Origin of the sequence: Paraliobacillus sp. X-1268 (assembly GCF_003426095.1) — a bacterium.
Taxonomy (GTDB): Bacteria; Bacillota; Bacilli; order Bacillales; family Amphibacillaceae; genus Paraliobacillus_A; species Paraliobacillus_A zengyii.
In genome coordinates, this window is sequence record NZ_QJSK01000002.1 from 173015 (window position 1) to 358333 (window position 185319).

Below are 185319 nucleotides of genomic sequence, written 5' to 3' on the forward strand. Positions count from 1 at the left end.
CAAGTTGTCGCAGCAATCATTCAAGATGGTGAAGTAATACAAGAAATAACATTGACTGGTCATGAAGGTAATGACCAATTTATCATAGAAGGAAAAGGAAATCAGTATAATTTAATAGAAGTTAATGGTGAAGAGATTCGTATTAAAGAAGATAATAGTCCTGATCAAGTTGGAGTAAAGATGGGTTGGAAGAGTGAACCAGGAGAAACGATTATTTGTCTTCCACACAAGTTACTGATAGAAATCAGGTCAGAAGGTTCAGATACAGAAAGTGAAGAAATTATTTCTTATTAACGCAACTTTCAAAGTGTGAAACAGGTATTAAAGTCAACTTCGCGCTTCTTTCATAAGCACCATTACGTTTCATCATACGAACTTGAGAGAAACTACGACGTAACATTCTTATCACAAACAAAAATCTATTACTGTAGATACGCTACGCAAGCAAATGGTCTCCCTTTCCAAGTTAGCTGAAGCCGTGCCTGCGGAAAGGGAGTCAATTTTACTTGAGAAGCGGGTCAGGTAATTCTGTTACGTCGCAGTTGATGGTGTTTCGTACTAAACGAAAACTTTTAAATAGTAGGCTTTTAAAAAACTTTCAAGCGATATAATAGCTGTACGAAAAATTAGAATAGTCAACAATTAGTGCTTATTTTTTGGTGAGAAAGTTTAGTTATTAAATAGTTGAATTTATAAAAACCAAGTGAATTCTCTTGGTTTTTATAATACATAGAAATAAACACTTAGAAAATGGGCTAATGTTCCAAGTAAAATAAAAATATGGAATATCTCGTGAAAACCCATGTATTTAGATGCTAAAAATTTAGGTTCTGTTGCATAAATAATGCCACCGACAGTATAAATAATACCACCAAAAATTAATAAAAACATACCGGTAGGATCGATAGAAGAGGATAGTGGCGTAGCAACGAAAATGATCATCCATCCCATCACTATATAAAGACTGGTAGAGAGCCACCTTGGACAATCAAACCAAACCATCTTAAAGATAACCCCACTTACTGCAATCACTGTAATAATGCCAAATAATAACCAACCTATTGTTCCTTGTAAAGCGATTAAGCAAAATGGTGTATATGTTCCTGCAATTAAAATGAATATCATCGAATGATCAAGTTTTCTTAACCAAGCTATTACATTATCTTTAGCGATAACCATATGATAAGTTGCTGAAGTCGCATATAACAAAATCATACTAATCCCAAAAATAATTACTGCTGTGATAGCTATAGGGGATCCGGTTGTTGCAGTGGCTTTAATAACCATGGCCAGTAAAGCTATAAAGGAAAGAATAGCACCTGCTAAATGAGTGAATCCATTTATTGGTTCGCGAATATATTGTTTCAAAATAAACACTCCTATTACAACATATAGTTTTAAATACTACATACTATAATAATCATATATTGTAATCTCGTCAAGATTTACGTAGCGGGTATACTAAGCTATAATGGAACGAAATACCACCGCTAAAAGTTGAGGTTTTGATATGGAAAACATAGATAAAATTATCGAAGAACTCGAATTAAATAATAAAATAAACCGAGAAGACATTCCATCGATTGACTTGTATATGGATCAAGTTACGCAGTTGTTTGAGAATACCTTTTCTAAAAGTAAGCGTAATGAGGAGGAAAAAGTATTAACCAAAACAATGATTAATAACTATGCAAAGGCCAAGTTACTATTCCCAATTAAAAATAAAAAGTATAGTAAAGAACATATTATGCTTATTCATTTAATATACCAGTTAAAAGGAACACTCTCGATCAATGATATTAAAGTCGTCTTATCAGATTTAAATGATAAAGTAGACTTAGATCAAACTGACTTGGAATTGATATATGATCACTATATTAACTTATATGATAAAAATGTTGATGACTTTAAAGTAGACGCTAACAAACTTTCAACTGACGTGAAGAAAGAAGCGGATGACTTTGATAAAGAAGATCAAGCTTATATTGAACAAGTATTATTAATTGTAGCGCTTGTTAACAGAAGTAATATGTATCGAAAACTAGCTGAGAAATTAGTTGATCAAATTCCTGAATTATTTAATGAAGAAGAAAAAGATGAATAAAAATGTTAGCGCAGACTTCTTGTCTGTGCTTTTTTAAATCTAATGATTGGAAGGAGTATTTTGGAATGATATCGAATTAAGTATGACAAGACGGACTGCTGTACAACAATTAAGCTAGCAGTTTATCAAAGTTAGTTAAATAAGCTAAAATACATTTTCCATATTAGATAGAATAACTAGTGACAAAAGATTGGAAAAGTATTAGTATAACGTTAAGTTAAAAAACATAACAATTAATGTTAGATAATATAACGTAACGAAATCCATTAGCTATAAAAGGAACGCCTTTATATAATGGCGTTTTTTCATAGCCTTTTATCATCTTTAATTTTCTGAATAATATAATAAAAACAACTACTGCAGGAAGGAGAGTGCTACTATGCGTGATATACATGATGTTTTAGATGTGATCACTTTAAAGCAAGAACAAGTCTCAGTGTTAGCTACGATCATTGATGTTAAAGGCTCGGCATATAAGAAGGAAGGTGCAATGATGCTCTTTACTGAAGATGGAAGTCAGGTAGGTATGCTTAGCGCTGGATGTTTGGAAGAAGACTTAGCAGCTAGAATAGAGTTGCAAAACTATCAAGTCAAAACTGAAGTTATCACGTATGATATGCGCAATGCTGATGAATGGAGTTGGGGTGAGGGGTCTGGATGTAACGGTGTTATTACCATTCTAATTGAACCAGTAACTCCAAACATGAGATATCATTTTTTGGAATTAAACAGCGTGTTGCAAGAAGGTTCCGCTGTCACTATGTTTAAATCTATTCCTAGTGATGCAAATTTTCATGATGCTGTAATTTTTCAAGGGGAAACTGGTCATGTGTTCGGAGATTCTTCTGAAGAATTAAAAAATGAATTTGCTCAGTATATAAAGCAGTCTAATCAAAAAGGGAATGGGATAAAAAAATCTGGTTATTATGTTCATCATTTCCAACCAAAACCGCGTTTAATTATTTATGGTGCTGGTAGAGATGCTGAACCCTTGGTTGAATTTGCTAGTAAAACTGGTTTTGCTGTCACTGTTGCTGATTGGCGTCCAGCTCGCTGTAAAAAACAAGTCTTCCCAACTGCGGAACGAATAATATTGGGGTTTCCGGAAGAGGTAATGGAAGCAATTGATATTAATGAAAATGACTTTGTTATTTTGATGTCGCATAGCTTTAGAAAAGATAAAGAAATCATTCAACAACTTTTTGAAAAAAGGCTTCGTTATTTCGGGATATTAGGTTCAGTTAAACGTACAAAAAGGCTATTTGCAGGAAAAGAAATCCCTTCAACCATTACAAGTCCGATTGGGTTATCAATTGAAGCTGAAGGCCCAGAGGAAATTGCGATTAGTGTGGTTGCTGAATTAGTAAAGTTAGTAAAGAAGCCGTTGGATAAGAAGGTGAGAGCTTCATGACGGGTGAAATATTTGGCGTTTTACTAGCTGCTGGAAAAAGTAGAAGAATGGGACAAAATAAATTAAACCTTCTGTTTCAGGAAGATACGATTGGTAGTCATGCCTTAGATACAGCGATTCATTCAAATCTAGATCACGTGTTGGTTATGACAAAACCTGGCGATTCCCTCGAATGGATCGATGATCGTTTCTTCAGAGGTTATGAACAAACAAGGTGGTCGCGAATTACAACAGATCAAGCTTCAAAAGGGCAGGCGTTCACGGTCCGAGCTGGAATACAAACTTGTCGGAAATATGGTGCTCGTGCGGCGATGATTTTATTGGGAGATCAGCCACTCGTATCGGTAGATATACTCAATCAATTAATTCGAAGTTATGAGGAGAAGAATATGCCGATTGTCGCTGCTTCTTATCAAGAACGACCGCAACCTCCGATTCTTTTTGATGCTTCACAATACGAGTTATTAATGGATCTAAAAGGTGATCAAGGTGCGAGGGCGATTCTTCGCGGTAAGGAAAATCCACAAATGAAAGTGATTAATTTTCAAGATAGATATTGTTTTCATGATATAGATACAGAAGGTGATTATGCATGGTTAATGCGAACGCAAATATAAATGGGAAGCAATCAGATGGACTTGGCCCAAGTAGTCGAATTTGGCAACCAGATACGATAAAAGAGGCATGGGAAATCAAACAAACTTATCAAGAAAAAGCACAATATATTGCTGCTGGTACGTTAATTCAATTACAACGGGAGCAAGGGACACCATTAAAGTCTAATCTAATTCGTTTGGATCACTTTGGAAGTTTACAAGGATGTAAGTGGATTACTGAGAATAACGCAGTGAAATTAGAAATTGGTGCGCTTACAACTCTAAAACAATTGCAAATGAATAATGATACACTAGATTACTTTGAAATTTTAGTAGAGTCTGCTGGAGAAGTGGCTTCACCTGCAGTAAGAAATAGAGCAACGATTGGAGGGAATGTCGCTTATCGAGTCGGTGATACAATACCAGCCCTTTTAGCTTTAGGTGCACAAGTGCGGTGGTTTGATGATGGAGAAGTTTATGTAGACGATCTTTCTGTTTATTTAGATTTACAAAGTGAGCAAGATACTGCTTTGCTAATGGCCATTTTATTGCCACAGTCACAAGTGTCAGCTCAATCGTATACATTTTACCAAAAAGTAGGAAGAAGAGAATCGTTTATTCCTTCTCTAGTAACGGTTGCCTTATCTATCGGATTAAGTTTAGAGGGTAGAGTGGAATATATATATATAGCAGCCGGTGGTGGTGCCACAAAACCAATAAGATTAACCGCTGTCGAAGCAATAGTCACGCAGAATATGCTAGATACCCAGTTGCTAGGCACTGTTCATCAAAAGATACAAGATGTATTTAAACCTGTCTCAGACCCGTTTGTTTCACCAGAATATCGAAAGATCGTTGTTGCAAATTTGATTGTTTCGGAACTGGAGAAGTTAATCGATCTGCAAAGGGAGGATAACGAATGATTGAGAAGGAATCTTATAAAAGTAAAAAAAGAATTCGACCAGATGGAAAAGGGAAAGTCACTGGAAAATTGCAATACTTAACAGATTTGTCGTTCCCAGGTATGTTATATGGAAAAATACTACGTAGCAAATATCCACATGCAAGAATACTAGCTATTGATACAAAACGTGCGGAACAACTTTCTGGGGTAAAAGCGGTTGTGACGCATAAAGATATTCAAGGATTAAATGGATATGGTATTGTGACGCCTGATCAACCGGTTCTATGTTCAGAGTTCGTTCGTTATGTTGGAGATGCGATTGCAACTGTAGCTGCTACATCTCTTGAAATTGCAGAATATGCTTTGACGTTGATTGAAGTAACGTATGAAGAACTTCCCATACTTGATGATCCCGAAAAAGCATTGTCTAAAGAATCACCAAAACTGCATCCGGATGGCAATCTACTGCATCGTGCGGGATATAAAAAAGGTGATGTAACAGAAGGATTCGAAACATGTGAATTTATTGTTGAAGAGACTTATAATGTACCGCGCCAAATGCATGCCTATATGGAAACGGAGGGTGGCGTTGTAGTCCCAGAAGATGATGGAAAACTTAGCATTTATATGGGGACGCAACATGGTTATAAAGACCGTTTTCAATTAGCACGTATTTTAGCAATGAAAGAGGAGGATATACGAGTTGTATCCAGTCCGATGGGCGGTTCCTTTGGTGGAAAAGATGAATTGAATGTACAACCGTATGGTGCATTATTAGCGATCGCTACTGGTTGTCCTGTGAAGATACATCAAACAAGACAAGAATCTGTTATTTCTGGAATAAAAAGACACCCAATGCGAATAAAGATGAAGACGGGTGTCGACAAAACTGGAAAACTAGTAGCCCATCAAGTAGATATTTTAGCGGATACTGGTGCTTATTCAACTCTAGGCCCCGCTATTTTAGACTTTGCTGTTGAACATGCAGCAGGACCGTATATGATAGATCACATAGAAACAAACGGATTATCAGTTTTCACAAATAACGGAGTGGCTGGTGAATTTAGAGGGTTTGGTGGTAATCAAATTACCTTTGCGTTGGAGGGCCAACTTGACCGATTAGCAGACAAAGTCGGCCTTGAGCCATTAGAGATTCGACAACTTAATATTAGAAATAAGACAGACCTCGGACCGATGGGTCATCGTATAGTGGCAACTAACGGTATGGCAGATACCCTGCAATCGATAAAAAAACATTTGGAGAAAAAAAGGGCTGTAGCTAATTTCCCGGAAAATAAGTGGAAAGTAAGAGGAATGGGAACTGCCATCGTGATGCATGGAGGCGGCTTAGGTTATGGTCGATTAGATCCAGCTGGTGGGAGAATACGATTAAATAAAGAAGGTAAAATTGAAATAGCATTTGGTTTTGAAGAGGCTGGACAAGGGATTTTGAGTGTTATTGAAACAGTTGTAACAGAAGAACTAGGTTGTAAAGTTGATGATTTAAAGATCGTAATTGGGGATACAAACTTAGTTCCCTCTTCAGGGTCAACTACAGCATCACGTGGAACGAGTATGGTATGGACGGCTATCCGCAAAATGAAACCAGCTTTTCAAGAAAAGATCCTGCGTTTAGTTAGTGAAATAAAGAATGTTCCTGTTGAGCAATTGTGCTTAGGTCATGGAGGTGTTTTTGATACGAGTGGAAATTGCATCATGACGTATCAAGAAGCTGTTTTACAAGCGCCAACAGAAGAGTTTGTTGTTACGACTAATTTTGACTTTCCCACAACGCCTGATCCAGTAGATGGTGGACATTACCTATATACGTTTGGAGCAACTTTTGCTCAAGTTGAAATTGATCTTTTAACCGGAAAGGTCAAAATGATTGATCTAGACCAATCAATTGCGGCAGGTCCTGTTGTTAGTCAAATGGGATATGTCGGACAAATTGAGGGTGGAGGAGTAATGGCATTAGGTTATTCATTAATGGAAGATGCGATTATAGATAAAGGGCATTATGTAACGAAAAACTTAGATAGCTACTTAATTCCGAGTATTGAAGATGTTCCTTTTTCTATGGAAACGACAGCTATTGAAAATTTAGAAAAAGGGGATGCTTACGGTCCTCGTGGAGTTGGAGAAATAGGTACGGTGGCAGTTGCGCCAGCCATTGCACAGGCAATTCATAATGCAATAGGCTACAGGGTTAATCGCTTACCAGTCTCTTCTGAAGAAATTTTATTTGCAGCACATAAAAGGAGTGAAACCGAATGGGAACAAGTGAACGTATAAGAGAAAAAGAGAATCGTGCTGTTTCTATTTCTGTGACAGTAAATGGTGAACATAAGCAGGTTGACGTGGATCCAACCATTCGGTTAGTTGATATACTTCGTGATGAATGGAATTTAACTGGAACGAAAATTTCTTGTGGGATAGGACGTTGTGGTGCTTGTTCGGTTATGATAAATGGCGCCTTAGTCAATTCGTGTTTAGTGATGGCTTATCAAGTCGATGAAGCTATTATTACGACAGTTGAAGGCTTAAGTACCCAAGAGGATATCGATCCAGTTCAACAGGCATTTTTAGAAGAGGGTGGTTACCAATGTGGTTATTGCACACCTGGTATGGTAATGGCTGTAAAGGCATTGCTCCAGGAGACACCTAATCCAACCGAAACACAAATTAAAACAGCGTTATCCGGTAACTTATGTCGTTGTACAGGTTATGGCGGGATTATTCGTGCAGTACAAAGAGTGGTTGCTCAAACGTAAGTAACTACAAGGTGGAAGGTGAGTTGATACCGATGAAAGATTTACATCAAGCATACGTAAAAAGTAACCTTGAGTTAAAACCGAGCGGGAATGGTAATTTAGATGATTTAACTTTTTCCGTAAAAGACGTTTTTGCAATTAAAAAATATTTAAATACAGCTGGGAATCCTGATTGGTATCGGACGCATAAGCCTGCTGAGGAACATGCTGAAGTCATAGAAAGATTACTTTTAGAAGGCGCGACGTTAAAAGGTACAACACATACAGATGAGATTATGTATAGTCTGAATGGCGAAAATCATCATTATGGTACACCTGTTAATCCTAAAGCTCCTAATCGCATACCTGGGGGATCTTCTAGTGGTTCAGCGGTTGCGGTGGCTGCCAATCTAGTCGATTTTGCATTAGGAACAGATACAGGTGGTTCTGTTCGGATCCCATCATCCTATTGTGGAATATTTGGATTTCGACCGACACATGGATCAGTTTCCTTAAAAGGTGTGATACCACTAGCAAAAAGCTTTGATACGGTTGGTTGGATGACACGTGATCCAATTCTGTTACAGACGATTGGTAAAGCGATCTTGCCTTTTACTAATGACGAGGATAATACGTCACCATTTAAAAAACTGATTTTTGGTGGTGAACCATGGAATTTGGTAGATGATACTATTAAGGAATCATTATCAGAAGGTTTAGAAATTCTAGATCAGTCGGTGTCTAAGCTAGTTGAAGAAGAAATTTCTGTAGAGGGATTGGAGATATGGGCAGATATTTTTAAAACACTACAAGGAAAAGAAATTTGGACAGAGCACGGTCCTTGGATTGAAAAAGAAGATCCGTATTTTGGGCCAGGAATTAAAGAGCGTTTTGCTATGGCAAGTAAAATCTCGCAGAGCACTTTTGATAGAGCGCTAGAACGTCAATTGCAGATTCAAAAGCAAATGAATGTCTTGTTGGGAAAAGATGGAATACTAGCTATTCCAACCGCACCGGGTCCAGCCCCTTTGAAAGATATGCCGAGTGAAGCATTAAATGATTATCGAGGAAGGGCAATGCAGTTGACTTGTATTGCAGGTTTGTCTGGACTGCCTCAAGTTACGATTCCGGTTGCTCAAATAGAAGGTAATCCGATCGGGTTATCACTAATTGCTAATCGCGGACAAGATCGACGGTTATTAGAATTTGTTGCAAACTATTTTTACGCAAGCAAGTAAAGCAGAAAATTTGGAGGTGTAATGATGAAGCTAGTTACCTTGGAGTATAACGGAAAAGAAGAAGCGGCAATTGCCGAAGATGAAAACTATTATTTAATTAAAACAATTAGTGAAGCTATTAATGAGAATTGGGAACATACAGTGGATGCTATTTTAAAAGCTGATCAGTTCAAAGATATAAAACAATGGTATCAATCATATGGCAAAGAACAGATTCATGAGCATGTCTTTAAAAGTGTAAGTGGAGCTAAACGAGCAACATTATATCGTTCGCCAGGTAAAATTTTAGGTATTGGTATGAATTATGTTGCAAAAGCAATGGAATTGTCGGGTGGTGCGCCTAAATTAAATCCTGTATTTTTCATGAAGCCTACGAGTAGTCTCATCGGTCCAAATGAAGGGATTGAATTACCGTCTGTATCTAACCATGTTACTGCAGAAGCTGAACTAGCAATTGTTATTGGTGAAACATGTAAGGATGTTAGTTATATAGATGCTTCCTCTTATGTAGCTGGTTTCACTTCTACATTAGACATGACGGCCCAAGATATCCGTGCCGAGGATCCGCTTTACTTGCAACGCGCAAAAAGCTTTGATACTTTTTTCAGTTTGGGAAGTGAGTTGATCACAGGAGATGAATTTGCTGATATTGATAAGATCGAAGTGCAAACGTTATTGAATGATCATGTTGTTCATAAAAATACAATTGCTAATATGATGTATTCTCCATGGTTTATTGTATCTTTCTTCTCGAAAATTATGACACTTAACCCAGGAGACGTTATCATGACAGGAACACCTGGATCAGTAACGATTCGCAAAGGGGATGTACCTGGCTGTAAAGTGACAGGTTTTGATTTACTGGAAAACACTGTATGCAATGTAGATAAAAAAGCTGCTTTAGTCTAGTGGTGTTAGCTATATTACCAAAAGGCTATTTTTATTAAAAACTTTGTTTCATCGAAACCATTTGCTTCCTCGACTAGATTAATTAATTGATTAGCTTCTGTTAATAAAATTGAATTAACTTCAATACACATCATAGTGTAGTATTTTTAATTTAAACTAGTGTATCAAATGAAATTGACGACACTCCTGCGGAAAGGGAGTGTCGTCAATTTCATTTGATAAGCGAGTAAGAAATTTTCACTGCGTCGCAATTTCTATCATATAGGATGTTTTCAAATCAAAAAAATTACAAGGAATCTATCAAACTTATTCTGTTAAATCAGTTGAATAAACAGAATTGCCGCGGCTAAATGTCTCGATAACTTTGCATGGGAAAACACGATCCATGTAAAGTGTTTCTTTATGTTTAGCCAGGAAGTTATCGGGCTTTACAATGGTCTCTTTGTTCAAATCAACAATAGCTATATCTGCGTCATACCCAACTTCGATTGCTCCTTTACGGTGTTGTTTAAAGCGTTTTGCAGGATTAAAGGCACACCAGTTCCCTACTTCTTCAAAAGGTATGCGATACAGCTGAGCGAGCTCTATCATCGCCATAAGTGAAAACTGTCCGCCGCTAATACCGCCCCAAGCATGTAATAAATCATACTGAGAAGGATCTTTTAAATCGAAAGGAGCTGGAGAATGATCGGAACTAATCATATCAATTTTCCCTTCGCGTAGTTTTTCTATTAAACGTAGTCGCTCGTTTTCCTCTCGAAGTGGTGGAGCGCATTTGGCGACTGCACCTTTGTTTACTAAGTCATCTTGGTTATATAATAAATAATGTGGACAAGTCTCGACCGTGACATCTAATCCATTGAGCTGTGCTTGTTCGATTCTATCGATTGCAGCAGCGCTACTTATGTGTACAAAATGCAGCGCACAACTTGTCACTTTTGCGTACGCAAGCGCACGCTCCACTGCTTCAACTTCGGCAATGATAGGCCTTGTTGTACTATAGTCTATGGCTGTTGTGGCGTTTTTTTGTTTCATTTCTTTTGTTAAAAAGTCAGTAATTGTTCTACTTTCTGCATGAAGTGCTAATACTTTATTCTGGGCAGCAATCTCTCGCATGCCTTCTAATAATGTCCAATCGTCTGCTGCTTCAAATTCATCATTTCCAGATGCGGATAAAAAGGCTTTGAAACCTACTACGCCTGCTTCTGAAAGGGCAGCTAGCTGATCTAAATTCCCTGGCACAAGGCCCCCCCATAGTTTAAAGTCAATCCGGGCTTTCTTATTTGCGATTGCATTTTTCTCTTTAAAAGCCTCTAGAGTAATTGTTGATGGTATACCATTTAAAGGCATATCAAAAAAAGTTGTAATTCCTCCCGCGGCAAGCATGTTGGAACCAGTCTCAAAACCTTCCCAATCTGTTCGGCCTGGTTCGTTAAAGTGAACATGAACATCAATCATTCCAGGGAAAACGTATAAGTCATTAGCATCAATGACTTTTATTGCTTCTTTATCAATTTTCTTTTCAATTTGAACAATCTTTCCATCTTTTACACCGATGGAAAGATTTTCAACGCGATCAGCTAAAACAACATTGCCGTTTCTAATTAATAAATCAAGTATCTCCATATTTAATTTTCCTCCAATGTTAAGATGTTACGATGCTTTCTGCTTGATAGACATCAAGCGCGGCCTGTAAACCTTTTCCGACTTTTATTGGAGCACTGTGACGAACTAAAACAGCTTCTAATGCACTCAGTACAGCTAAGATGTTTTCTTTTCGACAGCTATAGCCCATTGTACCAATACGCCAGATCTTGCCTTCTAGTGGACCGAATGATTTCGCGATTTCAATACCGAAATGGTCAAGTAACATTTTCCGCACGGATTCAGGATCGATACCATTTGGTACAGTAATACAAGTAACGGTAGGTAATTTACAAGAAGGATCACCATATAATTCTAATCCCATTGCTTTAATACCTGCAATAAGTGCTTTTTCATGTTCTTTGTGACGTGCAAATCGCGTTTCTAATCCTTCTTCTAAAACAATTCTTAGGCCTTCATGAAGTGCGTAAACCATCGAAGTGGCTTCTGTATGATGATTTAAACGACGCGGACCCCAATAATCTTGTAACATGCTTACATCTAAGTAATTACTTTTAATAAAGCTGCTTGTGTTGTTAGCTTCTTGAAGTCGGTCTTCTTCTGTTGCTATGCCACTTTCAACTTTCTTTCGTTTGTTAAGAACAGCTTCTATCCTATTATTATATGTTATCGGTGCCATGCCTGAGGGGATAGATAGACACTTTTGTGTTCCGCCTATTAATCCGTCAATATACCATTCATCCACTTTTATCTCGACACCGCCAATTGAGGCGACTGCATCAACTAGTAATAAAGCGTCTAATTCTCGGCATGCTTTTCCAATTTGATCAAGCGGTTGCATACACCCAGTTGATGTTTCTCCATGTACAATCGCAACAATTTTCGGATTAATATTCTTGATAAATTCAATGATATCAGTTTGGTTGAAAACTTCTCCCCAGGGGCATGTCATCGTATGAACTTCTGCACCGTAGCGTTCACAAATCTCAGTAAGTAAGTGGCCAAATCTACCGAAAATCGGAACTAATACTTTATCACCAGGCTCGATAACGCTACATAGAAGAGCTTCGATGCCACTTCTTGATGTGCCATCAACAGGAAAAGCCCATTGGTTTTCAGTCTGGAAAACTTCCCGTAACATACCCATTACCTCATTCATAGCAGATGTGAAGGAAGGATCAAACTGACCAACAATTGGTGTTGCCATTGCGCGAAGCACACGTGGATCAACTTCAACTGGTCCAGGAGTCATAATGGTACGGAGTGGCATATTTAATTCGTGATAAGTCATTTGTTTTTCCTCCTATTAATAAGCTAGTCGATATAAAAGTTCAGTTAATATATCAACACCATTCTCTAAATCTTTTTTACTTGTAAACTCTTTTGGTGAATGACTAATACCATCTTTACTTGGGACAAAAATTAAGGCAGTAGGATAAAATTTGCCGAACATTTGTGCATCGTGTCCAGCCCCACTAATCATTGATTTATACGGAATTGATTGTTCCGTGGCGATTTCCTCCACCAATTTCGTCATTTCCTTGTCCATTGCAACAGGTTTTGCGTTTAACCATTGAGAACAGTTTATCTCCATTTTATGAAGGTTTGCTAGTTCTTCGATAAATAAAGTGAGTTTCTGATAAAATTGATCTAAGATGGTCTCATCAAAGTGTCTTATATCAAGACTGAAATCTACTTCACCTGCAATAACGTTTGAGGTATTCGGCTTTGTGTTTAATTGTCCAACTGTAGCAACCAGATCGGGATCAAATAATTTTGCTTCAACGGTAATAAAATGAATGATTTCAGCGGTTATGGCCATTGCATCTCTACGGAGTGGCATTGGGGTTGTACCCGCATGATTACTTTCTCCAATAACGTTGATAGCGAAGCGGCGTTGTCCGACAATATGGCTAACTGCACCAATTGATTTATTCGTACTTTCGAGAACCTTTCCTTGTTCAATGTGTAATTCGATAAAGCAAGCAATATCGTTACGATAAGCTGATTTTTGATTTTTGTTTGCAACGCCTGCATTGTTCATTGCTTCTAACAAAATGGTGTTCTCGTTATCCTTAATGCGCTCGCCATCTTCTATCTGATATTTTCCAGTAATATTACCGGATCCCCAAAAAGTAATAGGGAAACGACTTCCTTCTTCTTCACATAAGGAAAGGACTTCAATCGTTTTCTTAGGTGATCCATAGCGTTGATACAAACGTTGCGTCGCTAGTAAACTTGCTATAATACCGTAAACGCCATCATAGACACCACCGTTTGTAACGGTATCAATATGGGAGCCTGTTATAATTGCTTTTTCTTCTGTGTTGGTACCAGCTAATTTTCCGAATAAATTTCCGACCGCATCGAAATGTGTTGCTAATCCGAAACCTTGCATTGTTTGCTCTAATTCTTGTTGTGCCTCGATCCATGCTTCATTATATAATAAACGATTAGTACCACCCTCAGCTGATTGCCCGAAAGAAGCTAACCACTTAACCATCTGTTCCACATCTGTAACTTTTACTTCGTGGCTTGATTTGATAACCAATTATATGGCCTCCTATTCTATATATCGTATGACCTCCACAAAGGAAACGAGCGTATAAGCACGCTATTACACTGGAGGGTTCAACTAGCAATTAAGCCTTTAATATGTAGTTTACCAATATGTCTCCTTTTGTTCATTAGCAATAATGTGCTAATAAGGCTAATTTGTTATGCAGAATAAACAAAAGTTCAAACTATTGTGATAGAATAGATAATTATACCTATACGGTTACGTTTTATATTTAAGGAGATGTTGATATGAATATAGCTGAAGCTTTGAAAATTCCGGCCTTAGCTGGTTGTAGTATCATTGCGGGATTAGATGGGGAAGAAAATGAGATCTTACATGTTAATATGATGGATGCTCCTGATATAAGTAATTATTTGAAGCCAAATGAGTTATTGGTAACTACAGCTTATCATGTAAAAGATGACCCACAACTTCTGTTAGATTTAATTGTTGCAATGGATAAAAAAGGCTGTGCTGCTTTAGGGATTAAAACACAGCGATTTTTAATGGAAATCCCAAATGAAGTGAAAGCGCTTGCTAACGAGTTGAAGTTTCCTATTATTGAATTACCAATAGATACATCACTTGGGGATATTGTTAATCAAACATTAAGTAGTATTTTGGATAAAAGAACAGATGAGCTAAGGTTTGCATTGGATACGCATAAGCAATTTTCTGATCATATTATGAGTGGAAAAGGCATTCAAAAATTATTGCTGCATGTAACAGAATTAATTCGTTCTCCCGTGGTTCTTGTGGATCCTTACGGAAAAACAATTGCTAGCTCAGAGAAAAGTGATGTAATAAGTGAAGTGATAGACAATTTTTATTCAAATAATTTAAGTGCATATTTTCCAAAAACTTCTTTGTTTACCTTTTCAACTATGGAAAAGAAACAAACGTATACGGTTTCTGCTGTTTATACGTATGAAAAAATAGCTGGCTATTTGATTATATTTGGACATGTTCGTCCAGATCATCATGCAGAAATGTTGACATTAGAACAAGCTGCTAATGTTATTTCGTTCGAATTGATGAAGGAAAATGCATTGAAGCATTATGAACGTAGAATCCGAAATGAATTTTTCTTTCACTTTACAGAAAATCGCTTTACTTCAGATCAAGAGGCATTGAATCGTGCAAAGGAATTTGCACTACAAAGTGATAGTTATTATCTATGTACTATAGGAAAAGTTGATAAATTAGGCTCTACAAAAAGTTTTACAAGTAATCAACGTAAAATGGACACCATCTATGAATTTATCGAAGAAGAATTAGACGGTTTACCATTATCGATACATCTTTTTACAAGAGGTGATTTGGTAGTCTTGTTATTTGAAGCAGATGCTGTGCATATGGAAATAAATACAGTTATTACAGAAGCGTTAACTACCATTCAAACAAAGATATTAGATCGATTTGATCATTTACTTTCTTTTGGTATTAGCAATTTAGCACGTGGTTTCATTCAAGTGAAAGCAAGTTTCACAGAAGCACAAGATGCGCTGAAAGCTGGACAATTAGCGGGAAAAAAAGGATTTATGCAATATTATCAAACAAAGGATGTACTGGAGCTTTTACGCATGCTACCTGAAAATGATTTAGTAGACTTTTATCATAATACATTAAAAGACCTAGCTAAACCGACACAACATGATCGCCAAACGTTGTTACAAACATTGTTTGTTTATTTGGAATCTCATTGCCAAATCTCTGAGACTGCGAAACAATTATATGTACATCGTAATACAGTTGTTTATCGATTAGAAAAGTGCGAGGAAATTATCGGGCATCCTCTCACAGACCCGGATTTTTCCTTGCGTGTACGTTTAGCATTGCGGATGCAAACCATTTTAGAGTTATAAGCAAACCTTTTTGAGGGTCGATTGTATAATACGATCAATAAAAAGATTGTCTATTGTATGTAATAGACAATGACTATTTTCAGAATTGTCTATAAGATAGTAGTAATAGTATAAACTAAGAGAGATTATCCGTATCTGGTGGGGGAGATGAGCAAATGCTGCAAATAGAGGAAGTCAATCAATTATCAAATGAGGATTTTATTGAATTGTTAGGTGGCATCTTTGAAAAATCACCGTGGGTTGCAAAGAAAGTGGAGGTATTTCGTCCGTTTGCGTCTTTTGACCAATTATTTGAGAGAATGTCGGAAGTGGTAGGAAATGTCCCAAAACAAGAAAAGCTGGAATTAATGCGCGCGCACCCAAATTTAGGAAATAAAATAAAGATGAGTGATGCATCGACTAAGGAACAGCAGGGTGCAGGCTTGCAAGATTTAACGGAGAATGAATTAGCTTCCTTTTTAAAATTAAACAAAGCCTATATGGATAAATTCGGATTTCCATTTATTATTGCTGTTAAGGGTATGGATAAGTCAATTATTTATCAAACGATGGAAAAACGATTCCTACAACCCAAAGAGGAAGAGTTTGAAATAGCATTAACAGAAATAAATAAAATTGCCTTCTTACGGTTAAAAGAGAAAATCAAGCAATCATAGTAAAGGAGATTACCAATGGCGGGATTAACTACGCATATATTAGATTTAACACATGGAAAGCCAGCAAATAATGTTAAAATAGAATTATATGAAATTGTAGCTAATAATATAAAGGCAATACGCAAAAGTGTTGTTACAAATGCTGATGGCCGTTTAGATAGTCCATTATTAACTACAGCAGAATTACAGCAAGCACAATATGAATTAGTCTTTTATATTGGTTCCTATTTTAGAAGGAAAGGAATGGATTTAGAAGAACCACATTTTCTTGAAGAGATTCCGGTTCGCTTTGTCGTTACGAATAAGGAAGAGCATTACCATATACCGTTATTGGTATCACCGTGGGGTTATCAAATTTATCGCGGTAGTTGAGACGTAACAAAAACGAGGCGGGACAAACAGTCCTACCTCGTTATACATAAAGGGTATATTACCAGAAGAATAATGGTAGTACTGCTAACGTTGCGATTGAACCAAGGGCAACGCCCCATCCAAATCCAGCACCTGGACCCCAAAATCCATAACCATATCCACCAAGGTTATTAGAAGGCATAGGTTGTAAATAAACGTGTGTAGCATTAACGCGATGAATAACACCGCGGTGCTCTCTACCGTCTATCGTGCGAATACATACAGGACGACCAATGTTTTTATTACAAAGATTGTGATAATGAGACATAAGCAAACTCCTTTCCTGCCGAGTTAGTATACTATATGACAGGAGTATAGAATTTGTATAGGATAGGTGACGGGTGGCTAGCGCACATTTTTGTCGAACGCAGATTTTTCAATGATAGTATCTGTGGGCATCTGTAATAGCTCTAACAAAGATATGTTGTTGTTCTCCATATAATTTTTAACAAGATGAAACCCTACGTTATAACCAGCCCATTTAGGTATGTCTTCTCCACCGTACATTAATTGATCATGTTGAAGGTTTGTTTTAACAAGATGTTGATTAGGTTTTATCCATTCATTCCAATAGAATTGCGCTTCTTCTTTTGTATAAAGGCCAGTAGCCTTTGATAAATAGGTATTGCCAACTAATTGTTGCACAGCAATTTCTGCAATACCTTCTAACACAATGGCATCAGATAAGTTAAGTGTTTTATCTTTTAATGGCTTATATTGCAATCTATAAACATGGCTATATTCATGTGTCAATAAAGCTTCTAGTTTTTTGGGAGAGGTATCATCTTTAATAAATAAAAAAACTTTATCTGGATAGCTTAATCCAGAAAGGCCGCTAAACTCTTCTTGTAGACGATTGTTGGTAAAGTCCGATGGGAAAAGAAATACCGGAACTTCAGGTCCTTTCCATCTTTGTTTTAGTGAATTAAATTGTTCTTCAACTATTCCCCAGTAATCATTTTTAAACATCGCAAGGATAGTATGTTTATCATGGGGATCAGGATAGAATAGGCCGTGTTGAAGAAGGTGCCATTGAATTGTTTGGGCATCTGTATCTATAAAGTAAGCAACTAACGGATCACATAGTGTGTCCATATGAACAACAAAGTTCTCGGGAAATTTACCTGTTTTAGTTGCTAAATAATTTTGTAACCATTTATTAGTTTGAATCACCCCAATGGTATATTACCTCCTTTTCAATTATAGGATTATTTTCGACAGTAATATAAGCGTGCGCTTAAATCATCTTTATACTTTTCTGTTAAGTTGTAATGATTAGCCATTAAATCAAAATATGCAGGGTCAATCGATTGGTTTAGATCAAAATCAATCACTGCTTCTAAAGAATCAGGGATTTTTTCAACTTCAATAGATTTAAAACCTGTTTCCTTTAACGCATTGATCCAACCTTCTTCAGTCATTAATGCGGTAACACCATAAAATTGTTTGATCTCATCTTGTATAGCAGGAGTTAACTGGCGATTGGACGTCATTTCAAGTAACGTTAGAATTCCGTTATGTTTCAGTACACGTTGGTATTCTTTTAATGCAACTTTAATTTTGGTGAAAGCTGTAACTGATTCGGAAATGATATGATCAATTGATTGTGTAGGAAAAGGTAAGTCCTCTGCGTTTGCCTGTATGATGTTAACATGAGGATGCTGTTTTAATCGTTGAGAGGATTTTTCTAGCATCAATACATTTTGGTCAATTCCAACGATCTGACTTGCTGTATTCTCGGCGAGATAAAGTAAACTTTGTCCAGTACCACACCCAATATCTAAGATTCTTTGATGAGGATTTGGATTTACCCTTTTTACCCATTGCTTTATAATCCCCAGACCTCCAGGGTGGGCACCGCCAATACCAAACATTGCAACCATATCAGTATAGGATAGTTTCATTAAGTTTGCTCCTCCTGAGTAATTATTCACTGTTAGAATATGCAAGAACATAGTAAAATGGAATCGTAGTTAATTGGTTATTTACCTAATCGTACTTTTGTAGTACGATTAGCTATAATTATCAAAATAATCTTAATATTGAAAAGCATAGAAAAGTAGGTGGACAGCATGGAAGAGAAGGAAATAGAATTATTAAAACTTTTAGAGAAAAATGGCCGTTTAGAAGTAGAAACTATTGCAAGTATGCTTGATTTGGATGTTGATAAAACGAAAGAAATGATGGAAAAACTCGAAAAAGAAAGTGCTATTTTAGGATACTCAACTTTAGTTAATTGGGCAAAAGTATTGGAGTATGATGGTGTTACAGCGATGATAGATGTTAAGGTGACCCCAACAAGAGGAACTGGTTTTGATAAAGTGGCCGAACGCATTTATCGATTTCCTGAAGTAAAAGCCCTCTATTTGATGTCTGGTGCTTATGATTTATCGATTTCAGTAGAAGGTAAAACAATGATGGAAATTAGTCGATTTGTATCAGATAAATTATCAACATTAGATAGCGTTGTTTCAACAACTACGCATTTCGTATTGAAGAAATACAAGCATGATGGCATTATTTTTGAAGAAGATGATGATCAAGATAGAAGGATGATGGTATCGCCATGAAAACACAAGAGAAATCATATGTTGCACACCATGTCGATCAATTAAAGCCTTCTGGAATCCGACGTTTTTTTGATTTGGCTTCAAAAATGGAGAATGTTATTTCATTAGGTGTAGGAGAACCTGATTTTGTCACACCATGGAATGTAATTGAAGCTAGTTACCATTCACTTGAACGCGGGTTTACTTCTTATACTGCAAATGCGGGTCTTTTCGAGTTAAGACAAGAAATTAGCAAATTTTTAAAAACAGAATATGAGTTGGAATACAATCCGGAAAATCAAGTCCTCGTTACGGTAGGTGCTAGCCAGGCGATTGATGTGGCATTGCGAGCGATATTAAATCCTGGTGATGAAGTAATTGTTGTGGAGCCGAGCTTTGTTTCTTATGTCCCTGCTGTACGTTTAGCTGGTGGAGTTCCGATCACAGTAAATGCAACAGAGGAATATGCATTTAAAATCCAAGCAAGTCAAATGGAAGCGGCGATTACACCACGTACAAAAGCGTTAATGATTTGTAGTCCTAATAATCCAACAGGAGCTGTTTTAAGCAAACAAGAGATGGAGGAAATTGCAAGGCTTGCAAAGAAGCATGATTTTATTGTTATTTCCGATGAAATTTATGCAGATTTAACGTATGACGAAACATTTACAAGTTTTGCCGCTATAAAAGAAATGGCACAACGAACCATTTTAATCTCTGGTTTTTCAAAAGCGTTTGCAATGACTGGGTGGCGTTTAGGTTATGCAACTGGCCCGAAACAAATTATAGAAGCAATGACAAAGATTCATCAATATACGATTATGTGTGCACCTACTATGGCGCAGCATGGTGCATTAGAAGCATTGCGAAATGGTAGAAGTAGTGTGCTGGAAATGAAAACAAGTTACAGGCAACGACGAAACTTTGTAGTTAAAGCACTAAAAGACATGGGACTCTCTTGTCATTTACCTGGTGGAGCTTTTTATGTATTTCCATCTGTAACGTCAACCGGGATGAGCTCGGAAGATTTTGCGGAGGAATTATTACAGAAGCAACAAGTTGCTGTTGTTCCAGGCGGTGTATTTGGTGAGAGTGGAGAAGGTTATGTACGCTGTTCTTATGCAACTTCGATGAAACAATTGGATACTGCAATGAAGCGGATGCGTAAATTTGTTGAAGAGAAACAAATACAATAAAAGTATAAGAAGTCCTCTAATGCACTGTTAAAAGTAGTTAGAGGCTATTTTTTGTTTAAGTATAGTATATGCACATAAACGATTAGATTTGGTATAATCATAATTAATTCGTTCATAATTTCACATAGTGATTACTATGAAATATAGGAGTTGAGTTGATGAAAAAGAAGATAGATGTGCCAACAGATGTGCCAACAGATATTGAGATAGCTAGCCAAGCAAAGATTAAATCAATTACAGAGATTGCTACAAATCTTGGGTTACAGGATGAGGAATGGGAGCCCTATGGTAAATATAAAGCAAAACTTTCACTTTCTGTATTGGATCGACTCAAAGATACAAAAGACGGTAAATTAATATTGGTAACTTCTATTAATCCGACACCAGCTGGTGAAGGCAAGTCAACTGTTACCGTTGGATTAGGTCAAGCGCTTAATCGATCTGGGCATAAAGCTATTGTTGCATTACGTGAACCTTCATTAGGACCGACAATGGGTCTTAAAGGTGGAGCAAGTGGTGGTGGATATTCTCAAGTAATCCCTATGGAGGATATTAACTTGCACTTTACTGGTGATATTCATGCTATAACTGCTACTAATAATGCTTTATCTGCCTTTATTGATAACCATATTTTTCAAGGGAATACATGTGAAATAGACACACGTCGTATTGTTTGGAAACGTGTTGTTGATTTAAATGATCGCGCATTACGTAATGTTGTTGTTGGTTTAGGTGGTCCAAAACAAGGTATACCAAGAGAAGATGGATTTAATATTACGGTAGCATCAGAGATAATGGCAATTTTTTGTTTAGCAAAAGATCGAGCAGATATGCGACGTCGATTGGCTAAAATTGTTGTGGGTTATCGATCAGATAGTACTCCTGTAACCGTTGAGGACTTAGGTATGGCAGGTGCATTAACTTTGCTATTAAAAGAAGCAATTATGCCGAACCTCGTACAAACGCTTGAGAATACACCTGCGATTATCCACGGCGGTCCTTTTGCCAATATTGCGCATGGTTGTAATAGTTTACTTGCTACAAGGATGGCAAGTAAACTTGGTGACTTTGTTGTCACGGAGGCTGGCTTTGGTGCTGATCTTGGTGCGGAGAAATTTTTAAACATTAAAGCCCGAATTGGGGAGCTCGATCCTAATGCTGTGGTAATTGTTGCGACTATTCGCGCGCTGAAAATGCATGGAGGCGTTAATAAAGAAGAATTAAAGAAAGAAGATATTGTAGGATTACGAGCTGGAATGAAAAATCTAAAAAAACATATGGAAACGATCGAAGCGTTTGGTCTACCATTTGTCGTAGCGATTAATCGTTTTATTACGGATTCAGAGGCAGAGGTTGCCTATGTTAAGGAATGGTGTGAAGAACAAGGTGTCGCTGTTGCATTAACTGAGGTTTGGGAACATGGCGGGGCAGGTGGATTAGAACTTGCTGAAAAGGTTGTTAAGATCATTGAACAAAAACAGAGCAACTTTCATTATCTCTATAAATTAGAAGATTCAATTGAGAGTAAAGTTGAGAAGATCGCAAAAACAGTTTACGGTGCTGAAGGTGTACAATTTACTGTGCAAGCGAAGCAACAGATCACAGAAATGATTGCTAATAACTGGGATAAACTGCCGATATGTATGGCGAAAACACAATACTCTTTATCAGATGATCCAAACTTACTAGGTCGGCCAGAAGGTTTTATTATAACAGTAAGAGAATTCCGTCCATCTATTGGAGCAGGTTTCCTTGTTGCGCTAACTGGCGATGTACTAACAATGCCTGGTTTGCCTAAGGAACCAGCGGCACTGAAAATGGACGTAGATGAAAGCGGGAATGCAGTCGGTTTATTCTAAGTCTAAGGGTCTCCAAAAGAGGCCTTTTTCTTTTTTACTCAACGTCCATGGTTACTCGTCTCGTAGCCACCAACTATTATGAAAATAAAAAGTATTCGAGTAGCCTCAACCTAGTGCTTCCTCCGCTAGTTTGAAGAAAAACTGTAATTGTAATGTAGAATATAAACAATTGATAAGCTTATCTTTCACTAAAGTGTCATTATTCCATACGCAATCATCATGTAGAATCTGAACTAGCTTTGGAAATTTACGTAGACTCCTGTGGGAACAGCACGGGCTGAAGATCCACTTAGTAAAGCGTTTTTTGCTTTACTAAGTTAGCTGAAGCCGTGCCCACGGAAAGCGGAGGATATTTCCAAAGCGGTATGTTATGTCGCTGTTTCTATCAAGTTCGTAAGATGAAAACGAAAAGACTACGAGGTTAATTTTAACTTTTAATTGCAAGACTTCTTAAGTTCACCAAGGCTTAATTTTTCAGTTCATGATGTGGATTTACCTATTTAATATATTTATAATGCATTTAAACAAACATACGTACATGTAAAAAATATTTAGGTAATTTTAGTTACTTATAAGTACGTTTTTGTTATAATAGAATCAGATTATGTGAGAGGATGATAATAAATGCAAATAAAAACAATACCTACTAGTAAAGAAACGATTGCATTAGGGCAATCACCGACATTACCTAAGCATGTTGAAGTTGAGTTAGAGAATGGAATTAAAGCAGATTTTCCGGTTGATTGGGAAAATGTAAACGCTGTCGATCTAAAAAGTCCTGGTTCATTTACTGTTGAGGGCACTCTTAAAGTAAAAACATTTCCTAAACCACTAATTGAAAAACGTGCAGATCCGTATTTATATAAACATACAGATGGCTATTATTACTTTACAGGCTCTTATCCATTATATGATCGAATTGTATTGCGTCGTGCTAAAACAATTGAGGAGTTACCTGAAGCAGAAGAGGTAACTGTCTGGGAAAGACATGAGAGTGGAATAATGTCTGAACATATCTGGGCGCCAGAATTACATTTTATTGACGGTAAATGGTATCTTTATTTCGCGGCTGGTGAAAAAGATGATGTTTGGGAGATTCGACCATATGTTTTAGAAGCTGACGGAGCTAATCCATTAGAGGCTAATTGGATAGAGAAAGGACAAATAAATACTGAATTTCAAAGTTTTTCATTAGATGCAACCACTTTCGAGCATCATAATAAGCGGTACTTAGTTTGGGCACAAAAAGTCGATAATGATACAATCTCGAATATGTACATTGCAGAGATGGAAAACCCTTGGACAATTAAGAAACAAGTATTGTTATCCACTCCAGAATATGATTGGGAACAGGCAGGCTTTTATGTGAATGAAGGCCCAGCAATGATTCATCGTAATGGTAAAGTGTTTATTGCATATTCTGGTGCTGCAACAGATGATCGCTATGCAATGGGATTATTGACTGCTGATGAAAATAGTAATCTATTAGATCCTGCATCATGGACTAAAACACCAGAACCTGTTTTTGTATCAAGTGATGAAACAAGTGAGTATGGACCTGGTCATAACAGCTTTAGTGTAGATGAAGACGGATTTGATGTATTGGTTTATCATGCCCGTCCATATAAAGAGGTAGAAGGCAATCCATTGTATGACCATAATCGTCATGGTAGAATTCAAAGGCTGTTTTGGAATCAAGATGGCACGCCATACTTTGGGATACCGGGTGATACAGTTGAACCGACTAATCAAAAAGTAGTAGCTCAGATAACAGTAAAATAAATGGAGTCTTAAAAAGCACATGTCCTTCTTAATAGGCATGTGCTTTTTCTTTTGAACGGAAGTTGGCTATACTAGAAAAAGATGAAAAAATTCCGGAGGTGCAGCATTGGATATAAAAACATACCAAGATAATGATGCGATTGGTTTAGCGCAACTAGTTAAAAGTAAACAAGTCTCGCAGAAAGAATTACTAGACGTGGCATTCCGTCGATTAGAAGAAGTAAATCCAGACCTAAATGCGGTAATTCGGACACGAAAAGATAAGGTTTATCGGGAAGCTCGTAACGAAGATAGAATAGATCAGCCATTCTTTGGTGTCCCTATGTTATTAAAGGATATTTCCCAATCAATAAAAGGAGAGGTGCTGAGTTCTGGTTCAAAATTATTGCAAAACAATGTAGCCAAAGCTGATTCAAACCTCGTAGCAAAATTACGAGAAGCTGGTTTTTTATTTTTGGGACAAACAAACACACCTGAATTCGGTTTAAAAAATATTACGGAACCTAAAACATATGGTATGACACGTAATCCATGGAAACTTAATCACTCTTCAGGTGGATCAAGTGGCGGTTCTGCCGCAGCAGTTGCATCAGGAATTGTACCTGTTGCTGGTGCGAGTGATGGTGGTGGTTCAATTCGTATCCCAGCTTCGTTTACTGGGCTATTTGGGCTCAAACCTACGAGAGGAAGAACGCCAGTAGGACCAGGTGTAGGAAGACAATGGCAAGGAGCGTCGATTGATTTTGCATTAACACGTTCCGTTCGGGATAGTGCTGCACTCCTAGATCTCTTGCAAACGATCCAGCCTGAGGCAGCCTTTCAAACACCTCTATATGATGGGAGTTATTCAGAACTTGTTCGTAAACCAACGGATCAAACGTATCGAATTGCTTTTACCACTGCTTCGCCAGTAGGGACCCCAGTTAGTGAAGATGCTAAAAAAGCGGTTCAAAAAGTTGTCAAGTGGTTAGAAGGTCAGGGCCACCATGTAGAAGAACTTGAAAATCCAGTCGAGGGAACAGCACTAATGAAAAATTATTATTTGATGAACAGTGGGGAAATGAATCATGTTATTATCAATTTGGAGAAAATGTTAGGTAGAGAGTTAACGTTAGCGGATATGGAGATCGTTACATGGGTATTACATAAGGCTGGAGAAAAGGTGTCTGCAGCAGCTTATAGCCAAAGTCTTGCAGGTTGGGATAGTGCTGCGCTACAAATGGCACAATTTCATCAGAAATATGACTTTTATGTAACACCAACAAATGCACATCCAGCACCTAAAAATGGAGAATTAACGCATACTAAAGCACAAATAGAAAAGTTAAAAGTAATCGATCAATTAACAATGACAGAACAACAAAAGCTGGTATATGAAATGTTTTTACCTAGTTTAACCTATACGCCATATACACAATTAGCTAATTTAACAGGCCAACCAGCGATGAGTGTTCCGACCTATCTAACCAATGAGGGTCTACCAATGGGCGTACAATTTATCGCAGCAAAAGGTAAAGAAGACATGCTCTTTACTATCGCAAGTCAACTAGAAAAATCCGATCTATGGATAAATAGAAAGCAATACTCATTTGCTTAATCATGAAATAAGCGGCCGTTTTTATGAAACGAGCCGCTCAACATACTACTCTATTAAAAAATCAACTTCATCAAGTTTACGTGAATATTTAATATGAAAATTCATATTGTCGAAATACCAAGCATCTGATTTTTCAACAAAGAAAGTAATTCCCTGTTCTTCAATTTGCATAATTGGATTATTCGCTTCAGCATTAGTAGATATTCCTAGTGAAAATCCTTTGTGTATTCCCCCATGCCCGCCATAACGAGCGAAAAAGCGAATCGTATCTCCTGTTTCTAATTCCATTTCATTTATAAACCATTTTACCGCTGGTTGCGTAATAGATATTTCCATTTGAGTGACGCCTCCTTCCCTTACACTATACCAAAATCAGTAAGACAGTACGAGTCTAATTACATGCTATTAGTGATATAGCGGAGGTACCTCTAAATCAGTGCAATTCATCGTGACATAAAGTGAAAGGTTTTCTGTTAAGGAAGCAAAGAAAGCATCTTCAATCTGATTTATACCTTGTCTTTCTAGCTTTTCAATTAACCAAGCTTCATCAACTTGTAAACTAGTTAGAACAGACTTATACAACTTGCCGTCAATTATAATAGGAAGTGAAATACTATCGGTTTGTTTTAAAATACCGAAATCTTCACGGTTTGGTGTGTCCTTTTCAGCTTTTCTAAAAACACTCAGTTTACCGTTTGCTTCAATGATTCCAAGTTCAACATCTTCTGTATAGAAAACATCATTTTGTCGTAACATTAGAAGAATATTATCAATAGAATAGCGTATTTTTTTCATATTCTTTCTTAAAAATTGTCCATCTTTAATGACAATGGTTGGCTCAAAGGTCAATGCTCGGCCTATCTTTCGATTAGTTAATTTAATATGCGCTACAAATCTTTCAAGCAGACCGATGCCCATAATAGCTACAGCGGTTGGGAAATGCTTTACACTCGGATCTGCAATATCTGCGCCAACCACTGATCCAAGTGTTAGCACAATTAAAAAGTCAAACACAGGTAACTCTCCAATAGCCCGTTTCCCCATGAAAATAGTAACACCAAGTAATAAAGGCAAAATTGTAATAATCCGTCCCAATACTAAAAATACATCTTTCAAAGTCTCCATCGTATGAGCTCCTTTTTTATACTTTTTATAATGTGATTTATGTCAAAAAATATACAATGGTGGTCTTACTATAGATGATTTCTCTGATTGGAAGTTTATTTTACCTGTTGTTTGTTAGATAATATGACATAACTATATAGATAACCGATTAAACTGTGTATAATAGAAGAAATAACTAAAATACAAACACAAAAGAAGTTTGGCGGTGAAAATTATGATTGACAATCCTTCATATAAGGAGAGGAAAGTAATCACGATTGGCGTCGTAAGTGAACTAACCGGCTTAACCGAACGACAAATTCGGTATTATGAAGAAAGGAAATTGATTTTTCCTGATCGTTCTCCGAAAGGTAATCGTAAATATTCATTTGCGGATGTTGAACAACTAATCGATATTGCTAATAAAAGAGAAGAAGGCGTACAAACTTACGAAATTAGACAAGAGATGCTGAAAAAGAAACGTAAAGATGAACGTAAAGGCCGAAAAGAATTGCTAAGAGGGGAAATCAATGCTCGCTTTGGAATTCAAAAAGATTAAAATTAACGGATAAATTTAATTTTAATTATCTGAATATTTGGTAAAATGAAGGGGTGTTAAAATAACAGTAACTAAGATGATTAAGATGCGATAGAATAGCGTCTGATCATCTTATTCCTTTTTGTGGGGTGAAGTTAATGGGGTTATTGGCACAAGAAATATTGGAACTTTCAATCTTTGAATCTTCAACAATAAAAGCAGGAGAAACTAATCTCGTAACAAATAATATTGAGTGGGTATCTGTCATAGAGTCGCCAGTTGAGAATTTTGTACGTAAAAATGAATTTGTACTAACGACAGGTATTGGGTGCAAAAATGATCCGGAAGCTTTAGAAACATTTGTTAAAGACATTATTCAATCTGGTGCTTCCGTTTTAGCCTTTGCCACGGGTAGATATGTATTTGATATACCTAGTAATCTATTGCAAATAGCAAATCAGTCACATTTAATTTTAATTGATATACCCTGGGAAGTTCGGTTTGGTGATATTGTAGCAAATATTATGCAGAAAATTACTGCGGATAAACAAGACGAAAGAGAAGAGGCGGAAATCGTTCGTCAGCAATTGGTCAATTGTGTATTGAATGACAAGGGATTACAGGATATAGCGCAGGTTTTATATAAATATGTACACTTACCACTTGCTATTAGTGATAACCAGTTTTCTATCCGAGCAAACAGGAGTTTTTCTAATGAGTGGTTAACACCTTTTCAAACAGAATTAAAGTATAAAGAAAAAACTAGTAAAAGTGATTTATCAGTGGGAGAACATCCATTATATTATTTATTAGAAGCGTATCAGGTTAAGGAACAAACAATTTATTATCTCCCTGTCATTAATAATCATAAGATACAAGGGTATTTATTGGTGCAATCAACACAAAAAAAACAACTTTCGTGGTTTGTAATGAATGTATTAGAACATGCATTAACGGCATGCGCTTTATACTTTGTTAAAGAAAATGCAATTGAATTAACTGAAGTACGACTCAAAGATAATTTTGTTTTACAATTAGCGCAACAGAAAGTAGCCAAAGACAATCACTTAATTGCTAAAGCAGATTTACTTGGATATGACCTAACGTACTATTATATTTGTCTAGTCGGAGATTTATATTATCGTGAAGCTATTAAACAATATGATAATGATCGATCAGAGAATTCTTCTTTACAAAGTCAAAACTATGCCATTCAAAAGGAGATTACTTACGCTGGAGAATTATTTTCAGTGAAAACGATGACGACATTTGATGCTGGAAAAGTAATCATCTTTTTAGAAGCAACACCAGAAGCTTATATGGAGATAGCTAATCAATTTTTAGATAAAGTAGAACGTCGTGTAAGCGAGTTGTTGAAAGGTATTGTAATATCATGGGGTATTGCAGCTCCAGAAATTGATGATTATTCCTTCTCAGATGCGTATCGGAAAGCCAAAATTGCGCTTGAAATTGGTATTGAACAGGGTGGTTACGGAAATCGAACGATGTATGAGGATACGAAGGTGGATCGATTGTTAATGGCTTTATCTGATCAACCAGAAGTTAAGGATATTGTGAAACAGACTTTAAATAATTTATTAATTTATGATCAAAAACGTCAGACAGATCTTGTCCACACTTTTTCAACATATAATCAATATAAAGGAAACGTCAGTCAAACGGCCCGAGCCCTAAATTTACATCGGCAATCATTATTACATCGTCTACGTAATATTGAAACATTAACAAAATTATCTTTAGTTGATTCAGACGATGCATTTTTACTGGAACTAAGTGTTCGTATTTGGAAACTGCAACAAGTGAAAAATGATAATCAATAAAGAGACAAAAGTAAAATAAGTCAATCAAATAACCGAACTATAGTAGATCTCAACTGTAGTTCGGTTATTTGGTTTGGTCAAGAGAAGTGATTTAACAGCTGATATATTGCTTGATGGGGTCTTTAAAAGAAGCTACTTTCTAAAGGACTGTAATATAACTAAACATGCACAGACTCTGACTAACGTTACTTGCATCTGAATTACCATCAACAGCGACCTAACAGAATCCCCTGACCCGCTTCTCAAGCAAATGGATGAACTCCTAGATGCATTCCTTGTCCTGTAGGTGCAGCACATGCGTTCGATTGGGTTAGTAATCGCAATCCCACAGGACTCTCAACCACTTACTTCTTTCACTAGTTTTTGAGGTTCACATTATAATTTAAAACAAAACAATTGATAAGCTTGTTTATTGCTAAAGTGTACGTTATTAAACTAACAATAAAGGGATTGTCTTTCCTTCATAATTGTAATTTTTAACTCACGAAAGAACATATATCTAGCTTTGGAAATATACGTAGACTCCTGTGGGAACAGCGCGGGCTGAAGATCCACTTAGTAAAGCGTTTTTTGCTTTACTAAGTTAGCTGAAGCCGTGCCCACGGAAAGCGAAGTATATTTCCAAAGCGGCATGTTATGTCGCAGTTTCTATCAAGTTCTTAAGGTGAAACGGAAGGGAAGTCAACTTAAATTTTGTATTGTGTGATTTTCTAGTTAGACCAAGTCTTATCTGCTCTTTTCAGTCTTCGAAAGTTGAATTAAATTATTATTGCTTGTGCTCACACCTAGCAAATGTGTAGGAAAGAAAAAAATCACTTCATACATTTTGGACATTACATAAAATGTGATCAAACCTTACAATAGAAAGAAATATATAAATATTCTGATAATAATACTTGAATTAGTAGATATTCTATTAATTCAGGAAGGGGAATGCACATGCTAGCTTTTGATTTGATCGAGTATCAAAATCGGATAAGAGAAACAAAACAAAAAATGTCTGAAAGCGGAATTGATGTCCTATTAATTTCTGATCCAGCTAATATGTACTATTTAACGGGGTATGATGCATGGTCTTTTTATGTGCATCAAATGCTAATTATTATTATTGATGAAGCACAGCCAATTTGGATTGGACGATATATGGATGCAAATGGAGTGAAAGCTACAACATGGCTTTATGATGAAAATGTGATGGCATATCCTGATTATTATGTAAATTCGACTAACTATCACCCAATGGATTATATTGCAGAAGTATTGACGCAAATCGGGCAAGGTAATCGCAATATTGGTGTAGAGATGGATCATTATTATTTCTCAGCAAAGGCATATGATAGTTTGAAACGCGGTTTACCCAATGCAATATTTAAAGATGGTGATTTGATTGTCAACTATGTTCGAATGGTTAAATCGGATCAGGAGATTCACTATATGAAAAGAGCAGCAAAGATTGCTGAACAAGCGATGTTCAGGGGTACAGAAATGATTCGTACGGGTGTTAGAGAATGTGATGCAGCCGCCACGATGTACTACAACATGATTAGTGGTACAGAGGAATATGGTGGTGACTATCCTTCGATTGTTCCTTTACTTCCTTCAGGAGAGAATACAGGTAATCCTCATTTGACATGGTCAGATCGTAAATATATTGAGGGAGAAGCTGTAATTGTTGAATTAGCTGGTTGTTATAAACGATATCATTCTCCATTAGCACGCACTGTATCTATAGGGAAACCAACTAGTAAATTACAAAACTTAGAATCCGTTGTCTTGGAAGGAATGGATAAAGTTCTTCAGGCGATGAAACCAGGAATGACTTGTGGTGAAGTAGAAGAAGTTTGGCGAAAGTCGATTAAAAAATACGGCTTTAAAAAAGAAGCGAGAATTGGCTATTCAGTTGGACTAAATTATCCGCCTGATTGGGGAGAACACACCGCTAGTCTTCGAAAAGGAGATACTACGATTTTGCAGCCAAATATGACTTTTCACTTTATTCCAGCTTTATGGTTTGATCAACACGGTATTGAAATAAGTGAATCCGTACGTATCACGGAAAATGGATGTGAAACATTAGCAAATTATCCAAGAGAATTAATTGTTCAAGATCCATTTCCACGAACACAGCAATCAGGAATAATTAGTTAATCAGCTTTTATTGGAGGGAATAATAATGAAACAGGCAAAAATAGGAACGCGTGCAATATGGGCAGGAGAAAAAGATTCATTAGCTTTTGGAGCAACACAAGTACCAGTAGTTCATAGTGTATCTTTCGGTTATGATGATATGGATGAATGGTATGATGTAGCAATCGGGAAGAAAGAAGGTCATATATATGGTCGTAATACGAATCCAACTGTGCAAGCATTTGAAGCAAAAATAAAAGACCTTGAGGGAGCAAAAGCTGCTACTAGTTTTTCAACTGGAATGGCAGCAATTAGTAACACATTAGGTACATTACTTTCACCAGGTGATCGGATTATATCAATTAAGGACACGTATGGTGGAACAAATAAAATATTTACAGAATTCTTACCTAAATTGAATATTGACGTTGTTCTTTGTGATACAGGCGACCATGAGGCTATTGAGCAAGAAGTTGCCAAAGGATGCAACGTACTATATTTAGAAACACCTACGAATCCGACAGTGAAAATAACAGATATAAAACGGATGGCGAAGGTTGGAAAAGCGGCAGGAGCTGTTGTAATTGTTGATAATACCTTCGCAACACCGATTAATCAGAACCCATTAGCATTAGGTGCTGACTTGGTAATTCATAGTGCAACAAAATATTTAGGAGGACACGCGGATGCACTAGGAGGCTCTGTTTGTGGATCTGAGGAATTAGTTGAAGCGATTTATCATTATCGAGAAATTAATGGAGCAACATTGGATCCAATGGCTGCATACTTGTTACTCCGAGGAATGAAAACACTGAAGCTTCGTGTCGATAAACAATGTAAAAACGCGTTAGCGGTGGCTAAATATTTACAAACAGTAAATATTGTTGAAGCGGTATATTACCCAGGATTAGAGAGTCATCCTGGTCATTCCATTGCAACAGAACAAATGAAACAATATGGTGGTATGTTAAGTTTTGCTGTAAAAGGTGGTGTGGATACAGTTCGTCACTTGTTACCCAAGTTGAAATATGCGAATCGAGCTGCGAACTTAGGAGCTGTTGAAACAGTGGTAGGTCCTTCAAGAACGACCAGTCATGTTGAATGTACTCCAGAGGAAAGAGCGGCCATGGGAATACCAGAAGGATTGATTCGTTATTCAGCTGGTATAGAGGATATTGAAGATTTGCTAGATGATTTAGAGCAAGCTTTTCACTTGTTGCCAGAAAAGCTTTTTGCAACTACGTGATAGGAGGTGTCGTGCATATGAGACAACAATTGGATCTAATTAAGGACCAGGCTTATGCACTAGAAGAACAGTTAATTAAATGGAGACGTCACTTTCATCAATATCCAGAATTGAGTTTTCAAGAATCACAAACGAGTGATTATATTGTAGAAGTGTTAGAGTCATTGAACGTATTTACCATTGAAAGAGGAATTGCTAAACATGGCATTATAGCAACTATTACGAAGGGAAGTGGTCCAGTAATTGGTATTCGGGCTGATATGGATGCACTTCCAATCACAGAGCAAAATGATCTCCCATATACTTCTGCATACCCAGGTGTCATGCATGCCTGTGGTCATGATGCCCATATGGCAATTCTATTAGGTGTAGCAGTATTAGTTGCTTCTGATTATCAAACAGAAAACTTTCGAGGAACGGTAAAGCTCATATTTCAACCGGCGGAAGAGGATACTGATATAGATGGTAAAACGGGCGCACCTTACTTTATAGAAGCTGGTCTAACGAAGCAAGTAGATGCATTTTTAGCTTTACACATGTGTCCTTGGCAACGTACTGGATCAATTCAAGTTAATAAGGGTGCAAGTATGGCGAATGTTGATAATTTTTGTCTGACTATTATGGGAAAGGGAGGACATGGTGGCTATCCACATGAAAGTAAAGATCCAATCTGGATGCTAGGATTTGTCCTCCAGGGCCTTTATGGCGTAATTAGTAGGAAAATAGATCCATTAGAAGTGGGAACAATAAGCGTAGGGAAAGTAAGTGGGGGTCAAAATCCAAATATTATTCCAGATACGGTGAAAATTATCGGAACTATTCGATCTTATTCAGATAAAGTAAGAAAGCAACTTATTAAAGAAATTGACCAAGTAGCTCAGTTGGTCTACTCTTTTGAAGGGGATTATCAATTTGAAATAGAAAGTGGCGAACCAGTATTAGATAATAATGATCAATTAATAGATATGATTGAAAATGCAGGATTGTCGCTGTTTCCTGGTATGGAAATAAGCCATGCGCCATACGGTATGGGTGGAGAAGACTTCGGACATTTCACGAAAGAAATCCCCGGTGCAATGTTTTTTCTTGGATGTGCTCAATCAGAAGAGACGAAGCATTCACTTCATGCATCAGATTTTATGTTGGATGAAGCTGCACTTTCGATAGGGACTGGAATAATAAAAGCTACAATAGACAGTTATTTTAGAGAATACTATACTACTGAAAGGCTTCTTAACGAAAATTGTTAGGAAGCTTTTTAATTTGTTTCTAATTCATTGGAGATAAAAGGAAGCACATCTTTACTTTTTTAAAAATAAAGATGATACAATAAATAGATTCAAGTAGGAACAGCAAAGGAGTTAAATTGATGAGAAAACAGCAAGATTTCACAGAAGGAAATATTATAAAGCAACTTCTCGTATTTTCAACACCAATTATGGTGACAAATCTACTACAAGTTTCTTATCAATTTACGGATAGTTTATGGGTGGGGAATTTACTTGGAGGTAATGCGCTGGGTGCTATTGCTGTATCTAGTACAATTATTTTCGTACTACTTTCCTTCATTATAGGTATAAACAATACAACATTAACGGTTCTTTCTCAACAAAAAGCTAAAGAGAACGAAGAGGGTTTAAAAGTTTATCTTAATGCATTTGTCGTTACGTTAAGTATTTTAGGGATTTTATTAGGTTCTATTGGTTTTTTAGCATCCGAAGGGATTGTAAATTTACTAGGAACTCCTACATCGATGCACAACGATGCAGTTACCTATCTCCGTATTAATTCATTAGGTATTTTCTTTCTAGTAGGATATAACTTTATTGGGACAGTGCTTCGTGCGCTTGGTGATAGTCGGACCCCTTTGAGATTTGTTATCATAGCCGTAATTTTAAATGTTATTTTGGATCCCCTTTTCATTTCAGGATTAGATTGGGGTGTAACAGGTGCTGCATATGCTACGATTTTATCACAAGGTGTGGCATTTTTGTATGGGATTATTTTTGTCTTTAGACGTAATCTTGCACCATTTGTGTTCCCATTCCTACCAAAAGCAACAGAAGTGAAATTAATTTTGAAATTAGGAATTCCTTCAGGTTTACAGATGGCAGTTATTTCTGCGGGATCAGCTGCTATTATTAGCGTAGTCACATCGCATGGTGAATCTGTCGTCGCTGGATTTAGTGCAGCTCAACGTCTGGATAGCTTATTTATTCTCCCTGCTCAAGCTTTAGGGACTGCCATGAATAGTATGGCAGGTCAAAATATTGGTGTGCAGAAATGGGAGAGAGTGCGACAAATCGCAAAATATGGGCTGATCTATAACTTTATAATCATGGGAGTCATCATGTCAGTTATTTTACTGACAGCTAGTATAGTCATTCAATTATTTATTCAAGAGCCAGAAGCAGTCCGATTTGGTTCTGAATTCCTGATGATTGTGGCATTCTTTTATCCTTTTCTTGGTGTTAATTTTGTGTTAAATGGGATTGTTCGAGCTGCTGGTGCAATGTATCAAGTACTAATTCTAAATGTAATATCTTTTTGGTTATTTCGTTATCCATTAACATATTTATTATCTGAAACGATAGGAGAAAAGGGTATTGCAATTGGAATGGGACTAAGTTTTGTATTAAGCAGTATATTTGCATTTATGTATTATCGTTTTGGGAAGTGGAAAGAGAAGAAATTATTCCAAGATTGACAAAGTGGACCTTTGTAAGAATTCTCTGGATTTAAAAATTCACGTAAGAAAATCTAACAACATTCTAGGTTAATGATTGCTTCCATGCTATAGTGAATTTACTAAATAGATACAAAGTGCATGTCATGGGGAAGTCATGGTTATGAGTTTTTGAGGTACACATAGTGTTATGTGGAAAAACTAGTGATTTTTAGTGATTACTAGAATCCGTAAAGACTTGTAATGAATTGGCAAAATAAAAGCACTAACTATTCAACTCTTGAGTAGTTAGTGCTTTTGTTTGTAGTTTTTTATGTACTAAACCAACATAGTATAATTAGACTAGCGATATACCTTCTGATTTATATACCCCTGTAACAACACCATGGATTTGAATGCCTTCTGTACTGGAATTAGCACTTTCTTTTGTCTGGTCAAATGCTATTAATTGAATCATTTGTTGGTTTTTCTTAATAGTATACAGATTAACGGCCCCATCAGTAGTCGTAGCCATTACTAGTTGTCCGTTTTGAACCTTGTATTTTTTCTTGATAATAATGATATCTCCAGTTTGAATCCCTTGTTTAATACCCTTAGTTTCAGGAGCAATTATTAGAAAATCACCTTCATTTGCGAGTTGTTTTGGTATCGGTATATACTTAAGCAAATTATCATTAGCATATAATAAAGATCCTGTTAGTTTGTTTTTAAGTAATGGAAGCTCTTGATAAAATTCTGTTGTTATCCCTTGTTCGCGGTTTTTATAATTGCTGTAAAAACTAACAAAGGCTTGGATAAAGTGTTGATCTTCTGAAGCTAAACTAGAAAAATGTGAATGCAATTCATTTTTTTTAGATATAAAAAGCGAAGGCTCGATAAAATTTGTTTCCTCACCTATTTTTCCTTTTAATAACCAATCAGCTGTAATTTTAAAATATTCACTTAAAGCTATAATGAATTTTCCTCCGGGTATTCGTTTATCATTTTCCCAATTACTTATATTGGCTGAGTCTGTACCAATTGCCTTTCCTAATGTTGTCATTGAATCGCCTTTTTCGGTTCGTAAGTGTTTTATGCGTAACCCTATTGTATGCATCTTCGTAGAGCCCTCCGTTCAATTTCGTTACTTTAATACTAATACAAAGATAGGGAATTTGTATCAATCATAAACAATTATTAGTAAAATTAGTGATTTTTATCAAAATAAAGTTGACTATATTGATTTAAATCATTACTATTGATTTAGGTAAAATAATACTGAAAGCAAGATTATATACAAGAACGTAATAAAAATGGTTTTAAACTTTTAGGGGGTGACAAAAGGTATAGTACATATATACCACAATTTACTGATTTTAATCATCATTAAAAATTATAAAATATACTTTTATATTTAGTACGGATTAATTTTTAGTTAAATAAAGAAAATACGACAGATTAAGCAAGTTTTCTCTTCCTTTTTTAACTTACTATAACAACTTGTAAGCAAATACATAAATGAATTAAATTTACTTAAAGGTGATAAAAATGAAAATATTATTTGTTAAAAAACCCTCGTTATTAAGAGAGGGTATTGTTCAATTGCTTAATCGGAGATTTCAAGAATCAGTAATACGTGTCAGTGATGGCTCGAGTTACTCTGATGATTTAATTACAAATGAACTTAGCGATATGATCATTTTAGACTTAGAGATAGACCTCTCTCATAAAGAGATAATTGAAATTTATAAGCAAGCTAATAAAAAGGTGATTATTTGGGTTGCTGATAAAGAGTGTAAGAAATTAAATGAATTGTTCACAAAAAATTTGGACGGTTATTTCTATAATGGAATGGAAGAAAGAGAATTAATAGAAGCAATTGAACTTGTTCAAAAAGATAAGAAGTATGTCCATCCTGCGCTTTCTCGTCTTTTGTTGGCAGATTACGTACGAATTCAAACAAAAGTACCAAGCCAACCAATTGGGTTACTTTCTAATAGAGAATGGGAAGTACTACAATTATTATCTAAAGGTTATAATAATATAGATATTGCAACACACTTATATTTATCTGATAAAACAGTCAAAAATTATGTTAGTTCTATCCTGAGAAAACTCGAGGTGCCGGACCGAACAAACGCTGTGTTAAAAGCACTAAAACAAAAGTGGATATATGTATAAGGATATAAAAATAAGAGGGGAATATCCCCCTCTTATTTGTTTGCTTCTAATAGAGCTCTTACTTCTTCCAATCCATTTGCATAGGCAACAAATTCTCCATTTTTAACTTGAATCATTGTTGGTGTACCAGTAATCTCGATATCATCGGCTGTCGCAGGTTCTGTGCTAGCGTATGGGGTGTTGTGTGTGATAATAATTTCATCATCTTCATTCACCTTGATTTCCCAGAGAATATCTGTATCTTCTGTATAGTCTTCAAGCAAAACATCTTCACTAAGTTGCTCTTCCCCATTTTCTTTTACTTCCCCGATTTTAATATCATATTCTTCATGGTGACTTTCCCAATCATACCAAGAGCTCTGGTTATTTGCATCTTGCATATCAACAAGAAGTAAAGCGGTTTCTTTATTTTGGATAAAGTCTATTACTTCGGGTTCTACCTCTTCACAATAAACACAACTATTTTGCCAAAAATACACAAGATAATCATCAGTTTCTTGTGAGAAGGTATCTTGATAGTTAATTCGTTCTAACTCCTCAATTGCTAATTTAGGTGTTCGGATTTGATCTAGTATCACAATTCCAACAATAGCTAATATAAATATGATCGCAAGTGTAATTATCGTGTTCTTCTTCAACTTATAAAGTCATCCCTTCACTATCCTATAGTAAAATCATACCATTAAATTATAGTCAAAGAAGCAAAATAAGTAAATTACTTTATTTCGGTGAGACCGTCCGTAAGACTGCCGTTTTAAGATTAGGAACGTTAATGCTCTGAATATATCGAAGGGCAAGAGCGAAAAATGCCATGGTATCAAGTATTACTATATAAAAAACACAGAAAATACCTATTAATGTGTAGGTATTTTCTGTGTTTGTAGTTTAACAGTCTTTTTGACCTTTATCATATTTGCATTTTTTTCAGCAATTCTACTTTTGAAGTAGCTAATAATAAAAGAAGTCATTGCAATCGAAATGATTGATGCAAGCACTCGAATGAAACCAACTGTATATATACCGGTCATTACGACAATAAGATCAAATAAAAAATTAGTTGTACCTGGATTAAAGTTATAACGCTTGTGTAAAAATAGTGCTAAAATATTTGCGCCTCCTAGAGACGATCCGTTAGCAAATAAAAGAGATAAACCTAAACCTATAAAAGTTCCTCCAAGTACTGCTCCAAACCAAATAGGTAACGTAATCGTTGGCAATAGTAGATCGAAACTTGTTAAGATGGAGAGGAAACTCACGGAGAGAATGGTAGTCAGAGTGAATCGCCACCCCATTCGAATAAAGGAAAAGAGATAAAATGGAATATTTACTAAAAAGAAGATTAAAGAGAATGGATGTAATATGAGATAAGAGAGATTTAAGGCTAATCCTGCAGTGCCACCTGTAATAATAGTTGCATGCTTCAGTGTGAGTACACCAACACTAACAATAATAATACCAAAAATAATGTTCATTATTCTTTTCATATTTTAACCCCTTCGTTAATAATAAATACCTTCTATATTTTATGTTAGAATAATATTAAAGAAATAAATATACAAAAATGAAGATAAAATTATAAATATAATATGAATTAGTAGTTATATTGCTTGTATAATATGCATTTTGTAAAGGGGTGGTGCTAATGGATAAGCTTGATCTACAAATATTAGATTTTTTACAGGAAGATGGAAGGTTATCGATTAGTGATTTATCAAAAAAATTGGCATTAAGTCGACCAAGTGTGACAGAAAGATTACATCGTTTGCAGGAGAAAGATATAATAGAAGGATTTAGTGCGAGAGTTTCTTTGCCTGGAGTAGGAAGAGAAATATTACTGATTATTCAGGTTAGTGCGTTAAAAGTTTCTCCAAGTGAATTTGAATCTCTCGTTCAACAAAAACATGATATTATTGAATGTCATCGTGTAACAGGAGATGTCAGTTACTTTTTAAAGGCTGCAGTTTCTAATATGGAACGGATGCGCTTACTAATAGATAGTTTAATGCCCTACGGAACGATTAACACGTCAACCGTTTTGGCTTCTCCAGTTTCTTACCGAAAGGTTTCGCCACAATAGTAGAAGAAAGGTAACCTTTTTCTTTGAATTTATTGTTTCTTTTATTTTATAATCATAAAAAGGGGGTTTTTGATGTGAATTGGTTAAAAGGTCTATTTGCACCAAAACGTTGTTATATTTGTGGTCAAAAAGCGTCCCAACCTCAAACATATCTTGATGACCAAGGTAAAAAGGTACAAGTTTGTTATAAATGTGTTCCTTATGCAGAAAGAAGAGCACTTCGTAAGCCATAAGTAAAATTATGAAGTGGAGACCTAAGAATAGTTTTGCTCCGATTGTGCAAATTAATTATAGAAAAGAATGAATCAAACTTCGCATTGTTTATTGCGAAGTTTTTCTTTATCTATAGAGGTGATTAAATGGGCAACGCAGTATTTTGGGGAACTCTTGCCGCTTCTGCTACTTTACTAGGTGCTTGTATGTCATTATATTTTTCTATTCCAAGGCGATTGATTGGATTTATTATGGCACTTGGGACAGGAGCACTTATTGGAGCAACAAGCTATGAATTATTAGAAGACGCACTTGAAATAAGTGGCTTTACCGAAATAGCAATTGGCTTCTTGGGTGGTGCACTTATCTTTACAATACTAGACATCTTAGTTTCCCATCGCGGTGGTCAAAGACGCAAAGAAACAAAACCGGATCAACAGCCGGAAGCATTCGGTACAGATCAATCAAGTTCGGGTTTGGGTATGTTCATTGGTACAATTATGGATACATTACCAGAATCAGCAATGATTGGCATGAGTATTGCAAATGGGGATAAGGTTAGTGCCGCATTAGTTGTTTCGATTTTTATAAGTAACATTCCAGAGGGATTATCAAGTACAGTAAGCCTGCAGAAAAGTGGGTATAGTAAAAAGAGAATTTTCATTCTCTGGCTTTTCGTTGTTGGGTTTTCTGCTATTAGTTCTGGTGCAGGGGTCTTGCTTTTAGCTGCTTCAGATAGTGTTAAAGCGATCACGAGTGCTTTCGCTGGAGGAGCGATAATTGCAATGGTAGCTTCGACAATGATGCCAGAAGCTTATAAAGAAGGAGGACCAATTGTTGGATTTATTACAACTCTAGGTATGTTTCTAGCGTTATTTTTACATCATCTTGGTTAAAGTACTTTTGACTGAATAAGAAGGTGATATTCAGCAAATAGTATGACCAGGAGGGATGAAAGTGAAAAACAAGCTAAATTATATGATAGGTAGTACATTAATTTGTTTTGTGATTTTGGCTGGTTGTGGAAATCAACAGGCAGAACAGATTGAGCGCAATCCAGCAGAAAATACGGATATGACAACAGATCAAATCAGCTTTGGTGGCGGAGATGAAACGTCTAGAGATAGTGATCGTCACTCTACACGTACACCTAAGTTTCCTATTCCAGGAAAAGAGCAAAATATCTTTACAACAGAACCAGAACAGGCAACAGACGAAGGAATACGAACTACTCCGGAAGAAACGGAACAAGATGAAGCAACCAATCAATCCTCTAGCCAATTTCAAACAGAAGTGACTAATTTAACGAACAAAGAACGTGAAAAAAATGGATTAGCAAAATTAGAAATTGATAATGCAGTGGAAAATGTGGCTCAAAAGAAATCAGAAGATATGGCAACAAATAATTATTTTTCACATACTTCACCAACTTATGGTTCGCCATTTGAAATGTTGCAACAATTTGAAGTCGATTATACAACAGCTGCTGAAAATATTGCTTCAGGTCAGAAGTCACCAGAGGAAGTTGTTACAGGTTGGATGAATAGTCCTGGCCATCGTAAGAATATATTAAATGAAAAGGTTACCCATATTGGAGTAGGATACGCAGAAAACGGATCGTATTGGACACAGTTATTTATAGGTAAATAAAGATTTTTAACAGGACCGGCAAATGCTAATCCTGTTTTTTATTTGCTAGAAGTTCAAACCGTTGGAAATTCAGCTCGCGTTTTTCCTACAAGGGTCTCGTCAATTTCATTTGATACGCTAGTTTTTGTCTATAAATATATATAGGATTATCGTACGTTTTACATTTATTTATGTTATAATACTTCGTATGCGAAATATTAGAATACGAATATTAATTTATTTAATGAGGCTGGTAAACAGATGGTAACTGAACAACATGGTACAGAGATCGCTACACTAATTCGTGAAATTAATGCAGGTTTAAATCACCGCTTGCGTAAGGTATTTAAAGATCAACCTATTACACCACCACAAATGATGATTATCTTTATGCTAGCAGAAGAAAAGCGGTTGAAAGTCAGCGAAATTAGTAAAAGAATGAGTTTAGCGAATAGCACGGTATCAAGCATTTTAGATAGATTAGAAAAAAGAGACTATATCAGTCGAAATCGAAGCAAAACTGATAAGCGCGTTGTATATGTAAAAGCAACAGAACAGATGACAGAAATATTTGATGAGCATCATAAAGCTATGACAGGCTTTTTTGCGCATTTAGTAGATGATGTCACGGACGAAGATTTTGCAACGATACTAGCAGGTCTTAATATACTTAAAAAACTGATGGAGACGAGTGAATCAAACGAGAAAGGGTGATTGAATAGTGGGTAATATTGTTGAAGTTAAAGGATTGAAAAAGCGATACAAAGATTTTGAAGCAGTTAAAGGCCTCGATTTACAAGTAGCTGAAGGTGAAATATTTGGTTTTCTTGGGCCAAATGGTGCTGGTAAAAGTACGACAATTAATATGCTATCTACTATTACTAAGCCGTCAGAAGGTGTAGCAAAAATTAATGGATTTGATAATGTAAAGGAAAAAAATAAGGTGCGAGAAAGTATTGGCCTCATTTTTCAGGAGTCAACTTTAGATGAAAAATTAACTGCAAATGAAAATTTAATGTTGCATTGTAAATTTTATAATGTACCGAAGAAATTACGAGAAGAACGTATTAAAGAAGTAGTGAAAATTGTAGACTTAGAGGACAAACGTCCTAATATTGTTGAAACTTTTTCTGGTGGAATGAAACGTCGATTAGAGATTGCTAGAGGGCTACTGCATTACCCACGCGTCTTATTTCTTGATGAGCCAACAGTTGGACTTGACCCACAGACACGGAATCATATTTGGGAATACATTTTAAAACTGAAAGAAATACAAGGGATTACCATTTTCTTAACAACGCATTACATGGATGAAGCTGAAATTTGTGATCGTGTGGCAGTCATGGATGGCGGACAATTAATAGCACTTGATACGCCAGAACAACTCAAAACTAACGTTGGTGGGGATATTATCGAAGTATCTACTGCTGATAATGGGAAAGCTAAAAGGTTAATTACAGAAACCTATCAAACTGACGTAACAGAAAGTGGTGAAGGGAAATTAAGTTTTCAAGTCGAAGATGTGAGTGCTTTTTTAGTAGAGTTTGTTAGAAATTTTTCTATTCCGATTACTACAGTAAATCTGAGACGTCCAACATTAAATGATGTGTTTTTAAATTTAACTGGCAGAGAAATAAGAGAAGAATCTGTTTCACAAAAAGAATTAATGAAAAAGAATATGAGGGGGCCACGTTAGAATGGAAGGTATCTTAGCAATCTGGCAAAGGGATGTTATTAAATTCTTTAGAGATAAAGCACAATTGATCGGTTCATTTGCAATGCCTTTCATGTTTTTAATATTATTTGGTAGCGGGATGAGTGGAGCGTTGTCATCGATGCTGGAAGGAAATGCATCTGGTCCACTAGCAGACTTTGATTTCGTTGAATTCATGTTTCCTGGTATCATCGAGATGACTGTGTTTAATACTGCAATTTTTTCTTCCTTATCTGTTGTTCAAGATAAGGAGTTCGGCTATATGCGTGAAATACTTGTTTCACCAATGTCACGTGTTACGATTGCAATAGGCAAGGTGCTTGGCGGGAGTACGGTAGCTGTATTTCAAGGACTAATGATGCTGCTTTTTGTTCCGTTTATTGGTGTATCTATAACCTTATCCATGGTATTGCAACTTATACCGGTTATGTTTTTAGTGGCATTTGCAATTTCGTCAATTGGCCTATTAATTGCTAGTTCTTTAAAGACATCACAAGGATTTCAAATGGTTGTTCAAATTTTAATCTTCCCCATGCTCTTTTTATCAGGTGCATTGTTCCCTTTGAGTGGGATGCCGGGGTGGATGGATTTCATTGTTAAAATTAATCCATTAACCTATTCTGTAGATATGTTCAAAAAAATTATACTTGAACCAGAAAAAATGGAACCGGCACTTAGAGAGGCAATGGGTTTAGATTTAACAGTCTTTAACCATGTCATAACGTTCTCACAAGAAATTATTGTAGTGTCCATAATAAGTATTGTGTTTATTGTATTGGCAACCTTTAAGTTTTCAAAATCAGAGGGATAACAAAAAGGTGCAAATTTTAAAAATGTCCAGAAGTGAGAAGTCATTCATTTGAATGGCTTCTTCTTAATGTTTTCATTTACCTTTCCATCTAAAGTATTTACTCGTATAATAGTAAACTAGGGTAGAGAATAAAGAGTAGTAGATCCAAAATGGGAACTAATTCGATAGGGAGTGAGGTTTATGGCTAAAGAGGATTCACTTGTACCATTAAAGATGTTATTGTTTAGCTTTCATGGTGCAAATACAATGATCATTAGTTTTTTACCTTTATTACTTCAATATAAAGGATTAGATGGTAGACAAATTGGTTGGGTGTTAGCTGTTGGTCCGACCGTTTCTATTTTTTCCCAACCATTTTGGGGTTATATGAGTGACAAATATCAAACCGTAAAACGAATGTTATTAATCTGTTTAGTTGGTCTATTAATAAGTAGTTCTATTTTCTTTCAAATGACCACACTGCCATTATTATTAGTATTAGCGGGCGTTTTTTATTTTTTTACTGCACCAGTTGGGGCTTTAGCTGATAGTCTCTCCCAAAGACGAGCAGATGCACTTAGAATTTCATTTGGTTCAATTCGAACATGGGGTTCCATTGGGTTTGCAACATCGTCTTTATTAGTTGGAGAATTGCTGGAAGTGATCGGAATTAAATACCTTCTAGCTCCGTATTTATTTATGGGCGGATTGGCACTTTTAGTTTGTTTCAAATTAAAAGATGTTAGGGTGAAAGTTCCTCCAATTCAATTTCGGGATTTAAAAAGACTTATACAAAATTATCCATTCATTATTTTTTTAGGACTTGTTCTCTTGATTACAATTACACACCGTGCAAATGATAGTTATATTGGTATATTCATTGCACAGTTGGGTGGAAGTGAGAGCTTGATTGGTATTTCCTGGTTCGTTGGAGTAGCTAGTGAAGCGTTAGTTTTTGCTTTTGCTGCTCGTTGGTTTCGAAAATACCATCCGCTTATTTTTATTATTGGGGCTGGATTACTCTATACACTTCGTTGGTTTTTATTTGCGATAGTCGATAGCCCAGTTCTTGTAGTAGCGTTGCAATTTATGCACGGCTTGTCATTTGGTGTTTTTTACTTAGCGGCTTTTCAGTATGTAACAAGACTCATTCCACAAGCATTACAATCGACAGGACACTTATTTTTTATGGCTGTGTTTTTTGGGTTTTCTGGTATTGTTGGTTCACTTGGTGGTGGTACATTAATCGAGTCAGCAGGTGGGAATACAATGTACTTTTACATGGGTTGGATGGCTTTATTAGGAACAATCCTCATCACGATTTATCATATCCTACCTTATGGTAAAGAATAATAATAAATGGATGAAAAGTGGAGCGAAGATAAAATGCATAATAAAGAAATAACAAAGGTATGTTTGCTGGCGGGGAAATTAATGCTACAAGGTGGTGCCGAAACCTATCGTGTAGAAGATACAATGATGCGGATAGCAGTTGCTTTTGGCATCGATAATTCCCAGAGTCATGTAACACCTACAGGTATAATGTTTTCAATAAGTGAAACAGAACCGACAAATTTTGTCCGTATTGTAGAAAGATCAACAGATTTGAATAAAGTTACACTAGTTAATAGTATTTCACGAAATATCTCAAATGGTGCGCTTTCCTTAGAAGAGGCTGGTGCAGCGTTAAAAGTGATTGAGAAACAGACACACGCCTATCCAATTTACCTGCAAATAGTAGCGGCTGCTCTCGCTAGTGGTTGCTTTACGATTATGTTTAATGGACAATGGATTGATTTTATACCGGCACTTATTGTAGGAGGAACTGGTTTTTCAGCAATGATTTATTTTCATCGTGTTGTTGAGATTCGCTTTTTTGCGGAGTTTTTAGCATCCTTATTAATCGGATTCTTCTCCTACTTCTTTATCTATATGGAGTTCGGAATAGAATTAGACAAAATTATTATTGGATCTGTGATGCCAATGGTACCTGGTTTATTAATTACAAATGCGGTTCGTGATTTAATGGCAGGTCACTTGGTTTCTGGTTTATCGAAAAGTGCAGAGGCATTTTTAACGGCCTTTGCAATAGGTGCTGGTGTCGCTGTTGTCTTCTTAATCGTTTAAGAATGAAAAGAAAGAAGGGATCGCTATGATTATTGAGCAGTTAGTAACTAGTTTTATAGCGGCCGCAGCTTTTTCTGTCATTTTTAATGCACCGAAAAACAGGTTAATACAATGTGGGTTAGTGGGTATGTTAGGTTGGTTTGTTTATACAATATGTACAGTTAATGGTATTGATGCAGTCGTAGCAACTGTTGCAGCTTCTATCTTAGTTGCTGTGTTAAGTCAATTATGTGCAAAGTTTTATAAGACTCCAATCATTATATTTACAGTATCTGGAATAATACCATTGGTACCTGGTGGTTTAGCTTATGATGCCATGCGAAATTTTGTGGTGAATGATTACAATATGGCAATACAACTAGCAGCAAAGGCATTTTTAATATCTGGTGCTATTGCCATTGGTCTAGTTTTTTCGGAAATTATTAATCAAATGATTCGCAAAGCAAAATGGAAAAAAATACAGTAGGTTTGGTGATTTAGATGGGATTTTTCAGCGTTTTACTTCCTATTTTCGGTGTTTTTGGACTTGGATTTATTGGAATGAAGTTATTAAAAATGGAAGTAAAGTCCATCTCAACGATGGCAATATATATTTTATCTCCCTTTTTAGCATTTCAGACTTTTTATCAAAATCCGATCAACATCGATTATTTATATTTAAGTATATACTTGCTTGTACTTTGTGTAGCGTGTATTTCAATATGTTATCTTATTGGTTATTTTAAAAAGTGGGATAAACAAAATACTAGTGGTTTTATTTTAGCTAGTTCATTTATGAATAATGGTAATTATGGTACGCCGTTAGTATTACTGGTCTTTGGCCAGGAAGGCTTTCATTATGCTGTTATTTTAATGGTACTACAACAGTTAATTATGTGTACGATCGGTATTTATGTTGCGGCACAAGGAAGTCAAGGGGAGCGAGAATTATCTCCTTTAAAAGAAGTCATTAAAGTGCCGATTGTATATGGATCTTTATTAGGTATGGCTTTAAATACATTACATCTGACAATCCCAGCTCAAGTTGAAACTGTAGTTGATATGGTTGCAGCTGCAGCAATTCCAATTATCATGATTGTCTTGGGAATGCAACTGGCTACCATTTCATTAAAAAAATTAGAAGTAGGGAAATTGTCAGTCGCGTTAGTCATTCGATTAGCTATTGCACCACTAATTGCATATGTTATTACACTATTTATGCCTGTAGATGATGTTGTGAAGCAAATAATGATATTGATGGCTGCAATGCCAACTGCAGCGAATACGACAATGTACGCGGTACAATTCAATGCAAAACCAGACTTTGTTTCCAGCGCTACTTTAATTAGCACCTTACTTAGTATTGTTACATTACCAATTATATTAGCTATTATATTATGAAAAAGCACGCTCAGAGGAGGTGCTTTTTTTGCTATTTACTCAATCTTCACATAGTGAAATTGGCAAATAAACTAAGAAGTCTCACAATCTAAAGCTGAAGTTGACTTCGTACTCCTATCGATTCATCCTACGAACTTTAGAGAAACTGCGACGTAACATTCTTTATATAAATTGCAATACAATAGAATTTATGCCCCGCTCCTCAAGCGAAATGGACTCCCTTTCCGCAGGCACGGCTTCAGCTAACTCGGAAGAAAGTACGCTTCCGAGTGGATCTTCAGCCCGTGGGATTGCGATTACTCATCCCATCAAAAACATTCGCTGTTCCTGCAGGAGTGTCGCCCATTTCACTTGATCCGCTAGTTTTGTCTTTACACATTTTATGAACTACAAATAAACACATTAATCATTAGTCTCTTGAAAATGTTTCGATTGATTTTGTGTCTTACGCTTAAAATTAGATCCACTAGCAAAGGAAGCAAATGCTTGACACTCCTACGGGAATAGCGCGAGCCGAAGATCCACTTAGTAAAGCGTTCTTTGCTTTACTAAGTTAGCTGAGGCCGTGCCCGTGGAAAGGGAAAGCATTTGCTGACGTAGCGAGTAAGACTAGAACTTTACGGCAGTTGATGGTAATTCCGACTTAAGGAAATGTTGTGTTGGAGCAGTAATATTAACCATTTCCGTTTTGATGCGGAAAAACAATATGTGGTGATGAAAGCGCTTGTAAAATATAATAAGTTTAAGAACAAAATAACTTACCTTTTAAAGGAGGACATAAAGATGAAAAGAATACTACTAGCATGTTCAGCAGGTATGTCTACTAGCCTCTTGGTTACAAAGATGGAGGAAGAAGCAAAAACAAGAGGAATTGAAACTGAGATTTGGGCAGTAGCACAAGATAAAGCACCAAGTGAAATGAAACGTGCGGATGTCCTTTTGATTGGACCACAAATGCGTTTTATGAAGAAGAAATTTGCAGTTACAGCTGAAGAAGTTGGAATACCGCTAGATGTTATCGATCCAATGGCATATGGCCGTGTTGATGGCAAAGCAGTTTTAGATAAAGCGTTAGAGTTAATTGGCGAGTAAGAATCAAAAATTTGTTTAAAGGTCATAAAAAAATCGAAAAATAAATTGATCTTTGAACAGAAAATTAAATAAAGGAGGAAAAATTTATGAACAGATTTATGGAGGTATTAGAAAATGTTCTTATGCCAGTTGCGGATAAACTGAATAACAACCGTTATTTAACCGCACTACGTAATGGTTTTATGGTAGCTTTACCATTAATCATTTTCGGTTCAATCTTTGTTGTAATCGCTAACTTTCCGTTTTTAGATCAGTGGATAAGTGAAGATGCATACGCAACCTATCAAGATACCTTAGGTCCCGCATCAGCAGCAACTTTAAGTATTATGGGTCTCTTTGTTATCATAGGTATAGGGTATAAGATGGTAGAGCAAAGAGGTGGAGAGTCAATTTATGGTGGAGTAGTTGCCTTAGCTGCATTCTTAATTTTGACACCACAAGTTTTAGATGAGGTTTCTGGTGTAATACCAACCTCAATTTTGGGAGCAGAAGGAATGTTCTTAGGTATTTTTACTGCGTTTTTTGCTGCAGAAATCTATCAAGCTATTGTTAAGAGAGATTGGACAATAAAAATGCCAGATGGTGTTCCTGCCGCTGTAGCTCGTTCGTTTAGTGCACTTATTCCAATAGCATTGACACTAACTGTATTTTTAGTAGTCCGAATTATTTTCAGTTATACACCATTTGAAACAGTACAAAATTTTATCTACACACTAATTCAAGAACCATTGACTGTATTAGGTAGTGGGTTACCAGCAACAATTATTGCAGTCTTATTGATTCAAGTATTTTGGTTCTTTGGTTTACATGGTCAAATTATCGTCAACTCCGTATTTGATCCAATTTGGTATGCATTGAATGACCAAAATTTACAAGCATTTCAAGCAGGTGAGGAACTTCCGAATATCGTAACAAAACAGTTTATTGATACCTTTATTGTAGGTATTGGTGGTTCTGGTATGACGCTTGCGGTAATTATAGGGATATTTATAATTGGGAAAAGTCGCCAAATGAGAGAATTAGGTAAGTTAGGTGCGCCAGCTGGTATCTTTAATGTGAATGAACCAATTATCTTTGGTTTACCAATTATTATGAATCCACTAGTTATTATTCCGTGGTTATTAGCGCCAGTAATTGTAGCGTTAGTAACATACTTTTCAATGGCAACAGGTATTGTACCAAAACCAGCCGGGGTCATTGTTCCGTGGACAACACCAGCTGTATTAAGTGGTTTCCTGGCAACTGGTAATCATATCATGGGTGCGGTACTACAACTAGTTAACATTGCAATTGTATTCGTAATTTGGTTCCCTTTCTTGAAAATAATGGATAAACAATATTACCAAAATGAAAAAGATGAAGCAGCATAAAACAAACAGATAAGTAAAAAGGATAATGCGTATTTCTTTCGTATTTATAGAGAAGGAATGCGTATTTCCTTTTCATTAGAAAATTAAAATAGGGGTGACAGTGACAATGGATAATACGATTACTGAAATTGCTTTTCAAATAATTCTTTATGCAGGAAACGGAAAGTCAAGTGCGATGGAAGGTATTCATGAAGCAAAGGATGGAAATTTTGAGGCTGCTGATAAAAAAATAGAAGAAGCAGGTGAAGAATTAGGAAAAGCACATGAGTTTCAAACGAAATTATTACAAGCAGAAGCTAGTGGAGAAGGACAATCTGTCAATGTTATCTTAGTTCATTCACAAGACCATTTAATGACAGCTATGACAGTAAGAGATCTTGCTATTGAAATTATTGAAATATATCGAAGTAAATAAGAAAGGGGGTAAGCAACCATGGCAGTAGAATATAAGTTTCCAGAAGGTTTTTGGTGGGGGAGTGCCGCATCCGCTACCCAAACAGAAGGCGCTGATAAAGAAGGTGGAAAAGGAAAAAACATTTGGGATCATTGGTATGAAATAGAACCAAATCGTTTTTTTGAAGGTGTAGGACCAGAAACAACATCTGATTTTTATCATCGATATAAAGAAGACATTCAAAATATGAAAGAGATTGGTCATAATACTTTCCGTATGTCTATTTCATGGGCACGCTTAATCCCAGGTGGTGAAGGTCACGTCAATCAAGAAGCGGTAAACTTTTATAATAACGTCATTGATGAATTTCTTGCTAATGATATCGAACCTTTTGTTAATTTATTTCATTTTGACATGCCACTTGAGTTACAGGAAAAAGGTGGATGGGAAAACCGTGAAGTTGTTGATGCATTTGTAGAATATGCACGCCAAAGTTTTGCTCTGTTTGGAGATCGTGTGAAAAAATGGTTTACATTCAATGAACCAATTGTTCCTGTTGAAGGTGGCTATTTATATGACTTTCATTATCCGAATATTGTAGATGCAAAAAAAGCTGTACAAGTTGCCTACAATACGATGATTGCACATGCAAAAGCAGTAAAGGTTTATCATGCATCACATGATGGGAAAATTGGAATTATTTTAAATTTAACACCATCATACCCACGTAGCCAGAACCCTGCAGATTTAAAAGCTTCGCATGTTTGTGATTTGTTTTTTAATCGTAGTTTTTTAGATCCAGCTGTTAAAGGTGAGTTTCCAGCTGATTTAATTTCATTATTAGAAGAGCATGGACAATTGCCTAATACACAAGCTGGCGATAAAACATTATTAAAAGAGAATATTGTTGATATTCTTGGTGTGAATTATTACCAACCGCGTCGTGTGAAAGCGAAGGAAACTTTGCCGAATCCATATAGTCCATTTATGCCTGATTGGTTTTTTGATAATTATGAAATGCCTGGTCGTAAAATGAACCCATATCGTGGATGGGAAATTTACGAAAAAGGTGTTTATGATATTATGGTTAATTTAAAAGATAATTACGGAAATATTGAGTCATTTATATCTGAAAATGGTATGGGTGTTCAAAATGAAGAACGTTTTTTAAAAAATGGCAGAATCGAAGATGATTATCGTATTGATTTTATTAAAGGACATCTTAAATGGGTTCATAAAGCTATTGAAGAAGGTTGTAATCCAAAAGGATACCATTTGTGGACATTCATGGACAACTGGTCTTGGATGAACGCATATAAAAATCGTTACGGCTTTTTCTCAGTTGATATAGAAACAAAAGAACGAACAGCGAAGAAAAGTGCTACATGGTTTGCTGAAGCTTCCAAAAATAACGGTTTTAATGGATAAATAAAAGCGTAGCAAGTGTTATTTGCTACGCTTTTCTAACTAACTATCAATTATAATAGATAGAGTTAGGTAAAGGGATAGGAAGTATAAAGGGGATGATAGATTGCACTCCCGGATTATTCAAATTTTGCGTGAATTAATGGCTTCAGAAGAAGCAGTTACGAGTGAGTATCTTGCTAATATTATTAATGTTACTTCTCGTACAGTACGTGATGATATAAAAGCACTTGGTCGCTTGTTGGAGTCTAATGGTGCGAAAATTCATTCGATTCGTGGAACGGGATATCAGTTGGATATAGAAGACGATCAACGTTTTCGGTCATACTTACAGCAATTCTTAGATGAAGAAAAAGGTGAAGATGCTGTTGTACCGGATTCACCTGATGAAAGGATAAAGTATTTAATCAGACGTTTTTTATTAGCGGAAGGTTATTTAAAACTAGATGAACTCTGTGATGAAATGCATATTAGTAAATCAACGATTCAAAATGATGTGCGCCAAGTCAAAAAGGTACTAGAAAATTATTCGATACATTTAGATAAACGACCGAATTATGGTATGAAGGTGATTGGTAGTGAGGTAAAGTTACGTTTTGCGATGTCAGAGTATGTATTTGATAGAAGTGCAAGCGTTGCGAAATCCATATGGCAAGATCAGTTGTCTTCCATCACAAATCAAGAAAATCTTGATGCTATTTGGTCCATTATTATAAATCAAATTAAAGAAAATGGTATTACATTATCTGACATTGCAATAAACAATTTATTTATTCATATTGCAATAGCATATAAGCGTATTAAGAGTGGACATCATGTCTCACTATTTAAGAAAGAGCTAAATGAAATTATTGATCAAAAAGAGTACGAAGTTGCTAAAAAAATTGTTTTGAAAACGGAAGGAATTTTGAGTGTTACTTTTCCACAAGAAGAAATCGCCTATATTGCCATTCATTTATTAGGTACTAAGATGGTCAGTCAAACAAACATGAGTGAGCAAGAGATAGGTCTAGTGATGGAAGATAATATTTACCGAATGACAATGCTTGCTTTAAATTCAATTGAATCCAAACTTCACTTAGGTATTCGGCATGATCGAGAATTGATCATTGGTCTTGGTTTACATTTGAAGCCTGCAATTAATCGTTATAAGTATGGAATGAATGTCCGAAATCCAATGATTGATGATATTAAGACAAACTATCCGTTAGCATTTGAAGCAGGAATTGTTGCAGGCATGGTATTAGAAGAAGAAATGGCAGTTACCATTGATGAGAACGAAATTGGTTACATTGCCTTGCATATCGGGGCGGCCATAGAGCGAAGTAAATTACAAACTGGACCGAAACGCTGTATAATCGTTTGCGCTTCTGGTTTAGGCAGCGCACAGTTACTGAAATACAAATTAAAATCAAAGTTTGGTTCCAAGTTAGATGTTATTGGAACTACCGAGTTTTACAAATTACAACAGATACCATTTGAAGAAATCGATTTTATTGTAAGTTCCGTACCGATTACAGAGAAAGTCTCAGTGCCAGTAATAGAAGTAAACACAATATTAAGTGATAAAGATTTAGACAAAATAGAGACCTTTGTAATTGATAATACAAGTAGTGTGTTTGAGTATATTAAACAAGATTTATTATTCTTACACCAGTCGTTTCAGACGAAAGATGAGGTACTTCATTTTTTAGTAGATAAATTAGAAGAAAAGAAATTAATACCTGCTAATTATCTTAATCTTGTCTATGAACGTGAAAAAGTCGCTCCAACAGCATATGGAAATTTAGTAGCAATTCCGCATCCTGTCACGGCTCAAACGAATAGTACATTTCTTACTATCTGTACATTAGAAAAGCCAATTGATTGGGCGGAAAAACGCGTACAATTTATCTGCTTATTAAATGTAGAAAAGGACAGCCAAAAGGATTTGCAGAACATGTATGAAATGCTTGGGAAAATGGTAGACAATTCACATTTAATTCAACAGTTAATTAAGTGTGAAAACTATCAAGAATTTATAAGAACGCTAATTAAATAACTTACGTTTGGATAGGCAGTCATAAAAAACTGCCTATCTTTTTTATTTTCGGTGTGAAAATTCAATAGTTGATTGAAAGAAGTGTTAATCATTAGGTACACACTAAAATTTAAAGTAATGATACAATAAGTAAAAATGTATAGGAGGGAATTGAACGATGAAATTTGTAACGTATCAAGTAAAAAATACACTAGCACCTTTTAGAACTGGATTTGTCCAAGGAGATTATATTATTGATTTGCAGCGGGCTTACTTAAAAATGTTGGTACATACGGAACAAATAGATAAAGCTTATATAGCTGAAACGTTATTACCTTCTGATCCATCTGAATTTTTTAAACTAGGAAAATTAGCGTTTGATCGTGCCAAGGATGCTGTTACTTTTGTTATAGACCAAAAAATAGCTGTTGAGAATTTTTCAAAAGAACAAGTTGTAATAGGTTCTCCTGTTCAAACTCCATCTAAAATCATTTGTATTGGAACAAATTATAGAGATCATGTCGTCGAAATGAAAAGTAATATACCAGACTATCCAGTTTTATTTGCCAAGTTTGCCAATGCGTTAATTGGACCTGAAGATGCAATTGAAAAATCACCCGCAACAGAACAGCTTGACTATGAAGTAGAGTTGGCTGTGGTGATAGGAAAAGAAGCAAAAGAAGTTGAAGAGAGTAATGCGCTCGACTATGTCGCCGGTTATACGATTGGTAACGATATTTCTGCGCGTGACTTGCAAAAGCGCACACCTCAATGGCTACAAGGAAAATCATTAGACCGAAGCACACCAATTGGACCGTGGCTTGTCACAACGGATGAATTGATAGATCCGTCTTGCCTTTCCATCACATCCCGAGTTAACGGAGAGGTTCGTCAAGCCTCCAACACGAAGGAGCTTATCTTTAGTGTTCCATATCTCATTTCGTTTATTTCAAAATTAATTACATTGTCGCCAGGAGATATTATTTTAACAGGCACACCAGATGGTGTTGGTTTTGCCCAAAATCCACCACAATTTCTACAACCGAATGATGTGGTTACATTAGAAATTGAAGGAATAGGTATACTCGAAAACAAAGTTATTAATAAGATGTAGTATAAAGTGCTAGGCAATGAACACCTAAAATACAAACGACATACACTATAAGTGGTATGAACCGTACAACACCCCAAAAGTTAGAGTAAAAGCCTGACTTTCGGGGTGTTTTTTTGTGACTAATTATAATCAATAAATCAAATTTACATTGATGAAAGAATATAAACAAAGAAAGAGAAATCACCCTAACCTATACCGTAATTTTCATCAACTGCGATATAAACCGCCATGTTGATTTTCGCTTCGGTCAGTCGCTTTCCGCGGGCAAGTCTTTTCGATGGGTCGAGTAATCGCAGACCCAACGCTTCAACTTCCTCGGAAGCAAAAAGCACTTCCTGGGGGATTTTCAGCTGTTGCTTTTCCCGCAGGAGTCGACTGTCCTACGCTACAATCAATTAGCATAACGTGAACAACTATTGTCATAAGCACAATTAAAAATCCTGAACAGTAGACGATGTATCAGTTATTGCCTATCCAGCGGAGCAAGTGAAATGGGCGAGACTCCTGTGGGAACAGCAAATGTTTTCGATGGGATGAGTAATCGCAATCCCACGGGCTGAAGATCCACTCGGAAAGCGGTCTTTGCTTATCCGAATTAGCTGAAGCCGTGTCCACGGAAAGCGAGCCCATTTTACTTGTGGAGCGTAGCGGGTAATCAAGTCTAACTCCGTCACAGTTGCTATCTATTACTCCGTCTAAATTTTACGAGAAGAGTTTTCTTTTAGACAGTAACATAATTCAAAACATGCATAAAAAGCGTATATTTATTCAAAAATACATGTATATTTCAAAAATAACGAAATAACTATTGTATAAACATACATTTTAAAGTATAATAATTAATCACAATCAAGTTCGGATTAGGAGTGAAAAATGACGTGAAAGTAGCAATTATCGGTGGGACTGGATATGGTGCAATCGAGCTAGCTCGTTTTCTTAAAATGCATCCATATGCAGAGTTAACTACCATTATCTCGCATTCAAAAAATGGCACATCTTTTTCAGAAGTATACCCGCATATGACAGACATTCTAGAACTACCCATGACAGCTCTAGACATTCCAGCTTTAAGTGAAACTATTGATCTAGTATTCTTTGCGACACCATCCAATATTAGTAAAGAACTTGTACCTGAATTCTTACATCACAATGTGACTTGTATTGATCTATCTGGAGATTTTCGTTTGAAATCATCTGAAGATTATGAAAAGTGGTATGAAGCACCAGCAGCGAACGCAAAATACTTAGCACAAGCGACTTACGGTCTTAGTGAAATATATAAAGAAGAAATAAAAAAAGCAAAGCTAATTGCAAATCCGGGTTGTTATCCAACAGCAACACTTTTAGGCTTAATTCCAGCCATTCAAAAAGGGTGGATAGAGCCAAACAGTATTATAATCGACGGTAAAACAGGTGTATCTGGTGCAGGTAGGGGCCTGTCGTTAAATGTTCATTTTTCAGAAATGAATGAAAATATTAAAGCATATAAATTAGGAGCACATAAGCATATTCCAGAAATGGAGCAAGTATTAGGACTGGAAGCAAATGAGGCAGTGCAAGTTACATTTACACCACATATCGTACCAATGACGAGAGGGATCATGACAACGATTTATGCAAATCTATCAGGGTCAATTGACCAAGAGAACGTGCAACAATTATATGAAACCTTTTATAAAGATCATCCTTTTGTACGAGTACGAGCTGAAGGGGTACTTCCAACAACGAAGGAAGTCTATGGAAGTAACTATTGTGATATTGGCTTACACGTAGATAAACGAACAGGAAAGCTAACGATAGTCTCGGTAATTGATAATTTAGTTAAAGGTGCAGCAGGGCAAGCAATTCAAAACATGAACATCATCAATGGCTGGAAAGAAATATCGGGATTAGATTATCCCCCTATTTATCCATAAGGAGGGAACGGAAAATGCATCAGATTAGTACAATAGAAAAGTTTAATTTACTTACAAACGGTAATATTGCATCACCGATAGGATTTACTGCTGGTGGCTTACACTGTGGTATTCGTAAGAAGAAACTCGATCTTGGTTGGGTGTACTCAGAGAAGGCTGCACAAACAGCAGGCGTGTATACAACGAATCTTTTTCAAGCTGCGCCATTAAAAGTTACCCAAGAAAGTATCGCTACGGACCACATGTTACAAGGAATAATTGTTAACTCTGGTATTGCCAACGCTTGTACAGGGAAGCAAGGCTTAGCTGATGCTTATGAGATGAGAAAACTATTCGCTGAAAAAGTAAAAATTCCTGTTCAACACGCTGCTGTTGCTTCGACAGGTCTTATTGGCGATTTCCTACCAATGGATGCAATTCGGAATGGAATCAAACAAATAGATGAGGAAAAAAACTTAGACAGTAACCGTTTTGAAAATGCCATTCTGACTACAGATACAAAAGAAAAAGGAATCGCGATTCAATTTGATATAAACGGAAAAAAGGTGACAATTGGCGGAGCTGCTAAAGGATCGGGAATGATTCACCCAAATATGGCGACGATGTTAAGTTTTATTACTACAGATGCAGACGTTGAATATGAGGCATTACAAGACGGATTAAGACAGTTGACGAATCAGTCATTTAATATGATTACGGTTGATGGTGATACAAGTACGAATGATATGGTGCTAGTGTTAGCCAATGGAATGGCAGATAATCAAACATTGAATCCAGAACATCCAGAGTGGAATGTCTTTCTTGAGGGGCTTCATTTTGTTTGTCAGTCACTTGCAAAAGAGATTGCTAGAGACGGAGAAGGCGCTAGCAAATTAATTGAGGTACAAGTCACAGGTGCCAATACTGAGAAGGCTGCGCAAGCAATTAGTAAAACGATAATCTCATCTAATCTAGTTAAAACTGCTATTCATGGTGCTGATGCGAATTGGGGACGTGTGATTACTGCAATTGGGTATAGTGGAGAAATGTTAGATCCCGATGATGTTTGTGTTGCACTAGGTAAGATTGAAGTGGTTAAAAACGGAATGCCCTTACCGTTTGATGAAACAGAAGCAAAGCAGTATTTAATGCAGGACACTGTAACAATTCATGCTAGTGTTGGTGATGGGAAAGGTAATGCCACTGCTTGGGGTTGTGACCTTTCTTATGAATATGTCAGAATTAATGCTTCCTATCGCACATAAGGGGATGGAAAAATGGAGTATATCATAATTAAATGTGGTGGAAGTATTGTTGATCAGCTTCCACAAGCTTTTTATCAAAATATTGCTAGCATTCAAGCAGATGAAAAGGTGCAACCAATTATTGTTCATGGTGGTGGCGCGCTAATTTCCTCTCGTCTGAAGCAAATGGACGTTGCTACAACGTTTGTGAATGGTTTACGTGTAACAACTACTGAAGTGTTAGATGTGGTTGAGATGGTCTTAAGCGGCTCTGTGAATAAACAAATTGTTCGTAATTTGATACAAGAGGATGCTTTGGCGTTTGGGATGAGTGGTGTCGATGGTAATCTCTTGCACGCTGTAGAAGTAAAACAAGATAAGGGTCTTGGCTACGTTGGTGAAGTTGATCATGTCAATGTTGATTTATTACACAGCGTTATTGCGCAAGGTTATATTCCAGTTGTTTCGCCAATTGCTATTGGAGAAGCGGGACAACGTTATAATATCAATGCAGACACGGCAGCAGCTGCAATAGCACAAGCATTAAAAGCTAAACTATGTTTTATTAGCGATATTCCTGGAATTTATATCGAAGAGAATGATAAGAAAGTTACATTGCACCATACGGATAAGATCCAAATTGAATCGTTAATAGCTACAAATGTCATTCAAGGCGGAATGATTCCTAAAGTGAAAGCGGCATTAGCAGCACTTGCAGAAAATGTGCCAGAAGTTGCTATTGTTAATGGCATGGATGCACAAGCTTTACTTGATTTTATCGATGGCAAAGACGTAGGTACAAGAATTCGATTGGAGGAGATTAGTCATGTCTGAAACAAGTTCTACAACCCAAATGTCAGCAATAATGCCAACATATAATCGTTTTCCAATCACATTAACCAAAGGAAAGGGAAGTTATGTCTGGGATGATAAGGATAAAATATACTTGGATTATACGGCAGGACTTGCTACTTGTAATTTAGGGCATGTCCCAGATGCAGTTAAAGAGGCAGTAGAAAATCAGTTGGGGAATCTATGGCACTGCTCCAATTTATATCAGATACCATCACAAGAAGCGCTAGCAAGAAAATTAGTGGAAAATAGTTCTGGTGATCAAGTTTTCTTTTGCAATAGTGGAGCGGAAGCAAACGAAGCAGCGATAAAAATTGCTAGACGTTATGCACAAAAAGTAAAGCAAAACAAAGCCTTTGAGGTTGTTACATTTAATCAATCCTTTCATGGCCGTACATTAGCGACACTATCCGCAACTGGACAAGAAAAAATTCAGGAAGGCTTTCAACCATTGATGCCAGGTTTTCGTTATTTGCCTTATAATGATATGGCTGCATTAGAAGACCTAATCCATCCTGAGACATGTGCAGTTATGCTAGAACTAATTCAAGGCGAGGGTGGCGTTATCCCCGCTGATCAAGCTTGGGTTGATAAAATCGTTCAATTATGTAAAGAAAATGATGTTCTTATTATGATTGATGAAATTCAAACAGGCATGGGACGTACGGGAACACTGTTTGCCTATCAACAATATGGGTTTGAACCAGATGTAATTAGTGTCGCAAAAGGATTAGGATCTGGATTTCCGATTGGTGCTTTAATTGCGAAAGGACATGTGGCAAAAGCATTTGAAGCAGGCTCCCATGGTAGTACATTTGGTGGGAATCCACTAGCAACTACAGCTGGTTTAGCAACGATAACAGAATTATCAGGTACGAGTTTACTTGAGAAATCTAATGTGCAAATTGAATATCTTTGGTTGAAATTAGAAGAATTAAGCGCCAAGTATGATAATATAAGCAATATAAGAGGAAAAGGATTTTTAATTGGAATTGAAGTTACTGGAAAAGCAATTGATTATGTTACGAAGGCTCGTGAAGAGCATCAATTACTTATTGTCATAGCTGGAGAAAGGGTTATTCGAATCCTTCCACCAATCACTACAAACAAAGAAGAAATAGATCAAGCAATTGTTATTCTAGATAAATTATTTGAAGAAATGGCTTAGTATCTATATGAAAGTCAAAACGTTGACATCTTGCTCCACGCTCTATATAATAGTCCGAGTAAATGGATACGATTCCGTTCTATAATGGGAGAGGTTCTTAGCAACAAACCCTCTATAAAAAACTAAGGACATATGACTACAAAAGCCATATCCTTATCGGGATGGGCTTTTTTTAATGTATATGTAAAAAGGGAGGTTAGCCAGATGGCTGGAAGAAGAGATGAAGACTTACAAGATCTTTCGTTATTAGGGAATCAAGAGACGAAATATGCATTTGACTATACACCTGATGTATTAGAAACATTTGATAATAAACATCCAAATCGTGACTACTTTGTTAAATTCAATTGTCCTGAATTTACAACGTTGTGTCCAAAAACGCATCAACCTGATTTTGGTGTCGTATATATTAGTTATATTCCAGGTGAGAAAATGGTTGAAAGTAAATCATTGAAATTATATTTATTTAGTTTTCGTAACCATGGTGATTTTCATGAAGACAGTATGAACATTATTATGAATGACTTGATAGATTTAATGGATCCGAGATATATAGAAGTATGGGGTAAATTTACCCCAAGAGGTGGTATCTCGATTGATCCATATTGTAATTATGGCAAAAAAGGGACAAAGTTTGAAGAAATAGCAGATCACCGTTTAATGAATCACGATATGTATCCAGAAAAAGTTGATAATCGCTAATGAGGGTTAGCTAAGAATCTCCTTAAATAAGTTAGGAGAGAAGATATGTTTGTCTATTTGAATGCATTATTTGTTGGACTATTAATTTTATCAAATATTATTTCTGTTAAATTATTTAGCATTGGTGAGTTTATCTTACCTGCAGCTGCAATTGTATACGTTGTTACTTATCTTATCACCGATGTTATTGGTGAAGTTTATGGAAAAGAAGCGGCGATGAAAACAGTACGAGCAGGTTTTTTTACACAGGTCGTGGCACTGGTTTTCGTGTTTATAGCAATACACTTACCAGCTGCGTCTGCCTTTGGAATGCAAGCTGAATTTGAAGCAATATTAGGCGGAAGTTTTCGCGTTATGATTGCCAGTCTATTAGGGTATGTCGTTAGTCAACATATCGATGTGTCTATTTTTCATCGTCTAAAAAAACAACATGGTGAGAAAAAATTATGGTTACGTAATAACTTATCAACCATTTCAAGTCAATTGTTAGATACCATTATTTTTATCGTTGTTGCATTTGCAGGAACAGTACCGATGAATGTCTTGATTGGGATGATTCTTACACAATATGTTTTTAAATTTATAGTTGCAATTGCGGATACGCCTATTGCATATTTACTTGTTCGTTTAGCGAAAAAAGAGCAATCAAAACAACAACCAACATCAGAAATGAAAGTTGGTTAATAGAGAAACCAGTACCCCTAATTAGGAGTACTGGTTTTTTTATAGCAAGAAAATCCCCGGAATGATTTCACACAATGTTCTTAATTTAGTAAAATGATATAACTAGGTAAATCCAATTACTCTGATTCTGTGTATTTTTTTGATAGAGTAAGGATAGGAGGGAAGCAAGAGTATACATGATGTTCTCAAAAAAAATAGTATATGAAATTTTCATGGTAATCTTGGCGACGCTATCCATTGCTACATTATGGACTAATCTCCCATATACCAGTTATATTGTCTGGATCACGTGGGGAATATTCTTTGCTGACTTCGTATATCGTTTATATAAAAGTCAAAATAAGTTTGATTTTTTAAAAAGTAATCCATTTTTACTAGTAGCGGTGATTCCGTTAGATGCTGTATTTCAAGTAGCGCGTTTTGCGCGTATTTTACATCTGCTGCGATTAAAAACGATTACAAAGTACTACACGATGCCTTTTGTAGCATTTCTGAAGAAGCAACACTATGGCTTAACTTCAGCTATTATTTCTGTGATCTTAATTTGTATGATGATAATTCTAGTAGTGATAGAACCAGGAATTATTACTATAAAAGATGCAGGTGTTAGTGTAATAACTGCAGTTACCTTTTTTGGTGAAGCGACATTTTCTCCAACAACAATGGTTGGACATACTATTGTTGTTTTAACTACCATTATAGGTGTCATGATCCATGGTTTTGTAATTAGTTTAGTTTTCGATTATGTAGCAAATACAACATGGTTAAAGAAACTGAAGGAAAAAACATTCAAAAAAAAGAATGCATCATAATAGAAGGAGTGTTAAAAGCAAATGACAAAAACATTTAAAGCATATCAACTAACAAAAGAAAATGAGACAGTTACAGGAAGAGTAACCACACTAACAACAAATGATTTACCAGAAGGAGAGGTACTTATTAAAGTACATTATTCTAGCATCAATTACAAAGATGCGATGGCCAACACGAATAATAGTGTTATTGTAAAAAACTACCCTCAGATTCCTGGAATTGATTTAGTTGGTGAAGTTGTCGAGTCTGCTGATGATCAATTTGAAGAAGGTGATCATGTTATTGCTACGAGTTATGGGATAGGTGTCACACATGATGGTGGCTATAGTGAATATGCGCGTGTAGGATCAGAATGGGTACTTCCGTTACCAAATGGACTTTCAATGAAGGACGCAATGTTATTTGGTACAGCTGGTTTTACCGCAGCACTATCAATTGATCGTCTAGAGAAGAATGGATTAACCCCAGATAAAGGACAAGTACTCGTAACAGGTGCTACTGGAGGTGTAGGAAGCATAGCAGTTGCTATGTTAGCTCACAAAGGTTATAACGTCGCTGCAAGCACTGGTAAATCCGAGGCAACTGACTTTTTGAAGAAGCTTGGTGCCGAGGAAGTAATTACTCGCGAAGCCGTTTTCGATGGAGAAGTTCACGCCGTAGCGAAACCCCAATGGGCAGCAGCAGTTGATCCTGTTGGTGGAAAGACATTAGCTTCTATTTTAAGTAAACTGCACTATGATGGTGGGGTAGCTGTTAGTGGATTAACGGGTGGTGTAGAAGTTCCAACATTCGTTTATCCATTTATCTTACGCGGTATAAGCCTAATTGGTATCGACTCTGTTAATTTTCCGATGAACGGAAGAAAAGAGATTTGGGATCGAGTTGCAACCGACTTAAAACCAAACAAAGATATATTAGAAATTATTTTGAATAAAGAAATAGGTTTGGACCAATTAGCAGATGAGTTACCAACTTTGATTGCAGGAAAAGCTTTAGGTAGAACGATAGTTAAAGTCGCAACAAAATAATTGCTACAAATAAAAGTATACTTTCTTAATTATTGATAACACTAAGTTTGATAGTAAATTAAGAAAGGAATGACTGAATATGAAAATACGTAAAGGTTTGCTTCTATTAGTTTTTTCGATGATTATGCTTGGGTTTGGTGCTACGATAGTCGAAGCAGAGAAAGATCATCCAAAACCAAAATTCGAAGATGTTGAATTAAATGAACAACAAACCAAAGAATTAAAAACAATGTATGAAGATTTGGTTAACCAAAGAAAAGGAATTGTTGCAAAGTATGAAGAATTTGGTGTCTTATCAGAAGAAGATGCTACTAAAATGGAAGAACACTTAGATATGTATATGAAAAAGATGCAGGAAGATGGGTTTGTTCCAAATTGGCAAGGACCAAAGAAGACACATAAAAAGAATAACTAAATAACAGAAAATCCAACTCTAATAGAGTTGGATTTTCTGTTATTTTAATCTTTAAAGTTGTTTATAAAAATAATAAATTTAATACATAACTTGTATGGACTTTATATATATTTATTATAAGCAATATATAATAGATAAAAAAGGCTAATTAATTTTAAGTCGCTAATCCCTTTTGTTATGCGGTTTTTTTAATTTAAACTGACCTTTTTAAAATTAATTTATAAAAATAACACAATATATATTGATTGTACGTACAAATTATATTACTATAAGATTAAATGATTGAAATCTACGTATAAAACTAATTTCATAATGAAAGGTGTTGACTAAATTATGTTAGAAGCATTAAAGGAACAAGTGCTTGAAGCAAACTTAGCATTACCCAAACATCAATTAGTCACTTTTACTTGGGGGAATGTAAGCGGTTACGATAAAAAAGAAAAATTAGTGGTCATTAAACCTAGTGGTGTGCCTTACGAAGAATTAACGGCAGATGACATGGTTGTTGTCGATTTAGATGGAAATATTGTAGAAGGAAATAAAAAGCCGTCTTCTGATACAGCTACACATCTTGTTTTATACAAGAATTTCCCTGGGATTGGTGGAGTTGTCCATACCCATTCACCATGGGCGACAAGTTGGGCACAGGCTGGTACAGGTATTCCTGCTTTAGGCACGACTCAGGCTGATTACTTTTATGGGTCAATTCCATGCACAAGACGTATGACAGAAGATGAAATTAAAGGCGAGTATGAATTAGAAACTGGAAATGTAATTGTTGAGACATTTAGACATGTGGACCCACTTGCAGTGCCGAGTGTACTAGTTCATAGTCATGCACCTTTTAATTGGGGTAAAGACCCAGCAGAAGCAGTGCATAATGCAGTGGTGTTAGAGGAAGTAGCCAAAATGGCATTACACACCTATCAAATTAATCCCAATACGCCAAATATGCAACAAGTTTTATTGGATAGACACTATCTAAGAAAACATGGTAAAGACGCCTATTATGGCCAATAAAGGAGGTGATCCAACTTCCATATGACAGAGAAATATGCAATAGGTGTTGACTATGGCACGGAATCAGGCCGAGCGGTGTTAGTGTCACTTGCTACGGGTAGGGAAATTAATGACCATATCACACATTATAGACATGGGGTTATTAACGATACATTACCAACTTCTGGTGAAAAATTAGGCTATGAATGGGCGCTACAACATCCACAAGATTATTTAGAAGTTTTAGAAACATCAATTCCCACAGTATTAAGAGAGTCGAGTGTAGATCCACAAAATGTTATAGGTATCGGTATTGATTTTACCGCTTGTACAATGTTGCCTGTGGATGTTAATAATCAACCTTTATCTTTTAATCCAAAATGGGAAAATAATCCTCATAGCTGGGTGAAACTGTGGAAACATCATGCAGCTCAAGATAAAGCTAATAAATTAAATGAAATAGCAAAGCAAAGAGGCGAAACATTTTTAGCGCGCTATGGTGGCAAAACATCATCCGAGTGGATGATTGCTAAGATATGGCAAATACTTGATGAAGCACCAGAGGTATATGAAGAAGCAGATAAATTCGTTGAAGCTACAGATTGGATTGTCTCACAATTATCAGGAAATTTAATTCGGAATAGTTGTGCCGCAGGTTATAAATCTATATGGAATAAAAAAGATGGTTACCCAAGCAATGATTTTTTCAAAGCATTGGATCCACGTCTAGAATATCTCGCAGAAACGAAATTACGCGGTGAGGTAGTTCCACTTGGTACAAAAGCAGGTGGATTAACAGGTGAAATGGCTAAGAAAACTGGTTTAAAAGAAGGGATAGCGATAGCAGTAGGAAACGTAGATGCACACGTCTCCGTACCTGCAATGGGTGTTACTTCACCAGGGGAAATGGTCATGACAATGGGTACTTCTATTTGTACATTGGTGTTAGGTGAAGAAGAAATAGAAGTAGAAGGTATATGTGGAGTTGTAGAGGATGGTATTATACCGAATTACTTTGGTTATGAAGCGGGACAAACAGCGGTAGGTGATATTTTTGCATGGTTTGTGGCTAATGCGGTTCCTGCTTACGTGCAAGAGGAAGCTAATCGGGTTGGTCTGACTGTTCATCAATATTTAGAGCAAAAGGCTCATGCATACAGACCGGGAGAAACAGGCTTGTTAGCACTTGATTGGTTGAATGGTAACCGATCCGTATTGGTAGATGCCGAGCTAAGTGGTTTAATTGTTGGTTTGACACTTCAAACTAAACCAGAAGAAATATATCGAACTTTATTGGAAGCAACAGCATTTGGTACAAGAGAGATCATAGACAACTTCCATAACAATGGTGTTCCAGTCGATGAGTTGTATGTATGTGGAGGTTTACCGCAAAAGAATCAATTGCTGATGCAAATATATGCAGATGTAACAAATCGAACAATAAAGGTTGCAGATTCTATACAAACACCTGCTTTAGGTGCAGCGATGTTTGGTGCTGTTGCTGCTGGAGTGGAAAATGGCGGTTATAAATCTGCGGTAGAAGCTGCTGAAAAAATGGCCCGTATTAAAGAAGATGTGATTGTTCCTATACCAGAGAATGTAGTAATTTACGATAAGTTGTATCAAGAATATGTAAAGCTTCATGACTACTTTGGCCGTGGAGAGAATAACGTAATGAAACGATTGAAAGCTATCCGTTAGGCGTTTTTTAAAAAACAAAAAGATCAATTGGAGGAGAGAGAATATGTTAAAAACTAAACCGTACGAATTTTGGTTTGTTACAGGAAGTCAGCCGTTATATGGGGAAGAAACGCTAAAAGAAGTAGAGGACAATTCGAAAAAAGTTGTAGAAGGTCTAAATAACGCAGGTACATTGCCCTTTAATATTGCATTTAAAGAAGTATTAACAACATCAGATAATATTCATAAACTTGCTATGCAAGCAAATGCAGATGAGAATTGTGCAGGTATTATCACATGGATGCATACTTTCTCGCCTGCGAAATCATGGATTGCAGGATTGCAGGCTTTACAGACGCCATTATTACATCTTCATACACAATACAATCGTGATATTCCATGGGAAACAATCGACATGGACTTTATGAACACAAACCAAGCGGCACATGGTGATCGTGAATATGGTTATATTGGAACAAGACTTGATATCGCTCGTAAAGTGGTTGTCGGTCATTGGGAAAACAAGCAAGTAGTAGAGAAAATTGCAGGATGGATGCAAACGGCTATTGCAGTTGCAGATGGATCCAATATTCGTGTAGCACGTTTTGGTGACAACATGCGTAATGTTGCCGTAACTGATGGAGATAAAATAGAAGCGCAAATTAAGTTCGGTTGGGTAGTAGACTATTATGGTGTAGGTGATCTAGTAGAAGAAATGAATCAGGTTACAGATGCCGATCTTGATAAACTATATAAGGAATATCAAGAACTTTATGACTTGCCTGCAGAAGCCGCAGAACCAGGTGCTGTTCGTGATTCTATTTTATATCAAGGACGTATTGAATTAGGTTTGAAATCATTCTTAGCAAAAGGAAATTATAACGCATTTACAACGAATTTTGAAGATCTTCATGGTATGAAACAGTTGCCTGGACTTGCAGCACAACGTTTGATGGCGGAAGGTTACGGATTTGCTGGAGAAGGTGATTGGAGAACAGCTGCATTATTACGTTTTATGAAGATTATAGCTGGTAACAAAAACACGTCCTTTATGGAGGACTACACGTATCACTTAGAACCTGGTAATGAAATGGTTCTTGGTTCACACATGTTAGAAGTTTGTCCTACTATTGCTGCGACAAAACCAAAAATGGTTGTTAGTCCGCTAGGTATTGGTGGTAAAGAAGATCCAGCTCGTCTTGTATTCGATGGGAAAGGTGGAGATGCTGTCAATGCATCATTAATAGAATTAGGTGGACGTTACCGCTTAGTAATTAATGAAGTGAAGGCAGAACAACCTGAAAAGGAAACGCCAAATTTACCGGTAGCGAAAGTGCTATGGAAACCACAACCATCATTAAGCGAAGCAACAGAGGCATGGATTTATGCCGGTGGAGCACATCATACTGTTCTATCATTTGAGGTCACAACAGAACAACTGTGTGATTTTGCTGAAATGGCAAAAATAGAATGTGTTGTCATCGATGAAGATACAAAATTACGTCAATTTAAAAATGAATTAAAATGGAATGAAATAGCGTTCCGTAGATAAATGAATGGATGGGCAGAGATTTACTTAGGTGAATCTCTGCTACATTTTATTCTCAAAGAAGAAATTTTGATTTGATAGAATAGCATGGAATAATGAGCTGTACTATTCCATGAGATCAAAAAAGTTATTTAGGTATTTCAATAATTAGTCCTAATCTATTAATCAATGTTATAATTGTTAAGATTGGCATATACGAATAAGTTCATTAGATGTATGAGGTGTAATTATGCAAACAAAGTACAATATAGTTAAGCAAGCAATTAAGTCGAAAATACTGGATGGAACATTTCAGCCGCACCAAAAGATTAACTCGGAAAGTGAATTGATGAAACAGTTTAACGTTAGTCGTCATACTGTTCGATTAGCTATTGGTGAGTTGGTTAGCCAGGGATGGCTCTATCGCGAGCAAGGCGCAGGTACATTTTGTGCTGATCGATCGAAGGAAGAAACCGTGAGTGCGGTAAAAAATCAAAAAAATATTGCAATCATTACAACGTATATTTCTGACTACATTTTCCCTTCAATAATCCGAGGAGCGGAATCTTATTTAAGCGAACATGGTTATCATGTTAGTCTTTTTAGTACGAATAATGATCATGAAAATGAAAGACGATTCTTAGAAAAAATATTAACACAGCATTTTGAAGGAGTCATAATTGAACCGACAAGAAGTGCAATTTCGAATCCGAATATTAATTATTATTTAAATTTAGAACGTCAAAATATACCTTATATTATGATTAATGCCTATTATGATGAATTAGAGCCTCTTAGCATTACCTTGGATGATGAAAAGGGTGGTCAGATTCAGACAGAACACCTGATTAATTTAGGGCATAATAATATTGTAGGTTTTTTCAAAAATGATGATATTCAGGGAACGAAAAGAATGAAAGGTTACTTAAAAGCACATCGCGCAAATCAATTGCCCATAAACCCAAATAACATTGTGACCTATAAAACAGAAGAGAAGGCAACTAAACCATTTGAAGAATTGGAAAAATTATTGTCCCTATCAAATGGGGATCGTCCAACAGCAATTGTTTGTTATAACGATCAACTAGCAATCGCTCTATTGGACGTGTTACGTCAAAAGAATCTACGAGTACCAGAAGATATATCGCTTGTAGGTTTTGATAATTCATTCCTAGCTGAAGTTTCTGAAGTGAAATTGACTACAGTAAAACATCCGTTAACTAAAATGGGCGAAAAGGCAGCAGAAGTCATCTTAGAACTTGTTAAAGAGGTTAAGGGAAATCCAAATAAGTCAAAAGATTCAATAGAATCAATTGTTTTTGAACCTGAGTTAATTATTAGGAATTCAACGAAAAAAAATGAATAAATTATTTAATTAAAAGCAGCGATAATGCAAAATATGCATATATCGCTGCTTTTTTATGTTCAATTGAAATAGGAAAGGGTCTTAATCATTTTTATAAACTTTGTTTGTAATTTTAGGTTTTCCAAAAAAAACTGTATAAAATTTTAAAATGAAAATGTAATAAAGACAATAACATATACGTATAATCTTATAAGTACTTTTATAAGTAAGTTGTTGGAGGTAATGAATACCCAAATTTTGAAACCGCTACCATATACTCAATATGATTGTTCTAATTCTATTATCATACAGGATACTAGTTTAGCGGATAACCCTTCTGAATAGGGTCGTAAATGCATTGCAAAAAAACAGTTTAATATTAGGAGGAAATGTCTATGAAAATTTCTAAAGTCTTATTAATTAGTTTGTCATTATTACTTTTCATTATTTTAGTTGCCTGTAACGGCGATGACGAAACAAAAGAGGCCGAAACAACGGAAGACGGAAAAGTTAAACTGACTGCTCTAATTACAAAGCACCCGCTGACGAAAGATTTAGAGGACATAGAGTGGTTGCAAGAGGCAGAAGAACGAGCAGGAGTGGAAATAGAGTGGGAAGAGGTAACAGCTGATTGGGATCAGAAAAAAGGTGCAATGTTAGCTGGTGGTGATATCCCAGATCTATTAATTGGTCCTAATGTAATTACAGATGCGGATTTCGCAAAATTCACTGGTCTCTTTGAGGATTTATCTCCATTAATTGCAGAAGGTGGTCCTAATGTTCAAGCTATGTTTGATGAACAACCGCTTACAGAAGCATTATCGCTTCAAAAAGACGGAGAGATATTTGGTCTTCCGAAGTATCAACAGTTTTGGCCCGAGACAGCAACAATGCAATTTATAAATCAGCAATGGTTGGATAACTTAGGGTTAGAAACACCTACGAACTGGGATGAATTATATGATGTATTATTAGCTTTTGATCAAGAAGATGCTAATGGAAATGGCGACCCTAATGATGAGATTGCAATGGATTTTGCACCAGTAGCTACAGCTGGATTTGGTTTCTTTCATCCAACTGTATTATTGGGTAGTACAGGAATGACCATTACTGGTGGCGGTGGTCAAGGTTATTTCTTAGAAGATGGAGAAGTGAAAAACTTCTTTACTGATGAGCGTTATAAAGAAGTCGTTATGTTTTTGCATAAGTTATATGATAGCGGTCTGATAAATGAAGAAGTATTTACACAGGATTATACAAAATATCAGTCATTGGCACGTGGAGAAGGGGATGTAGCGAAGCTTGGCTACACGTTTGGTTGGGAACGGACGGATAGATTTGGATTAGAAATTGCTGATCAATATGAAACATTTGCACCAATGAAAATGTCAGAAGATTATGATGGGGAAGTTAGTTGGACGTATGATTATAATGAATTAAATTATGGTATTAACTTTCTAGCTATGTCATCACAGACAGCTAATAAAGAAGCTGCTATGAGATTCATTAATGAGATATATGATCCTGAGGTAAGTCTTCAAGTGTTGTTTGGTTCTATGGGAACAAATATTGAAGAGGTCAGTGAAGGTTCATATAAAGTACTTCCTCCTGCAGACGAAACAATGGATCCAGGTACATGGAAATGGACATCAACATGGGCAGATAATGGGCCAATGTTTGTTTCGGATACTCTAGAGGTAGAATTAGGGACTGATATGAAAGCTGTAGGTGAACAACAAGGACCATTTATTGAAACATTTGAATCGTTAGACGTAGATAATAATGTATTGCCAGGAATGTTCTTGAAGTATAGTGATGAAGATAATAATCAGATGGCTTTAGTCAATACGGATTTGATGAATCTGGGAATTACTAAATTCGGCGAATGGATTACAACTGGCGGGATTGAGAATCAGTGGGATGACTATGTAAATGAAATGAATAAAATTGGTCTTCCGAATAATAATGAAATTATTCAAAGTTATTATGATGATTATAAATCTAATTAAATAATAATATAACGAGAATTTCATTTGATGTTTTGTAATAATAACAAAGGGATGTCGCTAGTACGACATCCCTTTAAAGTAAAGGAGAATTGGTATGGCCTTTATGAGTGAAAGTGCGAAAGAAGTCAGTCAACCAACTAGTATTAGTCCTAAGAAGAAAAAGAATTTCTTTAAAACGATAGTAGAAGATTATCAATTATGGTTGCTTATCTTACCTGCAATAATAGTAGTGATTATATTCAATTATATTCCCATGTATGGTATTCAATTGGCTTTCAGAGAGTATGATTTCACTGCTGGATTAACTGGTGGAGAGTGGGTAGGATTAAAGTATTTTGAACAATTCATTAATAGTCATATGTTTTGGGACCTATTACGAAATACATTATTAATCAGTTTAACTACAATTATAATCGGTTTTCCAGCTCCGATAATTTTAGCGTTAATAATCAATCAAATTACTTGGAAAAAAGGCAAAAAGATTTTACAAACAACAGTATATTTACCACACTTCATTTCAATTGTTGTATTAGTAGGTTTACTAAATGTTTTGTTATCTCCTAATAATGGATTAATAGGTCTTGCAGTAAGTGCGTTTGGTTTTGAAGATACAAATTTATTAGCTTCTGTTAAAGCTTTTGTACCTGTTTATGTCTTATCTGATGTTTGGCAACATGTAGGGTGGAACAGTATTATCTATTTAGCAGCTTTATCTAGTGTTGATCCACAACTTTATGATTCGGCTAAAGTAGATGGAGCAAGTAGATGGCAAATAATTAAGAATGTTGAACTCCCTGCAATTGTCCCGACGATAATCATTTTGTTGATTTTAAATATGGGTACAGCTATAAGTACTGGTTTTGAGAAAATATTTTTAATGCAGAATTCACTAAACTTACCAGTATCTGAGGTTATTGAAACCTATGTGTATAAGATTGGTATCATTTCTAATCAGTTTAGTTATGCGGCAGCTATTGGTTTATTTAATACCCTAATAAACTTCTCATTACTATTGCTTATGAACTATATTGCTAAGAGGTTCTTCAAAATCAGTTTATGGTAGGACTTACCCTTACATGGCAAGGAGGAAAATACAATGAAACTTCTGGAAAAAATAAAAAAAAGAAAAAAATCAGATATAATTTTTGATGTTGTTGTTTATATACTGGCAATTTTAATGTTTTTAGTGGTTGCGTATCCACTATATTTCATTGTTATAGCATCAGTAAGTGATTCAACGCTTGTATCAACAGGTCAAGTGTTACTATTTCCTAAAGGTTTTAGTTTATTTGGATATCAAGAGATTTTTCAGGACTCTCGAATATGGATAGGTTATAGAAACACACTAATATATGCTGTGGGTGGTACTTTTGTTAATCTATTATTAACATTGCCAGCAGCGTATGTTCTTTCAAGACAAGAATTCCGAGCTAGACGACCGTTAATGTTTTTCTTTATATTTACAATGTTTTTTAATGGTGGTTTAATCCCTACTTATCTATTAATGAAGGATATAGGTATTATTGATACAATGTGGGTTTTTATATTTAATCCATTAACAGTTAATATCTTTAACCTTATAATAACGAGGACATTTTTTGAAAGTACAATACCTAAAGAAATGTTTGAGGCAGCTTCCATTGATGGATGTTCACACTTTAAATTCTTTTGGAAAATAGTATTACCTCTTTCTAAAGCGGTTATATCTGTAATAGGTTTGTATTACTTAGTTTGGCATTGGAATGACTTCTTTACAGGGTTAATCTATATTAGAGATTATAATTTGCAACCACTACAGATTGTTTTAAGGGATATACTACTTTCTAACCAAGTATTCCAGGAAGGAGCTGGTAGTGGTGGTACTGGCGGAGGTTATGCACAAAGGTATGCTGACCAAATTAAATATGGTGTAATTATCGTTTCATCTCTCCCAATCTTAATATTATACCCGCTTATTCAAAAGTACTTTGAGAAAGGTGTTATGATCGGTTCTGTAAAAGGTTAATAAGGCTGAAAAGATATAGCTATCTATAAAATTAGATAGCTATTATTAATTATAAGAACACAATTAGATGAGAGACTAATAATAATGTGTATCGCTTTAGAGTAAGATGAAGGTCATATAATAGGCAATGGGCTGAATTTTCCGTTAATTGTAAATCCATTTAGCCTCAGCTCGTTGACTCTAAGTTCTACTGATGATATCTTGTGCGTATAGGATAATCGTGTAAGAAGTTTTTGTGGGTGGTAGCTTATAAGAATACTATTTTTTAAAAGAAATAATTAAAAGCATTATATAAAATGAGGGGTATATCACTTTTCATTAGACTTGTATATTTTGTTTGTAACTTATGTTTTAATTAGTCAAACAACATGTTTTCCATTACAGGCAGGAGGGTTATATATGGGCGGTTTTGAATGGTATATTCGTATTGGTGAATTAGGATTAAAATTATTTTACCTTAACTTACTTTGGTTTTTCTTTTCTTTACTCGGTTTAATTATTGTAGGGGTTTTTCCAGCTACTGCTGCTATGTTTAATGTATTAAGAAAGCTAATAATAGAATCTGAAGATACACCAATATTCAAAACTTTTTGGGAAGGCTATAAAACTTCTCTTATAAAATCAAACATTATAGGCTATATCTCTTTAGTGATTGGTTTTGTCTTAATTATTGATATAAGGGTTATACAACAATTAGACAGCTCGATACTCAATCAAATAATAACTATTTCTTTGTATGTTATTTTAGTAATATATGCTTTAATAAATTTCTATCTATTCCCCATCTTTTCACATTATGAATTAAAAATATTAGAGTACTTTAAGTATTCAATTATTTTAGTTTTAGCTAAACCTCTTCAAACTGTCTTTTTATTGTTAGGTTTTATTGTATTAGCATATATGTATCAAAAAATATCTGGATTAATTCCTGTTTTCGGTATTAGTATTTTTGGCTTTTTTGCAATGAAAATTGCTTCGAAATCATTTTCTCAAAAAACTCCTATTAGCGATGGTAATTAATTTAATAGTAGTTTATGGTTACCAGAGTTTATCGTAAACCTCATTTTGGGGAATGGGATAAACTTTTGTTATATCTACTGTGTTATTTTTAGTTCATAGTTTTAACCCTTACATAATAGGATGCCAATCAATTTATGTACACCAATGTTTTTGTGTGACGAGCTCTTTTAAAAGGACTTTTTAACTCGTCAACTCTCCCAAGAACGTTATAAACTATCGCGAAATTTTATTAAATTAAAGTAAAACTGTTGATAAAACATTGATAACTATATATAATGAAAATGTTGAAACATATACGTACGTTTTAATAAAATGTGTGTTACCTATTATGAAAAGTGTAACGTAGATATAGACAGCTTATAACTGTTTGTAACTCAAAAAAGTAATTTTACTTATTTGTAAGCGTATACAGTTGGGTTTGATTTCATTTATAAAGTAATTGTATTCTCAATTTTATTAAAAGGAGCTAGGTTACCATGAGTAAGAATAAAGCGAAAATGATACTAGATAAGAATTATCAAATTGCAAAAGTAGATGAAAGAATTTATGGTTCTTTTATTGAACATTTAGGACGCGCGGTTTATGGAGGTATATATGAACCTGGGCATCCCGAAGCAGATGAGCAAGGCTTTAGAAAAGATGTAATAGAACTAGTAAAAGAGCTACAAGTTCCAATTGTACGTTATCCAGGCGGGAATATGGTTTCTGCTTATAACTGGGAGGATGGAGTAGGCCCTAAAAAGGATCGTCCACGACGTTTAGAGCTTGCGTGGAGAACAACAGAAACAAATGAAATGGGAACCAACGAATTTGTGGATTGGGCTAAGAAAGCTAATTCAGATGTGATGATGGCAGTCAACCTTGGAACAAGAGGAATTGATGCTGCGCGTAATTTATTAGAATATACAAATCACCCTAGTGGAACCTATTATAGTGATCTAAGAAGATCGCATGGTTACGAGCAACCCCATAACATTAAAACATGGTGTTTAGGTAATGAAATGGATGGACCATGGCAGGTTGGACATAAAACAGCATATGAATATGGTCGTATTGCTCAAGAAACAGGAAAGGCAATGAAACTAGTAGATCCTTCTATTGAGCTGGTTGCTTGTGGTAGCTCGAATACAGGAATGCCAACATTTCCTGAATATGAAGCAACGACATTAGATATTGCTTACAATGAAATTGATTATATTTCATTACATCAATACTACGGAAATCGTTCAAACGATACAGCAAATTACTTAGCTAAAAACATGGATATGGATCATTTTATTAAAACGGTTATTTCAACATGTGATTATATTAAAGCAAAACATCGTAGCAAAAAATCTATTAATCTAAGCTTTGACGAGTGGAACGTTTGGTATCATTCAAATGATGCAGATAAAAAAATTGAACCGTGGTCAATCGCTCCGCCACAATTAGAGGATCATTATAATTTTGAAGATGCTTTACTAGTGGGAAGTATGTTGATTACGTTTTTACAACATGCTGATCGTGTAAAAATGGCATGTTTAGCACAGTTAGTTAATGTAATCGCTCCAATTATGACAGAAAATAATGGTCGATCTTGGAAGCAGACTATCTTTTATCCGTACATGCATGCTTCTATCTATGGAAGAGGTTTCTCGTTAAAACCAATCTTAACCTCACCTAAATATGACAGTAAGGACTTTACAGACGTACCTTATATTGATAGTGCAGCTGTTTACAATGAAGAGAAGGAAGAAGTAACTATTTTCATAGTTAATAAACATCTAGAATCATCTATTCCAATAGATATAGATGTTAGAAGTTTTGAAGATTATCAATTAGTTGAGCATATTGTTTTGGAGAATGATGATATGAAAGCAGTTAATACGGCATCACATCAAGCTGTTTCTCCTAATTTTAATAAGGAATCTAAACTGAGCGATGGTTCACTATCGGCATTACTAGGTAAGGCGTCATGGAATGTTATTCGTTTGAAAAAATAAATAATAAAAGGTGATCTGCTTATGAAACATCATCAATATGCAATGACTCCACCGATGGGTTGGAACAGTTGGGATTGTTATGGTGCAACTGTTACAGAAGAAGAAGTAAAAGGTAATGCCGATTATATGGCTACGTACTTAAAAGATTTTGGATGGGAATATGTTGTTGTAGATATTCAGTGGTCAGAATCAGGTGCAGTATCCTCTGCTTATCGTCCGTTTATTCCGCTTAAAATGGATCAGTATTCACGTTTAATTCCAGCTGAGAACCGCTTTCCGTCTTCAGCAGCTGGAAGGGGATTCAAGCCACTTGCGGATTATATACACGATCTCGGTTTGAAATTCGGAATTCACATTATGCGTGGTATTCCGCGGCAAGCTGTTCATCAAGATACTAATCTGTTAGGTACGAATGTAACGGCTAGAGAAATCGCAAAGCCGAATTCCATTTGCCCGTGGAACACAGATATGTATGGGATAGATCATACTAAAGAAGGTGCGCAAGCCTATTATGATTCGCTGTTCCAGTTATATGCAGAATGGAATGTGGACTTTGTTAAAGTGGATGATATCGCCGATTCGAAAATATATGGAGCACACGTCGATGAGATTAAAATGATTCGAAAAGCCATTGATCGATGTGGACGTCCGATGGTATTGAGTCTATCACCAGGTCCTGCATCATTAGAAAATGCTAGTTTATTAGAAGAGAATGCAAATATGTGGCGTATGACGGATGATTTTTGGGATATGTGGCCACCGCTTTATGACATGTTTGATCGTTGCTATAAGTGGAGTAAGAATGCAGGGCCAGGTCATTGGCCTGATGCTGATATGCTACCATTAGGACATATTGGGATTCGATCTGTAGATGGTGGTGCTAGTGATCGCTATACTAGGTTTACGAAAGATGAACAGATCACGATGATGACATTGTGGATGATTTTTCGTTCTCCACTAATGTTTGGTGGCGAATTAAGGGATAATGATACATTTACTAATTCCTTGTTAACAAACAAAAAAGTGCTACACATGTATCAAACTAGCTATAATGCGCGTCAGGTCTACAGGGAAGATGAAAAGGTAACTTGGACTACTAGAGGTTCAGACGGTTTGATCTATGTTGCGCTTTTTAATATAGGTGAAATAAAAACAGATATAGCTGTAACATGGAACGAATTAGAAATCAACGGAAAAGATGTTCTGCAAATAGAAGACTTATGGGAAGAAAATAAGGTGAACGTAGCTCATGATAAAATATCTTTTGAACTTCGTCCGCATGCAGCGATACTGCTTAAAGTAACAGTAGCTTAACATTTTAATAAATAATAATGAGGTGCTTAAATGGAAACGAAAGTTGTTGTCAATGCAGATGTATCAAGAGGAATTATAAATAAAAATATTTATGGTCAATTTTCAGAGCACTTAGGTAGATGTATTTATGAAGGTTTATGGGTAGGGGAAGACTCGCCGATTCCAAATACAAATGGAATTCGTAATGATGTACTTCATGCATTAAAAGAATTGAATATCCCTATTCTTCGGTGGCCTGGTGGTTGTTTTGCTGATGAGTATCATTGGAAAGACGGAATTGGCCCACGTGAAGGAAGAAAACGTATGGTTAATACGCACTGGGGTGGTCTTGTAGAGAATAACCATTTTGGGACACATGAATTTATGATGTTATGTGATCTACTTGAAACAGAACCATATATTAACGGAAATGTAGGAAGTGGAACAGTTCAAGAAATGTCAGAGTGGGTTGAATACATGACATTTGATGGAGAGTCGCCAATGGCTAATTGGCGTAAAGAAAATGGAAAAGAAGAAGCGTGGAAACTAACGTACTTTGGTGTAGGGAATGAAAACTGGGGCTGTGGTGGTAACATGCGTCCGCAATACTACGCAGATTTGTATCGACGTTTTCAAACGTACGTACGTAACTATGGCGATAATAAAATCTTTAAAATTGCTGGTGGACCGAACGTTGATGACTATAATTGGACTGAAGTGTTAATGCGTGATGCGACACATTTAATGGATGGTTTAAGCTTACACTATTATGTACATCCAGGCGGATTTGAAAATAAGGGATCAGCTACAAATTTCTCTGAAACCGAATGGGAAGTGTCCATGCAGAAAACTGTCTATATGGAAGAGTTAATTGAAAAACATAGTACAATTATGGATAAGTATGACCCTGAAAAACGTGTGCATTTAATTGTAGACGAATGGGGTGGCTGGTATGATGTAGAACCTGGAACTAACCCTGGTTTCTTGTACCAACAAAATACAGTACGTGATGCATTGATTGCTGGTGTAACATTAAATATATTTAATAATCATAATGAGCGTGTTCAAATGGCTAACATTGCACAGATGGTAAACGTTATTCAAGCAATGGTTTTAACAGAAGAAGATAAAATGCTGTTAACACCAACGTATCATATATTTAATATGTATAAAGTTCACCAAGATGCTGAGCGAATCGCATTGGATATTGACACGAAAATGCTTGAGATTGATGGAAAAGAATATCCACAAGTAAGTGCCTCTGCTTCGAAGGCAAATGGTGTTGTTAATATTAGTTTGTGTAATTTAGATAAAGGTGAAAAGGTAACGTTAGATTTAGACTTACGCGGCGTAGACTTTTCGGATGTAACAGGCGAAGTGGTTACTTCGGAAAAAATGAATGATTATAATTCGTTTGAAAACCCAGATAAAATTAAACCTGTTGACTTCAAGGCTATAAAAGTTAACGAAGATAAAGTAACAATTGAATTACCAGCAATGTCTGTAGTTGTATTGCATGTAAAATAGAAACTTAAGTCGATAGGGATATTCCTTATCGACTTCTTGTCTTATAGAGGAGGAAATAAGTATGGAAATCCCAGTACAGATGCATCAGTTAATGAAGGAAGTTGGCGTGGAAGATATTGTACTTCCCGAACTAATGGTTGAAAAAAAAGCTTTATTAAAAATTGCACCGTTTCTAAAAGCGAATAACTTATTACAAGTCGTTCTGGTTGTTGATCAGCTGACTTATAAGGCTGCCGGTCAACAATTGGAGAAACTTTTGGAAAATGAAAAGATTAGCTATAAAACAGTTTTGTTAAAAGAAAATCAACATGGGCAGGTGCTTGCTAACGAGGAAGCACTTGTACAATTATTAGTTGAAACACCATCTAAAGCACAAGCATTTTTAGCTGTTGGATCCGGAACAATACATGACACGGTACGTTTTGTGAGTAATAAAATGGAAAAACCTTTTATTTCAATTCCAACAGCTGCTTCAGTTGATGGGTTTACTTCTAAAGGAGCACCACTAATATTACGTGGTGTAAAAACAACCATTCAAACAGCATCACCGCTTGCGGTATTCGCTGACTTAGATGTGTTAGTTGCAGCGCCAAAAGAACTGACAGCTGCAGGTTTTGGAGATATTCTTGGAAAGTACACATCTCTATTAGATTGGAAAATATCTGATCTAATTGGTAAGGAGCCTTATTATCCAATTGCCGCCGAAATGACAAGACAATCATTAGAAACATGTGTGCAACAAGTAGAAAAAATAGCTACTCATGATGAAGAAGGAATTAAATTATTAATACAGGCGCTAATTGAATCAGGACTAGTTATGCTTATTTTAGATTTTTCAAGACCAGCATCTGGCGGAGAACATCATTTATCACATTATTGGGAAATGATCTTAATTCGAAAGGATGCAAAACAACTTTTGCATGGTGCAAAGGTTGGTGTAGCGACAGCGATTATTTCAGACTTATATAAACAAATGGCAAATCAGTTGGAATTAAATGATTTGAATCCCAATAAAAAGTATACAAAAGAATTAATAGAGTCCTGGTCTGAAATCAAGTTAATGATTGACGAATTACCATCAGCTAAAGAATTAAGAAACATGCTTGATTGCATTGGAGGTCCCTCAACAACAGATGCATTAGGCTTGTCGGATCAGCTGATACAATCGAGTTTAAACGAAGCACAGCACATTCGTGATCGCTGTACGGGATTACTACTAGTAAACAACCTAAAACAGGATACTATTAAATACCCGATCGAGAAACTAAACATCAAGCGATAGAAGTGTAGTTATTTTGGTATCTTCACAGTAATTACGTGTTATACATTCATCAGACTAGCTTATAACAATATGATATATATCAAAACAATTAAGATTACTGGCACATAGATTAACTTGAACCAAGAATATTTTTGTGAAAGTCGTTCGCATAAACTAATATGTCGAGCGATTTTTTTGTATTCTGGTAAACACAGATTAGATCCGTTATAAAATATGATAAATTTAATAAGTAATTTTTAATTTTAAAGAAATATTAATAAGTAGTAGCGTTTAATAAAATTTTGTTGACATGTACGAATAAGTGTAATATATTAGTGACATGAAGTATGCGCTTTCAATGATATCAAAAGGCGCTCACTGATCTGCTTTTTGTAAGTAATATAATGTTTACTAAGAAAGGGTTTGCGACACTTATTAAGTTAAAAATAAATGATAAGGAGTGAAATTACTATTTAAATATAATAACTCGTTAATTAAATTCTAAAGCAATAAATGATGCTGATATTGTTATTTCTATTTTATAACTAAATCACATTATCAACTTAAATTCATATACGTATATGTTAATAAAATTATTGGAAGATTATTGACAACCATTAATAAAAATGCTATTATCTAACTAATGACAACATGATTATTTAGTAAATGTTAGTGCTTGCAATTACTATTTAAATCATACAGAAATGAAGTATTTCTTAGTCTTTGTGTGTAAATATTGAATGTTTTTCTCATATACGTATATGAGAAAAACATATAACGATAAATCATTGACAAGTTTTCATGTAGATGTTAATCTTTTTATGGAGATAAAGTCTTTATTTAACATTTAAAATTGAAAATGCTTACAATTAGTTGGATAGTATCTATTCTATGTTGGAGGTGAATAGAACAAAGAACTTGTATTTTATTCATTGTTTGAAAGCGCTTTATAAAATAAGGGGGTAAAATTTATGAAGAAAAGTTTACTGTTTTTGCTGTTTGGTCTTATGGCTATCGTATTGATGGCATGTGGAGGCGGAGATGATGACGCTTCTGGTGATGCAGAAGAAACTGCAGTTGTTGGAGACGACATTGAAGACGCTACTGAAATAACTTTATGGACGTTTGTTGGTCAGCACATGGATTTATATAGTGATGCTGCTGAAAGATGGAATGAAGAAAATCCAGATAAACCAATTAAATTGAATGCGGAAACATATCCGTTTGAACAAATGCATAACAACTTGTTACTTGCAGTTCAATCAGGACAAGGTGGTCCGGACATAGCTGATATTGAAATTGGCCAGTTTTCTAACTTCTTACAAGGTGATGTACAGTTAGAGCCAATGAATGAATATGTGGAACCGGTTTTAGAAAATGCTGTATCATCTCGTTTTGAAAACTATGCGCAAGATGGTAACTACTATGGTTTACCTACACATGTTGGTGCAACTGTAATGTACTATAATACAGAAATTATGGATGAAGCTGGAGTTGATATCGATTCAATCACAACTTGGGATGATTTCGTTGCAGCTGGTGAACAAGTTGTAGCCAATACTGATTCGGTAATGTGGAACGTAGGTACAGAAGATTGGTTAATGGATATGTGGCCAATGATTTCACAACAAGGATCGGACGCTTTTGATGAGAATGGTGAAGTAATATTAGATAATGAAACGAATGTTGCTACACTACAATTCTTGCAAGATGCAATTTATGAGAATGAAATTGCTGAATTAACGCCAGGTGGTATGAATCAATCTGAAGAGTTTTATGGTTATTTCTCTGAAGGTGGATCAGCTTCTATTTTAGCTCCATTATGGTATATGGGAAGATTCTTGGACAACATGCCTGATCTTGAAGGTAAAATAGCTATTAGACCATTACCGACATGGGAAGAAGGTGGCGATCGTTCAGCAGGTATGGGTGGTACTGGTACCGTTGTAACGAAGCAATCTGAAAATACAGAACTTGCAAAAGAGTTCTTAGCATATGCGAAACTTTCTGAAGAAGGAAACATAGCGCTTTGGACTGAACTTGGTTTTGATCCACCCCGTTGGGATACATGGGAAAGTGAAGAAGTAAGAGCAGATAACAAGTATTATCAATATTTCGGTGATGGGATCTTTGATATGTTGCTAGAGGTTAGAGAAGAAATTAACCCATTGAATTTCACGGCAAATACGCCTGATATTATTAGTGAGTACCATACAAATGTGACGCAGAATGTTTTACGTACAGATTCACAGACACCAGAAGAAGCGCTTAAAGCAGCCGCTGATGTAGTAAGAGATCAGCAAGCTGAGTAATATTTAAAAACAAATAGTGGGGGACAAAAGGTATATCTTTTGTTTCCCACTATTATATAAAATGTAAAAAGTGATCTCTCAACCCTTCTCGGAAAACTACGGAAAAGGAATTGACACCTCATAGGACTGTTGTATTAATTAAAGATACTAGCATGTTGTAAAATTAACTATTACTAAGTTATAGAGTGAAGTTGAGATACTGCTCTAATTTTAAAAAAGGAGGTTTTTAAATGTCTTCTAATTTGTCCGAAAGTAAAGTTTCAACTGATTTGAACAAGAAGCCCTTTAAAGAACCTAACAAGTTTTTTAAATTTTTAAACTCAAAAAAAGTGGTGCCATACATTTTTGTTTTTCCTTTTATTATATCTTTCTTGATCCTCACTTTATACCCTGCTGTTCGAGGTATAATAATGAGTTTCCAAAGTATTTTACCTGGACAAGTACAGTTTATAGGGTTAGATAATTACTCCAGAGTCGCTAATGCAAACTTTTTTAAAGCGTTATCGAATACTTCAATTTACGTTCTACTAACGGTATTAATTTTAACAATTGTACCGATGCTTTTAGCAATTTTACTAGATTCAAAGTATTTGAAGTTTAAAACGTTTTTCAGGGCATCATTATTTATTCCAGCATTAACTTCAACTATTGTTGGTGGTATGATATTCCGTTTGATGTTTAGTGAAACAGACTCTTCTGTTGCTAATCAGATTGTTAGTTTATTAGGAGCAGATTCAGTAGATTGGCGTTATCAAGCTTGGTCAGCAATGTTTTTAATGGTTATACTTGGCTCTTGGCGCTGGATAGGTGTTAATTTACTGTATTTTCTTGCACAGTTACAAAGCATACCTGCAGAACTATATGAAGCTGCAGATATAGATGGTGCAAGTGGATTTCAAAAAATGAGATTCATTACTATCCCACACTTGAAACCTATTATTATTTTTGTTAGTACAATAACGATAATAAATGGTTTTAGGATGTTTGAAGAAAGTTTTGTATTCTGGGAGACAAGTTCACCAGGTAATATTGGTTTGACTGTTGTTGGTTATATTTATCAACAAGGTATTGGTCAAAACGATATGGGCTTTGGTTCAGCAATTGGTGTAGTTTTAATGTTAATTATATTTGTAATTAGTATCATATACTTGATACTTACAGGAACTTTCAAGAGAGGTGATGAATAAATGAACTCGAAAAGTAAAGGTAACGGAATAAAGTGGCTTGCGACGATAGGTTTTGCTTTTGTTTCTTTAATTGCTTTATTTCCAATTATCGGACTATTGATTTCGTCATTTAGACCATCATCTGATCTAATGAGAGATGGTATCTCCTTCAGTATCGATTTAACTAAATTAAATTTTGATAACTATGCGTACATCTTTCAAGAAGCATCTCAATACTGGTCTTGGTATGGTAATAGTTTAATTATTTCAGGAATGACAATTATTTTATCATTGTTCTTCTCCTCAATGGTTGGATATGCATTGGCGGTATACGAGTTTAAAGGAAGAAATCTATTCTTTGTTCTTGTATTGTTAATCCTTATGATACCATTTGAAATTTTGATGCTTCCATTATACCAATTGATGGTAAGTGCACAAATTGTAGATACTTATTTTGCTGTAGTGCTTCCGTTAATCGTTGCGCCAGTGGCAGTATTCTTTTTCAGACAATTTGCTTTAGGTTTACCGAAGGAACTGATGGATGCAGCGAGAATTGATGGCAGTACTGAATATGGCATATTTTTCAGAATTATGCTACCATTAATGGGTCCTTCATTGGCTGCGATGGCAATATTACAAGGTCTTGCTAGTTGGAACAACTTCTTGTGGCCATTATTAGTATTGCGCTCAAATAGCATGTTTACATTACCAATTGGTTTGGCAACATTATTAACACCGTATGGTAATAATTATGATATATTAATTGCAGGTTCTGTATTAACTATCATTCCGATTATTATATTGTTCATATTCTTCCAACGATATTTCGTTGCAGGACTGACTTCAGGTGGAGTAAAAGGATAATGATTATAAATTATTAAAAGAGATCGTAGTTTTCTGCTTCGTTTTATGCGAAAACTATGGTCTTTTTTTCAACACTAAACTAATTTTCAAATTAAGGATAAAGGGATGAATCTCGTTATGAATGCAAAAGATCTTGTCACAACTTTAGATAGAGTGATGTATTGGGTAATGCAATTGGCACTTTTAAATTTTCTTTTTATACTGTTTTCAGTTTCTGGCTTGATTATAGTCGGAATTTTTCCTGCTACAGTTGCAACGTTAGGTGTTACTAGAAAGTGGATAATGGGACAGTATGAAATAAAGGTATGGACAACATTTAAGCGAATATTTCGCGAAGAATTTATTTCTTCTAACATTATAGGTTGGATATTAACTTTAATTGGCGGGATTTTTTATTTAAATTATCGGATTATCGCAGAATCACAAGGTGATATGTTCTTTATCGTTCCTTTTGCATTCTATTTAGTTATTTTTCTGTACCTTGTTGTTGTGGTCTGGGTTTTCCCATTAAATGTACATAACTATGCTAGTGTTCTCCAACAATTTAAAAATGCATTTATTGTAGGAATAACAAAGTTACCTATCACGATTACAATGATGCTATTATTATTTTCTTTTATGTTTTTCTCGTTAGAATATCCAGTGTTACTAATTTTCTTTACATTTAGTTTAAGTGCAACAGTGTGGATGTGGTTATCCATGCGAGTTTTTTCTAAGGTATTAGCTGATAAAGAAGAGTAGGATTTAGTTGAGAAAAGATTCCGCCTGCTAGACGGAACTTTTCTATTTAACCTTGGATTACTTTTGCGTGAAATTTTCTATTACGTGGTCCATCAAATTCACAGAAATATACGCCTTGCCAAGTTCCGAGTACGAGTTTACTGTTAGAAATGACCAATGTTTGTGCATGTCCCACTGTACTTGTTTTTAAGTGAGCTGCAGTATTTCCTTCCATATGCAAATCTTTTAGATGTTCCCAAGGATACACTTCTTCCAATCTCCTAAGAAAGTCTGTTTTAACGTCTGGATCCGCGTTCTCATTAATAGTAATCCCAGCTGTGGTATGCAAGGAGGAAATAATAATTATTCCATCTTTAATTTGCTGATTAGCAATCCAATCTTCAATACTTGACGTGACCTCAATCATTTCATCGTGATTCTTCGTATTTAAATAAAAAGTGTGTTCCATCATAAAATTCATCCTTTCAATTTTCAATCTAACTTAATTGTACTAAAAAAATCATAATATGTTAAAATTCTTAATAGGTATATCAAAAATATCCCGAATTAGAAGTAGGAGGAAATCTTATGACACTAAAAAAAATCCAAACTGACCAAGCGCCACAAGCGATTGGACCGTACTCTCAAGCAATGGACTTAGGTGATCTTGTCTTTGTATCAGGACAGATACCTCTAGATCCAGAATCGATGGAAGTGGTGACAGGAGATATTACGGTGCAAACGGAACAGGTTATGAGAAATTTACAAGCGATTTTAACAGAAGCAGGACTTACGTTTGCAAACGTAGCGAAGTTTACTATTTATATAACAAATATGGATGATTTTTCGGCAATTAATACTGCCTATGCTAAGTTTTTAACAGAACCATATCCTGCAAGAGCAACGGTAGAAGTTAGTAAGTTACCTAAAGGTGTTAACGTTGAAATGGATGTTATTGCAAAACGATAGTAAGACAAGTTTGAGTAATGAAAATATTTTAACGCACAGTAACATAAAGTATAATTAGAAGTCAGATCTGAATAAAATAACAGAACAGTGATATGTATTTCTAAAGGAGATTAATCAAAAATGAAGCGTTTTAAAACACTTTTAATCGTTTTTATCATCGCAATGTTAAGTGCTACTTCTGTAATGGCTAGTACAGATGATTCAACTAGTATTGATGAAAAGAATGGATTGCCTCGAGTTGTTTATGGGGATGCCTTATCTGATGAACAAGTTAGAGAAGTGCAGAACTTGTTGAATGTTAATGATCCTGCAATGGTAGAAGAGTACACTGTTACAGGAGAAGATCTAGCGAATTATATTGGTGGAGATGCAAGTTCAAATATGTATTCATCAGCTAAAATAACGAAAAAAAATGAAGGTCATGGTTTAGTCATTAATATTGTTAATCCAGACAACATTACCGAAGTTACTAATGAAATGTATGCAAATGCTTTATTAACTGCAGGTGTTGAAGATGCAGAAGTAGACGTAGCTTCACCGGTGAAAGTGAGTGGTCATTCAGCTTTAACTGGTATTTATAAGGCGTTTAATGTTGATGGGGAATCTTTGGACAAGGACCGTATGGAAGTAGCAAATGAAGAATTAGAAATAGCCACTGATTTAGCGGATGAATCAGGTATGGATCAGGAAAAGGTTAGCGAGTTATTAACCGAGATAAAACAACAAATTTCTGAACAGAATCCGGCTACAAGAGAAGAAGTTGAACAAATTGTCCAAGAACAATTAGATAACTTGAATATTGAGTTAAGTGATGAAGATCGCCAAATGCTAACTGATCTGTTTGAAAAAATGCGTTCAATTAATATCGATTTTGGAAATGTCTCTAGTCAATTAGAAGATATAGCAAGTGATATTAAGAATAAGATTCAAGATGTAACGAGTAATCCTGGTTTTTGGGAAGGCGTTAAAAACTTCTTCGTAAGTATGATGGACAGTTTAAGAGATATATTTGCAGCTGAATAAAAAGTCGTGTTTTAATTGAAATAGCATACCATTATTTGGTATGCTATTTGTATAATTATATTTAATGATTATGTAGGTAGAGGTGATATATTGAAAATTTTCGGATGGACAATTTCTATATTAATCGTGCTTTTAATTGGTGTGGTTGGTTACTTTGGTTTTATTGTATACCAAGACTTTGCTAATGAAGATGATGAGACAGTGGAGGAAGTTGCTGATAGTGAAGAGACACAAGAAGTAACAGAACTCTCGGAGGAAAAATTTGAAAATAACGAAGGATCTGAATTGAATCCGTTTGGTGATAGCGTTACACAAGAACAACTTGATGACGAAGATTATCAAGAATATATTCATCAGATGTCCCATCAAAAAGTTATAGCAGATGAAAAATGGGGATTTTACTTAATAACAGATGAACGAATTAATTGGTTAATAGAAGGGCTTGACCAAGTAGAATTGGGCGAAACAGAATCAATTTATGGGGCAATTCTAAAACGCTGGGCAAACGCAGATTTTTCGCAAGTAGATCAAGACCATAATACAATTTGGAGATTACAAGGTGGTACGATTGGTAAGGCTACCGGGGTAATGAGTGAATCAGAGGAAGAAGCTTTTATAAATAATGAACAATAGCTAAAACGCTTGGATTTAAACCGCCAAGCGTTTATAAACTATTATATGTTTGCATAGTTTTTATTGTATAAGATTATATATGATCACCTGTAAGTGCTGGATAACGTCGCTTCGCTAACCATAAAGCAACGCTACACGTCAATAGTAATAGACTCGTAACAATAAATACGGCAGCGTAACCGAAACCACTAGCAAGTGTTCCGCCTAGAATGGGGCCGATAATATTACCGAAAAAACGAATACTTGTATTATAACCCAGTACTTCTCCTTGCATTGCAAGAGGTGCTTCTTGACGTATATAAGCAATTCGGACAGGTATAATCCCGCCAATAGCTATTCCTAATAAAAAACGTAACACTACTAATTGCCAAAGATTAGTCACAAAGGCTCCAGGAAAATAAAAAATACCGGCAAAAAATAATAAGACAATTAAAATTTTTATATACCCGACGTGATCAGCAATAGATCCCCATTTTCTTGCCATTAATAAATTACCTAGACCAGCAGCAGAAAAGGCAATTCCAGAGAACAAAGCGATATTTTCTGGGCCATGTAAATCATTCACATATAACGAGAGAATCGGTTGGATGCTGAAATGAGCAATTTGAATAAACATGGATACGAGCATTACAATTAGAAGCATCGGGTGCCTTATAATGTGCAATAATACCTCTTTGCTTGAGAACTGGGTGCGTTGACCATCAATAGGCTTAATTTTCCTTTCTGTCACTCCAAATAGAACGAGTAACCCCGAAATGAACAAAATAATAGATAAGCCTTTAAATGTTGATGAATAGCCTATTGCATCAGCTAGTAGGCCACCTATGAGAGGGCCCATCAGTATCCCCGTTATACTTCCGGTTTGTAAGGTTCCGAGAACTCTTCCGGCTATGTGTTTCGGTGTTTGTGTTGAAATTAGAGCCTGTGACATGGATATGAAACCCGTAAATACACCCATGAATAGCCGTAGAAGAAATAATTGCCAAACTGAACCAACGAAGCCCATTAGTAAGACAGATAGACCTAATCCAAAACCAGAAACCACTAAGATATGTTTTCTTCCATAACGATCACCAATCTTCCCCCATAAAGGCGAAAAGATAAATGCTGTCACAAATGTTATGCCGAATATTATTCCAGACCATTTTTGTACATAAGATTCAGAAAAATCACCGAGTGTTGCAATATATAAAGATAGAAATGGTAAAACCATTGTAATGCTTCCGGCGATGAAGAAGTTGGCAAACCACATAATAGCTAAATTCTGTTTGATGTTTTTTTCTTCATTAATAACAGATCACTTCTTTCGCTACGCGTATATTTCGCAAACCTAAATATATATGATAGCGTAAATTTGTGTAAGATGAAAGTGATTCACCTGAAAAAATCAACGTTCGTTTTAATTAACTAAATAAAAAAGGCATCCTTTTTGAAGGATGCCTTTTTTCATAATTATACAAGACGTTTACGAATGTAACCGGAGATTTGGTCAATTATTGTTACGACAACAATAATTGCAAGTAAAATCATACCCACTTCTTCCCAGTTACGATTTAAATATGCAAAGGTAATTAACGTACCGATACCACCTGCACCAACAACACCAAGTACAGAAGAGGCACGTACATCAATTTCAAAGCGATAAATTGCATAGGATAAGAATTCAGGTAATACCTGAGGGAAAATGCCGTAAAAAAGAATCTGTAATTTATTTGCCCCACTAGACTCTAGTGATTCTATTATGTTCATGTCGATTGACTCAATTACTTCTGAGTATAGCTTTCCTAACATTCCGGTAGAACCAATGGATATTGCTAATACACCCGCAAAAGGATTCGGTCCAACAGCTGCTACAAAGATTATAGCCAGTATAATCTCGGGAAAAGCACGAACAGCACCAAGTATCCACATACCAATAGTGTTTAAGAATTTGTTTTTAACAATATTAGAAGCACATAAAAATGAAAGTGGTATAGCAATTATTGCTGCTGTAAATGATCCAGTATATGCAATAAAAACTGTCTCTAACATCATTTCTAGTATAGTTGGTGTTTCCTCAAAAGCAGGGTTAAAGAACTTAGGGATAATCCGATCAAAGTTCTCAATCGTACGCATACTAAAGATAGTATCCCATTTGATGTTAACACTAGTGAAAGTCCAAATATAAATTGCTGCTATAACGATGATGCTAATGACGCGTTTCGTTATTTTCTTTCGATCAATTGGTTTAGAGGGTATATTCGCTTTCATTATACAAGTCCCTCCCTTAATTTACCGCTAATGTAATCAATAATAACTACCACAGCAAAGATGATAAGAACGATAGTTGAAACTGCTGGATAGTTTAAGAAATTTATTTGTGAGTTAATTAATTGACCAACACCACCGGCGCCAACTAACCCAAGTACAACAGAAGCACGGATGTTTATTTCAAATACATATAGACTGAATGAAATAAACTGTGGTAATACTTGTGGCATTACTGCAAACCAAATCGTTTGTAATGCATTACCGCCGGAAGCTTTGATAGCTTCTGAAGGATTCATATCAATTGATTCAATCGTTTCACTTAATAATTTAACTAATATACCGATAGCGAAAACGATTAATGCAATTATTCCTGGGAATACACCAATACCGAATAAACCAACAAAAACAACTGCTAAAACAATATCAGGGATCGTTCGGATGATATTTAGTATAAATCGCATACTATTGTATAAATATTTATTTGTTGTAATATTTGATGCTGTTAATAAGCAAAAAGGGATACTAATTAAAGTAGCCACGGTTGTTGAGATTATTGCCATATGAATGGTCTCAAATAACTTTTCCCAAACCGCCCCAGCGAAACTCCAATCAACTGGGAAGAAACGTCCAATTAAGTCTGTAATATTACCGATTTTCATAAAGAAATTTATGATAAAAGATTCGGTTGTAATAGAGCTAATTAAATAGAAACCGAGTACGGCAACCAAAGAGAGTGTGATAATTCTTTTTGTTTTTAATGGATAAAGACTCTTTGGAATGAACTTTTCTTTGTTATTCGGCATCTTCCGTGCCCCCTCGCATATCCTCTTCACGAATGGTGCGCCCGTATATTTCTTCAAATGTTTGTTCCGTAACCTCCGATACAGGACCATCATAGACTACTTCACCAGCACGCATTCCGATGATTCGATCTGCATATTCCATTGCCATATCAATAAAGTGAAGATTAACTACTGTTGTAATATTATCTTCCCTATTAATTTGCTTTAAATAGGTCATTACTTGGTGTGAAGTAGGAGGGTCTAAACTGGCCACGGGTTCATCTGCTAAAATAACATTTGGCTTCTGTGTTAACACACGTGCAATACTGACACGTTGTTGTTGTCCACCACTAAGTTCATCTGCACGGCTATATAATTTATTATCAATGTTAACGCGTTTTAAATTCTCGTATGCTAGTTCCATATCTTCTTTAGAAAACATATTAAAGATACTTTTTAATGTACCTGTATAACCAAGACGCCCTGCGATAACATTTTTAATTACAGTAGAGCGATTGACAAGATTGTAGCTTTGAAATATCATGCCGATTTTTTTGCGTAACTGACGTAAATCGTTTCCTTTATATTGTAGAATGTCTTCGTCACCAACATGTAATTCTCCGCTAGTTGGTGTCACAAGCCTATTAATACTTCTAATAAAAGTAGATTTACCTGCACCAGATAAACCAACTATTACAACAAATTCGCCTTCATTGATTTTTATATTAATATTTTTAAGTCCTTGTGTACCATTTGGGTAGGTAAGGGACAGATTTTTAAATTCAATCACTCTTCATAAACCTCCAATATTTTTTCTGATTATTTACTAGTAGTATATATTACTAGATTAAAAGAATAAAGAAAATTTCATATGTAATGAAAAGCAGGAGAGAAGCACGCATCTCTCCTGCACTATTAACTAACATTATGGGGAATTTTGACTGTTAACTATTTTTTAAAGATCATCAATTGTGATAGAATCACTGAACATTTCATATGTGTCACGAACAACGTCATACTCACTATCATCAGCTTCTATAATAGCATCCCAGTTATATACTTCATTCATAATAGTAATCATTTCTTCATCATCATTGAAACTTAAAAATACATCTTTAATGTTTTGAACTAATTCATCATCTAACTCAGAAGTAACGGAGATTGTATCATTTGGAATCTCATCCGTATATTCAATAACTGTTAAAGCATCCATGATGTCTGGATATTCTTCTTCTAATTCTGTTCTTACATCATCAAATGTCGTTGCAACATCAGCGTCACCATTATATACGGCAATGGCTGAGTTATCATGACCACCAGTTTGAACAGAGTCACCAAAGAATTCAGTTTCTGGGTTTTCTACATCAAATTCCGTAGCAATTTGTGCAGCTGGGAATAAATAACCACTTGTTGAAGTTGGGTCACCATAAGCCCATGTTGTTCCTTCTAAATCTTCTAAAGTTTCGAGTCCAGAATCAGAACGAACTAAGTATTGAGCAACATAAGAACCACTGCCATAACGTTCAGACTTTAAGATAACTTCTACATCATGTTCTTGATTTGCTAGGACATAACCAAATGCCGGTACAAATCCGATGTGTACTTCATTCGTACCCATTGCCTCGACCAATGCAGTGTAGTTGGTCATTACGCGTCCTTCTACTTCTATATCTTCACCAAGTTCTTCAGAAAGTTTTTCTGCTAAAGGTGCAATAGTATCTGCGATTGTATCAGATTCTTGTGAAGGTACGAACCCCATAATAATTGTTTCAGGATTTGACTCACTTCCTGCGCTAGAACCACAACCAGCCATCAAAAGTACAGTTACAAGTGCTAAAAACATACCAGCAAAAATCTTCTTCATTTGTTTATATCCCCCTAATACTTTTTTAAGTTACTCTTTTATTATGCATCATTTTCACGAAGGATGCTAGTCCATTTACAAAATTTTAATAAAAAATTTACATTTTTTCTGTATATTTGTAAGGTTATATAACAACAACGTTCGTGTTTAGGTTTAAAAAAACCAGTTTAAGGAATTTTTTGTTCGTACTATAATCTTAATTCTTAAATAGGGAAGTATAAACAGGCATATACTATTAAATGCCATATTCGTGTTCACTATTTGTGCAAGTGTAATTTTTTGTATTAACTCTTATAATCGAACAAAGAATTAGTATTTTAAGTAAACATATGGCAAAATATTATAGGTGAATCTGTATGATTAAATATAATAGATGTTAAAATGGATTAAAAGAAGTATTTGTAGTTAGGAGTGAAAACCATGGATGAGCAAGAGAAAGATTGGCCTGAAGAAAAAGCAAGGGTTGATCACGTGGTGAAACGAGTTAAACAAAAGATGGATAAATTAAGTACACATGTAAAAACATTAAAAGATCGTGTAATAGATATCCGCAAGAATTTCTGGGACGATGTAACGGTAAATCTAGAAGAAATAGATGATGTAGTTGAAACACAGGCAAGCTTGAAACAACAAGCTGAATTTCTTTCTGAAAGAGAAAGGAGCCATGGGCAATTATCCAAAGAGCTTAACACATTAGATCGTTTAAAAGATTCTCCCTATTTTGGTCGAATTGATTTCGTTGAAAATGGAGAAAAGTCAAAGCCAGATTCTATCTATGTCGGTCTTGCTTCATTAATGGATGAAAAGGAAGAAGATTTTCTTATATATGATTGGCGTGCACCAATTTCTAGTCTATATTATGATTATCCACCAGGTGAGGCTTCTTACCATGCTGTTGATCAAGTCATAGATGGTGAAATTACCTTGAAACGACAATATATAATTAAACAAGGACAATTAAAAGGCATGTTTAATACAGGTTTAACAATTGGCGATCGTTTGTTGCAATCGGTATTAGGTACGAATGCAGATACAAAAATGAAAAGTATTGTTGCGACGATACAACAAGAACAAAATCAAATAATCAGAAATGAACGCAGTAAAATTCTTGTCGTTCAAGGAGTTGCTGGTAGTGGGAAAACTTCGGCTGCGCTTCAACGGGTTGCTTATTTGCTTTATCGTTACCGTGAACATTTAAAATCAGAAAATATTGTATTGTTTTCTCCGAATCCGTTATTCAATAGTTATATCGCTACGGTGTTACCTGAATTAGGAGAAGACAACATGAAACAAACGACATTTTATCGATATATTGATACACAATTAGGTAATCAATTTACAATTGAATCTCCCTTTGATCAAATGGAATACTATCTTCAAACGAACAATCACAGTATTGATCCTAGAATTACAGCAATGCGCTATAAAGCAAGCATAGAGTTTAAAGATCATATTGACAGTTTTATTGAAACACTTTCAAAAGAAGGTATGGTATTTAGAAATGTTCGTTTTCGTGGGGAATTAGTTATTTCAAGAAAGAAGATCCGCAACTATTTTTACGCATTTCCTTCTAATATAAGTATTTCTATTCGTCTAGAGAAGGTGATGAAGTGGTTACTTAAACAATTAGATGAATTAGAGATAAATGAACGAGAGAAAGATTGGGTGCTTGAAGAAATTGAGTTATTAGATAAAGCTGACTATCTAGATGTACACCAACAATTACAAGAAGAAGCGCCATTTTCAGAAGATACCTTTATGGATGCAACAAGAGAGGAAGCGTTACTAAGAAAAAAAGTAACTAAAGACAAAATTCATCCATTAAGGCAAAAGATAAAGCGTTTATACTTTATTGATGTTAAAAGTACGTACCAACAACTATTTGAAAATCCTGAACTTCAAGATAATAAAGAAGTAGTCCTCCCAGAAAACTGGCACGCTATTTGTGCAGTCACATATGAAAATTTACGTTCTAACTTTTTATCATGGGAAGATGCAACGCCATATTTATATTTTCAAAATAGGTTAAAAGGTTTTCAAGCAAATCGGTCTATTCAACATGTATTTATCGATGAAGCGCAAGACTATTCACCGTTTCAGTTTGCTTATTTAAGAGAGATATTCCCTATTAGCCGGATGACATTACTCGGTGATATTAATCAAGCGATTTATGTCCATGCATTAGAAGAGCATAACGTTTTAACAGACCCAACAGAAGAAAAACATGAGAAAATAACGCTAACAAGAAGTTATCGTTCAACGAAGCCAATTGTTGAATTTACGAAAGCTTGGATGCCTCAAGGAGACCAAATTGAAGCTTTTAATCGAGATGGTAAACTTCCTGTTTTAATGGAAGTTGATAATATAGCAATCGCTTCAGATAAGTTAAGTGAAGCTATTAATACGTATCAATCAAAAGGGCATCAAACGATTGCGATCATATGTAAAACCATGCAAGAAAGTGAAAGAGTATACCAGACATTAAAACAACATTTTGATGTGTTATTAATGGATCAAAGTACGCATACATTTCAAAAAGGTATATTAGTGATACCGGCCTATTTAGCAAAAGGCATAGAATTTGATGCTGTTATTATTTATAATGCTTCAAAAGCACGTTATCAGAACGAATTAGAAAGAAATCTCTTATATACAGCGTGTACAAGAGCGATGCATGAATTATTTGTGTTATCACTTGGTGAGGTTAGCGAATTTGTTCAACAAGTTCCGAAAGATCGCTTTATACATTATAAGATTCATTCAATTGAAAAAAACAAGTAGAAAAAAGGCATTCCGTTTGATATAGGGATGCCCCTTTTCTTAATAGGACGCTAATGAAAGCGTAGTTATATGATCAAATTTTTTCACATTACTACAAAATTGTGAGATAATGCATAAGATAGATAGTTATAAGGAGGAATACAGTATGCTTAAAAATTTACAAGCAACAACAACTCTACATAATGGTGTGAAAATGCCATGGCTAGGATTGGGCGTATTTCAAGTAGAAGATGGTGATGAGGTAATTCATTCTGTTACATCTGCCTTAGAACACGGGTATAAAAGTATTGACACTGCTGCTGCATATAAAAATGAAGAAGGAGTGGGGAAGGCGCTAGCAAAATCAGGCGTACCTCGTGAAGAATTATTTATTACTTCAAAGTTGTGGAATGGTGATCAAGGTTATGAATCTACATTAAATGCTTTTGAATCAAGTTTACAGAAACTAGGATTGGATTATTTAGATTTATATTTAATCCATTGGCCAGTCCCTGCAGAAGGTAAGTTCAAGGATTCATGGAGAGCAATGGAGAAATTATATAAACAAGGTAAAATTCGGGCTATCGGTGTTAGTAACTTTAAAGAACATCATTTAGATGAGTTAATTAAAGATGCTGAAGTAGTGCCAATGGTTAATCAAGTAGAATTTCACCCTCATTTAGATCAGAAATCATTACGTGATTATTGCAAGAAGCACAGTATTCAAATTGAAGCATGGTCTCCATTAAAACAAGGAGAACTATTAGATGACCCTACACTTAAGAAGATCGCTGATAAGTATGAAAAGACAACTGCACAAGTCATTATTCGTTGGGATCTTCAAAGTGAAGTAATTACAATTCCGAAATCAGTAAAAGAACACCGAATTGTTGCAAATGCAGATGTGTTTGATTTTGAATTATCACAAGCTGATATGAATACTATTAACGGTTTGAATAAAGATGAACGTGTGGGACCAGATCCAGATACGTTTAACAAAGTATAAAAAAAGTGGCGCTCTACAAAGCGCCATTTTTTTGTATCTTTTAAACACAATTTTCATAGAGTGAAACAGGCATTTAAGTCATAGTAAACTTGAGAAGTCTCGAAATCCAAAGTTGTAGTCGACGTTGTGCCTCTTTCGTAAGCATCATTGTTTCATCTGATGAATTTGAAGGAAAATGCGACGTGACATATCGCTCTGGAAATACACTTCGCTATCCGTGCCTGTGGAAAGGGAGCACGTTTCGCTTGAGAAGCGGGTCAGTAAATTCTGATACGTCAAAGTTTATCGTTGTTTTTTGTTGAAAGTTAAATCAAAGAAATGTTCGAAAGGAGTGGTTACGATGGATTATATTAGTTATGTTCGATCAATGGTAGGAAATCAGCCAATTATTATGGTGGTTTGTGGTGCAATTATCTTTGATGATCAAAAGCGTGTTTTGCTCCATTTACGTGCTGATAATCAAACATGGGGGTTCCCTGGTGGTTATATGGAATTAGGTGAATCAGTAAAGGAAACTGCAAGAAGAGAGGTTTTTGAAGAGACGGGTTTAAAGATAGGGGCACTTGAGTTATTTTCTGTTTACTCTGGAGAAGGTAATCAAAAAACATTAGCTAATGGTGACCAAGTTTCGCTTGTACAGCATTGGTTTACTTGCGAAGACTTCACAGGAGAATTGATCAAACAAAACGAAGAAACATTAGACACGGCATTTTTCTCATTAGATAATTTACCTGAGAATATGTTTCTAAGTCAAATGAAGGTAATTCGTGATTTACAATCAACTGCAACCAAACCAATAGTTAGAGATTAGTGTTAAAGGGTTTCTGCTGGCTAAGGAAACCCTTTAACACTATTTAGTGAAAACTAAGATTGCACATTATTTGGTACGAGTGTGTGTCCTTTTAATCTGGATAAAACAAATACCCCAAGTATTGCTCCTGTACAACTACTAACGATAAAACCTGGTACAAATGCTAATGCTCCCGCAGATTGTCCTAATAAAATGTTAGCAATAGGAACAGATAGTAATGATCCAATTATGCCAGTACCAATCATTTCACCAGTAGCTGCAAACACTTTTTTGTTAGTCCAATGATAGAAATAACCAGCCAATAACGCTCCAATCATTCCACCTGGAAAGGCTAATAACGTACCTAAACCTAATAAATTTCGTATTAAACCAATCACAAAAGCAATAATGACAGCCGGAATGGGTCCTAGTGTGACTGCTGCCATAACATTGACGGCATGTTGCACGGGATAAGCTTTGGCAATTCCAGTAGGGAAGCCAAATAGTTGTGCCCCCAAGGTTCCAATTGCTACAAACAGTGCCATCGTGGTTAATAATTTTGTTCTATTCATACTGTTTTCCTCCTTTTAAAAAAAATATATATTGCAAAACAAAAAGCCAGCTCCTCAAAAAAGGACCTGACAGTATCATCGAATGTAATCGATTCGGCTACTTCCCTCCGCTAGTACGAACTAGATCAGGTCCAAAAGGGTTAAAAAGCTTGATTACTTTTCTCTCAGCCTATCCAGATAGGCACCCCTAGTAGTGAATTATGAAGTTATTAGTTAAAGAATAGCATAAGTGAAATGTATTATAAAGGTAAATAAGTAAAAATAATTAAAATCGTTTATCTTGAATTCGAGATAAATAGTGTATATAATCGTAATATATTCAAATAGTAACCTATCGATAATTTTAGAAAGATGATGTTAAGGAGTGAAATAGATGGAATTAAAAGGGATTCACCATGTTTCCGCAATTACAGCAATTGCTAAAAGAAATTATGATTTTTATACCAATGTACTAGGAATGAGACTTGTTAAAAAGTCTGTTAATCAAGATGACACAAGTATGTATCATTTGTTTTATGCAGATGAGGTTGGACACCCAGGAACAGACTTAACTTTTTTTGAAATTATACGTGCTGGGCACACGTATGAGGGTAATAATAGTATTTCGCTAACGTCCTTACGCGTTCCTACTGATAGAGCGTTAGTTTATTGGGAAGAGCGTTTCAAAGAAAAAGCCGTGGCATTTCAGCCGATTGTTGAGCAATTTGGACGTAAAGTATTATTTTTCCAAGACCATGAAGGACAAAGGTTAGTCTTGGTTTCTGATGAAGGTAATAAAGGAGTCGCACCTGGCGTCCCTTGGGATAAAAGTCCCGTACCAAAAGAATTTGGAATTACTGGTTTGGGGCCAGTTAAATTAACTGTACCTGAGCTAGGGCCTACTACACGTGTGTTAACTGAAATACTGAACTTTCGATATAAAGGGAGTTATCAAGCCTATGTCGACGGTCAACCTGATATAGAGGTCTATGAAACAGGTGAAGGTGGAACAGGTGCAGAAGTCCATATTGAGACGCGCACTGATTTATCACGTGAAAGACCTGGTCGAGGTAGTGTGCATCATGTTGCCTTTCGTGTTGAGGACGAGAAAGAACTTGCCGCCTGGCACAAAGTTATTCAGGAAGCACGTATGCCGAATTCTGGATTGGTAGATCGCTATTATTTCCAATCGCTCTATTTTAGAGAACCAAATGGTATTCTTTATGAATTAGCCACAGATGGACCAGGCTTTGAAACAGATGAGGACATAGAGCATTTAGGTGAGCGTGTTGCATTGCCACCATTCTTGGAAGAAAAAAGAGAGTCAATTGAAGCGCGTTTAAAACCTTTAGATACAATTAATTAGTTAAAGAAGGAAAGGGATGACGATTAAAAACGTTATCCTTTTCCTTTTTAATTAGGAGAGATTAAGGTCAAAATGCTATACTAGCCTAAGAGAAATTATACGAAACAAATTTCAGGGGGAAAATAAATGAACAAACATGCCGAGCCAAAAGCAATTTTCTTAGACATGGATGGAACTATATTAGACCATCATAATAAAGTTAGTCAAAATACAAAAGTAGTCATTGATAAATTACGAGCAAAAGGAATTCCGGTTTTTATTGCAACAGGTCGTTCACGTGAAGAAATCTTCCCGATCGTTCCAGAAGGATTTACAGTTGATGGAATCATTAGCTCAAATGGGATGACAGTATACTTAGGTGATGAGAAAATTAAAGAGCATACGTTATCTTTTGAATTAGTAACAGAAATAATTGAAAAAGCACGCGAGAATCATGTGTATTATGAATTATTTCCTGCAGTTGGAGAGCGGTTGGTATTAAAAGAGGACAAATCGATTTTGGATAAAGAAATGGAAGATCCTCAACCAGAAAGTGTTGGTATTAACGAGTGGCTATCAAGAAAAGAGTCAATGGATGGTCAGATTAAATGGGTTGATTCTATCGATGAACAAGCTTTCTCCAAATTTTATTGTTTTAGTAAAAGTAAGGTGCATATTAACAAGTGGATAGACGTATTAGATAAACTAAAAGAAAAAACTGATTTTACTACTTCCTCTTCTTCAGAACATAATGTAGAAATTATGGTTGCGAATGTTAACAAAGGAACGAGTATTCAACTCATACTAGATCATCTAGATATTACTGCAAAGGAAATTTTAGTTATGGGTGATAGTCACAATGATTTACCAATGTTTGCGTTAGCAGGGCAGAAAGTAGCAATGAAAAATGCAGCAGCTGATATTAAAGAAATAGTTGATGAGGTCACCGAACATACTTGTGATGAAGATGGAGTCTATCATTATCTGATGGACCGATTTTTCACGAATTGATCAGCTTATCTAATTGACTAAAGTTGCTTGTTGTGATAAAAAGAATAAATATAATTTAATACGATTATTGTTTTTGAAGGCTGCTTTCTAAAAGGTTGTTGTTTATTACTGAATATTCATAGACTCTGTGTTAACTGTCATGTTGACTTCCGCTACAGGCAGTCGCTTTCTGAAGTGGATCTTCAGATCTTGCTTTTCCCGCAGGACTTTGAATTTACTTCCTGAACAAGCACCGCACGAAACGTCCACGGCTACGCTTCTCGTAGCCACCAACTATCACGAAAATGGATTTCTAATCAAATAAGAGGTATCACATAGGACTTAGACGTCAATATTCTTAATAACAATACAACCAGGCCTAAATTTCTTTGGTGGATCGTAAAATTAGATACCCTGAGCACGAAACTGGTTTTGACAGTGTAAAAGTACCAACTAATGTGTGAAAGAACACGTATACAAATATTTTGCTATAGAAATCAACTGTCATTTGTATTGATTAACTAAGGAATTGGTGGTTCGAAATGGAAGCAATGATTGAAAGATGTGCTGGATTGGATGTACATCAAAAAGTGATAGTGGGTTGTGTGTTACATGGTTCTTTAGACAAAAGGCCGAAAAGGGAAATCAAGTCATTTTCAACAACTACGGAGGGGTTATTGGAATTGAGTGATTGGCTACTATCAATGGAAGTAACTGATGCAGTTATGGAAAGTACCGGGGTGTATTGGAAACCGATATGGAATATCCTTGAAGATAAGTGTCACCTTATACTTGCGAATGCAAGACATGTAAAAAATGTTCCTGGTCGAAAAACGGACGTAAAGGATGCCGAGTGGCTTGCCAAACTATTAAGAAGTGGGTTAATTGAAGGCAACTTTGTTCCAGAAGAAAGTATTCGTGATTTACGGGATCTTACGCGATACCGGACCAAACTGATTTACAATCGTACTACTGAGCGAAATCGTATTCACAAGATACTACAAGATGCAAACATAAAACTTACTTCCGTTTTTTCAGATATCTTTGGAAAATCTGGACGCCGTATACTTGAAAAAATCATGAATGGAGAAAAAATTGAATTAAATGATCTTGAGAAATTAGTACACCCAAGAACGAAAGCTAAGCTTACAGATATCGCTAGTGCTATTAATGGCCGAATTCGTCTGCATCATCGCTATATGTTCCGTCAACATTGGGAACATATGATATATCTTGAAGGGAAAATCGAGGAAATTGAAAAACAAATTGACCATTGTTTGAAGCCGTATCAAGAAGAGGTAGAATTATTAGATACCATCCCTGGAATAGATAAAAATGGAGCAGCAACTTTAGTCGCGGAGATGGGCGTTGATATGTCAGTATTTAAATCAGGTAAACATTTTGCATCTTGGGCTGGGGTGAGCCCAGGTAATAACGAAAGTGCTGGTAAAAAGAAGCGAACGAAAAGCAAAAAGGGCAATAAAATATTAAAGACCATGGCAGTACAATGTGCCCTATCGACACGACCACAAAATAACAGAATATCCTCCTTTTTCAAAAGGATACACAAAAGACAAGGTGCAAAAAAAGCACAGATGGCAACAGCTCACTTACTATTAAAAATTGCTTACACTATTTTACTAACAAAAGAACCATACAAAGAATTAGGTCCAGATTACATGAAACAAAAACAGAAAAATAAAGAATTGAAAATGGTTGAATACTTAAAGAAAAAGGGATATGAGATATCAAGTACAGATCCTGAAGTAGCATAATTTAAAACAAATATAAATAAATGTATGTATTGGCTCTTCAAAAAAAATTATTGCAGGGTCTAATTTCTTATTGTCTTTTTACTAAAGGTTTTTCATACAAAGAATTGAAAATGGTTGAATACTTAAAGAAAAAGGGATATGAGATATCAAGTACAGATCCTGAAGTAGCATAATTTAAAACAAATATAAATAAATGTATGTATTGGCTCTTCAAAAAAAATTATTGCAGGGTCTAATTTCTTATTGTCTTTTTACTAAAGGTTTTTCATACAAAGAAAATCGAACTATATTTTCGAGGATCGACTGCCTTACGCTACAATCAATCAGCCCAGCATAATGTGAGCACCTGTTGTCATAAGAGTAATAAAGCCTTCTGACCAGTAGCTAATAGATTAATTTTAACCTCTTTCCAGCGTATCAAATGAAATTGGCGACACTCCTGTAGGAACAGCTGAAGCCGTGCCTACGGAAAGGGAGTCAATTTCATTTGAGAAGCGCGTAAGAACTTTATGCCTCTTACCGCAAAGTTTCTCTCAACTACAAATATCTACTAAGATAAAATATACATGTATAAGCTTAGGAATTGGCCTAAGCGTTTCTACCAACTGACCTTAAATCATTGGACTACATGTGAGGAATATCGATTGATTGAAAACAACTATTGCTTATCACATCATCGCTCCTGCATGCCATAGCCTAGGTTATATAAGTTTACCTTAGGCTATTTTTGTATACTTTTATACTGTAATAAAATTAAAGGAGGCATTTCAGTATGAAAAATAAGTTATATCAAGTCAATCATTTATTAGCGAAAGTCGCTTTGGGAGAAGAAAAAGCAGATACAGTAATCCAAAATGGTACAGTTGTAAACGTTATAACAGGTGAATTAATTGGAGGGTTAGATGTAGCAGTATCAAATGGGCGCATTGCTTATGTTGGTAACGCGGATCACACAATTGGCGTTGATACAAAAGTTATTGATGCTACTGGTCAATATATCACTCCTGGTTTAATGGATGGACATATGCATGTGGAAAGTACGATGTTGTCTGTCACACAGTTTGCGAAAATCGCATTAACGAAAGGAACAACAAGTATTTTTATGGATCCACATGAAATTGCCAATGTGTTCGGTGCAGAAGGTGTTCGTTTAATGCATGAAGAAGGACAACAACTACCATTAAATGTGTTCACTACTTTCCCATCATGTGTCCCTGCAACAGAAGGCTTAGAAGATGCAGGTGCAACATTGACCGTTGAAGATATTGAACAAGGTTTAACATGGGATAACGTGGTTGGACTTGGTGAAGTAATGAATTTTCCAGGCGTTGTTTATGGAGATCCAAAAATGTTAGGTGAAATCAATGCAACGATAAAGGCCGGTAAAACGGTAACTGGTCATTTCCCAGATGGTACGAATCAAATGTTACAGGCGTATATTACATCTGGTGTTACTTCAGATCATGAGACGGTTACACGTGAACAAGGATTGGAGAAATTACGTTTAGGTATGTATGTGATGATTCGTGAAGGCTCTGCGTGGCATGATGTTAAAGAAGTGATTAAAATTGTAACAGAAGATAATGTGAATACCGATTATATTTTATTGGTAACAGATGATGTATATCCACAGACACTTGTCGAACAAGGGCACGTAAATCATGTTGTACGACGTGCGATTGAAGAAGGTGTCGATCCTGTCGATGCCATAAAAATGGCAACACTTAATGTCGCACGTTATTTTAAAATGGAAGACGACTATGGAAGTATTACTCCAGGTAAGTGTGCCGATATCCTATTGCTTGATAATTTAGAAGAAATGAACCCAAGTACGGTTTTGATTGATGGAAAAATAGTGGTAAAACAACAGGGATTGACGCTTGAACTGCCTTCCTTTACGTATCCAGATCATATTAAACATTCAATTCATGTGAAAGCTCCTTTGAAAAAAAGTGACTTAGCTATAAGCGCAAAAGATAGTGAAAGTAATGCAACGGTTAATGTGATAAAGGCGATTGAAAATAGTGCGCGTACTGAGCTAACGGAAGCGATTTTGCCAGTGATAGAAGGAGAAGTCCAAGCAGATATTGCACAAGACGTTATTAAACTAGCTTGTATTGATCGACATCATCGGTCTGGAGATATCTCTGTTGCTTTCACCCAAGGCTTTCAACTGAAAAGTGGTGCGGTTGCATCCACTGTTGCACATGACAGTCACAATTTGCTTGTAATGGGTGCAAATGAGGATGATATGGTTATAGCGGCAAACCAACTTATTGCTTCAGGTGGCGGTATGGTAGTTGTCAAAGATAGCCATATTTTAGCAGAAGTGTCGATGCCAATTGCTGGTCTGATGTCTGATCAACCTGCTGAACTAGTTGTAGAACAAGTGAAAGAATTACAGAACGCGTGGAAAAAGCTCGGATGCCCTATTCACGCACCATTTATGACATTTTCCCTAATTGCATTACCAGTTATCCCTGCAGTGCGTATTTCTAATCGTGGCTTGGTTGACGTGACGAAGTTTGAATTAATAGATGTTGTAAAATGATAAGGCTAGTTCATCGATATCACTTTCCATTGATTGCTAAGTAATTAAAGGTCTAATCTTTCATTCAATCAAATTACTTCTTTCGGCTAACGATATATAGTAAACTGGTAGTGAAAACGCAACCAAAATAAAAGGGAGTGACTAGTATGCGCTATAATCAACTTGGAAAGACCGATTTAAAAGTTAGCGAATTAAGTTTTGGTACATGGGCTATTGGCGGTGCATGGGGCAAAACTAATGATAAAGAAGCATTAAAAGCTCTCGAATACGCGATGGGTGCGGGGGTTAACTTTTTTGATACAGCCGATGTATATGGAGATGGACATAGTGAAGAACTATTAGCAAAAGCGACTAAAGGAAAAGAATCTGAGATTCACATCGCATCAAAGTTTTGTCGAGCTGGTGATGTGCATGATCTAAAAACATATTCAGAGAAATCAGTGACAGCATACTTAGAAAATACACTTAAAAGGTTAAATCGTGATCAACTTGATTTATATCAAATTCATTGTCCTCCACTAGAGATATTAAAAGATGGCAACGTATTTGGTGTATTAGACAAACTGAAACAGCAAGGCAAAATCCGGAACTATGGTGTTAGTGTGGAAACCGTTGAAGAGGGGCTCTTATGTTTAGAACAAGAGAATGTCAGTACGCTCCAAGTGATTTTTAATATGCTACGGCAAAAACCATTAGCAGAACTATTTCCAAAAGCTAAACAAAGTGGTGTTGGAATAATAGCCCGTGTGCCACTTGCAAGTGGCTTATTAACAGGTAAATTCACTTCCAATCATCAATTTGAAGAAGATGATCATCGCAAGTTCAACCAAAATGGAGATGCATTCAATGTTGGCGAAACATTTGGTGGTTTACCTTTTGAAAAAGGAGTTGCACTTAGTAATCAACTTAATTGGGTCAAAGAGGATCGAGGTAATATGACTCGAGCTGCATTAAAGTGGATTATGCAACAAGAGGAGATTTCAACAGTTATTCCTGGCTTTAAAAACGTTCAACAAGTAGAAGATAATCTTCAAGCAGTAAATGTGCCTGCATTTTCTTCTGCTGAATTAGAAAAGATCAAAACATTTTACGATAAAGAAGTACACGAACATATTCGTGGTGGCTATTAAAAGATAGAGAATCAAGCTTACTCTTAACAGGGTAAGCTTTCTTTCTGTTTAATTTCTTGTTTAATTAAATTAATTAATGTGCTAATATCAATAGTTAAGATACCAAGAGAGGCGGAAGTATAGTGGTACAAACAGGAAGCTTTCAATGGATGAAGTCATTAAATAAGTCAGTTATTTTAAATAAAATTGTAAACGATGGTCCTATATCGAGAGCGCAAATTGCAAAGGACACAAAATTAACACCACCGACAGTCGGAAGCATTGTCAAGGAATTGATAGAACAGGATATTGTGAAAGAAAGTGTGCAAGGTACCTCACAAGGAGGACGAAAACCAACGATGCTTGTCATAAATCATCTAGGATTTTATATTATTGGTGTAGATGCCGGGCCAACAGAAATTGAATGTATTCTTACTGATCTTTCTGGGAGAATTACTGCCAACAATACTACTGAGATAACTACTCCTATTTCTAAAGAATCATTTCTTGTGACTTTAAAAAATAGTATTCATAATCTATTACAAATGAATGCTTCTATAGAAGATAAAATAATTGGTATCGGTGTCGCGATGCATGGTGTAGTCGATGTTGCTGAAGGAATTGCATTATTTGCCCCTAACTTAGATTTACGTGATATTCCGATAAAGGCAGAGCTAGAAGAGACATTTAACTATACAGTAAAAGTTGAAAATGATGCACGTGCTTTAGCAATCGGTGAGGTGTGGTTCGGAAAAGGAAAAGGCTTCGCTAGCATGATAGCCGTTAATATTGGTAATGGTGTTGGTGCGGGGATAACAATTAATGGGAAGCTATATCATGGAGAGTTTAGCATTGCTGGAGAAATCGGACATATGACAGTAGATCTTAATGGAAAACAGTGCGAATGTGGTAATAGAGGATGTTTGCAAACTGTGATTTCAGGCCCAGCCATTGCAGAAAGAACAACAGAAGCCTTAAAACAAGGAGAAAAAAGCACACTACAAAGCCTTTATGAAGGAAAACTAGATAAGATAACAGGGATTTCTGTATTTCAAGCAGCGCAACAAGGGGATAGCTTTGCACAACGGTTATTATATGAAACTGGTGAATATATCGGTATTGGTTTAATTAATCTTATTCATACGATTAATCCTTCCAAGATTATTATAGGTGGTGGTGTATCGAGATCAGGTGACTTTATTTTAGCAGCGATACAAAAAACGATCAGAGCCAGAGCACTAACTCCTCAAGCAAAACAAACAGAGGTCGTACTGACGGATTTAGGTGATCAAGCAACAGCATTAGGTGCTGTCGCATTATTACTAGTAGAATTGTTTGAACGTAACGGTGAGGTAAACGTATAGCGTGTTGGGTGAAGTGCGTTATCTTATTTATAGTTAATGAGGAAAAATATCAAAGTGTCCTATTAATCTAGAAAAGGGTGATAAAACACTTTTTACCTTTTCTGCTACTGAGAAAGCGTTACCTTTATATTTAGATAGTGTTTATTGGTTAATCTACAAGAACTCAACTTTGAAAGTCCTGAAGGCTATTCTTGTATTAAATTTAGAACGAGGTAACTCTCATCTATTCTATCAACCCATTATAATTTACACGAATTTAATTCCTTCTCCATACCCCCTCTATATTCGTATGCTAGATTGTAAGTGTTCAAAGAAGTTTTCAAAATGGAGGAGGAATGTGCGTTGAAGAAGATGATAATTAGTTTAGTGTTGGTAGCAAGTTTATTTGGATTTGGGATTCCGAGTGTTTTAGCTGAGGGTCCAACAGATCCAGCACCTGAGATTAACCCGTCTGGAAATGCTAACGGAATGTCTGTGTTATTTGATAACGTCCACGGTCAAACAGCTGGAGCAGCTGACTGGGTAATTGATGGTGCATTTTCTGATTTTGCCGAAGCAATTGCAAATGAAGGCTACTATGTAAAAGAATTAAGAAAAGAAGGAAGAATTACCTTAAGTGATTTGAGGAATTATGAGGTATTTGTTATTCCAGAAGCCAATATACCTTTTTCTACTCAAGAACAACAAGCATTACTAGATTATGTGGATCAAGGCGGTAGTATTTTTTTTATCACAGATCATTATAACGCAGATAGAAATAAAAACAGGTGGGACGCTTCAGAAGTTTTTAATGGATATCGCAGAGGGGCGTGGAATGATCCAACGCTTGGCATGAGCCAAGAAGAAGCGAATTCCTTTTATATGACGAATGTGAATAGCTCTGACTGGATGTCTGATAATTTTGGAATCCGTATTCGTTACAATTCACTTGGTAATATTGCTGGTGATATTATCGTTTCCCCACAGCAAAGTTTTGATATTACCGAAGATGTAACAGAAATGACTATGCACGCAGGTTCTACACTTGCGATAACTGATCCAAATAAAGCGAAAGGTATTGTATATGTCGAAGAGACAACACAAGCATGGGCGCACGCAGTCGATCAAGGTGTCTACAATGGCGGTGGTGTAGAAGAAGGTCCATATGTAGCAATTTCAAAACCAAGTCTAGGAAAAGTTGCAGTGATTGGAGATTCTTCACCTGTTGAGGATATTACACCAAAATATAAACGAGAAGAAAATGGTCAAACAAAAACAACGTACGATGGTTTCTATGATCAGGATAATCATGTATTATTAACGAATTTGATTAATTGGTTAGCAGAACAAGAAAGCTATACTTCATTTGATCAGGTTTCTGGTCTGCAACTAGATCAGCCGACTGATTTATTAACAATTGAAAATCCAGAGACATCTACAGAGCCTGAGCAAGAGCCATGGGCAAGCCCAGCTCCAGGATATGATTGGTGGGATAGGTCTACTTTTAGTGCGGGCTCCTATGGATATGAAGATGGAGATGGAGGCGGTGAAGAACCACCGACTGAAACAGACGGCACTGAGAATTTCGAAAGTGGCAGTAAAGGTGCATATGCTGCTGGAAATGTTTCTTTAGATTCAGGAGAATGGCATTTTGACAACGCACTCCTTGGTACGTTAGCATCTGATAAAAAGGACGGCACACAATCTGCACGTATTCGTTCCAATGGCAGTATTAAGATGAATTTTGATGTAGAAATTGCTGAATCAGTTACCGTATCACATGCGAATTTCGGAAGTGACACCGGTGCCACGTGGTCACTTCAGAAATCGACCAATGGTGGTAGTAGTTGGACAAATGTTGCTGGGCCTTTTACAAGTAGCAGTTTCCTTGAAGAAAAAACTATCTCTGTGGGCGAAACAGGATCCGTTCGCTTTCAAATCGTTGTCAATGGGACTTCGAGTAAACGGATCAATATTGATAATTTTATTATAAATCCATAAGTATAGTTTGAAGTTAATAAAATGATTGATGGTGGTAGCTAAATTTTAACTAACCCATCGATCATTTTTTTATTGCTACTCTTTTTCATTCAATAAAGTACACGAAACATTTAACTTTAGATTAATATATTAAGTTAATCTTACAATAAATTAACAATGTTTAACATGTTATTCATATCTACTAAACAATTGATGGATAGTATAAGTAAGTAGTAGTTCAATTGAATACGAGAGAGGGGATCAACAATGTTAAAGAAATTTATGGTTGGATTAGGTATATTACTATTGGTTTTATTTTTAGCCTCTTGCGGAAATTCTGAAGAGGGTGAAGAAGAAGCAACTGAAAATGAAGCAGAAACGACAGAAACAGAAGAAGCTTCAGCAGAGGTAGTGGAAGAAAATAAATCTTTAGATAAGCTTTCTATTGGCTTTGTACCTTCAAGAGATCCAGAAGAAATTATCACGGCTACTGAGCCACTTAAAAATTTATTAATAGAAGAAATGTCTTCTCTTGGTTATGATATCGGAGAAGTAGATATTACCGTTGGAACAAATTATGAGGCTGTAGGAGAAGCACTTTCGGCTGGAACTACAGATGTTGGGTTGATACCAGGTGGAACTTATGTTTTATATGACGATGGAGCAGAAGTAATTTTAACTGCCACTCGTGCAGGGTTGAATAATGATTCTGACAAAGCTATAGATTGGAATAATAATAAACCAACAGATGCATCAGATGAGCAAGTTACTTACTATCGCGCATTAATGATTGCAGGACCTTCAGAAAAGGGACAAGAATTAGCGGAAAAAGTAAATAATGGAGAAGAATTAAGCTTTGAAGATATAAATAGTGCATCGTGGTCAGTGATGTCATCTTCATCACCTGCAGGTTATATTTATCCAGCACTTTGGTTAGATGATAAGTTTGATAAAACTATTACAGATTTAGATAATGTAGTGCAAGCGGATTCCTACGGTAGTGCATTTGCACGACTTGCAGCAGAGCAAATTGATGTAATGGTTACCTATGCAGACGCTCGTCGTGATAATGCGGAGGCTTGGGAAAGTGATTTTGAGCGTGAAGAATCGATTTGGGACGAAACAAATGTTATTGGTGTAACATCAGGAATTTATAACGACACAGTTAGTGTGAGTAAGAATTCTGAAAACATGGACGATGACTTAAAAGCAGCACTTCAGCAGGCATTTATAAATATTGCTGAAACAGAAGAAGGGAAAGAAGTTATTTCGATCTATAATCATGAGGGATATCAGGAGGCTACTTCTGAAGATTATGATGCAGAACGTGAAGCGCAAGAATTAGTTCAATCACTAAATTAATAAGGAAAAGATAGTGAAATAAGTATGAAAAAGTAAAAAAAAGAGAGCATCGTATACGGTGTTCTCTTTTCACCTAAACTTAAAAGTTTGTAATGAAGATTGGGGATTTTAACATGATAGAATTTATAAATGTTGAAAAAAGGTATGGAAAAGATGTATTGGCACTGCGGGATATAAACTTATCAATAGAACAAGGCGAATTTGTCGCCATAATTGGTTTATCTGGGGCTGGTAAATCAACTTTATTACGATGTATTAATCGGATGCATGATATCACAGAGGGAAGACTCCTGGTGGATGATATTGAAGTAGGACAGTTAAAAGGAAAAGGTGTCCGAAAGCTAAGAAGGAAAATTGGAATGATTTTTCAATCTTTTAATCTAGTTACCCGTACAACAGTGTTAAAAAATGTCCTAGTTTCCTTTATACCGGACTTACCTGTTTGGCGTAAAATAACGGGAATATTTTCAAAGGAACATAAGATAAAGGCACTTACTGCCTTGGATCAAGTTGGAATTTTGGACAAGGCTTATGCGCGTGTAGATCAATTATCTGGTGGTCAACAACAACGGGTGGCTTTAGCAAGAACATTGGCACAAAACCCTTTCATTATTTTAGCGGATGAACCCATTGCCTCCTTGGATCCTGTTACTTCAAAACAAGTAATGAAAGATTTTAAAAAAATAAATCAAGATATGCAAATATCCGTAATTATGAATATTCACCATGTCGAAGTGGCTTTAGAATATGCTGATCGCATTATTGGTATTCGGACTGGAGAGATTGTCTATGATGGTCATGCGAACGAAGTTACTCCTGAAATTCTTGACTATATATACAAGGGAAAACTAGATGAAATAAAGGAAGAAATCGAGGAGAAGGGGAAAGAAGTATATGTATGATAAAATATTTCCTCCTAAAAAAATAATATTACCAAACGGAAAATCCATTCTGGAGAAACGTTCACGTACACCTATTATTTTATTAGTTATAGTGATTGCGATATGGCTATCAGTATATTTCACTAATTTCCAATTGGAAATTTTAATACGAAGATGGCAACAGTTTTTCGTTATTATTGGAGATATGATACCCCCTAAATGGGAGTACCTTCCATATTTGTGGCAGCCATTAATGGATACGATAAAAATGTCTTTACTTGGTTCTATTTTTGGTTCCGTTATAGCGATTCCAGTTGCCTTTTTAGCTGCTTCTAATATGGTGAAACAAAAAGCAATTGTCTTACTTGCAAAAGTATTTCTAAGTATCTTAAGGACACTGCCCACATTAGTTTCAGCCCTTATTGCAACTTTTATTTTTGGTCTTGGGACGCTTGCCGGAACTGTAGCGATCTTCTTATTTACACTTGCATATGTTGGAAAACTTCTATATGAACAAATAGAGAATGTTGATATGGGAGCTTTTGAAGCAATGGAATCAATTGGAATGACGCGGATTCATGCTTTTCGTCATGCAATATTCCCTCAAGTATTGCCTAATTTTTTATCGACTTCTTTATTTTGCTTTGAAGGAAATGTACGCTATGCAGCCATATTAGGATATGTTGGTGCAGGTGGGATAGGACTTTTACTTAACGAAGGTCTCGGTTGGCGAGATTATGCGAGCGTCGGGATGATCTTATTCATGCTTGCTATCACAGTATTTTTAATTGAAACCGTTAGTGAGCACTTCAGGAAAAAGCTGATGTAAAAGGGGGAAAAATAAATGGAAATGATAGAAAAGCAATTAATGAATGTACCTCGTAATAATCGTTATATTTTAATCGTGACAGCCCTCGTTGCTTCCTTATTTATATGGTCCTTTTCAGCAGTGAATCTTGAAAATGTTGAGGAAAGTGGCTGGGTAATTGCGACAAATATTTTACAAGGTATTGTCACTCCAGATTTAGATTTATTATTAAATGTGACATCACAAGGGGTATTGTATTTACTGGTTGAGACGATAGCGATTGCTTTTTTAGGCACGATTATTGGAGCTTTATTAGCTATTCCATTAGCCTTTTTATCGGCGTCAAACGTGGTGCCTAAGCCTGTAGCATTTGTTACAAGACTATTACTGATTTTTATCAGAACAGTTCCTGCTTTGGTTTATGGATTAATGTTTATTCGGGTGACAGGACCAGGACCTTTTGCAGGTGTGCTCACCATTGCGCTTATTTCGATTGGAATGCTAGCGAAGCTTTATGTGGACGCAATTGAAGATTTAGATACAAGCATTCTGGAGTCCATGACATCGATTGGCTGTAACACGTTTGAAAAGATCCGATATGGGATCGTACCTCAATTATTTGCGATTTTTCTATCTATTATGATATATCGCTTCGACATGAATTTAAGAGAAGCTTCTATTCTAGGCTTGGTAGGCGCTGGGGGTATAGGTGCACCTCTAATTTTTGCGATGAATGCCTACAGATGGACAGAAGTAGGGTCTATCTTAATTGGTTTAATGATCCTTATTTTACTAGTGGAATTATTCTCTAACCATATTCGAACAAAATTAATCAAAGGATAAGAGAAGCAAGTTCACTTACAGCTGTTTCCTTCGAGTCTACAGGGTTCTATCATTCCATAATCATTTTTATAGAATATCTATTCATATTCAATTTTCTAATGAAGAGAAGGAGATACAGATAGATTAGTAGATGAAGACTAGGTGGAACCTATATAACTAGCGACATACGGAGTGAAATTTTTAATAAGAAGCTAAAGTGAATAGGTATAAAGAAACTAGGACATGCAAACGTGTCCTAGTTTTTCTTTAGTGATTTAAATAACTTAAATGAGTCTCTTGCACATAACGAACCTTCCGCAGCATTAAATATACTTTCTATCCGTGAACCTCAGCTATCTATGGAGAATTTTCAGTTTGTGGGACTGCATTACTCGCCTCATCGAATACATTTGCTGTTCACACAGTAGTCTCGCATATTTCAACTTCTAAATTACCTTTTAACTCAATCAAATAATCGAACTATAGTTGAATAAACATATATAATATTCCGATTGTTTGATTTAGTTAATTTAGTATCCTATTCTTTTGCTATTAGTTCGTACTAAAAATAAAGTTAGTAGTTGTTTTATAAGGTGCATCCTTTTCTAGTAAAATACTAGGGAAACCTTCATGTTCAAGTGAGGCAGGTGTTGATTGTGTTTCTAAACAAACACCTAAATATTTAGCCGACTTGCCCTCTCTAAGTTTAATTGTGTCGTCCAGACCATTTGAAGTATACATAACGATACCTGGTTGATCTGTTTGGACAGTCAATTTTCTACCACTTGTTTGTTCTGTAACTACTACATTTTCTTTTTTGTTATGATCAAAAAGGAAATAATGATCATACCCGTTTGACGCGACTAGGTTTTGCTGATCAACTGAATGTATACCATCTATAATCTTATGACCATGTTGAAAATCAAACACGGTACCTTCAACAGGAAGAATATTTCCGGTAGGTATTAATTCATGATCTAATTCAACAAATTGACTAGCCTCCATTTTCACATCATGCTGTAAAATATCTGTTTTTAAATTTCCACTCAAATTAAAATAGGAGTGATTTGTAGTGGTTAGGATAGTTTTTTGATCTACAACAGCTTCATAAGTGATGTTAAAAGCGTTCTCATTTGTTAGCGTATAAGTCACTTTCATAACAAGATTTCCTGGATAACCTCCATCTCCATCTTGACTTCTATGTGTTAGCGTAACCCCAACAGCATCAGATTCTTCAAATGGAGCGGCTTGCCAAAGTACTTTATGGAAACCTGCAGCGCCTCCGTGTAAATGGTGTTTTCCTTCATTAGATGGCAGATTATAAGTCTTACCTTCTAATTGAAAAGAGGATGCTTCAATTCTACCAGCTACACGACCAATTAAAGCACCGAAAAAATTAGGATTATCGAGATAATCTTCATAATCTGCATAACTTAAGATAACGTTTTCAAATTCGTTATTTTTATTGGGTGTCATTATTTTTGTGATAATTCCACCATAATTAAGGCAGCTAACTTCCATTCCTTGCTTGTTAGAAAGTGTGAACTCTTTCCAACTGTGTCCTGCAATTTCTAAATTTTCTACGTTTACTTGCATATATTGCCCTCCTATATTTACCGATTTAAGGTTTCAAGGAAACGTTTAAACGCTTCTCTACCTTCATTATTCGACTTAAAGACACCAGAATCCTCTAAAACTCGGGTGAATTTTTTACCTAAAGCGTCATAAACGATTTCTTCCACGTTAGATTCACTCAAGTTAGGATGAGCATGCTTGATTTCCTCCGCCCATGCTTGATGATAAGAATCCACTTTGGTTTTACCATCAATTAAAAAGCTTTTAATTAAATCAATTTCAGATTTTAAACGAGGAGGTAGTACGGCTAACCCCATTACTTCAATTAATCCGATGTTTTCTTTTTTTATATGATGGACATCTTCATGTGGATGAAAAATACCAAAAGGATGTAGCTCAGATGTCCGATTATTACGTAAGACAAGATCTAATTCAAAGTGATCATCTCGTATCCGTGCAATTGGTGTAATTGTATTATGTGGTGTGGATTTAGTAAATGCTTTAATAGCAACGCTAGAATCACTATATTGCTTCCAAGTTTTCAAAATATGATCTGCAGCGTCAAGCAGATCTTCCTTTTGTTGACTACGTAAACGAATAACAGACATAGGCCATTTTACAACGGCAGCATGAACATGTGGAAATCTCTCTAATTCGAATAGGAATTCTTCTTGTGCTTTTGTCATTGCAAAAGTATATCTTCCGCCTTGGTAATGGTCGTGATTCAGAATACTGCCACCAACAATTGGTATGTCCGCATTGGATCCCATAAAGTAATGAGGAAACTGTTCAACAAAAGCTGTTAAACGTTCAAAACTTGCACGATTTATTTTCATGGGCCTATGCTCGCCTGCAAACAAAATACTATGCTCATTATAATAAACATAAGGAGAGTATTGTAAAAACCACTGTTCTCCTTCTAATGTAACGTCGATAATTCTGTGATTGGACCTAGCTGGATGTCCGGTTCGTCCAACGTATCCTTCATTTTCCGCGCAAAGTACACAATTTGGGTAGCTTACAACTTGCTTCATCGCACGTTCCCGTTTAAGTTGTTCAGGATCTTTCTCAGGTTTGGATAAATTAATAGTAATGTCTAAATCGCCATAGGGTGTTTGTGTCTTATAGTGAATATTCTTGGCGATTCGCTTCATTTGAATATAGTTACTATCTTTACTTAGTTGATAAAAGTAGTCTGTAGCAGCGCTTGGTGATTCCTTATATTTCTGATGAAAAATTGCGTTAATTTCCGACGGTTTCGATAAAAAGCAATCCATAATCTTTGCGCTAAGCATTTCCTTTTCATCTAAAATATCTGCTATTACTTTCGTCTCTATGGCAAAGGATAGCAGGGTATCGAGTAAGTCAGGAATGCTTCTATCTTCTGTTCCTTTATCTGGCTCTTCATACTTTTCCAATTGTAGCAATCCAAGTATTTGATTCCGTACGTAAATTTCATCACGTTCAGTGATCAACGCTTGCTTTATTCCTTTTTCAATTAATTGCGCTATATGTTTAAAGATGTGTTGATTCATGATCTACATTTCCTTTCGATAGCCATTTGGATGTTTTTGGTGCCAGCGCCAAGCATCTTGAATGATACGGTTTATCTCCGTTTTTTTAGGTTCCCATTTCAAGATAGTCTTCGCTTTTTCAGATGAAGCGATTAGTGTGCTAGGATCGCCAGCTCGTCGTTCACCAATTTTTGCAGGAATAGCATGGTTGGTCACTTCTCTAGCTGCTTGAATCATTTCTTTTACAGAAAAACCTTGGCTGCTGCCTAAATTAAAGATGTCACTAGCACTGCCACTTTGTAAATATTCAAGAGAAAGAATATGTGCATCTATTAAATCTTCGACATGAATGTAATCACGAATACATGTGCCATCTTCCGTTGGATAGTCTTCACCAAACACAGTAATATGTGGACGTTGCTCTAAGGCTACCTGTAAGATAATAGGAATGAGATGAGTCTCTGGTTGATGGTCTTCACCAATTACAGCTGTTGATCGCGCTCCAGCAACATTAAAATATCGTAATGATACATAACGTATACCATATGCAACTTCACACCACTTCATTAATTTTTCCATTGTTAGTTTTGTTTCCCCATAGGTGCTTGTTGGTAAAGTAGGCATTGTTTCTGTTATTGGAACAGACTCGGGTTCCCCGTAAGTAGCAGCCGAGGAAGAGAAGACAATTTTATCAATAGAAAACTCGTGCATTGCCTGCAATAATACTTGTGTACCATAAACATTATTATCGAAATACTTGAGTGGGTTCTCCATGGATTCACCAACTAAAGAATTAGCAGCGAAATGTAGGACTGCCTCAATATTTTCATTTGAAAAAACTTCACGTAAAAAGTCAATATCACGAATATCACCAGGGTAAAATGTTACGTCAGGATGTAGGGCCTCGCGATGCCCAGTTTCTAAATTATCAACCACAATAACCTTATGTCCTTGATCGATTAATTGATAGACCGCATGAGAACCAATAAATCCTGCTCCACCTAAAACCAATACTTGCATTTATAACACTCCTTCTGTTGTGATTTCCTTCGCACCATCTCCAATTGTTGCGAGGTAAAACGTTGCATCATAACCTATTTTTTCTTTATATATCGCATTGACATTTTCTTTAAAAGTATCCACCTCACTACGCGGTGTAATTGCAATGGCACAACCACCAAACCCTGCTCCTGTCATACGAGCTCCGATTACACCTGCTTGTTTCCAAGCAGCTTCAACAATTGTGTCTAGTTCAACGCCAGTTACTTCATAATCATATTGAAGAGAAATATGTGATTGGTTCATTAATTCACCAAACGCAACTAAATCTTCACTCTGTAACTTTGCTAATGCTTCTTTTGTTCGTTGATTTTCATACACAGCATGTTTTGCGCGTTGTTGATTTGTTTTGCTTTCAATTAAGTGTTTATGCTTTTCAAATTTCTCAATCGATAATTCGCCTAAACTTTTAATTTTTAATTCAGTTTGCAAATCTTTTAATGCTTGTTCGCATTGCGTGCGACGCTCATTATATTTGGATCCTGCTAGTTCACGACGTTTATTTGTATTAATGATCATAATCACATAATCCTTTAAATCAACTGGCGCGTATTGGTAATCTAGTGTATTGCAATCGAGTAAGATGGCGTGATCTTTCTTGCCCATACCTATTGCAAATTGATCCATAATACCACTATTCACACCAATATAGTTATTTTCTACTTTTTGGCCTAATTGTACCATGTGAATCCGATTGATACGTAGGTCAAACAAACTTTCTAATAAGACCCCAGTAACTAATTCGATTGATGCGGAGGAAGATAATCCGGCACCATTTGGAATATTGCCAAAGTAGAGTACATCAAAACCAGTCTCAATTGAAAATCCTTCATTGATTAAGCTAGCCAGCATGCCTTTAGGGTAATTAGCCCAATCATCTTTCTGATTATAGGATAAATCACTTAATGTCGTTGTAATGATACCGCTATCATCAAAGTTCATTGAATAGAAGCGAACCTTTGAATCAGTTCGTTTTAAAGCTAAAGCATAAGTTCCAAATGAAATAGAAGCAGGGAAGACAAAGCCACCATTATAATCGGTATGTTCACCAATCAAGTTTATTCGACCTGGAGCAAAAAACAGGCGAGGTATTACATCTGTTTGAAAAACACCTTGAAATTTCGATATTAATGTTGCAGTTTCCATAAAAATGAATCCTCCTCATTTAACTTAATTAAATTAATTTATTAACTATAATTATTATATGCTACTATTTTAAAATATTCAACTAAAGATCTTAAATTCCTAAAAACTTTATATTATTTGAAACTAGTAAAGTACTAATGTAGTAAAAAAGTCTCAAATGTAAATAAAAATTGACTGAAATTTAATAATTATTTACAAAAACCGTAAGATAACCTTACAAAAGTTTAATAATGTTCGGTTTTTGTGTGTTACAATAGAAAATGTAAAATATAACAATAGGAGGAAACAGATGAAATATTTATCATTAAAGAAGTTTATTAGTTTGTTTTTAATCGCAATTCTAGTATTTTCGAATTTCTCAAGTTCGCTTATTCCTGTAGTGAGCGCAGCAGAAAATGAAACGAAAATACAGGAAGATTTAATTATTTCTGAATATATAGAAGGGAGTTCTTATAACAAAGCTATTGAACTATATAATGGTACTGGGTCTACAATAGACTTATCAAATTATAGTCTAGAAGTTTATTCTAATGGTAAAGAAGAAGTAGGAAGTAGATTAGATTTAGAAGGAAATTTACCAAATGGAGAAGTATTAGTAATAGCGCATACCAGTGCAAGCGAAGAGATTAAAAACGTAGCAGATGTTCTTAATGGTGGCGTTACAAACTTTAATGGTGATGATGCTATAGTCTTAAAGCAGACAGATAGTATTATAGACTCGATTGGTAGAGTAGGAGAAGATCCTGGTTCATCATGGGAATCAGAAGGTGTAAGCACACTCGATGAAACTCTAGTACGTAAAGAATCAGTTGTTTCTGGAGACACAGATGTTACTGATGATTATGCACCATCAACAGAGTGGAATTCTTTTGAGAAAGATACTTTTGAATTCTTGGGGAGTTATGGAGATAATCCAGTAGACGAACCAGAAGAACCAACTGTTCCTGAAGAAGTAACAGACATTGCAGATGTTCGAGAGATGGCTGATGGGCAACTTGCAATGGTAGAAGGTATTGTTCTTGCTAGTCCAAGTTCGATTGGGAATGGACAATATTCTACGTATATTCAAGATGATACAGGTGGGATTAACCTATTTGCTTATGACCAAGGTGATTTTCCTACTTTGGAAAAAGGAGATAAGGTTAAGGTTTCTGGAGAACTTGAAACGTATAATGGTTTAAAAGAAATTGTACCGACTAGCGTTGAAGTGATTGATAGTGGACAAGTGTTACCTGATCCAAAGTCAATTACGCTAGCAGATATGCAAGATAGTGCAATCGCAGAAGGATATGAAGGAGAATTAGTTCATATCAATGGTTATATTAGCAATATTCCAGACAGCCCAGCTGGTGGTGGTTATAATATTTCCTTAGTTGATGAAGACTTTAATAGTACAACCTTACGTGTGATGGAAGGTTCGCTAGATATTGCAGCAATAGAAGAAGGAAAATGGTATGATGTGACGGCAATTATGAGTCAATACACTTCTTATCAATTGATTCCGACTGAAGCGAGTGATATCAAACTTGCAGATGAACAACCAGAAGCACCAACTGCAGCAGGTGTTTATACATCAACAGTCATGTACGTATCTGATGGAGATACAATTCGACTTAACACGCCAGTACTCGGAGCAGATCGGGTTCGATTTGTAAATATTGACACACCAGAGACAAGTGTAGCAGGTGCGAACGGTGTAGATGAAGCAAATCAGAAGGAACATGGTTATGCCGCAACCGAAAACTTAAAACAGCTATTACCTGAAGGAAGTACCGTTACATTAAAAATTGGTGAAGAAGCAACAGATGCATACGGGCGTTTGCTAGCGCAAGTAATTAATGAAAAAGGCGTAAACACAAATTTAGAACAAGTTAAACAAGGTTACGCGGTTTCGTATTTTATTTGGCCAGTTGGTGATGAGAACGAATATGCAGAATATCAAGCAGCCACAAGAGAAGCATTAGATAATGAGTTAGGAATTTGGAATCCAGAAAGTCCACTAAAGGAACTTCCTTTTGAATATCGTGCAATAACAGAAGGTGGAGATTTCGGTAGATATGTTGGAAACTCTGATACCAAAGAGTATGTTGCACCATTAGAGTGGGCGGAAGTGCCAGTAGATAAACGTATTTTCTTTGCTAGTGTAGAAGAAGCAGAAGCTCAAGGATATACAGCGGTAGAAGATGAAGGATCAGAACCTGTCGATCCACCATCAGATGACATTTTAGAAATTCAATTATTAAGTATGAACGACCTTCATGGTAAAATTGATCAAGAATATGATCTTGATATTGATGGAGATGGCGAAGTAGACGGTACGTATGGTCGTATGGATTATACATCGGCTTATATTAAAGACCGAGAGCAAGATAATGAGAATACGCTTATTGTTCATGCAGGGGATATGATCGGTGGAAGCTCACCAGTATCTGGACTTTATCAAGATGAACCTACTGTTGAAATAATGGAGGAAATCGGTTTTGATTTTGGTACAGTTGGTAACCATGAATTTGATGAAGGAACTACTGAATTACTTCGAATGGTAAATGGTGGAGAACATCCTGATGGCCTGGGTACAGAAGGTTATGATGGTATAGACTTTGACAATTTGTGTGCTAACTGTGTTTATAAAGACTCAGGAGAAACAATCTTAGATGCATATGCAATTCAAGAAATTGATGGAGAAGAAATAGGTTTTATTGGTGTTAATACACAGGCATCAGCAACTATGGTTATGCCTGCAGGAATTGAAGATATTGAATTTACGGACGAAACAGCGGCTGTCAATAAAGCAGCTGCAGAATTACAAGATCAGGGTGTAGAAGCTATTGTTGTTTTAGCGCATATGCCAGCTGACCAAGATGGTGCGTCTGCTACAGGAGATGCAGCAGATTTGGCTAACAATGTAAATGATGCAGTTGATATTATATTTGCTGCTCATAATCATCAAGTGGTTGATGCAGTAGTAGATAATAAATTAATTGTTCAAGCATCTGAATATGGTAAAGCTTTTGCAGACATAGATATCGAGATTGATAGAGAAACAGGAGATATTGTTACGAAAGAAGCAGAAATTGTATTCGTTGATCAAAGCGCAATGGAACCAGATGCAGCGGTAACAGAAATATTAGAAAAGTATGATGACTTAATTGCGGATAAGATGAATGAAGTATTAGGTTATAATGCGAATACAATGACAGGTAGTTATTCGAATGATGGTGACCATGGCTTAGGTAATTTAATTGCAGATGCAATGTTATATTCCATGGATAGTGACTTTTCTCTGATGAATGGTGGCGGTATTAGAGACCAGTTATTAGCAGGTGAAGTGACATGGGGTAATTTATATAACGTCATGCCATTTGGTAATACGTTAATGAAGGTTGAAGTGACTGGTGCTGATATGTACGAGATTATAAATGAACAATTATCTCCGCAATATGGACCAGATTACAGTGTTGGTGGAATGAAATATACATGGGATACTTCAACAAACGAAGCTATTGATATTATGTTTATGGATGGCACACCAATTGATGAAGATGAAACATATACTTTAACAGTAAATAATTATATGGGAACTTCAGAAGGGCCAATTAAAGATCTTGGTATGAATGTAGAAATGGGTCCAGTAGATTTAGACTCGTTTGTTGATTACGTCAAGAGTTTAGAAAGTACCGAAGCGAATCCAATTGATTACGCGGCAGAAGGACGTATTGTTGCAGTAGATAATGGATCGGATGAAGAATTAGGTGAAGTAACAATTGCGGAAGCAAGAAATGCAGAAGCTGGTACGGTTGTAACTGTAGAAGGTATTGTTACTACAACACCAGGTGCATGGGGAAGCAATGGCTTCTATATGCAAGATGAAACTGGTGGAACATACGTATATGGTGATGACAGTGTTTCTATCGGGGATATTGTAACATTTACTGCTGAAGCTGCAAGCTATAGTGGTGAGTTCCAATTATCTAGTGTAACAAATTTAGAAATTACTGGAACTACTGATGTACCGAACCCAATTGAATTATCACCAAGTGCAATTAATGACTCAAATCAAGGGCAATTGGTATCACTTAAAGGTGTAACGATATCAGGTCTTGAAGAAGTGAACAGTTATGGAACATTTGAGTTCACAGCTTCTAAAGATGGAGAAAGTATTCTTGTTCGTGTTGATAATCGAACAGGTCTCGTATACGATGAATTTGGATTTGAAGATGGCGATATAATTGATCTTACTGGTATTTCAAGTATTTTTAATGAGACATATCAGTTGAAAATAACTAGTCCTACTGATGTAAGCGAATATGTACCAGGTGAGGAAGAACCAACAGAACCAACAGAACCAACAGAACCAGAGGAAGATCAAGCAGATGAAGCGGGTAACGTTACAACAAAACCAACTGTTACAGATGGAAAAGCAACTATTTCTGTTGATGCGGTTGAAAATGTTGAAGAAAATGGTAAAGTGATCATTGAATTAAATGAAGAAGATGAAATCGAAGTAAGTTTGACAAGTGCCCAAATTGCAATGTTAAAAGCAAAAAATGCTTCGATCACAATTCAAACGAAACAAACAACTGTAACTATTCCAGCAAGCGTATTTGGAGACGGTGACACAACAGTTGATGTAGTAGCAGTTGATAGTTTAATGGTAAATGGAGAAGCAGCAATTAGTGGGATTTTTGATTTTACTATAACATCTAATGGTGTAGTTATCTCTGAATTTGCAGAAGACGTTACATTACAATTTAATGTAGACGATGATAAAGTAAGTAATCCAGAAGATGTGAAATTGTATTATTACAACCCAGAAACCTCTGAATGGGAATTAATAGGTGGAACATATCAAGATGGTATGTTAACTGCAATAACGACTCACTTCAGTATATTTACTGTATTTGAATTAGCGGCAGTTCCTCCTACTCCTGTTGATCCACCAGAAGAAGAACCAATTAATCCAGAAGAAGAACCAACGAATCCGGAAGAAGATGGTTCAGATAATGGTGAAAACGAAGGATCTGAAAACAGTGACGATACCGACACAGGCGATACAGATGAAAATGAAGAAACAGCTACAGCTACTTCTAGTGATGATGATGAAACATCTTTACCAGAAACAGCTACTAGTATCTTCAACATGCTACTAATGGGTGCTATGTTACTATTAGCAGGCTTTGGATTTTATCTATATCAAAAGCGTAGAGTATTAGAATAGTCTTTAAACCCGTTCATCACATCATGATGAGCGGGTTTATTTTTTGTCTTTTATGTGTAATGAAAATATATAACTGTATTGAAGAGTGAAATTTGTTGGTGGAATTAGACTTTGAGTATGCTATTATTTGTAAAGATAATAGCATACTATGTCGAAATTAAATGATTTCGATAAGATTGGAAAAGTCATAAACAAGCAAGAAATTTCCTTAGTAGAGGAAAATAATTATTCCCAACACATCATGAAAACGCTTTACAATGAAATGAAAGCTAACACCTATGGAGGGATTCTAATGAATACGAGGCATCAGCAAATACTCAAAGAACTAATCAGAGAGAGTACTCCAGTGACTAGTGAACATATAGCTAGCTTAATTCAAGTTACATCAAGAACGATTCGAAATGATATTAAACAATTGAATCAAATACTACGGGATTCCGGAGCTAAGATTATCTCAGAAAGAGGTCATGGTTACCATCTAGATATTATAGAACAAGATAACTTTAAAAACTTTATACACAGAATGATGGAAATGGAGGATTCGGTACCTGTCGAACCAGAAGATCGTGTTCACTATTTAGTAAAGAAATTTTTATTAAATCCTAATTATTTAAAGATTGAGGATCTTGCTGATGATTTATTTGTCAGTCGCTCAACGCTAAAAAATGATTTGAAAGATGTGAAAGTAGTACTCAGCGAATATCACTTAAGTTTAATGAAACGTCCAAATTATGGTCTAAAACTAAGTGGTGAGGAAAAGCATGTTCGTTATTGTATTGCCGAAGTATTGTTTAGTCGAACAGCAAGTACTGCTGGTAAAACAGATAAGCAGTGGTTACTTCCAGCAGATCAAATGGATGAAATCCGCTTAACTGTTTTAAAACGGTTAAAGGAATTTCAACTTAATTTATCAGATATAGCCTTGGATAATCTAGTTGTGCATATTGCGATCGCGTGTCGTAGGATTAAGAGTGAACAGTACGTAGAACAAATAAATAATGTTAATGCTGATGATAAAGATACAGAAAGCGAGAAAGAACATCAAGTTGCAAAAATGATTATAAAAGATATTGAATCAACGGTACAGTTAACTTTTCCAAAAGTAGAGATTTCCTATGTTGCGATGCATCTGTTGGGAACCAAGATATTCCTAAATAAGAATCAATCGGAAATTGTGAGTAATTTTGATCAAAAAATCATACAGACAGTTGATCGTTTGGTTTATCAAGTAGAGGAACAAATGAAGTTGGGTATTTCCAAAGATAGTGAGCTGTATGCAGGAATTGCGATTCATCTAAAACCTGCAATTCATCGCTATAAAAATCATATGAATATACGTAATCCAATGCTTGAAGCAATAAAAGTGAATTATCCAGTAGCATTTGAAGCAGGAGTAATTGCCAGTAGAGTTATTGAACACGAACATAATATTTTGATTGATGAGAATGAGATAGGTTATATTGCTTTACATTTTGGTGCGGCCATTGAACGGACTAAATTACAAGTCAAACCCAAACGTTGTTTAATTGTTTGTACTACTGGACGAGGAAGCTCGCAGTTATTACTTTATAAAATGCGTGCTAAATTTGGTAACCAGTTAACGATAATTGGTGCAACAGAGCTACACAATTTACCAAAATATAATGAAGATGATATTGATTTTATTGTCAGTACTGTAACGCTACCAGACTCGGTTAATATTCCGTATATAGTTGTTAGTACACTTTTAGGTAGCGGGGAATTAGACAAAATCACACAAGTTATAGAGGATAGAAGCATATCCCTTATTGATAAATACTTGGATCCAAATTTAATTTATTTACATTTATCTTGTTCTACTCCAATCGATGTTATCACTTTTTTAGGAAACGAATTGGTCAAACAAGGTCGTGCTAAGGAAGGAATTATTGCTTCAATCATGGAACGAGAAAATGCTGCTTCAACAAGTTATGGTAATCTGGTAGCAATTCCGCATCCGTTGATTCCAAAATCAGATCAGACTTTTTGGACGCTAGCTACGCTTGAGAAGCCAATTGATTGGGCGGGGAGCATGGTGCAATTTGTTTGTCTCCTTCATGTTGCTGATGAGAATCAAGAAAAATTAGAGCCGATGTATAAGAATTTAATTAAGTTTGTTGATAGCCGTGAAACAATTAAACAATTAATTAACTGTGAAAACAAACAAGAAGTGCTTGATATATTAAGAAGAATGTAGCCATTAACGTTACATTCTTTTTATTTTGGTTGAGAAAGTAACAATATGGCGCAGTAATTACATATTGTTTTACTCTGGTTATTATATTCCGTTAAGTACGGAAAAAGGTTAACTTTAGATGAAAGCGTTTTACATTTAAGATGAACTTAAGAAAGAAAGTAAGAAAAACAAATAAACAAAAGATATAAGGAAAGAAAGGGAGGGCTTCCGATTGGATAATCAAGAGATAATCATGGGGATAATCGTTAACGGAGGAAATGCAAGAAGTAATGCAATGCGAGCAATTGCTGCCGCAAAACAAGAAAAATTTGAAGAGGCAAATCAATTCATGGAGCTAGCTAGTGAAGATTTAAATAAAGCACATCGAATTCAAACAGATTTAATTCAAGCAGAAGCGCGTGGTGATAAAGCAGAAATTTCATTATTAATGATCCACGCACAAGATCATCTGATGAATGCAATGACTGTTAAAGACTTGGCTACAGAGATGATCCACATGCATGAAAAAATTAATAACTTATAAAAAATATCAATTGGAGGAATAAAAAATGAAAAATATTCTATTAGTATGCGCAGCAGGTATGTCAACAAGTATGTTGGTAAGTAAAATGGAAAAGGCAGCAACCAGTAAAAATGAAGAGGTGAAAATCGAGGCCACATCAGGTGGAGATATTAAGAAACACATTAAAGAGGCGAATGTATTACTTCTTGGGCCACAAGTTTCTTATCTGAAGGATGATTATGAAAAGCAATATGGTGGTGCAGATGGAATACCTGTAGAAGTAATCAACAGTCTTGATTACGGCATGATGAATGGTGAAAAAGTCTTGGATTGGGCTCTTGAATTAATTGATTCAAAATAAATTATAATTAGAGAGGAAGAATTTCATGGCTATAGCAGGATTCCAACAAAAACTACAGTCTTTCGCAGGTAAGATAAGTTCAAATAAGTACTTGAAAGCAGTATCTGACGGATTAATGTCAGCGCTACCGGCCCTTATTATAGGCGCATTTTCAACATTATTAAGTGGTATGGCAATTGAACCATATCAAAATTTCATTACGAGTACAGGATTAAAACCGCTCTTAGAACTACCAAGTCAGTATACAATAGATATGATAGCGTTGTATGCAGTATTCTTTATTGCTTATCGATTGGCGACATCATTTGATAAAGATGGTGCACCAGCTGGTTTAATTGCACTAATGTCATTCTTTATTTTAACACCAACAGGCATTTTAGATGAAGCTGCTGTTCTGCCATTTCAATTTTTAGGTGCACAAGGCCTATTTGTTGCAATTATCGTTGGTATAATAAGTGCAAGATTGTACGTTTTAATTGTGGATAAAGGTATAACAATAAAAATGCCTGATGGCGTGCCACCGACAGTAGCAAAAACATTTGTTGGTTTAGTACCAGCGATTATAATCGTTGCATTATTTACTATTGTAAGTTTCTTATTTAGATCAACAGATTTTGGTAGCATGCATGAACTTGTCTATTCATTTATTCAAACACCATTACAAAACTTAGGTGGTGGATTCTGGTCACTTGTTGTTATGATTCTAGTTATTCATATTTTGTGGCTTTTAGGTATTCACGGTATGCTTGTTGTTTTACCAATTTATTTAACTATATGGATGCCGTTAGGGGTGGAAAACTTAGATGCCTTAGCCGCTGGTGAAGAACTCCCAAACATTGTTAACACTGGATTTGCTCAGTTATTTTTCATGCTTGGTGGATCGGGTGCAACATTAGGTCTTGCGATAATTATGTCGTTCATGGCTAAAAGTAAACGGTATAAAACATTAGGTAAATTATCTTTACCAGGATCAATTTTTGGTATTAATGAACCACTGATTTTTGGTTTACCGATTGTATTAAATCCTTATCTAGCCATTCCCTTTGTAGTAGCACCTTTAGTAGCATCAATTATTCCATATTTCATGATGTCTACAGGGATGATTACAAAGTTAGCGGGTGCACACTTACCGCTTGGAACACCAGCATTCTTCAATGCAATCGTGCAAGGTGGTTTTTCAATATTGATTTTACAGATCGCAATGGTAATTTTAACAGGATTAATTTACTATCCGTTCTTCCGTGTAATAGACAAGCAAGCAGCTAGCGAAGAAGAATCTGCAGAGTAATCAGTATTGTTCAACTGGTATGCGGTAACAGTGCATACCAGTTGTTTATAGTAAAAATTCAGTTAGATATAACGATAATTGAGGAGGATTAAACATGCCATTAAGTAAAGATTTCTTATGGGGCGGTGCAATTGCTGCTAACCAAGCAGAAGGTGCATATAAAGAAGATGGAAAAGGTATGGCTTTGGTTGATGTTTTACCAGCAGGGCAAGAAAGAAGAGAGGCTCTGTTTAATCCAGAGGTTGCATTAAAGACAGAATATAATTATTACCCGAGTCATGACTCCATTGATTTCTATCATAATTATAAAGCGGATATTAAACTTTTTGCGGAGATGGGTTTTAAAGTATTCCGGACATCAATTTCTTGGCCACGGATATTTCCTAATGGTGATGAAACAGAACCGAATCAAAAAGGTCTAGAATTCTATGATAATTTATTTGATGAATGTAAGAAATATGATATCGAACCATTAGTAACTTTAAACCACTTTGATACACCACTGTATCTTATTGAAGAGTATGGTGGGTGGAGAAATCGCAAATTGGTTGATTTCTATGAACGATACGCAAAAGTTGTCCTTAATCGGTACAAAAACAAGGTGAAGTATTGGTTGACATTTAATGAAATTAATATGCTCCTACACATCCCATTCTTTGGTGGTGGTCTTGTTATTAGAGAGGATGAAAACGCTGATCAAGTCAAGTATCAAGCGGCACATCATCAATTAGTTGCAAGTAGTTTAGCTACTAAAGCAGCGAAAGAAATTAATGGCGAAGATTTCATGATAGGGTGTATGTTAGCCGCTGCTGAAATCTATCCCTATACATGTCATCCAGATGACTTACTAAAATCAGTTAAAGAAAATCAAAAGCAATACTTTTTTATTGATGTTCAATCAAGAGGTGAATATCCTTCTTATGCAAATCGATTGTTTAGAGAATTAGATGTAGAAATTGAGATGGAACCAGAAGATAAAGTACTATTAAAAACGTATCCTGTTGATTTCATTTCTTTTTCTTACTATTCTTCTCGATTAACAAGTGCAGATCCGGAAGTGAATAAACAAGCAACATCTGGAAACGCCTTTAAATCATTAAAAAATCCATATTTAGAATCCTCTGATTGGGGATGGCAAATTGACCCAGTTGGATTAAGGGTAACGATGAATCAAATGTATGATCGATATCAAAAGCCATTGTTTATTGTGGAAAATGGCCTTGGTGCAGTCGATGAATTAACGGAAGACAATACAGTAGAAGACGATTATCGAATTGAATATATGCGTGAGCATTTGAAGGAAATGATAGAAGCTGTAGATGATGGGGTTGATTTACTTGGTTACACTTCATGGGGATGCATTGACATAGTAAGTGCTGGAACCGGTGAAATGAAGAAACGTTATGGTTTCATTTATGTTGACCTGGATAATGAAGGGAACGGGACAGGTAAACGATATAAAAAGAAATCGTTTAATTGGTATAAAAAAGTAATCGAATCAAATGGTGAAACTTTATAATAACGCTTGAAAAGTCTGTCAAAGAGGTGACAGACTCTTCTGTATTTAGTTATCTTATAAAAAGTTTATTTTATAAATTCATAGCATTAGAATATAAAATACTTAGTAGATAGAAACTGCGACGTAACATGCCGCTTCTGAAATATACTTCGCTTTCCGTGCCTGCGGAAAGGGAGTCAATTTCACTTGAAAAGCGTGTCAGGTGATTCTGTTATGTCGCAGTTGATAAATATTTTATGTCTGCATCAATCAATTGTTTTAAAAGGCAATTATTTTAACTTTTCGAAAAACAATGTGATATACTGGATGAAAACAATTCTCAATTAATAGGGGGAGAAAGCATGCAATTATCTGAATTGATCAAAGAAAGACGCTCGATCCAATTATATGAAGACCGTCCAGTGGACATTGAGCAATTAAAGGGCATGTTAGATACTGCAGTTTGGGTGCCAAATCACAAAATGACTGAACCATGGAGATTTGTAATTGTTCATGGTAATTCGATTGAAAAAGTTGCAGAATTAAATCGTAAGTTCTCTGCAACAGGAAGTTCAGAGGAAGCTAAAAAACAAAGTGGAGAGAAGGCTTATAAAAAGATAAAGGACGTACCCGTTTTGTTAATGGTGATCATGGATGAGAATCCAGATGCAAAACTTAGAGAAGAAGATTATGCTGCAACAAGTTGTCTCATTCAAAACTTTAGTCTACTAGCTTGGGAACAAGGAATAGGGATGATATGGAAAACTGGTGCATTGACTACGCAAGCTAATTTCCGTGAATTGATTGGGGTAAAACGTGGAGAGAAAGTTGTGGGAATGCTTCAAATCGGTTATCCAGCAAAAGTACCGAAAGCAAGACCTAGAACAGATGTACAAGAGAGAATTGAAGAGTTAAATTAACTTATTTAGATGGACCTACACTTGTAGATCCATCTTTTTTTACGAAAAAAAGATGTTTACTATACTAGTAAACATCAAAAAAGGGGCTATTACTTCGTGAGAAAGCTACAAGTGATAGTTATGCTTTCTTTGAACACTTTAATTATATCAAATCTATAATAATCTAGTATGAAGAACAAGTTAAAAGAATGTAAATTTTTACATGAATATAGGAACGTCATGTTTTTATTCTGAAACAAATTCCTAAATGAAAAACAAGTGCCAATCTTACCGTGTAATTCCTATTTATCAAATAAATCGTTTATTATAAAGAAAGAGTAGAATGATATAAGGAGGATAATGATGGAACATAAAAATTATAAAGCATTCCCAAACAATTTTCTTTGGGGTTCAGCTTCTGCTGCATATCAAATAGAAGGCGCTTGGGAACAGGATGGTAAAGGCCCGTCTGTTTGGGATACTTATACAAAACAAGAAGGAACAACATATAAAGGTACAAATGGTGATGTAGCGGTTGATCATTACAATCGTTATAAAGAAGATGTGAAATTAATGGCGGAGATGGGTTTGAAAGCATATCGTTTTTCTATCGCGTGGAGCCGTATTTTTCCTGAAGGAAGCGGAGAAATTAATGAAGCGGGTTTGCAATTTTACGATGATTTAGTTGATGAATTGATTAAGAATAATATTGAACCGCTTATTACAGTTTATCATTGGGACGTACCTCAAGCGTTAATGGATAAGTACGGAGCCTGGGAGTCACGAGAAATCATTGAAGATTTTGATCTATATTGTCAAACACTATTTAATCGCTATGGAGACCGTGTGAAATATTGGGTTACGCTTAATGAACAAAATATTTTTGTGGGGCTCGGCTACCGATCTGGTGTTCACCCTCCTGGCGTTAAAGATTTAAAGCGAATGTATGAGGCTAATCATATTGCAAACCTGGCAAACGCTAAAGTGATTCAATCATTTCGTAAAATAGTTAAGGATGGAAAGATTGGACCAAGCTTTGCTTATTCTCCTGTTTATCCATACAATAGTGATCCTAAAAATATTCTTGCTGCTGAGAATGCGGAGGAATTTAACAGCCATTGGTGGATGGATATTTATGTCTGGGGCAAGTATCCAGAAGCAACGTGGAATTATCTAGAGGATAATGGTTTGGCTCCTACTATTGAAGATGGGGATATGTCACTACTTGCTGATGCAAAACCTGATTTCATGGGTTTAAACTATTATCAAACAACGACTGTAGAATTTAACCCACTTGATGGTGTTGGGGAAGCTAAGATGAACACATCAGGCAAAAAGGGTTCTTCACAAGACTCTGGTGTACCAGGACTATTTAAAACGATTACGAATCCTTTCTTAGGAACAACAGATTGGGATTGGACAATTGATCCACGTGGATTACGGATAGCTTTACGTAGAATAGCGAATCGCTATCAACTTCCGGTTTTAATCACGGAGAATGGGTTAGGTGCATTTGACGATTTAGAAGCAGATGACAGTATTAATGATGATTATCGAATTGATTTCTTAGAAACACACGTAGAGGAAATTCAAGGTGCTATCAGTGATGGTGTTGATGTACTTGGATATTGTACATGGTCATTCACTGACTTACTTAGTTGGTTAAATGGTTATCAAAAACGATATGGATTTGTTTACGTTGATCGTGACGAAGAAGGGCCAAAAGATTTGCGACGATTGAAGAAAAAAAGTTACTTTTGGTATCAAGCGGTTATTAAAGCAAATGGTTTAGTGAATCGCAAATAGGTCAATAAAAAATGAAAGTCTACTAGACTTTCGTTTTTTATTTTAAATAATTATTTTTGTTTGGGACTCATCTCTTGATAGGTTGTTTTAGCTAAGCGCTCAAGTAAATAAATAACTGGAATTTGTGTTGTTAAATTTGTGTCACCTAAAAATTCTGCACTAGCGTAGTAAGCTAAATTGTAGTTTGACATTTTTGCTAAAGAGCTATCGGCTTTATTAGTAAGACTTACAATAATACTGCCTTCTTGTTTGAACTGATTGACCTGAGATAAGGTTGCTCTTGATTCTCCTGAAACTGATAATACAATCGTAATGCTATCTTCTAAATATTGTCCGTGAATTGGTAAGTACGGATCTTTAATATATAAAGAAAATTTCTTTAAACCAGAAAAATAGCGTGATCCATATTCAGCTAAAATCCCAGAGCTACCAACACCGATAAAGACAACGTGTTTTGCCTTTGCTATAACTTGAGCAATCTCTGTAATTTTTAGTTCGAAATCATGGGTGAGTGTCCGCTCTAGAAATTCTGTTAGACTACTCTCTCCATCTATTAAGGTAGGAGTATCTGCTTGTTGTTCTAAATACATTTTTAATTTTATTTTAAATTCAGAGAAACCATTACAATCAACCTTTTTGCAGAAACGTAAAATAGTTGTTGTGGATACGTGTGTTTCTATCGCTAGATCTCGAATTCGCATATAGATTACTTTATCGATGTGATTGATAACATAGTTGTATAGGTTATATTCTAAGTCGGAGAATGTGGCTATTTGTTCGCTTGTAAACATAATTCGTCTCCCTTTGTGTTCGTTAACATTATCAATAGTATTATATCATTTATTTCTCCTAATGAACTTTTTTAGGTACAATAGAGACAAAGAAAGATTTATAAGGGGGACAAACATGGAAACGAAAAAAATAACACTACTGTACACAAGTGATGTTCATGGTTATATTTTACCGACAAATTACAGTGATCACCAGGAACGAACATTAGGCCTTGCGAAACTAGCAACGCTAATTAAACAAAAAAAGAAACAGGAGAATGTTATTTTACTTGATAATGGTGATTTAATTCAAGGTAGCCCATTTACATTTTATCATGCTAAATATCATCCTAATAGACCTAATCCGATGGTAAAGGTAGCAAATGAAATGGGTTATACCTCATCGGTTTTGGGTAACCATGAATTTAATTATGGGTTGGATTATCTAAGAAGTGTTGTTGAACAAGCGGATTTCCCATGGTTATCAGCTACTGTTGTGAATAAGGATAATAATGAGCCAGCTTTTGGGACGCCCTATTTAATTAAGGAAGTTGATGGCATTAAATTTGCAATTTTAGGTATCACTACACATTACATACCTAATTGGGAAGATCCAAAAAACATTACTGATCTAGCATTTGTTGATGCAGTAGAAGCGACAAAAGAATGGATAGCATATATTAAAAAGGAAGAACAGCCTGACGTTTGTATTGTTTCTTATCATGGAGGTTTCGAACGGGATTTAGAAACTGGAGAACCAACGGAACCGTTAACAGGTGAAAACCAGGGTTATCGTATTTGTCAGGAGATTGAAGGGATTGATATCTTGCTAACGGGGCATCAACATCGATCAATTGCAGCGAAGCTTAATGGTGTGACAGTTGTCCAACCAAGTAATAATGCTCAATTATTAGGTGAAATTGGGTTAACACTAACGAAGGAATCTGAGGATTGGGTACTGAACGATGCAGAACCAAATTTGCTTGGGATAGATGAAAATATCGAAGCCGATCAAACTGTCGTTAATCTTGTCCAAGATTTAGAACAAAAAACACAAGAATGGTTAGACACTCCAATTGGTAAAATGGATGGTGATATGTCGATAACGGATCCACTTGCTGTTCGTTTAAAAGAACATCCTTTCGTGGAATTTATAAATAAAGTGCAGATGGACATTGCAGATGTGACGATTTCGAATACTGCTTTATTTAATAATGCCTCACCAGGATTCCCGACAAATGTGACGATGCGTGATATCGTGTCAAACTACGTGTATCCAAATACATTAAAAGTCGTTCGCATTACTGGAAAAGATATAAAAGATGCTCTAGAGAAATCTGCTACGTATTTTGTTATTGACGAAGATGGAGAAATTGCTGTTAATCCGGCCTTTTTCAATCCTAAACCGCAACATTATAACTATGATATGTGGGAAGGAATTGAATATGAGTTGAAGATCAGTAATCCGATTGGAGATAGAGTTACATTCTTAAATTACCAAGGTGCACCGATTAGCTATGAACAGGAATACGATGTTGTTATGAACAATTACCGTGCTGGTGGTGGTGGTAACTTTAATATGTTCCAAGGTAAGCAAGTTGTTAAAGATATCCCAACAGATATGACAGAGTTAATTGCGAATTATATTATAAATCAAAAAACGATAAAAGTTAGTAATAATAGCAATTGGAAAGTTGTAAAATAGAATCATATTCTTCATCCATAGTGTTACTTATTAAAATACAGATTTGATAGAAACTGCGACTTAGTGGAGCTTTTTAACCCGCTACGTTAGCAAATGGTTTCGCTTTCCGGTGGGCACAACTTCAGCTATCTATAGAAGCAAATGTTTTAGGTGGGCTGAGTAATCGCAGGCCCAAAGAACGCTTCTATAGAGGAACTTCGGTTTGTGGGATTGCGATTTGTGATGCACCCCAAAAGTTAGAGTAAAAATATAACTTTTGGGGGTGTTTATTATGGTCACAAAATACAGCGATAGTTTAAAGCTAAAGGTAGTAAGAGATTACCAGGAAGGGTATCTAGGATTGAGAAGTGTAGCTGATAAACATGGCATACGGTCAAAATCTCAAGTTGACAGATGGGTGAAGGTATACGAGAAGTTTGGTGCAGAAGGATTAAAAACTAGTAAGCATAAAGAAACTTACTCTGTTCAATTTAAGTTAGATGTATTAAGCTTTATAAAAAGAACAGGTTCTTCAGAAACAGAAGCCGCCCTTCATTTTGGGTTGAAACAACCCACTCGAATAGCTTCATGGAAAAAAGTATTTCGTGAGCGTGGTGCTGAAGGCCTGGATAGAGCGAAAGGACGGTCTCCTATGTCTGATACATCTAAGCGTAGAAAGAATAAACAAATAAAAGAAAAAGATAGAACAAACGAACAAAAATTAGTAAAAGAAAACGAACTTCTTCGTTTAGAGGTCGAATACTTAAAAAAGTTGCAAGCTTTTCAGATGGATCCGGAAGGTTATCTCGAAAGGCACAAGCAGCGTTATCATTCGAACTCAAAAAACAATTCCGATTAAAAGAAGTTTTATACGTAGTCGGTATTCCTGAATCCTCTTACCATTATCATATAAAAAGGATGAAGAAGGAGAACCCAGACAAGGAGCTAGAAGAGCTTATCCAAGCAATCTTTGATGAAAATGATGCAAGCTATGGCTACCGTCGTATTTATCTCGCGTTGCGAAACAAAGGGTATAAAGTGAATCATAAAAAGGTTCAACGTATCATGAGGAAATTAGGCCTAATGGTAAAGTAGTTTTGGCGAAAAATACGTAAATACAATTCTTACAAAGGTACGGTTGGAAAGGTTGCGATAAACCGCATAAACCGTCGTTTTTATACAAATGTGGTGCATCAAAAATTAACAACAGATATTACAGAATTCAAATGTGCTGGTGGCGTAAAATTATATTTAAATCCAATTATGGATATGTTTAATGGCGAAATTCTTTCGTTTGAGATGAGTAAACGAAAGAATTTAGAACTCGTGATGAAACCCTTAGAGCAAGCATTAGAAATAGTAAAAGGCTCCAGATAAAGAACAACAATTCATTCGGATCAAGGATGGCATTATCAACACAAAAAGTGGGTAAAAGCGCTTAAAGAAAATAAAGTTTTTCAAATTATGTCAAGAAAAGGAAACTGTTTAGATAATTCACCAATAGAAAACTTTTTTGGTTTACTAAAACAGGAGATGTATCATGGAGTGCTGTTCTCATTGGAGTCTCAACCATTTACTTCCTTCGCTGGTGCCTAATTACAAATGATATCAGCATGGATAGAAAAGATGAATATTAGCGTATCAAGTTAAATTGGCGACACTCCTGCAGGAACAGCACGGGCTGAAGATCCACTCGGAAAGCGTACTTTGCTTATCCGAGTTAGCTGAAGCCGTGCCTGCGGAAAGGGAGTCAATTTCACTTGAGAAGCGGGGCAAGAAATTCTGTTACGTCGCATTTGATGATAATTCAGTCATAAAATACTATCTTTTAGAAAATAGTCTTAACGAAAAAAGTAGTTTGGATAAGTTATCCAAACTACTTTTTTACATATTTATTTGTAAAAATTCAGAAAGATTACATTTCTATGTATAAAATGCTAGATTATTGCCCCACAATTACATTATGACAAATAAAAGCCCGAAACGTAAACGTTGCAATGAAGTCTTAAACGCATTGTAACCACAAACGCAATTGTCTATGTTACGATTGGGCTTGTCACAAAAATAAGGAGGGAAACAGATGAACAAAAAAGTCGTAGCATTCGCTATTGGATTAAGTATAGTGGGTACAGCTACAACAACAGCATCTGCAGAAGAGTACCAAGTGGTCAAAGGAGATAGCCTTTGGGAAATTGCCCAAGAATACGAAAGCTCAGTAGATGAGCTCAAGGAAATAAATGAACTAGAGAAAGATATGATATTTCCTGGTCAAACATTACAAATAGATAAAGAGATTGTATATATAGTTAAAAAGGGCGATTCTTTAAGTGAAATTGCGAGTGAACATAATGTTGAAGTAGACGAATTAATAGAATGGAATTCACTATCTTCTGATTTAATTTTAATAGATCAAGAGTTACGTATCCAATCTGTTAAACAGGTAGTAAATGAGCCACAAACAGCATCTGCTGAAACAACAGAAACAGTAGAGGAATCGGAAGTAGAAGAGACTCCAGTAGCTGTAGAAGCTGAGGAAGTTGAAGAAACTACTACTAGTGAAGCAAATGCATCCGAAAATCCAGCTGGTGAAACTATAACGGTTACTGCAACAGCGTATACCGCTGAATGCACGGGCTGCTCTGGTATTACAGCAACAGGTATTAATTTGAACGAGGATCGCAATAAAAAAGTGATCGCAGTTGATCCATCTGTTATTCCATTAGGTACAAGAGTATATGTGGAAGGATATGGAGAGGCAATTGCTGGCGACACTGGTGGAGCGATTAAAGGAAGTAAGATTGATATTCACGTACCAACTAAAGATGAAGCTTTTCAATGGGGCGTTCGTACAGTTGACGTTACAATTTTAGATTAAATAGAATCGGAAGTGCGTATATTAAACGCACTTCCGATTTTTTTCTGTTTATGTTTAAGAATCTTGAATTAACGTTTCTTCACTTTGTTGTTCTACTTTTACGCCATGTGTGGGAGAGTTTTGTACGATACCAACCACACTAAAACTTATAATTAAAAGAAGAAATAAGAAGACTAATAAGTTCCTCACTTTGTATCCTCCTGTTTGTCAATCTAGGTTATATTGTATATGATGAACACTATCATTGGCTATAGAAAATTTGTGAAAAAGCAAATTTTATTATAGAAAGGGAGTAATAAAATGGAAACATTAGCAATCGCTGAAGTGATAAGTGTTACATCGATCGGAATGGGGACACGAGTGTGTTTAGATGTGATTGACAAACTAGAACCTGTAGAAGGTTTACTTGTTGGAAATACAGGAAATGGCTACCTATTAATTTTATCAGAAAATCGGTCAACAAATACATATCCACCACGTCCATTTCGTATGAATGGTGGTGCGATTCATCAATATCTTTATTTAGGAGAAGGTAAAACAACCTATTTATCAGAAGTGAAACCGGGTTTAGAGGTTCCAATTTGGCTAGGTAATGAAGCTAGAAAAGTAGCGGTAGGACGAGTTAAAGTGGAGAAGCGCCCTTTCTTAAGGGTAGTGTGTCAGATAGAAGGAACGGAACAAGAAATCTCGGCAACCTTACAAGAAGCTGATAGTGTCCATGTTTTAACTGCAGATGGACATGCAAAGGCTGTCCTTGATTTAGAAAAAGGTGATCGAATAACTTGCTATCCAGACCAACCAGGCAGACATTTGGGTAATAAAATTGATGAAGAGATAAGTGAATATTAATCTATTAACAAGTTATACTAAGGTATGAAGAAAATAAGTATAAAGTGTTAGGAAAGAACGCAAGTGAGGAGGTGGCTAAAGTTGTCTAATAAAGAAGTCCTATTGCAACCAGGTGATGTTATTTATTCATCAAAAAGCCTTTCTACTTTTTTAGTCGGTCATTGTGGTATCGTAGGGCATGACAATAGAATATACCATTCTCATCCAAAGGGAGCATTTGCTGATACGGTAAAGCAGTATAAATCTCGTCATCCGCATGGTGGGCGAGTAACCTTGCTTCGTCCGTTACGCGGAGGGGAGAAAAGTGCTTCTTGGGCCCAAGATAATATTCAACATGTAACAAGTTATTCATTTCATCCACATTTAAGTAATAAACAAAAGAACTATTGTTCAAAATTTGTTTGGCAAGCATATTGGTTTAGTTTAGAAGAAGATATTACCGGGAGAGATCTCACAAATAAAAGGAGATGGTGGATTCGCACGCCCCTGATTCGCTACTCCCCTGGATTTTCTGAGATTGGTGTTTGGGAGATAGCAGACCTGTAGAGATTAATTATCTAAAATGTTTGAAAATTCAAGTATACCTGTTGACAAAATAATGGTAGCATATTATGATAAGAGACAAGATAGCAAACGGTTATAAGTGTTGACGAAGAGTAGTAGCTTATTTATTTCACTAAAGAGAGCTAGTGGTTGGTGTGAACTAGTGTGGACGATAAGTAAATGGACTTCTGAGCTTTCAAACCAAACCCCTTATTCAAAGGGTAGTAGGCTTTGACGATTTAGTCTCATCGTTATCTGAGACAACTACTCGAGTATTCTACTCGGCTAGTAAAGTGAGCTGACTTTCAGCTAACTAAGGTGGTACCACGGGTTTCCTCGTCCTTTTCGGATGTAGGAAACCCTTTTTTTATAGGTGAAATTGTTGAAGTAAGAGTAGTATGCTTGTCTTTTTCTTATCATAGAGAGCCGGGGTATAGCTGGAAACTGGTATAAGAAAGAAGCAGAATGGACTTACGAGAGCTTTTCTGAACGGTTAAAGCTTAACTAGTAGGAAAGGTCGGATTATCTCCGTTATCGGATTAACGAGTGGAAGAGTAAAGAGATATTCTTCAACATAGAGGTGGCACCGCGGTATTAAACCGTCCCCTATACATGCAATTGAATTGTGTGTATAGGGTTTTTTTTATTATCAAAAATAACGTAATAAATAAAAGGAGCGAATAAAAATGATGGAGACAAAATCGCAAAGTATATTATTTGAAAAGATACAAATTAACGGTGATACTTTAACGCCAATCTCGGTATATAATCGGATACAAGGAAAGAAAAAGTTCCTATTAGAAAGTTCTAGTGGTCATGGTGAAAAAGGTCGTTATTCCTTTATCGGTTTTGAACCTTTTAAAGAAATTGTTGGTGATAGCAGTCGAACATTTGTTTATGACAATCAAGAAGATACGAAAGAAGAAGCGTTTGGAAACCCATTGGAAGTTATTAAACGTCATATTCCACTTCAAACACTTGATTTGCCTTTTGCTTTTTATGGTGGTGCGATTGGCTATATTGGATATGATACGATTCGTCAGTATGAAGATATTGGTAGACTATTAGATGATGAAATCGAAATGCCAGATGTCCATGTCATGTTCTATCAAGACGTTGTTGTTTTTGATCATAAAAAACAAACGGTAACAATAATTGCAACCAACTTAGATGGTAAACGGACTAAAAGTCATTTAGTTAAACAGTTGGAGAGAATACAAGCAGATGTAAAGAAACATGTAGAAGAAAACGTGGAAGAGAACATCAAAGTTTCTTTCAAACCTTCTATTAATAAACAAACGTTTATGGAAATGGTCGAGACCGCAAAACAACATATTACAGATGGCGATATATTTCAAGTTGTTCTATCACAGCGAATGATAGCAAGCTTTGATGTTGATCCATTTACTTTTTATCGCAGATTGCGTTTAGCAAATCCATCACCATATATGTTTTTTATCGATTTTGAGAAGTATATTGTCTTAGGCGCTTCCCCAGAAAGTTTGATTAAAACAAAGGGTGACCAACTGATTACAAATCCAATTGCAGGGACTAGACCGCGTGGTACAACCGTTGTAAAAGATCAAGCGTTAGCTGAAGAGTTATTAGCTGATGAGAAAGAACGTGCAGAGCATAAGATGTTGGTTGATTTAAGCCGTAATGATATCGGTCGTGTTTGCCAGGTTGGCACGATTACGATACCGAAGTTTATGACGATTGAACGTTATCAGCATGTCATGCATATCGTTTCAGAAGTTCAAGGCAAACTTAATAAAGATTTTACTGGTATTGATGCGCTTGTATCCACCTTGCCAGCTGGAACAGTATCTGGTGCACCAAAGATAAGTGCGATGCAAATTATTAATCGTTTAGAAACAAAGAAACGAGGCGTTTATGCTGGTTCTGTTGGATATATCAATATGAACGGTGATGTAGATTTAGCGTTAGCAATTCGCACAATGGTCATTAAAGGAAAACAAGCATACGTGCAAGCGGGAGCAGGAATTGTTTATGATTCGGATCCAGCATCTGAATATCAAGAAACATTGAACAAAGCAAAATCATTATTGGAGGTAAATTAAAATGATCCTTTTGATTGATAACTATGACTCTTTTACCTATAACCTATTTCAATATATTTCTGAATTAGATAAAGAGGTGCAGGTCGTTCGTAATGATAAAATCACGATTGAAGAAATTAAAAAGATGAAGCCTGAAGCAATCATTCTTTCACCAGGACCTGGCACACCAGAAGAAGCAGGGATTTGTATCGATGTCGTGAAACAATTAGATAGAACTTTTCCTATTTTAGGTATCTGCCTAGGGCATCAAGCGATTGGTGTTGCTTATGGCGCGACTGTCTCTCATGCCACACATATTAAACACGGTAAGACATCAATGATCAAGCATACGGAAGATGAGGTATTTCAAGATTTGGAAGAACCGTTAGAGGTAATGCGTTATCACTCCCTAGTTGTCAAACAGGATACAGTACCAGCCACACTTGAAATTACTGCTACATCCATTGATGATGATGAGATTATGGGGTTGAAACACAATTATCTACCAGTTTACGGCTTGCAATTTCATCCAGAATCAATTGGAACAAATACAGGAAAACAAATGCTAGCGAATTTTTTTGAAACAATAAAAAAGGAGCGATCATATGAGACAATATCTTGAAAAAGTTATGAATCGTGCGGATTTAACTTTGCTAGAAATGGAAGAAGCGGCACGAATTATGTTTAAGGAAGAAACATCAGATATCGAGATTAGTGCATTTTTGACAGCTTTAAAAGTTAAAGGTGAAACATCAGATGAAATTGCTGGAATAGTCAATGTAATTCGAGAGAAATCGCTAACTGTTTCACAAGTAATGCCAGGAGTGATAGACAATTGTGGTACTGGTGGTGATGGGTCGCAAAGTTTTAATATTAGTACAACAGCAGCGTTTGTGATTGCTGGAGCTGGTATAACTGTTGCAAAGCACGGGAATCGCAGTGTCTCGAGTAAAACAGGAAGTGCGGATGTATTGGAACAATTAGGGGTATCGCTTGATATGACACCTGAACATATGAAAATATTATTAAAAGACAATGGGATAGCCTTTTTATTTGCACCACATGTCCATCCAGCTATGAAGCGAATGATGAAAGTACGCAAAACATTAGGTGTTCCAACTGTTTTCAACTTAATTGGACCTTTAACAAACCCAATAGAATTAACAACGCAACTCTTAGGGATTTACCGTCGTGATATGTTAGAACAAATGGCAAATGTTTTGCATCAACTAGGTCGAAAACGTGCACTTATTCTAAATGGTGCGGGTCATATGGATGAAGCTTCACTTGCTGGGGAGAATCATTTGGTTCTATTAGAGCGTGGTGAAATCATGCAGTTTACACTTCATGCGGAAGAGGTAGGATTACCTGTTTACCAGAACGAGGAGCTTAAGGGCGGTGACGCGAAAGAAAATGCACAAATCCTACGTGATGTACTAGAAGGAAAACCTGGTGCCGCTCGTGATACCGTTATATTTAATGCAGGTTTAGGGATATTCGCTGACGGAAAAGCAAGTACAGTACAAGAGGGTGTAGATTTGGCCCGAGAAAGTATAGATTCTGGTGCAGCCTTAGCAAAACTAGAAAATTTGATCAACTACAGTAATCAGATAAAACAAGAGGTGTGAAAAGATGACAATTCTAGATACTATATTAGAAGAAAAGGCAAAAGAAGTAGCTTTATTAAAAGAAAACTATCAAAAAAAAGACAGACAACGGAAGCTACCGATTAAATCATTGTTTGATATATTTATGGAAGCAGACTATATGAATATTATTGCGGAAATCAAACGCTCATCTCCATCAAAAGGAAGTATAAATCCAGACGTAAATCCTCCAGAGCAAGGAAAACAGTATGAAAAATATGGAGCAAGTGTTATTTCTGTTCTAACAGATTATCCTTTCTTTAAAGGAACGATGGATGACCTTGCTGCTGTTCGTGAAGCGGTAGAGATTCCAATTTTAAATAAAGATTTTATTATTGATGAGATCCAATTGGAGCGCGCAAAAGATTATGGTGCTAATGTCATTTTGTTGATCGCTGCTGCGTTACCAAAGAACCGCTTATTGGAATTATATAAATATGCAAAACAATTAGATCTAGAGGTACTGTTTGAAGTTCATAATGAAGAAGAACTAATGGTCGCACAAGAAATTGGGGCCGATATTATCGGGATTAACAACCGCAATCTAAAAACGTTTGAGGTTGATCTAGCAATAACCGAAAGATTGACCACATTAATTGATACAAGTAAAACAGTAGTAATCAGTGAAAGTGGAATCAAAACAACAACAGATGTTGAACGAGTTAAAAAAGCAGGGGTACGTGGAATTCTAGTCGGCGAGACGATGATGCGCTCTGGACAATTAGACAAAACGTTTAGCGATTTACGGATTAAGTTGTGAAATGGGGTCTAGATGATGTTAGCTAAAATATGTGGCATTACGACAATAGAAGCAGGACTGCAGGCTGCAGAAGCAGGTGCAGACTTTATTGGATTTGTTTTTGCTAAAAGTAAACGGCAAGTAACAAAGCAACAAGCACGACTAATCGCTGAAAAGTTGCCAGACAATGTGAAAAAAGTTGGTGTTTTTGTTAATGAAGAGCTCGCAACAATTCAAGATATTGCTAAAACAGTCGGATTAGACTATGTACAATTACATGGAGATGAATCAGCTGCTTTCTGTAAGGAAGTAAATTATCCGGTAATAAAAGCATTTCAAATTCGTGATCAAGCAGATGTTGAACAACTTGTTGGTTATCAATGTGCTTACTTTTTATTAGATAGTCCTGCCGGTAAATATCGCGGTGGGAATGGGGAAACGTTTAATTGGTCGTTAGTAAAAGACATACCAGCTATCGAGGGAAAAGTATTATTAGCTGGTGGCCTACATGCAGGTAATGTCGCAGAAGCTATTGAAGAGGTTAATCCTACAGGAATTGATGTTTCAAGTGGGGTTGAAACAAACGGAGCAAAAGATAACGAAAAAATAAAAGCCTTTATACATGAGGTGAAAAGGGATAGGTGAGTAATGTGGCAGAATATAATCAACCAAATGAAACAGGACATTATGGTTCTTTTGGAGGGAGATTTGTACCAGAAACATTAATGCCAGCTGTAATTGAGTTAGAGAATGCCTATAAAGAGGCAATGAAGGATCCCAACTTTTTAGAAGAAATTAATTATTATTTCGAACAGTATATTGGAAGAGAAACACCATTATATTATGCAGAACGACTTACTAAAAAATTAGGTGGACCAAAAGTTTATTTAAAGCGTGAGGATTTAAACCATACTGGAGCCCATAAGATTAATAATGCTATTGGACAGGCATTACTTACTGTTCGAATGGGAAAGAAAAAGGTTGTAGCAGAAACAGGTGCTGGACAGCATGGTGTTGCAACAGCAACTGTTTGTGCACTACTCGGTTTAGAATGTGTTGTTTTTATGGGGAAAGAAGATATTCGTAGACAAAAGTTAAATGTGTTTCGAATGGAGCTACTGGGTGCTCGTGTTGAAAGTGTTGATCAAGGAAGTGGAACATTAAAGGATGCTGTAAATGAGGCATTACGTTATTGGGTAAGTAATGTAGAAGATACGCATTATATTATTGGTTCTGTTGTTGGACCGCACCCTTTCCCGCAAATTGTTCGAGATTTCCAACGTGTAATTGGTGATGAAACAAGACGCCAAATTCAAAAAGCAGAAGGGAAACTTCCAGATGCAATTGTAGCTTGTATTGGTGGTGGTAGTAATGCAATGGGTATGTTCTATCCATTTGTTGATGATCAAGATGTTAAGCTATACGGTGTTGAAGCTGGAGGAGCTGGCTTAGAAACAGGCAAGCATGCTGCAACATTAACGGATGGTCAAGCAGGAATTTTACATGGTACTATGACATACTTATTACAAGATACGAATGGTCAAATTCAAGAGGCGCATTCTATCTCTGCTGGTTTAGACTATCCTGGCGTAGGACCAGAGCATAGCCATTTTAAAGAAATTGGTCGTGTAACATATGAGTCTATTACAGATGATGAGGCACTTGAAGGCTTACAATTACTTTCACGAACTGAGGGGATTATTCCGGCATTAGAAAGTGCACATGCTATTGCTTATACAATGAAATTAGCAAAAGAAATGCAAGCAGAAGAAACAATCGTTATTTGTTTATCAGGTCGTGGTGACAAGGATGTTGAAACGATTAGAGAATCACTTGGAGGTGAGGCTAATGCCTAAGCAAAAAATTGATCAAGCCTTTGCACGTGTTTTAAAGAATGGTGATAAAGCATTTGTTCCTTATATCATGGCGGGTGATGGCGGATTAGATAAATTGGGTGAACAGCTAGCTTTTCTTGAAGAGTGTGGTGCAACAGTGGTGGAACTAGGTATCGCCTTTTCAGATCCAGTTGCAGATGGTCCTACCATTCAAGAAGCGGGAATTCGTGCATTAGAAAATGGTGTTAGTCTTGGGGCTGTCTTGAATAAACTTGCTGAAACAAAGCAAACACGAAGTATTCCTATTGTCTTGATGACGTATATTAATCCAATTTATGCTTATGGGATTGCGAATTTTGCGAAAGCATGTGAGCAAGCAGGTGTAGACGGTTTAATCATACCAGATTTACCGTTAGAAGAAGAAACAATTGTTGTCTCAGAGCTTGCATCAAGTAATATTGCATTAATTCGGTTAGCTGCATTAACAAGTCCGAAAGAGCGAATAGAGGAAATTGTTAAACGTACAGAAGGATTCTTATATGCTGTCACCGTTACTGGTACAACTGGCGCGCGAACGGAATTTAAAGAAAACCTTGCAGCACATTTAACTTCGTTACAAGAAATGAGTAAGGTACCAGTATTGGCGGGATTTGGTGTATCAACTCCAGAACACGTGAAAGAATTGACCAAAAGTTGTGATGGTGTTGTAGTTGGTAGCCGAATTGTAGATTTATTACACAAAGGTGATCACGAAACGATTCGAACATTAATTCAATCAGCTCGTGCTTAAATAGAAGATGTTACTCTTGTGAGTAGCATCTTTTTTTAATAATAACGCAACTTTTACACAAAAAGAATAAGTACTAAGCATTGACTTTTAAGTATAGTATATCTGTATTTTTTTTGACAACCTATGTGTAAGGATTAGCTAAAGCGGGTATTGGAATGTTATTATTTTTAAAACATATACTACCTATAATAAACTGTTTATTCAGAAAACTGTTGTTTAATTTATAAAGAAGCGGGTATATAAAATTCATACAAAAAATTCAAGAATATGGGGATGATTAACAATGGAAAGCGTTCTTTTTATCTTACTGTCTTGTACATTTTTTATGGCTTTAGTAGCATTCGTTTCTTATCGATTAACAAGAGGTAGGACGAGTAGTGTAAATGAATACTTTTTAGCAGGACGAGGATTAACAGGTGTGTTCATTGCAGGATCTTTGTTATTAACTAATTTATCAGCAGAACAATTGATAGGTCTTAATGGACAATCTTTTACAGGCAACATGTCTGGTATGGCCTGGGAAGTAACGGCAGGAATCGCAGCAATCATTATGGCGATTTTTTTGTTACCGAAATTTCTTGGAATTGGCATATCAACTATACCAGAATTTTTAAATACACGTTACGATGAAGATGTTCGGCGAATGACAGTACTACTTTTTCTGTTAGGTTATATGTGTGTGACTATCCCATCTATGCTTTACTCAGGTGGTCTAGCGGTTCTAAGGTTGTTTGATGTCCCAAGTTTACTTAACCTTTCTTATACACAATCTTTATGGCTTGTGATATGGATTGTAGGAATTATTGGCGCAATATACGCTATATTTGGTGGACTTCGAGCGGTAGCTGTTTCAGATACAATTAACGGTATAGGGTTAGTATTCATTGGTTTCTTAGTACCTATACTTGGTTTTATTACCCTGGGAAACGGGGACATACTAACGGGAATGAAAGAAGTAGCGACAACTAATCCAGAGAAATTAAATGCAATTGGTGATTCGAATGATTCAGTGCCATTTTTATCTATTTTTACTGGGATTATCTTTGCTAACCTCTTTTATTGGGCACTAAATCAATACGTCATTCAACGTATATTAGGTGCGAGCAACTTAAAAGAAGGGCAGAAGGGTGTATTGTTTACCGGTTATTTAAAGTTATTAGTGCCGATATTTATGATGATACCTGGTGTTATTGCGTTTCATTTATATGGAGATAGTATTTCAAACGGTGACTTAAGCTATCCAACATTAATTAGTGAACTATTACCAGTTTGGCTAATGGGATTTTTCTTGGCAGTATGGGTGCTGTATTAAGTTCATTTAACTCATTATTAAATAGTGTGGCCACATTATTTGTTTTAGATTTTTATAAACCAAAATTTGATCCAAATGCCAGTGATGAGAAATTAATTAAGGTTAGTAAAATTTTCGGTATTTTTATTGCCCTTGTATCATTTTTTGTGGCACCATTTTTAATGTATGCACCAGATGGTCTATGGAATTTAATTCGTCAATTTACAGGATTCTTTAATATTCCAATATTAGTAATTATGATCATGGGAATTATCTCAAAAAAAATCCCAGCAATTGCAGCAAAAATTGTGATCATATTCCACATATTTGCGTATTATTTTCTTGTTTGGGGAACGAAACAGATATTGAATTTTGAATCAGGTGTGAATTATATTCATGTATACGGAATACTGTTAGTGATTGAAGTCGCGTTTATGTTAGTAATGCGAAAAGTAAAACCACTAAATAAGCCAAATCAATATCAGAGCATAGGATACACAACTGAAAAGTTAGTGCCATGGAGACACGCCATTCCTGTTTCCATATTGCTTATCATGTCAATTATAGAAGTGTATGTAATATTTTCACCAATAGGCCTAGCATATGAAGGTGGTATCATATCTGAATTGTTTTGGCCGATATCTATACTAAACCTTGCTATTACAGTCATATTGTACTGGATTTCTCTCAGGTTTTGGAATAAGAAGTATGAATATATACTGAATCGTGGACAGGCGGTTATTGATCAGAATCGAAAAATTGTTTCAAAATCAAACAATAGAAATATCCAGTAATTTATAATACAATGCAAAAAACACGCTCCCCTATTATAGGAGAGCGTGTTTTTTAAGCTTCTACTAGCGCTTCTTTATTCTTTTTTGTTTCCTGTGCCATTGCTTCTAAGGCTACTTGATTTAAGAAGTTTATCGGCTTATTATAATGTGGTTGGAAGAAAAAGTCTGTTAAAGCTAGTTGTTCTATCGTCATATCATTTGCGATCGCAATACTTATTGTATTGATTGCTTGAGTAAAGTCAGCATCTGATATAACTTGTGCACCGACAACACGGTGTGTTTCTAATTCATAAACCAGTTGTAACTTAATAACATCATTATCTGGCATGAAATCTGGGCGATACGTATCTTCAATATATGCACTACCAACAGCTAAACCAGATGCTTCACCCGCAGAAACGGTTAAACCAGTTGAAGCAATGTTGTGATTGTAAATCTTTAAGCCAGATGTTCCCTGTGTTCCTGGATGTGCTAAAGTTGGTTGAACTAAGTTGTGTGCAACTAGCGTCCCCATACGAACTGCATTAGTAGCTAAAGGAATATATGCAGGCTCTTTTGTTGGGTTATATTGAACTGCACAACAATCTCCTGCAGCATAGACATCTTTCACACTTGTTTGCATATACGCATCAACAATAATAGCTCCATTACCCAGTGTGTTGAGTTGATCTTTTACTAATCCTGTATTTGGTCGGAAACCAATACACATAACAACCAGATCAGCTTCATATTCACCTTTATCTGTAATAACCTTCTCAACTGTTTCTTTACCTTCAAATGCAGAAACGGTTTGACCTAATGCTAAATTAACGCCTTTTTCTTTAAATGAATTTTCTACAGGTGTAGTGAACTTTTCATCTAAATAACGATTTAAAATTCGATCTTCACTATCAATTAATGTGACTTCTTTCTCATTTTCTTCAAAAGCTTCAACAAGTTCAACACCGATATAACCTGCACCTACAACGACAACTTTTTTAACGGATTCAGAACGTCGAATAATCTCTTTTGCATGGTCATAATTTTTACATAGGACAACATTGTTTAAATCCCCACCAGGTATTGGTGGTGTTATTGGCCATGAACCTGTTGTGACAATAATTTTATCAAAAGTATGGTTAGTAGTTTTACCTGTTTTTAGATCTTTTGCTTCTATTTTCTTTCCGTTAATATCGCAATTGATTACCTCATGTTGCATGTGCATTTTCACACCGTTTTTTTCAAATTGATCAACGGATGCATAGAATAATCCAGCTGCATCATTTACAACACCTCCAACATACAAGGCAATACCACAAGATAGAAAGGAAACATTATCATTTTTTTCGAAAACTTCAATTTCTGCTTCTGGATATAGATTTAAAATATTTGTTATAGCTGCTGTTCCTGCATGTGTACAACCGATAACTGCTATTTTCATTTTTATCATCCTCCATTAGGTTCATTATTTCACATTAAGTTAAAAACTATGCAATGAAATGTTTGTAAACTTATTGTACAACTATGTGTAATAAATCACAATAGGTAAGTTCAACAGTTCACAAAAGGTTCACAAATAAAAAATCCCACTTTATTTAAAGTGGGATTTTAACCTTGTTATTATGCGTACATTTCACTAATTTGTTTTTGTAATTTTTTATCTAATACATACTCATCATAGCTCATTTCCTTATCAACAATGCCAGTAGGTGTAATCTCAATTAAGCGATTTGCAATACTGTTAACAAATTGTTGGTCATGAGACGTGAACAATAATGAACCTTTAAATTTGATTAAGCCGTTGTTTAAAGAAGTAATCGACTCTAAATCTAAGTGGTTTGTTGGTTCATCTAAGATAAGCACATTAGCATGTGAAAGCATCATTTTAGATAACATACAACGTACTTTCTCTCCACCAGATAAAACATTTGCTCTTTTCAATGCTTCTTCTCCAGAGAATAACATTCTTCCAAGGAAACCACGTAAGAATGTCTCCGTTTGATCTTCTGGCGGTGCATATTGACGTAACCAGTCAACAAGTGGCATGTCATTACCTTCAAAGAATTCACTATTATCTTTAGGGAAATATGATTGAGAAGTTGTGACGCCCCAAGTATAAGTTCCTTCATCAGGCTCTACTTCTCCCATAATTATTTGGAAAAGGACGGTCTTCGCTAACTCATCTCTTCCAACAAATGCAACTTTATCATCACGATTTAACGTAAAACTCACATTATCTAGTACCTTTTTACCGTCAATCGTTTTTGAGAGACCTTCCACGCGTAGAAAATCATTTCCCATCTCACGATCAGGTGTGAACATCACATAAGGATACTTTCTAGATGATGGTTTAATATCTTCTAATGAAATATTATCAAGCATCTTCTTACGAGAAGTAGCCTGTTTAGATTTAGAAGCATTTGCACTAAAACGCGCAACAAAGTTTTGTAATTCTTTTATTTTTTCTTCTTTTTTCTTATTATTATCTTGAGACATTTGTAAAGCTAATTGACTTGATTCATACCAAAAGTCATAGTTTCCGATATAAAGTTGAATTTTCCCAAAATCAACATCAGCAATATGTGTACATACTTTGTTTAAGAAGTGACGGTCATGGGAAACAACAATAACGGTATTCTCAAAGTTGATCAAGAATTCTTCTAACCAATGAATTGCAGTAATATCCAAGTGGTTGGTAGGCTCATCTAATAACAAAATGTCAGGTGAACCGAATAGTGCTTGTGCTAACAACACTTTTACTTTGTCAGAACCACTAAGTTCCTCCATTTTCTTATCATGAAGTTTTTCACTAACACCTAAACCTTTTAATAAGACTGCAGCATCAGATTCTGCTTCCCACCCATTTAATTCCGCGAATTCACCTTCTAATTCAGCAGCGCGCATGCCATCTTCTTCAGTAAAGTCAGCTTTTGCATAAACGGCGTCTTTCTCTTGCATTACTTCATATAAACGCGTATGTCCCATGACAACTGTTTGCAAAACTTCTTGTGATTCATAAGCGAAGTGATCTTGTTGTAAGACAGCTAAACGTTCATCTTTGCCAAGGGATACGTGCCCACTTTGTGCCTCTACTTCACCAGAAAGAACTTTTAGAAAAGTTGACTTTCCAGCTCCATTTGCTCCAATTAACCCATAACAATTGCCAGGTGTGAACTTGATATTAACATCTTCAAATAACTTTTTATCTCCAAAACGTAAACTAACATTCGTGGCTTGTAACATATATTTATTATTCCTCCAGAAAAAACATAATCAAAGCTAAGCTTAAGCGATTTAAGCCTGTAAGTCAACTCCGTGGCAATAATATGTAATAACCTAATTATTAATAGAAGAAATTCAACTTTTTAAACTTGAAAATTTTGCATCGACAGGCTGAACGGACTAAAATGACAGATAGAATAAAAATTTAAATGATATTGAAACGAAACGCTAGTGTAATACGTTATAATAAAGTAATGCATGTTTCATCTATAGAAATAATTAATGAAAGTGTGATGGGGGATTTTGTATAATGGCAACCGGCATAGGGAAAAAAATAAAGTACTACCGTATTAAAGCAAAAATGACACAGGAAGAATTAGCTAATGGCATTGTTTCTGTTTCTTATTTATCAAAAATTGAGCATAATACAGCCGCGCCAAATATAGAGGCAATAAAACTGATATGTGATAAATTACAAATCAAACCAGTATGTACAGATGATGAACAAATACTAATTGTTTGTAATAGATGGTTTACAGAATTATTATATGGAAACCTTGCGACTGCTCATAAAACCTATCAGCAAATAAGTGAAGAATTTGAAAAGGTAATTGACTCTGATTTGTATTGCTTAGTCGAGTTACACACGCTACAGTTTTACCTTTTAACTAACCAAATTGAAAATGCAAAAATACAGTATGAAAAATTAGCGAGGTATGAGCACTCACTTAGTGAATTAGAATTTTATTATTGGAATAAATTTTCTGGCTGTTTCCACATAGAAAATTCCGCTTACAGTTTAGGTTTAGAAAAATTCCAAAATGCTGAAAAATTAATTAAGTCAGAAATACATAATTATCAATATGAATTACATGATTTGTATTATAGAATAGCAAAAGTAACAACGGATTTGTATTTCACTTACCATGCTATGACATATGCTAATAAAGCATTAAAATATTATCGGAATAACTATTTACTAAAAAATTGTGCTAAGTGCCATATATTAACCGGGATAGGTTATCAACGAATGAGAGAGATAGAAAAATCAAAGAAAAGTTTTCAATTGGCGATCACAATAGCAGATGAACAAGATGAACAGGGTTTGCTAGCGGAATGTCAGCATTATTTAGGCGTATTGTACAAGAGAAAACTACAGCCAGTACAAGCATTGCATTGTTTTAATCAAAGTTATCAGCTTGTAAAAAATACATTAAGTCAAGAAGAATTAGTAGCCACTATCAATTTAATGAAAGAATATGTTGATCAAAATGATCTTGATCAAGCGATCATTTGGTATGAGAGAGCGGTTAATATGGCTAAGAAAATGAAGACAAACAAGTCTGTTCTAGTTTATGAAATTAAAGTTTATAAGTATTTAATTTATGGTTTTACACCGTCATTTGAAACGTTAATGCAAAAAGAAGTATTACCCTTCTTGAAGGAGCGGGAGTTATATATAGAATATGGTTTATACCTCAAAAAAATGGGTGAATATTACTACAAAGAGCGCAAATATAAAGTAGCAGCTGATTATTTTGAAGAAGCTTTTCAATCTGTTGATCAAATTAGAAGAAAAGACAGTAATTCTCTTTTACTACAGTAAAAGGGGATTTTTTTTGACCTTTAGTAAATCTATAAACGCTTTCATTGCAAATAAAATAGTGATAAGATATATCTTATTTCCTCTTCGTTCTTTTCTTCCACGCTTGAATCTGCTCATGAACTACTATAAATAATGGAGGATTAGCCGGATGACTTTTAAAAAAATAGGTAGTAATTTTTATTATGGCTGGATGATCGTTTTTATCGCAGGTTTAGGAATCTTTTTTTCTGGACCTGGTCAAACTTATTCCAATTCAGCTTTTATAGATCAATATATTAATGATTTTGGCTGGAGTAGATCCCAAGTATCGGGTGTGTATTCTGCTGCAACCTTATGTGCAGGTCTAATTATGATGTTTGTCGGTCGATTTATTGATCGATTTGGCCAACGCATTATGATGGTAACGGTTGGAACGCTTTTTGCGTTAGCTTGTTTTTTTAACAGCATGGTTTCAAGTATTTGGATGCTTGCGATTGGCTTTTTTCTGATTCGTCTTCTAGGGCAGGGAAGTATGTCACTCATACCGAATACGCTTGTTGCACAATGGTTTATAAAAAAACGAGGCTTTGCTTTTAGTATTATGACATTGGGTGGTTTTGCAAGTGCAACGCTTTTTCCAATTATCAACACATGGTTAATTCAAACATTTGACTGGCAGTTTGCTTGGCGCTTTTGGGGAGTTGCATTACTAGTTATTTTCGTACCAATCGCTTTGTTTGGAGTGCGTAATAAACCAGAAGATATAGGACTTGTTCCAGATGGGTTAGCATCCAAGAAGAAACAGCCTATATTAGGTGCAATAATTCCTACTATTGCTGAAGAGGATTGGACACTAAAAGAAGCTCGTAAAACGAGGACATTTTGGCTTATTTTAGTCTGTGTAGGTATTCCAGCGATGATTAATACAGGAATCACCTTTCATCTTTTCTCGATTTTTGCTACGAACGATTTGTCACCAGAAATTGCTGCAACTGTACTTAGTTTAATGGCCATCGTAGGTATTCCTATGTCACTTGTATCTGGTTTTATTACAGAAAGAATACAGACGAATTATTTATTAGTATGTATATTTATTATAGAAATTTTATTATTGTTATTATTATTAGTAATGACAAATGTAGCCGTGGCAATACTTTTTGGGGCGTTATGGGGTATTGCGAATGGTTTTGAACGAATCGGTTTAAATGTTATTTGGCCAAATTATTTTGGTCGCAAATATATTGGAAGTATTAATGGTATAGGTGTAACAATGGGGGTATTGGGATCAGCATTTGGTCCACTTCCATTTGGTACTGGGTATGATATCTTTCACAGCTATACGCCTGTATTATTTATGGCAATACTTTTTCCGGTAATTGGTTTTTTCTGTGCTCTAAACGCAAAAAAACCATCTAAACAAGAGCAGGCATCTTAATGTATCAATTATAAAAAAGAAATAAGGGGGAGAAAAAGTAGTAATGAAATTAGTAAAACAGTTTTATTATGGCTGGATGATCGTTTTTATCGCAGGGTTAGGAATCTTTTTTTCCGGACCTGGTCAAACGTATTCCAACTCAGCTTTTATAGATCAATATATCAATGATTTTGGCTGGAGTAGATCCCAAGTATCGGGTGTATATTCTGCTGCAACCTTATGTGCAGGTCTAATTATGATGTTTGTCGGTCGATTTATTGATCGATTTGGCCAACGCATTATGATGGTAACGGTTGGAACACTTTTTGCGTTAGCATGCTTCTTTAATAGTATAATTTCGAGTATTTGGATGCTTGCGATTGGCTTTTTTCTGATTCGCCTTCTAGGACAGGGGAGTATGACCTTAATACCAAATACACTTGTCGCACAGTGGTTCATTAAAAAGCGGGGATTTGCTTTTAGTATCATGACGCTTGGTAGTTTTATAAGTGCTGCATTATTTCCTATTATAAATACATGGTTAATACAAACGTGGGATTGGCAATTTGCTTGGCGTTTTTGGGGTGTTGCACTATTAGTAATCTTTCTACCATTCGCATTATTTGGTGTTCGCAACAAACCAGAGGATATTGGTTTAGTTCCAGATGGTAAGATTGATGCTAAGAAAAAGGAACCCATTTTGGGAGCTGCAGCAGCAGATCCTGCACAAGAAGATTGGACATTGCAGGAAGCAGCCAAAACAAAAACATTTTGGTTACTAATCACTTGTATTGGAATTCCTGCAATGGTTAATACAGGGATAACATTTCATATCTTCTCTATATTTGATAGCCAAGGCTTATCACTTGAGGTGGCAGCTACTGTACTTAGTTTAATGGCGGTTGTAGGTATTCCAATGTCATTGGTAACTGGTTATTTGACTGATAGACTTCCGACCAATTATTTGCTTATAGCAATATTTTTAATTGAGATCATTTTATTGCTATTGTTATTAGTTACTACAAATGTGGTGATTGCAATCTTATTTGGTGTAATGTGGGGAATAGCAAATGGTCTTGAACGAATTAGTTTGAAAATTATTTGGCCTAATTACTTTGGTCGTAAATACATAGGAAGTATTAATGGCGTAGGAACAACAATGATTGTACTAGGATCTGCTTTTGGTCCGTTACCATTTGGTTATGGATTTGATTTATTTCAAAGCTACACTCCGATTCTGTTAGTGACACTTATATTCCCTGCTTTAGGTGTTGTCTTTGCATTTTTGGCAAAAAAACCATCTAAATCTGAATTAAAGCAGTCTTATTAATTCTTAAGAAGACTTTACGTTTAACTGTATGATTATTCTTTTTTTGTAGAGGATAAGATTGTAAAAATACAAACGTGAAATTTGGAGGGTTGTAAGATGTCAAAAGATTTTTATACAGCTATAAAAGACAGACGTTCATTTTATCAAATCAGTAATGAATCTGTAGTATCTGAAGATCGAATAGAAGAAGTGGTAAACTATGCTGTGAAGTATTCTCCATATGCATTTAATTCGCAAAGTGGTCGTGTTGTCGTCTTATTTGGTGACCATCATCAAGCGCTATGGGATATGACAAAAGAAACATTGCGTAAAATAGTGCCAGCCGATAATTTTTCTTCAACAGAAGACAAAATCGCAAGCTTCGCAAGTGGTTATGGAACGGTTCTTTTCTTTGAAGATCAAAGCGTTGTAGAAGGTTTACAAAAAGACATGGAATTATATGCAGATAAATTCCCAGTTTGGTCTGACCAAGCATCTGGTATTTTGCAGTTTGTTGTGTGGACTTCATTAGAAATAGAGGGATTAGGGGCATCGTTACAACATTATAATCCACTAATTGATGATGAGGTAAAAGAAAAATGGAAGATACCAACCAACTGGGAACTAAAAGCGCAAATGCCCTTTGGTAAACCCGTTGCGGATGCTGGCGAAAAAGACTTTCAACCTTTAGAAGAACGGGTTAAATTCTTTAAATAAGTAAAAAAGCGAAATTCTCTATAAGAGAAGATTCGCTTTTTTGCTTTTTCTAAGACTAAGTTATGCGCTAATCCGGCGGAAGAGAGCGTTAATTCAGCGGACGAAGCGCTAATTCATTCGACGGAAGAGAGCATTAATTCGGCGGACGGAGCAACTAATCCGACGGAAGAGAGCATTAATTCAGCGGACAAAATTATCTTCTGTCGCCACCAAAAATATCAAACAATCCGCTGGCAATGCTTCCTTCTCCCTTAGATCCTCCATTTTCAGGGGCTGCAGAGAAGACACGACTTGCTAATCTACTGAATGGCAGGGATTGAATCCAGATAGTACCTGGGCCACGTAAAGTAGCAAAAAAGAGTCCTTCTCCACCAAAGAGGGCTGTTTTAATACCGCCAACAAAAGCGATGTTATAATCCACCTCACCTGTCATTGCTACAAGGCAACCTGTATCTACGCGAAGGGTTTCTCCAGGTTTAAGTTCACGCTTATACATTGTTCCACCAGCATGAACAAATGCCATGCCATCACCTTCGAGCTTTTGCATAATAAAGCCCTCTCCACCAAAAAAGCCAGTGCCTAGTTTACGTTGGAACTCTATCCCAACGGAGACCCCTTTAGCTGCTGCTAAGAACGCATCCTTTTGACAGATTAACTTACCATTCATCTCACTTAAATCCATTGGTATGATCTTTCCTGGATAAGGAGCTGCAAATGATACCCGTCTTTTTTCAGCACCCTCATTTGTGAAAGCAGTCATAAACAAACTTTCTCCACTGATCACACGTTTCCCTGCACCAAGTAATTTACCAACCAATCCGCTGGGACCATCAGAAGAACCATCACCAAAAATAGTCTCCATCTCAATTTTTTCTTCCATCATCATTAAACTGCCAGCTTCAGCAATTACTGATTCGTTTGGATCAAGTTCAACCTCAACAAATTGCATATCATCGCCATAAAGCTTGTAATCAATTTCATGGTTATTCATTTTCATCGTCCCCTTTCAAGTTATATCTATCATACGATTTAAACTAGTGAAAAGTATCATTTTTACAAAAAAATATAATAAGTAAAGGAATGACCTATTAAGATAGTTAATTCCTTTTTTGTCTATTGCTTGTTATGATAAAGTATAAGTAGTAACTAGGAAGGGTTGAAATGAATGAGTAAAACAGTTGTATTAGCAGAAAAACCTTCAGTTGGTCGTGACATTGCACGTGTATTAAATTGTACCAAAAAAGCAAATGGCTATTTTGAAGGTTCGAAATATATTGTAACTTGGGCTCTAGGTCATTTAGTAACCTTGGCAGACCCTGAAACATATGATGAGAAATTTAAAACGTGGAAGTTAGAAGATTTACCAATGCTGCCCGCTGATTTAAAGTTAGTAGTTATGAAGAAAACCGGTAAGCAGTTCCAAACAGTGAAAGCACAAATGCAACGAAAAGATGTGTCAGATATTGTGATCGCAACGGATGCAGGACGTGAAGGTGAACTTGTAGCTGGTTGGATTATAGAGAAAGCACGTGTTAACAAACCAGTAAAACGCCTGTGGATTTCTTCTGTCACAGATAAAGCAATTCGAGATGGCTTTACTAACTTAAAGCCTGGCAAGAATTATCAGAACCTATTTCAGTCAGCTGTTGCACGTTCGGAAGCGGATTGGTATGTCGGTTTAAATGCAACCCGAGCTCTAACAACAAAATTTAATGCGCAATTATCAAGTGGACGTGTCCAAACGCCAACGCTAGCGATGATTGCTAAACGTGAAGAAGAGATTAAAAAGTTTCAACCGAAAGATTTCTACGGACTTGAGGCTAAAACGAAGCAAGGCTTTACATTAACATGGCGTAATGAAAAAAATGATACACGCATTTTTGATAAAGAAAAGGCAGAAAAACTAGCGACAAACCTAAAAGCCAAGCAAGCAACAATTACAGAAATAGATAAAAAAGAGAAAAAAAGCTTTGCGCCACCTTTATATGATTTGGGAAGCTTACAGCAGGAAGCAAATAAGGCATTTGGTTTTTCTGGTAAACAGACATTATCAATCATGCAAAAACTCTATGAGCAGCATAAAGTATTGACATACCCACGAACAGATTCACGCTTTATATCAGCAGATATTGTACCTACGTTAAAAGACCGTGTCGATGCTTGTGGCGTAGATCAGTATGCGAAAGTAGCAGCAACTATTTTAAAGCAGGGTATCAATCCGAATAAATCTTTTGTTGATGATAAAAAAGTTTCTGATCACCATGCGATTATTCCAACTGAACAAGGGGTAATATTGGCAGATTTAGATGATAAAGAGCGAAAAATTTATGATCTTGTAGTGAAACGTTTCTTAGCTGTGTTATCAAAACCATATGTATATGAACAGACAACCGTTGAGGTTACATTTGGGGGAGAACGCTTTTCCGCTAAAGGAAAGAAAGTAAAAGATAATGGTTGGAAAGAAATTTATCAAAATCGTTTCCATGATGACCGTGAAACAGCGGATGAACAGACGCTACCTAATCTTACAAAAGGTGATGTCTTACAGGATGTTACCGTTCGTATGACAAACGGAAAAACACAACCTCCAGCACGTTTTACTGAAGGTACTTTATTAGAGGCAATGGAGAATCCAGTAAAGTATATGGATCAACAAAATAAACAATTGGTACAAACGATGCATCAAACAGGTGGACTAGGAACAGTAGCAACGCGAGCAGACATCATTGAAAAGCTTTTCCATACAAATTATATTGAAAGTAAGGGAAAGTCCTTATTTACAACGTCAAAAGGACGTCAATTACTTGATATTGTACCAGCAGATTTACAATCTCCAATCTTAACGGCTGAATGGGAGCAGAAGTTAACTAAGATTGCTAATGGGGATTTGAAAAAAGAAGCGTTCATTAAAGAAATGAAAACCTATGCGACAATAGTTGTACGAGAAATTAAAAATAGTAAAGAAAATTACAAGCATGATAATATTACTGGAACCAAATGTCCGACTTGCGGTAAGTTAATGTTAGAGATAAATGGCAAGAATGGCAGAATGCTTGTTTGTCAGGATCGATCTTGTGGTGAGAAAAAGAATATTGCCCGGAAAACTAACGCACGTTGTCCAAACTGTCATAAGAAATTGGAAATGCGTGGTGAAGGTGAAAGACAAACATTTACATGTAGCTGTGGTCATCGTGAAAAGCTATCTGCATTTCAAAAGCGTAAAGAACAAAACAGCCAGAAGAAAGCATCTAAACAAGATGTAAAAAAATACGTAAAACAAGAAAAAGAGGAATTCACAAACCCAGCGCTAGCAGAAGCGTTAGCGAAATGGAAAAAATAATTTCTTGTGTCGGTTTGAAAGAGTCAAGTAAGACATTCCAATTTAAGGAGTGTTACTTGACTCTTTTTATTTTAAATATGAATTGACAACCTTTACCTCTATAATATATAATCTTAATCGTAATGGTTACGATTTAATTAATGAGGGGGATTTATTTTGAATAAACATACTTATGTTATTTATTTAATATTAATATCGCTAATTATTTTTTTGACAGCCTGTTCAACTTCGTCTTCAGAGGAAACGGATGACGAAACAAAGGAAATTCACTTTTTATATAATTTCTCAACAAGCTCATTAGATCCACATGTGGATTCAAGTTATGTACCTTTGCGAGCTGGTTTAACGGAAACCTTAATGCGATTAGATGAAGAGAATTTGTCGGTAGAGCCATGGTTGGCAGAGGATTGGAATAGTGAAGATGGACAAAATTGGACAATAGAGTTAAGAGACAACATTACATTTCATAATGGGAATGTAATGGACGCAGAAGCTGTAAAAGCTTCGTTAGAACGTATGTTGAAGGAAAGTGTTGCAATGCAAAATGCCTTACATATTGAATCGATAGAAGCAGATGGGTTAACTTTGAAAGTTAAAACAGATCAGCCTTTCCCAGAATTTATATCTGAACTAGTGAATCCAAATACATCGATCATAGACGTAACGGAAACAGATTTTGTTACTAAACCTGTTGGAACTGGTCCATTTAAATTAACTTCATTTACACCAGGAAGTGGTTTGGAATTAGAGAGATTTGATGGATATTGGGACGGACCATCGAATTTAGATAAAGTGAAATTCTCGTTTAATGAAGATGCCAATGCACGGTCGCTTGCTTTAGAAGCAGGAGAAGCTGATATTGTATTTCGTCCTGAGGTTGAGAGTGTAGAATCTTTACAGGAGCTTGAAGGTATTGTTGTGGAAGCGACAGATACGTTTCGTGTACATCAGATGACGATGAATATGGAAAAAGAAAGTTTACAAGACGTAAATGTAAGAAAAGCTGTGGATGCATTAATTAATCGAGAAGAAATTGTCGATTCTATATTACTTGGTTATGGAAAGGTGGCAGTAGGACCTTTTCTTCCCTCACTCGCATTTGCACCGGAATATGAAGAAAGGCTAAGTGGTTCAGAAGTGGCCACGGAGTATCTTGAAAAGGCAGGATATGTTTTAGAAGATGGTCTGATGCAAAAAGATGGAAAACAACTAAGTTTTACTTTATTAACATATAGTGCACGGGCTGATTTACCATTAATTGCACAAGTGTTTCAATCAGATGCGCGTCAAATTGGTATAGAAATTGATATACAGCAAATTGATAATCCTGAAGAATATATGGCGACCAACCGTGATTGGGATCTAGCGACATATAGTAATTTAACTGCACCGCGTGGAGATGCTGGTTATTATTTGAATACTACCTATCATCCAACTGGAGCATTAAACTTTAGTGGAACAGAAGAACCCGAATTAACAGCTATCATAGATGAATTGAATCGAACGGTTGATACGGACGTTAGAGCAGAATTAGCTGAACGTGCAGCGATGTATGTTGACGAGGAAATGATTAATGCTTTTATTTTGCATCCAGCAACACTTGTCGCATATAACGGAGATAAAGTAGAAAACTGGGTTACTACTAGAAGTGAATATTATATGATTACAAACAAATTGGATGTGAAGTAATGTTTCGAATTATAAGTAGACGATTAATAGAGGTTCTTATTTTTGTCCTTATTATTACCTTTATTAGTTTCCTATTTATTCGATTAGCACCAGGAGACCCAATAATGACAATATTAAATGCGGATGAGCTAGCTGTTACACAGAATCAAATAGAATCATTGCGAGAAGAGATGGGTTTTAATGAACCTCTTCTCATTCAATACGTGACCTGGTTATGGAGATTTATTCAATTTGATCTTGGTGATTCTTTTGTTACTGGTCAACCTGTGATGGAACTTATTCTAGGGGCAGTTCCTGCAACGTTAGAATTAACGATAGGATCTACCATTGTTATGCTTTTGATAGCTATTCCGTTAGGATCACTAGCTGCAATATATCGAAACAGTTGGATTGATCAGTTTAGTAGAGCTCTATCTGTGGTCGGGGCTGCAATCCCGAGTTTTTGGTTAGGTCTTCTTTTAATTGATCTATTAGCTGTTGAAATGGGCTTTTTTCCTACAATGGGTCGTGATGGATTTTTATCCTTACTTCTACCATCTATAACTTTAGGGCTGGCAATCTCAAGTGTGTATGTACGTTTACTACGCTCCAGTTTACTGGAGTCATTAAACCAAGATTTTATTAAGGCTGCACGAGCAAGAGGATTATCTTCATTTCGAATTTTCTTTTTTCATGCTTTTCGTTCCGCGCTTCCTCCTGTAATAACTGTTTTTGGCGTAAGTATTGGTAGCTTAATAGGCGGGGTTGTTGTGGTTGAAGTGCTCTTTGCATATCCTGGAATTGGTAAGTTAGTAGTTGATTCAATAAAACAGCGAGATTACCCAATTATTCAAGGTTATATATTGATTATGGCGATCATTGTCTTCTCAGTTAACACATTAGTGGATTTATCGTATTATCTGTTAAATCCAGAAGCTAGACTAAGAGAAAAGGAGACAAATTGATGGCATTTTTAACTGATCATACACCTGTGAAGAAGAAAAATACTAGTAAAATATATGCTGTTATATTCGCTGTTCTGCTATTAGTAGTAGTTCTTTATACGTTCCTATATCTTCAATATGATCCTAATCTTACAGATGTTTCAAATAGATTACTAGGTACGAGCCTAGAACACCCACTAGGGACAGATCATTTAGGACGAGATGTACTTACTAGAATAATACTTGGTGGTAAGTTTACGGTTGGTTACAGTGTTTTGGCGCTTATTGTAGCGCTTATAATTGGTGTTCCATTTGGTGTTTTTGCAGGTTTTAAGGGAGGATTAATTGATCGTATTTTTATGCGTGTTGCAGATGGATTCCTAGCATTTCCTGACACTGTAGTTGCGATTGTTTTGAGTGGATTACTTGGAGCAGGAATAGGGAACTTATTGTTTGCGATTGTATTGGTTAAATGGGTTAATTATGCACGATTAGTTCGAAGTACAGTAATGACGGAACGTAAAAGAGAGTATGTAGATATAGCTAGAATAAATGGAATGAAGCCTTGGCAAATAATGATTAAACATATTTTACCGCACGTAATTGGAAACGTCTTAGTGCTAGCAAGTCTTGATTTAGGGAAAATAATTTTATTAATATCATCTTTATCTTACATAGGACTTGGTGCACAACCGCCATCACCAGAATGGGGAGCGATGTTAAACGATTCTAGACCATATTTTCAATCAAGACCAGAGTTAATGATTTATCCTGGTCTAGCAATCGTTAGTGTAGTTTTAGTATCAAATCTTTGTGGGGATTATCTAAGAGATCGTTTTGATGTGAAAAAGGAGGCTTAGTAGATGTCTTTATTAGCTATTGAACAATTATCTGTTTATAAAAACAATGAAACGATTATTGATAATATTTCTTTTGAAATTAAAAAAGGAGAGTGGTTTGCCCTTGTGGGACAGAGCGGAAGTGGGAAAAGTGTTACAGCTTCTGCGATTGGTCGACTAGCTGCACCTAACTTCAAGTTAAGTGGAAAGATACTTTTTGAAAATCATGATATTTTGACAATGTCTAAAAAAGGAATGCAAAAAATTAGGGGAAAGGAAATCTCCTATATTTTTCAGGATTATCAGGGATCATTTACCCCCTTTATAACGATAGGTAAACATTTCGAAGAATCTTTTAAGAGACATACTAACTTTTCAAAGAAGAAGAGAAGAGACGAAACAATAAAAGCACTTCATTCTGTTGAACTAGATGAAGCGCTCTATGTACGTTACCCTTTTCAACTTAGTGGGGGACAGTTACAACGGGTTTCGATTGCATTAGCACTTCTTCTAAAACCCAAACTTCTAATAGCAGATGAAGCCACAACAGCATTGGATAGTGTTACATGCTATAAAATTTTAGGATTACTAACCAAATTACAGAAAGAAACAAAATGCACCATTTTATTTATAACGCATGATTGGCGTCACGTAAGAAATTATGCTGATCATATCGCTGTGATGAAAGACGGGGAAATTACAGAAATCGGTAAAAAACAAAAGATTATTTCTAACCCACAGCATAGTTATACAAAAAAACTAATTGCTGCGGCGCCTAAGTTGAATAATCATAGTTTTGAAGAGGTGAAGTAAGTAATGGCATTACTACAAGCGCAATCTATTTTTAAGTCATATGGTAAAGATAATGTTATTCTAAACGATGTAAATGTAGAAATTGAAAAGGGGAAGTGCTTTGGTTTAGTTGGGGAGAGTGGATCAGGTAAAAGTACATTAGCCAGATGTTTATTAGGGATTGAACGAATTGATAGTGGAAGTATTGTTCTTAATGGGGTAGAATTACAAGGCTTAGACGAACGGAAGTTTAGGAAACAGCGCATTCATATGCAAGCCGTTTTTCAGAATCCTACAGCTTCACTTAATCCTAAGTTAAAAATAAAGGAATCAATGATTGATCCATATACGCAATTCTCAGAGCAACTTAATTTAACTTATTTTAAATATGTAAATAAAGAACAATATATAAAACAATTGCTTGAAGCGGTTGAATTATCTGCTAGCTTAGCTAACCGTTATCCACATGAACTTAGTGGCGGTCAAAAGCAAAGAGTAACAATAGCACGTGCTTTGAGTATAGAACCGGATCTTCTAATCCTCGATGAACCAACTGCAAGTCTTGATGTGATTTCGCAAGGAGCTATATTAAAGTTACTTACTAGTTTACGTAAACAAATAGGAATGGCCTATTTGTTTATCTCTCATGACTTAGCTGCTGTATCTGAAATGAGTCAAGATATAATGGTAATGAAAGAAGGTTCTGTTGTTGATAGTTTTTTGGAAAAGGATTTATTCTCAAAAACTAGAAATAGCTATACGAAGGAATTAATAGAATTATTTGTATGATCTAGTGTGAACAACAGAATCGTATAAAAGGAGAATCAACATCTGTGAATGAATCACCCATCAAATGTGTTACCAGTTGTATCGCATAAAAGTTATCTGCAATTAGCTCTTCCCTTAGTGCTTGCAACAATTACAACACCGCTGTTAGGGGCAGTTGACACAGCAGTAGTTGGACAACTACCCGATCCTATTTATATAGGAGGTGTCGCTGTAGGAAGTGTGATTTTCAATACACTCTATTGGAGTTTAGGATTCCTACGTGTAAGTACATCAGGTTTTACAGCACAAGCTCATGGAGCGAATGATCCTGATAATTTAGCGATGTCTTTTATACGCCCTGCAATAATTGCAGCTGTAATTGGTTGTCTATTTATCTTGTTTCAAGTTCAAATTAAAGACTTTGCCCTATTTATCATGCAACCGACGAATGAATTAAAAGAGCAAATTTTAATTTATTATAATATTCGGATTTGGGGTGCGCCATTTGCCTTAATGAATTATGTCATATTAGGGTGGTTAATGGGTTCTTCAAAAGTCCGATTAACACTGTTTTTACAAGTTGGAATGAATCTAACAAATATTGTACTAAACATTATATTTGTTACTGTTTTTAGTTTTGCTGTCACAGGTGTAGCAACAGCAACGCTGCTAGTTGAGATTGTATTCATGGTAATTGGTCTATTTTTTTTAGTTAAATTAAATATGATTAAGTTTTCTTTGCATAAATACAGAAAAATTTTTGACAAAAATAGTATAGTGAAATTAGTGAGAGTTAATCGAGATTTAATGATAAGATCGATATGCTTACTAGTTGTCTTTACGTTATTCACTTCTATAGGTACACAAATGGGCGAAGCTGTTTTAGCTGCTAACGCTATACTTTTTCAAGTCCATTATCTGATGTCTTATTGTTTAGATGGCTTTGCGAATGCGAGTAGTATATTGACAGGTCGCTCTGTTGGTTCTGATAATAAGCGTATGTATAAGCGAACCTTAAATCTTTCTGCGATTTGGGGTGGGGTGGTTGCAATTTGTTTAGCTAGTATCCTTTATCTTACTTCAGATATTATGTTTTCTCTTTTTACTTCTATAGAAGAGGTAAAAGTACTTATCTCAAACTATCAAGGTTGGCTTTTGTTATTCCCAATCGTTAGTTTCTGGGGATTGCTGTTAAATGGTGTTTTTTCTGGAGCTACGGAAGTCGTCCCAATACGAAATTCATTGATTATAGCAATGATACTATTTTTAATCATGATACATTTTTTGATTTCTCTATACGGTAATCATGGCTTGTGGTTTGGATTTATTTTATTTTCGTTTGTGCGATCAATTATATTAAATGCATATTTACCGGGACTATCCAAGACGCTATTTAAAAGTGGAAAAGTTTAAAAAATTTTTAGTTAGTTTGTTCTATTTAATTTGCTTATGTAATAGTATATGGTAGAGATAGTATAAAAAGATTACTATAAAAAACATGGAGTATGGAGGGTGAAAATCATTCGGGGATTTCGTTCCTTTCTAATAGATTTTTCGTTGGTTATTTTGGTTGGTTTAGCTGTTTATGTACTGTCTTTTGGTGATTCCTTTTCATCTATTATCCAGTTACCCAATTCTGTTTTTCATATGAATACAATTTTTTTAAGCATCTTAATTGAAGCACTCCCTTTTGTCTTAATAGGTGTTTTAATTGCTGGTATTATCCAAATATTTGTAACAGAAGATCATATAAAACGCTGGATACCAAAGAACCCCATTTTAGCAATTATTATGAGTTGTTTCGTAGGGGCTCTTTTTCCTGCTTGTGAATGTGGAATTGTTCCAATAGTTCGTAGATTACTAGCAAAGGGAGTTCCCATACATGCTGGTATAGGGTTTCTACTAACTGGTCCACTTATTAATCCACTGGTTATTCTTTCTACGTATATGGCATTTGGAAATGATTTTAAAATTGCGGCATCTAGGATGATATTAGGTTTCTTGATTGCGGTACTTATTTCTATTATTATTAGTGTAATGTTTAAGTCTAATCAATTAAAACATACAATTGAAGTACAACAAACACATACAATTAGCCATAATCATGGTTCACAATCAATTTTCAGTAAACTAGGTCATACTGTAACACATGCGGTTGATGAGTTCTTTGATATGGGGAAATATTTGATTGTAGGTGCATTATTAGCAGCATTTGTTCAAACGTATGTCTCTTCTGAAGCTTTACTTGAACTTGGAAGTGGACAAGTTTCTTCAACTGCTGTCATGATGGGATTAGCGTACCTTTTATCACTCTGTTCAGAAGCAGATGCGTTTATTGCGGCTTCATTCAGTAATGTATTTCCAACAACTGCAATATTAGGATTTCTTATTTATGGGCCAATGACAGATTTAAAGAATACGATGATGATGCTTAGTGTTTTCAAAACGAGATTTGTAATTTTATTTGTCTTAATTGTAACTATTGTCGTGTTTAGTGTGTTAACGTTACTAGACGGCTTCTATTAGGGAGGAAAAGAATATGCGTATTAATTTACAGCAGGTGAGTAGAGCGATTATTTTATTCGTTTTTGTTATTTTTATTGTACGTTTACATTATACGGGAGATATTCTTAAACTTATTAATCCTAAATATTTGATGCTGAGTAAGACAGCTGCTATTCTTTTTCTTGTTTTATTTATTGCACAAATTAAACGAATACTAGAATCTGACAAGCATGACCATGCGGATCACGAAGGGCATAACCATGATCATGGTAACGCACCATTTACTTTTAGAAAGTTTATATCGTATGCAATTGTTATTTTACCGTTGTTCACAGGATTCTTCTTTCCTATGTCTACTTTAGATGCTTCTATAGCAGCAAATAAGGGTGCAATGCTATCGTTATCTAATAATACGAGTAAAGTAGATGATGCAATAGAAGAGGAAACGACCGAACCTGACACCGAAAGTATTGAAGAAAGCACAAACAATGAAGTCCAACAGGATGATAATGTTGCAGACCCTAATCTATACTCAAATACGATAAGTAAAGAAGAACATGATAAATTAATAGATGAATTATCTGAACAAAATTCTATCGAGATGACTGATCAACTTTATACCACTTATCACCAGGAAATAAATATGAACGCGGATGATTATGTAGGAAAAGAAATAAAGGTAACAGGATTTGTTTATAAGGAAGAAAGTTTTTCGGCAAATCAATTAGTTCTCGGTAGATTTATTATCACACATTGTGTTGCTGATGCTGGAGTTATAGGATTCTTGACCGAAATGGATATAGCAGAAGAATTAGATGAAGATACTTGGGTAGAGGCAGTAGGTACGATATATTTGCAGGAATATGAAGGAGATCTATTACCAGCAATTAAAGTTACCGAGTGGAATGTTGTAGAAGAACCAGCCCAACCTTATTTGTATCCAATATCGATAAAAATCACATAAGTAAGTAAACTTAAGGATCCCATTAGAGCCGTAATAGTTATGGCTCTAATGGGATTATTGTATTGGGATTGAACATGTTAATTTACTAGTATTTATTGCTTCTTGCCATTTAGTACCTAATATTATATAGTTAAAATATTACTTAAGATATTAATCTAGATATCTCGGATGAAAATAAGCCTCTAGTCTTAAAAAAATGATACCTTTTGGCTATATTACTATGGAGAAGAATCGGTTAAGCTTTCTGATAGGTAAGTAACATTATCATGGTGCCAACTGATCGTAAGACTTTTCCTACAAAACAGATAGAGAAACGTTAGCGTACTAGGAAGCTAACAAATGGGTTGAACTGTCACTTTATAGAAAAGTTTTAGTGCGTCTAAGGGGGAAAGCGAGTGGAAACGAGAAAGGTTTATCTTGTTTTTTCAGATACAGGAACTTTGTTGACAAGGACAATCAACTTGTATACGAGGTCAATGCTAAATCATGCTTCTATTGCACTAGACAGGCAATTAGACCATGTGTATAGTTTTGGGAGAAAAAGACCGAACAATCCTTTTATTGGAGGATTTGTTAAAGAAAATTTACATTCTCCATTTTTTGATAAAACAAAATGTGCTGTCTATCGCTTAACTATATCTGAAGAAGAATATCAATTATTACAGCAACGTATTATGGTAATGGAAGCAAGTAAGCACTTATATCGATATAATTTATTAGGATTATTTGGAATTATGGTAAATAAAGAGTTAGGACGTAATAATGCATATTTTTGTTCGCAATTTGTTGCTACTTTATTACAAGATTGTGGGTCTTACCACACGGTAAAACCTACTAGTTTGATCAGACCGCAGGATTTAAGAGAATTACCTGAACTGGAATTGATCTATCAAGGTGAATTAGAACAGTACCCATATTTCTCAACTCGTTATGCAGCGACACTTACAGAAAAATGGAATAGATCAAAAGTTAAGCTTGGCTAATCATATGCCAAGTTTTTTTGTTTAATGAAGTAAATTACGCCTCAAGTCTTATGTAAAAATATAACGGCAGTCCATTATGAAGAATACAAGCAAGGGTTAAGATAGATACATGAAGGAGGGAATGGAACATGAAAATATTTTTAGTAATAGTCGGAGTGATAGCCTCTATCATTTTGCTCAGTACTATAGGACCAATGATCTTTCTAGCGATTAGTTTAGCCATTGCCTATTACGGTGTTCGAAGATTTATTTTGTCTGATTCATTTATCGGAAAAATAGGTTGGGCACTTATTGTGCTGATTGGCCTATCTCTTTCACTATCAAATACTGGTGCTTTTGTTGGACTTGTTGCTTTTGTAGTTCTTTATTATACCTATAAAAGTTGGAAAAAAACGAAGCAGGATAAATACGATGAAGATTGGATTTTAGATTAAAATAGAAGAGGAGACGATAAAAATGACAAATGTTTTTACTCGAATAAAAGATACAATAGTAGCAGACTTTCATGAATTATTGGATCAAAAAGAACAAAAAAACCCAATGACGCACTTGAATCAATACATTCGCAACTGTGAAGAAGAGGTTAGAAGTTTAAAGAAATTAATTGAAAAGCAATATGCGATAAAACAAGAATATAACCGTGAATTACAATTGGCTAAAACAATGATGACGAAAAGGAAACGTCAAGTAACGTTAGCTGAAGAAATGAATGAAGTAGCACTTCTAGATGAAGCGTCAGCAGAACTACAAAGATATGAGGCACGTGTGGAACAATTAACAGAAATGAATAATCAAAATTTTGAACAATTAGAGTTAATAGAAGCAAAATACATTGAAATGAAGCACAAACTCAAAGATTTATACGTAAAACGTTTAGAATTAAAAGGTAGAGAAAATGTCGCGCGTGTCCATAAAGGGATGAATAAGGTACTTCATACGGAATTAATAGAGCGTAGTGAATCAAAATTTCAGGAAGTAGAAGCGTATATTGAACGATTAGAACAACAAGTTACAACAGATGGACGATTACACACGCTAGATGCGAGGTTTCAAGAATTAGAAAAGCAGGTTTCTACTGCTAAATAAGTTAGTGATATCCTAGTTATAGAATGGAAGACGCGGTATGTGTTACGCTGCGTCTTCATCAAATTGAAGAGGGGGGATCTCATGCTAAATCACAATAAAATGAGAAAAATTCATTATGTACTATTAGCTATTATAATTTTCTTTATATATGAAGTCATTTTTATTCATACGGAATCATTTATCTGGATCGGAATATGGTTAGGTATGATTTATCTTGCACGCCAATACTACTATCGACCTGCAGGTAGGACCTTTTTTTGGATCGGATTAATCGGTTTTATTATAACTTTAATCAACACAACAACATTCCAATTTATCTTGTTTGTTTTGCTAGTTTTTCTTTTGCTTAATTGGTATCAATCAAAACAAACTTCCACGTATCACCAACCACAATTTCCATCTACGAAAGAAGGGACGAATAAAAAGGTTCTTTTTAGTAATAAATGGTTTGGAAAACAACAAACAGCAGGACATTCTTATCAGTGGGAGGATATCAATATTCAATCAGCTTTTGGTGAGACAGTAATTGATTTGACCTATACGGTTTTACCAAAAGGTGAGCCATTGATCATTGTTAGACAACTGATAGGTACCATTCAAATTGTCATCCCATTTGATGTGGAAGTGAGTGTTCACCATTCCGTACTGATGGGAGCTGTTGACATATTGGACCACCGTGATGATAATATGACGAATCGCGTCGTGCATCTACAAACGGAGAATTACCACGCTGCAAATCAAAAAGTGAAAATTGTCACCTCGATGATTGCAGGCAAAATTGAGGTGATACGTGGATGAGAAAAATAATAAGTAGGTCCATTCTCGTTGGCATAATTCAAACGCTACTATTAAGTGTGATCTTACTTTCTGTATTCTTAGTTAATTTCCCTTTACAAAATTGGCTCGAGATATGGTATCGTCCTGTGCTTGGTATGCCGTTTATCATTTTAATTTTCTTGATTAGTTTATTATTTGGGATAGTAAGTGGCTTAATGAACGGATTTTTTTGGAAAAACCAGTCAGAAATAGTTGAAAGGGCATTAAGTAAGTTAGAACAAGCAACACCAGAGACTACCATCGTCTATGAAGGGCCATTAACAGAGATTGCTATGGTCATGGATAGAATAAAGCAGCTTCAAGTTACTTTACAGGACCAAACGAAAAGAAGTCAGAAACTTATTAGTGAACGCGTTGAAAATCAAGCAGAGAAAATAGAGGAAGTAATTACACAAGAACGAAATCGCTTAGCAAGAGAACTCCATGATTCAGTTAGTCAAGAACTTTTCGCTGCTTCTATGCTTGTTTCTGCAATGAATGAATTACCTGTGGCACAAGACGAACAAATGCAGAAGCCAATTCAACAAGTTGAAACAATGATACAACAAGCACAACTGGAAATGCGCGCATTACTTCTTCACTTACGTCCGATTGCATTAAAAGATAATTCATTGAAGCAAGGAATGGATCAGTTACTACAAGAGTTAGATCAAAAGGTTCCTTTGGAAATTATATGGGATGTAACAGATGTAGATCTAAGTAGAGGGATAGAAGACCATCTCTTTCGTATTTTACAAGAATCAGTCTCGAATACATTACGGCACGCAAAAGCAGAAATACTAGATATTCTTTTAATAGAACGAGATGGCTTTGTCATTTTACGTGTAATGGATGATGGCGTTGGATTTGATTTAGAAAAGAAATCTAGTTCATATGGATTAGCAAATATGGAAGAAAGAGCCGCAGAAATTGGAGCGAAGTTACGTCTTGTTAGCGTACCTAATAAAGGAACAAGAATTGAAGTACGTGTACCTATTATGGATGTAAAGGGTGATGAAAATGATTAAAGTTTTATTTGTTGATGATCATGAGATGGTGCGAATTGGTGTTAGTGCTTATTTGGCTACTCAATCTGATATTGAAGTTGTTGCGGAAGCTGATAACGGTAAAAAGGCGATAGAACTTGCTTTAGAATTACGACCAGATGTTATTTTAATGGATGTTGTGATGGATGAAATGGATGGAATTGAAGCAACACGACAAATCATTTTGGCCTGGCCAGAAGCAAAAATCTTAATGGTTACTAGTTTCATTGATGATGACAAAGTTTACCCGGCATTAGAAGCGGGAGCAACAAGTTATGTATTGAAAACATCAAAAGCAAGTGAAATCGCTAGAGCCATACGGAATACGTATCAAGGTGAATCGGTTTTTGAAGCAGAAGTAGCTAATAAAGTACTGACAAGAATGAGAAAGAAACATGAAATAGCACTTCATGAAACATTAACGACAAGAGAAAATGAAATACTATTGTTAATTGCACAAGGGAAAACAAATCAAGAAATTGCAGATCAACTATTTATTGCGCTTAAAACAACGAAAGTACATGTTAGTAATATTCTAAGTAAATTAGAAGTACAAGATCGAACACAAGCTGCAATTTACGCCCATCAACAAAAACTTGTTTAGCGTAAAGGAGAGAGACAAATGGATAAACGTGGATTCATGAGGGAATTGGATTATCATTTAAGAGATTTATCTATTTCTGAAAGGAAAGATATTTTAGAAGACTATACTGATCATTTTAAGATTGGTGAAATCGATGGGAAAACAGAACAGGATGTAGTTCTCGAACTAGGAAGTCCATTTGCTATAGCGCAAAGCAGATTAGCAACTAGTCAACACATGCAAATGGGTGATGAAGAGACGACTACAACTTATGAGCGTAAATCACCAACGCATTTGACTCGGTCGTTTATTATTGGCATCATATTATTTTTGATAAACTTAATAGTTGTGGCGGGGCCGGCGGTAGCTTTGTTTTCAATTTGGCTTAGTGGATGGGCTGTGGCTATCTCCTTTACACTAGCACCTGTGGCATGGATAGTTTCCCTTTTCATTCAGTCAGATCGAGGTGACTTGGCAACGTTCTTCATTGTCTTAACATTGACAAGTATAGGAGTACTAATTGGCATTGCTATGATTCCAATTACAAAGCTGTTTTATAGGCTTACTATGAAATATATATTATGGAATGTTCGAATGATAAGGGGGTAAAAATATGTTGAAAAAAGTAGCTCTAGTTGCTTGTTTAACACTGGTCATTGGTTTAATAGGAATGTTCACCTACCGTGATCAGATTTTTTCATTCGTTTTAAATGAAACGAGAACAGGTTCTGCGGAATCGATAGAAGAAAGCGTAGTGAATGCCGCCAATATTAAACAAATAGATATTGAAGTTGACGTTGTTGATATAGAGATAGAGGAAAGCCCTGATTCAAATATTCATATTTCATTAAATGGAATGGGTAGTGATAACAATAAAGAATTAGACTTACATGTAGAAGAAGATCATGATGAGTTGCAAATTGATGTAAAAAGAGATAATCCTATATCAAAATTTTTCACAGTGTTTAAAGATTTAGAATATGTAGAACTGATTATACTGGTGCCAGGTGAACAATTTAATCAACTCGATATAACTTCTAATGTTGGGGAGATTACGGTTAATTATGGCAAGTTTGATACAGTTGAAGTGGAAGCAGATGTTGGAGATATTAAACTGGATAGCATTAGTAGTAAAGTTGCTTCGGTAAAGTCAAATGTAGGAGATATTAAAATTTCACAAGCAGTAGGAGAATGGGATATTAAAAGTGATCTTGGTGAAGTTGAACTCTCGATGAAAGATTGGAAAGATGACATTGAGATAGAGTCTGATATGGGTGATGTACAAGTACAACTATCTGACAAACCAACTAATTACACACTAGATATTAAGAGTAGTGTTGGTGAAGTTAATGTAGAAGGATTTGATGTAACCAACCGTGCAGGAGGAGAAGATATAGAGTTGGAAAAAGGCACAGGTGAACCAACACTAGAAGTCTCAAGTGACCTTGGCGATATATCAATAAAAGCACCCTGACTAATAAAAATAAGCGAACTATGGTCAGAGTAACTTTCTACCATAGTTCGCTTATTTTTTATTTATAATCCTAATGTTGCGGTTGGAACTTTAATTCGGAATGATATTTGGTCATTTTCTAGATCTATTTGTTGTGCTCTCACTTTAAAGTTACTTTTTATATCCATTTGTGTAATCGCAATATAGATTTCTTCATTATCAGGGTCAATAATAACCCATTCTGGTGCATCTATTGCTTTAGCCACATATTCTAAAATTTTATTTTTGGGCAAATTCAACAAACCCAATGACATTTCAGTTTGTTTTAAAATGATATCACCGTTTTCTTGCACGACTGGCTCCATCTCAATAGAGATAGGAATGTCTTTTTCAAAAGCCTCAACAGAACCGAAAATTTGTACATTTTCGTTCAGTTGAATAGAATACTTTCCATCTTCATCATTTAAAGCTTTATCGATATATTGATTGACCAGCTCAGTTAAATTTTGTTTGCTAGATCGAACAGTGAACTCTGCTCCTGCTTCATCTTCAATATATTCCTTTTCCGGTAGTGCATTACTGCCGGGTGTAGGGGAAAAAATTAAAATGAATAAAGTTATAATAATGAATACATTTAAACTGAGTAAACTTATAAATAAAAATCGCCAATTTCTTTGTTGCATAGTATCGTTTCACCTTTCTGCCCTCTTATGGTGCGTCACTTGCCTCTTCCTCATTTTCGCTTTCTTCGTGTGCTGCTTCAATGGTAGGGCGAATATAGGTTAGAACTCGTTCAGCAATAAGTGTGTATCCTGTAGCGTTTGGATGAAAATTATCATCAGCTAAGAGATCAACATCATCTATTTGAAATAAATCATTTGTAGGAATAAAGTGCGTTTGTTGATTCTCTGTCGTTAGTTCCTGTCCAGTATTATTAAAATCACTTAGAATTCCGTCGAGTTCTTCAATGTCATCAAAATAGCCTTCAAAAGGATTAAAAAAACCAATTAAATAGATCTCAGCATCTGGGCTTAAGTCTAGCATAATATCAAAAGTTTCTTGTAAACGTTGTTCATAAGCTAATCGTTCAGCAATAAAGGGTTCTTCATTAAGATTCATAAAGTTACTTTTAACAACTTTCATGATATCATTTGCTCCGATTGTTAGTAGTACCATATCAGCTTCTTCTAATGATGCTCTTATTTCCTTATCTTCCAAACGTTTTAGTAATTGATCGGATCGATTCCCACGCTTACCATAATTATCGAAAGAAACACGTTGTTCTTCATTAGAAAATGCATCTTCTATTCTGCCAACATAACCATCATTATCAGCTGCGTCTCCTACGCCTTGTGTTAAGGAATCACCTATTGCCACGACTTTGTAATCGTTACGTAGGAATAAGCCGATTGTATTTTCAACAGCATCCTTTAAATTATTAGAAATGCTACTATTTTCTTCATTTTCAACTTCTTCATCTTTTTCCTGTACTTGATCAATGACTTCTTCTATATTTTCCTCTTCCGGTTCGATTTCAGCGGTTTGATTGGAAGTGGAGTTGGAGTTTTGTGACATGAAAACAAATCCAATTATAAGTAATAAGAGAAATACTACACCAAGCAATAGCCAAATCTTTTTTCTATTCATTATCCCACACCTGCTATATTATAGTTTTGCAACTAACATTCTTCTTTCAAGCATAACATCAAACAAAAAAAGAAGACAAAATAAATCACTTATAAATAAATGAAATTTTATTAGTCTATCCTTCATTATATGTTACACAAACAATAATTAGCAATAGTAATTCCAAGTAAATATCACATCAAGATACTCAAAGTAAATAAAGCCAGTTAGCAATCAAACTGTTAAATGAATATAGTGAAATGTAAAAATGAATAGTATTGCCTATAACATGTGAATGGGCTTTGCATATACTAAAAGGAGAAGATATGGTTAGGGAGGTTTATGATTTATGGAAAATAAGCCAGATAATAAGAAATCAGAGTTTTTTGAAGCAGGGCAAGAATTTATTCGGAAGATGGACGGTATATTTGCTGATCGACCCAAAAACGGTATGTTGGATTCAATTGATGCTTTTTTTCAAAAAAGTGGTTCACTACCATCAACACGTTTATCTGTAGATGTTTATGAAAATGAAAAAGAATGGATAGTGCAAGTTGATTTACCAGGGTTACGTAAAGAAGATATTCATATTGATGTAATAGGAGACCGTTTGAAAATTAAAGTGAATCAGGAAGCAACGACGCATACAAAAGATGAAAAGAAAGCCTATTACAGTAGGGAACGTCGTTTCAGACAGGCAGAACGAACCGTACAATTACCATATGTGGTAGATAAACGGACAACAAGTGCAAGTTATAAAAATGGAGTCTTAGAAGTTCGTGGACCGAAAAAAGCGAAAACAGATCATTATATTGATATTGATTAAAAGCGAGGGGCAGGCCCTTCGCTTTTGTAGAGAATTTAAAGAGTGGCTTTTCTACGATTATTACGAAAGGATCTTATTTTAGACAGTGTATAAATAGCGAGTGCTGTCCAAATACATACAAACGCGATTAGATGTGCGGACGTGAATGCCTCTTTGTAGACAAATACGCCAATGATTAACATCAGTGTCGGCGCAATGTATTGTAAAAACCCAATCATTGATAAAGGGATCCGTTTTGCCCCGCTAGCAAATAGTAATAAAGGAACAGCTGTTACAACTCCAGCCCCCATCAACAATCCTGCTGTGAGAGGTGAATACCACATATTTATTAGCGAGCCAGAATCTGCTGGATGCATGGCTAAATAAAGTAAAGCTAATGGGAATACAATAAAGGTTTCCAAAGTTAAACCGTATAAAGATGGAATATCAACGACCTTTTTCACTAAACCATAGATAGCAAACGACAAGGCTAAAAGTAAAGAGATCCAAGGGAATACACCATAATGAACTGTTAAGTATAATACTCCAATTCCAGCTAATGCAACAGAGAAAACCTCCCATTTATTGAGTGTTTCTTTTAAGACGACAATGCCTAATAAAATGCTTAATAATGGATTAATGTAATAGCCCAGACTAGCTTGAATTACGTGATCACTGTTGACTGCCCAAATGAATATTAACCAATTACCACTGATAACGAAAGAAGCTAAGATTAGTCCTGAAAGTTTCTTTTTGTTATGTATAATGGTGTAGCATTCTCGAATGAAGCTATGCCATTTTCTAGTTATAAGAAGTAAAAGAATCATAAATATAAAAGACCAGATAATTCGATGGGAGAGGATTACACCAGCAGATATATCGCCAACAGCTTTCCAATAAATCGGTAAAAAACCCCATAGAATATAAGCGAATGTTGCAAAAAAGATTCCGATTTTTAATTCCTTATTTGTCATAATGTCCCCTCGGCTTTTCTAAAGAATAAGCATAAGTCTACGACGGAAAGGACAAAAAAGCAATGAAAAGGACAGGCTTCATATTGCAAAGCTAAACAGCAAAGTAAGTATGTGAATTGAATTTATGCTATATTATGAAGAGAAAGTTTTGTGTAGGGGGGATGAATTATAATGAGCATCACACCAATTGTATTAGGGTTTATTCTAGTTTTTAATATATTTTTAGCACTTGCAATTGTCTTTTTAGAGCGTAAAAGTGCAACATCAACATGGGCATGGCTAATGGTTCTTTTATTTATACCAGTTGCTGGTTTTATTTTATATCTTATTTTTGGTCGCAAACTAAGTAACAAGAAGCTGTTTATCTGGGATAATAAAAGTCGATTAGGTGTAAAACATGCGGCTGAAAATCAAATGCAATTAATAGAAGAGGGTAGTTTCCCTATTCCAGAAAGTATCAAAGAATACAAGGACTTATTTTATTTACATTTACGTAATGATGATGCGATTTTAACCCAAGATAATGATGTTGGAATTTTTACAGATGGTAGAGAAAAGTTTGATGCACTTATAAAAGATTTAGAGACAGCAACAGACCATATACATTTAGTTTATTATATTGTGCGAAGTGATCATCTCGGACAAAGGATTGCTGATGTATTAATGAAAAAGGCGAGAGCAGGCGTACAAGTTCGGTTTCTTTATGATGACATGGGTTCTCGAAAGTTAGCGCGTAATTATAAACAGAAGTTGCGTGACGCAGGTGTCGAAGTTGAATCTTTCTTTCCGTCACTCATTCCTAAAATAAATTTTAAAATAAATCACAGAAATCATCGTAAATTAGCAATAATTGATGGTAAAATCAGTTATATAGGTGGTTTTAATATTGGAGATGAGTATCTTGGTGAAGATAAGCGGTTTGGCTATTGGCGAGATACCCATTTAAGAGTTATCGGTGAATCTGTTCGAAATATGCAAACACGGTTTATCTTAGATTGGAATCAAGCATCAAGACATGATATTCTTTATGAAGATCGCTATTATGAGGCGACTCCAAAAGGTAATGTTGGGATGCAAATTGTTTCGAGTGGTCCAGATTCAGAATGGGAACAAATAAAAAATGGCTACATGAAGATGATTATGAAAGCAAAATCTTATATTTATATACAAACACCGTACTTTATTCCAGACGAAAGCTTAGCAGATGCGCTTCGAATTGCTGTACTTTCAGGTGTAGATGTCCGTATTATGATTCCCAATAAACCTGACCATCCCTTTGTTTATTGGGCAACGTATTCTAATATAGGCGATTTACTTAGGGCTGGAGCAACAGTCTATGTTTATCAAAAAGGTTTTTTGCACGCCAAAACGATTGTTGTTGATGGTAAAATAGCTTCAGTTGGAACCGCGAATATAGATGTACGTAGTTTCCGTTTGAATTTTGAAGTGAATGCTTTTTTATATAGCGAAGATATTGCACAACAGTTAGTAAGTGAATTTCAAAAAGATATGATGCATTCATCCCAATTGACAACGGATGTTTACAACAACCGATCGTTATGGATTCGATTCAAAGAGTCGATTGCACGTTTAATAGCTCCTATTTTATAAGAAAAGAGGGAATACCATGAACAACAAACCTTGTGTGGCATCTTTAACTGTAAAAACAACGCATGTACTTCCATCTGATACGAACGGACATGGGACGTTGTTCGGTGGACAATTAATGGCACATATCGATGACGTTGCTGCTATTAGCGCGACAAGGCATGCTAGAAAGTTAGTTGTTACAGCCTCAATTGATTCAGTTGATTTTTTATACCCAGTAAAAGAGGGTGACACAATCTGTCTTGAGGCAATTGTAACATGGGCGCACAAAACGTCGATGGAGGTTTTTGTCAAGGCTGTTACAGAGAATTTAATGAGTGGAGAACGAAAAGTATGTGCAACGGCATATGTAACAATGGTTGCAATTGATGAAAATAATCAGCCTACTGCAGTGCCAGGTGTCTATCCAGAATCAAGTGAAGAGAAATGGCTACATGCTGAAGCGGCAGAACGAGCTAACCAACGAAAAGAGAGAAGAAAAAAATCCAAGGAATTGGCTAGAACATTTGGCACAGCCTTCCCTTGGAATGAAAAAAGTCGCTTCGGAGAGAATCCCTCAAATTAGGGGTTCTATTTCTTTGCTTCTTTTTACTAGTATTAGTTGGTTGATAAATCCTCTTTAACAGTGGCTACTTCAGCTTCTGTTACCCATGCTTCTGCCCAATTTTGAATGTCATTAATTACAGGCTTTAATGCCTTACCTTTTTCAGTGAGAATGTACTCAATCCGGACAGGGAATTCAGAGTATACCCTTCTCTCGATAATATTCTCTTGTTCTAACATTTTAAGTCGTTCAGAGAGTAAACGGCCACTAATTGGTAGCTCTGTTTCCATTTGAGAAAAGCGTTTTGGACCTTCTAATAATTCAAACAAAACAAGGCCAACCCACCTTTTTCCGAAAAGCTGCATCGCTTTTTCAAACCTTGGACATAATTCTTTCATTTATATTCACACTCCTGATTACATAGTATAATCAATTTTACAAAAAGGGGAAAATATTGACTGATGTTTATCACTACTATAAACTTACTTACTAAAAGTAACTATTAAAGTATAGCATAGGAAAGGGTTGACGTAAACATGGCTACCTTCTCAATCGAGAAGTTCAAAATTGAGACAGTGTTTTTAACGATCAAGAATTTAAAGCGTTCTATTGATTTTTATACACAAGTATTAGGGTTAAGTCTTATTGAACAAACAACTAAAATTGCTAAGCTTGGAACAGAAGATGGTGTCATACTTGTCCAACTAGAAGAAAATACCAACGCATTGCAGGCCAATGAGCGATCTGCTGGATTGTATCATTTTGCAATTTTGGTACCAGAGCGAAAAGATTTAGCTGCATTTTTAAAGCATATATTACAAAAGGAATATCCGCTTATCGGAGCATCCGATCATGACTTTAGTGAAGCCATTTACCTACAAGATCCAGATGATATTGGAATAGAAGTTTATGCTGATCGACATAAAGAGAATTGGAAATATCAAACGGATGGTAAAATTCATGCGCCAACAAAATCACTGGATGTTCAAAATTTATTTCGTGACTATACAGCAACATGGGCAGGATTTCCAAATAGAACAGTAATCGGACACTTGCATTTTCATGTATCAGATATCGCAAAAGCCCGAGCCTTTTACGTGGATATACTCGGGTTGAATCCGACTATTGCAATGGGGGATCAAGTATTATTCGTAGCGGGAGAAGGCTATCATCATCACATTGGGCTAAACACGTGGAATGGAGTAGGTATACCATCGCAAGAAAAGGGAACAATCGGTCTGAAAAAAGCGTCGCTGAAAATGAATAAAACGGATTATCAACGATTAGTGCAACAAGGATTAGTAAGTCATGCAAACGAAATGGTCGATCCATTTCATATTCACTATCAAATCGTAATTTCTTAAAATTAATGATAAACGCATTGTATCTGTTTGTGCTCCTAACATCTCTGTACTATACTTAGTAGTAGAGATGTTTTTAATTGAAAGGTGAATATAATGGAAATAATAGCAGTTGAGAATGTAACGAAATCATATGGAGATAAAGTGTTGTTTGAGTCAATTGCCTTTTCTATTAGTAGGCAAGAACGAATTGGATTGATTGGTGTTAATGGCACTGGTAAATCGACTTTACTACGGATTTTAGCAGGAACGGAACAAAAAGATGCAGGAGTGATTCATCACGCTAAAGATTTTCAAGTGGCGTATTTAACGCAAGAACCTGTACTAGAAGAGGAAAATACTATTTTAGAAGAAATATTTGCAGGTGATGCTGATGTAATGGTTGTATTACGTCGTTACGAGCAACTACTATTACAACTTGAAGCTGATGCGACAAACGTCGATTTGCAAAATGCATTGTTAAACACGCAACAAACAATGGATCAACTAGATGCTTGGGATGCGAGTACAACTGCGAAAACAATTTTAACCAAGTTAGGTATTACCATGTTTAATCAGCAGATTAAAAACTTATCAGGTGGTCAAAAGAAACGTGTAGCTATGGCGAAAGCTTTAATACAACCAGCTGACTTATTAATACTTGATGAGCCTACTAACCATTTAGACAATCAAACGATTGAATGGTTGGAAACGTATTTACCGCAATACAAAGGTGCGATCATGCTCGTAACACACGATAGGTACTTTTTAAATCGAATAACTAATAGAATATATGAACTAGACAATGCGACATTGTACCGTTACCAAGGTAATTATGAAACATTCCTAGAAAAAAAAGCGGAACGGGAAGCATTAGAAATGCAGAGTGAACAAAAACATGCCAACACACTAAAACGTGAATTAGCATGGTTAAGACGAGGGGCAAAGGCGCGTTCAACAAAACAAAAAGCTCGAATTGATCGCGTGGAGGAAATGAAAGAAGAGCGTTTTAATACCGATAAACAATCGATGAATTTTCAAGCAGGAACAAAACGATTGGGTAAAAAAGTTCTTGAAATAAATGGTATAAGTAAAGCGTATGAGGACCAACATTTAGTTAGGAACTTTGACTTCTTAGTTAATCCAGGCGACAGAATTGGTATTATTGGCGCTAATGGAAGTGGAAAGACGACGTTGTTAAATATGATCGCTGGGAGAATAGAGCCAGATACAGGAGATATAGATGTAGGCCCTACAGTTAAAATTGGTTATTACACACAGGATCACAGTCAGATGGATGAGGATTCCCGTGTGATTGAATATATTCATGAAACAGCACAGGTTATCCATACAAAAGATGGAGAAACAATTACGGCTGAACAAATGCTAGAACGCTTTCTATTTTCCCGTGCACATCAGTGGACGTATATTAGAAGACTTTCTGGTGGAGAAAGAAGAAGGCTCTATCTATTAAAAGTACTAATGGAAGAACCAAATGTCTTGTTATTAGATGAGCCAACAAATGATTTGGATACACAAACATTAAGTGTTCTAGAAGATTATTTGGATTATTTCTCGGGTGTTGTTATAACCGTTTCACACGATCGTTACTTTTTAGATCGTGTGGTTGATCAATTAATTACATTTGAAGCGCCTGGAGAGATTGGGCATTTTTATGGTAATTATAGTACATTTATGGATCAGAAAACGCAAGAGAGCCAAGTGAAAACAAAGGCTGAGAAAACAGATGTTAAAAACCCTCGATCTAAACGAAAAAAATTATCATATAATGATCAAAAAGAATGGGATCAAATTGAAAATGAAATCGAGAGTATAGAAGAAGAAATAGAAGGTGTTAAACAAGCTATTATCGATTCTGGCAGTGATGCAGAAAAGGTTCAAACTTATTTTGATAAGCAAGTTGAACTGGAGACGAATTTAGAACAGAAGATGGAACGCTGGGAAGAGCTATCTTTACTCGTTGAAGCAAGTGAATCATAATAATGCATGTATAAGTAAAAGCTATAATTAAATAAGTACATGGTTTATCTCATATACTTATTTAATAGCAATATAGAGATACATAAATGGAGGGAATGTCATGTCAGATCTACAAATGCAAGAAAAGTATGCAGAACTAGCTTTACGTACCGGAGTTAATTTACAAAAAGGGCAAGCGTTGATGGTTAATTCATCAATTGAAGGAGCAGATTTCACGCGAATTGTTGTTGAAAAAGCGTATGAATTAGGTGCGAAAGATGTGCTTGTAAATTGGGAAGATGATGCGTTAACACTGTTAAAATATCAAAATGCGCCAGAAGAAGTGTTAACAACGATCCCACAATGGAAAATTGATAAACAGTTGGCATTCGCAAAAGATGGAGCGGCGTTGTTGTCAATTCGTTCGACCAATCCGGATTTGTTAAAAGATGTTGATGCAGGAAAAGTCGCAAAAGCGCAAAAGGCAAGCGCGGAAGCAATGAAGGAATTTCGTAAGTATATTATGAATGATTTGATTGCATGGTCAATTATTTCCATTCCAACAGGTGATTGGGCACAAAAGATATTCCCGGAAAAGTCAACAGAGGATGCAAAGGAAAGCCTTTGGGAACAAATTTTTAAAATTGTCCGTGTGGATAAAGAAGATCCTGTTGCAGCATGGGATGAACATAATAAAAAATTGAAAGACGCAAGAGAAGTGTTAAATAAAAAGCAATACACTAAATTGGTTTTTAAAGCGCCAGGTACAGATATTAGTTTTGACTTACCAAAAGGACATGTTTGGAAAGGCGGTTCTGCTAAAACATCAGAAGGAACGACTTTTAATCCGAATATGCCTACTGAAGAAGTGTTCACATTACCACATAAGTATGGCGTGAATGGTACAGTAGCAAGTACGAAACCATTAATCTATGGTGGAAACATGATAGATAATTTCAGTCTGACTTTTAAAGAAGGTAAGGTTGTCGATTTCAAAGCAGAACAAGGTCTTGAAACACTCAAACATTTACTTGATACCGATGAAGGATCTAGTCGACTAGGAGAGCTAGCACTAGTACCACATGCATCGCCGATTTCACAGTCTGGTTTGATTTTTTATAATACTTTATATGATGAGAATGCATCATGTCATATCGCACTAGGAAAAGCTTATCCAACAAATTTGGAGGGCGGATCAGCTATGAATGATAAAGAGTTAGATGAACATGGTGTAAATGATAGTCTGACACACGTTGATTTCATGATCGGATCAGGTGATTTAGACATCGATGGCGTAAGTGCTGACGGCACAACAGAAGCAGTCTTCCGAAAAGGCGCATGGGCATTTTAATAAACGAAAACCTCGCAAATTAGCTTTGCGAGGTTTTTTAATGAATTCTTTTCGTAAACGATGTTACGTTTAAATATTCGAACCTGAAAGAAATTGAGACGTAGCATACCGCTCTTGAAATATACTTCGCTTTCCGTGCTGTTCCCACAGGAGTCTACGTATATTTCAATCACTAGTATAGTTGTATCCTTTCTTGAGTCGTAAATTACAAATAAGATAGAAAACAAGCTCTCTATCACTGTCGAAGCATTCCTTATCCTATAGGAACAGCACGAGTTTCCGAATTACAGCTAGTTTGAATTAGAAATACTACATGATTATTGTGTATGGAAGTTACTTACACTATAGCGACAAGGTAGGCTTGTCAAATGTTCCAATTTTATATTTCAATTTAGACCGCTAGAACGAAGGAAGCAAATGGTTGAGACTCCTGTGGGAACAGCAAATGTTTTCGATGGGATGAGTAATCGCAATCCCACAAACCTCAGCTATCTATAGAAGCGAACTTTGCTTCTATAGATAGCTGAGGTTGTGCCCCATAGCCGTCAAGCTAAGCACTACGGTTTAAAGAACTAGAAAAATACGATACCCTAACGGATAAGGAAAATTTATTTGGAGGGAGTTTCGATGCGTTTCAAGAAAGAAATGGAGCCATTTATTCAAGGCATTCATCAGGTGTTATCAGTCTCTGAGGTGCGTCAATGGGCGCGTGAAATTGGCTTTGTTCAACGCCAAAACAAATTAAAGCCAGAGGATTTTCTAAGTATTTGTGCTTTTATGCAACAAACGGTTGGCTCTGAACGATTGAGTAAGTTATGTGCAACGATCACGCGCTTATCTGGCGCAGATATATCTAAACAAGCCTTACATCAACGTTTCAATGAGAAAAGTGTAGCCTTTCTCAAGGGGATTTTTTATCAACTAGCTGAACAACAAGCTCTTTTTACGCGTCCATTATATATAGATCATTTAT

Annotated in this window: 163 protein-coding genes, 2 pseudogenes, 3 riboswitches and 2 other annotated features (1 of these 170 running past the window's edge); of the genes and pseudogenes, 133 read left to right on the forward strand and 32 right to left on the reverse strand. The window is 35.7% G+C overall.

Features of this window, described 5'->3' with window-relative positions; genetic code table 11:
* Positions 1–294: the 3' portion of a NusG domain II-containing protein gene (locus D2K62_RS05410; RefSeq protein ID WP_112182401.1), read on the forward strand. The gene continues 120 nt to the left of window position 1, outside the view; only the last 294 of its 414 coding nucleotides appear in the window; the start codon falls outside the window, past its left edge; its stop codon occupies positions 292–294.
* A 426-nt stretch (positions 295–720) separates the two neighbouring features.
* Here D2K62_RS05410 and trhA read toward each other — a convergent pair whose 3' ends face one another.
* Positions 721–1368, reverse strand: coding sequence for a PAQR family membrane homeostasis protein TrhA (gene trhA / locus D2K62_RS05415; protein ID WP_112182400.1), 648 nt, complete (start codon positions 1366–1368; stop codon positions 721–723).
* A gap of 142 nt (positions 1369–1510) precedes the next feature.
* Here trhA and D2K62_RS05420 point away from each other — a divergent pair, with 142 nt between their 5' ends.
* The 8 genes from D2K62_RS05420 to D2K62_RS05455 all read left to right on the forward strand — a co-directional run bounded on the left by D2K62_RS05420 (position 1511) and on the right by D2K62_RS05455 (position 9915).
* Entirely contained in the window at positions 1511–2104 is a 594-nt protein-coding gene (locus D2K62_RS05420; protein WP_112182399.1) for a DUF1836 domain-containing protein, read from the forward strand.
* Positions 2105–2483: 379 nt separating this feature from the next.
* Positions 2484–3515: an XdhC family protein gene (locus D2K62_RS05425; protein WP_112182398.1), complete on the forward strand. Its 1032-nt coding sequence runs from the start codon at positions 2484–2486 to the stop codon at positions 3513–3515.
* Positions 3512–4132: a nucleotidyltransferase family protein gene (locus D2K62_RS05430; protein ID WP_112182397.1), complete on the forward strand. Its 621-nt coding sequence runs from the start codon at positions 3512–3514 to the stop codon at positions 4130–4132. Before D2K62_RS05425 ends, D2K62_RS05430 begins: the two co-directional genes overlap by 4 nt.
* On the forward strand, positions 4108–5034 hold the full coding sequence (locus tag D2K62_RS05435; protein WP_112182396.1) for an FAD binding domain-containing protein: 927 nt from the start codon (positions 4108–4110) through the stop codon (positions 5032–5034). Before D2K62_RS05430 ends, D2K62_RS05435 begins: the two co-directional genes overlap by 25 nt.
* Positions 5031–7310: a xanthine dehydrogenase subunit D gene (gene pucD / locus D2K62_RS05440; RefSeq protein WP_112182395.1), complete on the forward strand. Its 2280-nt coding sequence runs from the start codon at positions 5031–5033 to the stop codon at positions 7308–7310. Before D2K62_RS05435 ends, pucD begins: the two co-directional genes overlap by 4 nt.
* Complete coding sequence (locus D2K62_RS05445; protein WP_112182394.1) at positions 7289–7789, forward strand: (2Fe-2S)-binding protein; 501 nt, start codon at positions 7289–7291, stop codon at positions 7787–7789. Before pucD ends, D2K62_RS05445 begins: the two co-directional genes overlap by 22 nt.
* A 32-nt stretch (positions 7790–7821) precedes the next feature.
* On the forward strand, positions 7822–9006 hold the full coding sequence (locus D2K62_RS05450) for an amidase (RefSeq protein ID WP_112182785.1): 1185 nt from the start codon (positions 7822–7824) through the stop codon (positions 9004–9006).
* A 24-nt stretch (positions 9007–9030) separates the two neighbouring features.
* Entirely contained in the window at positions 9031–9915 is an 885-nt protein-coding gene (locus D2K62_RS05455; protein WP_112182393.1) for a fumarylacetoacetate hydrolase family protein, read from the forward strand.
* Positions 9916–10221: 306 nt separating this feature from the next.
* On the opposite strand, the gene allB is transcribed toward D2K62_RS05455, so the two are convergent.
* Genes allB through allC form a run of 3 tightly spaced genes read right to left on the reverse strand, consistent with a single transcriptional unit; the run spans position 10222 to position 14071 of the window.
* Positions 10222–11541, reverse strand: coding sequence for an allantoinase AllB (gene allB / locus D2K62_RS05460; RefSeq protein ID WP_112182392.1), 1320 nt, complete (start codon positions 11539–11541; stop codon positions 10222–10224).
* Positions 11542–11560: 19 nt separating this feature from the next.
* A complete protein-coding gene (locus tag D2K62_RS05465; protein WP_112182391.1) occupies positions 11561–12811 on the reverse strand; it encodes a pyridoxal-phosphate-dependent aminotransferase family protein in 1251 nt (416 codons plus the stop codon).
* 15 nt (positions 12812–12826) lie between these two features.
* Entirely contained in the window at positions 12827–14071 is a 1245-nt protein-coding gene (gene allC, locus D2K62_RS05470; RefSeq protein WP_332871733.1) for an allantoate deiminase, read from the reverse strand.
* A gap of 257 nt (positions 14072–14328) precedes the next feature.
* On the opposite strand from allC, the gene D2K62_RS05475 reads away from it, so the two are divergent.
* From D2K62_RS05475 to uraH, 3 genes are all read left to right on the forward strand, one after another.
* Entirely contained in the window at positions 14329–15945 is a 1617-nt protein-coding gene (locus D2K62_RS05475) for a PucR family transcriptional regulator (RefSeq protein WP_112182390.1), read from the forward strand.
* A 155-nt stretch (positions 15946–16100) separates the two neighbouring features.
* On the forward strand, positions 16101–16601 hold the full coding sequence (gene uraD, locus D2K62_RS05480) for a 2-oxo-4-hydroxy-4-carboxy-5-ureidoimidazoline decarboxylase (RefSeq protein ID WP_112182389.1): 501 nt from the start codon (positions 16101–16103) through the stop codon (positions 16599–16601).
* 15 nt (positions 16602–16616) lie between these two features.
* A complete protein-coding gene (gene uraH, locus D2K62_RS05485) occupies positions 16617–16973 on the forward strand; it encodes a hydroxyisourate hydrolase (protein WP_112182388.1) in 357 nt (118 codons plus the stop codon).
* 58 nt (positions 16974–17031) lie between these two features.
* Here uraH and D2K62_RS05490 read toward each other — a convergent pair whose 3' ends face one another.
* From D2K62_RS05490 to D2K62_RS05500, 3 genes are all read right to left on the reverse strand, one after another.
* Positions 17032–17280: a hypothetical protein gene (locus D2K62_RS05490; RefSeq protein WP_369974631.1), complete on the reverse strand. Its 249-nt coding sequence runs from the start codon at positions 17278–17280 to the stop codon at positions 17032–17034.
* Positions 17281–17357: 77 nt separating this feature from the next.
* Entirely contained in the window at positions 17358–18185 is an 828-nt protein-coding gene (locus tag D2K62_RS05495) for a DUF2268 domain-containing putative Zn-dependent protease (RefSeq protein ID WP_112182386.1), read from the reverse strand.
* Between the two features lie 35 nt (positions 18186–18220).
* Entirely contained in the window at positions 18221–18916 is a 696-nt protein-coding gene (locus tag D2K62_RS05500; protein ID WP_157967315.1) for a class I SAM-dependent methyltransferase, read from the reverse strand.
* A 168-nt stretch (positions 18917–19084) separates the two neighbouring features.
* Between D2K62_RS05500 and D2K62_RS05505 the strand changes: the two genes are divergently transcribed.
* The 5 genes from D2K62_RS05505 (at position 19085) to D2K62_RS05525 (ending at position 25995) form a co-directional block, all read left to right on the forward strand.
* Positions 19085–19582 (forward strand): Lrp/AsnC family transcriptional regulator, encoded by a 498-nt coding sequence (locus D2K62_RS05505; RefSeq protein ID WP_112182384.1) that lies wholly within the window; start codon positions 19085–19087, stop codon positions 19580–19582.
* Positions 19579–20757 (forward strand): aminotransferase, encoded by a 1179-nt coding sequence (locus D2K62_RS05510; protein WP_112182383.1) that lies wholly within the window; start codon positions 19579–19581, stop codon positions 20755–20757. Before D2K62_RS05505 ends, D2K62_RS05510 begins: the two co-directional genes overlap by 4 nt.
* Before the next feature lie 170 nt (positions 20758–20927).
* Positions 20928–22616, forward strand: coding sequence for a formate--tetrahydrofolate ligase (locus D2K62_RS05515; RefSeq protein ID WP_304466260.1), 1689 nt, complete (start codon positions 20928–20930; stop codon positions 22614–22616).
* Positions 22617–23240: 624 nt separating this feature from the next.
* Positions 23241–24398, forward strand: coding sequence for a family 43 glycosylhydrolase (locus D2K62_RS05520; protein WP_112182381.1), 1158 nt, complete (start codon positions 23241–23243; stop codon positions 24396–24398).
* Positions 24399–24504: 106 nt separating this feature from the next.
* Positions 24505–25995, forward strand: a complete 1491-nt coding sequence (locus D2K62_RS05525) for an amidase (protein WP_112182380.1) — start codon at positions 24505–24507, stop codon at positions 25993–25995.
* A 45-nt stretch (positions 25996–26040) separates the two neighbouring features.
* On the opposite strand, the gene D2K62_RS05530 is transcribed toward D2K62_RS05525, so the two are convergent.
* Together D2K62_RS05530 and D2K62_RS05535 are read right to left on the reverse strand one after the other, a co-directional pair.
* On the reverse strand, positions 26041–26331 hold the full coding sequence (locus D2K62_RS05530; protein WP_112182379.1) for a HesB/YadR/YfhF family protein: 291 nt from the start codon (positions 26329–26331) through the stop codon (positions 26041–26043).
* Between the two features lie 69 nt (positions 26332–26400).
* Positions 26401–27120, reverse strand: a complete 720-nt coding sequence (locus D2K62_RS05535; RefSeq protein WP_112182378.1) for a DUF421 domain-containing protein — start codon at positions 27118–27120, stop codon at positions 26401–26403.
* A gap of 214 nt (positions 27121–27334) precedes the next feature.
* Here D2K62_RS05535 and D2K62_RS05540 point away from each other — a divergent pair, with 214 nt between their 5' ends.
* From D2K62_RS05540 to D2K62_RS05565, 6 genes are all read left to right on the forward strand, one after another.
* Complete coding sequence (locus D2K62_RS05540; RefSeq protein ID WP_112182377.1) at positions 27335–27658, forward strand: MerR family transcriptional regulator; 324 nt, start codon at positions 27335–27337, stop codon at positions 27656–27658.
* Positions 27659–27795: 137 nt separating this feature from the next.
* Complete coding sequence (locus D2K62_RS05545; protein WP_117161063.1) at positions 27796–29478, forward strand: PucR family transcriptional regulator; 1683 nt, start codon at positions 27796–27798, stop codon at positions 29476–29478.
* Between the two features lie 939 nt (positions 29479–30417).
* A complete protein-coding gene (locus tag D2K62_RS05550; RefSeq protein WP_112182375.1) occupies positions 30418–31626 on the forward strand; it encodes a M24 family metallopeptidase in 1209 nt (402 codons plus the stop codon).
* 25 nt (positions 31627–31651) lie between these two features.
* Positions 31652–32851 (forward strand): cystathionine gamma-synthase family protein, encoded by a 1200-nt coding sequence (locus tag D2K62_RS05555; protein ID WP_198663125.1) that lies wholly within the window; start codon positions 31652–31654, stop codon positions 32849–32851.
* 17 nt (positions 32852–32868) lie between these two features.
* Complete coding sequence (locus tag D2K62_RS05560) at positions 32869–34101, forward strand: M20 metallopeptidase family protein (protein WP_117161064.1); 1233 nt, start codon at positions 32869–32871, stop codon at positions 34099–34101.
* Positions 34102–34220: 119 nt separating this feature from the next.
* The gene (locus tag D2K62_RS05565; RefSeq protein ID WP_112182373.1) at positions 34221–35558 is read left to right on the forward strand and encodes an MATE family efflux transporter; all 1338 of its coding nucleotides are present in this window, start codon (positions 34221–34223) and stop codon (positions 35556–35558) included.
* 316 nt (positions 35559–35874) lie between these two features.
* Here D2K62_RS05565 and D2K62_RS05570 read toward each other — a convergent pair whose 3' ends face one another.
* A complete protein-coding gene (locus D2K62_RS05570; RefSeq protein ID WP_112182372.1) occupies positions 35875–36633 on the reverse strand; it encodes an XRE family transcriptional regulator in 759 nt (252 codons plus the stop codon).
* 431 nt (positions 36634–37064) lie between these two features.
* On the opposite strand from D2K62_RS05570, the gene D2K62_RS05575 reads away from it, so the two are divergent.
* A complete protein-coding gene (locus D2K62_RS05575) occupies positions 37065–37697 on the forward strand; it encodes a response regulator transcription factor (RefSeq protein WP_112182371.1) in 633 nt (210 codons plus the stop codon).
* A gap of 32 nt (positions 37698–37729) precedes the next feature.
* Here D2K62_RS05575 and D2K62_RS05580 read toward each other — a convergent pair whose 3' ends face one another.
* Both D2K62_RS05580 and D2K62_RS05585 read right to left on the reverse strand, forming a co-directional pair.
* Positions 37730–38335 (reverse strand): hypothetical protein, encoded by a 606-nt coding sequence (locus D2K62_RS05580; RefSeq protein WP_117161065.1) that lies wholly within the window; start codon positions 38333–38335, stop codon positions 37730–37732.
* A gap of 216 nt (positions 38336–38551) precedes the next feature.
* The gene (locus tag D2K62_RS05585; RefSeq protein WP_112182369.1) at positions 38552–39181 is read right to left on the reverse strand and encodes a YitT family protein; all 630 of its coding nucleotides are present in this window, start codon (positions 39179–39181) and stop codon (positions 38552–38554) included.
* A gap of 158 nt (positions 39182–39339) precedes the next feature.
* Here D2K62_RS05585 and D2K62_RS05590 point away from each other — a divergent pair, with 158 nt between their 5' ends.
* The 42 genes from D2K62_RS05590 to D2K62_RS05790 all read left to right on the forward strand — a co-directional run bounded on the left by D2K62_RS05590 (position 39340) and on the right by D2K62_RS05790 (position 85575).
* A complete protein-coding gene (locus D2K62_RS05590; protein ID WP_112182368.1) occupies positions 39340–39774 on the forward strand; it encodes an Lrp/AsnC family transcriptional regulator in 435 nt (144 codons plus the stop codon).
* Positions 39775–39848: 74 nt separating this feature from the next.
* Positions 39849–40007: a hypothetical protein gene (locus D2K62_RS18885; RefSeq protein ID WP_198663124.1), complete on the forward strand. Its 159-nt coding sequence runs from the start codon at positions 39849–39851 to the stop codon at positions 40005–40007.
* Between the two features lie 126 nt (positions 40008–40133).
* Positions 40134–40883, forward strand: a complete 750-nt coding sequence (locus D2K62_RS05595) for a ZIP family metal transporter (RefSeq protein ID WP_112182367.1) — start codon at positions 40134–40136, stop codon at positions 40881–40883.
* A gap of 61 nt (positions 40884–40944) precedes the next feature.
* Positions 40945–41637: a CAP domain-containing protein gene (locus D2K62_RS05600; protein ID WP_232824069.1), complete on the forward strand. Its 693-nt coding sequence runs from the start codon at positions 40945–40947 to the stop codon at positions 41635–41637.
* Between the two features lie 240 nt (positions 41638–41877).
* On the forward strand, positions 41878–42330 hold the full coding sequence (locus D2K62_RS05605; RefSeq protein WP_112182365.1) for a MarR family winged helix-turn-helix transcriptional regulator: 453 nt from the start codon (positions 41878–41880) through the stop codon (positions 42328–42330).
* A gap of 7 nt (positions 42331–42337) precedes the next feature.
* Positions 42338–43312, forward strand: a complete 975-nt coding sequence (locus tag D2K62_RS05610; protein WP_117161066.1) for an ATP-binding cassette domain-containing protein — start codon at positions 42338–42340, stop codon at positions 43310–43312.
* A gap of 1 nt (position 43313) precedes the next feature.
* The gene (locus D2K62_RS05615) at positions 43314–44141 is read left to right on the forward strand and encodes an ABC transporter permease (RefSeq protein ID WP_117161067.1); all 828 of its coding nucleotides are present in this window, start codon (positions 43314–43316) and stop codon (positions 44139–44141) included.
* A gap of 180 nt (positions 44142–44321) precedes the next feature.
* Positions 44322–45473, forward strand: a complete 1152-nt coding sequence (locus D2K62_RS05620; RefSeq protein WP_112182362.1) for an MFS transporter — start codon at positions 44322–44324, stop codon at positions 45471–45473.
* A 6-nt stretch (positions 45474–45479) separates the two neighbouring features.
* Positions 45480–46247 carry a threonine/serine exporter family protein gene (locus D2K62_RS05625; RefSeq protein ID WP_112182361.1) on the forward strand — a complete coding sequence of 256 codons (768 nt, stop codon included), beginning with the start codon at positions 45480–45482 and terminating at the stop codon, positions 46245–46247.
* Between the two features lie 25 nt (positions 46248–46272).
* Positions 46273–46713, forward strand: a complete 441-nt coding sequence (locus D2K62_RS05630) for a threonine/serine exporter family protein (RefSeq protein WP_112182360.1) — start codon at positions 46273–46275, stop codon at positions 46711–46713.
* Positions 46714–46727: 14 nt separating this feature from the next.
* Positions 46728–47627 carry an AEC family transporter gene (locus D2K62_RS05635; RefSeq protein ID WP_112182782.1) on the forward strand — a complete coding sequence of 300 codons (900 nt, stop codon included), beginning with the start codon at positions 46728–46730 and terminating at the stop codon, positions 47625–47627.
* Positions 47628–48410: 783 nt separating this feature from the next.
* The gene (locus D2K62_RS05640) at positions 48411–48719 is read left to right on the forward strand and encodes a PTS sugar transporter subunit IIB (protein WP_112182359.1); all 309 of its coding nucleotides are present in this window, start codon (positions 48411–48413) and stop codon (positions 48717–48719) included.
* A gap of 86 nt (positions 48720–48805) precedes the next feature.
* Positions 48806–50089 carry a PTS cellobiose transporter subunit IIC gene (gene celB, locus D2K62_RS05645; RefSeq protein ID WP_112182358.1) on the forward strand — a complete coding sequence of 428 codons (1284 nt, stop codon included), beginning with the start codon at positions 48806–48808 and terminating at the stop codon, positions 50087–50089.
* A gap of 106 nt (positions 50090–50195) precedes the next feature.
* Positions 50196–50504 carry a PTS sugar transporter subunit IIA gene (locus D2K62_RS05650; protein ID WP_112182357.1) on the forward strand — a complete coding sequence of 103 codons (309 nt, stop codon included), beginning with the start codon at positions 50196–50198 and terminating at the stop codon, positions 50502–50504.
* 18 nt (positions 50505–50522) lie between these two features.
* Positions 50523–51911, forward strand: coding sequence for a glycoside hydrolase family 1 protein (locus tag D2K62_RS05655; protein ID WP_117161068.1), 1389 nt, complete (start codon positions 50523–50525; stop codon positions 51909–51911).
* A gap of 103 nt (positions 51912–52014) precedes the next feature.
* Positions 52015–53949 carry a BglG family transcription antiterminator gene (locus tag D2K62_RS05660; RefSeq protein ID WP_112182355.1) on the forward strand — a complete coding sequence of 645 codons (1935 nt, stop codon included), beginning with the start codon at positions 52015–52017 and terminating at the stop codon, positions 53947–53949.
* A 157-nt stretch (positions 53950–54106) separates the two neighbouring features.
* Positions 54107–55042, forward strand: coding sequence for a fumarylacetoacetate hydrolase family protein (locus tag D2K62_RS05665; RefSeq protein ID WP_112182354.1), 936 nt, complete (start codon positions 54107–54109; stop codon positions 55040–55042).
* An 878-nt stretch (positions 55043–55920) separates the two neighbouring features.
* Positions 55921–56958, forward strand: coding sequence for an N-acetyl-gamma-glutamyl-phosphate reductase (gene argC / locus D2K62_RS05670; protein ID WP_117148859.1), 1038 nt, complete (start codon positions 55921–55923; stop codon positions 56956–56958).
* A gap of 14 nt (positions 56959–56972) precedes the next feature.
* A complete protein-coding gene (gene argJ, locus D2K62_RS05675) occupies positions 56973–58202 on the forward strand; it encodes a bifunctional ornithine acetyltransferase/N-acetylglutamate synthase (protein ID WP_112182352.1) in 1230 nt (409 codons plus the stop codon).
* A 12-nt stretch (positions 58203–58214) separates the two neighbouring features.
* Positions 58215–59015, forward strand: coding sequence for an acetylglutamate kinase (gene argB / locus D2K62_RS05680; protein ID WP_112182351.1), 801 nt, complete (start codon positions 58215–58217; stop codon positions 59013–59015).
* The gene (locus tag D2K62_RS05685; protein WP_112182350.1) at positions 59008–60201 is read left to right on the forward strand and encodes an acetylornithine transaminase; all 1194 of its coding nucleotides are present in this window, start codon (positions 59008–59010) and stop codon (positions 60199–60201) included. The genes argB and D2K62_RS05685 overlap by 8 nt, the downstream gene beginning before the upstream one ends.
* An 84-nt stretch (positions 60202–60285) precedes the next feature.
* Positions 60286–60333: riboswitch (PreQ1 riboswitch) on the forward strand.
* 72 nt (positions 60334–60405) lie between these two features.
* Positions 60406–60903: a preQ(1) synthase gene (gene queF / locus D2K62_RS05690; protein WP_112182349.1), complete on the forward strand. Its 498-nt coding sequence runs from the start codon at positions 60406–60408 to the stop codon at positions 60901–60903.
* 45 nt (positions 60904–60948) lie between these two features.
* Positions 60949–61587, forward strand: a complete 639-nt coding sequence (locus tag D2K62_RS05695; RefSeq protein ID WP_117161069.1) for a queuosine precursor transporter — start codon at positions 60949–60951, stop codon at positions 61585–61587.
* A 179-nt stretch (positions 61588–61766) separates the two neighbouring features.
* Positions 61767–62399: a hypothetical protein gene (locus tag D2K62_RS05700; protein WP_232827969.1), complete on the forward strand. Its 633-nt coding sequence runs from the start codon at positions 61767–61769 to the stop codon at positions 62397–62399.
* Between the two features lie 21 nt (positions 62400–62420).
* Positions 62421–63428 (forward strand): acrylyl-CoA reductase family protein, encoded by a 1008-nt coding sequence (locus D2K62_RS05705; RefSeq protein ID WP_117161071.1) that lies wholly within the window; start codon positions 62421–62423, stop codon positions 63426–63428.
* A 79-nt stretch (positions 63429–63507) separates the two neighbouring features.
* Positions 63508–63843, forward strand: coding sequence for a DUF2680 domain-containing protein (locus D2K62_RS05710; protein ID WP_117161072.1), 336 nt, complete (start codon positions 63508–63510; stop codon positions 63841–63843).
* A 333-nt stretch (positions 63844–64176) separates the two neighbouring features.
* Entirely contained in the window at positions 64177–64863 is a 687-nt protein-coding gene (araD, locus tag D2K62_RS05715; protein ID WP_112182344.1) for an L-ribulose-5-phosphate 4-epimerase, read from the forward strand.
* Positions 64864–64884: 21 nt separating this feature from the next.
* Positions 64885–66543: a ribulokinase gene (locus D2K62_RS05720; protein WP_112182343.1), complete on the forward strand. Its 1659-nt coding sequence runs from the start codon at positions 64885–64887 to the stop codon at positions 66541–66543.
* Between the two features lie 43 nt (positions 66544–66586).
* Positions 66587–68074, forward strand: a complete 1488-nt coding sequence (gene araA, locus D2K62_RS05725) for an L-arabinose isomerase (protein ID WP_112182342.1) — start codon at positions 66587–66589, stop codon at positions 68072–68074.
* Positions 68075–68300: 226 nt separating this feature from the next.
* Entirely contained in the window at positions 68301–69416 is a 1116-nt protein-coding gene (locus tag D2K62_RS05730) for a GntR family transcriptional regulator (RefSeq protein WP_112182341.1), read from the forward strand.
* Positions 69417–69790: 374 nt separating this feature from the next.
* A complete protein-coding gene (locus D2K62_RS05735) occupies positions 69791–71404 on the forward strand; it encodes an extracellular solute-binding protein (protein WP_112182340.1) in 1614 nt (537 codons plus the stop codon).
* 103 nt (positions 71405–71507) lie between these two features.
* A complete protein-coding gene (locus tag D2K62_RS05740; RefSeq protein WP_112182781.1) occupies positions 71508–72467 on the forward strand; it encodes an ABC transporter permease in 960 nt (319 codons plus the stop codon).
* A gap of 33 nt (positions 72468–72500) precedes the next feature.
* Positions 72501–73409, forward strand: coding sequence for a carbohydrate ABC transporter permease (locus tag D2K62_RS05745; RefSeq protein WP_112182339.1), 909 nt, complete (start codon positions 72501–72503; stop codon positions 73407–73409).
* A gap of 399 nt (positions 73410–73808) precedes the next feature.
* Positions 73809–74429, forward strand: coding sequence for a YesL family protein (locus D2K62_RS05750; protein ID WP_112182338.1), 621 nt, complete (start codon positions 73809–73811; stop codon positions 74427–74429).
* A gap of 476 nt (positions 74430–74905) precedes the next feature.
* Positions 74906–76411, forward strand: a complete 1506-nt coding sequence (gene arfA, locus D2K62_RS05755) for an arabinosylfuranosidase ArfA (protein ID WP_112182337.1) — start codon at positions 74906–74908, stop codon at positions 76409–76411.
* A gap of 21 nt (positions 76412–76432) precedes the next feature.
* Complete coding sequence (locus tag D2K62_RS05760; protein ID WP_117161073.1) at positions 76433–77725, forward strand: glycoside hydrolase family 27 protein; 1293 nt, start codon at positions 76433–76435, stop codon at positions 77723–77725.
* A 30-nt stretch (positions 77726–77755) separates the two neighbouring features.
* Positions 77756–79231, forward strand: a complete 1476-nt coding sequence (locus tag D2K62_RS05765; protein WP_117161074.1) for an alpha-N-arabinofuranosidase — start codon at positions 77756–77758, stop codon at positions 79229–79231.
* A gap of 61 nt (positions 79232–79292) precedes the next feature.
* Entirely contained in the window at positions 79293–80513 is a 1221-nt protein-coding gene (locus tag D2K62_RS05770; protein WP_232827970.1) for a sn-glycerol-1-phosphate dehydrogenase, read from the forward strand.
* Positions 80514–81463: 950 nt separating this feature from the next.
* Positions 81464–82804: an ABC transporter substrate-binding protein gene (locus tag D2K62_RS05775; RefSeq protein WP_117161075.1), complete on the forward strand. Its 1341-nt coding sequence runs from the start codon at positions 81464–81466 to the stop codon at positions 82802–82804.
* Positions 82805–83034: 230 nt separating this feature from the next.
* Positions 83035–83991 (forward strand): carbohydrate ABC transporter permease, encoded by a 957-nt coding sequence (locus tag D2K62_RS05780; RefSeq protein WP_112182333.1) that lies wholly within the window; start codon positions 83035–83037, stop codon positions 83989–83991.
* Positions 83992–84834, forward strand: a complete 843-nt coding sequence (locus D2K62_RS05785; protein ID WP_112182332.1) for a carbohydrate ABC transporter permease — start codon at positions 83992–83994, stop codon at positions 84832–84834. It abuts the gene before it with no gap.
* 117 nt (positions 84835–84951) lie between these two features.
* Positions 84952–85575, forward strand: coding sequence for a YesL family protein (locus D2K62_RS05790; protein WP_112182331.1), 624 nt, complete (start codon positions 84952–84954; stop codon positions 85573–85575).
* A 46-nt stretch (positions 85576–85621) separates the two neighbouring features.
* On the opposite strand, the gene D2K62_RS05795 is transcribed toward D2K62_RS05790, so the two are convergent.
* On the reverse strand, positions 85622–86023 hold the full coding sequence (locus D2K62_RS05795; RefSeq protein WP_112182779.1) for a secondary thiamine-phosphate synthase enzyme YjbQ: 402 nt from the start codon (positions 86021–86023) through the stop codon (positions 85622–85624).
* Positions 86024–86142: 119 nt separating this feature from the next.
* On the opposite strand from D2K62_RS05795, the gene D2K62_RS05800 reads away from it, so the two are divergent.
* The 3 genes from D2K62_RS05800 (at position 86143) to D2K62_RS05810 (ending at position 88179) form a co-directional block, all read left to right on the forward strand.
* Positions 86143–86523, forward strand: a complete 381-nt coding sequence (locus tag D2K62_RS05800) for a RidA family protein (RefSeq protein ID WP_112182330.1) — start codon at positions 86143–86145, stop codon at positions 86521–86523.
* Positions 86524–86643: 120 nt separating this feature from the next.
* Positions 86644–87546 (forward strand): DUF1002 domain-containing protein, encoded by a 903-nt coding sequence (locus D2K62_RS05805; RefSeq protein WP_117161076.1) that lies wholly within the window; start codon positions 86644–86646, stop codon positions 87544–87546.
* A 90-nt stretch (positions 87547–87636) separates the two neighbouring features.
* Entirely contained in the window at positions 87637–88179 is a 543-nt protein-coding gene (locus tag D2K62_RS05810; protein WP_117161077.1) for a DUF6241 domain-containing protein, read from the forward strand.
* Positions 88180–88252: 73 nt separating this feature from the next.
* Here D2K62_RS05810 and D2K62_RS05815 read toward each other — a convergent pair whose 3' ends face one another.
* The 5 genes from D2K62_RS05815 to D2K62_RS05835 all read right to left on the reverse strand — a co-directional run bounded on the left by D2K62_RS05815 (position 88253) and on the right by D2K62_RS05835 (position 93075).
* Complete coding sequence (locus D2K62_RS05815) at positions 88253–89431, reverse strand: MFS transporter (RefSeq protein ID WP_117161078.1); 1179 nt, start codon at positions 89429–89431, stop codon at positions 88253–88255.
* Positions 89432–89631: 200 nt separating this feature from the next.
* Complete coding sequence (phnE, locus tag D2K62_RS05820; RefSeq protein ID WP_112182326.1) at positions 89632–90429, reverse strand: phosphonate ABC transporter, permease protein PhnE; 798 nt, start codon at positions 90427–90429, stop codon at positions 89632–89634.
* The gene (gene phnE / locus D2K62_RS05825) at positions 90429–91232 is read right to left on the reverse strand and encodes a phosphonate ABC transporter, permease protein PhnE (RefSeq protein WP_112182325.1); all 804 of its coding nucleotides are present in this window, start codon (positions 91230–91232) and stop codon (positions 90429–90431) included. Before phnE (D2K62_RS05825) ends, phnE (D2K62_RS05820) begins: the two co-directional genes overlap by 1 nt.
* Positions 91222–92001 (reverse strand): phosphonate ABC transporter ATP-binding protein, encoded by a 780-nt coding sequence (gene phnC, locus D2K62_RS05830; RefSeq protein WP_112182324.1) that lies wholly within the window; start codon positions 91999–92001, stop codon positions 91222–91224. The genes phnE (D2K62_RS05825) and phnC (D2K62_RS05830) overlap by 11 nt, the downstream gene beginning before the upstream one ends.
* Before the next feature lie 165 nt (positions 92002–92166).
* Entirely contained in the window at positions 92167–93075 is a 909-nt protein-coding gene (locus D2K62_RS05835; protein ID WP_112182323.1) for a phosphate/phosphite/phosphonate ABC transporter substrate-binding protein, read from the reverse strand.
* A gap of 420 nt (positions 93076–93495) precedes the next feature.
* On the opposite strand from D2K62_RS05835, the gene helD reads away from it, so the two are divergent.
* The 3 genes from helD to D2K62_RS05850 all read left to right on the forward strand — a co-directional run bounded on the left by helD (position 93496) and on the right by D2K62_RS05850 (position 97652).
* The gene (gene helD, locus D2K62_RS05840) at positions 93496–95856 is read left to right on the forward strand and encodes an RNA polymerase recycling motor HelD (protein ID WP_112182322.1); all 2361 of its coding nucleotides are present in this window, start codon (positions 93496–93498) and stop codon (positions 95854–95856) included.
* A gap of 145 nt (positions 95857–96001) precedes the next feature.
* Positions 96002–96841 carry an aldo/keto reductase gene (locus D2K62_RS05845; RefSeq protein WP_112182321.1) on the forward strand — a complete coding sequence of 280 codons (840 nt, stop codon included), beginning with the start codon at positions 96002–96004 and terminating at the stop codon, positions 96839–96841.
* A gap of 340 nt (positions 96842–97181) precedes the next feature.
* On the forward strand, positions 97182–97652 hold the full coding sequence (locus D2K62_RS05850) for an NUDIX hydrolase (protein WP_112182320.1): 471 nt from the start codon (positions 97182–97184) through the stop codon (positions 97650–97652).
* A 53-nt stretch (positions 97653–97705) separates the two neighbouring features.
* Here D2K62_RS05850 and thiW read toward each other — a convergent pair whose 3' ends face one another.
* Positions 97706–98203, reverse strand: coding sequence for an energy coupling factor transporter S component ThiW (thiW, locus tag D2K62_RS05855; RefSeq protein WP_117148857.1), 498 nt, complete (start codon positions 98201–98203; stop codon positions 97706–97708).
* An 85-nt stretch (positions 98204–98288) separates the two neighbouring features.
* A riboswitch (TPP riboswitch) is annotated at positions 98289–98402 on the reverse strand.
* Between the two features lie 174 nt (positions 98403–98576).
* On the opposite strand from thiW, the gene D2K62_RS05860 reads away from it, so the two are divergent.
* The 11 genes from D2K62_RS05860 to phnE (D2K62_RS05910) all read left to right on the forward strand — a co-directional run bounded on the left by D2K62_RS05860 (position 98577) and on the right by phnE (D2K62_RS05910) (position 113169).
* Positions 98577–99548 carry a ring-cleaving dioxygenase gene (locus D2K62_RS05860; RefSeq protein ID WP_112182318.1) on the forward strand — a complete coding sequence of 324 codons (972 nt, stop codon included), beginning with the start codon at positions 98577–98579 and terminating at the stop codon, positions 99546–99548.
* 126 nt (positions 99549–99674) lie between these two features.
* Positions 99675–100538 carry an HAD family hydrolase gene (locus D2K62_RS05865; protein ID WP_232824064.1) on the forward strand — a complete coding sequence of 288 codons (864 nt, stop codon included), beginning with the start codon at positions 99675–99677 and terminating at the stop codon, positions 100536–100538.
* Positions 100539–101059: 521 nt separating this feature from the next.
* On the forward strand, positions 101060–102292 hold the full coding sequence (locus D2K62_RS05870) for an IS110 family RNA-guided transposase (RefSeq protein WP_117161079.1): 1233 nt from the start codon (positions 101060–101062) through the stop codon (positions 102290–102292).
* A 546-nt stretch (positions 102293–102838) separates the two neighbouring features.
* A riboswitch (purine riboswitch) is annotated at positions 102839–102939 on the forward strand.
* A 125-nt stretch (positions 102940–103064) separates the two neighbouring features.
* Positions 103065–104843: an adenine deaminase gene (gene ade, locus D2K62_RS05875; protein WP_112182317.1), complete on the forward strand. Its 1779-nt coding sequence runs from the start codon at positions 103065–103067 to the stop codon at positions 104841–104843.
* Between the two features lie 146 nt (positions 104844–104989).
* Positions 104990–105973, forward strand: a complete 984-nt coding sequence (locus tag D2K62_RS05880) for an aldo/keto reductase (protein ID WP_117161080.1) — start codon at positions 104990–104992, stop codon at positions 105971–105973.
* A gap of 149 nt (positions 105974–106122) precedes the next feature.
* The gene (locus D2K62_RS05885) at positions 106123–107316 is read left to right on the forward strand and encodes an ROK family transcriptional regulator (protein ID WP_112182777.1); all 1194 of its coding nucleotides are present in this window, start codon (positions 106123–106125) and stop codon (positions 107314–107316) included.
* A gap of 351 nt (positions 107317–107667) precedes the next feature.
* The gene (locus tag D2K62_RS05890; RefSeq protein WP_332871734.1) at positions 107668–109296 is read left to right on the forward strand and encodes an Ig domain protein group 2 domain protein; all 1629 of its coding nucleotides are present in this window, start codon (positions 107668–107670) and stop codon (positions 109294–109296) included.
* Between the two features lie 246 nt (positions 109297–109542).
* Positions 109543–110637: a phosphate/phosphite/phosphonate ABC transporter substrate-binding protein gene (locus tag D2K62_RS05895; protein WP_112182314.1), complete on the forward strand. Its 1095-nt coding sequence runs from the start codon at positions 109543–109545 to the stop codon at positions 110635–110637.
* A gap of 113 nt (positions 110638–110750) precedes the next feature.
* Positions 110751–111539: a phosphonate ABC transporter ATP-binding protein gene (phnC, locus tag D2K62_RS05900; RefSeq protein WP_112182313.1), complete on the forward strand. Its 789-nt coding sequence runs from the start codon at positions 110751–110753 to the stop codon at positions 111537–111539.
* Positions 111532–112347, forward strand: coding sequence for a phosphonate ABC transporter, permease protein PhnE (gene phnE / locus D2K62_RS05905; RefSeq protein WP_112182312.1), 816 nt, complete (start codon positions 111532–111534; stop codon positions 112345–112347). Before phnC (D2K62_RS05900) ends, phnE (D2K62_RS05905) begins: the two co-directional genes overlap by 8 nt.
* Before the next feature lie 15 nt (positions 112348–112362).
* Complete coding sequence (phnE, locus tag D2K62_RS05910; protein ID WP_112182311.1) at positions 112363–113169, forward strand: phosphonate ABC transporter, permease protein PhnE; 807 nt, start codon at positions 112363–112365, stop codon at positions 113167–113169.
* A gap of 531 nt (positions 113170–113700) precedes the next feature.
* On the opposite strand, the gene D2K62_RS05915 is transcribed toward phnE (D2K62_RS05910), so the two are convergent.
* From D2K62_RS05915 to D2K62_RS05930, 4 genes are read right to left on the reverse strand one after another with little or no spacing between them, the layout of a single operon-like run.
* Positions 113701–114744 carry an aldose epimerase family protein gene (locus D2K62_RS05915; protein ID WP_117161081.1) on the reverse strand — a complete coding sequence of 348 codons (1044 nt, stop codon included), beginning with the start codon at positions 114742–114744 and terminating at the stop codon, positions 113701–113703.
* 17 nt (positions 114745–114761) lie between these two features.
* A complete protein-coding gene (gene galT, locus D2K62_RS05920) occupies positions 114762–116258 on the reverse strand; it encodes a UDP-glucose--hexose-1-phosphate uridylyltransferase (RefSeq protein ID WP_112182309.1) in 1497 nt (498 codons plus the stop codon).
* A 3-nt stretch (positions 116259–116261) separates the two neighbouring features.
* A complete protein-coding gene (gene galE / locus D2K62_RS05925; RefSeq protein WP_112182308.1) occupies positions 116262–117257 on the reverse strand; it encodes a UDP-glucose 4-epimerase GalE in 996 nt (331 codons plus the stop codon).
* Positions 117258–118442 (reverse strand): galactokinase, encoded by a 1185-nt coding sequence (locus D2K62_RS05930; protein ID WP_117161082.1) that lies wholly within the window; start codon positions 118440–118442, stop codon positions 117258–117260. It abuts the gene before it with no gap.
* A gap of 289 nt (positions 118443–118731) precedes the next feature.
* Between D2K62_RS05930 and D2K62_RS05935 the strand changes: the two genes are divergently transcribed.
* The 8 genes from D2K62_RS05935 (at position 118732) to D2K62_RS05970 (ending at position 132229) form a co-directional block, all read left to right on the forward strand.
* The gene (locus D2K62_RS05935; protein ID WP_117161083.1) at positions 118732–123660 is read left to right on the forward strand and encodes a 5'-nucleotidase C-terminal domain-containing protein; all 4929 of its coding nucleotides are present in this window, start codon (positions 118732–118734) and stop codon (positions 123658–123660) included.
* A 292-nt stretch (positions 123661–123952) separates the two neighbouring features.
* The gene (locus D2K62_RS05940) at positions 123953–125875 is read left to right on the forward strand and encodes a BglG family transcription antiterminator (RefSeq protein WP_117161110.1); all 1923 of its coding nucleotides are present in this window, start codon (positions 123953–123955) and stop codon (positions 125873–125875) included.
* Positions 125876–126107: 232 nt separating this feature from the next.
* Positions 126108–126398 carry a PTS lactose/cellobiose transporter subunit IIA gene (locus tag D2K62_RS05945; protein ID WP_232827972.1) on the forward strand — a complete coding sequence of 97 codons (291 nt, stop codon included), beginning with the start codon at positions 126108–126110 and terminating at the stop codon, positions 126396–126398.
* 25 nt (positions 126399–126423) lie between these two features.
* Complete coding sequence (locus tag D2K62_RS05950) at positions 126424–126738, forward strand: PTS sugar transporter subunit IIB (RefSeq protein WP_117161085.1); 315 nt, start codon at positions 126424–126426, stop codon at positions 126736–126738.
* Between the two features lie 25 nt (positions 126739–126763).
* The gene (locus tag D2K62_RS05955) at positions 126764–128026 is read left to right on the forward strand and encodes a PTS sugar transporter subunit IIC (protein WP_117161086.1); all 1263 of its coding nucleotides are present in this window, start codon (positions 126764–126766) and stop codon (positions 128024–128026) included.
* Between the two features lie 94 nt (positions 128027–128120).
* Positions 128121–129545, forward strand: coding sequence for a 6-phospho-beta-glucosidase (locus D2K62_RS05960; protein ID WP_117161087.1), 1425 nt, complete (start codon positions 128121–128123; stop codon positions 129543–129545).
* Positions 129546–129886: 341 nt separating this feature from the next.
* Entirely contained in the window at positions 129887–130444 is a 558-nt protein-coding gene (locus D2K62_RS05965; protein ID WP_117161088.1) for a nitroreductase family protein, read from the forward strand.
* Positions 130445–130786: 342 nt separating this feature from the next.
* Positions 130787–132229 (forward strand): glycoside hydrolase family 1 protein, encoded by a 1443-nt coding sequence (locus D2K62_RS05970; RefSeq protein ID WP_117161089.1) that lies wholly within the window; start codon positions 130787–130789, stop codon positions 132227–132229.
* 50 nt (positions 132230–132279) lie between these two features.
* Here D2K62_RS05970 and D2K62_RS05975 read toward each other — a convergent pair whose 3' ends face one another.
* A complete protein-coding gene (locus D2K62_RS05975; protein WP_117161090.1) occupies positions 132280–133020 on the reverse strand; it encodes a MurR/RpiR family transcriptional regulator in 741 nt (246 codons plus the stop codon).
* A 115-nt stretch (positions 133021–133135) separates the two neighbouring features.
* Here D2K62_RS05975 and D2K62_RS05980 point away from each other — a divergent pair, with 115 nt between their 5' ends.
* The 4 genes from D2K62_RS05980 (at position 133136) to D2K62_RS06000 (ending at position 137558) form a co-directional block, all read left to right on the forward strand.
* Positions 133136–134704, forward strand: coding sequence for a bifunctional metallophosphatase/5'-nucleotidase (locus D2K62_RS05980; protein ID WP_117161091.1), 1569 nt, complete (start codon positions 133136–133138; stop codon positions 134702–134704).
* Between the two features lie 271 nt (positions 134705–134975).
* A complete protein-coding gene (locus D2K62_RS05985; protein ID WP_117161092.1) occupies positions 134976–135542 on the forward strand; it encodes a helix-turn-helix domain-containing protein in 567 nt (188 codons plus the stop codon).
* Positions 135543–135601: 59 nt separating this feature from the next.
* The gene (locus D2K62_RS05990) at positions 135602–135778 is read left to right on the forward strand and encodes an IS3 family transposase (RefSeq protein WP_117161093.1); all 177 of its coding nucleotides are present in this window, start codon (positions 135602–135604) and stop codon (positions 135776–135778) included.
* Between the two features lie 985 nt (positions 135779–136763).
* Positions 136764–137558 carry a 3D domain-containing protein gene (locus tag D2K62_RS06000; protein WP_117161095.1) on the forward strand — a complete coding sequence of 265 codons (795 nt, stop codon included), beginning with the start codon at positions 136764–136766 and terminating at the stop codon, positions 137556–137558.
* 54 nt (positions 137559–137612) lie between these two features.
* Here D2K62_RS06000 and D2K62_RS19270 read toward each other — a convergent pair whose 3' ends face one another.
* Positions 137613–137747, reverse strand: a complete 135-nt coding sequence (locus D2K62_RS19270; RefSeq protein WP_255421356.1) for a hypothetical protein — start codon at positions 137745–137747, stop codon at positions 137613–137615.
* Between the two features lie 111 nt (positions 137748–137858).
* Between D2K62_RS19270 and D2K62_RS06005 the strand changes: the two genes are divergently transcribed.
* The 10 genes and pseudogenes from D2K62_RS06005 (at position 137859) to D2K62_RS06050 (ending at position 148105) form a co-directional block, all read left to right on the forward strand.
* Entirely contained in the window at positions 137859–138407 is a 549-nt protein-coding gene (locus tag D2K62_RS06005; protein ID WP_117161096.1) for a 3-dehydroquinate synthase II domain-containing protein, read from the forward strand.
* Between the two features lie 81 nt (positions 138408–138488).
* Positions 138489–138953: a C40 family peptidase gene (locus tag D2K62_RS06010; RefSeq protein WP_117161097.1), complete on the forward strand. Its 465-nt coding sequence runs from the start codon at positions 138489–138491 to the stop codon at positions 138951–138953.
* A gap of 91 nt (positions 138954–139044) precedes the next feature.
* Positions 139045–139297, forward strand: a binding site (T-box leader).
* 26 nt (positions 139298–139323) lie between these two features.
* Positions 139324–139560 (forward strand) — a binding site (T-box leader).
* Between the two features lie 76 nt (positions 139561–139636).
* Complete coding sequence (gene trpE / locus D2K62_RS06015; RefSeq protein ID WP_198671275.1) at positions 139637–141031, forward strand: anthranilate synthase component I; 1395 nt, start codon at positions 139637–139639, stop codon at positions 141029–141031.
* 1 nt (position 141032) lies between these two features.
* A complete protein-coding gene (locus D2K62_RS06020) occupies positions 141033–141632 on the forward strand; it encodes an anthranilate synthase component II (protein WP_117148853.1) in 600 nt (199 codons plus the stop codon).
* Entirely contained in the window at positions 141616–142638 is a 1023-nt protein-coding gene (gene trpD, locus D2K62_RS06025; protein WP_117161098.1) for an anthranilate phosphoribosyltransferase, read from the forward strand. The genes D2K62_RS06020 and trpD overlap by 17 nt, the downstream gene beginning before the upstream one ends.
* Before the next feature lie 4 nt (positions 142639–142642).
* Positions 142643–143416, forward strand: coding sequence for an indole-3-glycerol phosphate synthase TrpC (gene trpC / locus D2K62_RS06030; RefSeq protein ID WP_117161099.1), 774 nt, complete (start codon positions 142643–142645; stop codon positions 143414–143416).
* A gap of 15 nt (positions 143417–143431) precedes the next feature.
* A complete protein-coding gene (locus D2K62_RS06035; protein ID WP_117161100.1) occupies positions 143432–144040 on the forward strand; it encodes a phosphoribosylanthranilate isomerase in 609 nt (202 codons plus the stop codon).
* 5 nt (positions 144041–144045) lie between these two features.
* On the forward strand, positions 144046–145251 hold the full coding sequence (trpB, locus tag D2K62_RS06040; protein ID WP_112182775.1) for a tryptophan synthase subunit beta: 1206 nt from the start codon (positions 144046–144048) through the stop codon (positions 145249–145251).
* A complete protein-coding gene (gene trpA / locus D2K62_RS06045) occupies positions 145244–146020 on the forward strand; it encodes a tryptophan synthase subunit alpha (RefSeq protein WP_112182288.1) in 777 nt (258 codons plus the stop codon). Before trpB ends, trpA begins: the two co-directional genes overlap by 8 nt.
* Before the next feature lie 325 nt (positions 146021–146345).
* Positions 146346–148105 (forward strand): annotated as a pseudogene (locus D2K62_RS06050) (solute:sodium symporter family transporter).
* Positions 148106–148157: 52 nt separating this feature from the next.
* Here D2K62_RS06050 and D2K62_RS06055 read toward each other — a convergent pair.
* Both D2K62_RS06055 and D2K62_RS06060 read right to left on the reverse strand, forming a co-directional pair.
* Entirely contained in the window at positions 148158–149525 is a 1368-nt protein-coding gene (locus tag D2K62_RS06055) for an FAD-dependent oxidoreductase (protein ID WP_112182286.1), read from the reverse strand.
* A gap of 179 nt (positions 149526–149704) precedes the next feature.
* Complete coding sequence (locus D2K62_RS06060) at positions 149705–151327, reverse strand: ABC-F family ATP-binding cassette domain-containing protein (RefSeq protein ID WP_112182285.1); 1623 nt, start codon at positions 151325–151327, stop codon at positions 149705–149707.
* A gap of 289 nt (positions 151328–151616) precedes the next feature.
* Here D2K62_RS06060 and D2K62_RS06065 point away from each other — a divergent pair, with 289 nt between their 5' ends.
* The 4 genes from D2K62_RS06065 (at position 151617) to D2K62_RS06080 (ending at position 156331) form a co-directional block, all read left to right on the forward strand.
* Positions 151617–152912, forward strand: coding sequence for a helix-turn-helix domain-containing protein (locus tag D2K62_RS06065; protein WP_112182284.1), 1296 nt, complete (start codon positions 151617–151619; stop codon positions 152910–152912).
* A 148-nt stretch (positions 152913–153060) separates the two neighbouring features.
* The gene (locus D2K62_RS06070; protein ID WP_112182283.1) at positions 153061–154326 is read left to right on the forward strand and encodes an MFS transporter; all 1266 of its coding nucleotides are present in this window, start codon (positions 153061–153063) and stop codon (positions 154324–154326) included.
* A gap of 43 nt (positions 154327–154369) precedes the next feature.
* The gene (locus D2K62_RS06075) at positions 154370–155635 is read left to right on the forward strand and encodes an MFS transporter (RefSeq protein ID WP_112182282.1); all 1266 of its coding nucleotides are present in this window, start codon (positions 154370–154372) and stop codon (positions 155633–155635) included.
* Positions 155636–155731: 96 nt separating this feature from the next.
* On the forward strand, positions 155732–156331 hold the full coding sequence (locus D2K62_RS06080; protein WP_112182281.1) for a nitroreductase family protein: 600 nt from the start codon (positions 155732–155734) through the stop codon (positions 156329–156331).
* A gap of 193 nt (positions 156332–156524) precedes the next feature.
* Here D2K62_RS06080 and D2K62_RS06085 read toward each other — a convergent pair whose 3' ends face one another.
* Positions 156525–157322: a TIGR00266 family protein gene (locus tag D2K62_RS06085; protein WP_112182280.1), complete on the reverse strand. Its 798-nt coding sequence runs from the start codon at positions 157320–157322 to the stop codon at positions 156525–156527.
* A 174-nt stretch (positions 157323–157496) separates the two neighbouring features.
* Between D2K62_RS06085 and D2K62_RS06090 the strand changes: the two genes are divergently transcribed.
* The 17 genes from D2K62_RS06090 (at position 157497) to D2K62_RS06170 (ending at position 174139) form a co-directional block, all read left to right on the forward strand.
* The gene (locus D2K62_RS06090) at positions 157497–159671 is read left to right on the forward strand and encodes a DNA topoisomerase III (RefSeq protein WP_112182279.1); all 2175 of its coding nucleotides are present in this window, start codon (positions 157497–157499) and stop codon (positions 159669–159671) included.
* A 156-nt stretch (positions 159672–159827) separates the two neighbouring features.
* Positions 159828–161360 carry a nickel ABC transporter substrate-binding protein gene (gene nikA, locus D2K62_RS06095; protein WP_117161101.1) on the forward strand — a complete coding sequence of 511 codons (1533 nt, stop codon included), beginning with the start codon at positions 159828–159830 and terminating at the stop codon, positions 161358–161360.
* The gene (nikB, locus tag D2K62_RS06100; protein ID WP_112182277.1) at positions 161360–162304 is read left to right on the forward strand and encodes a nickel ABC transporter permease; all 945 of its coding nucleotides are present in this window, start codon (positions 161360–161362) and stop codon (positions 162302–162304) included. The genes nikA and nikB overlap by 1 nt, the downstream gene beginning before the upstream one ends.
* A complete protein-coding gene (gene nikC, locus D2K62_RS06105) occupies positions 162304–163143 on the forward strand; it encodes a nickel transporter permease (protein WP_112182276.1) in 840 nt (279 codons plus the stop codon). Before nikB ends, nikC begins: the two co-directional genes overlap by 1 nt.
* A 3-nt stretch (positions 163144–163146) precedes the next feature.
* The gene (locus D2K62_RS06110) at positions 163147–163935 is read left to right on the forward strand and encodes an ATP-binding cassette domain-containing protein (RefSeq protein WP_112182275.1); all 789 of its coding nucleotides are present in this window, start codon (positions 163147–163149) and stop codon (positions 163933–163935) included.
* 3 nt (positions 163936–163938) lie between these two features.
* Positions 163939–164703, forward strand: coding sequence for an ABC transporter ATP-binding protein (locus D2K62_RS06115; RefSeq protein ID WP_112182274.1), 765 nt, complete (start codon positions 163939–163941; stop codon positions 164701–164703).
* 48 nt (positions 164704–164751) lie between these two features.
* Complete coding sequence (locus D2K62_RS06120) at positions 164752–166095, forward strand: MATE family efflux transporter (protein WP_112182273.1); 1344 nt, start codon at positions 164752–164754, stop codon at positions 166093–166095.
* A gap of 105 nt (positions 166096–166200) precedes the next feature.
* Positions 166201–167208: a permease gene (locus D2K62_RS06125; protein ID WP_112182774.1), complete on the forward strand. Its 1008-nt coding sequence runs from the start codon at positions 166201–166203 to the stop codon at positions 167206–167208.
* Between the two features lie 13 nt (positions 167209–167221).
* Complete coding sequence (locus D2K62_RS06130) at positions 167222–168151, forward strand: TIGR03943 family putative permease subunit (protein ID WP_112182272.1); 930 nt, start codon at positions 167222–167224, stop codon at positions 168149–168151.
* Positions 168152–168546: 395 nt separating this feature from the next.
* Positions 168547–169134 carry a hypothetical protein gene (locus D2K62_RS06135; RefSeq protein WP_112182271.1) on the forward strand — a complete coding sequence of 196 codons (588 nt, stop codon included), beginning with the start codon at positions 168547–168549 and terminating at the stop codon, positions 169132–169134.
* A gap of 128 nt (positions 169135–169262) precedes the next feature.
* Positions 169263–169568: a lmo0954 family membrane protein gene (locus D2K62_RS06140; RefSeq protein WP_112182270.1), complete on the forward strand. Its 306-nt coding sequence runs from the start codon at positions 169263–169265 to the stop codon at positions 169566–169568.
* Between the two features lie 22 nt (positions 169569–169590).
* On the forward strand, positions 169591–170220 hold the full coding sequence (locus D2K62_RS06145) for a PspA/IM30 family protein (RefSeq protein ID WP_112182269.1): 630 nt from the start codon (positions 169591–169593) through the stop codon (positions 170218–170220).
* Positions 170221–170301: 81 nt separating this feature from the next.
* The gene (liaF, locus tag D2K62_RS06150) at positions 170302–171018 is read left to right on the forward strand and encodes a cell wall-active antibiotics response protein LiaF (RefSeq protein WP_117148847.1); all 717 of its coding nucleotides are present in this window, start codon (positions 170302–170304) and stop codon (positions 171016–171018) included.
* The gene (locus tag D2K62_RS06155; protein ID WP_198663121.1) at positions 171015–172064 is read left to right on the forward strand and encodes a sensor histidine kinase; all 1050 of its coding nucleotides are present in this window, start codon (positions 171015–171017) and stop codon (positions 172062–172064) included. The genes liaF and D2K62_RS06155 overlap by 4 nt, the downstream gene beginning before the upstream one ends.
* Entirely contained in the window at positions 172057–172686 is a 630-nt protein-coding gene (locus tag D2K62_RS06160; RefSeq protein WP_112182772.1) for a response regulator, read from the forward strand. The genes D2K62_RS06155 and D2K62_RS06160 overlap by 8 nt, the downstream gene beginning before the upstream one ends.
* Positions 172687–172704: 18 nt before the next feature.
* Entirely contained in the window at positions 172705–173274 is a 570-nt protein-coding gene (locus tag D2K62_RS06165) for a DUF1700 domain-containing protein (RefSeq protein ID WP_112182267.1), read from the forward strand.
* 4 nt (positions 173275–173278) lie between these two features.
* A complete protein-coding gene (locus D2K62_RS06170; RefSeq protein ID WP_112182266.1) occupies positions 173279–174139 on the forward strand; it encodes a DUF4097 family beta strand repeat-containing protein in 861 nt (286 codons plus the stop codon).
* A gap of 62 nt (positions 174140–174201) precedes the next feature.
* On the opposite strand, the gene D2K62_RS06175 is transcribed toward D2K62_RS06170, so the two are convergent.
* Together D2K62_RS06175 and D2K62_RS06180 are read right to left on the reverse strand one after the other, a co-directional pair.
* Positions 174202–174801 carry a YpmS family protein gene (locus D2K62_RS06175; protein ID WP_112182265.1) on the reverse strand — a complete coding sequence of 200 codons (600 nt, stop codon included), beginning with the start codon at positions 174799–174801 and terminating at the stop codon, positions 174202–174204.
* A gap of 25 nt (positions 174802–174826) precedes the next feature.
* Positions 174827–175765, reverse strand: a complete 939-nt coding sequence (locus tag D2K62_RS06180; RefSeq protein ID WP_112182264.1) for an SGNH/GDSL hydrolase family protein — start codon at positions 175763–175765, stop codon at positions 174827–174829.
* A 328-nt stretch (positions 175766–176093) separates the two neighbouring features.
* Between D2K62_RS06180 and D2K62_RS06185 the strand changes: the two genes are divergently transcribed.
* Positions 176094–176570 carry an Hsp20/alpha crystallin family protein gene (locus tag D2K62_RS06185; RefSeq protein WP_112182263.1) on the forward strand — a complete coding sequence of 159 codons (477 nt, stop codon included), beginning with the start codon at positions 176094–176096 and terminating at the stop codon, positions 176568–176570.
* Positions 176571–176605: 35 nt separating this feature from the next.
* Here D2K62_RS06185 and rarD read toward each other — a convergent pair whose 3' ends face one another.
* Positions 176606–177523, reverse strand: a complete 918-nt coding sequence (gene rarD, locus D2K62_RS06190) for an EamA family transporter RarD (RefSeq protein WP_112182262.1) — start codon at positions 177521–177523, stop codon at positions 176606–176608.
* 171 nt (positions 177524–177694) lie between these two features.
* On the opposite strand from rarD, the gene cls reads away from it, so the two are divergent.
* Together cls and D2K62_RS06200 are read left to right on the forward strand one after the other, a co-directional pair.
* Positions 177695–179134 (forward strand): cardiolipin synthase, encoded by a 1440-nt coding sequence (cls, locus tag D2K62_RS06195; protein ID WP_117161102.1) that lies wholly within the window; start codon positions 177695–177697, stop codon positions 179132–179134.
* 16 nt (positions 179135–179150) lie between these two features.
* Positions 179151–179696: an acyl-CoA thioesterase gene (locus D2K62_RS06200; RefSeq protein WP_112182260.1), complete on the forward strand. Its 546-nt coding sequence runs from the start codon at positions 179151–179153 to the stop codon at positions 179694–179696.
* A gap of 32 nt (positions 179697–179728) precedes the next feature.
* On the opposite strand, the gene D2K62_RS06205 is transcribed toward D2K62_RS06200, so the two are convergent.
* Positions 179729–180073 (reverse strand): winged helix-turn-helix transcriptional regulator, encoded by a 345-nt coding sequence (locus tag D2K62_RS06205; protein WP_112182259.1) that lies wholly within the window; start codon positions 180071–180073, stop codon positions 179729–179731.
* A gap of 138 nt (positions 180074–180211) precedes the next feature.
* On the opposite strand from D2K62_RS06205, the gene D2K62_RS06210 reads away from it, so the two are divergent.
* From D2K62_RS06210 to D2K62_RS06225, 4 genes and pseudogenes are all read left to right on the forward strand, one after another.
* Positions 180212–181039 (forward strand): VOC family protein, encoded by an 828-nt coding sequence (locus D2K62_RS06210; RefSeq protein ID WP_117161103.1) that lies wholly within the window; start codon positions 180212–180214, stop codon positions 181037–181039.
* 93 nt (positions 181040–181132) lie between these two features.
* The gene (locus D2K62_RS06215) at positions 181133–183016 is read left to right on the forward strand and encodes an ABC-F family ATP-binding cassette domain-containing protein (RefSeq protein ID WP_117161104.1); all 1884 of its coding nucleotides are present in this window, start codon (positions 181133–181135) and stop codon (positions 183014–183016) included.
* Between the two features lie 100 nt (positions 183017–183116).
* The gene (locus D2K62_RS06220) at positions 183117–184346 is read left to right on the forward strand and encodes an aminopeptidase (RefSeq protein WP_117161105.1); all 1230 of its coding nucleotides are present in this window, start codon (positions 183117–183119) and stop codon (positions 184344–184346) included.
* A 627-nt stretch (positions 184347–184973) separates the two neighbouring features.
* Positions 184974–185319, forward strand: a pseudogene (locus tag D2K62_RS06225) (IS4-like element ISHaha1 family transposase); the annotation flags it as partial.

Excerpts from the sequence above, each read along its gene's own strand:
- D2K62_RS05545 (WP_117161063.1), top strand. The coding sequence starts at position 27,796 with ATGGGGTTATTGGCACAAGAAATATTGGAACTTTCAATCTTTGAATCT.
- D2K62_RS05845 (WP_112182321.1), top strand. The coding sequence starts at position 96,002 with ATGCTTAAAAATTTACAAGCAACAACAACTCTACATAATGGTGTGAAA.
- D2K62_RS05980 (WP_117161091.1), top strand. The coding sequence starts at position 133,136 with ATGGAAACGAAAAAAATAACACTACTGTACACAAGTGATGTTCATGGT.
- D2K62_RS06065 (WP_112182284.1), top strand. The coding sequence starts at position 151,617 with ATGGCAACCGGCATAGGGAAAAAAATAAAGTACTACCGTATTAAAGCA.
- D2K62_RS05540 (WP_112182377.1), top strand. The coding sequence starts at position 27,335 with ATGATTGACAATCCTTCATATAAGGAGAGGAAAGTAATCACGATTGGC.
- trpA (WP_112182288.1), top strand. The coding sequence starts at position 145,244 with ATGCCTAAGCAAAAAATTGATCAAGCCTTTGCACGTGTTTTAAAGAAT.
- D2K62_RS05940 (WP_117161110.1), top strand. The coding sequence starts at position 123,953 with ATGAATACGAGGCATCAGCAAATACTCAAAGAACTAATCAGAGAGAGT.
- D2K62_RS05565 (WP_112182373.1), top strand. The coding sequence starts at position 34,221 with ATGAGAAAACAGCAAGATTTCACAGAAGGAAATATTATAAAGCAACTT.
- D2K62_RS06070 (WP_112182283.1), top strand. The coding sequence starts at position 153,061 with ATGACTTTTAAAAAAATAGGTAGTAATTTTTATTATGGCTGGATGATC.
- D2K62_RS06035 (WP_117161100.1), top strand. The coding sequence starts at position 143,432 with ATGTTAGCTAAAATATGTGGCATTACGACAATAGAAGCAGGACTGCAG.
- D2K62_RS05800 (WP_112182330.1), top strand. The coding sequence starts at position 86,143 with ATGACACTAAAAAAAATCCAAACTGACCAAGCGCCACAAGCGATTGGA.
- D2K62_RS06075 (WP_112182282.1), top strand. The coding sequence starts at position 154,370 with ATGAAATTAGTAAAACAGTTTTATTATGGCTGGATGATCGTTTTTATC.
- trpC (WP_117161099.1), top strand. The coding sequence starts at position 142,643 with ATGACAATTCTAGATACTATATTAGAAGAAAAGGCAAAAGAAGTAGCT.
- D2K62_RS06175 (WP_112182265.1), bottom strand. The coding sequence starts at position 174,801 with ATGCAACAAAGAAATTGGCGATTTTTATTTATAAGTTTACTCAGTTTA.
- D2K62_RS05590 (WP_112182368.1), top strand. The coding sequence starts at position 39,340 with ATGGATAAGCTTGATCTACAAATATTAGATTTTTTACAGGAAGATGGA.
- liaF (WP_117148847.1), top strand. The coding sequence starts at position 170,302 with ATGCTAAATCACAATAAAATGAGAAAAATTCATTATGTACTATTAGCT.
- ade (WP_112182317.1), top strand. The coding sequence starts at position 103,065 with ATGAAAAATAAGTTATATCAAGTCAATCATTTATTAGCGAAAGTCGCT.
- cls (WP_117161102.1), top strand. The coding sequence starts at position 177,695 with ATGAGCATCACACCAATTGTATTAGGGTTTATTCTAGTTTTTAATATA.
- D2K62_RS05550 (WP_112182375.1), top strand. The coding sequence starts at position 30,418 with ATGCTAGCTTTTGATTTGATCGAGTATCAAAATCGGATAAGAGAAACA.
- D2K62_RS06185 (WP_112182263.1), top strand. The coding sequence starts at position 176,094 with ATGGAAAATAAGCCAGATAATAAGAAATCAGAGTTTTTTGAAGCAGGG.
- D2K62_RS05620 (WP_112182362.1), top strand. The coding sequence starts at position 44,322 with ATGGCTAAAGAGGATTCACTTGTACCATTAAAGATGTTATTGTTTAGC.
- D2K62_RS05500 (WP_157967315.1), bottom strand. The coding sequence starts at position 18,916 with ATGAAACTATCCTATACTGATATGGTTGCAATGTTTGGTATTGGCGGT.
- D2K62_RS06130 (WP_112182272.1), top strand. The coding sequence starts at position 167,222 with ATGCGTATTAATTTACAGCAGGTGAGTAGAGCGATTATTTTATTCGTT.
- D2K62_RS05455 (WP_112182393.1), top strand. The coding sequence starts at position 9,031 with ATGAAGCTAGTTACCTTGGAGTATAACGGAAAAGAAGAAGCGGCAATT.
- D2K62_RS05555 (WP_198663125.1), top strand. The coding sequence starts at position 31,652 with ATGAAACAGGCAAAAATAGGAACGCGTGCAATATGGGCAGGAGAAAAA.
- D2K62_RS05780 (WP_112182333.1), top strand. The coding sequence starts at position 83,035 with ATGTCTTCTAATTTGTCCGAAAGTAAAGTTTCAACTGATTTGAACAAG.
- arfA (WP_112182337.1), top strand. The coding sequence starts at position 74,906 with ATGAGTAAGAATAAAGCGAAAATGATACTAGATAAGAATTATCAAATT.
- D2K62_RS05625 (WP_112182361.1), top strand. The coding sequence starts at position 45,480 with ATGGATGAAAAGTGGAGCGAAGATAAAATGCATAATAAAGAAATAACA.
- phnE (WP_112182311.1), top strand. The coding sequence starts at position 112,363 with ATGGAAATGATAGAAAAGCAATTAATGAATGTACCTCGTAATAATCGT.
- D2K62_RS05705 (WP_117161071.1), top strand. The coding sequence starts at position 62,421 with ATGACAAAAACATTTAAAGCATATCAACTAACAAAAGAAAATGAGACA.
- galE (WP_112182308.1), bottom strand. The coding sequence starts at position 117,257 with ATGCAAGTATTGGTTTTAGGTGGAGCAGGATTTATTGGTTCTCATGCG.
- phnE (WP_112182326.1), bottom strand. The coding sequence starts at position 90,429 with ATGAAAGCGAATATACCCTCTAAACCAATTGATCGAAAGAAAATAACG.
- D2K62_RS05985 (WP_117161092.1), top strand. The coding sequence starts at position 134,976 with ATGGTCACAAAATACAGCGATAGTTTAAAGCTAAAGGTAGTAAGAGAT.
- D2K62_RS06180 (WP_112182264.1), bottom strand. The coding sequence starts at position 175,765 with ATGAATAGAAAAAAGATTTGGCTATTGCTTGGTGTAGTATTTCTCTTA.
- D2K62_RS05945 (WP_232827972.1), top strand. The coding sequence starts at position 126,108 with ATGGGGATAATCGTTAACGGAGGAAATGCAAGAAGTAATGCAATGCGA.
- D2K62_RS05650 (WP_112182357.1), top strand. The coding sequence starts at position 50,196 with ATGGATAATACGATTACTGAAATTGCTTTTCAAATAATTCTTTATGCA.
- D2K62_RS05865 (WP_232824064.1), top strand. The coding sequence starts at position 99,675 with ATGAACAAACATGCCGAGCCAAAAGCAATTTTCTTAGACATGGATGGA.
- D2K62_RS05595 (WP_112182367.1), top strand. The coding sequence starts at position 40,134 with ATGGGCAACGCAGTATTTTGGGGAACTCTTGCCGCTTCTGCTACTTTA.
- uraD (WP_112182389.1), top strand. The coding sequence starts at position 16,101 with ATGCTGCAAATAGAGGAAGTCAATCAATTATCAAATGAGGATTTTATT.
- phnC (WP_112182313.1), top strand. The coding sequence starts at position 110,751 with ATGATAGAATTTATAAATGTTGAAAAAAGGTATGGAAAAGATGTATTG.
- D2K62_RS05915 (WP_117161081.1), bottom strand. The coding sequence starts at position 114,744 with ATGCAAGTAAACGTAGAAAATTTAGAAATTGCAGGACACAGTTGGAAA.
- D2K62_RS05640 (WP_112182359.1), top strand. The coding sequence starts at position 48,411 with ATGAAAAGAATACTACTAGCATGTTCAGCAGGTATGTCTACTAGCCTC.
- D2K62_RS05425 (WP_112182398.1), top strand. The coding sequence starts at position 2,484 with ATGCGTGATATACATGATGTTTTAGATGTGATCACTTTAAAGCAAGAA.
- D2K62_RS05890 (WP_332871734.1), top strand. The coding sequence starts at position 107,668 with ATGATAATTAGTTTAGTGTTGGTAGCAAGTTTATTTGGATTTGGGATT.
- D2K62_RS05570 (WP_112182372.1), bottom strand. The coding sequence starts at position 36,633 with ATGCATACAATAGGGTTACGCATAAAACACTTACGAACCGAAAAAGGC.
- D2K62_RS05960 (WP_117161087.1), top strand. The coding sequence starts at position 128,121 with ATGCCATTAAGTAAAGATTTCTTATGGGGCGGTGCAATTGCTGCTAAC.
- D2K62_RS05885 (WP_112182777.1), top strand. The coding sequence starts at position 106,123 with ATGAAGTCATTAAATAAGTCAGTTATTTTAAATAAAATTGTAAACGAT.
- D2K62_RS06205 (WP_112182259.1), bottom strand. The coding sequence starts at position 180,073 with ATGAAAGAATTATGTCCAAGGTTTGAAAAAGCGATGCAGCTTTTCGGA.
- D2K62_RS05695 (WP_117161069.1), top strand. The coding sequence starts at position 60,949 with ATGTTTGTCTATTTGAATGCATTATTTGTTGGACTATTAATTTTATCA.
- D2K62_RS05615 (WP_117161067.1), top strand. The coding sequence starts at position 43,314 with ATGGAAGGTATCTTAGCAATCTGGCAAAGGGATGTTATTAAATTCTTT.
- D2K62_RS05750 (WP_112182338.1), top strand. The coding sequence starts at position 73,809 with ATGGGCGGTTTTGAATGGTATATTCGTATTGGTGAATTAGGATTAAAA.
- D2K62_RS05870 (WP_117161079.1), top strand. The coding sequence starts at position 101,060 with ATGGAAGCAATGATTGAAAGATGTGCTGGATTGGATGTACATCAAAAA.
- D2K62_RS05585 (WP_112182369.1), bottom strand. The coding sequence starts at position 39,181 with ATGAAAAGAATAATGAACATTATTTTTGGTATTATTATTGTTAGTGTT.
- D2K62_RS06055 (WP_112182286.1), bottom strand. The coding sequence starts at position 149,525 with ATGAAAATAGCAGTTATCGGTTGTACACATGCAGGAACAGCAGCTATA.
- D2K62_RS06110 (WP_112182275.1), top strand. The coding sequence starts at position 163,147 with ATGTCTTTATTAGCTATTGAACAATTATCTGTTTATAAAAACAATGAA.
- D2K62_RS06060 (WP_112182285.1), bottom strand. The coding sequence starts at position 151,327 with ATGTTACAAGCCACGAATGTTAGTTTACGTTTTGGAGATAAAAAGTTA.
- D2K62_RS06200 (WP_112182260.1), top strand. The coding sequence starts at position 179,151 with ATGAACAACAAACCTTGTGTGGCATCTTTAACTGTAAAAACAACGCAT.
- uraH (WP_112182388.1), top strand. The coding sequence starts at position 16,617 with ATGGCGGGATTAACTACGCATATATTAGATTTAACACATGGAAAGCCA.
- D2K62_RS05970 (WP_117161089.1), top strand. The coding sequence starts at position 130,787 with ATGGAACATAAAAATTATAAAGCATTCCCAAACAATTTTCTTTGGGGT.
- D2K62_RS05775 (WP_117161075.1), top strand. The coding sequence starts at position 81,464 with ATGAAGAAAAGTTTACTGTTTTTGCTGTTTGGTCTTATGGCTATCGTA.
- celB (WP_112182358.1), top strand. The coding sequence starts at position 48,806 with ATGAACAGATTTATGGAGGTATTAGAAAATGTTCTTATGCCAGTTGCG.
- D2K62_RS06120 (WP_112182273.1), top strand. The coding sequence starts at position 164,752 with ATGAATCACCCATCAAATGTGTTACCAGTTGTATCGCATAAAAGTTAT.
- D2K62_RS05955 (WP_117161086.1), top strand. The coding sequence starts at position 126,764 with ATGGCTATAGCAGGATTCCAACAAAAACTACAGTCTTTCGCAGGTAAG.
- D2K62_RS05530 (WP_112182379.1), bottom strand. The coding sequence starts at position 26,331 with ATGGAAATATCTATTACGCAACCAGCGGTAAAATGGTTTATAAATGAA.
- D2K62_RS05815 (WP_117161078.1), bottom strand. The coding sequence starts at position 89,431 with ATGTGGTTTGCCAACTTCTTCATCGCCGGAAGCATTACAATGGTTTTA.
- D2K62_RS05490 (WP_369974631.1), bottom strand. The coding sequence starts at position 17,280 with ATGTCTCATTATCACAATCTTTGTAATAAAAACATTGGTCGTCCTGTA.
- D2K62_RS05685 (WP_112182350.1), top strand. The coding sequence starts at position 59,008 with ATGTCTGAAACAAGTTCTACAACCCAAATGTCAGCAATAATGCCAACA.
- araD (WP_112182344.1), top strand. The coding sequence starts at position 64,177 with ATGTTAGAAGCATTAAAGGAACAAGTGCTTGAAGCAAACTTAGCATTA.
- D2K62_RS06020 (WP_117148853.1), top strand. The coding sequence starts at position 141,033 with ATGATCCTTTTGATTGATAACTATGACTCTTTTACCTATAACCTATTT.
- D2K62_RS05795 (WP_112182779.1), bottom strand. The coding sequence starts at position 86,023 with ATGGAACACACTTTTTATTTAAATACGAAGAATCACGATGAAATGATT.
- thiW (WP_117148857.1), bottom strand. The coding sequence starts at position 98,203 with ATGAATAGAACAAAATTATTAACCACGATGGCACTGTTTGTAGCAATT.
- D2K62_RS05430 (WP_112182397.1), top strand. The coding sequence starts at position 3,512 with ATGACGGGTGAAATATTTGGCGTTTTACTAGCTGCTGGAAAAAGTAGA.
- D2K62_RS05560 (WP_117161064.1), top strand. The coding sequence starts at position 32,869 with ATGAGACAACAATTGGATCTAATTAAGGACCAGGCTTATGCACTAGAA.
- D2K62_RS05990 (WP_117161093.1), top strand. The coding sequence starts at position 135,602 with ATGAAGAAGGAGAACCCAGACAAGGAGCTAGAAGAGCTTATCCAAGCA.
- pucD (WP_112182395.1), top strand. The coding sequence starts at position 5,031 with ATGATTGAGAAGGAATCTTATAAAAGTAAAAAAAGAATTCGACCAGAT.
- D2K62_RS05655 (WP_117161068.1), top strand. The coding sequence starts at position 50,523 with ATGGCAGTAGAATATAAGTTTCCAGAAGGTTTTTGGTGGGGGAGTGCC.
- helD (WP_112182322.1), top strand. The coding sequence starts at position 93,496 with ATGGATGAGCAAGAGAAAGATTGGCCTGAAGAAAAAGCAAGGGTTGAT.
- D2K62_RS05805 (WP_117161076.1), top strand. The coding sequence starts at position 86,644 with ATGAAGCGTTTTAAAACACTTTTAATCGTTTTTATCATCGCAATGTTA.
- D2K62_RS05950 (WP_117161085.1), top strand. The coding sequence starts at position 126,424 with ATGAAAAATATTCTATTAGTATGCGCAGCAGGTATGTCAACAAGTATG.
- galT (WP_112182309.1), bottom strand. The coding sequence starts at position 116,258 with ATGAATCAACACATCTTTAAACATATAGCGCAATTAATTGAAAAAGGA.
- D2K62_RS05510 (WP_112182383.1), top strand. The coding sequence starts at position 19,579 with ATGAAAACACAAGAGAAATCATATGTTGCACACCATGTCGATCAATTA.
- trpD (WP_117161098.1), top strand. The coding sequence starts at position 141,616 with ATGAGACAATATCTTGAAAAAGTTATGAATCGTGCGGATTTAACTTTG.
- D2K62_RS05630 (WP_112182360.1), top strand. The coding sequence starts at position 46,273 with ATGATTATTGAGCAGTTAGTAACTAGTTTTATAGCGGCCGCAGCTTTT.
- D2K62_RS05575 (WP_112182371.1), top strand. The coding sequence starts at position 37,065 with ATGAAAATATTATTTGTTAAAAAACCCTCGTTATTAAGAGAGGGTATT.
- D2K62_RS05895 (WP_112182314.1), top strand. The coding sequence starts at position 109,543 with ATGTTAAAGAAATTTATGGTTGGATTAGGTATATTACTATTGGTTTTA.
- D2K62_RS06140 (WP_112182270.1), top strand. The coding sequence starts at position 169,263 with ATGAAAATATTTTTAGTAATAGTCGGAGTGATAGCCTCTATCATTTTG.
- D2K62_RS05505 (WP_112182384.1), top strand. The coding sequence starts at position 19,085 with ATGGAAGAGAAGGAAATAGAATTATTAAAACTTTTAGAGAAAAATGGC.
- D2K62_RS06005 (WP_117161096.1), top strand. The coding sequence starts at position 137,859 with ATGGAAACATTAGCAATCGCTGAAGTGATAAGTGTTACATCGATCGGA.
- araA (WP_112182342.1), top strand. The coding sequence starts at position 66,587 with ATGTTAAAAACTAAACCGTACGAATTTTGGTTTGTTACAGGAAGTCAG.
- D2K62_RS06090 (WP_112182279.1), top strand. The coding sequence starts at position 157,497 with ATGAGTAAAACAGTTGTATTAGCAGAAAAACCTTCAGTTGGTCGTGAC.
- D2K62_RS06115 (WP_112182274.1), top strand. The coding sequence starts at position 163,939 with ATGGCATTACTACAAGCGCAATCTATTTTTAAGTCATATGGTAAAGAT.
- D2K62_RS06155 (WP_198663121.1), top strand. The coding sequence starts at position 171,015 with ATGAGAAAAATAATAAGTAGGTCCATTCTCGTTGGCATAATTCAAACG.
- D2K62_RS05445 (WP_112182394.1), top strand. The coding sequence starts at position 7,289 with ATGGGAACAAGTGAACGTATAAGAGAAAAAGAGAATCGTGCTGTTTCT.
- D2K62_RS05435 (WP_112182396.1), top strand. The coding sequence starts at position 4,108 with ATGGTTAATGCGAACGCAAATATAAATGGGAAGCAATCAGATGGACTT.
- rarD (WP_112182262.1), bottom strand. The coding sequence starts at position 177,523 with ATGACAAATAAGGAATTAAAAATCGGAATCTTTTTTGCAACATTCGCT.
- argB (WP_112182351.1), top strand. The coding sequence starts at position 58,215 with ATGGAGTATATCATAATTAAATGTGGTGGAAGTATTGTTGATCAGCTT.
- D2K62_RS05665 (WP_112182354.1), top strand. The coding sequence starts at position 54,107 with ATGAAATTTGTAACGTATCAAGTAAAAAATACACTAGCACCTTTTAGA.
- D2K62_RS05930 (WP_117161082.1), bottom strand. The coding sequence starts at position 118,442 with ATGGAAACTGCAACATTAATATCGAAATTTCAAGGTGTTTTTCAAACA.
- D2K62_RS06165 (WP_112182267.1), top strand. The coding sequence starts at position 172,705 with ATGGATAAACGTGGATTCATGAGGGAATTGGATTATCATTTAAGAGAT.
- D2K62_RS05765 (WP_117161074.1), top strand. The coding sequence starts at position 77,756 with ATGGAAACGAAAGTTGTTGTCAATGCAGATGTATCAAGAGGAATTATA.
- D2K62_RS06000 (WP_117161095.1), top strand. The coding sequence starts at position 136,764 with ATGAACAAAAAAGTCGTAGCATTCGCTATTGGATTAAGTATAGTGGGT.
- D2K62_RS05475 (WP_112182390.1), top strand. The coding sequence starts at position 14,329 with ATGAATATAGCTGAAGCTTTGAAAATTCCGGCCTTAGCTGGTTGTAGT.
- D2K62_RS06145 (WP_112182269.1), top strand. The coding sequence starts at position 169,591 with ATGACAAATGTTTTTACTCGAATAAAAGATACAATAGTAGCAGACTTT.
- D2K62_RS06170 (WP_112182266.1), top strand. The coding sequence starts at position 173,279 with ATGTTGAAAAAAGTAGCTCTAGTTGCTTGTTTAACACTGGTCATTGGT.
- D2K62_RS06215 (WP_117161104.1), top strand. The coding sequence starts at position 181,133 with ATGGAAATAATAGCAGTTGAGAATGTAACGAAATCATATGGAGATAAA.
- phnE (WP_112182312.1), top strand. The coding sequence starts at position 111,532 with ATGTATGATAAAATATTTCCTCCTAAAAAAATAATATTACCAAACGGA.
- D2K62_RS05720 (WP_112182343.1), top strand. The coding sequence starts at position 64,885 with ATGACAGAGAAATATGCAATAGGTGTTGACTATGGCACGGAATCAGGC.
- D2K62_RS06085 (WP_112182280.1), bottom strand. The coding sequence starts at position 157,322 with ATGAATAACCATGAAATTGATTACAAGCTTTATGGCGATGATATGCAA.
- D2K62_RS05635 (WP_112182782.1), top strand. The coding sequence starts at position 46,728 with ATGGGATTTTTCAGCGTTTTACTTCCTATTTTCGGTGTTTTTGGACTT.
- D2K62_RS05465 (WP_112182391.1), bottom strand. The coding sequence starts at position 12,811 with ATGACTTATCACGAATTAAATATGCCACTCCGTACCATTATGACTCCT.
- D2K62_RS05710 (WP_117161072.1), top strand. The coding sequence starts at position 63,508 with ATGAAAATACGTAAAGGTTTGCTTCTATTAGTTTTTTCGATGATTATG.
- D2K62_RS06080 (WP_112182281.1), top strand. The coding sequence starts at position 155,732 with ATGTCAAAAGATTTTTATACAGCTATAAAAGACAGACGTTCATTTTAT.
- D2K62_RS05605 (WP_112182365.1), top strand. The coding sequence starts at position 41,878 with ATGGTAACTGAACAACATGGTACAGAGATCGCTACACTAATTCGTGAA.
- D2K62_RS05790 (WP_112182331.1), top strand. The coding sequence starts at position 84,952 with ATGAATGCAAAAGATCTTGTCACAACTTTAGATAGAGTGATGTATTGG.
- D2K62_RS05730 (WP_112182341.1), top strand. The coding sequence starts at position 68,301 with ATGCAAACAAAGTACAATATAGTTAAGCAAGCAATTAAGTCGAAAATA.
- D2K62_RS05785 (WP_112182332.1), top strand. The coding sequence starts at position 83,992 with ATGAACTCGAAAAGTAAAGGTAACGGAATAAAGTGGCTTGCGACGATA.
- D2K62_RS06160 (WP_112182772.1), top strand. The coding sequence starts at position 172,057 with ATGATTAAAGTTTTATTTGTTGATGATCATGAGATGGTGCGAATTGGT.
- D2K62_RS05975 (WP_117161090.1), bottom strand. The coding sequence starts at position 133,020 with ATGTTTACAAGCGAACAAATAGCCACATTCTCCGACTTAGAATATAAC.
- D2K62_RS05745 (WP_112182339.1), top strand. The coding sequence starts at position 72,501 with ATGAAACTTCTGGAAAAAATAAAAAAAAGAAAAAAATCAGATATAATT.
- nikC (WP_112182276.1), top strand. The coding sequence starts at position 162,304 with ATGGCATTTTTAACTGATCATACACCTGTGAAGAAGAAAAATACTAGT.
- D2K62_RS05860 (WP_112182318.1), top strand. The coding sequence starts at position 98,577 with ATGGAATTAAAAGGGATTCACCATGTTTCCGCAATTACAGCAATTGCT.
- D2K62_RS05770 (WP_232827970.1), top strand. The coding sequence starts at position 79,293 with ATGGAAATCCCAGTACAGATGCATCAGTTAATGAAGGAAGTTGGCGTG.
- D2K62_RS05535 (WP_112182378.1), bottom strand. The coding sequence starts at position 27,120 with ATGGAGACTTTGAAAGATGTATTTTTAGTATTGGGACGGATTATTACA.
- trpE (WP_198671275.1), top strand. The coding sequence starts at position 139,637 with ATGATGGAGACAAAATCGCAAAGTATATTATTTGAAAAGATACAAATT.
- D2K62_RS05740 (WP_112182781.1), top strand. The coding sequence starts at position 71,508 with ATGAGTGAAAGTGCGAAAGAAGTCAGTCAACCAACTAGTATTAGTCCT.
- D2K62_RS05450 (WP_112182785.1), top strand. The coding sequence starts at position 7,822 with ATGAAAGATTTACATCAAGCATACGTAAAAAGTAACCTTGAGTTAAAA.
- phnE (WP_112182325.1), bottom strand. The coding sequence starts at position 91,232 with ATGCCGAATAACAAAGAAAAGTTCATTCCAAAGAGTCTTTATCCATTA.
- allB (WP_112182392.1), bottom strand. The coding sequence starts at position 11,541 with ATGGAGATACTTGATTTATTAATTAGAAACGGCAATGTTGTTTTAGCT.
- D2K62_RS05760 (WP_117161073.1), top strand. The coding sequence starts at position 76,433 with ATGAAACATCATCAATATGCAATGACTCCACCGATGGGTTGGAACAGT.
- argJ (WP_112182352.1), top strand. The coding sequence starts at position 56,973 with ATGCATCAGATTAGTACAATAGAAAAGTTTAATTTACTTACAAACGGT.
- D2K62_RS05835 (WP_112182323.1), bottom strand. The coding sequence starts at position 93,075 with ATGAAGAAGATTTTTGCTGGTATGTTTTTAGCACTTGTAACTGTACTT.
- D2K62_RS05965 (WP_117161088.1), top strand. The coding sequence starts at position 129,887 with ATGCAATTATCTGAATTGATCAAAGAAAGACGCTCGATCCAATTATAT.
- D2K62_RS05700 (WP_232827969.1), top strand. The coding sequence starts at position 61,767 with ATGTTCTCAAAAAAAATAGTATATGAAATTTTCATGGTAATCTTGGCG.
- D2K62_RS05420 (WP_112182399.1), top strand. The coding sequence starts at position 1,511 with ATGGAAAACATAGATAAAATTATCGAAGAACTCGAATTAAATAATAAA.
- D2K62_RS06210 (WP_117161103.1), top strand. The coding sequence starts at position 180,212 with ATGGCTACCTTCTCAATCGAGAAGTTCAAAATTGAGACAGTGTTTTTA.
- queF (WP_112182349.1), top strand. The coding sequence starts at position 60,406 with ATGGCTGGAAGAAGAGATGAAGACTTACAAGATCTTTCGTTATTAGGG.
- D2K62_RS05880 (WP_117161080.1), top strand. The coding sequence starts at position 104,990 with ATGCGCTATAATCAACTTGGAAAGACCGATTTAAAAGTTAGCGAATTA.
- D2K62_RS05735 (WP_112182340.1), top strand. The coding sequence starts at position 69,791 with ATGAAAATTTCTAAAGTCTTATTAATTAGTTTGTCATTATTACTTTTC.
- D2K62_RS05520 (WP_112182381.1), top strand. The coding sequence starts at position 23,241 with ATGCAAATAAAAACAATACCTACTAGTAAAGAAACGATTGCATTAGGG.
- nikB (WP_112182277.1), top strand. The coding sequence starts at position 161,360 with ATGTTTCGAATTATAAGTAGACGATTAATAGAGGTTCTTATTTTTGTC.
- D2K62_RS06220 (WP_117161105.1), top strand. The coding sequence starts at position 183,117 with ATGTCAGATCTACAAATGCAAGAAAAGTATGCAGAACTAGCTTTACGT.
- D2K62_RS05935 (WP_117161083.1), top strand. The coding sequence starts at position 118,732 with ATGAAATATTTATCATTAAAGAAGTTTATTAGTTTGTTTTTAATCGCA.
- D2K62_RS05850 (WP_112182320.1), top strand. The coding sequence starts at position 97,182 with ATGGATTATATTAGTTATGTTCGATCAATGGTAGGAAATCAGCCAATT.